Here is a 230,686-nt window from a genome sequence, read left to right on the forward strand (position 1 = left end):
ACCTTAGCGTTCTTCATGTCCGCATCGATATCGAAGTTAAATGGAAGTGGTAATCCAGATAGCATCCAGTCACTGAGTTGTTCGTCGAGGTCTTGGTAGGACTCCAATGCTTCGATGCGCTTTAAGACGGGCTTGAGTGGTTCGGCCCCCAATTGTTCACGTTGCTTGAAATCAAAGACTAATTGGTAGAACTTCTTGAATTCAGTCATCTCATCATTTGCAGGTTGCATTTCACCGTTGGCGAGGGCTTTAAAATCAGCCCGCAACGTTTTTTCAATGCCATCGACTAGGTCCATAAAGCCACCGGTAGAGGAGTGGTCCGCTGGAATCTTAGCATCCTTTAACCATTCGCCGTTAACGGCCTTATAGATGTCGTCTTTGAGCATTGCAGTATTTACTTCATCACTCATATTAAAAATCCCTCCATTGTATAATTGCTTAATTACTTTATAGTATACAAAAAAGCGGTTCACATGTAACGTAAACCGCCTTTTGCTAAGGATTATTTATTAACTAAATCATCGATGGAATTGATGTTCTTCATGTATTTCGGAACTGCCAATCCGACCCGCGCTCCGTTTAGGTTGACGCCGGCATCATCAATTTGATTTTTATATTGCTTGTAATAGATTCCAGAAGTGGTGGGGAGCCATGCTGATACGGTCGCATCCGCAGAGCCCTTCGCCACTGATAACCACATTGGTTGGGCTTCCATTGCCTGAATCGTGGTCTTATAACCCATTGAGTCTAAGACTTGGGAAATGACGTTGGTGGAAGCAATTTCAGAATCCCAGGCCACGTAGGTCATTTTAAGGGTCTTACCATTTCCCTTTGGCACGCCCTTCGTCCATTCAGCAACGCGTTTTGGATTCTTTTTGATCCAATTTTTAGCAGCCTGAGCTGGATCGACACCAGCGTTGGTCTGTAGCATTACGTCGGACATTTCGGATGGGGTCCAGTGGAATTGACTCAAGAGCTTATAGGCGCCCGGGTCCTTCTTCTTTAAGTTCTTATTGGTAATTGTGTGAATCTGTTCGGCCTTGCCATAGACGTTTTTAGGATCCTTTAGAAACTTGATCGGATACTTTTTGAACATCCAGTGGGGTTGCCAACCAGTGATGACGATTGGTTGTTTGTACTTAATGGCCTTATCCAAGGTACTGGTCATGGCAGCCGTAGAACTAGTCTGGAGTTGCCATTTGTTTTTGGCCAGTGGATATTCCGTAAGTGCCTTTTGGGTCGAAGCCATGATTCCGGCCCCGGCATCGATCCCGGTGATCGTGTAATTAATCTGGGGACCGAGCTTTTCCTTTGGATTATAAGGAGCAGTCACACTTTGACAGGCGGTTAAAATGAGGGTGACCAGCATGACTGGGACGATCATCATTAAATGCTTACGCTTCATTGTGTGGACCTCCTTATTTCGATGCTTTTTGACTACGGTTAAATGCCTGGGTGATCCGATCCAATACGATGGCTAGGATTACAATTGCCAACCCGGCGGTAAACCCAGCTCCGGCATTGTTTCGCCCAACGGCAAAGTAGACCTGTGAACCTAATCCCATTGCACCGATCATAGAAGCAATTACGACCATTGAAAGGGTCAACATCATTCCTTGGTTGACTCCAGACATTAAGGTCGATTTAGCTAGTGGGAGTTCTACCTTGATCAATTTTTGCCAACTCGTGGTCCCAAATGAATCAGCAGCTTCGATTAGGTCACCTGGGACTTGCAGCAATCCGAGGTTGGTCATTCGAACGACTGGGGGGAGCGCAAAGATAAATGATGCGATGACCCCGGGCACCATCCCGATCCCGAATAACGCAACTGCTGGGATCAAGTATACGAATGCAGGCATCGTTTGCATAAAGTCCAAAATCGGCTTGACCACCGCAGCCACCGGCTTACTCTTGGCCATCCAAATGCCCAGTGGCACCCCAATGATGACGATCAAGAGGCTAGACGTTAATACTAACGATAGCGTTTGCGTCATGTCGCGCCAAAAGCCCTGGTTCCAAATGAAGAGCAGCCCGATTAACTCAAACGTCATTAGTCCGATGAACTTAGCACCACGCAGCGCGTAGAACGTAATTGCGAGGACCAAGATGATGAATAACCAGATCGGTAGTAGATCGAACACCCATTGAAAGGCGTTAATGATCGCACCGATAAAATTAGTAATGCCGTTGAAAAAGCCAACGAATTGGGTTAACCAGTTTACGAATTTATTGATCCAATCGGCAACTGGGAGCGGTTGGATTTGTGATAGTAATAAGTTCATTATTTAGCCACCTGACTTCCTGAAAGTGATTCGAGAATCGAACTCCGGATGATGATTCCGCGGAGCTGCTTTTGATCGTCTAAGACCGCAATTGGCACGGGCGATTTCGAAATGGTCTTGAACAATTCCTTAATCGGCGTGTTCAGGTCGGTAGTAGGGATGTCCTTACGCAGGGCGTGCCTTAAATCCCGGTCGTTATTTTCGATTAGTTGGTCAACGGCTTGGGCGTCCACTAACCCAATCAAATGGTGGTCGTTATCAATGGCATAGATACTAGAAATTTCTTCTTCACGCATCCGCCGCAGTGCTAAGCGTGGCCCATCCTTTTCGACGTTGACCGTGTTCGGTCTGACCATTACGTTTTCGGCCGTTAGGATCTTAGTCCGGTCAACCCCTTGAATGAAGGCTTCAACGTAGTCGTTCTTCGGGTGTTGGAGGATGTCTTCAGGTGTCCCGATTTGAACGATCTCACCGTCCTTCATGATCATGATTCGATCACCAATTCGAAGCGCTTCGTTTAGGTCGTGGCTGATGAAGATGATCGTTTTCTTCACTGATTCTTGCAGGTCTAAGAGTTCGTCTTGCATTTCCTTTCTGTTCAATGGGTCCAAAGCAGAAAAGGCTTCGTCCATTAACAGGATTTCAGGATCGTTCGCAAGCGCTCTGGCGAGGCCGACTCTTTGTTGCATCCCACCTGATAACTGGCTTGGTAACTCATTGTCATAGCCATGGAGGCCCACTAATTCTAGTGCTTCGTGCGCCTTTTTGAGCCGGTTTTCCTTCGCAACGCCTTGCACTTCTAGTCCGAAGGCGGTGTTTTCGATAATCGTGCGGTTCGGAAAGAGGGCAAAGTTTTGAAAGACCATGTCCATCTTAGTCCGTCGAATTTGGCGGAGCTCCTCTTTAGAAGCCTTGGTCACGCTACTACCATCCAGGGTGATTTCACCCTCGGTCGGTTCTATCAAGCGGTTCAACATCCGAATTAAAGTCGATTTTCCACTTCCGGATAGTCCCATGATGACGAAAATTTCGTTATCATCGACCGTAAACGAGGCCTGGTCGACCCCAACCGTACTACCGGTTTCTTTTAAAATATCAGCTTTGGAACGACCATTTTTCATCATTTCCGCAGCCTTACCAACGTGTCTGCCAAAGATCTTAGTTAAGCCTTTGACTTCAATTTTGCTGGTCATCAAATTCCTCCTTATTGGGTAAAATAATAGATAGGACGGCGGCCCTATCTAATTGGGTATAATAAAAAAGGGCCGAAATGGGTCCTTTTATTTTGACAGGACGTACGTCCTAATTAGATAAACACTACCTAATAGGTTAAAGAAAATTAAAGATTATGTCAAATTAGTCACCAAATATTACTAACTATTGGTTAGCTATAAACGTGATAACGTGAGTATGTTAGAATGAATTATAAATTTTTTAAAAACGAGATGAAAATGATGCAAAAATTAATTGATCGAATTCCCTGGAAGTTAATCTGTGGATTAATCATTGGGAGCATTTTAATCATGGTGGGGGTCATGCACGATGATGGTTTTTATAAGCAACCAATTATGCAGGTCCAACGCGTGAGTGAGCAACAAACGACCACGACCACCGATGAGTTCCAAAATGCCGATACGCAGACTAACCAGACGCTTTACGGAGTGGTTTTGAATGGGAAATATAAGGGCCGCCACCTAACGGTTCCAAACACCTATTCCACTTCGACGACGATGGACCATGACTACCGGGTCGGTGAAAAGGCGTTCGTTGTGATCCACCCCAGTGAGAACTACCGGGCCACGATCAAGGACTACAAGCGCGACGCCCCGGTAGTCGCATTGATCTTAATTGCGGTGTGTTTGTTGCTAGTGTTCTTGAAATTAAGCGGATTGACGGCGTTACTAAGCATTGCAATCAACACGATCTTATTCGTGGCGACGGTATTATTGAACGGGCATAGTCAAGGGACCCAGGTGTTGTGGCTGTTTGCCCTCTTAACGGGGTTGTTTTCGGTGATTACCCTAGTCTTGATCCTAGGGTTTACTAGGCAAATGGTCGTCACGTTATTGTCCACTTTGCTCGGGACCGCCGCTTCGATCTTAATTGCGCTTGTGGCATTTATGATGACCCACGAACGCGGGGTATCGTATGAATCGATGCAATACGTGACCCAACTGCCACGGCCGTTGTTCCTAGCTGAAAGCATGATTGGTTCACTGGGGGCGGTAATGGATGAATCAACGGATATCGTGTCATCACTGTTTACGCTAAAACGCGAACGGCCCAATCTTTCCCGCCGGCAGATTTTTCTGTCCGGGCGCAACATCGGTAAATCGATCATGGGCCCGTTGATCAACGTATTGTTCTTTATCTTTATGGGGGCCACGATTCCAATGGCCCTGCTATTTCTAAAGAATGGTAATACCTGGGGCTATTCGTTCTCAATGAATATGTCATTAGGGGTGGTCCAAAGTTTAATTAGTGGGATTGGAATCGTAATCGCAATTCCACTGGCCAGTGGATTGACCAGTTTAATGATTGAAAAACGGGGAGGCAGAGTCAAATGAGTACAATTACCATGCTAGGATTGATATTATTAATATTGATGGTGGTCGTAGGTGGTAAGCAGGGGCTGCAATCATTCCTGAGCCTTCTATTTAACTTTGGCTGTTTGTTCTTTTCGATCGTGTTGATCGCATTTCACTTTTCACCGTTGCTTGTGACCCTCGTTACCGGGGTGATCATCCTAGCGATCACGATCTTTTTAAGTGGGACCAGCGATCAGACCAGCCAAATTGCATTCATTGCCTCGCTAGTAGTGCTATTGTTATTAGTCGCACTAATTATTCCAGTCGAACACTGGGCCCAGGTCCAAGGCTTTGGATTAGAGGACAGCGATGACCTGGAAGGGATGTCCATTTTAGTGGGGATCGACTACGTTCAAGTTGCAATTGCGACTGCGATTTTAAGCACCCTCGGGGCGATTGCTGAAGCGACGATGGCAATCGCATCGGGGCTAGATGAAATTATTGAGCAACACCCGCAAATTAAGGCGAGCCGGTTATTTACGGATGGCATCTTAGTGGGCAAACAAATTATTGGGACCACCTTAAATACACTGTTCTTCGGGTTATTTGGGGGTTCGTTATCGCTATTTATTTGGTTTGCGGGCCTGCACTACTCGATTGGCAGTATCATTAACGATAAAATTTTTGCTGGTGAATTCATTATCATTTTATTCTCGTTGATTGGGGTCATCATCACGATTCCAGTCACCTCTTTGGTAATGGCCCAGCAGTACCAGATTCGACAAAGTAAAAAGGGGAAGGTTGATAAACATGACGAATAATAAATCAGGCGTTGCTGCTACAGATCTATATCAATTAAAATCTTTGACCCAGCCAAATCCGGTTGGCAAGCGTTCGTTCTTTGTGGAGAACGGCATCGATGAAGCCACTAATCAATACACGGCCCAGATTGCCAGTGTGGATGTCGACGGCCGCTACCAAGTCTGGGCCCGCGGTGGGATTAACCTCCAACCGGTCGGGACTGCTAAGAACCTCTACTACCGTCATTTAGATGCGAATGGCCGGTATCAATTAATGCAAATGCCGCTGGATGGTGGGGATGCGGTGCAGGTGACCGATGGTGATTCGATCGTCCAAATGCGAATGACCCCGGATGAAAACGTGTTGGTCTTAAAGCGCGTTCATTCTAACGTCTCTAGTAAGTTTGCCACCAGTGACCGGCCCCAAATTCGCCACATTACGAAGCTCGAAAACCGGGCCGATGGAATTGGTTGGTTATCAAATGATAAGCAGTACTCGTTAGTAATGTTTGACTTACAGACCCAACAGGAAGTCGTGTTGTTCGAAAGTAAATATGACCTGGACTTTCAGGGGATTAGTCCCGATTTGACTAAGTTAGTGTTCATTCAATCGACGATGCATAACCTGACCGATGCGGTTGATGACACTGCTGCCGTGTACCTCTATGACATCGGTAAGAAGAAAAAGATTTGGGTCACTAGTGAAATGCCGAGTGGGATCTTTACCGATGCGCGCTTTTCACCGGACGGGCAAAACATCGTGGTGATCGGAAACGATAACTACTACGTCCACGCCACCGTCAACCACGTTTACTTCTACCCAATTGAAGACGGCAATCTATACCAATTGAACCTAAATGACGATGTCGATGCCGGGTTTGCCGGTGGGCTCAGCACTGATTTTGCCCAACACCGGAGTAATTTAGGTATCTTTTGGCTCGATGACCAACACTACATTTTCCACGGCTACCACCATGGCTATAGCCAGTTGTACACCGGTGATCTGGATGGGCAGATCGACTTGGTGCGGGATAACAACAGTGAAATCTACGACTTCGTGCCAATCGATAGCGACCACGTGTTGATTACGGCTTCTTCACAAAAGATGCCTAGTGAACTGCGGATCGTTGACTTAAAGCAGTTTGACGAACGAAAGTTATATAATCCGAATGCCGAATACGAACAAACGCACCAATATGCAGAGGCGGGGGCCTTTAGCTACACTGCTGATGACCACCAGACCCAGATTTCGGGATGGGTAATGCATGCGCTAAACTTTGACCCTAAGCAAAAGTCACCGGTCATTTTATACGTTCACGGTGGGCCCCACGATGCATATGGGGAATCGTTCATGCATGAATTTCAAACCTTAGCCAGCAGTGGGTTTGCGGTCGTCTTCTTGAACCCCCGCGGCTCTACGACCTATGGCCAACAGTTTGAAAAAGCTTTGATGGGCCACTACGGCGAAATGGATTATTCAGACATCATGGCGGGACTAAATGCCGCCCTTGAGCAGTATGCCGATTTAGATGCCGAGCGCGTCTTTATCGCCGGTGGTTCTTATGGGGGCTTCTTTAGTGCTTGGGCGATCGGGCATACCGACCGCTTCAAAGCGGCCAGTGTCCAACGTCCGATCATTGATTGGCGGGCACTGTATGGAACCGGTGACATTGGGATTCGCTACGCGAGTGGTGAACTAGGCAAGGATCTCTTTAAGGATGATGCTGTTCAATATTACTGGGATCGCTCACCACTGAAGTACGCAAAACACGTCAAGACCCCGGTCCGGATTCAACACGGTGAATACGACATGCGCGTCCCTACGAACCAGAGTGAAGCGTTCTTTACGGCGGTCAAACAGACCGGGACCGACGTTGACTATATTCGCTATCCGCGGTCGTACCACGGGTTATCACGCCACGGAATTCCAAACTTACGGGTGCAACGGCTCGAAGACATCACGGAGTGGTTCAGACGGTACTTAAATTAATGTTTTCATCCATCAGGATCATCACAATTAGTGGTGATCCTGATTTGATTTTGTACTAGCAATATGTTATACTAACGGTATAAATAAATCCATTTAGTTAATTTAAGAAAGTGAGAGTGTTGTGCATTAGTAAAAAACAATCAAATCAATCAGCTGGCCAGAAAACAAAGAAAATGCTTAAAAAACTATTTGTCCGCGTCTTAACGGGGTCTGCGCAGGGAATTTTAATTGGGGTGTTGCCAGCCGCCATCTTAAAGTATGTATTGGCTCCGTTGATTCACCAGGGCTACCAATGGGCGATGCATTTAAACGCCATCTTGGTCCTGTTTAACGTTTTTATTCCAATTTTGATCGGGATGGCCGTTGCGGGCCAATTTAAAATGAAGGCCCTAGATACCGGGGCAGTCATGCTGGCGACGGGGGCGGCATCCGGTTCGATTCAATGGGTCAAGACCCAGCCGGGCTTTACCGATCCAATCACCAACGTGGATAATCCAGTGGCTAGCACGTTCTATGTTGCTAACGGTTCAGGAGATGTTATTAACGCCATTATCGTTGCTACATTAGCCGTAGTGGCCATTAAACTATTGGAAAAGTACGTAAATGGATTTGGCTCGATTTCAGTAATTTTAACGCCCCTCATCGTGGGGGGGCTTAATTGGACTAATCGGTTACTTCTTGTCACCTTCCGTTGGAATGGTGACGACCGCATTAGGCGAATTAATTAATGCTTTGACGGACTTACAGCCACTAGTGATGAGTATTTTAATCGCAATGGCGTTCGCATTCCTTACCATCACGCCGATTTCGACGGTGGGGATTGCCCTTGCAATCTCACTATCAGAGGTTAGTGCTGCGGCTGCCGGTGTCGGGGTGGTATCGACGACGGTGGTGTTATTGATCAATTCACTGTTGGTGAATAAGCGGGGGACTTCGATTGCCATCCTATTAGGTGCAATGATGGGGATGATGACGACGGTCTTTAAAAAACCGATCATGATCTTAGCGTTCATGGCGACCGCTGGGTTATCCGCCATTCCAGTGGTGTTATTTAATGTTCAGGGGACGCCGATGTCAGCCGGATTAGGCTGGATTGGGTTCGGTTCACCGATTCAATCCGTGATTGCTGATGAGGGCGAACGCGAATTCATCAGCCATATGGTGGGCATTGGCCCCGCTGTAATTACCTGGATCGTGGTGCCGGTGATTGCGGGATTATTAATCAATTGGCTCTTCGTTCGGGTGCTTAAGGCCTATCAACCAACTGATTTTAAACACGAAATTAAATAAATTAAAAAAAAGAATCATTGTTAGCCGTAAGGGCATTAACAATGATTCTTTTTTTAGATTGAAATGATGATCCAGATGATGCCACCGATTGAGACCAGTGAAGCAACGGTCACGGCATAGCTAATCAGTGGATTATCGCGGAAAAACTTGAACATCTAACCGCCCCCTAACCTTGGTTTTGCGCTAAGAAGTCAATCACGGTCGCCTTATATAGTTTGATCATGTCGAGGTAGGTCGAGATTTCCACGTATTCGTTGGGGCTATGGGCGGTCGTGTTACCTGGGCCTAACACTACTACGTCCATCGTTTGGTTCCGGCGTCTAAATTCTGATGCATCGGTCCCAAGTGAGACCCCAATCGTAGGTAGGGTGTCCGGCTCATGCATTGTATGGGCCGCGTGTTTTTGGAAAAGGTCAATCAAGTGGGTGTGGTTATCACTTTTAACCGGGAGTTCACTGTGTTCGACCGTTAGTTCTAAGTCAATTCCGGGTTGGGCGTTTAACTTCACGATTAGTTGCTTTAAACGGCGGATTAACTCTTCGTTTGAAACCTGTGGAATCGTCCGGACCTTCACGATTTCATATGCTAAATCGGGGACGGAGTTAATCTGTTCACCACCATGAAAAATGTCAGGGGAGTAAATGGTCCGCCCTAATTCAGGGTCGGATTCAGTCAATTGGGCGTAAAATTCCTTTTCAGCCAGGTAGTATTGAATCAACGTGTTGATGGCGTTAATTCCCATTTGGGGCATTGAGCTGTGGGCGGCCTTCCCGCGAGCAGTGACCCGGTAGGCCATCCAGCCCTTGTGCGCCTTAATGATAAAGTGCTGTTCTAGGGCATCTGATAAGAACGCCTTTTTTAGCAGGTTCGTTAATACTTCGGGATCAATGGTTACGCCGTCACTATTGACGTATGAACGCAGTCCGTGGAGCGAGACCCCACTAGGTTCTGCAATCACCATTGCGTCGAGGTCATCGACATACCCCTTATCAGTTAGGAACTTGGAACCGGCAGCGGTCAGTTCCTCGCCAATGGTTCCGATAAAGCGAATCGTTCCCTGAATGGGGGTGTCCGATTCCTTAAGCTCGATCATTGCAATTGCTAAATCCGCGAGCCCGGCCTTCATATCGGTCGTCCCCCGTCCATACATCCGGCCCTTTCTTAAGGTGCCTTGGAATGGATCGGACTTCCAGGTCCGCTCGTCACCTTGGTGAACGGTGTCTAGGTGCCCCGCAAATGCAATCTTAGGGTGTTCACCAGTGCCGATTTCGGCGACGATGTTACTGCGGTTATGGAATTCGGCCACTAATTTAGCTTCGATGCCGTGGGCTTGAAACAATTCCAATAGGAACTGTGCCACTTCTGATTCGTTGTCGTTGACTGACTTAATGTCGATGAGGTCCTTTAAAATTTTAATTTTGGCTTCTTTTTCCATGGAATTCCTCCGTAAAGTTAAGGATTGCAAAAATGAATAATTTTAACCATTATATTTGATAATTAGTTTAATTTCAAATTAAAAAAGCCCCCAACGAATGGGGACTTGTGAACTAAAATTGGTTCATTAATTTACCAACGGAATAGTGAATGATCATCGTTAAGATCCCGATGATGATGTTTCTAATGATGGCGGTCTTGACCAACCCATTACCGAGCTTAGCACTTAAAAAGCCGGTGATGGCTACTGAAATAATGACCGCGATGATGGTTCCGGGCCATTCCACGCTGGTGGGAAGCAATGACATGGCGGCGAGCGGTAAGATGCCACCTAATGCTGCCGAAAATAATGATGAAAACGCAGCGTTCCAAGGGTTCATGTAGTGCCCCAATTGGATGTTGTTCTTTACGCTGACCATCGTTTCGAGCGGCTTTTTGGCAATCAATTCATCTGCAATTTCCTTTGCGGTCGCTGCGGTAATTCCCCGGTCAACGTAGTATTGTTGAACGATTTTGGTCTCACCTGCGAGGTCTTGTTTCAGTAGTTTTTGCTCTGCTTGCACCGCTGCAGCCTCAGCATCACGTTGTGAACTGACCGATGCATATTCACCGGATGCCATGGAAAACGCACATGCTAGCAGGTCTGATAGCCCCGCAATAAAGATGGTAAATGAATTAGTGGTGGCGATGGCGACTGAGAATAGCACGCCGACGACGGTCAAAATCCCGTCGTTAGACCCGAGGACCCCGGCCCGGAGCGTATTCAATCGTTCCGCCATGGTTTGTTTGGACTTGTGATTAACTTTTTCCATCAGTGATTCCTCCTTTGATTATAACGTCCCGATGATTTTACCAATTAGGTAGGTGACGATCATGGTTAACATTCCTGAGATAATGTTTCTGATCATTGAACGGGTCCGATTGGCCTTGCTCAACACGGCAGCAGAATATCCGGTAATTGCAAGGGCGATTAAAACGGCAATGAAGGTCATTCCTACCCGGAGGTGACTGGGAAATAAGCCGATGGCTGCTAGTGGGAGGATTGAACCAGTGGGAAATGAAAGCATGGATGCAATCGCAGCGGCGTAGGGACTGGTGAACTCATTGACGTTAAAGCCGTACTTTTCACGAACCGTGGTGACTAGTGAATCACGATTCATCATTTCGGTGGTCGCCTTGGTGGCGAGGGCATCATCAATGCCATCATTAACGTATTTTTGTTTGACGATATTAAATTCTTGTTGGTAGTGCTCCTTTAATGCAGTCCGTTGGTGCTCAATGGCGTTTCGTTGGGAGTCCTTTTCGGTACTGACTGAGACCCATTCTCCCATGGCCATTGATACCGTCCCGGCAATCATCCCGGCGATTCCAGAAATGAAGATGGCAAACGAATTGGCGGTCGCTCCAGCAACCCCGATAACGATGCCTGCGACCGATAAGATCCCATCGTTAGCGCCCATTACGCTGGCTCTAATTACGTTGATCCGTTGTGCTAATGATTGTTTTTTCATATTGACCCACCCCTTTTAAATTTTTATCACTTTATAATAATTATTAACTAACAATATTTATTATATGCTCCCGAATGCAAAATGTAAAGTGATTTTGCATTCATGAAAATAAAAGTTAGGGATACGGTACATTTGTAATGATAACTCAAATCAGGCCAATAAAAAAAGCGATTGCAATCCAATCGCTTTCAATCTAATTAATTTAACTGTAATGATTTAATGAACGCCTGATAACTTGCTTCTTCACCAGTATCATGAACCTGGACGGAATCAGCTGTGACGCTAGCAGCATGGAGCTTTGCTTCGTCAACGTCGATTTGATGGGTGAAAGTAGCGTTACCGATCAATTCGATCCATTGGTGTTCGTCGTTAGGGTGGACAATCGTCTTGACCATCCCACCGGGGTTAGTCACTTCGATGGGCTGGTTGACGTCGACCATGTCGGGATAATTTAACGCAAACGCTAGTGAAGTAGCTGACATCCCAGTTCCACAGGCGTTCGTGAACCCAACGCCCCGTTCGTAGGTCCGGACAAAGAGTTGGTTTTGGCCTAAGATCTTAGCAAAGTTGACGTTCACGCCATCTGGAAAGTACTGATTGGGTTCGTTCAATTGCTTCCCCAGGGTACCGAGCGTGTCGTTTAGGTCGTGATCGTTATCAACGAAGCTGATCAAGTGGGGGTTCGGTACGGCAATCGTAGTGAACTTCAGGTGGTCATTTAATGCTGGTAGTGGTTGGTTCATGACCTGATCCATGCCCAGGTGATCGAATGGGAAGGCCTCTTTTTGGTAGCGAACGGGGGAAATTTCAACTGCAAAGGCGAAGACGTTATCAGCCAGGTTAGGTTGCCGGTTGACCAATAAATCAGCAGCGGGGGTTTCGACCTTAAATGAATCCTTACCGGAGTGATCCGCAATGTATCTGGAAACGCAGCGGAGCCCGTTGCCACACATTGAAGCGCGGCTACCGTCGGCATTGACGACTTCCATGCGGCCCAGGGCGGCCTTATGATCCGATTGATCGACTACCAAGACCCCATCAGCACCACCGAGTAGGCTAGTGGGTTTGCAAATGGTCTGGGCGAGGTGGGTTAATTCGTCCGCTGATAGCTTGTGGTCCAGTGCGGTTTGATCCAGAATGAAGAATTGGTTCTCAGAACCATGAACCTTTAATAATTGTGCCATAGTTAGTCCTCCTGTTGATTAAAAAATTGATTGTAGATATCTTTAACGGCGCGGTTAGCATCTGCTTTGCGGGTCCCAATCATGATGGAGATTTGGGATGCACCCTGGTTGATCATATTTACTTTGATGCCATCTTCTGCCAGTGGGTCGATCGACTTACTGAGCCCGTCGGTCATGTTGACCATTCCTTCACCCACGACCATTAGGATGGCATAGTCGGTAATCCAATTTAGTTTGTCGGGATGCAACGTGTCGTGGATTTCACGCCCCACGGCCTTCATTTTTTCGGGGGTCAACTGGCGGTTATCGAAGATAACGGTCAAATCATCGATTCCAGAGGGCATGTGTTCGTATGAGATGTCATACTTATAAAAGATGTTCAAGAGCTTTAAGGTAAAGCCGACTTCCTTGTTCAATAGGTAGCGGTGAAGGTATAACGCTGAGAAGTGGCCCGAACTAGCGACTCCGGTGATTTGGTGTTCGGATTGAAAGCCACCTTCGGGAACGATGAGGGTCCCTGGGGCTTCCGGGTCGTTAGTGTTTCGGACGTTAATGGTGACCTTCCCTTCAATGGCTGGAATGATTGCTTCGTCGTTAAAGACCGAAAAGCCAGCGTAGGAAAGTTCACGCATTTCCCGATAGGTCATCTTTTTAATTGGAATCGGGTTCTTGATGATTTTAGGGTTAGCGGCATAGATCGCGCTAACGTCGGTGAAGTTTTCATACATTGGGATGTTTAGTCCACGGGCTACGATCGAACCGGTAATATCGGAACCACCACGGGCAAAGGTAGCAATGTTGCCATCCTTAGTGACCCCGAAAAAGCCGGGGAAGATTAACTTCTCATCACCATAACCAAAGTGGCCAAGGTTTTGGTAGGTCTCCGGTAAGACGGTCGCCGAGTTAGGCTCGTCACTAACCGTAATCCCCGCCTCCTTGGGATCCACGAAACGGGATTTGATGCCCAATTGATTTAAGACCAGCGCCATTAATTCGGCGTTCAACTTTTCACCATGGGCCTTAAATGCGGCCATTAGGTATTCATCATTTGGGTACGTTTGCGTGGGTAGCTTTGCTAACGTGTCTGGGATGACTTGGAACGCTGCTGCTGGGACCTGAAAGTGATCCGCAATTGATTGGTAGCGTTCGATAATCGTTTGTAAAACTGCATCGGTAGCTTGGTTTTGAATGGTTTGATTGGCGTATTTAATTAATAGGTCGGTTACTTTGATGTCATCGTCAAATCGCTTGCCTGGTGCTGAGACCACGATGATTTGACGGGCGTTATCTGCGTTGATGATGTCGATTACTTTTTGGTATTGGGAACCATTGGCGAGTGAACTGCCCCCAAATTTGATGATTTTGGTCAAGGATAAATCCTCCTATAATAATATTCACATTGCATTCTAACATGATTATAAATTTAATCAATAACTAGCGACGTTAGGAACGAGCGCTGTTGAATGCCAATATATAGAAATAAAAAACAAAAAAACTTTTTTTGTTTAAAACGGTTGACGAACGGGTTTAAATGCTATAACATTTAAATTAATCGAAGAGGTCGCGACCAAGACAAGTAAACCAATCGAGTCACTGTAATGACAAAGAAATTGATTGAAAAGTGCGGTTGCCGAAGTCGGTAATTCGTTACAGCGGATTACTCTCTGGGACGTAGCCCAATAGGTTGCGGACTGTCACGAGAATATTCTTGTGGAGCGCTTTCGACAATGGAAACCGAGTAATTAAAATGGCTAAAACCATGGGGATTCTTTTGTATGGATGTGTAGACCACATTCATACGGGAGAATCCCTTTTTGTATTCTTGCCAGGGCGCCCTTTTCTAAACTTATGGAGGTATTTTTTATGAACGAGCAGATTAGTCAATCAGACATTAACAGTGAGGGCCACCTGACGATCGGTGGTTGCGATGCTGTTTCACTAGCCCATCAATTTGGGACCCCATTGGTGGTTTACGATGTTAATCAGATCAAAAGCCAAATTGAACACTTCCAAGAGGTGTTCAAGAATAACGACGTTGAATACGCGGTGTGCTACGCTAGCAAGGCGTTTGCTAACACTGCAATGTATCAACTAGTTGATTCAATGGATTGCCACGTGGATGTGGTCTCAGCTGGTGAAATGAGTATGGCATTGCACGCTGGCTTCCCAGCCGAACACATGACGTTCCACGGGAATAATAAGTCACGGGCCGAACTACAAATGGCAATTGACAATCATGTCGGGGTAATTGCATTGGATAACTTCCATGAAATTGACCTATTAAATGAAGTTTTGGAATCATCAGATGCTAAAACAAAGGTCATGATGCGAATCACCCCTGGGATTTCAGCTCACACCCACGAATTTATTCAGACCGGTCAAGTGGATAGTAAGTTCGGGTTCGATTTAGAATCTGGTGAGGCGGAACAGGCACTCCAAGCAGTGTTGAAGCACCCCCGGATGGACTTGATCGGAATTCACTCCCACATTGGTTCACAGATCTTTGAATTGAACGGGTTCGAATTAGCGGCCGAAAAGTTGGTTCAACTAGCTGCTGATTGGAAACAACGCTTCGAGTATGAAGCACGGGTGATCGACGTTGGTGGTGGGTTTGGAATCCGCTACACCGAAGATGACCGGCCATTACAACCCGAACAGTTCGTAGATGCAATCATCAAGACCATCAAACAGGCTAGCCAAGCCCACGGGTTAACCACTCCTGCGGTTTGGATCGAACCCGGCCGTTCAATCGTGGGGCCTGCCGGTTATAACCTCTATACGATTGGCTCCCGCAAGGATGTGAAGGGGATTCGCTCCTACGTTGCCGTTGACGGTGGGATGGGTGATAACATTCGCCCAGCCCTCTATGAAGCTAAGTACGAGGCCGTGGTTGCCAACCGTCCGGAAGCTGAAATCGTGGAACACGTTCACTTGGCTGGTAAGTATTGTGAATCAGGAGATATCTTGATCGACGACTTACCACTTCCTGAAACGCACCCTGGGGATGTGGTGGTAATGTTTGATACCGGGGCCTATGGGTACTCGATGGCATCCAATTACAACCTAAATCCAAAGCCCGCCATCGTCTTTGTTGAAGATGGCAAAGCGACATTAGTGACTAGGCGTGAGACCCCAGCTGATTTAGAACGGTTGGACTTTGGCTTAGATGGAAAATAAATCATCGCTATATAATAGTAGAAAAATTTAAAGGAGTAATTTAAAACATGGCACAATTAGACGCACGCGAAATTATTAACTACATTGGAACTGCAGAAAAGAAGACCCCGGTAAAGGTTTACTTGAACGGTAACATCGATCAAATGACCTTCCCAGATACCGTAAAGGTCTTTAAGGGGGTTGATTCAGCCACCGTCTTTGGTGATTGGAAGGTCGTTGCCCCATTGGTCAAGGACCCAGCAGTGAGTGATTACGAAGTTGAAAACTGGACTAGAAACTCAGCCGTTCCATTGCTTGACTTGAAGAGCATTAACGCGCGGATCGAACCCGGAGCCATCATTCGTGACCAAGTCCTAATCGGTGATAACGCCGTGGTAATGATGGGTGCCATCATTAATATTGGTTGTGAAATCGGTGCGAACTCCATGATCGATATGGGAGTGGTCATGGGTGGCCGGGCCATCGTTGGAAAGCATTCTCACATTGGGGCCGGCGCTGTGTTAGCCGGGGTAATTGAACCCGCTTCCGCAGAACCAGTTCGGATTGATGATAACGTCTTGATCGGTGCCAATGCCGTGGTAATTGAAGGGGTTCACGTTGGAAAGGGCGCCGTCGTGGCTGCCGGAGCAATCGTGACTCACGATGTGGAACCATACACGATGGTTGCTGGGACCCCTGCTAGAAAGATCAAGGATGTTGATGCAAAGACTCAATCAAAGACGAGTTTAGAAGACGATTTAAGAAAGTTGTGATTAAATGCCAGCATTGAAGGAAGCAGATTTAATTCAGATTCGACGCCACTTACACCAAATTCCAGAATTGGCGTTGCAAGAAACGCAGACCCACGCCTATTTGAAGGCGGTGATTGCTCAATTCGATCAAACGAACCTGACGGTCCGGGGAATTGATTCACTCCCGACGGCATTGTTAGTCCGGGTCGCTGGCAGTGATCCCAAGCGAACGATTGGGTACCGTGCTGATATCGACGCATTACCGGTGACGGAAGCGACCGGATTAGCATTTGCTTCTAAGCATGAAAATGTAATGCACGCTTGCGGGCATGATATTCACATGACGGTGGCCCTCGGGGTCTTGAGCTACTTTGCAAGTCATCAACCTAAGGATAACTTAATTTTCTTCTTCCAACCAGCTGAAGAAAGCGAGAACGGTGGGAAGTTAGCCTATGAAGCGGGGGCGTTTGAAGGCCAATGGCGGCCGGATGAATTTTACGGGCTCCATGATACGCCCGACCTTCCTGCCGGGGCCATTGGGTGTCGCATGGGGACCCTGTTTGCTGGAACGACCGAGGTCAACGTTGATTTGATTGGAAAGAGCGGTCACGCTGCATATCCGCAAAATGCGAATGATATGGTGGTGGTCGCAGCCCAATTCATTAATCAAATTCAAACGATCATTTCACGAAGCATTGACCCGATTCAAAGCGGCGTCATTACCTTTGGAAAACTAGATGCGGGGACGATTAGAAATGTCATTGCTGGAAAGGCCCGCATTGAAGGGACGGTTCGGGGGTTGACCCAGACGATGATCGAAACGATCGATGAGCGCATTAAGGACGTTGCCGCTGGGATTGCCCGCAGTTACAACTGTAAGGTCGATGTCGAATTAAACCAGGGGGGGTACCTGCCGGTGGAAAACGATCCTAAATTGACCGCAAACTTGATTCAATTCATGCAACACGCTGACAAAGTAAACTTCATTGAAACCGAACCAGCCATGACCGGAGAGGACTTCGGTTACTTATTATCTAAGATTCACGGCACAATGTTTTGGCTAGGGGTGCAAGATGATTCCCAGCTCCATGCTGCGACTTTCACACCACGTGAAGAAGCAATCGAGCCCGGAATCGATGCCATCACCAGTTTCTTGAATTACCGAATGCAACAAGCCTAAGGGGGACTTAATATGTTTGAAAACGCAGATTTAATGACCGCAATTATTACACCATTTGATGCAGATGGGAAGCTTGATTTTGATACGTTGACCGAACTGACAAACCGCTACATTGATGAGGGCAACCGGGGATTCGTAATTGGTGGGACGACCGGTGAAACACCAACCCTCACCCACGATGAAAAAATTGAACTCTACACTAAGTTCGGTCAGATCGTTAACGGTCGGGTCCCGGTCATTGCTGGGGTGGGAAGTAATAACACCGCCGAAACGGTTGCCTTTACCAAGGAAGTTAGCCACATCGATGGAATTGACGCTGCATTAGTAGTGGTTCCATACTACAACAAACCTGATCAACGGCGGATGAAGGCGCACTTCACGACCGTTGCCAACGAAGGTGGCATGCCCGTGGTAATGTATAACATTCCAGGCCGGACCGGCGTAACCATGGCAAACGAAACGGTATTAGAATTAGCACAGAACCCAAACATTGTGGGGGTTAAGCAGTGTACTTCCATGGAAGATTTAGAAATGCTGGTTCAAAATGCGCCCGCAGACTTTGCCGTCTTTAGTGGTGAAGATGCGCAGGCACTATTTGCCAAGGTCATCGGAGCCCGGGGCGTGATTTCCGTTGCTTCGCACATCTATGGAGCTCAAATGCGGGAAATGTATGATGCGTTGGAAGACGGTGATTACCGCAAGGCGGGGGCCATGCAACGGCACTTGACCCCATTGATGGGGGCATTATTCATGTACCCATCACCAGCGCCAGTGAAGGCGGTCCTTAGTGCGCAGGGCTATCAAGTCGGCGCCTCCAGATTACCGATCTTGCCGCTTGATAACGAAGAAAAGCAAGCATTAGCATTACGGTTAGGACTAAGCAAGGACGCATTAAATCATAAGTTGGAGGAATTAGTTTAAAATGGTAAAGATTTTGTTAGCCGGATTTACCGGTTCAATGGGCCAAAAGGCAATCAAGATGATCGAAGATACCCCGGAATTTGACCTCGTGGCGGTGTATGCACCCACTGCTGACCAATCAGCTGCTGAATACGGGTTAGCTGATTCAGTTGCGGTGTTCAACGATTTGAACCAAATTGATGCAGATGCGGATGTGTGGATCGACTTTACGATTCCAGATTCCGTGTATAAGGATACTAAATTTGCGATTGAGCATGGCTACCACCCCGTGATTGGGACGACCGGGTTGACCGACGACCAGGAAGCGGAATTGATCGCCCTTTCAAAGCAAAAGCAACTAGGGGGATTGATTGCCCCAAACTTTGGGTTATCAGCAGTCCTATTAATGAAGTTTGCAAAGGAAGCCGCTCAATACTTCCCAGACGTTGAAGTAATTGAAATGCACCATGAAGACAAAAAAGACGCGCCTTCTGGAACGGCCCTTAGTACTGCTAAGATGATCGACGAAGTTAGACCTAACCACGAACAGGGTGATTCTAAGGAATCCATGCCAGGGGTTCGTGGTGGTGACTACCACGGAATTCGGATCCATGCGGTCCGCTTGCCGGGCTATATCGCCCATGAACAGGTCCTATTCGGGGGGGCTGGTGAGGCATTAACGATTCGCCAAGACTCATTTGACCGGGCTTCCTTCATGCAGGGAGTTAAAGTTGCGGTTAAAAATGTTAAAAAATTGTCCGAATTAGTTGTCGGATTAGAAAATCTTTTGTAAAATTAAGATAATTCTAATGTTGAATTAAAAACTTTTATCAGTGAATAAACAATTCAGGAGGAATCAGCGATTATGCCTAATTTATCACCAAAGCTTAGCCGGGTTTATAACCACAGACTAGACTTAGTAAAACCATCAGGAATTAGAAGCTTCGATAAGCAAATTTCCGATGTTGATGGAATTATCAAGCTTACGATTGGGGAACCAGATTTAAACACCCCTGATCACATTAAGGAAGCTGCGATTAAGGCAATTCAGGATAATGATACCCATTATTCTGCACAACCAGGGACGATCGAATTACGAAATGCGATTCACCACTACCTTTCGGTTGCGCGCGGATTAGAATATGATCCACAGTCTGAAATCATTGCGACCATTGGTGCGACGGAAGCACTTTATGCGACCTTCGAAACCATTTTAAACCCTGGCGACAAGGTGATTTTACCAACCCCTACGTTTGCACTCTACGAACCAATCGTGACCCTATTGGGGGGCGAAGTCATCAATGTTGATACTTCCAAGGATAATTTTGTACTCACTCCGGAACGTCTTAAAGAAGTTCTTGCTAAGGAGGGCGATTCTGTTAAGGCCATCCTATTGAACTACCCAGGGAATCCGACCGGAGTTGAATTCTCAGAATCATTGATTAAAAGTTTGGCTGATATCATCAAGGAACACGACATGTTCGTGCTTTCTGATGAAATTTACTGTGAATTAACTTACGGCGTGGAACACCATTCCATTGCTGAATTTATTCCAGAACAAACCATCTACATTAATGGGGTTTCTAAGTCCCACGCAATGACCGGATGGCGGATTGGATACATTGCAGGGCCTGCAGACATCGTTAAAAAAATTACTAAGACCCATGCGTTCATGGTTACCTGTCCTCCTGACGTGGACCAAGCAGCTGCCGCTGAAGCGCTCCAAAATGGATTAGACGATCCAATTTCAATGCGCGAAATTTACAAGCATCGGCGTGATTACATTAGTGACCGCCTTGCTAAAATGAACTTTAAGACCGCCTTACCAGAAGGGGCATTTTACATCTTTGCTAAGATTCCAGCTAATTTGGAACAAGATGACGTTAAGTTTGGCCTTACGCTTGCTAACGAAGCTCGCGTGGGGGTAATCCCAGGGAGTGCATTTGGCCCTGGTGGTGAAGGTTACATTCGGATGTCATACGCTGCTTCCGATGAAGATATTAAGACGGCAATGGATCGAATTGAAGAATTCCTTGCCAACCAACTCTAAAACAAAGGATGATTTGAATATGAAAGAATACAATGTCGCCATCCTCGGTGCTACCGGTGCCGTTGGAATGCGCATGATCGATCAATTAGCTAACTCTACGGTGCCAGTTAAAAACATTAAACTACTTGCTTCCAAGCGTTCTGCTGGTAAGAAGATGAAGTTTAAAGGCCAAGAAGTGACCGTTGAAGAAGCCACTCCTGAATCCTTTGACGGGGTTGATTTGGTACTTGCATCTGCTGGTGGGGCAGCTTCTAAGAAGTTCCTACCAGAAGCCGTAAAACGCGGGGCAGTGTGTGTTGATAACACGAGTGCCTTTCGGATGGACCCAGAAGTGCCATTGGTCGTTCCAGAAGTGAACGTGGACCAATTAAAGAACCACAAGGGAATCATTGCGAACCCTAACTGTTCCACAATCCAAATGGTAGTGGCCCTAGAACCAGTCTTTAAGAAATACGGGCTCAAGCAAATCGTGGTTTCAACTTACCAAGCCGCATCTGGGGCTGGTCAATCCGCATTGAACGAATTTTACCAACAAGCCCAAGATTACTTGGACGGGAAGGAAATGAAGTCTACGATCCTTCCTACTGGTAGTGATAAGAAGCACTATCCATTGGCATTTAACCTCTTACCACAAATCGATGTCTTTGAAGATTATGGATACACCCATGAAGAATGGAAGATGATCCATGAAACCAAGAAGATTATGTTAAACGATATGGATGCTAAGGACATTAAGGTCACTGCTACCTGTGTCCGGGTGCCGGTACCAATTTCACACGGAGAATCCGTTTACTTTGAAGTGGCTGATAAGAGTGCCACGGCCGAAGATATTAAGGCGGCCATTCGTGATGCTGATGGGGTCACTTTACAGGATGACCCTGATCACCAAGTTTATCCACAACCACTAACTGCTGAAGGCCACCGCGAAACATTCGTTGGTCGGATTCGCCCAGATCTTGAAAACGAAGGGGCATTTCATCTATGGGTCGTTGCTGATAACCTCTTGAAGGGTGCAGCATGGAACACAGTTGAAAATGCAGAACGACTAGTTGAACAAGATCTAGTGCACGTACCAGAAGACCATTACGAAGCTAAATAATTACGCAGGAGCTAACAGGAGGTTTTTATTTTGAGTCGAAAGATTCCAAACATCATGGGTACTCAACACCCAGATAACGCAAACATTCCATTTTTTAAGCATACTAGTCCATTCGTTTCAGCATCGCGTGAAATCGATGAAGCCTACGAAAACTTTTCAAAATTGAATGCAGATGAATACATGTGGGATTGGGAAGGAAAGCATGCCGATGCATCAGTAATCGACCGCCTTTACACTGAACACTATGAATACTTTAAGAACCACCCACTTGGCAAGGATAAGTTTTTAACGTTCCGGTTGCCTAACATCTGGGAAGAAAAGGGTTATAGCTTAATGCAAGCCATGACCACAATGTTACTAGCTGAAGATTTTGCACGGGATTTACAATTTGAAAACCGGCCATTATTCGAAGCAATTTTACCAATGACCCAATCAGCTGATCAACTTTTTGAAATGGAAGAAAAATTCTCCCGGTTAGCTCACTTTAAGGATCAAGAATTTAGTCAAGGATTCAAGAATGCAGATACATTGCAAATGATTCCACTATTTGAAAGTTTTGAAGCCCAATTAAGTGCTCCAAAGGTGCTAAAGAAGTTTACCGAACTCTATAAGGAACACTTTAACCGTGAAGTCCCATACTTACGGGTCTTTCTTGCGGGATCTGATTCAGCGCTTTCAAACGGATTCATTAATAGTATCATTGGAAACAAATTAGCATTGACTAAGTTAGCTGAATTTTCGGATGAAGCCAACCTCCCAGTGTATCCAATTGCCGGAACTGGTAGTACCATCTTTAGAGGGGGACTATCACCATTAATGATCGATCGGTACTTACAAGAATTCCCTGGTCTAAAGACTGCTACCATTCAATCTGCATTTAGATATGATTACCCATTGGATGTTGTCAAGCCTGCAGTTGAAAAATTACGGAAGGGCTTGCAAACGAATGATTTCCATCCAATTAATGACGAAGACCAAAAGACGTTGTTAAGCATTGCTGGCAAGACTGCTAAGGAATACCACGAAACCCTCGATCCATTGATCAATGACCTTCAACCAATCTTCGATGCGTTCCCTAAGCGTCGGGATCGACACCAACACGTTGGAATCATTGGTTATTCACGGGATGTCGATGGTTACAAGATGCCACGGGCAATTACGTTCACCGGAGCCCTCTATTCAGTTGGGGTGCCACCAGAATTGATTGGGACCGGACGGGTCTTGCAACGCTTAAGCAAGAAGGAATTCGAAACGTTGGTTAAGTACTATCCAAACATTCGTCATGACTTCGAACACGTTGCTAAGTACTACAGTCCAGCTGCCATGGCCGTCTTGAAGCAAAAAAATCCCGCATGGGAAGCCGTTGAACAAGACGTTCAGGCAATGGATGATTTATTTGATATTCAAGCCGGTCCAACGAACGATGCTGAAGCTAAGCATGCTGAATTAGCTGCTGACATGGACCGCATCAATGACAAGGAAACTAGAACGTTATTGATCGAACGGCAAGCTAAGTTACGGAAGTTCTTAGGTTAAAATCATTACTATTAATTATAAAAAACCAGGTTGTGCAGCATGCACAACCTGGTTTTTGATTTGGTTATTGATTTAATTTTTGTTGACATTGTTTACATAATCCATACACTTCCACTTTGGAGCGACTCGGGGTGAAGTCTGGATCCTGTTTTTTGGTAATGTCCTGTAATTCATGGTCGAGTTGATTGTAATTTGGGTATTGAATATCAATGATCTTACCACAGTGTTCACAAATGGCATGAAAGTGAGGGGTGCCAAAGAAATCGAAGCGGACTCCGCCGTCCTTATTGGGGAGTTGGATAATGATGCCAATATCCTCAAATAGCCGTAACGTATTGTAAACGGTTGCCATGCTTAGGTTCGAAAAATCCTTTTCCAGAGCCTTATAAATCGTTTCCACCGATGGATGATTATGGTGATTGATTAAATACTTAAGAATAATCTGTCGTTGGGGCGTAATTCTGATGTGATTTTGTTTTAAGATGGCAATGGATCTGTCATAAACTGATGTATCTTCCATATTTTAGCCTCCTGCCACTTTATAATAATTATTAATTAAGTTAACTTATTAATTAATATAAGACAAATTAAACGAATAATCAAATATTTCAGCTAATATATAATTATTCTTTAAAATTAGGGCTTAATCACGCCAGGTCCCGACTTGATGGTGAATCCCACTTAAGAGGCTTGCGATGCTATCTTTAACCTCCGCACCGTTAAATCCGGCTTTAAATGCTGGATTGATTTTGGTGGTAACAACCACTTCGGGTTCGGCGAGGTTTTTGATCGTCACCAAACCGATTAATTGCTCATCACGATTACTGATGCCCCAGCATAGTAGTTGGCCGGCCATAATCTTACGCATGGTCTCATTTACGAACTCACTGGTGGCTTGAAGTGAGCTAGGGTGGCCCAACGCACGATTTAGTTTCATTACGGCCGGTAGCTTAGCCTTAGTTAGCCAATCTAAGCGGTAGTGAGCGGTCATTAGTGGATGTAATCCTTCAAAGTTCATTCTTTGTTCCTCCCAATTGATGATGTGGGGGCTATTTTACATCAATGGCGTTAGGGAATAAAGCATCTCGCATGTCACGTTCATCTTGGACAGACACTTCGCAGCACCCGCCGATCCACTTGGCATGGGCAGCTTGCCATTCCTTGGCAGCTTTCCCGAAGCTAAACGCAGTGGCCTGTGACCATTCCTTAGTACTAGGGTCGTAGTGGGCCCCTGAGTTTGGAAAGACGATTAGTGATTGGTTAGCATTGGTTTGATGGTCATGGAGGTAGGTGAGCCCGGGCACGGTAAATTCAGGGTGGTTACAGTTAAAGCCATATGCAATCACGTTGGGAATCGTTTCGAGGAGGGCTTGGACTTCAAGCAGGTCGGTTCCGTCACTAATGTGGTGGGCATCCTTAATGGAACAGGATACGAATGCATCGATTCCTGGATACTGACTGAGTAATTGTTTGATGGCCTTTAATTCGGTAAAGTCGGGAATCGTTTCGAACGCTAAGAGGTCGACCCCAGCTTCAACTAGCGTTTGGAGGCGGTCTTGATGGAATTTGATTAATTCAGCCTCACTGATGCCATAGTTACCGACGTATTCGGAACCATCCGCTAAGAAAGCACCATAGGGGCCGATTGCACCGGCGACCCAGGTCGTTTGGGGAACGGTCACTTCCGCTTGGGCCTCCCGGGCTAATTTGACCGACCGTTGAATTAATTCGATCGCTTGCTCCTTAGTGTAACCAGCATCGATAAAGCCGGGGACGCTGCCCTGGTAGGTGTCAGTAACGGTCATGTTCGAGCCGGCATTAAAGTAATCCTTGTGGATCGCTTTAATGATGTCGGGATGGCTTTGCAGGGCGCTAGCGGTCCATAGCTTGTTGTTCAATTGAATGTTGCGTTGTTCTAAACCGTACGATAGTGCACAGTCGATTAAGATGGTGGGTTGTTGTTGTGCCCATTGACTAATTTTACTCATATTGAAGACCTCCATTATTTAGTTAATTTTTTCCGATAGATTAATTGGTAGTAACCATAACACAGTAGTGAGAATGGAATTCCCACTTCGAGTGCGATCCGTTGGTTAGGGTCAGAAGCAATCCCGATTAGTGAAATCGCACAGATAATGATGACCAACCATGGGACCAGCGGGTAGGCGGGGGTCCGGTAGCTGAGTTCATTTAAATCATGCCCGGCAGCGAGAAACTGCTTTCTAAAGTTCAATTGCGCCCAACCGATGATTAACCAGACCATTACGACCGCAAATGATGAAATAGCAGTCAGCGCCAGGTAAACCAACTTCGGGGAGTAAATACTTGAAAAAAGTGATAATAGCCCACCCAAAATCGTTAGGAGCAGTCCGTATACCGGAATCCCGTGCTTACTAAGCTTAGCTAAGCGCTTAGGGAGCGTCTTTTGATCAGCAAGTGACCAAATCATCCGGGATGCAGCATAGACTCCGGAATTAGCAGCTGATAGGACGGTAATGAATAGGATGAAATTCATTATATCACTAGCGTATGGAATCCCACAGTTATTAAGCACGGCGATGAAGGGACTATCGGTCAAGGCCGCTGATTTCCGTGGGAGCAAGGCACCCATAATCACGATCGTCCCGATGAACAAAACGATTAAGATGACCAACGTTTGGAAGATGGCCTTTGGAATCGCCCGTTTGGGGTTATCGGTCTCACCGGCTGCAACACTGATCATCTCGGTCCCCGAGAACGCAAAGTTGGCGGCTAGGATGACCGAGAAAATGGGGGCAAAACCACTGGGAAACAGCCCCGGTTTAACCAGTTCCTTGAAATCTGGGGCAAAGTTAGCGTGATGCACGGGAATGATTTGAAATACCATGCCGAGGCCGATTACGATGAATGCGACCAATGCTAAGACCTTCACGATCGACATCCAAAATTCAGCCCGGTTAAAGAAGGTGAGGTTAAATGAATTGATGCCTAAAATCAGGAGCGTAAAGATGATCGTTAGAATCCAAGTCGGGATGGTGGGGAACCACTTTTGGATTAGAATTGCCAGGGTCACGAATTCAGACCCGAGCGCAATCGTCCAGGTCAGCCAGTATAGCCAAGCGGTAACGAAGCCGACCCCCGGGCTAATGTACTTGCTGGCATAGCGATGAAAGGCCCCGGTGTTGGGGTCGTGGACGGTGAGTTCGCCCAGACATAGCATGACTAAGCAGACCAATAACGCCCCAATCCCATATGCAATGATTGTGCCAATGGCCCCCGCAGATTGAATTAGGTATCCAGAGCTCATAAAGATCCCGGTCCCAATGACACCGCCTAGACTGAGCGTGATCAAATGCCTGCTTTCCATTGATTTAGTAAATGATTGTGCTTGTTTTGCCATTAAAAACCTTCCTTTCAAATCAAAAAAGCACCCGCCCGTAAAGGACGAATGCTCGTGGTACCACCTTAGTTCGTTGATTAAACATCAACCTGATCCGAAATGAATTCATTTCGGGCCACGATATCGGGTGGGAGGCCGTCATTGGCTAATTATTCACCAACGAGGAGCTCAAAGACCATTGTTCATTAGTGATGACCAGTCTATTTGCACCAACCATAGACTCTCTAAGTGGATTCACTAATTACTTTTTCTCATCAACGCTTAATATATTGCTTATCATTATATTATAATTAAAAAAAATGTCAAATTAAGTTTTCAATGGGGGTATCATTTCGTTTTCAAATTAAAATATGTGATAATAGAAGGGTAATCAATAATACTAAATGAAAAGGGCGGATAATGATGATTGAAAAATTTTTAATCGGAACGTATACTAAACGCGCAAGTAAGGGGCTTTATGAAGTTGAATTAGACACTGATAAAAAACAACTACAAAACCTCCAATTAGTTGCGGAAGCTACGAATCCGACTTATGTAACACTATCCAAGAAGGACGTAATTTATTCCGTTGCTAAGGAAGTGAATGGCGACGATGTTCATGGTGGTGTGTTGGTCTTAGATGGTAAGGAAGTCCCATCCAGAACGATCGAAACCGACTATGATAAGGGAACCAACCCGGCCTACATTTCAGTGGATGAGGGGCGGCAATTAGTTTACACCGCCAATTACCATACTGGCGTGATCAATGTTTATAAGATTGCCTCAGATGGCACCCTTGCTAAGGTGGATTCAGTTAAGCATGAGGGACAAATGGGTCCCCGGCCTGAACAAGCTGATGGCCCCCACCCCCACTTTGCTGACTTAACTCCAGATGGTCGCTTGGTCGTAGTTGATCTTGGGCAAGACCGTGTGTACCTATACGACGTTAGTGATGATGGCAAGTTAAGTGCAGTGAGCTACTTAGAGCTAGAAGATGGGTTTGGCCCCCGCCACATCCGTTTTGATGCTAAGAAGGGCGTTGCTTATTTAGTCGGTGAATTAAGTAGTAACGTGGCCGTATTAGATTACGATGCCACTGCTGGTCAGTTCTCCGTTCGTGAAGTGCACTCCACGATTCCAGCGGACTGGACTGAACACAATGGGTGTGCCGCCATTCGGGTTTCTGGCGACGGCCGCTTTGTATACGTTTCCAACCGTGGAAACAATACGATCGCAGTCTTTGAATCCGATGCTAAGGGCAGTCTCAAGTTCGTTGAACGGGCCTCAGTTGAAGGTGACTTTCCACGGGACTTTAATTTAAGTGCCGATGAAAGCCTCTTGGTGGTAGTCAACCAAGAATCAGATAACGGGACCGTCTTTGAACGGAATGCTGATACTGGTAAGTTAACGGTGGTTCAAAAGGACTTCTCAGTTCCAGCTGCTGTATGTATCGCACGCGAAGCTGAATTCTTAAACTAATTTAATTCAAATAACCCTCCGTTAGCGTGCTAACGGGGGGTTATTTTAGTTGGTGGTGCCAAAACTGATTGGCCCTTTGGTTTAACTGTTGGGCGGTCCCCACCGTTTGAGTCAATTGCCAGTTGGTGGGAAATAATTGGCGGTAGCGAGCTTGATTGAACCGGCTATCCATTAGGGTAACGATGCCCTGATCGCTGGCCGTACGAATTAACCGGCCGGCAGCTTGGACCACGTGGTTCCAGCCGGGGAGTTGGTAGGCGTAGGTAAAGCCGTTGCCATTTTCAGCATCGAAGTAATCGCGAACGAGGTTCGTTTCTTCATTTAATCCCGGCAGTCCGACACTGACGATGCCGACCCCAATCAACTGGTCGCCACTAAGGTCGATTCCCTCAGCAAAGATTCCACCTAAAATGGCAAACCCAATCACCATCGATTGGTCATGATTGCGAAAGGCTGCTAGGTACTGTTCGCGTTGCTCGACAGTCATATCACGGGTCTGGACGATTAACTTTTGCTCCCGGTCGTTGGTTTCAAAGAATTCCCGGACCCGCTCCATGTACTTGAACGAGGGGAAGAAAAAGAGGTAGTGGCCCGGCTTAGCCCTGACCATTGCCATGATGGCATCGTGGATTTTAGGGATGCTGGCTTGGCGTTGATGGTAGGTGGTGTGAATGGTATTCGCCGTTAAAATCAGCTGATTGGCGGGTGGAAATGGGGAGGCGAGTTGGTAGGCCAAACTATCGTCTTCGTCGCCCAGGACCCGACGGTAGTAATCGATTGGCGAGAGGGTCGCGGAAAAGAAAATGGTGCTGCCACCACAGGCGAGCGTTTCTGCGATGAACTCACTGGGATCCATGCAAAACTGGCGGAACGTAATCGTTAAGCCGCGGCGAATTAAGCGGGTCCGATAGATTTTAGGGTCATAACGGTCGTTGATCTTAAGGTAATTTAGGCAGGTAAGGTAGAATTCGACCACCCGCTTAGTTGTATCGTTATCCGCTTGCTTCGGGAGCCACCGGTGGATTGCCAGGGCTGCGTCGGAAAGGTGTTGGACGATATTGGTCAGGGGCGTTTCAAAGACCATCGTTTCGACCTGTTCCTTGCCCAAGAGTCGGTAGTAGTGGGCAAATGAGTTTTTGATCGTACGTAGCGGCCTGATGATCGCTTCGTTTTTGACGGGTTCTTTTTTTAATTGATCAATCATATCGGTGAGTCCGTAGTTGGAAATGGCGGTGGAATACATTTCACGGGACCGGCTGACCAGGTTGTGCGCCTCATCGACCAAGAAGCAATTACGGTCGTCTGGGACCGTAAAGAACCGTGCCAAGTGGACTTGGGGGTCGAAGAGGTAGTTATAATCACCAATGATGACGTCACAAAATTCACTCAGATCCAATGAAAATTCGAAGGGATCGATCTGATATTGTTCCGCATATTCTTCGATCGTGGAACGGGTGATTTGATCATGATGATTTAAGATGTCCTTTAATGCTGGTTTGAGGCGATCGTAATAGCCAATCATGTAGGGGTTTTGCTCCGCAGCTAGGTCTCGTTCTGCTGCGAATGTAATTTGTTCCTTTGCAGTTAGGGTGATACTCTTAGCTCTTAAGCCCTGTTCACCCATGATGGCCATTGCATCCTCTGCGACCCGGCGAGTACTTTGCTTAGCCGTTAGGTAAAAGCAACGGTCGATTAATTGTTCGCCCATCGCCTTGATGGTTGGAAAGAGCGTCGAAATCGTTTTACCAGTGCCAGTCGGGGCTTCGGCAAAGAGGTGCTTTTTGAACGCGATGGTTTTGTAAACGACCGCTGCAAAATCGCGTTGCCCCGTTCGAAACTCCGCAAACGGAAAGGCTAATTGCTTAGCGCTAGCCACCCGTTGGTGGGTCAATTGTTCGCGCAGGACGAGCCATTCGCGGTACTCATCAATGACGTGTGTGAAGAAGGCCTGTGCTTCATCACGCTTAATTTCACGAATTTGTTTAGTGATCCTTTGCTCAGGGGTTTGCACGTAGGTCAGCTGCATTTTAACTTGTTCAATCGATTCATCGGTGTTCATTAATAGGTGGGCATAGATGCTTACCTGTCCCCAATAAAGCGTTAGGATGCTATCCGGTAAGTCGTTGAATTCAACGTCTGAGGTCTTGATCTCCTCGATTACGGGTTCTTCGTCCATGATGATGCCGTCAGCACGTCCGTTGACTAAGTATTGATTATTATTGATGGTCACTAATTGTTCTAGAAATTGTTCTGCTTGGTATCCAGTTCCATGTTGGTTTTGCAGCTTACGGTGGATCTTGGCACCCTGTTGGCCGGTATTTTGACTATTTAAACGGGCGTTTAAGTCGCCACTTCTGAGAGTGAACTTAATTAAATCGCGGACCCCAATTTTAACGGTTGGCATGCTAAATCCTCCTTAGCCTGGATAATGAGCGGTGAGTTATGGTTGAAAAGATTAATTTATATTTGAAAAACTTCCTAATGTTATCATTTTGCACGAATATTCGATAAAATGGTGGTATAACTTAAAATCGAAGGAGATTTTGATGAAATGATTAAAATTGTTACTGATTCAACATCATTAATTACAGAAGCACAAGCAAAACAGTATGGCATTACCGTAATTCCATTGAACGTCTTGATTGGCGACGAGGTCTATAAGGACGGCGTTACCATTAACGGACAGGAATTGGTCGATTACATCGAAAATAACCCCAATAAGGCCTTCCCCACCACTAGTCAGCCTGCCATTGGGGACTTTATCCAAACCTATGAACAACTAACTGCAGATGGGAGTCAGGTCATCTCCATTCATATGACCGAAATTTTAAGCGGGACCGTCAATACCGCTCAACAGGCCGCTCGCATGATCGGCGATGATAAGGTCACCGTCATTAATACCCATACGACCGACCAAATTCTAGGCCAAGAGGTTTTAGCTGCAGCTCAATTAGCACAAGCTGGTGCTAGTCGGGACGCAATTTGTGACCGGGTCAATCAGATCATTGATCATAGTAAGCTCTATATTGCGGTTAGTACCCTGAAGAACTTGGAACGTGGCGGACGAATCAGTCGGGTCACGGGGATGATTTCAAAGCTCTTTAACCTCCACGTGATTTTGCACTTGACCGATACCGAACTGGGGCTAAAGGCTAAGGGTCGTGGGAATAAGACCCTAAAGAAATGGGTCCGTGAATATGTGGAATCCATCAAGGGCCGCCCCCTTAAATTTGTGGGGCTTAGTTATACCGGGAGCGAGGAGTTTGCCGAGTTCGTTAAGGAGCAGGTCAAAGCTGAATTTCCAGATGCGGAAGTTAAAATTATGTACACCAGCGCAATCGTATCGATTCACGCTGGGATTAATGCCTGTGGGATGGAGTTTATTTTTGATTAAAGATTAATACGATGATGCCCTTGATTAGCATAATAACGGCGGCACCAGCAAGCGGGCCAAGCATTGGAATCCATGCGTAACGCCATTGTGAAAGGGCAGCATTGAATTTATGTGAGAAGAATGCCCGGGGCACCCAGTCCCGCGTGGGGTTAAAGGCAGCTCCGGTAATCGGTGAGATGACCGTAATACAGCATGCGGTGATAAATGACGAGATTGTAATGTTAAAGAATGAATTGAAGCCCCAGAGACTAATCGTTTGTGAGTTAATGGCAATCACTGCGGTCCCGCCAGCTTCCCAAAGGAAGTTTCTAAGGCGGTGATTAACGTTACTAGGCACGGTGGCATAGAAGTTCAAGTTGACTGGAAGGGTGTAAAGCCAGCGTTCCCAAATTGACCAGGTGGTTTGCGCTGCCAGCCAGGCGGCGATAATTTGAGCAATGATTTCACCCAACATGATCCAGATCGAAATTTGGCCATTGAGGGTTTGAACGATTGAAAAGACTGGATTGTAATTAGCCGTTCCAAATAATAGTCCAGTGACTAATGACGCAAAGTAGATGCTTAATCCCCAATACAGACCGGTGATGTAGCGGGTTTGTAGTCGTGGGTATAAAAAGTAATTTATCAGTTCACTGATTCCAAATCCCAACGTTAACATTAGGTAGGTACCGATGAATTCACCAATAATTAAACTCATTATGGTGCTCCTCCCGTTTATAAATTGAAAGATCGCCATAGGCGGTCTTTTCTTTTTCGTAAAAATCGAATAACTTTATTATAGCCAATTTATGAATAACATTAAAGTGAACAATTATGAAACTACACATTCAACATAATTGGCTAAATATACAGCAAAATTAAATAAAATACATATTTAATCACTTTTTTTCGTTTTTTAGTTGTATTTATTCATTTACGGTGTTATTATAATGAATAATAAATCAAATAGAACGAAAGACGGTGCATAATTATGAAAAAGAAAGTTGTTTTAGCATATTCCGGTGGATTGGATACCTCAGTATCAGTTGCGTGGTTAATCAATAAGGGTTATGACGTAATTGCTTGTTGTATCAACGTCGGAGAAGGGAAAGACCTGACCAAAGTAAAGGAAAAGGCCTTAAAAGTGGGTGCTTCAAAGGTTTACGTAATTGACGGTTTGGATGAATTTGCGAACGATTACCTAACTTACGCATTGAAGGGGAACTTAATGTATGAAAATGCATACCCTTGTGTATCAGCACTTTCCAGACCATTGATCAGTAAGAAATTAGTTCAAGTTGCCCATAAAGAGGGCGCTACCGCCGTTGCCCATGGTTGTACCGGGAAGGGAAATGACCAAGTGCGGTTCGAAACAGCAGTGAACGACTTGGATCCAAACTTAGAAGTATTGACCCCCGTACGGGACTGGCACTGGTCCAGAGAAGAAGAAATCAATTATGCTAAGGAACACAACATTCCAATTCCAATTGACTTAGACTCACCATACTCAATCGATGCTAACATTTGGGGCCGGGCAAATGAATGTGGAGTTTTGGAAAACCCATGGAACCCAGCACCAGAAGATGCGTTTGGGATTACGAACCCAATTGAAAAAACCCCAGACACCCCCGCAATCGTGGAAATCGATTTTGAACACGGGGTGGCAGTAGCATTGGATGGCAAGCCAATGTCATTTAAGGATATTATCCAAACCTTGAACAAGGTGGCTGGTGAACACGGCATCGGGAGAATTGACCACGTTGAAAACCGGTTGGTCGGCATTAAGTCCAGAGAAGTTTACGAAACTCCAGCTGCATTCGTACTCTTAAAGGCCCACGAAGAATTAGAAGACCTAACGCTTGAAAAGGACGTTGCCCATTTCAAACCAACGATTGACGAAAAGATGGCCAATATGGTCTATAACGCACTATGGTTCTCACCATTGATGGATGCATTACAAAAATTCATTGATAGCACCCAACAAAACGTTACTGGAACCATTAAGTTGAAGCTCTTTAAGGGTAACATCATTATCTTAGGCCGGAAGTCAGAATACTCACTTTACGACGATGACCTAGCAACTTACACGTCTGCTGACTCATTTGACCAACTTGCTTCTGCCGGATTCATTAAGCTATGGAGTTTACCAACCAAGGTGTACTCCCAAGTCCAAATTAAAAATCAACAACATGCATTAATGGATAGCATTAACAAGCAGGGAGAAAAGCAAGTCGAATACGTGGAAGCAAAGAATGAGGAGCAAACCGATGGCAAATAAAAAGTTATGGGGCGGCCGGTTTCAGGCCCCCACTAGCAAGGAAGTTGATCAATTTGGAGCGTCAATTTATTTTGATCAACTAATGGCGGATGAGGACATTACCTGTTCATTAGCCCATCTGCACATGCTAGCTAAGACGCACATCATTGACCAAGCGGATGCTGATCAGATCGATGCGGGGCTAAGGGACATTCAGGCCGACCTTAAAAAGGGGAACCTCCACTTTAGTTATGAAAATGAAGATATTCATATGAACATTGAATCAATTTTGACTGATCGTATCGGGCCGGTCGCAGGTAAGTTGCACACCGCCCGGTCTAGAAATGACCAAGTCGCAGTCGACTTTCACCTCTATGTGAAACGGCGGTTGCCAAAGGTGATTGGGCTGTTGAAGGGCTTAATGGAGACTTTAGTCACGATGGCAGAGCAAAACGTTGAGACCATCATGCCGGGCTACACCCACTTACAACACGCCCAACCCATCTCGTATGGCCATTACTTAATGGCTTACTACCAAATGTTCAAGCGTGATTGTGAACGGTTCGAATTTAACCAACACCACACTGATATGTCGCCACTAGGGGCGGCGGCACTAGCCGGAACAACGTTTCCAATTGACCGTGAAATGACGGCCAAGGAAATTGGCTTTGGTCAGGTGTATGCCAATTCATTGGATGCCGTTTCTGATCGGGACTTTGCATTGGAATTTTTAAGTAATGCTTCCATTATGATGATGCATTTATCCAGATTCTGTGAAGAAATCAGTATGTGGGCTAGTTACGAATTCAATTACATTGAAATTAGTGATGCCTACACGACCGGAAGTTCAATTATGCCACAAAAGAAGAATCCTGACATGGCTGAATTAATTCGGGGTAAAATCGGCCGGGTCTACGGTGATTTAATCGGGCTATTATCCACAATGAAGTCGTTACCATTAGCATATAACAAGGATTTACAAGAAGATAAAGAGGGCGTTTTCGATGTATTCAATACCATTATCCCATCTATTAAAATATTTACTCACATGCTTCAGGGTATTTCGGTAAAGAAGCAAAATATGTATGATGCAACCACGAATGACTATTCGAACGCCACTGAATTAGCTGATTATCTAGCAGCGAAGGGGATGCCATTTAGACAGGCCCATGGCATCGTTGGTAAGATGGTTTATGATTGTATCGTTAAGCAGATTAACCTGCAGGACCTATCGATTGAGGAACTAAAGCAATACTCGACTTTAATCGATTCAGATGTCTACGAAGACTTGAAACCTGAAACCGCCGTAAAGAGAAGAAATTCACTTGGTGGAACCGGTTTTGCACAGGTCCAAAAACAAATTCAAGCGGCCAAAGCTGAATTAGCTGAATAATAAAAAAGACATCCATGCGGATGTCTTTTTTATTATTCACTTAACCAGTGGTTAAACGAATTAATGTTATTGCCAAGGTAGTTAACGGCTTCGGTGGTAATTCTTTGCCCTTCAGCTTCAGCTGCTTCGGGATCTAAATCGTAAAGATTCCGGGCACACCCAGCGGCAATATCGGTAAATTTAAGGGTCCGGCCAATGCCACCATCGTTAAAGAGTGCATCTAGACCCGTTAAATCATTTTTCATGGCATCGTAAACGGTGCCTGCGATGTTTCCATTTCCGGAAGGAAGGATGTTAACGGCATACGTTAACAAAAAGCTATTCATATCAACGATTGCTTTTTGACGTTCCTCACGTTCGATCTTAGTCTTCATTTGATAATCACCTCATGGTGTTAATCTTAAATGATTCTGCACTAATCTGCAAGGTTAATGGCGGCTCGATCTTAAATTAGAATTGCCCTTGACCTTAACGTGATGGCGCTTGAATTTAATCCGCTGATTATCAGGCTCGAATTGAAAATGGTGCATGCGGCCGTTAAAGGGTTGTCCCATTAGCTTAGCGCGAATCCATTGTTGCATGATTGTTTCCATTTCTTGAGCGGCCTTGATCCGTTGTTGATTGTGTTCTTGTTTAGCGACCGGAATGATGTTCGTTGCAATTTGACTGATTAGTTTTTGGTGGTATGCCAAGAGCTCCTGCGTTAGTGGTTCGTTTCGATAACGATTGAATAGTTTTTCAATGTAGCGCATTGCATCCTTGGCGTCCTTAGGTTGGTAGTATCGATTCAAAATGTTCACTCCCCTCCGTTTATTTTACATCAACCGTTATTTAGGACTCAAGGCTGAAACGGGATTTAAAAGTCAGTGATGGGGAGAGGAAGATATGCAAAACATGTATATTTATCTTTAAATTAAGAAAGATATTGTATAATTTTGCATTAAGTGTTAAGATAAATAGCATAAATAAACAGGAGAGGTTTTGATTTTTATGAAGGGCAAAGTTGTAAAGTTATTAATGGTTTTTATTATGACGTTCAGTATCTTCACTGGATTCATGAATAAAAATACATACACTCAAGCAAATGCGAGTGATAACTATCTAACTAACATTAAGAAAAAGGGGACCATCGTCATGGGGACGGCTCCCGACTACCCACCATACGAGTTTACGAAGAATGAGGGTGGTCAAGCGAAGGTCATGGGTGCCGATATTGAATTGGCTAAGCAGATCGCTAAGAACATGGGCGTTAAATTAAAGATTAAGTCAATGAGTTTTGATTCGTTATTAGTCGCCCTCCAAACCGGGAAGGTCGACATGGTCATTGCCGGTTTGACCCGGACGCCGGAAAGAGCCAAGAGCGTTGATTTCACGATTCCTTACTATAATGGTGGACAGAGTTTATTGATCAACTCTAATGACAGTTCCATTAAGTCGTATAAGGACTTAGCGAACCAACCAGTCGGGGTGCAAACTGGAAGTACCCAGTACAACCTGGTTAAAAAGCAGGTCAAGAATCCTTCCATCAAGGGGATGGAAAGCGTTAACGATTTAGTGTTAGCGCTTAAGACGAATAAGGTTAAGGCGGTGGCCGTGGAAAGTGCCACTGGGGAAGCCTATGCTGCTAATACGCAGGGCATCAAGGCCATCGATGCTAAGTTCAATACCGCTAAGGCTCAAAACGTGGTGGCCTTCCATAAGGGGGCAACTTCGTTAGTCAATGCTGCTAACAAGACGATTAAGGCTTCCAATGAAAGCCATGAATTCGTTGATAAGTTCATTCCGACCGCTTCTAAGGAAATGGGCACTAGCGCTAAGAAACAAAAGATTTCAGTTTGGCAACAAATGTATAACTACAAGGATTACTTTATTAAGGGGACTGAATACACGATTTTAATTTCCATCATCGGAACGATCTTGGGATTGATCGTCGGAATTCTCTTGGCCCTAATGAGACTATCCAAGAATAAGTTCTTCCACGCAATTGCGGTGGCCTACATCGAATTTATCAGAGGAACGCCGTTGATGGTTCAAATCATGTTCGTGTACTTTGGATTAGGGACGATCGTAAACGTGCCGGCATTGACTTCCGGGATTATCGCAGTCTTCATTAATTCTGGAGCGTACGTTGCAGAAATCATCAGAAGTGGGATTGAATCAATTGATGACGGTCAAAGCGAAGCCGCACGGTCCCTTGGTTTTTCTAATCATCAAACGATGCAGATCGTGGTGTTACCACAAGCAATCAAGAACATTTTACCAGCCCTTGGGAATGAATTCGTTTCATTGATCAAGGAAAGTTCGATTGTATCGATCATCGGGGTTACCGACTTGATTTACCAGTTAAGAATTGTGCAAGCCGATACCTACCAAGGGGTCGTACCAATCTTTATCGTAATGGTCATTTACTTCATCCTAACGTTTGGAATTTCCAGATTACTAGGCTTATTCGAAAGGAGATTAAGACATGAATAATGATGACGCAATTTTAAACGTTGAAAACGTGAAAAAAGAATTTAAAAATAACCTCGTCTTAAAGGGGATTAACGCTAAGGTAACATCAGGGCAAGTGATTGCTTTGATTGGTCCATCAGGAGCCGGGAAAAGTACCTTTTTAAGGTGTTTAAACATGTTAGGCAAACCCACTTCCGGGGCCGTATACTTTGATGGGCAGGACCTAATGAAGTGTAACGATAAGCAATTAGACAAGCTGCGGACCAAGATGGGAATGGTATTTCAAAGCTTTAACCTCTTTGAGAACATGACCGTGTTGGACAACATTAAGGTCGCTCCCATCAAGGTCAAGAAAATGGCTGATCAAAAGGCAACTGAGATTGCCCATCAACTATTAAAGCAGGTCGGTTTGGATAATAAGGCTGATGTTTATCCTAGTAGCTTATCCGGTGGGCAAGCGCAACGAGTGGCGATCGCCAGGGCGTTGGCCATGCAACCAGAAGTGATGCTCTTTGATGAACCCACCAGTGCACTTGATCCCGAAAAGGTGGGCGAAGTGCTATCGGTAATGCAGGACCTGGCTCAACAGGGAATGACGATGTTAGTGGTGACCCATGAAATGGATTTCGCTAAAAACGTTGCGAACCAGATCTGGTTCATGGACGATGGCCAGATTATGGAAAAAAATGATCCAGAATCATTCTTTAGTAAGCCAAAGACCGAACGGGCCCAAGACTTCCTATCCAAAGTAATTTAATCCAACTATGAAGGACCCGATAATTGTTAGGCAACATCTAACGATTATCGGGTCCTTTTTATGACTAAATATAATATTGATAGTTTATCCTATCACCATTGAATTGCATTTAAATAATGCTGATTTGCATAACGGCTCCTCAACGAAACCAAACGAAAAGCCGCCCGCGGTGAAATCCACCTGGGCGGCTTTGATGATTAATCAATTTGTTGATGTGGTTTTTTAAAGTTAAAGATAACGTTTAATAACACAGCTGATAGGCTTGAGATAACCACTCCGTTATCCAAGATGATTTTGATGGAATCGGGGAGTGAATTCAGGATTTGGGGATAAAATGTAATCCCTAGCCCTAAGCCGACTGAAATCGCAACGATCAAGAGGTTGTCATTGTCATTGAAGTCGACCTTTTGGAGCACCCGGATTCCTTGCACCCCGACTAGGCCAAACATGGCGATCATGGCACCACCTAATACGTAATCGGGCATGATCAACACAAGGGCAGCGGCCTTAGGGAGCAATCCTAATAGTAACAAGAAGAATGCGGAGTAGTAAATGGGCTTACGACTCTTGATTCCTGAAATTTGAACCACCCCTACGTTCTCGGAGAAGGTCGAGTATGGGAAGGTGTTAAAAATCCCCCCTAAAATAGCTGCTAACCCTTCCGAACGATAACCACGCTTGAGGTCGTCACTATTGATTTTACGCCCCACGATGTCACCCAGGGCAAAGAATACCCCGGTCGATTCGACCATCGTTGTTAATGCGACTAAGCTGACGGTAACGATCGATGACCATTCAAAGTGGGGGGCCCCAAAGTAAAATGGAATCGGGAGTCTAAACCAACTGGCTTGCCCGATCGCACTGAGGGATACCAACCCCATCGAACCAGCGATTAGGGTCCCAACTAACATACCGACTAAGACCGAAATGGCCTTGAAAAAGCCCTTTGCATATGCGTTTAACAGGATGATCACTAATAGGGTCGCTAGTCCGATCAAGAGGTGGGTCCCGTTCCCAAAGTTTGCGGCAGTCGGGTCATTTCCACCAATGTCTTGAACGGCAACCGGGATTAGCGAAAACCCAATGACCGTGATTAATGAACCGGTCACAACGGGAGGGAAGAAACGGCGTAGTTTTGCGAACCAACCGGCGATCAGGAAGATAAAGATCCCCGCACCAATGACCGAGCCATACATGGCGCCGATCCCAAACTGACTACCGATCGCCTTTAGGGGCGCGATGTATTGAACCGCACACCCAAGAACGACTGGTAATGCGATCCCAGTCAACGGGGTCCGCTTTAACTGAAGTAACGTGGCAATCCCACACATAAAGATGTCAGTAGAAATTAAATACGTCATATCAGCCGCACTAAAGTGAAGGGCGGTCCCAATCAAAAGCGGGACGATTACGTCTCCGGAATACATCGTTAACAGGTGTTGAAAACCTAATAACGCATTTTTAAATTTAGATTCAGCACGAATCTCTTGCAAATTAATCATCCTTCCAAGTGTCTGGAATAACGACCAAGCGGTGGTATGCAAAAAATCCGGATGCAAAAGCAAACCGGACCTTCCCATTTGCTTATAGTCCGCACTTTACGGGTGCGGGTAGAAACTAACCAACCTTATTTTGGTATTATATAGGCACATCTATTTAATAATGATAACTCTAGCATTTTTTTATTTAAAAAACAATGAAGATTTTTAGAATTCAGTTTATAATTATTCGTAAACGTGTTAAATGAACAACTTTAAGGGGGAATTAAATTGAAAACAATTTTAGCGATTCACACTGGTGGAACGATTTCGATGTCCGCAGATGACAACGGTGAGGTGATGCCCAACCAGGAAAATCCAATCGCTGGCCATGATGTCACTCTCGATGGAACGGTGAAGTTAATCAATGATCCAATGTTTAATCTTCCATCACCGCATATGACCCCTGAAATCATGCTTAAATTAAGGGACCGGGTGTTAAAAGCCGAACGGGATGGAATTGATGGCGTCGTAATTACCCACGGGACCGATACACTGGAAGAGACGGCCTATTTTTTGGACCTGACCTTACCGAACCGCCTACCGGTAGTATTAACCGGGGCGATGCGCTCTTCTAATGAAATTGGCTCCGATGGGTTGTATAACCTCCAGAGTTCAGTGGCAGTGGCCGCATCTGACGATGCAATTGGGAAGGGCGTATTGGTTGTAATGAATGATGAAATCCACACGGCACGCTATGTGACTAAGACGCATACTACGAACCTAGCGACCTTTAAGACCCCCACTTTTGGCCCCTTAGGGATCATTAGCAAGCATCAGCCATACTTCTTTCAAGAGTTGATCAAAAGCGATGCCTTTAACATCGACCACGTTGAAGCAGGTATCTTTTTATTGAAAGCCTTTGCCGGGATGGATGGGACCCTATTGGATGCTTTGAACAACGGGAATACGAAGGGCTTAGTAATTGAAGGATTAGGATCTGGCAATTTACCACCCGCTACCTTACCAGCGTTAAAACGCATCTTGGACCGGGGGATTCCAGTGATTTTAGTTTCACGGTGTTATAATGGGATGGCGCAAGATATTTATGATTATCAAGGCGGCGGGATCGAGCTCGAAAAAATGGGCGTAAGCCTCTGTCGGGGGTTAAATGGTCCCAAGGCGCGCATCAAGTTGATCGTAGGGGTCAGCAATGGCCTACAAGGGGATCAATTAAAACAGTATATGAGTACTGCAATCTCTTAAAAATTGCGGGGGAATTGAATGGGAATTGTAATTAATAATTTAAAAGCTGCGTACAATCGCGGTGCAGTTGTGAACGTCTATCGCGTTGATGACATCATTTTTACTGGATATGTATACCTACTGGATGAAAACAGTGAGGAATTAGTGCTTAGGACCTACGACGAGTGGGGAATGCCGGATGGGATGGTTTATTTAGACCTGATGGTCGTCTACGATGTGGAAGTGGATAATAGCCAGGATCTACAGCTTATGAAGCGCCGGATGGATATTGCTAAGCACTACCATTTTAAAGAAATTGCTGAAACGAACCTGATGCCGATTAACAAATTGGCAAACATTCGCTTGGAAATTTTGGGCCGTTCCTACGTAGAGGGGCAGATGGTCATGGTGACCGTTGAACAACCCCATGGAGTGCCACAGAGTTACAAGGGACTTGTAAATCAGGTCGTCAGTAGCGAAGCGGTTGAATTAATAACGGTGGATAAGACTGATTTTAGTAGTCACCACAAAACTACGATTCAAATTGCCGAAATTACGACGATTGAATTTCTGGGGAAGGAACTAACAATGCTGACCAAGAATCGGCAGTTATTGTTTGGTGATTCCGTCGACCAGGTCGAAGTAGCTGGCGATGATCCGCACATTTTGGACCTGTTTGCCGATTCTAAGGCCACCCACCGGTTATTCGAAATTGAATCGGCTGCGAATAATGGGTATTACTACATTGGCTACGTCGTCAATTATAATTACGAGTACGTCATCTTTAACCTGGTCACGATGAGTGGGCAGTTTGGTGGCTACGTGTTGATGAGAAACACCATGGTCGCACGCTTGTTTATCGATTCCGATTACCTGCGGTTGATTAAGCGCTTTAATCAAGAGAACCGGCAGGCGGATACGTTCTTAGAGCCGGTCTTAAATGATGAACGTGAATTTGATATGGGCGCGGACGTATTAGATGCGTTATTGGAACAGGCCATTAACCTCCATCAATTAGTGCGGATTGCTTCCCGGAATGCCGAGGGGCAATTAGGGTATCCGGTCGATATGACTCCGATTACCAAGCAAGTCCATTTCCAACCCGTTGATCTTGACTATACCGAATTAGATGCTAAACAAGCGGTGGCGTTCAATGATATCGGTGAGTTAGCATTTGGCTATCTCGAGGCCTTTTTGGTCGATGATGGACTGAACTTTGCTAAAAATCAAAATCATTAATAAAAAAACCAGCCCAATGGCTGGTTTTTTACTTAGTAAAATTATCTTGATTGTTTTCAATGAAGTTTTCAATTAACTCTTTTTCTTCGTTGGTGGGTTGCTTTTCCATCGACTTGATGTCGTGAAGCCGTTCAACGCTAATGTGGAGATTGAAAGCTAACTGGGTATCTGGCCAAGCCGTGTCCTTTTGGAAATCAATAATTTCCTTTGAAATGGTACTAATTCCATTAGTCATAATCTGCCTCCTGAAGTGGTTGATTAACTTAATTATATTATAACCAGGCCTGAATTAAAAGGTCCATGCCTGATTTCAGAATATAAAGATCGGGACCTGCACCAAAATTAACCAAAGGGCGCAACTTGCAAAATCGGTCCATTTGACGGCCGTTTTGACCACGTGGGTCCGCGGGGCGTCCTCAACAAAGCCGTGTGAAATCATGGCCTGAGAGAGGTCACTTGACCAGTTGATGGCTGCTAAGATGGCCTTGAAATATAACTTAGGCGACCACAATTGCATTGTGACCCCCCGCATTAAGGCGGCATGGCGAATCGTTTGGACCTCGATGATAATCCGTGGGACCAGGTTGAACGCCGTCAAGACCCCGTATGCAAATTTGGATGGTAATTTAAAATTTTGTTCGAGGGTGAATGCCAGGTCCTTGATGTTGGTAGTCATGGTAAATGTGGCTCCCAACCAGATATAGGTAAATAACCGGGTAAAAAGGACCCACCCAATTTCTGGGCCCTGGGTTCCATAGAAGACCTGTGAGACCAACAGTCCGGTGGCTGGAATGATGGGGTATAAAAACAGGTACAGTAATGATTTGAATGCGACCCGTTTGAGTAATAAATAAGTAAGACAGACCGCGATGATGCACAGGTTGACTGGAATGTTTTGGACGAATGAAATTTCGATCCCAATGATAATGGTCATTAATAATTTGATTGCTGGGTTCATAGTAGGGCCCCCCGATACGTTAGTTGTTGATTTTTAAATTCAACGTGGTAGTCAAATAGGGTTTCTAAGCCGCTCAACTGATGACTGATAATGATGATGGTCTGGTGAAAGCGTTGGCTAGCCGTTTGTAACATTTGGACGATGACTGCTAATGAATTGATATCGAGGCCCTTGAACGGTTCGTCCATTAATAAGACATCGGTCCCCATGATCAACATTTCAATAATTTGGAGCTTCTTTTTTTGCCCCTCGCTAAGCGTGTAGACCACCTGTTGTTCGTGCCCGTCAAGGTGTAAGGCCGTTAGCATTGCGTTGATATCATCTTGCGTGTAATGATGGTTACTTGCGTTTTTAACCGATAGGGCGAGCTCTTCTTCCATCGTAATGTCAATAAATTGCATTTCAGCATCTTGAAAAACGAGGGCAACGTTGGCAAGGTACTTTTTCTTACGGAGCTTTTGAATATCTTGACCGTGGTATGCAATTAATCCCTGGTATTTAAATAAGCGGGTCATTGCTTTGAACAGCGTTGACTTTCCAATCCCGTTCTCACCGGTAATCAGGGTCACCCGATGGGCGTAAAATTGAAATTGAGGGGCCCTTAGTAACGTGGCTTGCCCCTGCTTTATTTCACAGTCGGTTAAGTTCAATGCAGCCTGCTCATTTGGGGTCGGCAGTGCTAATTTGACCGCCTTTAAATCAGCATGATCGAACGGGACCAATAGTTGCTCGACCTGGGCATTAGTTAACTTTTGAATTTGGTACTGGTGGGCTTCTAAGTAAAAGAAGTCATCAACGACGTCTTGGTACCCGGACAGGTCATGATCAACTAAAATAATCGTTTTGCCCCGTTGGTCGCGTAACCGGACTAACTGGTGCAATAGATCGGCTCGTGAAGTGCGGTCCAAGCTGGCGAACGGTTCATCCAACAAGATGACATCCGAATCCATTGCGATGATGATGGCAAGGGCCACCTTTTGTTTTTCACCACCGGAGAGCGCGTTAAGGTGTCGGTGCTTTAATTTTTGAATGTTAACAAATTGAAGGGCGGCATCAATCCGTTCTGGGATTACTTCCGGATCGACTTGCCGGTTTTCGAGAGCAAATTGGAGTTCGTCGTTGACGGTGGTCATCGTAAATTGTTGGTTCGGATTTTGAAACATCATTGAAACGACGCCACTTAAAGCGGTCGGCTGAATCTCAGCTAATGGCTTCGGACCGATCTTAATCGTACCGGTGTACTCACCATTGGCAAATTCAGGATAGAGTCCCGCAATTGATTTTAAAAGGGTTGACTTACCGGTTCCAGACGGTCCGGCAATCAGGCTGATGTGCGCATCCGTAAAGGTTAGGTTGACGTCGGCTAAGACGGGGTGGGCACTATTTTGGTAGGTGAACGTAAAATGACTGACGGTAACGGCTGCCATTAATAACTTCCTCTCTATTAGTTAAAAATAAAGCACTTATCAGCAAGGCTCCATAAGTGCTTTATCCCTATTTAGTCATTTGATGATTATGCTGTAATTGCGTGGCTACGCTTCAACAACTTGGTGATGGCCATTGAAACGGGGTCACTGAAGACCCAGACCGAAATGAAGCGAATGATGAACAAGATAATGACCATCCCGATGCCATAGGCATTGTAACCGTTTCTGAACCAATCCCAGATAAACGTGATGATGGTGGTAAACAGACTCCCTAAGAACAATTGGAAGTGGCCGTACTTTTTGTAGCCGGTCACGGCAAACCCTAATTCGGCCCCGGCCCCTTGAATTAATCCGGAAACCACGTTCATGACGCCCCATTGGTCACCGAGGAACATTTCAACGACTGCCCCGGCCACTTCTGAGAAGATTGCGACCCCGGGCATCTTAAAGATGGCCCCGGCAAGCGGTCCAGCAACGATCCAAAGTCCCAATGAAATATCATTGGCGGCCGGTGCTAACCCGATTGGGGTTAAAATTAAGGTGAGGGCGTTATAGATAAAACTGGTCAACCAGAAGATGACCCCACACACGATGGCAATTAATGCAATTAAAATAATGTTTCTAAGACTCCATTTTTTGGACATGGAAAATCCTTCCTTTCAAATAAAATAGATAAATGATCATGGTTAAATAGATAGAAAAAGGGGCCCTCAAAACGAGGGTCCCCCTAGATATGTACACCATTGATCAATGAAAACGTTTTCCTCCACCAGTACTAACTGGATCAGGTTCAATGGGTATTATCTCAGCCGAATAGCACCCCAAACATCTCTATATCTATTTAACTTGATTAGTGTAACGTAATCTAAAATGAAATGCAAGGTCAAATGTTACAAACGAAATGCTTAGATAACACTTAGTTTACATTTGCCATAAATGAATTGTTAATCATTTGCTAAGATGTTAAGTTAATACTATGATTTCCGTAATAAAAAGAAGGGTTGATAAAATGAATTTAAAAAAGAATCTGACGAAACTGGTGATTGTAATGACCACCACCGCTGGAGTGGGGTTGGCGCCAGCCGTGAATTCGTTCTTTGGAACGGTATCCCCCCAGACGTTTAGTGCCAGTGCCGCATACAATTATAATTACGATTATGATGATGGGGCTTCCGGGATTACCACGAACAACATTGTTCCTGGTAATTATAAAATGAAGCATGCCGCCGCTGCAATGGCAATCGATGCGACTAACGGGCAGGTAATTTACGCTAAGAATGCGAATAAAAAAATGAAGGTGGCATCGATAGCGAAGTTGATGACCCTCTACCTAGTGGTCAGAAAGGCCCAGGAGACGAACGGCTGGAACCAAGTCGTTGATACCTCAAATGCCGGACTCCGTTCGATGAGTTATAACAATAATATCGGTGGGGGCTTTAAGTTCGTTGCCGGCCGGAAATACACCGTAAGGCAATTGTACCGGGCAACGCTAATTGAATCATCAAACAATGCTGCGATTGCACTGGGCCAATGGGTCGCTGGTTCGAACGGCAATTTTATTGATATGATGAATAAACAGGCCCAAGCATGGGACCTGAATGCGACCTTTAACTCCGCATCCGGCTTAGAAAATAACGATTTAGTTCACTATGGCTATAAGTATACCGGCGGGGCTACTGCCGGGAACATGGTAAGTGCCAAGGCGCTTGCTGTAATTGCCCAACACCTCTTGACCTATTATCCACAGGTAGTCAATGATGCGAAGCTGGGCACGGCTAAGGTAGCTGGACAAAACCTCTATAATTATAATAATTTATTGAAGGGGCGGACGTTCTATGATCCTAAATTATACGTCGATGGGCTAAAGACCGGATATACCCCTGCTGCTGGACTATGCTTTGTCGGGACCGGCCAACTACCTGGGAAGCACCGAATCATCACGGTTACGATCAATGACCCATACGAATTTAGTGATCAACGCGACTTAATGCGCTATATTTACAAGAATTCATCCATTTATAATGAATAATCATTGGACAGCAAGCTAGTTGCAAAAATGATATAATGATACCAAACCAAACTCACGACTTTAATCGTGGGTTTTTATTTTGAGGGGATGAATTGGATGAAGAAGTTACTCTTAGCTGACCTGGACCACGGGTTTTTGTCCGCAACGGACCAGCTTGATAAATCACGATTGAATCAGCAATTAGCAGCACTCGCCACCCAAGGAGTGCAGATGGGCTTTATGACGGTGTTGCCGTATGCCAAATTGATTCAAATTTTGCGGGGAATTCAGGCTCCGGTAACCCTGATTTGTGAAGGGGGTGCCCAAACGGTGAACGACCGGGTCGTGACCGGGGACATCCCCATTGATTATGACACTTGGACGGATGCGTTACAGTGGTTGCAGGGCCAGCGCGATTTTAACACCGCCTACGTCGTGCTTTCCGGAAAAATGAATGCCTATACCGATGCTCACGATGACAATTCAGCTGCACAAGCGTTCAGTCAAATTTACCCATCGCTTTATCAGATGAGTGATTTAACCCTCGTTGGTGATACGGTGTATCAAATGAGTCTTTACTTTGCTAATGGCGACTTACAAACGCTAGCGCAGACCTTTAACAGTCATTTTAACGGGCGCTTAGTGGCGGTTGCATCCGAGCATTTGCTTTGGATTACCGCATTTGAGGCATCCTATGCTAATGCAATCGACCAGTTGAGCACTGAATTAGAACTCCCCGACCAAGCGGTAGTGATGCTTACCCAGCAAGCAGGCACCGACCCCATCGATGCCATCATGGGAACCGAGCCGGTTGATGGATACGATGCGATTGATCAGTGGCTATCCAAATAGCAAAATTTGTTATCTGTTGATTAACCAGGTACAATAGGGCAAGAGGTCAGTTGTATTATTTTATTTTAAAGGAGCTTGCTTATGGCATCAGCCTGGAATTTGATTGGGCTTTTAATGTGGATTGTAATCTTAATCGATTTGATTTGGATGATCATCTCCATTAAAAAGCGAAACCGACGGGCTTTGTTAAATCAAGATGGTAAATCGAAACAGCATCATTTGATGATTTTAATTGGGCAGGGAACGTTTTTGTTAGTTGCACTCGTTTTGATGGGCAGCGTCTATTTGAACCCAAGTAGAGCTGTCAGTAACGTTTCAATTATGAAAAATTATAAGCCGATCGTGTTGGACACGAACGGGCGCCAGTCATACTACGTGAACGTTTACGATTCTAAGAATCGCTTAGCAAAGCATGATTATACCTACCTGACAAAGGGAGAACGGTATCGAGTTCCCAGCAACGAGTCGATCATCGTTGCTGGAAATGACAAAGTGGCGTACCCAATGGAAACCTATCATTCCAATTTCAATCGAATGAAATCGTTAGATCAAAAGTACCAAAAAGCTTGGATCGAAACCATTAATGCAAAGTATAGACCAGGCTTAGTCAATGGCTTGGGGATGCGAGTGGGGCATCGGGCAAGTTATTACGTTATCATCAGAGTCCCAGACCACTCGTTTATTTACTACCACTAATCCGGTGGATTGACCCTATCAAAAAGACGTTGTCGATTTAATATCGACAGCGTCTTTTTGATTACATTAAATTGTTAGCATCCGGAGCAATTGCTAGGATCCGGCGGCTGATTTGTTCAGCACTTTGGTGGTTGTCATCGCTGCCCACCATTGGAAAGACGGTCGTTAGCCAGTGGACACCTTCCGTTAGGGTACTAAAGACATACAAGCCACTTCCGACGCTGCCATCATCAGTGATGACTTGATCCGTATCGGGATCGATTTTAATTGCATTGAGTGGAATGGGGTTGCCATTAGCATCGCTAAACGTTGCGGGTTGGACAATGTGATTATCGATCAACCCCCGAATAATTTCACTTTGCGTGGTTGCAAAGTTCAACCGTGGGATTCGGGCCTCAATCAATGCATCGGCAGATACTGGTTCCTTAGGGTAGTATTTGGACATCGCAATGAATTTATGATTAGCACCGATAACGTTCATTTGGGGGCCTAAAATAGTAACGATGCCAGCATCCATTAGGGCGATTAGTTGATGGAACCGTAATACGGGGGCCCCATTGGATAGAAATTGACTATTAGGTTTAAAGCTGGTTAGAAATTGGGTGAGGTAGTCTGAATCCGTAAAATCAGCATTCGCAATTAAATCGCGAATCGTGGTCCGTACATCCTTATAGATTGATAGAGCAGACCCCAGGGGTCCATTGCCGATTCCAGCATCGGCATCCACTGCGACCGCATACATCCAGTTTAAAATGGTGTGTTGATAGTCAGCGGTAGTTGTGATGGGGGTCCCAGCCACTGGGTTTAGGAGTAATTCCCACCGTAACAAGTCATTGGGCTGAAACGGGCCGGCTTGAACGGCACCATCGGGATCATTTACGAACTGGGCAGTGAATTGGTCGATAGATGTTTGTGGATAACGCTGTTTTAGGACTAATTGGTAGTAGACCAATTCAATTTCATGCCGGAACAGTTGTTGGAACTTAGCCACCGCAAGCTTACCATTTTGCCGATTGCTTGCAATTCGTTCGGGGGTTAGGAAATGGGGGGTGAATTGATAGCCGTTATCTAATTCAATCGCCTTGGGGTAGTACGGGACGCCCCGTCTTGATCCCGCAAAGATTTGGGGTTCGTTACCGGATGCTTGATACGTTAACTTGCCGTTAGCATCCGGGATGAATTTGCCGCCACGGTCTTCGGTCATTTTAATGACCTCGTCAAAGAAACTAAGGCCCAAGCCACGGATAATTACCCGTTGGTGGGGTTGAATGTGGGATTCATCAACGTCGCCAGGATAGGCGGGCGCTTGATAGCTTAGGTTGTTTTGGGCGGCGTAGTCTGCTAGCGATTGCTCGGTGGTGGTTAATTGGTTCACGTTGGCGTTAATGCTTAAGACAACGTTATCGACAGTAATCGTGGTGCAATGAGTGCTTAATTGCCATTGATGGCCCGTTTGAATAACGTTGGTCACGCTCGTTTGATGGTAATTGACCGTGACGCCATTTGGTAAGTGATCGATTAATTGTTGGTAGAACCACTGGGCATACACCCCTAATAACACCCGCGGGGTATAGCTATTGGGGGCGAGGCGTTCAACCAATGGAATTAGTGCAGCGGGATAGTGGTGGGTTTTGATGAACGGGATGGCAGCCACTTGCGCCCATTGGTAGAGGTTCAAACCGTTCGAATCGTTAGCTGCAGAAAGCGAAAGGTCCGTTGCAATCGTGTTCATGATCAGATGGTTAGACTGATCGACCCGCCAGACCTGGCCACCAGGTAGAAAGGGGTCGAAAAGATCGATTGAGAGGGTCTTTAAATCAGTCTGTTTGAAGTTACGAATGAGGTGGGAAAGGGTAATTAAACCACGCGGTCCCGCACCGATGATACCAACTTTCATTTTAGAAAGCCTCCTATTTATTTTGTAGATTTTGAATGACCTGTGGATCGTAGATGCCAATGTCATCAACGAATAATTGGCCGCAAAACGCCTGCCCGGTGGTTGAATCCATGCCGTTTTTAGCGTAAGCAAAGGTAGCGGTCGCATTGGCGTGGACTGCGATGCCTAACTCCCTGCCGGTTTCGGGACTAAATCCAGATGGGACGTCGATTGCTAGGGTGTTAGCCGTGCTATCGTTGATGTTTTGGATAACTTGTTGGTAGTTGCCACTGACCGGACGTGACAGGCCAATGCCAAAAATGGCATCAATAATGACGGAATAGGCGTTCCAATCTGGGATGCCCCCTTGAATCACTTCGACACCATAGTGGTTGGCGAACTTTAATTGTTGAATCCGCTCAATTGAGGCGTGTTCCGGATTACCGACCAATAACAGTTGCACGTTAAATCCGTGGATTTTAAGAAGCCGGGCCACTGCAATGCCGTCACCGCCATTATTACCGGATCCAGCCACCACTAGAATGTGAGTGAGGTCCCAGTTTAATTGGGCCAGGTTCTCAACGCTTTTTAATGCAGCCCGTTCCATTAAGACTAATGATGGGATGCCAACGTCACGCATGGTATATAGGTCAAATGCTTTTGCTTCACTAACGGAAATCGTTTTCAAATTAACACATCCTTTATCATTATTATTAATATTATTATCAATCAAATTAAAAATTAAATAAAGGAACGCGTGTTATAATTTGGTTAACCATTATTTTGAAGGGGAGAGCGAAATGAGTGAGTACGTTCCTGAAAACATGCGCGAAGTTAAACATGCGCTGATCGACTTAGAAGACGAGGGTAAGCATGTGGATCCAGACCAATTCATCGGTGAAACGGTGGAAAACCTATTCCAAATTTATTTAGATGAAGCTGAAGAGGGGCACTATGACACCGCCCGGTTGGTCAAACCCAATTTATTGCAGGTCTTTGACCTTACTAACCAAGTGATTCATGAGGAACATTCAACTGCTGAGAGCTTCGTGGCGGATTTTAAAAACGATGCTGATAAACTATTGATGCACTTGGGTTATGTGGCATACGATGTTGCAGCCCAGTAAAAAAAGGATCGACTTTAAATGCCATGCATTTGGAGTCAATCCTTTTAATTTTTATTTTAATACCGGTAATTCAACACTGGCCTGGGCTATAATGTGGCCCTTCATGGCCGTTCTGAGTTCGTTGAGCCAAAAACCATCCTTTAATGCTAGCTGTTCGTCTAGTGCATACATGGTTAATGTGTATTCATGGTCACAGTTAGGCGGGGTCGGACCTAAGTAGCGTTGACTGATCGTTTTATCTAGGGGTCCTGCTAATGGGCCGGCCGTACTATTGTTACCGTGCACGAGTGGCACTGAATCATTGTGGCTAGCGTTTTCTGGGATCTTGGTCGTCTTGGGATCAATATTAGCAGCGACCCAGTGGATGTAAGCAAAGCCACATACTGGGATTGAATCCCAATCGAGCATTACTAATGAAAGGGATTTGGTATTATCAGGAACGGCACTGATTTCAATTGGAAATGAAATAAACGGGACGCTACCGATCTTTTGGTCGGGATTTGCGTGCTTAGTGTATGCATCGCCAAGGTGCCCATTGGTTAATGGAACGTTAATATTCATAAATAAAACTCCCTTCTTTAGTACCATTATACATGATAATAATTATAGGTAAATTTAAAGTCTTTCTTAACGTCCGGAAGATTTTCTTGATTATCCCTGTTTTAATTCGGCATTTTATTATATAATAGTCATCAGACAGTATTATGTTACTGAAAAATAAGCGTTACATAAGGTAGGTAATTAATTTTATGAACTTTTTTATGAACTCAAGCTTTAACGCTAAAAATTCAGGAATCGAACATGCTCAATTAAAAAGAGCGTTTCTTTTCCGTAAGAATAAGGAAGCTTATAAGCTAGTCTTCCGTGAATGGAATCCACTTCTTCATTTCCATTTAAACAACGTTGGAATCCATGACGATGAAATCTTAAACATGTTTGATTTCTTCCAGGAAGCAGAAGATGTTAAAGAAACGGTAGTTAGACCAGAAGACCTTGATTTCGGGGTAACTGACTTAACTTACCAAAATGACGATGAACACAATCGGGTAATTGTATTTAAGGATAAGTTAATCATTGCTCGTGTTAACTGCTTTGGTAAGGACATTACCGATGACAAGCGCGTTCAATCAGTAGAACTTTTTGATGGGTTTGCTAACTTGTACCGGGTTGACTTCTACGATTACCGTGGATTCAAGTCAATGGTTCAATGGTATACTCCAGATAACAAGATCGCTACTGAAACTTGGTACAGCGTTGACGGTCGCCCTGTAATCGAAGACTTCTACAGATTAAACGCCCAAGGTAAGATGGACAAGTCTGGTTGGAAGACCATCGATCGGAAGGGAACTGTTCGCCAATACGATACTATTGATGGTGTGCTTCTTGAATTCTTGAACGCAAACAACCACAAGTACCTTCGTAAGACTAAGCCAAACATCTTTATCATGGACCGTTCTGACTTATACGAAGAATTATTACCAGAACTACGTGAACCTGCATATACTGTATTGCATCTTCACAACTCCCATGCTGGGGATGCTCAAAAGCCAAACACTTCGATTATGAATAATAACTACGAATATAGTTTGACTGATGCTAACCGTTACGATGCCATCATCTCTGCTACTCATAAGCAAACTCGTGATGTTGAATACCGGTTTGCACCTAAGGCTGCAATGTTCACGATTCCAGTTGGGGTTATTCCTGACAAGCACTTCGACGAACCACGGGTTCCAATGAAGGACCGGAAGTTCGGTAGTGTGATTGCCACTGCCCGGATTGCACCTGAAAAGCAATTGGACAAGGTGATTCGGGCTGCCGGAATTGCTCGTAAGACGGTTCCAGAAGTTACCGTTGACCTTTACGGATACATTGACCACTCAAACGATGATATCGCTATGAAGCGGATCAATGAAGCTATCAAGGATTACCACATGGAAGATGCTGTGCACATTCACAGTTACGTTAACAACGTTTCCATCGTTCAAAAGAATGCTCAAATCTACGGTTTAGCATCAGTCATGGAAGGATTTAACTTGGCCATGATGGAAGCTCAATCCGAAGGTGACGTTGGAATTACTTACGATGTTAACTACGGTCCTAATGAATTAGTTGTTGATGGTGAAAACGGTTATATCGTTGACTATGGTGATTACAAGAAGATGGGTCAATACATGACTGATTTATTCACCAATCCTGATCAATTACAAAAGATGTCTGATCAAGCCTACGAACTTTCAAAGCGTTACTCAGAAACTAACGTTTGGAAAGACTGGAAGGAACTATTAGACGACGCTGCTAAGAGCTGGAAACACAAGATGGCAGTATGGAACCCTGACATTGAAAAGGGTCTCGAAAAACTAGATTAAGGAGCGGCTGAATAGATATGACTAAAACGTTTTTATTTGTAAATGAAAATATTTTTACGTTCAATTCCGGAACTGAATTTTCCGCAATGAATCGGCAAAAATTATTTAAGAGAAACAAACGCAATTCTAAGATTGTTACTAGAAACTACAATCAAGGATTGCACCAAGAAATTGAAAAGTATGGTTTGGGGAATGACGACATTTTAAACATGTACGATTACTTCCAAAAAGTAACTGACGTTCCTCACGAACATGCTTACCTTCGTTATTCAGACATGGTTGATAAGAATGAATACAAGATCGATGGTGTTGATAACAACAAATCATACATCGAACAAAAGGGTAAGGTAGTTGCTCAAGTAAACATCTTCCCACTTACGGTTGGTGAAATTGGAACGGTTGATTTCTACGACCGCTTCGGTAACACCAGTAGCCGGGATGTATGGGATGGTCGTGGATTCCGTTCTAAGACCCAATACCTTCATCCAGATGGTCAAGTGGGTCACGAAATCCTTTACGATTACGATGGCCAACCCGTAATGGAAATTACGCACATGAACATCAATGGTCAAGTTCACCCAACCATGTTCAAGTTACTAAACTACAAGGGTAGTAATCATCGTTTCAACACTGAAGATGAATTATTCGAATTCTTCTTAAACGAAATTTCTGATCCTAAGAATACCGTCTTAGTTAACGATCGGCCTACTTTGACCGATGTAGTTGCTAAGGTGCAAAACGTTGCTGCTAAGTACCAATTCTTACACAACGAACAAACGACTGATGCTAATTTAGCAGGTAGTGCTAAGGGTAAGTTATACCCAATTCTTGAAACTTTATTCCACAACCACTTAGGTGATTATGATGGTCTAATCGTTTCAACTCCACAACAACGAGATGATTTAAGTCGGCTCTTCCCAGAAATCAAGACTTACGCAATCTTTGATACTGCACTCTTTGCAGACCAAGAAGCTGAAATTCGGAAGTCATTAGAAGACGACCGTGATAACAACGTTGTTTACGTTGGTCGGATTTTCCATGACAAGCATATCGATCAATTAATTCAAACGATTAGCTTTGCTAAGAACCAAGTTCCAAACATTCACTTGGATGTTGTTGGTTACTTCGAATCAGAAGAATACCGTCAAGAACTCTTGAACTTAGTTAAGAAGCTAGGAATTGAAAGTAACGTTGACTTCAAGGGTTACCTAGTCGGCGAAGCTAAGGAAAAGGTTTTAAGCCAAGCTAAGGTAATGATTCAAACTTCATTCGGTGAAGGATTGAGTATGTCATTAGTTAACGGTCTTGAATATGGCTTGCCACTAATTGCTTACGATGTTAACTATGGTCCTAGAAACATCATTGACAACGACGTTAATGGTTACCTAGTTCCTGCTGGTAACGTTCGTGAAGCAGCTCGTCATATTGATGACATTTTATTAGACAATAACCTCTTTAAGAAGTTAAGCAACGGTTCATTGGTTAAGGCTAAGGAATTTAGTTCCGAAAGCGTTAACAAGCAATGGGATCAAATTGCTAAATAATTATTAATCAGCTAAATTAAAAGGGTCCGTGAATTTTAAATTCGCGGACCCTTTTAATTTTACTTAGTAAATGTTAACACGTAATATCCCTGACCATCGGAAGTAATCGTGTAGTTATTATAGCCGGCTTGAATCCAATTCGATTGGGTCGCCTTAGCCCAGCTAGTAGCATCAGCAACGGAACTAAATTGACGCGGCGTACTAAATCCGTCGTTACCGTTCGATGGTTTAGGACCACTACTAGGACGATGCTCATTTTTACTAGCGCTCTTAGTAGTGTCATTGTTACCAGACTGGCTATTCTGGCTACTAGAACTACTGGTCTTTTTTGCGCTAGAATGATGATTGCTACTGCTCTGCTTGACTGCAGAGGATTGCTGTTCAGCTTGATTGCCATGTTGATTGGTCAAAACTTTGATTCCCCCGACGAGGAGGCCAATTACGATTACTAACCCTAAAATCCAGGGCCAGACCCGAAAGTTTTTGGGCGATTGATTAGGTTGTTTAGAACCCGTATTAAAGTCGTATCGTTTTACGCGCGACTGTGGTTCTTCTTTACTCAAATGTATCCCTCCATAAAAGAATGCCAACTTTAGCATTACTTTATATTATAACAAAAAACAGCTCTAATGCCTATTTTTGACATACGAGCTGTTTTTGAAATGGATGGAATTAATTAGCAGGGTTAAAAAATTGGTATAAATCTTGTTTGGTCATGGCTTGTTTTTCAGAGCCACTAAAGTCATATTCAATTTGTCCCTGGTTTAATACTAAGAGGCGATTGCCGTACTTCAATGCATCATCTAGGTGATGGGTAATCATCAAACACGTTAGGTGTTGCTCCTTAATCGTTTGTTCAGTCAACGCCATTAATTCATTGGAAGTATTTGGATCAAGTGCTGCCGTGTGTTCGTCCAGCAATAGGATTTCCGGCTTTTTGATCGTGGCCATTAAGAAACTAAGCGTTTGGCGTTGACCACCGGAAAGGTTGCCGGTAGGGGTGTTTAACCGCTCACTAAGGTGATTATGCAATTGACTGGTGAGTTGTTGATACTTAGCCATTTCACGTTTTAAATGGCGGGGAACTAGAAAGCGGGATTGGCCGCGCTTTTCAGCAAGGAGGAGGTTTTCGGCAACCGTCATTCGTGGAGCGGTCCCTAACTTGGGGTCTTGAAAGACCCGACTTAAAAACTGGGTCCGCTTGGTAACCGATGTTTTGGTAATATCATTGCCGTTGAGCAAGATGTGACCAGATGTAATCGGGAGGTTGCCACCAATGGCATTGAACAGGGTGGACTTACCTGCACCGTTTGAACCCAAGATGGTGATAAAATCACCGGAATGGATGTCTAAATTAACGTGGTCCAAGATGTTCAGTGGTTGTCCGCCATTTGGATGGACCGTTTTGACAACGTCTTTTAATTGGAAAAGTGGTTTATTCATTTCGATCGAACCCCCGTTTCAAAATATGTTTAAAGTTAAATTTGCTTTGGAATGCTGGTAAACTCATGCATAGGGCCAAGATGACTGATGAAATTAAGTTTAAGTCATTCGCGTTAAAGCCTAGTTGGAGCACGATCAAAAGAACGAAGCGATATAGGATACTTCCCAGCGTCACAGCCACTAAGCGTTGGTTCATGGTTAAATTCCCAAAGACGACTTCACCGATGATAATGGATGCGAGGGCGACAACGATGATTCCAATTCCCATGTTGACGTCGGAATAACCGTTATTTTGGGCTACTAGGGCCCCGCCCATTGCAATCACACCATTCGAAACACTGACGCCGAGGCACTTCATCCGATCGGTATTGATCCCTAACGATTGGGCCATGGTTTCATTATCACCAGTGGCAATGAATGCCTGACCGAGGTCGGTCTGTAGGAAATAGGCAATCGCGACCGTAACAATGGTAATGACGATTAATCCCAAGAAGACACTGTTAAAGTAGTTGGGTAATCCCTGGAAAATGCCAGCATTCAATAGGTTGCCCTTGCCAAGGAGCGAGAGGTTGGCAGCGCCCATAATTCTCAGGTTAACTGAGTAGGCGGCCGTCATTACCAGGATTCCGGAAAGTAAGACCGGAATCTTGGCCTTAGTGTATAGCAATCCAGTGATTAAACCGGCAATTGCGCCCCCGATAAATGCACAGAGGGTGGCAACGATTGGTGAGACACCACGGCCAATTAAGGCCGCAGCAATTGCAGCCCCCATTGGAAAGGTTCCTTCAACCGTCATGTCGGGGAAGTCTAAAATTCTAAAAGTAAGGAATAATCCGATTCCAAGAACCCCCCACAGTAGTCCTTGACCGATAGCAGATACAATTAAACTCATTTGATGACCTCTCCCTTCGTTTCAGCTTCCTTCATGATTGAAGCCGGAATTTGCATGTGTAGTTTCTTAGCCTGTTTAACGTTAACGATCATTTTACCCTGTTGGAAACGCTTAACGGGGGTGGTTGCTGGATTTTCGCCCCGGAGAATCTTAGCGGTCATCTTACCGATGGTAACGCCCATTTGGAATTGATCCACTCCGTAAGTCGCAATCCCACCTGATTTGACCATGAAGTCCACTGATGGGAAGACGGGAATGTTTTGCTTGTTAGCGTTATTAACCAACGTATCCATTGCTGCGGCAATCGTGTTATCATTAGGGACGTAAACTGCCTGTACCTGGGTCACCATCTGACTGGAAACCTGGTTTAAATCATTGGAGTTAGCAATCGTATATGTTTTGAGCTTGATGCCTTCCTTTTTACATAGTTGGGCGAATTGCTTGGCCTGGGCAGTCGATGAAGGATCACTAGAGGTATAGATAATCCCTAACGTCTTTAACTTAGGCATAAAGGCCTTGATCACGTTCAACTGCTTTTGCAGTGGTGAGCCATTTGCAACCCCGGTAATGTGGCCACCAGGATGCTTTAGGTTCTTAACTAACCCAGCGCCAACGGGGTCGGTAATCGCACCCAAGATGACTGGATTATTATGGATCGTACTAGCGAGCGCCTGTGCTGATGGGGTGGTGATTCCAATCGATGCGGTGGCGTTTTCGTTCGCGAATTTAGTACTCATGGTCTTCAAGTTACTTTGGTCATTTTGCGCATTTTGGTAATCAATCTTGATATTCTTACCAGGATGGAATCCGCTATCGTTCAACCCCTTGATAATCCCATCGTGAATTGCGTCTAGTGAAGGGTGGGTCATTAATTGCAGGATGCCCAGCGTGGGTTCCTTGGCACCATTTGCAGAATTAGTGGGATTAGCATTCTTTTCCTGGAAGAACGCAAATCCTAGAAAGACCACCAGGATGGTGATCAGAGCGTACATTCGTTTCATAATCAATTCTCCTTTAATAAATTAACGTAGTAACAAACAAAAAAGGGGCAACGCTTAGCTAGTTCTAAGCATTGCACCCTTTAATGGAGTCAGCCTCGAACGGTGTAAGGATGGTCCGAACGAGCTGAATAAATCTGTGAGAAGAAAGAGCCAGTCCAGATACGCCTTTGCATGGAAAAGAAAGCCGTATCTGAGAAGCGATAACGACTATGACTGGCTTTGCCAACGAATGGCTGCTGAAACTAATTTCAAATGATTCATTGGATCCTTCTCCTTTCTACGTTTTAAGATTATCTTAATTCTAATATATTGATTAATTAATTGTCAAGTAAAAAAAGATGGTTAGCAGCAACGCTAACCATCTTTTGATATATTTAATGGTGAGGAATTATTTTAATTCACCATCGACCGTATCATTTACTTCTTTTGCTTTATCTAAATCGTCATCAGTTTGGAAACTGTAACTGGAAATTCCCCAGTAGTAGAAAATCAATGCGACTACGATAATGACAATGAAGTCGAGTGGATATGGTAACACATTGATTCCATTGAATGGCTTACTACCTAGGTATGAAACTACCGATAGGAAGATCAGGTACACAACCATCCACAGTGCAGAAATAAATTGCTTACGCGTTTCTTTCCAGTGACTCTTCCATTCGAAGTAGAAGTAGAACGGAAGCCCTAATAGGATTACTAGGATCACTTGCACAGTGGTTGGCCATTTGGCCCAGTAAGTAGCTAAACTAGCCATTACGAAGGCAAATGGGGCCATGAAATTCAATAACTTCAAGCGAATTGGCCGCGTGAAGTTAGGGGCGATTCTTCTTAACGTAGCAACGGTCACGGGACCGGTTAGGTATGCAATTAACGTCGAAGTGGAAATAACACTAGCTAGCGTCGCCCAACTTCTAAACGAAGCCACTAATAAAATTGAAATAATCATATTAGCAACCATTGCAACCCGGGGCACTCCCCAGCGTTTGTTAATTTTACCCAAGAATTTAGGCATGTGTTCGTTTGAAACCATTGCAGCCAATGTCCGACCAGTTTGGGCAACGAATGACACTCCGGTCCCAAATGGTGATACGAACGCATCAACGTACAATAGGACGGTTAACCAGTAAAGGTTTAACCCGATGGCAATATCGGCAAATGGGGAGTTAAAGTTAACCCCTTCCCAGCCGTGAACCAAGTTATTTGGTTCGATGGCACCGATAAACGTAAATTGAAGTAATACGTAAATCACGGTACTAATTGCTAGTGAGATTACGATCCCTCTAGAAATATTTTTCTTTGGATTTTGGATTTCACGACCCATATTAATTACCACTTGGAAGGCATTATATGAGAAGATAATCCCGGATGCAGTCGTAGCTGCGAAGATGGAAGCACTCCCGTAGGGCATGAATCCACCAATTGATGCATTATTAAAGTTATGTGGCGTAAAGCCCGAAAGTAATAACATGATAATGGTAACCATTGGAATTACTAACTTAAAGACCGAGATCACACTCGTAAAGTTGGCTAATAAATTAACCGACCAATAATTCAAGAGGGTAAATACCAAGATGAATAGAAAGACAATTAAAAGTCCCTCATTAGTAATTTCGCCATTACTTAAAAATCCGCGGGTCCAGTTTGCCCATGACCAAGGCCATGAACTCATGTATTGAACCGCAGCAACGGCTTCAATTGGAATTAAAGTAACTAGGGATACCCAGTTTGCCCACGCCGCGATGAACCCTAGCAAGGATCCATGCGAATACTGAGCATACTTACTCATTCCACCACTTTCTGGGAACATCGTTCCTAATTCAACGTAGTTAAACGCGATTGAACCAATCACGATCGCCCCAATTACCCAGGAAATAATGGCTGCGGGTCCGGCAACTTTGGAAGCCTCCCAGGAACCGAATAGCCATCCTGAACCAATAATGGAACTTAAACCTAACATTACAATCTGAAATAAACCAATTTTCTTACTTTTATTTTTGTTTGACATAGTTCTCCTTTCACGGTCTTTTAGTATTCTATCAAATATAATAATAATTGCAAATTAAAAAATCAGCATTGGCGGGATGTTAAGCGCTTTCATCGGGTTAACCAATACTGATTTCACAATCTTAAAAAAAGCTCAATTAATTTAAAATTTGCTAAATGAGGTTGTTGAACATGTGAATGGCGATACTGTATTTAATGTCCTTAAAGTGGACGTAGGTAAATGCTAATACCCAGCCAAGTGCAGAATAAAAGAGCCAGTTACCATCGAACGAGAGGGTGTGGGCAAAGCCGAATACTAAACCACAGACTAATATTCCACAAAAGCGACTTAACCGGCCATGGGTCAACTTGAAAAAGTAATTAAAAAAGATGCCGCGGAAAATGTACTCCTCAAAGATGGGGGCAATGATGCCACCATAAATGTAGTTCAGGAGAAACGATTGTTTTAACATCGCTTCAACCGTCTTTTGATTATCGGGTTCGGAGAGGAGGTGGGATGTAATCGTCCACGTCCAAACGGATTGAATTATAAGCATGATCACGATTAATAAAACGAGTTCGATGATGGAGCGAAGCGTGATTGGATGACGGTGGAAATGAAAGGGGTTATTTTGCCTTAATTGCCGGTGGTAACGCCAGATCACTAACCCTAATGTAAATAGGGATGCGATCGTACCATTAATTAGTAACGCCCTGGTGGTTGCAGCTGGGGTAGTGGTGTTAATGAAGTTAAAGAATAATGCCGAAAGCTGATAAATTAAGATAAAGCCGATCAGTTTAAAACCGCGGCCCACCTTGGTTGCTAAATAGTTCATCGAACGCCCCCATTATTTAGTTTCACATAGTTGGATTAAGTTATGGTCTGGATCATAAACCGTCACGGCCTGCATTTTACCATTACTGCCCATGATTTCTTTAGGGCCCGTGACGATGTCAACGCCATAGTTTGCCAGGTGGTTGGTAACGTAATCCAGTGAATCCTTGACGATTAGCGAAATACAATTTGCACCCGGGGTGGGGGCCTGCATTGACGCCTGTTTTGCAGTCGTCATGGATACGAAGATAATTTTTTGGTGGCCCACTTGAATCGTTAGTTGCTCATCGTTAATGGTGGCAATTGGTAGGTCGAAAACTTCGTGATAAAAGCGCATCGTCGCTTTTAAATCACTAACGGGGATGGTAATGTGGTCGATATCTTTGATTTTCATTTTAAATGCCTTCCTTTAATTAAGCTTTTGAATACGAATATTATAACATAGCTGAAAAATTTGAAAGTGGTGGTAAATTACCCCCTAAAAGTTTACAATATAATAAGTAAAATGGACGAACTATAAGTAAGGAGTGAACTACTTTGGCATTACTTGATGTTCAGGATTTGAGCATGAGTTTTGCTGACAAAACCCTCTACGAAGATGCAAACTTCCAGCTCAATAAGGGAGAGCACATGGGGATTGTTGGTCAAAACGGGGTTGGAAAAAGTACCCTAATCAAAATTATTACCGGTGTTGAACTACCACTGACGGGTTCAATTAAATGGCAAAACGGGGTCAGTATCGGTTATTTGGATCAATACGCAGACATTCCGGACGGGATGACGTTGATCCAATTTCTCCACACCGCATATAAAAACCTTTATGAAATGAACGATCGAATGGCACAATTATATGAAGAATATGCCACTAATATGGATGATCAGTTACTCGAAAAGGCTGGGCGAATCCAAGAACAATTGGAAGCCAACGATTTTTATGATATTCAAACCAAAATTGAACAGGTCATTACCGGGCTCGGCCTAAATGATGTTGGCCGTGACCAACCGGTCTCTAAGATGAGTGGGGGCCAACGGTCTAAAATTATTTTGGCCAAGTTGATCCTAGAAAGTCCCGAGGTTATTTTATTGGATGAACCGACGAACTACTTGGATACTGCCCACATTGATTGGTTAGTGGACTACTTGAATCATTTTGATGGTTCGTTCATCGTAATTTCCCATGATTATGACTTCTTAGAACGGGTCACCAACTGTATTTTGAACGTGGCGTTCGGCCAAATTCATAAGTACCGGGGGAGTTTTAAGCAGGCAATGCGCCAAAAGGATGAACGTGAAAAGGCCCAGGAAAAGGCCTATGAAAAACAACAGGTCGAAATTGAGAAGGCGAAGGCGTTTATTCGCAAGAACAAGGCCGGCAGTAAGTCCAAGATGGCGAAGTCACGGGAAAAGCAGCTTTCGCACATGGAGATTGTCGATCCGCCTTCGGCAAACGAACATGCTAAATTTGATTTTCCATACGTTGATACCGGTTCGCAAAACGCATTGTCAGTGGACCACCTTTCAGTGGGGTATACTAAGCCGCTGCTCCAACCGGTCACCTTTAGTGTGACCACCGATCAAAAGATCGGGCTTCAGGGATTCAACGGGGTCGGGAAATCGACGTTGATCAAGAGTATTTTGGGGATGCTGAAGCCACTCGGTGGGGAAGCTGAATTTTCACCATCTGCAAAGGTCAACTACTTTAGTCAAGACTTGGTATGGAGCAATCCGCAAATGACGCCGATGCAAATTGTTCAAGAGCGCTTTCCCAAATTAGAACAACGTGAAATCCGGACTAAGTTAGCTAAGTGCGGGATTGGGCCCGATAACGTTGCCAAACCAATGAACGACCTATCCGGGGGAGAACAGACCAAGGTGAAGTTGGCGATGATGGAATTTGTACCAAGCAACTTCTTGATCATGGATGAACCGACGAACCACTTGGATGATGAGACCAAGGACGCTTTGAAACGGGCCATTAACAAGTTTCCGGGGAACGCGATCATCGTTAGTCACGAGGCGTCATTCTACCAAAACCTAGTTGATAAGGTCATTGATGTTGAAAAACTAAGTTTAAGAGCCCAACCAAAGTAGTGTTGGGTATCAATTAAGGAGCGAAATTTCATTAAAACGAACGTAAAACCATATGTATATGCAACCACGATCTTAGCGACCCTGGCAGCTGCGGGTGCGTTTACGCACGTTGCAAGTGCTGATACCAACCAGCAACCAACGCAAGCGACCCAAGCAACTACTGCTGCGCCCACTACCACCACTCAGGCCACCACTGATTCTGCGACCGTTAGTGATACCACTGTTGCTAAGACCCAAACAGCCACTTTAAATGTGAGTCAGAGTAGTTCGGCAAGCCAAGTCAGTAGTGTGGCTAGTAGTGCTGCAGTGGCTACGTTGGCAGCTAGTAGCGTCAGTAGTGTGGATCAGATTAATGGCAAACCGATTTCCTATGCCAGCGCCAGCGCTGAATTAAATAACCGTACAATTGAAACGATGGACAGTTTTGCCGCTAGTAATCCATCGATTGTGGATCCGACTTGGAACCAGAACTTCCATTTTAACGCTTCCGATGGATATTCCAATGACATTCAGTCACTAACGCCCCACTATGCTGCCGATGGTTCGATCGAGTATTGGGATATTTACTACCTAGCCCAACCACTGGCCAAGCTCCAAGGGGTCCAATACGAATGGAAGCACATGGTCACGACCGATTTTAAAACGTTTCGGGACTTTGATACCACGAATCGGTTTAGCATTAATAACGTAGCAATTCCGGACAAGTACTACGTTAACAGCACCAATGGAACCCCGTTTCAGGTTTCAGATAACAACACCAATGGGCTTCCATGGGGGGCAGCTGCTTCTGGGACCGTTATTAATAATAATGGCCTGCTTTCAATGGACCAATATGGCAATCAAATTCAAGCGGATGCGAAGCTAGCTTACTTTACCAACTTTACTAACGGGCAAAGTATCTTTTTGGCGTATAGTAATAATGATGGTCAATTTCATCCCTACAGTCCCAATCCAGTCATGAGTCCCAAGCAATATCCAGCCCTTCAAAATGAGGATGATTTTAGGGACCCGTACGTGATGCGCTTAAGTAACGGAAACTTCGTTGCCTACGTTGCCGGGGGACTGGAAGATCGGATGTACGTAATGACCAGTCCCAATGGAATTAACTGGGACTTCCATCCGGAAGACACCATCGATTTAGCTGGCTATCACGTTTCTGAAATGCCGGTGATTAAGACCTTGAACGGACAACCAATGATGTTCTTCATTGCCGGCAGTAAGGATTTTGAGGGGACGAAGAGCGGTAACTACGTAATCACGGGGGCGTTTAATACCGATGGCATCTTTGTTAAGACCCCTGAATCCAAGGTCACTAAATTAGATGACGGTTTCGATAGCTTTGCCGGCAACTACGCAAACCTTAGTTCTGACAAGCTAGTGTCCATGTCCTGGCTCGGTAATTGGACGTATTCCCCGAACCTATTTAACTATCGCGATATTGATCACTTTGGGACCTATACGTTACCCCGGACGATTACCTATCAAAATGGGGATTTCTTAGTTGACCCAATCGAGCCCAATTCAAAAGCGGTCGGGACCTACACCGTGAAGCCGAACACCAATTTTGCGGTCGGGACTGATAATAAGGTCGCTTTGAACTTCAATGGGGATCAAAAGGTGACCCTCTCCAGACAGGATGGGACGAAGAATAACGTTCAAATTAGTGTGACCGGGAATAAGTTAACGTTGACCAGAAATTGGGATATGAGTAAGACGATGAACAAAACGGTCACGGTGAATTTGAATTCGACCCCCAAGAATGCAGTTCTATACGTTGACAATAGTTCAATCGAACTCTACTTACCGGACCAACATAAGATGTATACGGTCATGACGCTTAGCTATAAGCAAAATAGTGGGTACCAAATGACCCTTTCGAATCGGGCAACGGTCAAGTACTCAACGTTCAACGTGAATTCACAAACGGTAACTGCTGATAATAAAACCACCTTGTTTGATGCTGCAAAGCAGCAATCACAAAAGCGGGTGAAGAGTTATCGTGATGAGTTGACCAAGACGTGGCAGGGGCAGTTAAATACTGCGAGCTACCGCAAAACGCTTGCTGCGGTGAACAAGCAATATGAGATTGCCATCACGGCACTCCGTGGTTCTAGTACGACGAATCAATTGATCAGTCGGGAGGGCCGGTTTAATAAATGGGCCAATCGATTAGTTGCTAAAATTGCCAAGGGGCTTAAGACGCTTAACCTTAAGAAGGGGACCCCGATTTATACCACGGCAAATGGCGCTCAATACAAACTAACTGCGAAGACCATGAAGAACACTCCGGTTCTAAAAGTGGTTACAAAGAATGGTCAGTACTGGTATCAAGTTAAAATTAACAACCAAATTGGCTACGTTGCATTATAATGAAAATAAAAACGTCCGCTGTGCATTTTTAGCACAACGGGCGTTTTTTAGGATGTTAATTATTGATTAAACGTGCCATCTTCAACGGAGCGAATGAAGTCAGCCAGGTGCTTATAATACACCGGTGCATTATCGATCATGTGGTGGTGGCCACCCTCTGGAGTGGAAACGAATTGGGCGTTTGGAATCATTTTAGCCATCCGTTTGCCGGTCTCAATGGGCATTGATTCGTGTTCACCAAATGTGACCAGGGTCGGAACGTGGTTATCCTTTAAATGGTCAGTATTATGCCATTCACCCAATTTACCGGTAATCACGAATTCATTATCACCTTGAAAGGCGTTGTAAATGGTCTGATTGGAAGTGTCGACCAAGTGAGAAATGGCAGGGGGCTGCTTCCGGTCAATGTAGCCACGGTTCAATTGGTCAACGTCCTTTTGGTAGCGCTCATTAGCGTAGTCATTTTCAGCCTCGCACTTTTGCATGAATGCTAATTCAGTGGCGGAAAATTCACGCTCCCGAATCTGGTTCAAATGCTTAGTATAGTCGTCGATATCATCGACCATGGATGAAATGATGGCCCCCTTGAGGTGTTGACCAAATTGTTGGGCGTAGAGCTGGACTAATAAACCGCCCCACGATTGACCAATTAAGTAGAAGTGGTCGATGCCCAGCTTTTGACGCACCTCATCGACTTCGTTTAAGAAGTAATCATAAGTTAGGACCTTTTTGGCCACTTCTGGATCGTCAAAGTCCGGTGTATCAGAGTACCATGACCCTAACTGGTCGTACATGTGGACTTGGACATCTAAGCCCTGTTTTTTTAATTGTGCAGCGGTATCCTCCCAGTATTCGTGGTTGCCGCCTGGGCCACCGTGCAGTGCTAGTAAGTGAATTGGACCGGTCCCTTCGGTGTGGGTCCAAAGATGATAACCGTTGTCTAAGGTGATGATCTTGGTTCCTGGTTTCATATGCAAATCCCCATTTCTAATTATTTAATAATTATCTTACCACTTTTTAATCTGGATTGTGAAGCAATGGAATTGTGAATGATGATTGAGTGGTGTTCAAGTGGTAGGTGACCCCCATGGTCCCCCGCACGGTCATTGCAAGGTCGGTCGCATAGATGACTAGGACTAATTGCCGGCCCGCCGGTAGGGTATAAAAGGTGGGTTGGAGTTCAAACGAGAGGTCGTAGTATTGATTGGGCTCTAACTCGTTGACCCGGTAGCTATTCTGACGGTTCTGCATGTTCAAATGCCCGATTGAAATCATTTTGGATGGACTCGGATTGGCCTGCAGGGTAAATTCCTTGAGGCTATCCTTAGTCCATTGGTAGCCCGCGTTGATTGCATTGGGGGCTAGCACCGAGGGACTAACGTTTAAACGCTTGGCATCCCCATAGTCAATTAACATGGCACTGACTAGGCCAACGTTATGGTCGCTAGCCATGGTCAGGTCGACTTTGACCTTCCCGTCAATCGTAATCGGATGGTCCAACGGCTTTGTCTTAAAGATTAAGCGCGTTGATTCAATTGGCGAATTTGGATTGTTAACCAAGTCGTTAAACCATTCATCGTATTGGCCACTGCTTTCATGCTTAGTGTATTGGCTCAATTGCTCGTGGCTCAGTTGATCCAAAAACGCGGGCGTTGCTTGGTCGAATGGCTGCTGCAATGCCTTAGCATCGTTTAGTTGAATCGTCTTAGAATGACTGGTTCCCCAATCGGCTGGCAGTTGCCACGTCCCCGGGTTCACATTATCCTGGATGGTAACTGGCGGAATTAAATCGTTGGCGTGGTTATCGATGCCTAATAATTTATTTGATAACCATAGGTTCATCATGTCAGTAAAATCAAGTGATTGAAAGTTATTGATGTAGATGTGTTGGCCCTGGTGTAAGAATAACTTGGTCGTCACCGGCACGCTTTTTAATGCCTGGTAGAGGTTATAGACATTGCGGGGCTTTACGTTCCAGTCGTTTAAACCGTGGACGAGCACCATATCGGCCTTGATGTTAGCAACTGCTTTAAGGTAATTGCGGGCGTCCCAGAATTGATTATAGTTACCACTTCGACGATCTTGGTGACTGGTAATGGCTGCCAGTTGTTGGTCCCACTTGGCTTTGATGCGATGATAGTCACCAGCTCGTTGTTCCCGGCTGAACGTTTCTTCGGCCAAGACGTCGGCATCTTCACCTTGAAACCCACCTGGAGCTACTACTAGCCCGTTTTCGCGGTAGTAGTCGTACCAACTGGAAATGGCAGCTTCTGAGATGCAGGTCTTAAGCCCCGCCACGCCGGTAGTGGCCGCCGCCGTCTGCAGCGTTCCTAAGTAGGAGCGGCCGGTCATTGCGACATTGTGGTTTGACCACCAGGCCGTGATTTTAACGTCACCGTTGCGATTGGTAAAGGCGGTGCGCTTGCCGGCTAGCCATTCAATAATGGCGGTTGCTGACAGGGTCTCAGCCGGATCACCAGTGGTGCGGAGACCATCCGAATCCTTGGTCCCGACCCCCGCGGAATAGACGACCGCAAATCCCCGGGCTAAGAAGTAGTTGTTTAACGTGTAGCCCCAGCCATTTTGAAAGTGCTCTTCAGCGTGGGTGGCAGTCTTGCCATTACCGGTCCGTTTGGCTGGCAGGTTACCCGGTTGGTAGTGGCTTTCGACGTCAGAATAGCTAAATTGATTCGGTTCCTTATGGGCGATTGGGTGGTCAACATTGTGGGTCAACTGCGCCCCTGCAATATCATTGGTCCCCTGATCATACGGACTGGCGGTGAAGAGGACCGAGACCTTGAGGCCGGCTTCAGTCTCAGCCGGTCGAATAACGTGGGCCATCAAGAGGTCGCGTTTGCCATCATGGTCGGTATCTAAATCAGATTCCACGTAGACGACCTCCCGAATCAAATGGTCGGTGTTAAAGACCGCTTGGGTCTTACCGTTGAAGATTAACGGCTGCTTTAAGTCACTAAATTGGGCAAAGTAGCCGTTGGCAGCCAGGTCATCTAAAAGGGTTTGGCCGAACTTAGTGTGGGTATTTAATAGGAGGTACCATGCTCTCAACACATCTTCGGCTTCAAACGTGGTCTTGGCGCCATCGTAAATGGGCAGCTGAAATTGTTGCCACGTGGTGATGGGATCGCTCAACTTAAAATCCTCGTTGGTTTGAAAATGGAGCAATTGGAGGGCGAGGTTATAAAATTGGGTCCGCTCCACCGATTGATGCTCCTTGAAAAAGGCCCGGGCATCCTGGTGGTCATCAACCATTAAATCGGCCAGGGCAATTTCCTTACTGGCGTCACTGCGGTAGTTCACAAGCGTGCGTTTGATTAGGTCCTTGAGCAGCTCATCAGCTGGGAGCTGTTCATTACTAGCGTCTAAAAAGCGGGTGGTGGTTAGTTCCGCGACGATCTGTGGTAATTCAGTCGGAACGAATGCAAATTGATGGTTTTTCATAAAAAACCTCCTATGATTTGTTATAATTAAAATGATAGTTAATAAAATTATGGAACGAAATACCAAAAATAACAATTGAAAGGGTCGATAATTTATGAAAACTGAACTAGATGGTGGCGCAATCGTATACCGAATGGTAGCAGGCACTCCTGAATACCTCCTATTAAAAAGTGCGACTAGTGACTTTTGGGGCTTTCCAAAGGGGCATCTAGAGGGATCAGAAAGCTATGAAGATGCTGCCATTCGTGAGACAAAGGAAGAAACTAACTTAGCAATCAAATTGGATTTGAATTTTGACCATAATTTGGATTACGATATGAATAATGGACACCACAAGACCGTTAAGTTCTTCGCTGCAAGGGTTCCTGAAGATGCAATCGTCACTAGACAGGTTGCTGAAATTAGTAACTACGGTTGGTTTGATTTCGAACGGGCTCGCAAACAATTAACGTTTGATAATTTAAAAGCGCTATTGGATGCTGCTAACCAATATCTAACTAATTAATGGGTGGATGGCTATGAAAAAAATGGTGCTAGTAATTACGGGAGCCGCAGGAAGTGGCAAAACAACGATTTGTAAATATATTTGTGCAAAATACCACCTCCCAAAGGTGGTTACCCACACGACCAGGGCACCACGGCAGGGTGAACACGATGGAATTGATTACTACTTCGAAAGTGATGCTAGTTTTGCCCAGAAGCACTTCTTAGAATCAGTTCATTATTCGGGTGCTCAGTACGGCTCTTCGATCGAGGGATTAGAGGCGGCTTGGCAGACAGCCCCTCTGGCATGCATCGTCTTGGACACCAAGGGAGCGCTAGCCTACCAACGAGCGCTTAGTGACCAGGTCCTTACGATCTATTTAACCGTTGATGTTGGTAAGGATAGTGCCGCTGCCCTGCGGAAACGAATGGAAGCCCGCGGTGATGATCCGGAAAAAATTGCCAAGCGGATGCAAAGTGCTGAAAATAAACGTGATCAACAAATCCCGCAGGAATTGATGGGGCATGCCACCATTATCAAGAACAATGATCTGCCCACTGCCCACCGCGATGTTGATGCCTTTATGGCGACGGTGATTGCTAAGTTGAAAAGTTAATAATCTTTAATGCTTACTTAACAAATCCTTTATAATCATTTGTTAAGCTTAGTGGTATTAATTTGAACCAAGATCGGGATGAATGTGAATGGATAAACGAATTCCGCCAATCATTACACCGTTTGCAATTCTATCAATTGCATTGACGATGAGTGCGGTCAATATCGTAAATAATAAGGTAACCCATACTAACGAGGGGGCTCCCGTGCGGACCACTGATGTTAGTGCTGGGTTTAATAAGACTAGCGCCTCCAGTAAGGCTAGTAGTGACTCTAAGTCTGATCCTAAGGATAAGGACTCCAGTAGCTCTGATGCTAGCAGCAAGGATAGTAGCTCGGATAGCGCTAGTTCTGATAATACTAGTCACCGAAACGACTCCAGTAATGATAACAACAGTCAAAAAACGAGTAGCAGTGAAAGTCACAGTACTGAAAGCTCCCAAGCTAGTTCTAGTAGTGACAAACAGACCGAAGATAGCAGCAGTAGCAGTAGTAATAACGATACTGATAATACGCAATCTTCCAGTAGTAGTACCGACCAAAACAATGATAATTAGGGGGATGAAAATTAATGTTTACGTTTTTAGACGCAGTCAATCAATACCTGGGTTACATTAATTTTAGTCCCAAACTAAAGGGGCGCATCTACACCATTGTCGGTGGGGTGGCAACCGCCTACTTACTATATGCAGGCGTCCGCTTCATTTTAAACGGGGTATTATTACAGGGCGCCCTCTTCTTAGTGGTCGGGTTATTATTACTGTACTTTTTATTCTTAAACGTGGTGTATTTCTTTACCCAACGGAAGGCGCCGTTTGATATCTCACCCAAAATTGAAAAGTTATTTCGAATCAAGCCCCGCCAACCTGAATCGGGCGTTTCGATTAAGCCGGTCATTGATGATATTCAAAATCCACGCAAGATTCCGTTGGATGGCTTTTACGATCCCAAACGCGTATTACCAGCAAAGGTGCTTAGTAGCGATGCTGAATTGAAAAACATTGATATGATTGCGCATGATATGTTAACGAATGCGTTAATGACTGACAATTACGCGGGACTTAGTGAACATGAGTTAACTAACTACCTAGCCCAAAGTCGGAAGCCGGCATATGCAATCTGTGCTGGAGCGATGATTCCCCACTTCAATTTAAAGTTAGAAGCGGGTCAATATGTAGCATACGCTGGAATTAACCAGGCCCACTTACTGCGGGTCGGGGTGGTCCAACGGGTCGGACTGCAATCGGTACAAAGCATCAGTGCCACCCGGATTCATTTATTTGCCGCTGCCGCAATTATGGTCGGGGGAAATTCCAAAATGAATGGCCGGGCCGGGACCGTTGAACAACCACAAGCATACCGGATTCAAATGCGGATTGCATTCAAACAAAATGAAAAGGCTTAATGACCGGAGATCCGGTCACTAAGCCTTTTTTGATGCGCTAATCTTGGATGTAGGTTTCGAACCGCCCAACTTCACTTGCTGGTAGTTCGACGGTCAATTGGGTCCCCGCATCAACATAGGCGGTGTTTAAAACGGTGGCGCGTTCGTTTAACTCTGAAACGACTTGGCCGTCACTAAATGGGACTAATAATTCCTTAGTGACGTAGTTCTTAAAGACGTTTTCCTTAATCAATTCGACCAGGGCGTCAATCGATTTTTCGTCATTGGCGGCCATGATTAAATTCTGGCCCTCACGGAACGGATAGCGGCTATCGGTTAAATCAGCCTTATTCATGATGGTAACCATCGGAATTTCGGGAACACCGATTTCCTCCAATGTCGATTGGGTGGTGTCCATCATTAATTGCCGATCTGAATCAGAAAAATCAACGACCTGGACCAACAAATCGGCACTAGCGGCCTCCGCCAACGTTGAACGAAAGGCACTGACTAGTTGGTGGGGGAGTTTGCTGACGAAGCCGACAGTATCACTGATCAGCAGTTGCTTATGGTCCTTGAATACCAACCGCCGCACGCTAGTGTCAAGGGTTGCGAACAGCATGTTTTTGACCATCACCTGCTTATCCTGATCCCCAAACCGAGCCAATAATTGGTTCATGATTGTGGATTTACCAGCATTGGTATATCCAACTAGGGCAATCGTTGGGATTTGATTGGCATCCCGTTGCTTGCGTTGGGTTTGATCCGATTTTTTAATTTGTTTGAGCTCGTGTTTGATATGCGAAATCCGATTTTGGATGACCCGCCGATTCAATTCGTATTGTGACTCCCCGGCCCCCCGGCTGGTAAAGCCGCCCCCACCGGCACCGGTTTGTTGGTCGAGCCGTTGGCTAGCACTGGTGTGCAACCGGGGGAGTTGGTATTGTAGTTTGGCTAATTCAACTTGTAATCTAGCTTCGTGGGTCCGAGCCCGATTTGCAAAGATTTCTAAAATTAATCCGGTCCGGTCAATGATCTTGGCTTTCGTTCGTTTTTCTAGGTTTCTGATTTGACTAGGGCTGAGTTCGTCGTTAATTATGACCGTTTCCACGCCATCATCGGCCAGGATGGTCGCTAGTTCTTCGACCTTCCCCTTGCCAAAGTAAGTAGCAGCATCCCGATGGTCGGTTTTTTGAACCAGGGATTCAACGACGGTCATCTGATTTGCGGTTGCGAGGTTATTTAATTCGGCCATTGAGTAATCAAAATGGTCGTCTTTAATATTAAGTCCGGCGGTAATGACCGGGGTCAAAGCTTGTTCTTCGTTCATTCAAAGTCTCCTAATTTAAGTAATTATTTCTATTTTAATCCATTTACCGTTAAATTCCTAACCATCCATGCCAGATTAATTTTAAATGTGAAATTGCGGTTGCTTTTAATTGAAAATTAATTTAAGATGGAAAGCAATTGGTTTAGAAGGTGAGGTGAGATACAGATGGACCAACGAATGAAGGCGTTGCGTAAGCAAATGCGATTGCTTGGCGTTAACAGCATGGTCATCACCGATGCATTTAACCTGTTGTACCTAAGCGGGTTTCATGGGTTACCCGGTGATGGGTGTTTTGTGGTTACTGCGCAGCGGGCGGTATTGATTACTGATAGTCGCTATGAGACCGAAATGGTCGCACGGTTGGCGAATGCGCCGATCGAACTGGAAATTACCAGGGACTACTACGCCAGTGCTTACAATGAGCTAGCTACCGAGCCTGGCACGGTCGGCTTTGAGAACTCATTGCAATTTGCTACATATGAAGAATTAAAACAATTATTTGGTGACCGGCTGGTCGCGGTTGATAACGTCGTTGAAAAATTACGGTTCGTTAAGGACCAAAATGAAATTATGACCATCAAGAAAAGTTGTCAACTAGCTGATGAAGCGTATGCTGCGATGCTCCACTATGTCCATGCGGGACTCAAGGAACGCGATGTCGAGCGATTCTTATTTGACTGGTTGACTAGTCATGGTGCTAGCAAACCCAGTTTTGATACGATCGTAGTCAGTGGCTACCGCTCGGCACTGCCCCACGGGACGGCATCCGATAAGGTGATTCGAACTGGTGAGTTGGTAACGGTTGATTTTGGCTTTTACTACCGTGACTACACGTTCGATATGACCAGGACGTTTGCGGTGGGGGAACCGGGCGCTGAACTACGGCGGGTGTATGCCGTGGTGCAAGCAGCTCAATCGAAGATGATCCAAGCCATGCACAGTGGCGCTGATACGACTAGCGTGGATGCCGCAGCTCGTCAATACATTGCCCAGCAGGGGTATGGTGATTACTTTGGGCATGGCAGTGGCCACGGGATTGGCTTAGATATTCATGAACAACCAGTGATGGGTCCGAACCGCCACCACCAACTGCATGCCGGGTACGTGATGACCGCTGAGCCGGGGATTTATTTGCCGGGCAAGGGTGGCGTTAGGATTGAAGATGACGTTTTAATCAAGGGCAGTGGTTTTGAACTGTTGACCCATAGTAACCGCGATTTAATTGTAATTGAATAGAAATTAATTGGAGATGGTGAAATGAAAGTAAGTTCAGTTGTAAAGGTCTCAAGCGTTGCATTAGTGGCAATGTTGGGCCTAGCTGCCTGTGGCAGTAATAATAGTAGTACTACCGGGAATACCAAGACGTTGACGTTCCAAGAATCAGCGAACTTGCCCACCCTTGATCCTTCACTTGCGACCGATAGCGTGAGTGCGCGGACCCTTGATAATAGTAATGAAGGGTTATTGATGATTGGAAGCGACAATAAGGTCGAACCAGGGGTCGCCAAGAGTTATTCCGTTTCGAAGGATGGAAAAACCTATACATTCAATCTGCGGAAATCAAAGTGGAGTAATGGCTCCGATGTAACGGCACAGGACTTTGTTTATGGAATTAGACGAACTGCCAATCCCAAAACGGCGTCACAATATTCATACTTATTGGATCACGTTAAGAACTATACTGCCATTTCAAAGAAGCAATTGCCAGTTTCTTCGCTCGGCGTGAAGGCGGAAGGCAAATATAAGTTAGTCGTAACGCTTGCCAAGCCACAAAGTTACTTTAAATACATTGCAACCATGACGCCATTGTTCCCACAATCACAAAAGGTGGTCGAAAAGGATGGCTCCGCATACGGAACCAAGAGTAGTGAACAGGTTTATAACGGTCCTTACAAGGTAACTGGTTGGAATGGGACTAACGATAGCTGGAAGCTGACTAGAAATAAGGAATACTATAATAACGACAAGACCAAGTTGGATAATATTAAATTCGTGGTGTCAAAGGATGCCGGAACCACTTTGAACCAATACCAAGCTGGGAAGTTCGATGTGGCCACCCTCTCTGGAAAACAACAGGTGAATAGCTTTAAGAACTCACCAGAGCTAAAGAAGTTACCGCAAGCAGCGACCTACTATGTTGAAATGAACCAAAAGAAAGTCCCAGAACTACGGAATGCAAATATTAGGAAGGCATTATCATTAGCGATCGACCGGAAGGCATTGACGAACGATGTTTTAGGGGATGGTTCGTTGCCAGCTAAGGGACTAGTCCCAACCAAGTTAGCTAAGCATAACGGGACTGATTTTGCGGATGCCGCAGAGGATTCCAATGCTACTAGTAATGATGTTTCATATAACTTGGCAGCAGCTAAGAAGTACTGGGCCAAGGGGTTGAAGGAAGTCGGTAAGAAGAGCTTAAGCCTAACCCTACTGGCTGATGATACGCCAAACGGGACCAAGACGACCGAAACATTGCAAAGTGACTTAACGAAGTTACCAGGCCTAAAGATTACGAACCAAAACCTACCGTATAAGACCCGGTTGAACTACTCCGTTAGTGGTAAGTTTGATTTAGTTGTCAGTGCATGGATTGCTGATTATCCTGATCCAGTGACGTTCTTACAACTATTTACGACTAATAACGCCTATAATAATGGGCACTGGAGTAACACAAAGTACGATACGTTAATGGATAACGCTGAGGGTAAGGATGCCAATAACGTTAACAAACGTTGGAACGACATGGTCGACGCTGAGAAAGTCTTGATGAGCAACGATGGAATTATTCCACTTTATCAATCAGTTAGACCGCAAGTCCAAAAGAGTAACGTGAAGGGAATCCAATACTCACCAACTGGAGCTGGATTTAACTTCCGGGAAACCTATATTAAATAATTGAAGTAGTGATGTCAGCAAAAAAATTGCTAACATCACTATTTTATTTGGGAGTGCATGAATACCTTGTTTACAACCTTTTACGCTGATTTTACGGGATGTTAAATGATGCTACATTAAAATAAAATGTGAATAAGTATTGATTTTAGTTAAAAATTAATTTATGATTAAAAGCAATCAAAACATTCAATTCACCGTTGTGGACTACCATGATGGTGTAAGGGGGATTCTGTATGAAGTTAAAGACGTTAGCAAAGGTCGGTAGTGTTACATTAGTTACCGCCCTCGGACTAGCTGCCTGTGGAAGCAGTAACAGCAGCAGCGAATCCGGAAGTACTAAGACATTAACCTGGCAGGAGTCAGCAAACTTGCCAACACTTGATCCATCAAAGGCTACGGATAACGTAAGTATGCGTACCCTTAACAACAGTAATGAAGGACTTTTGATGGTCGGTAACGACAACAAGGTTCAACCAGGGGTTGCTAAGAGCTATTCCGTTTCTAAGGATGGGAAGACTTACACCTTTAATTTACGGAAGTCAAAATGGAGCGATGGCTCAGAATTGACTGCCAAGGACTTCGTCTATGGAATCCAAAGAACCGCTAATCCAAAGACGGCTTCACAATATTCATACTTATTAGATCACGTTAAGAATTATGAAGCAGTTTCTAAGAAACAAATGCCAGTTTCTTCACTGGGTGTCAAGGCGGAGGGTAATTATAAATTGGTAATTACACTTTCCAAGCCACAAAGCTACTTTAAGTACATCGTTGCAATGTCACCTCTATACCCACAATCAGAAAAGGCCGTTAAGAAGTATGGTTCTGCTTACGGGACTAAGAGTGCCGATCAAGTTTATAACGGACCTTACAAGGTGACTGGTTGGACCGGTACTAATGATTCATGGACTTTAACTCGTAATAAGGATTACTACAACAATAGTAAGACGAAGTTGGATAAGGTTAAGTTTACTGTTTCTAAGGATGCAGGAACTACTTTGAACCAATATCAAGCTGGTAAGTTTGATGTTGCAACCCTTTCTGGGAAACAACAAGTAAATAACTTTAAGAATTCCCCACAACTACACGATTTGAAGCAATCATCGATGTGGTATCTAGAAATGAACCAAAAGAGTAACCCAGTGTTGAAGAATGAAAACATCAGAAAAGCAATTTCACTGGCAATTGATCGGAAGGCACTTACTAAGGATGTCTTAGGAGACGGTTCTACTCCTGCTAAGGGATTAGTTCCAACTGGGTTAGCTTCTCATGATGGTAAGGACTTCGCAGATGCAGCTGAAGATAGTAATGAAACTACAAATGATGTATCTTACAACTTGGCTGAAGCTAAGAAGTACTGGGCAAAGGGATTGAAAGAAGTTGGCAAGAAGAGCGTTAGTTTAGGCTTGCTGGCTGATGATACTCCTACTGCCACTAAGAATACCGAAGCAATCCAAAGTGACCTTACTAAGTTACCTGGTTTGAAGATTACGAACCAAAACTTACCATTTAAGACTCGTTTAACTAACTCTCAAAACGGTAAGTTTGACTTAGTACTAAGTGGTTGGAATGGTGATTATCCAGACCCAATTACATTCTTAGATCTATTTACTTCAGACAATGCTTACAACAATGGTCATTGGAAGAATGCTGAATACGACAAGTACGTTAGTGATGCAGAAGGCAAGGATGCTAACAATGCTGGTAAGCGTTGGGATGATCTTGTAAATGCTGAAAAGGTCTTGATGGATAATGCCGGAATCGTTCCACTTTATCAACCAGTATTATCACAGGTTCGGAAAGATAACGTTAAGGGCCTTGAATACTCAACTACTGGTCCTGGATTTAACTTCCGTGACACTTACATCAAATAAAAGTTATAATTAATATTAGCCAAAAGTAATATCATTATAATATTGATATTACTTTTGCTATTTTAAAGCTCAATTATCAGATTGCGAGGGGATTTTAATGGTAAAGTACCTTAGTAAGCGTGTGTTCTACCTGGTGTTAACTCTGTTCATCGTGACGACGGTAACGTTCTTCATGATGAAGTTAATGCCCGGAACACCGCTAACTAACCAAGAAAAGTTATCACCATCTGAAATTCATACGATTTACCAACAATATGGTTTGGATAAGCCAGTGTGGGTACAATACTTGAATTACCTGGGTGGTGCGATTACTGGTAACTTTGGAACATCATTCCAGTTCAGTGATCAACCAGTGTCATATTTAATCTTTAGCCGGATCGGCGCTTCATTACAATTAGGGATTCAAGCCATGGTCATCGGGGTGTTAGCCGGAATCGTGGTGGGTTCCATTGGAGCTATCAAACGGAATACCTGGGTTGATACTACGACTACGATTATTTCAATTCTCGGGGTGTCAGTGCCATCATTCGTGTTAGCCGTGCTGTTACAAAACTGGTTCGGACTCCAACTCCGTTGGTTCCCAATCGCTGAATGGGGTGGCCCTAGTTATACGGTCCTCCCAACCCTAGCGTTGGCTGCGTTACCATTCGCTGAAACGGCCCGGTTCATGCGGACCGAAATGATCGATGTTTTGAGTTCTGACTACATCGAATTAGCAAAGGCCAAGGGGCTCGGGCAAACTGGAATTATCTATCACCATGCACTGCGGAATAGTTTGATTCCAATTATTACCATCATTGGACCATTGGCGGTTAACATCATGACCGGTTCAATGGTTGTTGAAAACATCTTCTCAATCCCAGGAATTGGGGAACAATTCGTTAAGTCGATCTTGACGAATGACTATCCTACCATCATGGGGCTGACGATTATGTATAGTTTCATGCTCTGTGTGGTCCTATTGATTACCGATATTGTTTACGGAATCATTGATCCAAGAATTAGAATTACAGGAAAGAAGGGATAATCGATGGCAGAAAAAGAAAATCATCAATTACCAGCCGATGCGTTTGACCGCTTACCTGATGGTGCGCATCTGGATAGTGAAAAAATCGCTGCGCCATCATTGACCTTCCTGCAGGACTCTTGGCGCCGCTTAAAACAAAATAAGGCGGCCATGATATCATTGGTCATCTTAGTGATTCTATTTATCTTAGCGTTTGGTTCATTAATTTGGTCCCCCGCAAATCCGAATGCGACGAACCCGGGCCACGCGAACCTCCCACCACGGATTCCATTCCTTGAATTTATCCCCGGATTTGACGGGACGTTAGTTCAAAGCGGAAGCCGGGTAAATGCTTATGCCCAAGCCCACGTTGCCAATGGCGTCAACTACTGGCTGGGAACTGACTACCTAGGGCGGGACTTGCTTTCTAGAATTTTATACGGGACACGAATCTCGCTTACGATTGCAATTGTAGCAACGTTCTTTGATTTAACGATCGGGATTGCCTACGGGATGTACTCAGGCCTTAAGGGTGGTGCCGTTGATAACGTAATGCAACGGATTATTGAAATCATGCTCTCAATTCCAAACTTGATCGTAATGGTATTGTTAATCTTGATTTTAAAGCCAGGAATGACTGCCATCATCATCGCAATCGCCTTTACCAGTTGGATTAATATGGCCCGGTTGATTCGGGCCCAGACGTTGGAATTAAAGGACCAAGAATTCGTGTTGGCTGCTAGAACACTGGGCGAAAGTCAGTGGAAGATTGCTACTAAGCACTTGCTGCCAAACCTATCCAGTGTGATCATCATCAACACGATGTTCACGATTCCAAATGCCATCTTCTTCGAAGCATTCCTTTCCTACATCGGGATTGGGATTTCCGCACCCAAGGCTTCATTGGGGACGTTAATCAACAATGGTCAACAAAACTTCCAGTTCTTACCATATCAAATGTGGGGACCAGCAGTTGTTTTGATCATCTTGATGCTCGCCTTCAATATCTTAGGTGATGGAATGCGTGATGCCTTCGATCCAAAATCTAGAAAGTAGGTGCTAATTTACGATGGAAAACCAAAATGATATTCTAGAAGTACGTGATTTAAAAGTAAATTTTGATACTTACGCTGGAGAGGTCAAGGCCATTCGTGACGTTAGCTTCGACTTGAAAAAGGGTGAGACCCTAGCAATCGTTGGGGAGTCTGGTTCCGGTAAAACGGTTACCACCCGTACGATCATGGGGCTCATGGCTAACAATGCTAAGGTTGCTGGCGGAAGTATTAAGTATAAAGACAAAGAACTATTAAAGTTAAGTGAAAAGGAATTGAGTGAATTACGGGGGAACGACATCGCCGAAATTTTCCAAGATCCAATGACTTCACTGGACCCAACCATGAAGATTGGGCGCCAGGTGGCTGAACCATTGATGATTCATCAAGGCCTAGATAAGAAGACCGCAATGGCCAAGGCACTGAAGATGCTTCAATTGGTTGGAATTACTAACGCTGAAGCACGGATTAACGACTTCCCACACCAATTTTCAGGTGGGATGCGGCAACGGATCGTGATTGCGATTGCGTTGGTCAATAATCCTGAAATCATCATTGCCGATGAACCAACGACCGCGTTGGATGTTACGATTCAAGCGAAAATTTTGGATTTAATGAACGAATTGAAGACTAAAATTGATACTTCAATTATTTTCATTACCCATGATTTAGGGGTCGTTGCTGGAATGGCCGATCGAGTGGCCGTAATGTATGCCGGTAAGATCGTTGAATACGGAACCGTTGACGAAATTTTCTACAATCCAAAGCATCCATACACGTGGGGACTGTTGAATTCAATGCCGACCGTTAATACCAAAAAGAATGCGTTACCATCGATTCCAGGGACCCCACCAGATTTATTGGAGCCACCAAAGGGGGATGCATTTGCACCCCGGAATCCATATGTCTTGAAGATCGATACATTGGAACAACCACCGTTCTTTAAGGTTAGTGATACCCACTATGCCGCTACTTGGCTATTGGATAAACGGGCGCCTAAGGTTACCCCGCCAGAGCAAATTGTAGAACGACAAAGGACCTATGCTAAACTAAAGGGTTTGACCCTAGAACAAGTTCAGGGAGGTGAATAGGAACATGGAGAAGAAAAATGCACCGGTGATTTTGAACGTGGAACATCTCAAACAGTATTTTAATATCACCAAGAAGGATGCCGTTAAGGCCGTTGATGATATTAGCTTTCACATTTTTAAGGGTGAAACCTTTGGATTAGTGGGGGAATCTGGTTCCGGTAAGACAACGACCGGCCGGGCGATTATTCGGTTGTACGAACCCACAGCGGGGAAGATCACCTTTGAAGATGAAGATGTTTCTAAGCTGAAGTCTAAGGCTCAGCTACAAAAATTCCGTCGTGATATTCAAATGATTTTCCAAGATCCCTACGCTTCTTTGAATCCACGGATGAAGGTCCGTGATATCATTGCTGAAGGAATCGACATTAACCACCTGGCAAAGGATGAAAATGATCGTAACCAACAGGTCGATGAACTATTACAAACCGTTGGGTTAAGTAAGGAACACGCTACCCGTTATCCCCACGAATTTTCAGGGGGGCAACGGCAACGGATTGGGATTGCCCGGGCGCTTGCGGTTAAGCCGAAGTTCATCATTGCTGATGAACCCATTTCAGCCCTGGACGTTTCAATTCAAGCCCAGGTCGTGAACCTGCTTAAGAAGTTGCAAAATGAACGCGACTTGACCTTCTTGTTCATTGCCCATGATCTCTCAATGGTTAAATACATTAGTGATCGTATCGGGGTAATGCACTATGGTAAAATGCTAGAGATTGCGGATTCCGATGAACTATATGCGCATCCATTGCATGACTATACCCGGAGTTTATTATCATCCGTTCCGTTCCCGGATCCCGAATACGAACGGAATCGGAAGGTCATCGACTATGATGATGCTGAAGAACATGATGGTAAGGAACGTTCGATGGTTGAAATCGCACCTGGCCACTTCGTTAGTGCTTCAGAAGATGAAATTCCTAAGTATCAGCAACGTTTGAACGAAAGTCCATTGTTTGACGATTAACATTAAGCACCGTTTTGATAATTAATTATCAAAGCGGTGCTTTTTTAGTCGATTCGATTAGTCTAATTGGAAAATAAGTTGTTGGCAACGGTTAAAAAAATGGTAATAAGTTGTATAATAATTAGTATGCAATACTTAACTAATTAAATGAAATGTGGACTAACACCTCGTTTTTTGACTTACATAAAAAGGGAGATATTTGAAATGAAATACAACAAGTTTGGCTATCAAAAAATTAATGATAAACAACTCGCGAAAACAGTTAAAAATAACCCGATCATCGTTTCAGAATCGGTCCTAGGAACCTTGAGTAGTGGCTTTGCATATGAAAACAATGTGCATGCTCAAATGGTCAATAATAATTACAATAGCTACCATTCTGGCCACCAATCAGCCACCGGTGAAGTGGCGACGCCTGCTTCCAGCGTTGGTGATCAATCGATGGCTTCCGTTGCCACTTCGTCCTCAGTGACCCAAAGGGCAGCTTTTGAAGCTCAATCAGCCGTTAATAGTGGTGAATCCACCAGTTCAGAGCAGTCCGTTTCTGCTGAGGTGGAGTCGCGTCAGGGCCATGCTGAACCTGAATCAACGGTCCCATTACAATCTAATGGTGCTACTCAGCGGTCCGTGGTTGCATCCAGTGCCATCGCTTCTAGTTCAGTGCCCAGTGCTAGTGTTGATCAATTTGAAGCAACGAATTCAATGGGCAGTTTAGTGGATGATCCAGCTGATTTAGCTTCTGTGCAGGCCTTAAAAGCAACCCTTGATCACGACGATTTAATTGCTAAAATGTCATTTGCTGCAAATGTACAATACGGGGAATCGCTGGTGTCTTCATTAAGCAGTCGCAATGATTCGATTATAGCGACCGGCTCAAGTGCTGCTACGAATCGGCAGTTTGAAAATCAACTGGTGGCGTCATATGCTAGTTCGCTAAATGCTTCCTTTACGGACATTAAGGGTGCAATCGATTCACTGGCGAGTGCTTTTTTTAGCTATGATACGTTCATGAATTCAGCTAAAGCGGTCGTTAAATCGTGGGCGAACGGGTTGCCATCAGCAAGTGTTCAACAGCTGGAATCACTAGCTGCTGAGTATGATGATAATTACAGTCGGTATGGACAATCGTATAATTCATTTGCAATTGCCATTCCAAAGCGTGAGGATGCGTTCAATCGCTCGATCAACGCAATGGATGCATTAAATAGTAATGCTTATTATGTATATCATTTAACTAACGCTCAATCGGGGGCCATTTCAATGGCTAACTCTGCCGTTGCGTTGGCTTACACTGACGTCGTAGGTGGTAATGCTGGTTTGGCAAGTACCGCTAACTCATACGTGAACGTAATTTCGGCCAATGAATCGGTCTGTTCTGACATTGCTAGTGACAATAGCGGATTTGCTTCCCTTGCGAACGTATACTCAATTTATAATACCGTGTACGGTGGGGCCTTTGCCAGTAGTAGCAAAAGCGGTCAAGCTAACATTGTCGATTTATATGCGAACCTTTTTGAAACGATCAAGGATAATAATAGCCTAGCCACTGCGTATTCGAATGAGAACGAAGATATTCGTGACTCACTTTCAATGATGCACTATGACCAATCAGATTCGCAGGAATATCAATACCTAACGTCATTGTCCAACGCGGTGGCGAAGTTAAGTAGTAGCGCTAATAGTTATACTAGCCACACCCTTTCGCTACTGGCTGATTCCAATGCAACCACTAGTGCGGAGGTTATTTTTAGCGCCATTAACTCCGCGGGTGATTACGCAAGTGCTGCTTCGGAACTGCAATCTAAAGTGAGTGCAGCGGTGAATGGTAAGATGTTGGCTCGTGATCGGACCCCGGCTTATTTGGGGAATCCCGAGTTAAGCAGCGCGTTTGAATCATCAGTGGTGAGTTTGGCCGACCGCGCAGCTACGCAGTATCGAAATTCAGCTAGTCAAATGCAAACTGAAATTACAGCTAGTGCTAAGGCAATTAAAGTTTCTTCTAATGGGATTAGTAGTGCTTCATCAGCAATTGGGACCCATTCAGTTGCTGAAGCTGATTTAATTAGTGGGGTCATTGCCTCTGCTAGGGATGTATTGAACGGATTGGACAAACGCCATCCGGACAATCGGGTGGTCAGTGATAAGTCAGCCGTGGCACTTAGCGCTAGTACGGTTGCCAATTCGGTTACGAATAACGCTTCCAATGCCACTAGTGTTGCTAACCATCAAACTAGCCTTGCCACTTCGCATTCAGCTAACGTTAGTTTGGTTTCCAAACGTACGGCTTCGTTTGCTAGCGTGGTTAGCAGTGCCGTTTCAGCGGTCAACTCAGCTGCTTTATTGGGGAACTCATCGGTTGCCAATTCATTGATCCTAACGGCATTGAGTGCGCAAAAATCAATGGATGATTACCGAACTGACACCTTTTCCGCCAGTTTGGTAATGACATCGGCATTGGATGCTGCGCATGGGGCGTTAGACCAGGTTTCAAACGATTACCTGGCTACGTCGAAAGCAGCGATTGATGCTAGTCAAGCTGCTCAAGTCGCATTGGCAAACGTTGAACGCGGTGAATCGATCGTTGCGAGTGCCACTAGTGATGCTGAGTTGACCGCTAAGGTAACGTCATTAGCAACTGATAATTTGACGCTTGCTTCTGATGATGCTGATGGTGCTGATCAAATTGCGACTAGCGTTGCTAGTGATAATGCCAATGCGGCTTCAATTGTTACAACGGTTGGGGAAGAGGCGCACCAAACTCAATTAGCGGCGCAAAACTACCCTGAAGATGATGTGATTACTTCAGCTGCAGCGGTTGCTACTGATGAAGTGGCAAGTGCTAAGTCAGCGGCCCATGCGGTTGATTTGGCTAATTCCGCTGCCATGAGTGCCAGTGCAATTGCCCAAAGGGAAGGGTTAGTGGCCAGTAGTGCTGCTGCAACTGCCACCACTGCGAATGCGAATGCTAGTTCAGCCGCTGAATTAGCAAGCGCTGCTGCTGTTGAAGGTGATGATCATGCCGCACAATCCGCAGCGGTGTTGGTTGCCAGCGCCAGTGCAGTGGCACTTTCTGCCTCAGCGATTGTTAAATCAGCAGCTACTAGCGCCAAGTCAGCACTATCAGCTGCCCACGTTGCAGCTAGCAATTCACGTTCGGCTGCTGAGGCGACCGTTGATGCTGTCGATGCTGCTAAGTCGGCTGCATCGGTTGTCTCAGATGCAGTGAACCATGTTGATGCCGATTTAGCGAATAGTAGTGCTAGCAGTTACCATGTGGTTGCGACCGAAATGGCTAGTGCAGTGACTAGTGCAACGCATGGAGCAAGCTTAGCGTTTAATATTGCTGATTCAATTTATGCAAAGTTAGTTAGTGATGCTGCTTCAGCTTCTTCGGCCGTGGCTGGGATTGAGTTCTTAAATCATAATTATGACAACGTTTCCGTAGCGAACGCATCATCAGCAGTTGCGTTTGCCAACTCAATCGTCACTTCAGTTCAATCGGAAGCTAGTTTGAACCATCAGCGGGCCGTTAGTGCCAGCTCTGCTGCTGCTTCGGCTGCCAAGGTGGCAAGTAACCAGTCGCAAGTGGCACTTAGTGCTGCCAGCACCGCTAGTTCGGTCGCTAAGTTAGCGAGTGGGGCAAACGGGAGTGCGATTGCTAGTTACACCAGTAAGGTAGTCAGTGCTGCTTCGGAAGCGTCAACCGCAGTGGAAATCACTAACTCCGCGAACGCAGTGACCAATTCACTTGCTCAGCAGCTTGAACTTGCCAATCAACAAGTGGCAATCGATCGGAACGTAACTGCTAGTGCAGCCCTAAGCGCAGTCGTTGCAGTAAGGGCAGCGACTAGTTTCATTAGTAATGCAATTGATCAAGATGCCGCAGTGGTGAACAAGGCTGCGAATGCGATTTCGCTTGCGGATGGAGTGGGTTCGCTAGCTGCTAAGGATACTAGCGGAGCCTGCCAATCCACCGATAGCAACGCCAAGAATACCCATGATGATAGTGAGACCGCTAGTGCGTTTGCTAGCGATGCTGATTTAGCAGTACAAACGGCTTTAAGTGCTGCTGCAGATAATACGGGGCATTCGGCAATTGCTTCGCTCGCAGCACAGGCTTCATCCGCTGCTAGCGTGGTAAACACTGCTAAGTTAACCGCTAGTTCAGCATCGATATTTGCATTTAGGGCCACCAGGACTGCGGTGAGCGCTAACTCACTGGCTACCAGTGCTAATCAAATGATTAAATCAACCGCAATTATTTATTCCAGTGCCGCCAGTGCATTTGCTGTTGCTAATCAAGATCAGAACCGTTCTGCAGCCCATAGTGCGGCAATGGTCGCATCAATGGCTGCTGCATTAGCATCATTTAATGCTAGCGTAGCTAGTGCCGCTGCTGAACGGGTGACGCTAGCTAAAGATGGTGGAGCTAGCGCAGCACGGACTGCTGCAGATGCTGCCAGCACCGCTAGGGTGACCGGTTCGTTGGCCAATAACTTTGCGAGTCAGGCGAACCGCATGGATAGTACCGCAACTAGCGATTCATCGTTAACGGTGCGTGCGGGTGATCATGAGGCTAGCAACGCTAGCTCCGAAGCCGCGAATGCTGCTTCATATACTGCATCGTTGGTTAGTACAGCGAGTGTGGTTGCTGCTAATGCGACCCGCAATGTCCGTTCAAATGCGTTAGTGAATAGTCAAGTGGCTAGCATCACTAGTCAAACCCAGCTGCAAATTGATCAAATCAGTAGCCAGGTCGGCTACTATTCACAACATAGTAGCATTAGAAGTAATGCTGGAACCGCTAAGTTTTTATCTTCGGTCGCTGCTGCCGCCTATGGAGCTGCCCAATCAGCTAGCCGCAATGCCCAGGTAGACTGTTCAGCTGCCGTTGCCACGTTCAACGAGGTATCGCAACAAAACTCGATTGCAGTGTCGGCAACGGTGATGATCAGTTCAGCATCTAAGGCCGCTGCATCCGCCTATTCAGTGGGGAATTACCGCAGTGGTGACGGGTTAGTTCGGAAGATGATTCAAGCTGCACAGGATGCTAATTCTGCAGCCAAACGAGCATCACGGGTGGCAGATGATACGGTCTTAAAGAACTCCGTGGAAGCCAGTGTGATTGCCGTTGCATTAGGGACTGCTAAATCCGCAAATGGTGAGGTCAATGCAGCAGCGAGCCATGTTGCAGCTGCCATTAGCGTGGCCAATGCCCAAACGATTAACGCGACTGGAACGCTGGAGCAAGCCAGTGTTGCCACTAGCCTAGCCAGTGCTAAGGTTGGTAAGGCTAATCGGGAGGCTTCCGTCGTTGCGGACGTTGCCATGGCTGCCATTGCTAACGTTAGTCTTACCGCTAGCAATCAAAAGGCAGCAAGCGAGGCAGCAAGTGAGGCTGAGGTGGCCAATTCCGCTGCTGCTAATTCGAAGACCAATAGCAATGCCGATCATGCTAGTGCCGCTGCCCAAGTGGCTGCTAGTGCAAATCAAACGGCAGGGTCTATAAACGCTGTTGCTAAATCGATTCACCAGCTGGTTAGTTCAACGGCTTCGTTAGTAGCGACTGCGACTGCCACTGCTAACTCAGCGAACCTAGTCGTTAGTAGCGCCGCTAGTGCAGTCCTTAGTGCCACTGCAATCGGTGATGTTACTGCTTTTGAAAGTGCCCACCAAATTGCTACAAGTGGGGCGGCCGTTGTGAATTCAACGTCTACCATCGTCAGCAGCGCGGCTGTGACGTTAAGTTCTGCTGAACAAGTAGCCGTTAGTGCTAATTCAGCGACTGCTTCCGTTAGTGCAATTGCCAGCACGGCTGCGATGACCGCAAGCATTGCGGCTGCTAGTGCCCAATCAATTGCCGCTAGCTTAAATCCTTCGAATACGGCCTTTAATGCTGTCCGGGTCTCAAATGCGGTCGCCCAAGCAAGTGCGCACTCGATGAATGTTGATTCTTACACCAGCGCCGCCGTGTCCGCCCGGCTAGCAGTTGATCAAACGCAAACCCAGCTTCATAAACTCCAGAGTCAAGCGGAAACGTTTACTTCGACCGCTTCATTGGCCGCTAGCGATAAGGCAAAGAACGCCCTTCTTACCCAATTGATCGCTGCAGCTGAGTCGAACGCAGCGGTGGTTGAATCTACTCACGCAGATGCGCAGCTGCAATCTAGTCTTGCTGACGATGCTCGTAGTACCGCGGTCCGGGCTACTAGCACCGCTAGTTTAGCGGCCAGCAATGCTAACAGTGCCCTTGCGGTATTAAATTCGGCTAAAAATGATGGTCCGTATAATTCGTCAATCGCAAAATCGTTAGCTGCAAAGGCTAAATCGGCCAATGATATTGCCACTAGCATTGAAGCGACGGCTTCCACCACTGCACGGACTGCCTTGGTAGCAGCAAGTCAAGCTAGCTTTGATTCCATCATTGCCGAGCATGCAATTAGTGCTGCTAGCCAAAATGCTGCGCAAGCATCTGCAATTGCCGAAACGATTGCTGAATTGAATCCGCAAGTAAGTAGTGCTGCTGCTGATACCACTAGCGTTGCATCCGCAGCTGAAACGCTTAATTCGACAGTCGAATCACAATTTAGTGCTGTAGAAGCGCAACTGATGTTAGCAACTGATAAGTATAACGGAGCTGATGCTAACACTAGCTTAGTGGGCTCTGCAACGGACACAGTGGCTGCAATGGCCAGTGCCCATCCGGTTGATTCAGCATTACAATCAATGGTCGGATTAATGCGTTCCACTGCTAGTAACGTAATGACGCAAATGAAGCGGCTTCATCCGGTCCACTCAGCGTTACGGGTGGCAACTGCGCGGGCTAATAGCAATCATGCCACGGTTATAAGTGCTACCCATGAGGTCTTTGCTAACCAGCAGGCAGTTGCTACAACCAGTACGGCAGCCTCAGCAGCAATTATTGCTGGACACTTAGGCTTAGCCACTAGCCATGCAGCGGATGTGAACGAGCGGGTAAGTGCAGTAACGCAGCTGATGGATGTCGCTAGTGCCGCCCAGTTGTCATTAACCAGCGTTGCTAGTTCGACTAGCAGTGCTGTTGATGCCTTGACTGCGGCCGAGGGTGATCTAAGGACTTCCGTAAGCGTTGCTAACTCGATGACCGCAGATGCCCACTTAGCAAGCCTGGCGGTTGAAATGACTAGTGCTAGCGCGGCGTTTAATAGTGCTTATGGCACCGCTAGTTTAGCCCGGTTCAAAAACCCATTCGGTGATAATGCCGCCCTTGCCAGTGGAATTAGTTCTGCATCATTAGCCTTTACGAGTGCTGCTGCCGATATTGATTCGGTTATTTCAGCTGGTGAATTGGGATCAATTGCAAGTGTCAAAGGGGCGATGAACGCAGTGGTATTCGATGCCCAATCGATTGCATACTCTGCTTACAACGACTCGTTTAATGCTGATCCAGCCGGCCGTGCAGCCAGTGCGGCGGCGGATGCTAGTTTGGCAGCCGCTAGTGCCGACTTCATTGCGAACGAGACCCATGCAATTCCATTTGAAACCCAGTCGTATGCGGTGGCAACCGCTGGCTTTACTAGTCAGTACCCAGAATTGTTATCGTATTCGAGCAACGTCTTTGCATCCCATACCGCTGCAATCACTGCCGATAGTTTGGCTAACAACGTAAACGTTTATGCCGCGACTGCGTTAAGGAGTGCGAATGACTTTGCTAGTGCGGCGACGAGTTACCAATCCCAGGCTTACTCAGCTGCTACTAAGCACAACCAAAGCGTCGCCCATAGTTACCTGACCCAAGCGATTGCGACCGCCCAATCAGCGGTTAGTGCAGCCAACGTGGCCTCTAGTGCCTATTCGGTCGCAAGTGCGCAAAATAGCGTTGCCAAAAGCTTGAAGGACCGGGTCTATGCCGATTATTCATACGCGAGTGAGTATGTGGAACAACATGCTGACAATCGTGTGGCTGAACCCACGGGCAAAGCACCTAGTGTAGCGCCTAGCAGTAGTTCTGCACCAGCTGCTGCTTCCAGTTCAGTGAATAACGACTCCGTTGCTGTGGATGAAGCGAGTGTTGATTCGGTTTCGGCTTTTTCAATGACCAGTAGTGCTGATTCAGCGACCCAAGTAATCACTGCTAGTGTTACATCGTCAGCCGAACGGGTGGCCCGCAGTGCAACCGCAATTGCACCGAACAATTCAGCCGCCTTGGACGCACTCAGTGCGGTGAGCCAAGCCCAATCACTGGCTAGCGTTGCACAACGGGCTCGGTTAGCTGCTAGTTCACAAATGGCCAACGGAAACTTTACCGGGGCCGGATACTTTGATTCGATTGCTAGCTCCGCTGATGTCCATGAGGGTGATTACGCATCGCTAGCTGTTAGTTATGCTAGCATTGCAGAAAGCGAAGTTTCGCTAGAACGGATTGCGGATGAACCACAGATTCCATTGACCGGCGATCCATACCAAGATGAGTATAATTTAGGGCTGCGTGATGGATACAATGCGCCGTTTGTATCACGGAGTGCACTCCGTGGCAAATCCGAGGCCTACAAGGATGGTTATGGTGATGGATTCGATCGGCAGAGTAGAAACGAGCCCCTGGATTTAGTAACTGGATCCAATGACCATCGATTTAATTATGATTCCGTTCATAATGTTGGCGCATTGATGGAACCACTCCAAGGAACGTTAAGCGATGCTGAACGGACGCTCACGGTAAATTATCATTTCATCAGTGAAGATGAAGATTAAAAACAAATCAAAAGAGTTGAATCGATGTCGATTCAACTCTTTTTCTAATCTAATTGGGAATTAGTCAATTTGATTGTATGATTCGATCGTAGGTTGATGATCGGTTACGACCATCTTGGTAACACTACCGTTGTAGATGGGGACTGAAATATCATAGTCACTGTATTGTTCAGTGATCCACCGAATGATGCACCCGTGAGCGGTTACTAAAATATTATCGCCATCCTTGGCAGCTGCTAGAATCCGGTCTAATCCGGGTTGGAACCGTTGCCGAATCATATCATCATCTTCAGCCTCTTGATATGGGTCTGCCTTGCGAATTAAGGTCGCACTACCACCCATCCCTAATTTTTTAAGCATGGCGCCGAAGTCATTAAGGCCCTTGGGACCACCGATAAAGTGCCATGCTTGGCCACTATCATTACCCTCGAAGTAACCGAAGTTGACTTCACGAAAGGCGGGGTCCAAAATGGGTTCCTTAATTGAAGTGGGATTCTTGGCTAAAATGTGACGGCCGGTATTGGCAGCGCGGGGAAGGTCACTAGAATACGCAGCATCGAAGACGACTGATTTTAAACGTTCCCCAGCCTGATCTGCATCTTTGATCCCCTGGTCGGTCAACGGAGCATCAATGAGGCCTTGAATGCGGTTATAAAAATTTAAATAGGTTTGACCGTGACGAACAAAATAGATATTTACAGTTGGCATAAAAATCCTCCTACAACGTTTGATTTGTTAACTTAATTCTATCATATTTGTTAATGAATGGGATTAATTGTGATTTAATGCTACTTTAGTTTTGTATTGGCGCAAAGTGTGCTAAAATATTTAGTCAAGTTTTAAAGTGAGGAGATACTTAAAATGGCCGACTCGATTAAAGAATATGAACAACACCACTTAGACGTGGTGGAAGATGAAATTGTAACCCAAAAGCATAAATTTGAAATTAGTGTCAAAAAAGCTGAACAAGATGAAAATGCAATTCAAGATAATTTTTATAATGATGTCCGGCTAAATTCCGGAACCTACAGTGGACTAATGGACACCTCGGTGTCGATTCGTCAACAACAACAACTGCTAGATGAACGGCAAAATAGCTGGAACAACGCCACCGCCCAGGTTGAAAAATTAAAGCGGCTACAGGTACGGCCCTACTTTGCCCGCATTGATATTCACGAGCATGGCGAGAATCGTGATGAAACGATTTACATTGGCTTAGCTTCACTGGCCGATTCGCCGGACCACTACCTAATTTACGATTGGCGCGCCCCAATTTCTAGTATCTACTACGAAAATAAGTTGGGAGCGGTTAAATACATGACTCCCGATGGCGAACAAACCGTGGATGTAAAGTTAAAACGGCAGTTCCAAATCGAAAATGGTAAGATTAAGACCATCTTTGATACCGATGCTGCAATCGGTGATCAACTGTTGCTCAATAACTTGAATAACCAGTCAAGCACTAAGATGAAGAGCATCGTAACGACCATCCAACGCGAGCAAAACCAGATTATCCGGGATACTAAATCAGACCTACTATTCGTCCAGGGAGCTGCTGGATCCGGAAAAACAGCTGCAGTGCTACAACGAGTGGCGTTTTTACTTTATCGCTACCGGGGCAATTTAAGTTCCTCCCAGGTGATTTTATTTTCACCTAACCAGTTGTTCAATGACTACATTAACCAGGTCTTACCAGAACTGGGCGAACAAAACATGGTTCAAATGACGTACTACCAATACGCTAGCCACCGGTTACCGAATCTGGAAGTGGAAAACCTATCCCAACGCTTCTTGGAGGATAATTCCGGTGCGACCCATAAACGTAAGATTAATGACTTTAAGAGCAGCCTGGCATATTTTGATGCGGTCAGTCAGTATGCTGAGAGCCTGAATCACACCGGGATGCGGTTTAGAAACATTAAATTTCAGGGCAATGTTTTATTTAGTAAGGAATTAATTCAATCCATCTACTACGGCTTCAACGATAACTACAACCTTAGAAACCGGATTGACGAGACCCGTGAAGCACTAGTGAAACGCTTGAATCGGCGCATCAAGTCCGAAGTAAAGGCCAAATGGGTCGAAAGTGCCATCCAAGACCTAAGTGATGAACAACTGCGGACGCTTAGAATGAGCCACCCCGATGAATTTGCCGACCCCGATGCTGAATACCGCTTTATCGCTAAACACATCGTCATCGGTGCGTTCAAGCGGGTGCATAAGCAAATTATTCATAACCGCTTTTTGAGTATCAACCAACAAACCGTGGACATGCTTCGTCAGATGCCCCAATTAATTGATTTAAGCCACCATCAAATTACCAATGAAGAATGGAAAGCGGGGATTAATTCGACCATCAAGGGCCTTAAAAACGGCCAAATTTCAATGGCTGACGTCTCAGCGTACCTCTACTTGTACGATCGAATGACGGGGCGCCACGTTAACCGCGATATTCGCTACCTCTTCATTGATGAAGTCCAGGATTACACGCCATTTCAATTGGCCTTTTTAAAGTATAACTTCCCCCGGGCCAAGTTCACGTTATTAGGCGACTTGAATCAAGCTATCTTTACCCATGTGAATAGCCAGACGATGATGAATGATTTGGCAACCATGTTCGATCCAGAACAGACCCGGGTGATTGAATTGAACAAGTCGTACCGTTCGACCGAACAAATTACCGATTTTAGTAAGTACCTCCTGGGCAGCGATTCAAAGATTGAATCGTTCGCCCGGCAGGGAGCATTACCCATGGTAACGGTCGCTAAGGATCACGACGCAGCACTGACTGCACTCGAACAAGTTATTCAAAGTGAGCCCGGCGAAACGATTGCCATCATTGGAAAAACCCTATCTGATTGTAAGCAGCTGAGTGCACACCTTGATCAACGCGGGGTCAAAAACAACCTATTGCGGACTGAGAACCAGCGGTTGACCAAGGGGGTCTTGGTGATTCCATCCTACCTTGCCAAGGGGCTTGAATTTGATTCCGTTGTAATGTGGGATGCTTCAAAGCAACGCTACCAAGCCGAAGATGACCGGCAGTTAGTCTATACGATTTGTACCCGGGCAATGCACGACTTGACCGTCATTGCTACTGGTGAACTATCGCCATTGTTCAATGCGGTGCCAAAGCAACGCTACCAGGTCAAATAGGGGGTCATGATGAGCAAACCAATTAATTACTATTCCTTTACTAAGGAGCGGTGGCGTGAGTTTTATAAGACTAAGTCCGTTCCGGTAACACAAAACGGCTTGAAGCGTGTGAAGGCGTTTAACGATGAGATCTCACTACAGGATGTACAAGACGTCTACATTCCGTTGGTTCATTTACTGCGGTTACGGACCGATAGTTTTGATCAATGGCAGACCACACGAGCCCAGTTCTTACAACAACCGGCTCGCAAGATTCCGTTCATTATTGGAATTTCCGGTAGCGTTGCGGTTGGAAAGTCAACGACTGCCCGCTTATTGGAACTATTGTTGTCATACTTTTTAAAGGATCGCAAGGTACAATTGATCACGACCGATGGTTTTTTGTACCCGACTGAAGAACTCAAGCGGCGGGGCATTTTGAATCGGAAGGGGTTTCCGGAAAGCTATGATATGGCCCGCTTAATTTATTTTTTGGACCAGGTCAAAGATGGGCAAAAAGACGTTAAAGCGCCGGTGTATTCCCATGATGTATACGATATTATCCCGAATCGTTATGATATTATTGACCGCCCCGATATTTTGATTATTGAGGGCATCAATACGTTACAGTTGCCTAGTAATCAACAGATCTACGTTAGTGATTATACCGATTTTTCCATCTACATTGATGCTGACTCGAAATTAATTGAGAGTTGGTACCTGGACCGCTTCAAAAAATTAATGGATACGGCATTCATGAACCCATCGAATTATTACTATGATTATGCAACTGGTGATCGAAATGAGGCACTACAAATGGCGAAGCGGGTCTGGCGCGATATTGACCTGCCAAATCTAAATGATAATATTTTACCCACCCGGAGTCGGGCCGATATGATCATTCATAAATCAAATCAGCATATCATCGATGAACTATTGTTACGAAAATACTAGAATTTAATTTGACCTTGACCTAGTTTATCGATTATTATTATTAATAAATAGTAGAAAACAGTTTGCATTAATTGAAAGGGTGTATGGCTTGGCTAATATTGATTTATCATCATTTGATAAAATCTTGGTATTAGACTTTGGTAGTCAATATAATCAATTGATTACCCGTCGAATCCGTGATTTGGGCGTTTACTCAGAATTAAAACCCCATACGATGACTGCTGAAGAAATTAAGGAATGGGGCCCAAAGGGGATTATCTTCTCCGGAGGTCCTAATAGTGTTTACGATAAAAACTCCCTTCGAGTGGATCCAAAGGTGTTCGAATTAGGGATTCCAATTCTAGGGATTTGTTATGGAATGCAATTAATGGCTTACACCCTAGGTGGTGGTGAAGTTGAATCTTCCAACGGTCAGTATGGACATGCTGAAATTGACGTCACCGAACATGATAAACCAACGTTATTCTCAGGACTCCCTGAAAAACAACCCGTTTGGATGAGTCACGGTGACCTGGTCACCAAGGTACCGAATGGATTTGAAAGTGTTGCTACGACCGCTGAATGTCCAATTACTGCCATGCAAGATGACGCACGGAAATTCTATGGAGTCCAATTCCACGCTGAAGTGCGGAATACCAAGTATGGTAATGACATCTTAAAGAACTTTGCGTTTAACATTTGTGGTGCTAAAGCGAACTGGACGATGGATGATTTCATTGACCTGCAGGTAAATAGCATCCGCAAAGAAGTTGGCGACCAAAAGGTCATCTTGGCCCTTTCCGGGGGCGTGGATTCTAGCGTCGTGGCTGCATTATTGAACCGCGCGATTGGTGATCAACTAACTTGTATCTTTGTTGACCATGGTTTGATGAGAAAGAACGAACCAGAGCAGGTAATGAAGGCCTTAAATGAAGATTTAGGGGTAAACATCATTAAGGTTGACGCTCAACAACGTTTCTTAAGCAAGTTGGCAGGGGTTGCCGACCCAGAACAAAAGCGTAAGATCATCGGGAAGGAATTCATTGAAGTCTTTAATGACGAAGCTTCTAAGCTCAAGGACATTAAGTTCTTAGCTCAAGGGACGTTGTATACCGATGTGATCGAAAGTGGGACCGATACTGCCCAAACCATCAAGTCACACCATAACGTAGGTGGACTACCTGAAGACATGCAGTTTAAGTTGATCGAACCACTCCGGAGTCTCTTTAAGGACGAAGTACGGGTACTTGGTAAGAAGTTAGGAATTGCCGATGATTTAGTATGGCGCCAACCATTCCCAGGGCCTGGCCTTGGAATTCGGGTGATTGGTGCAATTACCGAAGAAAAACTCCACTTAGTGCGTGAGACCGACGCCATTTTGCGTGATGAAATTGCGAAGGCCGGGCTACAACGTGAAGTTTGGCAATACTTTACCGTTCTTCCTGGTTTTAAGAGTGTTGGGGTAATGGGCGATGGCCGGACCTATGAATACACGATTGCAATTCGGGCCGTTTCATCAATTGATGGGATGACCGCTGATTTTTCACAGATTCCATGGGATGTGCTATCTAAGATTTCGACTCGGATGGTAAATGATGTGAAGGGGATTAACCGGATTGTGTATGATATTACTAGTAAGCCACCTTCGACCATTGAATGGGAATAATCAATTTACATTAAATTAAAAAATGGAACTGATATGTGAGCATATCGGTTCCATTTTTAGTTTATTTTCTAACCTGGCCATTCCCATTGATGATGTACTTGTATGAGGTGAGTGCTTTAAGACCCATCGGCCCCCTCGCGTGGAGTTTTTGAGTTGAGATGCCAATCTCAGCCCCAAAGCCAAATTCGAAGCCGTCCGTGAACCGTGATGATGCGTTCACGTACACACACGCTGCATCGACTTGCGTTTGGAATTGCGTACCAGCTTGGTAGTTATCAGAAACAATGACTTCGGAATGGTGGGTACCATACTGGTTGATCCATTGAATTGCCTGTTCTTCTGAATCAACCACCTTAATGGCAATGATCAATGCATTGTATTCAGTGGACCAGTCCGCCGTATTGGCCGGAATCACATCGGGAACGATCTGTTGAGTGGCCGCATCCCCACGCACTTCAACACCGTGCTTGCGTAAGCTAGCAACGATTTCTGGTAACATTTGAGCAGCAACGGAGCGGTGAATTAACACCTTTTCAATCGAATTACATACCGATGGCCGTTGCACCTTTCCGTTAATGATGATATCGAGTGCCATCTGAGCATCGGCAGCTTGATCGACATAGATATGGCAGTTTCCAGCGCCGGTTTCAATCACCGGAACGGTTGCGTTTTTGACGACGGCTTGAATTAACCGCGCGCTCCCGCGGGGAATCAAAACGTCAATGGAGTCGGTCAACTCCATGAACTGTTGGGCTAACTCGTGTGAAGGGTCCGGAATAATTTGAATGATGTTCTCATCGAGCCCATGCGCTTTTAATACCTGCCGCATTAAGTTTGCCAAGGTGATGTTAGAATGAAGTGACTCCTTACCGCCCCTTAGGATGACGGCGTTGCCGGATTTAAAACATAGTCCGGCAGCGTCAATCGTTACGTTCGGACGGGCTTCATAAATCATGCCCACCACCCCCAGTGGGACCCGTTGTTTAATGACCCGCAGGCCGCTTTCGGTTTCCCAGCCCCCGTCAATTTCAGCGATGGGGTCCGCTAGTTCAGCTAGTGAACGCAAACCGTGGGCCATATCAGCGATTCTAGTTTCAGTAAGGGTCAAGCGGTCTACGAAGCGGGGTTCGATCTGTGAATTGGTTAGGTCGCGTTGGTTAGCGGCTAAAATGTCTGCTTGGTGTTGTTCTAGTGCATCTGCAAATGCTAACAGCAGCTGGTTCTTTTGGTGCGTGCCCATGGCACTGATTACGTAGCTAGCCTGTTTGGCGCGGTGGCCAAGTTCAATTAAATCATTTTGATTCATTGTTACGTCCCTCCGGTCTCTCGGCGCTAAAGTAGGTTCCAACGTTTGCGCCGCTAATTAATTGATTGATAATGGATGGGTCTTGGCCATTTAAGATGGCCATGGCCCGATGATTTTGCAGAATTAAATCAGCTGCATTTAATTTGGTTTCCATCCCTCCAGTGCCGAATTGCGAACCATGGCCGCCAGCGACCGAACGAAGTTGTTCGGTAATTGCCGGGATCCATTCTAATAGTTTTGCATCGGGATGTTTCTTGGGGTTGGCATCGTATAAGCCATTAATGTCTGATAGGATGATTAATAAATCAGCATTTACAAAGTTGGTGACGATGGCAGCCAATTGGTCATTTTCACCAAATGTCGTCCGGTGGTCAAATTCATCCACTGAGATAGCATCATTTTCGTTGATGATTGGGATGACGTTGTTTTTTAGAAGCGTATTAATCGTCTTTAATACGTTTTGACTGCTCTTAGGATAGTCGACAACGTCGCGGGTCAAGAGTAGCTGGGCTACCGTTTGGTCGTGGGCTTTAAAGTGATCAGCGTAAATGTCCATTAATTCACTTTGACCGATGGCAGATAGGGCTTGCAATTCACCAATTTCACTTGGCCTAGTGTGCATCCCGACCGTGTGCATGCCGACCCCGACCGCACCGGAAGTGACCAGGAGGACTTCTAAGCCGGCCTGGTTCAATCCACTTAAGACCGCAGTTAATGATTCAATGACGTCCTTACGAATATTGCTATCGGCATCGATGATTGAGCTTGTGCCAATTTTGATAACAATTCTTTTATATTTAGTTTTCATAATATTGGTTCCCTTCATTCTTTGGTATCTAGTTTACTTTAATTATCGTAAATGCTCAACTAGTAAACACTGTTAGCATGGGATTTAGTGGCAAAGGATTCTTATTTATTTGACATTTGTCCCATTGGCTGTTAACCTGATACTTATAATTTAAAAGTGAATATAAAATAAACTAAATTACGTATTTAATCATTAGGTTTTCTTAAATAGCTAGTTCCATTTAATTTAATTTGACTTGGGATGATGCTAAAATGAATCAAATCATGATGAAGGGATTGATTAAATGAGTTCATGCATGTATCGGACCGCTGAAGATAGCGCGTTCAACAATGTCTGTCGTGATGTCCAAAACCGTTTGGATCGCGGACTGGAGAATGCTAATTTTATTTACTACACTAGCTACCGCCGTTTAATTGGATGGCTCAAAAGTTACCATCCGGAAGTGAAGGTGGATTACTATCGACTCGCCGGAATCCATGTTGAGGAACGGGATAACCAATTAATGGCTAAGGATAGCAATTCGAATTGGCATCCATTTAGTGCTCGCGAATTCGATGCAATTGCTCAATACATTAAGAAGCACTTCGTCAAACCAGGTGTAATTATAAATAGCTAATTACGAAAGACTGCAATTTGCAGTCTTTTTTTGATATGATAATACTTGGAAGAAAAGAAGAGGGGCAGACGCATATCGAATTAGAATGGCAGTACCAAAATCAATCTGGGAACACACTAAAGAGTTTTTTGAAACAACACGGGATTAGCCACCGGATGTTTTTATCACTACGAGCCACCGGTGATTTCAGGGTCAACGACCGTTCCGTGACCAGCAATGTGGCACTACACCCAGGTGACGTGGTTAAAGTTAGCCTCCCTGCTGAAAGTAGTGATCCCAACGTGGTTGCCAGTTCGCAACCGCTGGACATTATCCATGAAGATGCTAACTGGTTAGTGGTCAATAAACCAGCGGGTCTAACTTCGGTGCCGGGACCTAGTAATCGACAGGACACGTTAGTGAATCGCATTAAGGGGCACTTGCTTGCTGAAGGCAGCCAGGACCTAAGACCACATTTAATTACCCGTTTAGACCGGTTTACTAGTGGGGTGGTATTAGTTGCCAAGCATCGGATTGCCAATAGTCTAGCTAACCAGCAGGTCATGAACCATGCGATTGAAAAGCACTACTTGGCATTGGCCCAGGGGGCATTTGATGATGAACACGGGCTGATCGACTTTCCAATCGGTAAGCAGGATGACGAGATCAAACGCCATCGAATGGCAGCTGGGCAATCTGCTAAGACCGAATACTGGGTCGTTAAACGCTTTAGCGACTATACCCAGTTGCTTTTGCAATTGCATACCGGTCGCACCCACCAAATTAGGGTCCACCTAAGCGAAACGGGGCACCCGTTGTTAGGGGATCAATTATATGGCGGCCCCTTAGATGCGGGCATTGATCGGCAGGCATTGCATGCGTGCTCAATAAAATTTTATGATCCGTTTAGTGAGCGGTTCGTGCAGTATGAGGCACCAATTCCAAATGATATCGCAGTTTTAATTGATAGGGAGGACTGACCATGGGGGATGAAAATGGGGATGCACAATGCATCGTTGATGGCAAGCGCTATCCAGTGGAAGCGGGGATGTATTTACATGAGTTAAGGCGGCCCCTATACAACCAAATTAAAAATGAACACCGGACTGCCACTCCGCAAAGCTTTATTTGTAACCACCACCTGTTGGATTACCGCATTAATCGAATTGATCAGATGATTCATTCGGATGATTTGCATAATCAACGGATTAACCGCCGGTTGACCAAGGCCCTTCAAGATGATAATTATGAAGTGACCGATGTGAATAAGGTGTTAAGTGATCAACAAACGTTTGGGGAGCGCGTTGCAGATGGGGTGGCCCGGTTCGGGGGTAGTTGGACGTTTATTTTAATCTTCGTTGCCATTCTAGCAACGTGGATGGTATTGAACGTGACACATTTATTTGGGGTGAAGTTCGACCCGTATCCATTTATCCTGTTAAATTTATTTTTGAGCTGTATTGCAGCGATTCAGGCTCCGATTATTATGATGAGTCAAAATCGGTCTGCTGATCGTGATCGAATGGATGCTGAAAATGACTTCCATGTTAATTTAAAGTCTGAGCATGAATTGCGCATCTTACATGCAAAATTAGACCACTTAAACCAAAGTCAAATGCCACATACGCTAGAAATTTCACGGCTTCAATTGGAAATGATGGGTGAAATTCGTGGTGAAATTGAAAAATTAAGAATGGAACACATTAAGTTAAATCAATCTAAGGAGGATTCAGAACATGCAAGATAACATTAAACTAGGCGATTCAGGATTTGATAAGATGCTGTTCATTTTGGAAAAGCCCATTACGAAGGCTAACCATAAATATTACCGATTTGATAATGAGGAAATGCAAGAAATTACCGACGGCGTTTGGTCAATGCCGGCCTACATGAAGGAAGACGATGATTACAGCCTCTTTTTTATCTTCACCCAAATTGAATCTGGTGAAACGGTGGTGGCATTTTCAGAGGGCCATCTTGATGGCAAGCAGTTTCGACTTTCGACCCCAATGCCGTCTGGGGAGGGCTTAAATCATCTGGTAAGCCATGATGAAGAAACTGCCGGTCGGATTCTACATTTCTTAAATCAAATCTCCAAGGCAGCCGAAGGTAATTGGCGCATGGTGCAATAGTAAAAACCACTTGATGATTGGATCAAGTGGTTTTTAATTTACTGTTTACAAAATGATTGATGCACGTATAATTATAATTGAATATGTAAGGAGGTAATCAAATGGCAGACCATGAACATGATCACGATCATGCGCTGAGTGGTGGTAAATTTTTATTCGTAACGGTGTTAAATGCACTGATTACGTTGGTTGAATTTTTAGGGGGAATTTTTGCCGGTAGTTTATCGTTGATTTCGGATGGATTTCATAATTTAGGGGATTCACTATCGGTAGTGCTTAGCTACTACGCCCATCGCATTAGCGGTCGACCACAGACCAGTAAAAATACGTATGGATTTAAACGGGCGCAGATCATTTCCGCATTTGTTAATTCAGTCTTTTTGATTGTAGTATCTGGATTCTTGATCATTGAAGCAGTGCAAAAATTAATGCAGCCTGAAAAGGTGGACGGTAGTTTAATGTTCATTGTTGCAATTATCAGTACGATTGCAAACTTCATTTCAGCGGTGCTATTGAGCAGGGGCTCAAAGGGCAACCTAAATGTGCGGGCGACTTATTTACACTTCTTGAGTGATTCATTATCCTCGGTCGGCATCATCATTGCCGGAATTTTAATTAACGTGTTCGGATGGTACTTTACCGACCCGTTAGTTACAATTATCGTTGCAGTTTACATTATGTTTGAGACTTGGCCAATCATAAAAAAGACGATTTATATTTTAATGCAGGGGGCACCTAGCGTTGATTGCCAAAGCCTTAAAAAGGACATTTTAAGTGTGGACGGGGTTACCAATGTTCACCATGTTCATATTTGGTCCATCGATGAAAATAGTATTATTTTCTCAGCACACGTTAATATGCACGATATGTTGATTAGTGATGCTGAAAAGATCTATCAACCAATTAGCGACCTTTTGAAGCGTAAGTACAATATTGATCACGTCACGATTCAAGCAGAAGTGGAACGGGGAAAGGAAGAGGATTTCTTCTTTGACCAGGGAACTGATATTAAATAAAAAAGATTTTCAATCCGATATGGATTGAAAATCTTTTGGGTTATAGCCCCCGTTTGACATTGGCGTACTTGTCTTGGTACCAAAGATCCCAACTTTTTTCAACGTTACCGTTATCAAAGTATTTTTGGTCGATATTTTCTAATAAGTGGGCATACTTTGTAAAGCGTTCTGAAACCGAGTCGCTAATGATGGTTGATTCTAGATTGAATCGGTTAATATATAGGTCGCGGTTAATATCCTGAACGACACCATCAACATCGTAATTAGCAATTAATTCCATGTTATTATTGGCGTATTGATGCACATAGAAAATTGCGAAATTCTTTACTGCAGTCTGCTTAGCTGAATCGCTAAGGTCCTTAAAGTCAAATAATTTATCACTCATAATATCATAACTCCCCTGGCTAACAAAGCGTAACCATTTATTTAGGCACTAATTTGCTGTATAATCTAATTATATATTGGAAAGTTATTTTCGTAAAACAAAACGGAACCTTTATCCGTATTTTTTTATGGAATAGTTAGAAATAGGTGAAATAAATGAGTCCAATGAAGGAAGATTATCTTAAAATCATTTTCGAGCTTGGTGGAACGACTAAAAAAGTCTCCAACAAAAGAATCTCGATTGGACTAAATATCGCCGCGGGTTCAGTTACTGAAATGGTTAATAAGCTAGTTGAAGAGGGGTTAGTTGCCCATGAGCCTTACTCGGGAGTTTCATTGACTCCCGCGGGAGTCAAACTAGCCGAATCACTAGTTCGGAAGCATCGAATCTGGGAGACCTTTTTGGTGCAGGAGTTAAATTATGACTTACCTGATGTTCATAATGAAGCTGAACAGTTGGAACACGTGACTAGTCCCAAGTTATTAGAGGCACTGGATGCTAAGTTGGGCCATCCCACCCACTGTCCACACGGTGGTGTGATTCCGACCGCTAGTGGTAAATACTCCGAGGATAGCCACACCCTATTGAATGATGCTCCAGACGGTTCGGTGGTTGTGGTCGATCGCTTCATCGATAACCACGATCTACTAACTTACCTCGGTGATATTCAATTAGATATTGGTGATAAATTGAAGGTAATTGATCACGCTCCATTTGAGGGCCCAATGAAGGTGATCAACATTACTGATGACCAAGAGATTTCAATTAGTTATAAGGCTTCACACTATGTCTTTATCAAACCAGTTGAATAGATGATTTTAAAAGGGCGCCCGAATGGGAGCTCTTTTGTACATATAAGTGCATTTAATGGAGGGGTTAGCTTTGCCAAAGCCACGGACAAAAAAAGACGTATTAGTTGTTGAAACCTGCTTATTGGTGGGGAAGATTATGATTGAAAATGGTTCTGAAATGAGCCGGGTCACCGATACGCTTTACCGCATTGCTGAAAATGCTCAAGCATACCAAGCACGGGCCTACGTTACACTTACTGGGATTATGATGTCACCCAGTAGTAAAATTGGGGCGCAGGTTGCGGTAATTGAAAAGCGGACGTTTAATTTAGAGAAGGTTTCGTTAGTCAATGATTACTCAAGACAGTTCGCGGCCCATAAAATCACCCTGCAGGAATTTTATAATCGATTGGCGTTGATCGAAAAGAACGTGAAGGATTATCCATTTTGGTTACAAACCCTTTCTGCGGCGGTTATTAGTGGGACCTTGGAAGTGGTGTTTCGAAATAACATTCCTGATTTTTGGGCTGCATGTATCGTCGGCATGCTGGGATGGATTGCGTATTACATGATTAATAAGTATATTGCAGTGCAATTTATTAGTGAATTTTTAGCAGCGTTCGTCGTGGCGATTGCTTCAATTATGTTGATTAAGTTACACTTTGCCAATAGTATTGATGATTTAATCATTGGTGGAATCATGCCACTTGTGCCGGGGGTCCCGATTACAAATGCAGTTCGCGATGCACTATCCGGAAATCTAGTTAGTGGTCCCGCACGGGGGATTGAGGCGTTAATGATTGCCTGTGCCCTAGGGTTTGGGGTCGCATTAGCAATTACAATATTTAAGTAGGGGTATTTAAATGATTTTTGTAAATATTTTCTTCGTATACATTGCAACGATTTGTTTTGGAATCTTAGTTAACGTTCCCCACCGGGCTTTAAACCTTGATGGCATTGTAGGGGTGTTGGGATGGTTAGTTTATTATATCTACATTAATGCTTTCGGCAGCAGTAGCTATATTGGAGCAAATTTCTTTGGGACCCTTACGATCGGGATTGCCGGTATTTTAGCCTCCCGCTATAAAAAACTACCGGTGATTATTTTCAATATTCCAGGTCTAGTACCGCTGGTGCCCGGCGGACAAGCATACCAAGTCATGCGGGACATGGCTTTGAATGACTACGGATTAGCCAAGTTTAATTTTTTACAGGTAGCCTTTATTGCTGGATCCATCTCCGCGGGGTTCTTAGTGGCTGAAGTTTTGAACCAGTTGGTTTTTAAGGCGCGTCATTATCGTTCGCCCCGTCATTACCATCGTGAAAAAGTTCGTGAAAAAGCAGAAAATGAAAAAAGACGTAACTCCTAATGGAGTTGCGTCTTTTAACTATGCTTGCGAAAGTCCAATCAAGAAACTGATAATTAATACCAATAGCACAAATGAAGTAATGTATACGTACAACATATCGCGTTCTTTAAAGAACGAATAAATTGAAACGATTACCCGTAAGACGGGGGTTAAAATTAAACAAAAAATCCCTAACATCATGATGGCATCGGGTTTTAATTGCACCGTTCCAGCGATGATTTGCTGAAATGAAGTGGGATGGAAGTTACCCGCATAGCCGGTTTTGCCGGTAATGACTAGTAGTAACCACCCGATGAGCATGATGGTTGCTGAGATGATCACTCCAATTCTGAGAATTTTACCAATGATCAGTTCAATGCTATTCATTTCTTGATTCAGGTGTTCATCTGGTTGTTTGTTCATTATAGTTTCACCCCAAATCCTTGTAGCAACATGTTACCACCAATGTATAAAAGAATCGGGATAAACACAATCCGAATCAACTTGGTGGGGAGGACTTGCATGATTCGCGACCCCACAACGGCACCACCTAGAATCCCGAGGGCTAGTGGAACTGCGATTCCTGGTAGGATGGTTCCATTGAAAAAGTAAACGGTGGCACTGGCAGCAGCGGTGACCCCCATCATTAGGTTACTGGTCGCACTGGATGGCTTGAGTGGCATTTTCATAAAGGTATCCATAGCGATGACTTTAAATGCTCCTGACCCGATTCCTAACAGTCCACTAGCAAGGCCAGCCCCAAACATTACTGATAAGCCGCCCGGAACGTTTGTGACCTGGTAGTCGATCGTTTGCTTTAGATTCTTGTCGTAATAACGCCCGTTCAACTCTAATTTACTAGCTAACGCATCGTCCTTGCCAGTTCCATAGTCGTTAGCTTTCATTCTAAGTTTTCTAACCATGTTGAATCCAGAAAAAATAAGAAGTAATCCGAATAACACATAGAGGTACTTAGGATTTAACACCCCGGTCAAAAGTGATCCCACTACCGCACCGATGGTGGTGGCAATTTCTAGAAACATTGCAACTCTGAGGTTTAACACTTCATCCCTTAGGTATGCAATGGTGGAACCAGAGCTAGTGGCAATTACGACGATGATACTAGCCCCAATTGCATATTTAATATTAAGGCCGAATCCAAGGGTTAAGACCGGAGTAACGATGATGCCCCCACCTAGACCTAGGATTGCGCCGGCAATTCCAGCCAAAATACCGATTACAATCATGATTAAAGCAGTTTCCAGCATGATAATCCTCCTATACATAGACATTTTAATACGCAGTTTATTATATGCTCATTCTTTAAGAATTGTAAATTATTAGGGGGCGTTCGTTATCAGTTGCTATGTTATAATGATATTGGATATTTAATACTATTAGGGGATGAATTAGGTGTTAATTAATAAGGACATTAACCGCTTGTACCGGTTCCTATTGTCATTTGTGCTTACGATAATTGTTACCGGTGGAGTAATGGCCAGTTCCGGAAGCGGTTATGGGTACCTAGCGTTTCTGGATTCACTTGCCACTAGTTCCATTCAGGGACATGAACAGGGCTATAAGCAGGTCTTGTACGGGGCGATTTCCTTCTTGGCGAGCCCCAAGATGGATATTTTATGGATTGTGATTATTGCATTCTTTCTGTGGACGATTCGCTACCGGATTCCGGCGGTGTGGGCACTTGCTACTTTGCTTAGTGGAAACGTCGTTGGTGTGATTTTAAAAAAAATCGTTCAAAGGCCCCGGCCACTTCTGCATTCTGCTGCCGATACTGGATTTAGTTATCCCAGCGGCCACGTTTTAGGAACGGTATTAGTAGTCAGCGTAATTTGGGTATTATTAATTCCAATGCTTAAGAATCGGCGGACACAGATAGTTGCTAAAACGATTGCCGTCATCTACGTTATATTAGTGATGATGTCGCGGGTCTTTTTGAACGCTCACTATCCATCAGATACGGTTGGTGCTCTATTAGTCGGGTATACCTGGTTCCAATTTTGTGAATGGCTATACTACCACTATGCAGGGAAATTAAACCGCTACCATCCATTTCAAAAGTCTATTTATTAATACAAAGGCATTGTGGATTATCCACAATGCCTTTTAGTTTAGAGTTGGTTGAGCCATTCAATTGCCAGTTTGAACCACTCAGCAACATGGGGGTCGTTGCTTTCATTATTCCAAGCAGTTAGTTGGTTGGCCATGGCCATCCCGTGCCGCCCGTGGTGAAAAACATGGAGCTCATAGTCAATTTGGTTTGCTGCCAACGCTTCGGCATACTTCAATGAGTTCACAGCGGGGACAAATGGATCATCGGCGGTATGCCAGATAAAGGTGGGCACGTTAGTCCTAGTGACTCCGTTTTCAGCTGCAGTCAGCTTCGGATTTGCTTCCCAGTCTAAAATTTGCTCTGGATCCTTTGGAAAGCCAAGGTTTAAATCGATGACCGGATAACTAAGGATGACGGCCTTTGGGGTTAGGTCGTTTTGGGGATGGAAACGGTTTATAAATTCTGGATCATCATATTGGTTATTAAATGAGCTAACGACAAAGCCACCGATTGAAAATCCGCACACGATGATTTGATTGGGATCAATGTTTAAATCAACGGCATGTTGTTTGAGATAATCAACTGATTGGCCCAATTCAATTAGCGGATTTGGCATGAGGGGCCGTTTTTCATTATCAAAACTATAGCGGAGATAAAAGCTTTGGTAGCCCTGCGCAGCAAAACTAAGTGCAAAACTTTCAGCCTGTTGGTCTGAAATATGGGTAAACGATCCACCTGGGACGATGATGACGGCTGGAAATTTAAAATGTTGTGAATCTGAATCTGCTTCACGAACGTAGCCCTTTAAATAGGCGTTTGATTGGGGGAATAAAGACTTTTGAATGATTTGCATGGAAAACCCTCCCTAGGGATAGAATTAATTATATTGTAACTCATTTAATGGAGGTGGGTAAGGTGTCATTGATAACGGTTAGGCCATTACTAGCTAGTGATGATCATGCGTTTTGGCATGTGGTACGATCAAAAGCAGTCGCCAGCGCAGCGGGATTTTCCCCGGCAATTAAGTTAGCAGATGCCCAGGCAATGCTAAATGCTGAATTGACGAGCGGGCATGGGTACGCAGTTGCATTTGATCGACAAGTCGTTGGGTTCATTTTTTTATATCCGCAGGTTAGTGCCACAATGCAACCTGATCATTGTAACTTAGAAATCGGTTTTCTAATGCATCCGGACTTTCAAAATCGGGGAATCATGGGCAGTGCACTGCAGATTTTATTAGGGCGATTAAGTCGTAACGGGCGGGTAAAGACCCTGCTGGCAAACGTACAAATAGCGAACGGGGCTTCGCAAAAAATATTGTTGAACAATCATTTTCAACAAGTGGGGCGGTTCGTTAACTTGAATGGTGAATCGATTGAACAGTTTCAAATAAGTTTGTAAATAAATATTAAAAAAGATATAATATTATCTATATCAAATTATCTAAGAAGAGGTGCGGGACTGATTAGTAACTACTGTGAGTTGAAAAGCAATGTTGACCAGTAGCGAAAGGAATTTCCGCCGAAGTGACAATCGTCTTTTTGCGATTTGAGCTGGGGCTTGACTTAATAGGTCAAGCACTGTCGTGAGTATTCACGGGGCGCTTTCGATAGTTAGTTAATAGCTAGAGATGAAATCAAAACGCCACTTTGTATAAGCGGGCGTTTTTATTTTTGAGTCCAATGCCTTCTTAGAAAAAATCTAGGAGGATATTGATATGAGTGATGATAAAAATTCGAACGGGGTTAAGAGAAAACTCAAGACCCGACATGTTTCAATGATTTCCCTTGGGGGCTCGATTGGAACGGGACTGTTCGTTACTAGTGGTTCGACCGTTTCACAAGCGGGCCCCGGTGGGGCGTTAGTAGCGTACATCTTAATGGGATTGATGGTGTACTTCCTAATGACTAGTTTAGGTGAAATGGCCACCAACACACCGGTTAGTGGTTCGTTTGCAGAATATGCCGGCAAATACGTTGATCCGGCGCTAGGATTTGCAATGGGATGGAATTACTGGTTCAATTGGGCAATTACGGTTGCCGTTGATATTAGTACCGCCGCTTTGGTAATGAAATTTTGGATGCCGAACGTCCCTAGTTGGATCTTTAGTGGTGGGGTCTTGATCCTGATTTTCTTAATTAATGCTGCCTCTGTGGGTGCATTTGGGGAAATTGAGTATTGGATGTCATTAATTAAGGTCGCTACGATTATTATCTTTTTAATCGTTGGGGTATTGACCATCTTTGGAATTATGGGTGGTGGAACCGCAGTGGGCCTTAGTAACTTTACTTACAAGCAGGCTCCGTTTGTTGGTGGCATCCCAGCAATGCTTTCCGTTTTCGTAGTTGCTGGATTCTCATTTCAAGGAACTGAATTAGTGGGAATTACCGCTGGTGAATCTGATGATCCTAAGCACAGTGTGCCAAAAGCAATCAGTGAAGTGTTCTGGAGAATCATTTTATTTTACATTTTAGCCATCTTTGTAATTGCGGCTTTGATTCCATACACAAGTCCGAACTTACTGGGTTCTAGTGCCAGTGATATTGCGATCAGTCCATTTACTTTGGTCTTCAAGCGCGCTGGGTTAGCTGCTGCTGCAGGAATTATGAACGCAGTAATCTTGGTTTCAGTAATTTCATCTGCTAATTCTGGGATGTATGCATCAACACGGATGTTATATTCGATGTCTGATGGTGACTTTGCTCCACGGCGATTTGGCAAAACAAATGGTCGCGGAGTGCCATTTGCTTCATTGGTCATTACGACCGTGATTGCACTTGCTACATTCATTACTAGCTTTGCGGGTCCAGAAATCTACCTCTGGTTAGTTGCTGCTTCCGGTTTGACTGGTTTTATTGCCTGGGTGGGAATTGCAATTTCTCACTTTAGATTTAGAAGGGCGTTTGTCAAGCAAGGCCACTCGATCGACGAACTTTCTTACCATGCTAAGTTGTTCCCGATTGGTCCGGTTCTGACTTTGATCCTATGTATTTTAATTATTGTGGGGCAAGACCTCTCTGCCTTTTCTAATTTTAATTGGAAGGAAATTGGAATTACTTACATTAGTGTTCCACTAGTGTTGATTCTATACATTTTCTATAAGGTAAAGAACCACACGAAGTTAATTCCGCTAGATCAAGTGGATGTTAAACCGGTATCAAAGCAAACCATTGATAGCGAAAAGTAATTTAAAGGGTTATCCCATTGGGGTAACCTTTTTTAGTACAAAAGGATTGCTAATTTGATGTTAATATACTATGATAATATTGATTATAGTATTAGTTGAAAACGCGATATACGTTTATTAAGTAGACACTATAGAGATGCAGTGGTTGGTGAGAACTGCAGGTCGAAATTTCCGACGTATTAATAAGTGGGCGGGTAATGCCGCACGGTTGGTGGCCGTTATCATTGATGAGTTGTCCGATTTTATCGGGAACTTGGGTGGTACCGCGAAAAGCAGGCTTTCGTCCCAATGACGAAGCCTGCTTTTTATATTTTTAGGAGGTATGTCCCATGTTAGACATGAAGTTGATTAGAAATAATGAACAATGGTTCAAGGAAAAGATGGCTACCCGGGGAATCGATGAAAAACAAATCGATGAACTATTGGCACTTGACCAAAACCGTCGTGATATCTTAGTAAAGGTTGAAAGCCTAAAGGCCGAAAGAAACACGGTTTCTGATGAAATTGCTAAGATGAAGCGGGCTAAGGAAGATGCATCAGGGCCAATTAATCGAATGAAGGAAGTCGGCGCTGAAATTAAGGAACTTGATGAACAGGAACAAACAGTTTCTGCAAAACAACATAATTTAGCTGCCCACCTTCCTAACATTCCAAATGATGATGATCCAATTAGTTTAACTGAAGAAGGTGCAAATGAACTTCGTCGGGTGGGGACGCCCCGTGAATTTACCGACTTCAAACCTAAAAATCACTGGGAAATTGGTGAAAACCTTGGAATCTTAAACTTCGAAAGAAGTGCTAAGGTTGCTGGAAGTCGTTTTGTTTACTACATTGGTGCCGGCTCATTACTAGAACGGGCTCTATATAACTTCTTCTTGGACCAAAATACTGATGCTGGATTTGAAGAAATTATCCCACCATACATGGTTAATTCAGAATCAATGTATGGAACCGGCCAATTCCCTAAATTCTTGGAAAAGAAAGCTGGTTTTGAAATTGCTGATAGCGATTTAACCATGATTCCAACTGCTGAAGTGCCATTGGTTAATTATTACCGTGGTGAAGTCATTCCAGAAGACAAGTTACCGGTTAAATTTACCGCATTAAGTCCAGCATTTCGTTCTGAAGCTGGGAGTGCTGGTCGAGATACCCGTGGGTTAATTAGATTACACCAATTTAACAAGGTGGAAATGGTGCAATTCACTAAACCAGAAGATTCATGGGCAGCACTGGAAGAAATTACCCATCAAGCAGAAAAACTATTAAAACTACTAAAGATTCCATACCATGTAATTACTTTAACGACTAGTGATATGAGTTTTACTGCTGCAATGACCCACGACCTTGAAGTTTGGATGCCAGCTCAAAATTGTTATCGTGAAATTTCCAGTTGTTCCAATACGACTGATTTCCAAGCACGGCGTGCTAAGATTCAATACCGTGATGAAAGTGGAAAGCTACAGTTTGTGCACACTTTAAACGGATCTGGATTAGCAGTTGGTCGGGCAGTTGCAGCCATCTTGGAAAACTTCCAAAATGAAGATGGAACGGTTAACATTCCAGAAGTACTTCAACCATACATGCATGGAATGAAAAAAATCGAAAAACAAGATTTATTCTAAAACGTTATTATAACAACGTTTAAATGGTAAGAATCAGGTCTAACGATCATGATTCTTATTTTTTTTTGCAAAAAGGGGTAGCTTTTTATCATGATTTATTATATACTAGTTTTTGTTGATTTTTACTGATTGCTTTTCAGATGAATGGCGAAAATAAAAAACAAAAAAGTTGTTGACATTGAGTTGCTAATTTGATATTATTAAATAGTTGCTTAAGTTAATAAGCATTTAGGACCTCGGAGGATTAGCTCAGTTGGGAGAGCATCTGCCTTACAAGCAGGAGGTCACAGGTTCGAGCCCTGTATCCTCCATTTTTTTATTTTCACGAGCCGTTAGCTCAGCCGGTAGAGCATCTGACTTTTAATCAGAGGGTCGGGAGTTCGAACCTCCCACGGCTCATTAACATTTTAATATATTTTGCGGGCGTGGCGGAACTGGCAGACGCGCTAGATTTAGGTTCTAGTGTCCTTTGGACATGGGGGTTCGAGTCCCTTCGCCCGCACTTTACCAATTTGCCGACTTAGCTCAGTTGGTTAGAGCGCATCACTAGTAATGATGAGGTCGGGCGTTCGAATCGTCTAGTCGGCATTTTTGTGCGGAAGTAGTTCAGTGGTAGAACATCACCTTGCCATGGTGGGGGTCGCGGGTTCGAATCCCGTCTTCCGCTTTTTATTTTATAAAAAATAAATAGCCTGCCGGGGTGGCGGAATTGGCAGACGCACAGGACTTAAAATCCTGCGGTTAGTGATAACCGTACCGGTTCGATCCCGGTCCTCGGCATTTTAATATTATTTTGCACCCATAGCGCAACTGGATAGAGTGTCTGACTACGAATCAGAAGGTTGTAGGTTCGACTCCTACTGGGTGCATTTTTTATTTTAACTAACTATTATTGATATTTAGTTAATTCAAACATCGGGAAGTAGCTCAGCTTGGTAGAGCACTTGGTTTGGGACCAAGGGGTCGCAGGTTCGAATCCTGTCTTCCCGATCTAGTTTCATTTTAATTTAATAGTACAAAAACATCGGGAAATAGCTCAGCTTGGTAGAGCGCTGCGTTCGGGACGCAGAGGTCGCAAGTTCGAATCTTGTTTTCCCGATTTTTTTGTCCCCAAAAATAATAAAACAAAATGCTTTTATTTCATTGGTTAATTTCCTATAATAATAGTCAAGATTAGTCAGAGATGAGATGAAGATATGCAATCAAAGAATGTTTCAGATATTATTGAAAAATATTTAAAGCAAATTTTAGCTGAAACTAGTCAAATTGAGATTCGGCGTTCAGAGGTTGCTGAACTTTTTCATGTTGTCCCTTCACAGATTAACTACGTTATTAAGACTCGATTCACAATTCAAAATGGCTACGTTGTAGAAAGTAAACGTGGTGGTGGTGGATATATTCGAATCGAAAAGGTAAAATTATTAGATAATATAGAAGTATTAGATTCTTTATTAGCGATAATTGGTTCTAGTATTTCCGAAAGGGACGGTGGTTCAATTGTTAAAACTTTGTATCATAGTCAACTGCTCTCCAGTAAGGAAGCCAGAATTATCCTGGCAGCAATTGATAAGGATAGTTTAATGATTAATAACGATACAATGATGGCGAATCGCCTTCGGGCACAGATTCTATCGTCAGTATTGAATCATCTCAGGTTTGAGGATTAAAATCGGAAAGCGAGGCATTTTATGGATAATGTATTTACACCTAGCGCACGCAATGTATTAGTACTTGCACAAGAACAAGCAAAAAACTTTAGACACCAATCAGTTGGTAGTGAACACTTACTTTTGGGACTAGCTTTAGAACCGAACGGAATCGCATACAATGTTTTGGCTCAATTGCAAATTACGGAAGAAGATATTCGTTCAGAAATCGAAAGAACGGTTGGATTTGGAAACGTTGAGGGCTTAGATAGTTCTTCTTACTTACCATATTCACCTAAGGCAAAGGATTTATTAGCGTTAGCAGGGCAGATTGCCAAGCGGCATGGTTCTAATAAGGTAGGAACTGAACACTTATTATTAACCTTGATTACAGGGGGCCTTTCAACTCGCATCCTATTTAACTTGGGTGTTGACGCTAAAATCGTTAGAAGGGTGACCCTAAGAAAGATGGGCTCTACGACTACTACTAATAATAAGAATCCTTACCTTAATAATAATGGTGATCGAAATGCACCTAAGGGGCAAACCCCAACCCTGGACTCCTTAGCTACTGATTTGACTGAAGTAGCACGTGAAGGTCGTTTGGATCCGACCGTTGGACGGACTGACGAGGTAAAACGGGTGATTCAAATTCTTAGTCGACGGACTAAGAACAATCCGGTCTTAATTGGTGAACCTGGGGTTGGAAAAACCGCAATTGCTGAGGGCCTAGCCCAGAAAATCATTGATGGAGATGTCCCAGAAGACATGACTGACAAACGCTTAATGATGCTTGATATGGGTTCGTTGGTTGCCGGGACGAAGTACCGTGGTGAATTTGAAAGCCGCCTTAAGAAGATCATCAAGGAAATTAAGGATAGTGGAAACGTAATCCTATTTGTTGATGAACTTCACACCTTAGTTGGTGCTGGTGGTGCTGAAGGGGCAATTGATGCATCTAATATTTTGAAGCCATCACTTGCCCGTGGTGAAATTCAAATGATCGGTGCCACTACTTTGAATGAATATCAAAAATACATTGAATCCGATACGGCTTTGGAGAGACGGTTTGCGACCGTTCAGGTTGAGGAACCATCTCCCGCTGATACGGTTCAAATTTTAAAGGGAATTCGCCCTAAATACGAAGAGCATCACCATGTTAAAATTACTGATGAAGCAATTGAAAAGGCGGTTGAACTCTCCAGTCGTTACATTCAAAGTCGCTTCTTACCAGACAAGGCAATTGATTTAATGGATGAGGCAGCAGCTAAGGTTAGAATTAATCAGCATTCGGGCGGAAAGCTTTCTGCTAATCGCGCTAAGTTAAATCAACTTGATAGCGAAAAGGAACAGGCAATTGAAAATCAAGATTTTGAACGCGCTGTTGAAATTAGACAACAAGCCAAAACAGTTGCAGTTAAGGTAGCGGCTGAAGAAAAACAACAAGCTGATGGTGGTGAATATCAATTGACCGAAACCGGTCAAGATATTGCTGAAGTCGTTGCCCAGTGGACTGGAATTCCGGTTACGCAGCTGACTAAATCTGATGCTGATCGATTGATTAACTTAGAATCAGTTCTTCATAATCGGGTTGTGGGTCAAGATGAGGCTGTTTCTGCAGTGTCTCGTGCAATCAGACGGGCCCGTAGTGGACTTAAGGATCCTAACAAGCCAATTGGATCATTTATGTTCTTAGGACCCACTGGAGTTGGGAAGACCGAATTAGCTAAGGACCTTGCTGAAGCAATGTTTGGTTCTGAAGATGACATGATTAGGGTCGATATGTCCGAATACATGGAAAAATATTCGACCAGTCGGTTAATTGGGTCTGCACCCGGTTACGTTGGTTACGAAGAGGGTGGCCAATTAACTGAAAAGGTCAGACAACATCCTTATTCAGTGGTATTGCTTGATGAAGTTGAAAAGGCCCATCCAGATGTATTCAACTTGTTATTGCAAGTATTGGATGATGGTTACCTTACTGATTCTAAGGGGCGGAAAGTTGACTTTAGAAATACGGTCATCATTATGACGTCTAACTTGGGAGCTACCACCCTGAAGTACAAAAAGACCGTTGGTTTCGGGGCTGAAAAAGCGGATGCTGATGATTACAAGGCAATGTCTGCAACCATTAAGGATCAATTACGGAAGCACTTTAGACCAGAATTCTTGAACCGGATTGATGAAGTGGTAATTTTCCACCCACTTAACAAGGCGCAGTTACATGAAATTGTTAAGTTGATGGCTCAAGACTTGCTAGATCGAATCACTGAACAGGGCATTAACGTTAAGTTAACCCCAGCTGCAATTGATTTGGTTGCTAAGGCGGGCTTTGATCCACAGTATGGAGCACGGCCAATCAGACGGGCACTTCAGACTAAGGTTGAAGATCAACTAAGTGAAACGATGCTCTCTGGCCAAGTGGCTACGGGCGATTCACTGACCATCGGTGCAAGCCACGGTAAAATTAAGATTAGTGTGAAAAGTGCGAATCAAAAATCCACTAACCAATAATAATGATTAAATCAAAAAGAGGAAATATTTCCTCTTTTTTTAGTTGTTTATTATTTGACATTGTTGAACAAATTGAGTAATATAGCATTATATAACTACGAATTGAAATGAATTCTTGCGATCTATTGTCCGTAAGGGTTCCTATATCCCCCAAAGTTGAGATTATTGAATCTGTTTTGGGGTTTTTTTTTGCCCAATTTAGGTAAAAAAGGGGACAAAATACAATTTGTAATCAAATTGTAACATTTCTATTCGTGGTAATAATTAGGAGAGGTGACTAACTTGGCAGGACATTTAGTTAAATATGGAAAACACCGTATTCGTAGAAGTTATGCTCGGATTAAGGAAGTTCTTGATCTACCTAACTTGATTGAAATCCAAACAAACTCATACCAATGGTTCTTGGATGACGGATTGCGTGAAATGTTCAACGACATTATGCCAATTGATGACTTTAAGGGGAATTTATCTTTAGAGTTCGTTGATTATCAATTATTAGAACCAAAGTATACAGTAGAAGAAGCACGTGCACACGAGGCCAATTATTCGGCTCCATTACACGTTACTCTTAAGTTAACGAACCATGATACTGGTGAAATTAAAACCCAAGATGTTTTCTTTGGTGATTTTCCATTGATGACTGACCAAGGGACTTTCATTATTAATGGTGCTGAACGGGTTATCGTTTCCCAATTAGTTCGTTCACCTGGGGTATTCTTCCACAAGGACGTTAATAAGAACGGCCGGGTCGTATTTGGTTCTACCATCATCCCTAACCGTGGGGCTTGGATGGAATTTGAGACTGATGCGAAGAACGTTTCATACGTTCGGATTGACCGGACTCGGAAATTACCAATTACTGAATTAGTAAGAGCACTCGGTTTTGGTGAAGATAATGAAATTAGTGAAATTTTGGGTTCAAATGATAGTTTATCATTGACCCTTGAAAAAGATGTTCACAAGAATGCCGACGACTCACGGGTCGAAGAATCCTTAAAGGATATCTATGAACGATTGCGGCCAGGTGAACCAAAGACTGCTGATTCATCAAGAAGTCTTTTGACTGCCCGGTTCTTTGATCCTAAACGTTATGATATGGCACCCGTTGGTCGTTTTAAGACTAACAATAAATTAAAACTTAAGAATCGTTTATTAGGATTAACGTTAGCTGAAACGTTAGCTGATCCTGATACAGGTGAAATCATTGCTAACAAAGATGATGTGATTAGCCGTGAACTATTAGAAAAATTAAAGCCATACCTTGATCGACAAGATTTTAAGGCATACACCTTTGAACCTTCTGATCAAGCCGTAGTGACTGAACCAATGACTGTTCAAATTATCAAAGTTTACTCAAAGAACGACCCAGACCGGATTGTTCCAGTAATTGGTAATGATAACATTCCATTGGACTTCAAACACATTACACCAGCAGATATTATTTCATCGATTAACTACTTCTTTGATTTACAAGAAGGAATTGGCGAACCAGATGATATTGATCACTTGGGTAACCGTCGGATTCGTTCAGTGGGTGAATTACTACAAAATCAATTTAGAATTGGATTAGCACGGATGGAAAGAGTAGTTAGAGAACGGATGTCAATCCAAGATGCTGCTACTGTTACTCCTCAACAATTGATTAATATTAGACCAGTGGTTGCTTCTGTAAAGGAATTCTTTGGTTCCTCCCAACTTTCACAATTCATGGATCAAACCAATCCATTAGGTGAATTGACCCATAAACGGCGTCTTTCTGCCTTAGGACCTGGTGGATTAACTCGTGACCGTGCCGGATATGAAGTGCGGGACGTTCACTACACCCACTATGGCCGGATTTGTCCAATTGAAACTCCCGAAGGACCAAATATCGGGTTGATCAATAGTCTTTCCAGTTATGCACGGGTGAATAAGTATGGATTTGTTGAAACTCCATACCGCCGGGTTTCTTGGAAGGACCACAAGGTTACCGATAAAATCGATTACCTAAGTGCTGATGAAGAAGATAAGTACGTGGTTGCACAAGCTAACTCTAAGTTAAATGACGATGGTTCATTTGCTGAAGATACCGTTTTAGCTCGGCACCGTTCTGATAACATCGTTGCTAACATTACAGACGTTGATTACATGGACGTTTCGCCTAAACAAGTAGTTTCGGTTGCCACTGCATGTATTCCATTCTTGGAAAATGATGATTCTAACCGGGCATTAATGGGTGCTAATATGCAACGGCAAGCCGTTCCATTGGTAAATCCACATGCTCCACTAGTTGGAACTGGAATGGAATATCGGGCTGCTCATGATTCTGGAGTTGCTTTAATTTGTAAGCATGAAGGAACGGTTGAATACGTTGATTCCCGTGAAGTACGGGTTCGTCGTGATGATGGGGCTTTGGACACTTATAAGCTAATGAAGTTCCAACGTTCAAATGGTGGTAAAAACTACAACCAACGGCCAATCGTTCGAGTTAATGACCATGTTGATGCTAATGAAGTGTTAGCTGATGGTCCTTCAATGGAAAATGGTGAACTTGCATTAGGCCAAAACCCTGTGGTTGCGTTTATGACTTGGCAAGGGTATAACTTCGAAGATGCGATTGCAATTAATGAACGCTTAGTCCGTGATGATGTCTACACTTCAATTCATATTGAAGAATATGAATCAGAAGCTCGTGACACTAAATTAGGACCTGAAGAAATGACTCGTGAAATTCCTAATGTTGGGGAAGATGCACTTAAGAACCTTGATGAAAACGGGGTTGTAAGAATTGGTGCTGAAGTTCATGATGGTGATATTTTAGTTGGTAAGGTTACTCCTAAGGGGGTAACTGAGTTATCAGCTGAAGAACGTCTTCTTCACGCTATTTTTGGTGAAAAAGCACGTGAAGTTCGTGATACTTCCCTTAAGGTACCGCATGGTGCTGGTGGAATCGTTCAAGACATTAAGGTCTTCAGTCGTGATAATGGTGATGAACTATCTCCAGGAGTGAACCAAATGGTGCGGGTCTACATCGCTCAAAAGCGTAAGATCCAAGTTGGAGATAAAATGTCCGGTCGTCACGGAAACAAGGGGACCGTTTCAATCGTCATTCCTGAAGAAGATATGCCTTACTTGCCAGATGGGACTCCAATCGATATTATGCTGAGTCCAATGGGTGTGCCTTCCCGGATGAACATTGGGCAATTGCTCGAATTGCATTTGGGGATGGCTGCTCGTAAGTTAGGAATTCACGTTACGACTCCAGTTTTCGATGGAGCTAGTGATGATGATATTGATGATATTGTTAAGGAAGCTGGAATGGCACCTGATACTAAGACCGTTGTATATGATGGTCGGACTGGTGAACCATTTGATAAGCGAATTGCCGTTGGGGTAATGCATTACTTGAAGCTTGCTCACATGGTTGATGACAAGATTCATGCCCGGGCAATTGGACCTTACTCATTAGTTACCCAACAACCACTTGGTGGGAAAGCTCAATTTGGGGGCCAACGGTTTGGTGAAATGGAAGTTTGGGCCCTTGAAGCTTATGGGGCTGCATACACCCTTCAAGAAATTCTTACGTACAAGTCCGATGACGTTGTTGGTCGGGTTAAGACCTATGAAGCCATCGTTAAGGGTGAACCAATTCCTAAACCAGGAGTTCCTGAATCATTCCGGGTCCTTGTTAAGGAATTACAAGCGCTAGGACTTGATATGAAGGTTCTGAATAAGGATCACAAGGAAGTTGAACTTAGAGATATGGATAACGAAGATGATGACGTAGTTAATGTTGATGCCCTAAGTAAATTAGCTAAGGAACAAGAAGCTAAGAAAAATGCTGAAAAGGCAGAACAATCAGATGACTCTTCCGAAAAGTCCAATACAACTAACACAAATTCTAATGATTAAATAAGGAGGCCGCTCAATTGGTCGATGTTAATAAATTCGAAAGTATGCAAATTGGCCTAGCATCTTCTGATAAAATCCGTAGTTGGTCATATGGTGAAGTTCAAAAGCCAGAAACCATTAACTACCGGACTTTGAAGCCCGAAAAAGAAGGTTTGTTCGATGAACGAATTTTTGGGCCTACCAAGGACTGGGAATGTGCTTGTGGTAAATACAAGCGTATTCGTTACCGCGGAATTGTCTGTGACCGATGTGGAGTTGAAGTTACTCGCTCCAAGGTTAGAAGAGAACGGATGGGTCATATTGAATTGGCTGCACCAGTTACTCACATTTGGTACTTCAAGGGAATTCCTAGTCGGATGGGATTAGTCTTAGACATGAGCCCCCGTGCACTAGAAGAAGTGATTTACTTTGCTTCCTATGTGGTTACCGATCCAGGTGATACGCCTCTTGAAAACAAACAATTATTATCAGAACATGATTATCGGGAAAAGAAGCTTGAATACGGTAGTCGTTTTAAGGCTGGCATTGGTGCTGAAGCCATTAAGACTTTACTTGAAAACGTTGATGTGCAAAAAGAAACTGATGCACTAAAGGAAGAACTTAAAAAAGCTACCGGACAAAAGAGAACCCGTGCCGTTCGTCGATTAGACATTTTGGAAGCATTTTTAACTTCTGAAAACGATTTGGACTGGATGGTAATGGATGCAATTCCAGTCATTCCACCTGATCTTCGTCCAATGGTTCAATTGGAAGGTGGTCGGTTTGCCACGTCAGATTTAAATGATCTTTATCGGCGGGTAATTAACCGTAATAACCGACTAAAAAGATTACTAGATCTTAATGCTCCTGGAATCATTGTTCAAAACGAAAAGCGGATGTTACAAGAAGCCGTTGATGCATTAATTGATAACGGTCGTCGTGGTCGTCCAGTTGCTGGACCAGGGAACCGGCCATTGAAGTCATTGTCACATATGCTTAAGGGTAAGCAAGGTCGGTTTAGACAAAACTTACTTGGAAAGCGGGTTGACTACTCCGGTCGTTCAGTTATTGACGTGGGACCATTCCTTAAGTTCAACCAAATGGGACTTCCTGTGCCAATGGCAATGGAATTATTCAAACCCTTCATTATGAAGGAATTGGTTAAACGTGGAATTGCGTCTAACATTAAGAACGCTAAACGCCAAATCGACCGACAAGAAGATGAAGTCTTCGATGTATTGGAAGATGTGATTAAGGAACACCCTGTGTTACTAAACCGGGCACCTACGCTTCACCGTTTGGGAATTCAAGCTTTTGAACCGGTGTTAGTAAGTGGGAAGTCAATGCGTTTGCATCCATTAGCTTGTGAAGCTTACAATGCCGATTTTGATGGTGACCAAATGGCCATTCACGTTCCACTCTCTGATGAAGCACAGGCTGAATCTAGAATTTTAATGCTTGCTGCTAGTCACATCCTTGCTCCTCGTGATGGGAAACCAATCGTTACGCCATCACAAGATATGGTTATTGGGAACTATTACCTAACCATGGAAGAAGCAGGACGTGAGGGTGAAGGTTCGATCTTTAATGATTATAACGAAGCATTGCTTTCATACCAAAATGGAACTACTCATTGGCATACACGGGTTGGAATTCGGGCTTCTTCAATGCCTGACAAGCCGTTTACCGATGAACAACGGAATAAAATTCTAGTTACCACTACTGGTAAGATTATTTTTAACCATATTCTTCCCAAAGCATTCACTTATTTGAATGAACCTACTGATACTAACGTTCACGGTCACATTCCTGATAAGTACTTCCTAGAACCAGGTGAAGATATTTTTGAACACCTTAAGGATGCTCCAGTAATCCCACCATTTAAGAAGGGCTTCTTGAGTGATGTGATTGCGGAAGTATATAACCAATATAAGGTTACAATTACTTCTAAGCTCCTTGATCGAATCAAGGATATTGGTTATGATAAATCAACTAAATCTGGGTTGACCGTTGGGATTACCGACGTTACTGATTTAAAGGAAAAGCCAGCCGTTATTGAAAAAGCTCACAAAAAGGTTGACATGGTTACTAAACAATTCCGTCGTGGTCTAATTACCAATCAAGAACGTTATGAAAGAGTTATTCAAATCTGGACTGACGCTAAGGATGAAATTCAAGATCTACTACAAACTAACTTCGATCCTCAAAACCCAATCTTTATGATGAGTGATTCTGGAGCTCGTGGTAACATTTCAAACTTTACTCAATTAGCCGGAATGCGTGGATTGATGGCTTCTCCAAGTGGAGATATTATGGAACTACCAATTACTTCTAACTTCCGTGAAGGATTAACCGTCTTGGAAATGTTCATTTCTACCCATGGTGCTCGTAAGGGAATGACCGATACTGCTCTTAAGACTGCCAACTCTGGATATCTAACCCGTCGGCTAGTTGATGTGGCACAAGATGTTATCATTCGTGAGGATGATTGTGGAACTGACCGTGGCTTAATCGTTAAGGCATTAACCCAAGGAAATGAAACTGTGGAACCATTATATGACCGAATTCTTGGTCGAAATGCAATGAAGACGGTCGTTAACCCTAAGAACGGTGAAGTAATCGTTAAGAAAAACCAAATTATCAACGAACCTGAAGCACAAGCAATTGAAGATGCTGGAATTAGGGAAGTTGAAATTCGTTCTGCATTTACTTGTAATAGTGTTCACGGGGTTTGTGCTAAGTGTTACGGTCGAAATCTTGCAACTGGTGATCCAGTTGAAGTTGGTGAAGCCGTTGGGACTGTTGCTGCTCAAGCCATTGGTGAACCAGGAACGCAATTAACCATGCGGAACTTCCATACCGGTGGGGTTGCCGGAAATTCAGATATTACCCAAGGGCTTCCTCGGATTCAAGAAATTGTTGAAGCCAGAAATCCTAAAGGGAAGGCTGAAATTACTGAAGTTACTGGGAATGTTGAATCAATTGAAGAAAACCCTGCTGAAAGAACCCAAGAAATCACCATTAAGGGTGATACTGATACTAGAACCTACAGTGTTCCAATTAATTCTAAATTATTAGTTACTGAAGGTGACTTTATCAGACGTGGATCTCAATTGGATGATGGTTCAATTGATCCAAAGGAATTAATCAAGGTTAGGGATACAATTTCTACTGAAGTTTACCTCCTTGGTGAAATCCAAAAGGTTTACCGGAGTCAAGGGGTGGATCTAAGTGATAAACATGCTGAAATTATGGTTAGACAAATGCTTCGTAAGGTTCGAATCATGGATCCTGGTGATACCGAATTACTTCCTGGAACGTTAATGGATGTTAACGACTTTAAGGAAAGTAACCGTGATGCTGTTATCACTGGTAAAATTCCTGCAACTGCTCGTCCAGTGTTACTTGGAATTACCAAAGCAGCGCTTGAAACTAATAGTTTCCTATCTGCTGCATCATTCCAAGAAACCACTCGGGTGTTAACAGATGCTGCCATTCGTGGTAAGAATGATCCATTAGTTGGATTAAAAGAAAATGTTATTATTGGTAAGTTAATTCCTGCCGGAACTGGAATGCAAACTTATGGTGACATTAAACCCAAGGAAATTGGGGCTTCTAGTACCGATGGCGTTTACTCAATTAGTCAATTAGAAGAAAAGATTAAAAAAGAAGAAGACGCTAAAAATTAATTAACCATTTTAAAATAGGGACTCTAATTAATAGGGTTCCTATTTTTTACATAAAAATCAAACAAATTAAATAACCACAATTTAAAAACGGAATGAATGCAATTCGATTTGCTTTTAAAATAAAAATTGCGCTTATTAGTGCAAAAATTGTAGAAATAATAATGCTAATGAAGATTCCGTTAATACCTAGGATTAGTAATAAAATAAAAATAATGTCGATGTCACCTTCACCAATTTTTAAGTAGAATTTGTTTATCCAAAGCACAATTAAATAAATAATAACGATCAAACTAAGTGTTAATATTGATTCATTTTTAATAAAAAAATAATAAATTAAATTATTTAATAATAATATAATTAGTAATTTAGTTGGAACCATTTGCTTTTGAAAATCAATAATGGAAAGAATTAACATCATTATTAATGAACTAAAAATGAGCGGGGCAAACCAAAATTGAGCTTGAAGTAAAAACAATCCACCAAATAATAATTCATTGATAAATAATTGTTTAGAAATCTTGGCCTTACAATTTCGACAGCGACCCCTTAGAATTAAAAAGCTAATGATTGGGATTAAATCTATTCTAGAAATTGGAATCTGACAATTATCACAATGAGAACGGGGACTAATAATTGATTCAGCTCTTTGGCATCGTTGAATGATTAACGAAAAGAATGATCCAAATGCTGCACCAACCCAAAATAAAAGAATTAAAATCATTTATACCACCTCGTTTTTTAAATACGCAGAAAATGAGTCAGACTATTTTTAAAATTCATTGACACTCAATATTGGGAGTGATAAGATAATAAAGTGCTTGCTGATGCAGAGATAAATTTTCTTTGCACTATGTACAATTTCGTACGTAAACGGCGGTTCTTTTTTTAAGTTAAAAAATGAACCACCTGGATGTGTGGACTTATATATTATATTAAAAATTATGAAAGGAGGAATTTTTAGATGCCTACTATTAACCAATTAGTTCGTAACGGACGTAAATCTAAAAGTTCTAAATCAAAAGCCCCTGCTTTAAACCATGGGTACAACAGTTACAAGAAAGTTCAAACCAACAACCCAGCTCCTCAAAAACGTGGAGTTGCTACTCGTGTTGGAACGATGACTCCTAAGAAGCCTAACTCTGCATTACGTAAGTATGCCCGTGTTAGATTATCAAACTTAATTGAAGTTACTGCTTATATTCCAGGAATTGGACACAACCTTCAAGAACATAGTGTTGTTTTAATTCGTGGGGGACGTGTTAAGGATTTACCTGGGGTACGTTACCACATCGTTCGTGGGGCCTTAGATACTGCCGGTGTTGATGATCGTCGTCAAGGTCGTTCTAAGTACGGTACTAAGAAGCCTAAGGAATAATCAATTAAATTTAAAAACGAGGAGGATATTTAAATGCCAAGAAAAGGACATGTTGCGGATCGCGAAGTACTTCCTGATCCAATTTACAATTCAAAGTTGGTTACCAGCTTAATTAACCATTTAATGTTGGATGGTAAGAGAGGAACTGCATCAAAGATTTTATATGGTGCATTCGAAATGATCAAAGAAGAAACTGGAAACGATCCAGTCGAAGTATTCGAGGAAGCAATGAAGAACGTTATGCCTGTACTTGAAGTTAAGGCACGGCGTGTTGGTGGTGCTAACTACCAAGTTCCAATCGAAGTTCGCCCTGGTCGTCGGACTACTTTAGGTCTTCGTTGGATTACTAACTACTCACGTTTACGTGGTGAACATACTATGACTGAACGTCTTGGACGTGAAATTATGGATGCTGCTAACAATACTGGTGCTTCCGTTAAGAAACGTGAAGACACTCATAAGATGGCTGAAGCTAACCGTGCATTTGCACATTACCGTTGGTAATTAGCGTTTAATTCATCTTATAATTTGTTATAATAACAAGTGGCTAGTTGATACTCAAATAGCCACTTTTATTTGAAACTGAACTGTTTTGAGAGGAGAAACATTTACACATGGCTAACAAACGTGAATTCCCACTTGACAAGACCCGTAATATTGGGATTACTGCCCATATTGATGCTGGTAAGACTACCGCTACTGAACGGATCTTATACTACACTGGAATTACCCACAAAATTGGTGAAACCCATGATGGTGCTTCACAAATGGACTGGATGGAACAAGAACAAGAACGTGGTATTACTATCACTTCTGCTGCAACTACTGCTCAATGGAAGGGTTACCGAGTAAACATTATCGATACCCCAGGACACGTGGACTTTACTGCCGAAGTTGAACGTTCACTACGGGTTCTTGACGGTTCAATTACCGTTTTAGATGCTGCCGCTGGTGTTGAACCACAAACCGAAACTGTTTGGCGTCAAGCTTCTGAATACAATGTTCCACGGATCGTTTTTGCTAACAAGATGGATAAGCTTGGTGCTGACTTTGATATGTCAGTAGCATCACTTCACGAACGTTTGGATGCTAACGCACATGCTGTTCAAATGCCAATCGGTGCCGAAGATAATTTCGAAGGTATGGTTGATTTAATCGAAATGAAGGCATACCTTTACGATGAAGATAAACTTGGTTCAGAATGGGATACTGTTGAAATTCCTGATGATTTAAAGGAAGAATCACAAAAGCGTCATGATGAATTAGTTGAAGCAGTGGCTGATGTTGATGAAGACATCATGAACAAGTACCTTGAAGGTGAAGAAATCACTAAGGACGAGTTAAAAGCTGCAATTCGTAAGGCTACTCTTAACCTTGAATTCTACCCAGTACTAGCTGGTTCAGCATTTAAGAATAAGGGAATTCAAATGATGCTTGATGCAGTCCTTGACTACCTTCCTTCACCATTAGATGTTCGTCCATACAAGGCGACTGATCCAGATACTGGTGAAGAAGTTGAATTGAAGGCTGATGACAACAAGCCATTCGCTGCCCTTGCATTTAAGATCATGACTGATCCATTCGTTGGGCGGTTAACATTTATTCGTGTTTACCGTGGAAGTTTGGAATCAGGTTCATATGTATTAAACGCAACTAAGGACAAGCGTGAACGTGTTGGTCGTTTACTACAAATGCACTCTAACCACCGGAAAGAAATCCCAGAAGTATTCTCAGGTGATATTGCTGCTGCTATCGGTTTGAAGAACACTACTACTGGTGATTCATTAACTGATCCAAAGCACCCATTACACCTTGAATCAATGGAATTCCCTGACCCAGTTATTAGTGTTTCTGTTGAACCTAAGACTAAGGCTGACCAAGACAAGATGAACACTGCTTTACAAAAACTTGCTGAAGAAGATCCTACTTTTAAGGCTGAAACTAACCCTGAAACTGGTGAAACCATTATCTCAGGAATGGGAGAACTTCACTTGAACATCATTGTTGATCGGATGAAACGTGAATTTAACGTTGAAGCTACTATTGGTGCTCCACAAGTTGCTTATCGTGAAGCATTCACTAAGCCAACTAAGGCTCAAGGTAAGTTCATTCGTCAATCTGGTGGTAAGGGTCAATACGGGGACGTTTGGATTGAATTTACTCCAAATGAAGCCGGTAAAGGATTCGAATTCGAAGATGCTATCGTTGGTGGGGTTGTTCCTCGTGAATTTATCCCTTCAGTTGAACAAGGTTTGAAGGAATCAATGGCAAACGGTGTCCTTGCTGGTTACCCATTGATTGATGTTAAGGCCAAGTTATACGATGGTAGTTACCATGATGTCGATTCTAGTGAAGCTGCATTTAAGATTGCTGCTTCAATTGCTTTAAGAAATGCTGCTAAGACTGCTGGTCCAGTTATTCTTGAACCAATTATGAAGGTTGATATCGTTGTTCCAGAAGATAACATGGGTGATGTTATGGGACAAGTTACCGCTCGTCGTGGTAATGTTGATGGAATGGAAAGCCGTTCGAAGGCTCAATTGATTCATGCTTTCGTTCCACTTTCTGAAATGTTTGGTTACGCAACGACATTGCGTTCAGCAACTCAAGGTCGTGGTACATTCTCAATGAGCTTTGACCACTACTCACCAGTTCCTAAGGCCATTCAAGAAGAAATCATCAAGAAGAACGGCGGAAACGCTGAATAATAATTATATTATTAAAAGAGCTCGTAGCTATGAGCTCTTTTTTCTATACATAAATAAATTGATTTAAAATTAAATTGCTAACATAAAAAAGTAATGATAATGATTACAGAAAAGATTTTAAAAATAATTTTGAAATGATCAATTATTTTATACAAACCCTTGCAACTAAGCTATAAATCGGGTATTATAGTTAAGTACTGATTTTTGAGGGGTTAATATACCCTAAACAGGACAGATGATAGCATTGATGTGAGAGATTGCGGCACACCCGGTTGCATTGCCATGAGGGTTGAGTCGGGAACTTTCACGGAGTTAGTCTTATTTTTAAAATAGACGAAGGAGGGAATACAATGGCAAAACAAAAAATTCGTATTCGATTAAAGGCTTATGAACACCGCATTTTAGATCAATCTGCTGAAAAGATTGTCGCTACGGCTCAAAGAACTGGTGCCAAGATTTCTGGTCCAATTCCATTGCCTACTGATCGGACTGTTTACACTCTTTTAGCTTCACCACATAAGTTTAAGAAGTCACGTGAACAATTCGAAATGTTAACTCACAAACGTTTAATCGACATCTTGAATCCAACACCTAAAACTGTTGATTCATTGATGAAACTTGATCTACCAAGTGGAGTAGATATCGAAATCAAATTATAATTTTTAGAAATACAATCATATCGGAGGTGTACTCATGACCAAAAAAGGAATCTTAGGTAAAAAAGTAGGAATGACTCAAGTATTCAGTGAAAATGGTGAATTAACTCCAGTTACTGTTATTGATGTTACTCCTAATGTTGTTTTGCAAAAGAAGACCACTGAAAATGATGGTTACGAAGCAATTCAAGTTGGTTTTGACGACAAAAAAGCTGTTCGTTCAAATAAACCAGAAAAAGGTCATGCAGCAAAAGCAAAGACTAATCCTAAGCGCTTCATTAAAGAAATTCGAGATGTTGAGCTTGGTGATTACAATGTAGCAGATGAAGTAAAGGCAGATGTCTTCCAAGCAGGTGACATCGTTGATGTTACTGGTATCTCAAAGGGTCATGGATACCAAGGTAACATTCATAAAGATGGTCAATCGCGTGGACCTGAAACTCATGGTTCTAGATACCACCGTCGTCCTGGTTCATTAGGTTCAATCATTAACCGTGTTGTTAAGGGTATGAAGCTACCAGGTCGGATGGGTAACAATACTGTTACCGTTCAAAACCTTGAAATTGTTAAGGCTGACACTGATAACAACGTTTTACTTGTTAAGGGTAACGTTCCAGGTGCCAAAAAATCATTTTTAGTAGTTAGATCTGCAGCTCGTGGGTCTAAAAAATAAGAAAGGAGGAACAATAAATGACAAGCGTAGCATTATACAAACAAGATGGTAGTAAAAATGGAAATGTTGACTTAAATGACGCCATTTTTAATATCGAACCAAACGATAGTGTTGTATTTGATACAATTACTATGCAACGTGCATCACAACGTCAAGGTACTCATGCTGTTAAAAACAGAAGTGCCGTTCGTGGTGGTGGTAAGAAGCCATGGCGTCAAAAGGGTACTGGTCGTGCTCGTCAAGGTTCCATTCGTTCACCACAATGGCGTGGCGGTGGAATTGTGTTCGGACCTACTCCTCGTTCATACGCATACCACCTTCCAAAGAAAGTTACTCGTTTAGCTGTTAAATCTGTTCTTTCTGAAAAGGTTGCTAACGATAACTTTGTTGTTGTTGATTCATTAGCATTTAGTGCTCCTAAGACTAAGGACTTCAGCAATTTATTAAAGAATTTAGACGCTACTACTAAGACTTTAGTTGTTTTAGAAGATGACAATGAAAATGCTGCTTTATCAGCACGTAACTTAGAAAATGTTACTGTAATCAGCGCTAAGGGTGTTAATACTCTTGATGTTGTTCACAGTGACAAGGTTGTTATCACTAAGGCTGCTCTTTCTCAAGTAGAGGAGGTGCTCGCATAATGGAATCACGCGATATCATTTTGCGTCCTGTTATCACTGAAGCAACTACTGCTTTAATGGATGACAAACGTTATACATTTGATGTAGACGTACGGGCAACTAAGACGCAAGTTAAAAAGGCAATTGAAGACATCTTTGATGTTAAAGTTGTTAAAGTAAACATTATGAATCTTAAGGGTAAGAAGAAGCGCCAAGGATCATTCATTGGTTATACTAAGAAACGTCGTAAGGCGATTGTTACCTTATCTTCTGACTCAAAGGAAATTCAATTATTTAGTGAAAAATAAAATTTTAAAATAGGAGGGGAATACTTTGGCACTTAAAAAGTACAAACCAACCAGTAATGGTCGTCGTAATATGACTAGCCTTAACTATAAGGAAGTTATTACGACTGAAAAGCCTGAAAAGTCTTTATTGGCTGCCAAGAAACACCAAGCTGGTCGTAATAACTCTGGCCGCATGACTGTTCGTCATCGTGGTGGTGGTAACAAGAACCAATACCGTATCATTGACTTCAAGCGTAACAAAGATGATGTTATGGCTACGGTTCAATCAATCCAATATGATCCTAACCGGACTGCTAACATTGCTTTGTTAGTATACACTGATGGGGTTAAATCATACATCCTTGCTCCTAAGGGACTTAAGGTTGGCGATAAGGTTGAATCAGGTGTAAATGCTGATATTAAAGTTGGTAATGCTTTACCATTGAACAAAATCCCAGTTGGTAGTATTATTCATAACATCGAATTAAAGCCTGGTAAGGGTGGTCAATTAGTTCGTTCTGCTGGTGGTTCAGCTCAATTATTAGGTAACGAAGGTAAGTATGCTTTAGTTAAGCTATCATCTGGTGAAGTTCGAATGATTCTTTCTGTTAACCGTGCTACTATTGGTAGTGTTGGTAATGAAGAACATGGACTAGTTAATACTGGTAAAGCCGGTCGTACTCGTTACAAGGGTCAACGTCCACATGTTCGTGGTTCTGTAATGAACCCTAATGATCATCCACATGGTGGTGGGGAAGGTAAAGCACCTGTTGGGTACCCATCTCCATTATCACCATGGCACAAGAAGACTGTTGGAAAGAAGACTCGTTCTAAGCGTGCTCGTTCTAACAAGATGATTGTTCGTCGTCGTAAAGGTTCAAAGATGTAATATAATTAATCATTGATGAAAATGTAAGGGAGGTTTTATAATGAGTCGTAGTTTAAAGAAGGGACCATTCGCTGATGCCAGTCTTCTAAAGAAGATTGATGCTCAAAAAGATTCTGACAAGAAGTCAGTAATTAAAACTTGGTCTCGTCGGTCAACTATTTTTCCAAGCTTTATTGGTTATACTATTGCTGTTTATAACGGAAGAAGACACGTTCCCGTTTACGTTCAAGAAGACATGGTAGGACACAAGCTTGGTGAATTCGTACCAACCCGTACTTTCCATGGTCACGCTAAGGGTGACGATAAGAAAACTGTTTAAACAAGGAGGATTAATAAATGGCTGAACAAGTTACATCAGCAAAAGCTACTGCAAGAACTGTTCGTATTGCCGCTCGTAAGGTCCGCCTTGTAGTTGATCTTATTAGAGGGAAGAGCGTGGCAGAAGCCAGTGCAATCTTGAAATTCACTCCCCGGGGTGCTTCTCCAGTTGTATCAAAGGTTCTTATGTCAGCTGTAGCTAATGCAGAAAATAATTTTGATTTAGATCGTGAAGACTTAGTTGTAAGTGAAGCATATGTAAATGAAGGACCAACCTTAAAGCGTTTCCGTCCTCGTGCAAAGGGTTCAGCTTCACCAATTAACAAGAGAACTAGTCATATCACTGTCGTAGTTTCTGAAAAGTAGGAGGTATAACGCGTGGGTCAAAAAGTAAATCCAAACGGATTCCGTGTGGGTATCATCCGTGATTGGGAAGCAAAATGGTATGCTGAACATGATTTTGCTGCTAATCTTAAGGAAGATCTCCAAATCCGTAAATATATCGCAGAAAGACTTTCTGATGCTTCTGTTTCTACTGTAGAAATTGAACGTGCTGCAAAGCGTGTTAACGTTTCTATTCATACTGCAAAACCTGGTATGGTTATTGGTAAGGGTGGATCCGAAGTTGAAAGTCTTCGTAAGCAATTAAATTCATTAACTGGTAAGCGTGTGCACATCAACATTATCGAAATCAAGAAACCTGATTTAGATGCAATTCTTGTTGGTGAAAACATTGCTGCTCAACTTGAGGGTCGTGTGGCCTTTCGTCGTGCAATGCGTCAAGCAATGCAACGTAGTGTTCGTTCAGGAGCTAAGGGAATTAAAACCCAAGTTGCTGGTCGTTTAAATGGTGCTGACATGGCTCGTATCGAATCATATGCTGATGGAACTGTTCCATTGCATACTTTACGTGCCGACATTGATTATTCATGGGAAGAAGCACACACTACTTATGGTGCTATTGGTGTTAAGACTTGGATCTATCGTGGTGAAGTTTTACCAGGCCAAGCTGCAGTAAACAATGATGTTCCTGCAAACAACAATAACAACAACCGTCGTAACAATAATCGTCGTAATAATAACCGTAAAGGAGGGGAATAAGCATGCTAGTACCAAAACGTGTAAAGCATCGTCGTGAACATCGTGGTAAATTACGTGGTCGCGCTAAGGGTGGTAGATCAGTTGCTTTCGGAACTTATGGTTTACAATCATTAGATTCTCACTGGATTACCAACAGACAAATCGAAGCTTGTCGTGTTGCTATCACTCGTTACATGAAGCGTGGTGGGAAAGTTTGGATTAAAATTTTCCCTCATAAATCATATACTGAAAAAGGTGTCGGAGTTCGTATGGGTAATGGTAAAGGTGCTCCTGCTGGATGGGTTGCTCCTGTTAAACGTGGTAAGGTGTTGTTTGAAGTTGGCGAAACTTCTGACGAAGTTGCCAAAGAAGCTTTACGTTTAGCTGCTATGAAGCTTCCTGTACGTACTAAGATTGTTAAAAAGGAAGTAGGTGGCGAATCAAATGAAGGCTAAAGAAATTAATGAATTAACCACTGATCAAATGCACGAAAAAGAACAAGGTTACAAAGAAGAATTGTTTAACCTTCGTTTTCAATTGGCTACTGGACAATTGGAAAATACTGCAAGATTAAAACAAGTTCGTAAGAACATTGCACGTATTAAGACTGCACTTCGTCAAAAAGAATTAAACAAGTAAGAATACGATAAAAGGAGGTTTATACATGAGCGAAGAACGTAATGAACGCAAGGTATACCGTGGTCGTGTTGTTTCTGACAAGATGGATAAGACTATTTCTGTAATTGTTGAAACTACTAAGACTCATTCAACTTACGGTAAGCGGGTTAAGTATTCAAAGAAATATAAAGCACATGATGAAAAGAATGAAGCTAAGAATGGCGACATTGTTGAAATTATGGAAACTCGACCATTATCAGCCACTAAGCATTTCCGCTTAGTTAACATTGTTGAAAAGGCTGTTACTATCTAGTCATTTTATCGTATTCCAACGATTCAAATACGAAGGGAGGATTTTACCGTGATTCAACAAGAAAGTCGTTTAAAAGTTGCCGATAACTCAGGTGCTCGTGAAATTTTAACTATTAAAGTTTTAGGTGGATCAAGCAGACGTTATGCAGGAATCGGTGATACTATTGTTGCTACTGTAAAACAAGCAACACCAGGTGGCGTTGTCAAAAAGGGTGACGTTGTTAGAGCTGTTATTGTTAGAACTAAGTCTGTATCTCGTCGTAAAGACGGTTCATACATTCGTTTTGACGAAAACGCTGCTGTTATCGTTAATGATGACAAGAGCCCTCGTGGAACTCGTATTTTCGGACCAGTTGCACGTGAATTACGTGACAACAATTTCATGAAGATCGTTTCACTAGCTCCTGAAACACTATAATCACTACTAAACGCCAAGGAGGTGCCATAATATGTTAATTAAAACTGGTGACAAAGTTCGTGTAATCAGTGGTAAAGACAAGGGTAAAGAAGGAACTGTTACTAAGACTATTGCCTCAAACGATCGCGTAGTAGTTGAAGGTGTTAACATCGTTAAGAAGCATCAAAAAGCTTCACAAACTAACCCACAAGGTGGGATTAATGATGTAGAAGCACCTATTCATGTTTCTAACGTTATGATCATTGACCCTTCTAATAACGAACCTACTAAGATCGGTATCAGAGAAGATAACGGTAAGAAAGTTCGTTTTTCAAAGAAAACTAATACTGCACTTGATTAATATTTAGTGAAAGGAGGATATCTCAGTTATGCCAAGTCGTTTACAAGACAAATATGCTAATGAAATTTCAAAATCATTAGTTGAAAAATTCAAATACTCATCAATCATGCAAGCTCCTAAGCTTGATAAGATTGTTTTGAACATGGGTGTTGGTGACGCTGTTACTAACGCTAAGAACTTAGATGAAGCAGTTTCTGAATTAGCTTTGATTTCTGGTCAAAAGCCCTTAGTTACTAAGGCAAAGAAGTCAATTGCTGGATTTAGATTGCGTGAAGGTATGTCAATTGGTGCTAAAGTTACTTTACGTGGCCAACGGATGTATGAATTCTTAGATAAGTTGATCAACGTTTCACTACCACGAGTTCGTGATTTCCATGGAGTTAGCAAGAAATCATTCGATGGTCGCGGAAACTACACCTTAGGTGTTCGTGAACAATTAATTTTCCCAGAAATTAACTACGATAACGTTAACCGTGTTCGTGGATTAGATGTTGTTATTGTTACTACTGCTAATAGTGATGAAGAATCACGTGAATTATTAGCACAATTCGGAATGCCATTCACTAAATAGTGAATAATAGGGAGGCTTTATATTGGCTAGAAAAGCATTAGTTTTAAAAGCAAATCGTCCTGCAAAGTTCTCAACTCAAAACTATACAAGATGTGAACGCTGTGGACGTCCTCACTCTGTTTACAGAAAATTCCATCTATGCCGTCTTTGTATTCGTGATTTAGCCCACAAGGGTCAAATTCCTGGTATGAAGAAGGCCAGCTGGTAAAATTTAAAAATAAAGGGAGGTTTATCGTTTATGTCTATGACAGATCCAATTGCAGATTTTTTAACTAGAATTCGTAACGCCAACATGGCTCGTCATGAATCAGTTGAAGCTCCTGCATCAAAAATTAAACGTGCCATTGCAGAAATCCTTAAGCGTGAAGGATTCGTTCGCGATGTTGAATACATTGAAGACGACAAGCAAGGCGTTATCCGCGTATTCTTAAAGTACGGTAAGGATAGCGACGGTCGCAACAACCGTCGTGTTATCACTGGTTTGAAGCGTATTTCTAAGCCAGGGTTACGATCATATGTTGATTCACAATCTATTCCTAAGGTTTTAAATGGTTTAGGAATTGCTATTATTTCAACATCTGAAGGCGTTATTACTGATAAAGAAGCTCGTGCCAAGAAGATTGGTGGAGAAGTATTAGCTTACATTTGGTAAAATTCTAAAAGTATTGGAGGTGTAATTGTGAGTCGTATTGGTTATAAAAAGGTTGAATTACCTGAAAAGGTTGAATTCAGTCAAGATGATGATAAGTTAACTGTTAAGGGCCCTAAGGGAACTTTATCAACAGTTCTTTCACCAGAAATTGCGGTTAAGGTTGAAGGTAACGTTGTTACTTTTGAACCTAGTGTTCGTTACACTAACAAAGTTCGTGCACTTCATGGAACTATGCGTGCTAATTTCAACAACATCGTTGAAGGTGTTTCTAACGGTTTCAAGAAAACACTTAAGCTTGTTGGGGTTGGATACCGGACTCAATTAAAGGGAAAGACTTTGATTCTTAATGTTGGTTATTCAAATCCAGTTGAAATGGAAGTTCCAGAAGATCTTGAACTAGAAGTTCCAGATAATACAACTATTAACATTAGTGGAATCAACAAACAACATGTTGGAGATTTTGCTGCTAAGGTTCGTGCCGTTCGTTCACCTGAACCATATAAGGGTAAGGGTATTCGTTACGAAGACGAATATGTACGTCGTAAGGAAGGTAAAACTGGTAAGTAATATTATTATTACTTATTATTTTGCTACTATATTAAATTAGAGGTGACTATTTTGATTTCAAAACCAGATAAGAACAAGACACGTCAACGTCGTCATTTGCGTGTCCGTAACAAGATTTCTGGTACTGCCGAGTGCCCACGCTTGAACGTTTTTCGTTCTAATAAAAACATCTACGCTCAAATTATTGATGATGTAGAGGGTGTGACGCTTGCTAGTGCCTCAACTCTCGATAGCGAAGTTAGTGAAGGAAACAAGACTGATCAAGCTAAGCTCGTGGGTAAATTAGTTGCAGAACGTGCAACTAAGAAGAACGTTAAAAATGTTGTATTTGATCGTGGAGGTTATCTATACCATGGCCGTGTTCAAGCCTTGGCAGAAGCCGCTCGTGAAAATGGACTAGAATTCTAAAAAGGAGGAATTGACAACAAATGGCTAAAAAAATTCGTCCGAACCAAATTGACCCAAGCAAGTTAGAACTTGAAGATAATGTTGTTGCTATTAATCGGATTACCAAGGTTGTTAAAGGTGGACGTCGTCTACGTTTCTCAGCTTTAGTAGTTGTTGGTGACAAGAACGGACATGTTGGTTTCGGTACTGGTAAAGCTCAAGAAGTTCCAGAAGCAATTCGTAAGGCTGTTGAAGCTGGTCGCAAGAGTTTGATTGAAGTACCAATCGTTGGAACTACAATCCCTCATGAAGTTGTTGGTGTCTTCGGTGGTGGAAAGATCATGTTGAAGCCAGCCGTTGAAGGTTCTGGAGTTGCTGCTGGTGGAGCCGTTCGTGCCGTTATGGAATTAGCTGGTATCGGTGATGTTACTAGTAAGCGTTTAGGTTCAGATACACCAATCAACTCTGTTCGTGCAACTTTTGAAGGATTAACTTCATTGAAGAGTGCAGAAGAAGTTTCTGCTTTACGTGGTGTTTCTGCTCAACACTTAGCAGAATAAGGAGGAGTTTAGAGATGGCTCAATTAAAAATTACTTTAGCTCATAGTGCAACGCACCGTCTCCCTAAGCAACGTAAAATCGTTGAATCACTTGGTTTACACCGAATCAACAGTTCTGTTGTAAAACCAGATAACGAAGCTGTTCGTGGTGCTCTATTCAAGATTGCACATTTAGTTAAAGTTGAACAAGTTAAGTAATTTATTAATTAATAAGGAGGTGTACTTTTAATGAAGTTAAATGAATTAAAAGCTGCTGAAGGTTCACGTTCATCAAGATCAAGAATTGGTCGTGGTCGTGGAAGCAAGGGTAAGACCGCTGGACGTGGACAAAAAGGTCAAAAAGCTCGTAGCAAGACTCGTTTAGGTTTTGAAGGTGGGCAAATGCCTCTTTACCGTCAAATGCCAAAGCGTGGCTTTTCTAACATTAACCGTAAGGAATATGCAGTTGTTAACTTAGCATCACTAAATCAATTTGATGATGGTGCAGATGTTACTCCTGAAAGTCTTGCAGATGCTGGTTTAGTTAAAAACGTTAAGTTTGGAATTAAGGTTCTTGGCGATGGCGATTTGACTAAGAAATTGACTGTTAAAGCTAACAAGTTCTCTAAGTCAGCTCAATCAGCAATTGAAAACGCTGGCGGTAAAATTGAGGTGATCTAATGCTATCAACCATAACGAACGCTTTTAAGATAAAGGATATTAGAAATAAAATTCTCTTTACTCTAGGAGTACTGATTGTTTTTAGACTTGGTTCATTTATTACGGTTCCTGGTATAAACGCTAAGGCACTTCAAAGCGTTTCATCTTCTGGATTGGTTAGCATTTTAAACACCTTTAGTGGTGGTGGATTAACAAACTATTCCATCTTTGCTATGGGTGTTTCACCGTATATTACTGCGCAAATTGTTGTTCAACTTCTCCAAATGGATATCGTTCCTAAATTTGTGGAATGGGGTAAACAAGGTGAAGTTGGTCGACGTAAATTAAATCAGGTTACTAGAATTATGACCGTTTTTCTTGCGTTTATTCAATCAGTCGGAATTACTGCTGGATTTAATACTTTAAGTAGTTTGAATTTAGTTAAGAATCCCGGGATTGGAACTTATGTAAGTATCGGGATTATTCTAACCGGTGGTTCCATGTTAACAACCTGGATGGGGGATATGATTACTGATCGAGGAATTGGTCAGGGTGTTTCAATGATTATCTTTGCTGGGATTGTTGCAAGAGTTCCAGTTGGAATTCAACAATTATATACTGATTATATTCTTGGTGAAAACGGTTCTGGTTTGTGGCAAGGAATTGCTTTCTTAGCTGCAATTGCGGTTGCCGTTTTAATTATTATTACTTTTGTTACATGGGTTCAACAAGCTGAACGTCGAATTCCGATCCAATATACAAGACGGGTTTCTAGTTCAAATGATAGTAGTTATCTACCATTGAAAGTTAACGTTGCTGGAGTTATTCCAGTTATCTTTGCGAGTTCGTTTATTTCAACTCCGCAAACGATTTTAATTTACTTTGCAAATAACCACCAAAATGATACTTGGTATCAAATAATGTCACAAATATTTAATATGCAATCTATTTATGGTTCTATATTATATACACTTCTGATTGTTGTCTTTACTTTCTTCTATGCTTTCGTTCAGGTCAATCCAGAAAAGCTTTCTGAGAATTTAACAAAGCAAGGTAGTTATATTCCAGGCGTTTGGCCCGGTAATGAGACTCAAACTTATATTTCTAGATTGTTAATGCGTTTGAGTGTAGTTGGTTCTGTTTTCTTAGGAATCGTTGCTTTGATCCCATTGATTGCTCAAAACGTTTGGAATTTGAGTGAATCCGTTGGTCTAGGTGGTACTAGTTTGTTGATTATCGTTGGGGTTGCCATCGAAGCAATCAGACAAATCAAGGGATTGATGATGAAACGTGAATATGTTGGATTCATCAAAGGATCAAGACCAACTGATTTATAAAATCTAGGGGGATAATAGTATGTCAATGAATCTTATTTTAATGGGACTACCTGGTGCCGGTAAGGGTACTCAAGCAGAATATATTGTTGAAAAGTATGGGATTCCTCACATTTCGACTGGAGATATTTTCCGGGCTGCGATTAAAGATCAAACTCCAATGGGAGTTGAAGCCAAGAAGTATATTGATAAAGGTGAATTGGTACCTGATGAAGTTACTTCTGGAATTGTTAAGGATCGTTTATCCCAGGGAGATACCGACAAGGGCTACATGCTTGATGGTTTTCCAAGAACTTTACAACAAGCTAATGATTTAGAAACCATCACAAGTGATCTCAATAAACCAATTGATGCAGTAATTAACATTGATGTTGATCCTAAATTATTGGTTGAGAGATTATCTGGTCGCTTTATTTGTAAGAATTGTGGTGCTACTTATCACAAATTATACAAAATGCCAAAAGTTAAAGATACTTGTGATGTTTGTGGCGGACATGAATTTTATCAACGTAGTGATGATAAACCGGAGACAGTTAAGAATCGATTGGATGTTAACATCAAGATGAATACACCATTAATTGATTTTTACAAGAATAAAAATGTATTATTCACTGTTGATGGTAATCAGTCTATTGAAGATGTTACTAACGCAATTACAAAAATCCTTGATAAATTTACTGTATAATTTCTCTTTAATATCAATTTATTGTTGATATAATTGTTCAGTTGCATTTTGTGTGCTAAACTATCCTATGTATGTAGGATTGAGAAGCTAATTACTATTGATTTAGTATTAGCATAATCTATAAATTTCTAGGAGGATTTTTCTTTGTCAAAAGATAATGTCATTGAAGTTGAAGGTAAAGTTTTAGAAACTTTACCTAATGCAATGTTTCGTGTTGAATTAGAAAACGGACATGATATTTTGGCTCATGTTTCAGGTAAAATTAGGATGCATTACATTCGAATTTTACCTGGTGATAAGGTTACTGTGGAGTTATCTCCATATGATCTAACTAAGGGCCGAATAACATACCGTTTCAAGTAAAACTTTTGTTTAGGAGGCAATTAGAATGAAAGTACGTCCATCAGTAAAACCAATGTGTGAAAATTGTAAAGTTATTAGACGTAAGGGCCGTGTTATGGTTATTTGTACTAACCCTAAGCACAAGCAACGTCAAGGTAAGTAATTTATTATAAAAATAGGAGGTGAAAATTAATGGCTCGTATCGCTGGAATTGATTTACCACGTGACAAGCGTATCGTAATCGGTTTAACTTACATCTTTGGTATCGGTAAGTCAAGATCACAAGAAATTCTTTCAAAAGCAAATGTTTCTGAAGATGTTCGTGTTCGTGACTTAACTCCTGATCAAGAAGATAAGATTCGTGAAGTTGTTGACAATTACAAAATTGAAGGTGACTTGCGTCGTGAAGTAAGTATGAACATCAAGTTATTACAAGAAATTGGTTCATACCGTGGAATGCGTCACCGTCGTGGTTTACCTGTTAGAGGTCAACACACTAAGAACAATGCTCGTACTCGTAAGGGTAAAAAGGGTAGTAAGTAAAAATAATTATAGAAGGAGGTAAATAATTCTCATGGCAACTAAGAAAAGAAATACACGTAAGCGTCGTGTAAAGAAAAATATTGAATCCGGTGTTGCTCATATTCACTCTACATTCAATAATACTTTAGTAATGATTACTGATACTCAAGGAAATGCAATTGCCTGGTCTTCTGCTGGTGCTTTAGGTTTCCGTGGTAGTCGTAAATCAACTCCTTTTGCTGCTCAAATGGCTGCAGAAGCTGCTGCTAAGACTTCAATGGAACATGGTATGAAAACCGTTGAAGTAGCTGTTAAGGGTCCTGGTTCAGGTCGTGAATCAGCTATTCGTGCACTTCAATCTACTGGATTAGAAGTTTCAGCTATTCGTGATGTAACTCCTGTTCCTCATAACGGATCTCGTCCTCCAAAGCGTCGTCGGGTTTAAGGTTATTTATCCGTTATTTGCTTAACGGGAATAAACTTTTATTGACTCGCAACGCTTTGAAAGGGGTAGAAGATAAGAATGATTGAATTTGAAAAACCTGATATTCATAAAATTGATGAAACCGATAACTATGGTGAAGTTGTTGTAGAACCATTAGAACGTGGTTATGGAACAACCCTTGGTAATTCTTTAAGAAGAATTTTACTTTCATCTTTACCTGGTGCTGCAATTACCAGTGTTCAAATCGATGATGTTTTACATGAATTTTCTACCATTAAGGGTGTTGTGGAAGATGTTACGCAAATTATTCTTAATGTTAAAAAAATTGATTTGAAAATTGAAGGTTCAGATGATGTCGAAAAATCTTTTGAGATCAATGTTACTGGGCCCGCTAATGTTACTGCTGGTGATATTGAAGCTGACGCAGATGTTACGATCTTAAATAAGGATTTACACATCGCTACGGTTGCAGAAGGAACTACTTTCCATATGCGTTTAACAGCAAATAAGGGTCGTGGTTATGTATCTGCAGATGAAAATAAGGAACAAAATGAAGGAATGCCAATCGGTGTTTTACCAGTTGATTCCATTTATACCCCAATCGAACGTGTAAACTATCAAGTTGAAAATGCACGGGTTGGTCACAAAGCTGATTATGATAAGTTAACGCTAGATGTTTGGACCAATGGTTCCATGACTCCTAGTGAAGCTGTTAGTTTAGCTGCTAAAATTCTAACTGATCACCTTAATATGTTTGTTAACCTTACTGATGAAGCTAAGAATACAAAAGTAATGGTAGAAAAAGAAGAAACGCATAAGGAAAAGATGTTAGAAATGACAATTGAAGAATTGGATCTTTCTGTTCGTTCTTACAATTGTTTAAAACGTGCTGGGATTAACACGGTTCAAGAACTTACTGATAAAAGTGAACCAGATATGATGAAGGTTCGTAACTTAGGTCGTAAGTCACTTGATGAAGTTAAGGTTAAGCTAAATAACCTTGGTTTATCCCTACGTAAAGAAGATTAAAAGGAGGATATCCAGATATGAGTTACCGTAAATTACAACGCACTAGTGCTCACCGTCGTTCATTACTTCGTAATTTAACCACTGATTTATTAGTTAATGGTCAAATTAAGACTACTGAAGCACGTGCTAAAGAAGTTCGCTCAACCACTGACAAGATGATTACTCTTGGTAAGCGTGGAGATCTTAGTGCTCGTCGTAAGGCTGCAGCATTTTTACAAAATGTTGTTGCTGATGCTAAGGAAAGTGGCGACACTGTAACTGTTCAAACTGCTTTACAAAAGCTCTTTGATGACGTTGCGCCTAAGTATTCCGACCGTAATGGTGGATACACTCGCATGTACAAGACCATGCCTCGTCGTGGTGATGGTGCTGCGATGGTTATTTTACAATTAGTTGATTAATTGTTTATAATTTCATATTAAGTGAAATCACTAGGGTTAGTAATATAGAACGTTATGATGATGGGAATCCCGAGTCTAGTTCGAATGTAGATTTTTATCTACGCATTGCTAACCTGTTAGTGATTTTTTTATACATAAATTTACTAAAGTAGAATTGAGGGATTACCAATCGAGGATTACATTATTAAAGTTAATCATTTAAAATATAGATACTCAGAAAATGATGACTATTCATTGAATGACGTTTCATTTAATGTTAAACGGGGTGAATGGCTATCGATTATCGGTCACAACGGTAGTGGGAAAAGCACTCTGGTTAGCGCGTTAGATGGACTAATTAGTATTGATAGTGGTTCAATTGAAGTGGATTCGATTGATTTAAATCCTGATTCGGTTTGGGAAGTTCGGGATCGAATTGGATTGGTGTTTCAAAATCCTGATGATCAATTTGTTGGTGCAACTGTTGAAGATGATGTTGCATTTGGTCTGCAAAATCATAATATTGAATATAATCAGATGCATCAAATTGTTAATAAAGCATTAGATGCAGTTGGTATGAGTGCCTTTAAAATGAAATCGCCGTCTAATTTATCTGGTGGCCAAAAACAACGAGTTGCGCTAGCTGGAATTATCGCTTTGCATCCACAAATTATTATTTTAGATGAATCTACTAATATGTTAGATCCAGCTGGTAAAGAACAAATTCTGTCAGTAATAATGGATTTAAAAGAACGCTATAAATTAACCGTCATTTCAATTACACATGACGTAAATGAATTAAAATTAGCTAACCGCATTCTAGTTATGAATGATGGGAAGGTTGTTGATGAAAACACGCCATCAGAAATATTTAGCCAACCTCAAAAATTGATTAATATGGGGTTAACATTGCCATATCCGGAAATAATTAAACGCCATCTAAACAAGTTAGGAGTTGAAACTCCTGACCAATATCTAAATGAAGGAGCATTTATAAAATGGATTCAACAATTTCCTTTGAAAAAGTAAATTATCTGTATCAACCCAATACACCATTTGAATCTAGGGCATTATTTGATATTGATTTTAATGTTGCCCATAAAGATTTTATTGCGTTAGTGGGACATACTGGAAGTGGTAAATCAACTTTAATTCAACAAATTAATGGGTTGTTAATACCTACCTCTGGCTCAGTTATGATCAACGATATCATTTTAAATTTAAAGACTGCTGTTAAACAAATTGATGGAGTTAAAAAAATAGTTGGAATGGTGTTTCAACAACCAGAAAATCAGCTATTTGAAGAAACGGTTGAAAAAGACATTGTTTTTGGCCCCCGTAATTTTGGGGTTCCTGAAGCTGAGCTCCATCAATTAGCAATTGATAGCCTAAAAATGGTCGGATTGAGTGAAAAGCTACTTAAACGCTCACCATTTGAATTATCAGGTGGACAGATGCGACGAGTCGCAATTGCTGGGATTCTAGCAATTCACCCGCAAATATTAGTATTAGATGAACCAACCGCAGGGCTGGATCCGGTGGGGCAGGCTGATATTATGAACCTAGTTGAGAAACTACGGACAAAATATGGGACGACTGTCGTATTAGTGACCCATCAAATGGAGCTAGTGGCAGAATTTGCTAATCGGGTCATTGTTTTAAGCCATGGGAAGTTGAAATTTAATGGGACTCCTAGAGAACTATTTAATGCCCCTGGCTTATTAACTAAAATGAATTTAGCAGTTCCACAGACAATTAGTTTTGTTGATCGGTTAACTAGTGCTGGCATTAAGCTTGATTCGTTTCCACTAACGCCCGATGAATTAACAATGGCGCTGATGGATAAAATAAATTTTAAAATGAGTGGTGAAAATGAATAAATTATTACTAGGTCGATACATTCCGGGTGATTCTATTGTTCATCGAATGGATCCTGCTTCTAAAATTATGTTATCAATCTTCTTTGTTTTGATTATTTTTTTTGCTAATAATGTGCTTACCTATGGCTTAATGATTGGATTGGCGTTTGTTTCTGTAGTAGCATCCAAAACGCCGCTACGGTTTTTTATTAGGGGAATTAGACCACTAATTTGGGTAATCATCTTTACAGTAGTGATTCAAATTTTATTTGATAATACTGGTCGCATTATATTTAAGTATGGTTTTTTAATGGTGACCGATGATGGATTAAAGACGGCTGGATTTATTTTCTTACGATTTTTATTAATTATTATTTTTTCAACCGTATTAACATTAACGACAGATCCGTTAGCAATTGCGACTGGAATTGAAAAGTTATTAATGCCATTAAAACGATTTAAATTTCCGGTTTATACCATGTCGCTTATGATTTCAATATCATTACGATTTGTGCCAACCCTAATGGATGAAACCGAGACGATTATTAAGGCCCAAAGTTCACGAGGGGTTAATTTTAAACAGGGGAATATTATTGTTCGTGCTAAAAAGATGGTTCCAATTTTAATTCCATTGTTTATTAGTTCATTTAAACATGCTGAAGGGCTGGGACGTGCAATGGAAGCACGTGGATACCGCGATGGTGATAACCGTAGTCGTTATCATATTTATAAGGTTACCAAATTAGATATTTATACATGGTTGATTTTTATTTTAGTGGGTATTTTAGTAATTACATTTAGGGGGTAAGCAGTTGGCAAGGTTTAAAGTGGTGTTAGCTTATGATGGGACTAATTTTGCTGGATTTCAAAGGCAGCCGCATCAACGAACAGTTGAGGGTGTATTGACTAATGTTATTAATAAGATGGCTAAGCATCCTAATCCAGCAATTATTGTTTATGGTTCAGGTCGAACCGATGCTGGAGTGCATGCACTGGGTCAGGTGATTCACTTTGATTTTCCATTTAAAATTAGTGAAATTGGGATGTTAAAGGGAATTAATAGTATGTTGCCACTGGACATGGAAGTGAGCCAAGTTATCATTGTTGATGATGATTTTCATGCTAGATACGACGTTTCTGGAAAACGGTATCTGTATCGATTTGATTTAAGTGAATTTATAAACCCCTTTAAACGGTTTTATACTGGTCATTGGCGGTTTCCTGTGGATATCAATAGAATTAAGCAGGCAATTCCGTCGTTAGTCGGTGAACATGATTTTTCTAGCTTTGTTGCTTCTGGTTCCACGGCGAAAACAAACGTTAGAACAATTTATGAAGCCACTTGTTACTTAGATCGTAAGCAAAATGAAGTTGTGTTAGAATTTTATGGAAATGGATTTTTGTATAACATGGTTAGAATTATGGCTGGAGTATTGATTGAAATTGGCTCAAATCGAAGAGATGTCAATGATATTGAGCGACTTTTTAAAGTTAAAAATCGGAATCAAGCTCGATTGACGGCACCGGCTAGTGGGCTTTATTTAAAAAGAGTTTACTATGAAGGTGATGATCCTGACCACCCAACTAAATTACCAGTTAAACAAAGGTAATTTTTTATTGACTTTATTAGCTAATCTTTGTATCATTGTAGTTGGTATTGTTTGCCCCACAATAAAGCCCCGGAAACTTTTAGTTGGTGTCGAACAAACACAGAAACATGGAGGAATTCAAATTGCGTACAACATATATGGCAAAACCAGGTGAAGTAGAACGCAAATGGTACGTAGTCGATGCAGATGGTATCGAACTAGGTCGTTTATCAACCGTAGTTGCTTCTATTTTAAGAGGAAAAAATAAACCTACATTTACACCAAACGTTGATACTGGTGATAATGTTATTGTTATTAATGCTTCAAAGATTGCTTTATCAGGTCGTAAGGCCGCTAACAAGGTTTACTACCATCACTCAAGTTACATTGGTGGTTTAAAATCTAAGACAGCTGGTCAAATGCGTGAAGATACCCCAGAAAAGTTAATTGAAACTTCTGTTAAGGGGATGTTACCTCATGGTACTTTGGGTCACCAAGTATTCTTGAAGTTACACGTATACGCTGGTGAAGATCACAAGCATGAAGCTCAAAACCCAGAAAAGTTAGACATTAGTAAATTAATTTAAGGAGGGGACTAATTTGGCTCAAGTACAATATCGCGGCACTGGTCGTCGTAAAGATTCAACTGCACGAGTACTCTTAGTACCCGGTACTGGTAAGGTTATCATTAATGATAAGCCAGTAGAAGAATACATTCCATTTCCAAACTTACGTGAAGTAATCATGCAACCATTCAATGTTACTGAAACTTTAGGTAACTACGATGTTCATGCAAACGTAAATGGTGGTGGTTACTCTGGTCAATCTGGAGCAACTCGTCACGGAATTGCACGTGCATTACTAGATGTTGACCCTGATTTTCGTGGTCCATTGAAGCGTGCTGGTTTATTAACTCGTGACCCTCGGATGAAGGAACGTAAGAAACCAGGTTTGAAGAAGGCCCGTAAGGCTGGACAATTCTCAAAACGTTAAAATTCAATTTTATACATTTTGGCTCTGTTTCCGTTTGGAAGCAGGGTTTTTTTATTCGGAGGGCTAATTTTAATGAATAGAAACTATCATTTGGTAGCTAGATCAATCTTCATTGCACTAATTTTAATTCAAACAACGATTCCAGGATTGGGTTATATTCCATTTGGACCATTAAGTTTAACCATTATTCCAGTCACTGTAATACTAGCTGCAGTTTTATTAGGAACTACTGATGGAATGCTAATTGGTGGAATTTGGGGAATCATTACATTTATCCGGGCGTTCTTCTGGCCGACTAGTCCATTAGCACAGTATGTCTTTATTAATCCACTCGTGTCCATTTTACCAAGAATACTGATTGGACTAGTGGCAGGAGTAATCTTTAATAGGATTATCCGCTATAATCACCGAAAAGCATGGCTAGCGATTGTTGGTGGATTGGGATCGTTAACTAATACGATTTTCTTACTCGGCATGATTTATGTATTTTATCATGGTTATGCACACGAACTTTATCATATTAATGTAAAAGCACTGCTCCCTTATCTTTTGACTGTGTTAGCAACTAATGGATTGTTAGAAGCGTTAATCGCAGCTGGATTAACTCCGCTAATTGCCACGCCATTATTGAAATTTACCAAAAAATAAAAATAACAGCATCCAATTTTGGATGCTGTTATTTTTATTAACTAATCTTCTTTTTTAGGTTCTTCCTTCTTATGAGGCGCAGCTTTAATCATCTTTAACTTCTTATTATTGATAACCACCTTATTATGGTATTTATCCACAATTGCAGGATCATCAGAATTAAATGAAATAAGGAATGAATTGGTGTATCTTTTTTCAACAATTCCAGCAAATTTTTGTTTTTCTAATGTAAAAGCAACTTGATCACCAACATCGTACTTGGCTTGTTCAGGACTAAGTTCAGTATTTTTAGCCAAAAAGCTCATCTCCTAAAAACAGTTTATCCTTTGCAATATAACTAAAAATTGATTGAATGTCAATTTATTTTATTAAAAATTGTTACATATCATTGAAATAAGATTGTTTTTAATTTTAAATCTAGTTAAAATAAAGCATAAATAGATTCTTTTGATGGGAGCACTATAATGAAAATACTTGAAGAGCGGATTAAATCTGAAGGCTTGGTTTTACCTGATAACATTCTAAAGGTTGATCGTTTTTTAAATCATCAAATCGATCCTAAATTAATGGATCAAATTGGGGCTGAGTTTGCAAAGTTATTTAAAAATGATCGAATCACTAGAATTTTAACTGTGGAATCATCTGGAATTGCACCGGCAGTGTTTGCTGGACTTCACTTAGGCGTACCGGTGGTATTTGCAAGAAAGCATAAGAGTTTAACTCATAATTCTAATGTTTATTCTGCTGATGTTTATTCATATACTAAGCAGGTTACTAATCAAATTAGTATTGATGAACGCTTTGTTAACGCTAATGATCGGGTATTAATTATTGATGATTTTTTAGCCAATGGACAGGCAGTATTAGGTTTGCTAAAAATAATTAATGACGCTGGTGCTATGGCATGTGGAGTGGGAATTGTAATTGAAAAGAGTTTTCAAGACGGCCATAAATTAATTACTGATCGTGGAATTAAACTAGAGTCACTTGCTAGAATTAAATCCCTTTCAGGAAACCAAGTTACGTTCGTGAAATAATTTATTTGAAAGTAGTGGTTTAATTGGCAAATAATTTTATTTATCCTGGTGATACACTTGGGATTATTAATAATGATGTAAATTCATTTAACTTAATTATGGAAGCTAAGAAGAATGGAATCAAAGTCGGAATGTACACTGATAATGCTGATAATCAATATGATTCGATTGCAGATTTTGTAATCAACGGTTCGCTTAAGGATGCTGATAAATTGATTGACTTTGCAAAAAAGTGTGACGTTGTTACCTATAATTCCATTAGGACTGATGCTGACTTAGTTAATTTTATTTCACAGTTCACCCGGGTTCCACAGGGACATGATATGTTAGAAATTATGAACGATCGATTGATTGAGCAAGCTTTTTTAAGTGAGTTAAACGTTAATACGCTTCCTTACGTTACAATTGTTGAATTGACGGATATTTATAATTCGATTGATTCAATTGGGTATCCAGCAATTTTAAAGCCAATCCAAAAATCGTTTTTTAATGATCAACAATTAGTGATTAATAATCAAGTTGATATTGCTAAGGCTTCGATAATGCTTGATCGAGGAACCTATATTTTGGAACCATATATTGAACATGAATTCGAATATACTTTAAACATCGTTCATGGCATGAAGGATGCTCCCAAATTAATGCCATTAGTACAATGCAGATATAATGGTAATCAATTAGTTAGTGCTTCAAATATTACTAATTTATCTAAGGCTGCACAAAATGAAATGAATCGAATTGGATATAACATTGCTGATCATCTGAACTACTTTGGTGCTTTTAAAATTAAGTTTATGATTAATAATAGTGATACCATCTACATTAAAATGATTGAGCCAAAGCTAGATATAGATGCAATGATTTTTGATCGATGCATTGAAAGCGTTACCCAGGGGCATTTAAGAGCAATCTGCGGTTTGCCTACTTATCCTGAAGTGGATGATGATACGTTCTTCTTGAGGACGTTTACTCAAAATCAAATGGATGAAATAAAACGACAGTGGGCGTTGAAACCGGGGTGGCAATTCGTATTTTATACTAAGGGCGAAAATGAATATGGGGTAGTTGGTCATATTTTGGTTCCCACAAAGGATTTAAATAAAACTTTAGAACAAGTTAATAATTCTGATATTTGGAATTGATTGAGCGTCGGTATATTTAATATACCGACTCTTTTATGTTATTAGTGCTTAAAAAATGGCTATGCTATAATAATAAAGATAAGAAACTGAGAGAGGATTGAATAGAGTTGTCCAAAAACGAACTTTTAGTAGGGATGAACGATAAGCAAACTGAAGCGGTCTTAAACACCGATGGCCCGCTTTTAATTATGGCTGGAGCTGGAAGCGGGAAAACTCGCGTTTTAACCCATCGAATTGCATACTTAATCCAAGATAAGCAAGTTTTGCCTTGGCACATTTTGGCAATTACATTTACTAATAAAGCTGCTCGTGAAATGAAGGAACGGGTAGTTAATTTGTTAGGTCCCAGTGGGAATGAAGTTTGGGTTTCGACATTCCATGCTCTTTGTGTAAGGATTTTAAGACGGAATATTGATAAATTAGGCTATGACCGTGCATTTACGATTGCTGGAACTAGTGAACAGCAGACGTTAATTAAAAATATTTTGAAGGATTTAAATTATGATCCTAAAACTTATAATCCACGGTCGATTTTATCATCAATTTCTAATGCTAAAAATGATTTACAGTCACCAGCTGAATTCATCGCCAAGAATGAATCAGTGGGGAATCCATTTATTAAGGTGATTGGTGAAGTTTATGATCGTTATCAAAAAGAACTCCACCGGAATCAGTCGGTTGATTTTGATGACTTAATTATGATGACAATTCAATTATTTGAACAAGAACCAGAAGTTCTGAAATACTATCAGGATAAATTCCAATACATCCATGTTGACGAATATCAAGATACTAATGAAGCCCAATATCGTCTAGTTCACATGTTGGGTGAAAAGTATGAAAACGTTTGTGTAGTTGGGGATGCTGATCAAAGTATCTACGGCTGGCGTGGTGCGAATATGAATAATATTTTGGATTTTCAAGATGATTATCCAAGTGCCCACGTTACACTGTTGGAACAAAATTACCGTTCAACGAAAACGATATTAAAGGCTGCTAATTCAGTTATTCAAAATAATGATGAACGAAGGGATAAGAACCTTTGGACAGAGAATGCTGTAGGTGAAAAAATTACTTACTATCGAGCTCAAAGCGAGGCCGATGAATCACGGTTTGTAGTTACAAATATTAAATCTGAAATGAATGATAATCATTATTCATATGGTGATTTTGCTGTTTTATACCGGACCAATGCACAATCACGGGTAATCGAAGAAACATTACTTAAATCTAATATTCCATATACCATTGTCGGTGGTCATAAGTTTTACGATCGAAAGGAAATTCAAGACATCTTAGCGTACCTAACGCTAATGGCTAACCCTAGTGATTCAATGAGTTTACAACGGATCATTAACGAACCTAAACGTGGAATTGGTGCTGCCAGCGTTGATAAGTTAGTTACGTTTGCTAATGAAAATAATTGGAGTGTTTTCGAGGCTTGTCAAAACGTTGAACTAAATAATGAGCTCGGAAGTCGTGCCCGGAAGGCAATTGATAATTTTGGTGCAGTGATGACTGATTTACAAAATCAGGTTCCTAAACTATCCGTAACTGATTTAACGAATGAAATTTTGGAAAAAACAGGCTATTTGGCTACGTTAAAGGCTTCTAAAACTCTGGAAGCTAGTGCTAGAATTGAAAATATTGAAGAATTTTTATCCGTAACGAAGCAATTTGATGACGCCCACCCAGATAGTGAAGAGGCGGGCAGTGCACTTGTTGATTTCTTATCTGATTTATCATTGGTTTCTGCACAGGATGATATTGCTGAAAACACGCCCGAAGTAACTCTAATGACGTTACACGCTGCTAAGGGATTGGAATTTCCCGTGGTCTTTATGATTGGGATGGAAGATAACATCTTCCCACTTTCAAAGGCAATGAGTGACTCAAAGGAACTAGAAGAGGAGCGTCGTCTAGCATACGTTGGAATTACTCGAGCGCAAAAGAAGTTGTACTTAACGAATACCTTTTCTAGAATGCTTTATGGACGTCGGCAGACCAACCCAGCATCTCAATTTATTGAGGAAATTAATCCTGATTTGATTGATGCAGTTAATTCCAATGGCCGAAGTACCAATGGTGGTGGTTTAAAAACGCCGTTCGATACACCAAACAACCGGCAGGCGCGTTTTGCTAACTCTTCACCGTACCAGGGGCCTACTAGCCATAATAAGAAAACAAGTTCCAATCAATCAGGTGCTGCAAGCCAGTCTTGGATCGTTGGTGATAAGGTTTCGCATAAGGCATGGGGAACTGGAACCGTAGTCAAAGTTGATGGAACGGGTGAAAACATGGAACTAGACATTGCATTTCCAGATCCGACCGGAATTAAGCGGTTATTAGCTGCATTTGCACCAATTACTAAGGAATAGCTCTTTTGAGGAGGAATTGTTTTGAGTGCTAAACTTTCTGAGCAAGCTGCCAAACAAAGAATCGATCAAATCAAACCGAAATTAAAAAAATGGAGTCAAGAGTACTATGTTCAAGATCGTCCGAGCGTTGAAGATGATGTTTATGATTCGACCTATCAAGAATTAGTTTCATTAGAAACGCAGTATCCCAATTTAATAACAGCTGATTCGCCTACGCAAAACGTTGGTGGTAAGTTATTACCCCAATTTTCCAAGGTTAACCATCATATTCCATTACTGTCTCTAGGTGATGTTTTTTCAAAGCAGGAATTGGATGATTTTACAATTCGGGTGGAGAAAAATTATCCAGCAGTTAAACAATTTAACTGCGAACTAAAAATTGATGGTCTTTCGATTTCATTACGTTATGAAAATGGTGTTTTTGTAGAAGGATCTACCCGTGGAAACGGTCAAATTGGAGAAGATATCACTCGTAATTTAAAAACGATTCCCTCAATCCCCCAAAAGTTGACCCGGCCGATTACGATTGAAGTTCGTGGCGAATGTTATATGCCCAAAAAATCATTCGCAAAATTGAATGAGGAACGCGAACGAAACGGGGAAAGTGGATTTGCAAACCCTAGAAATGCAGCTGCGGGGAGTCTACGGCAATTAAACCCACGGATCACAGCTAGTCGGCACCTAAGTACTTTTATGTATAATGTAGCCGACTATAATGACTTAAAGACGAATACACAAAGTGGGTTATTAGCTGAACTTAATGATTTAGGTTTCAATATTAACCCCAGTTACCAAGTTGCTGATAACTTGGATCAAATTAATGCATATATTGATCGATATCAGCAACAACGTGATGGGTTGGACTATGGAATTGATGGAATTGTAATTAAGGTCAACGATCTAAAGCTACAAACTAAAATTGGCGCGACCGTTAAGATTCCTAAGTGGGCAATCGCTTATAAATTTCCTCCTGAAGAGGCTGAAACTAAGCTTTTGGATATTGAATGGACAGTGGGCCGGACAGGAGTGGTTACCCCAACCGCAGTGATGGAACCGGTTAAATTAGCTGGAACCATTGTTTCACGGGCTTCACTTCATAATCCAGATTACTTAGCAGAAAAGGGCATCCGAATTGGTGATACCGTAAAGCTGCATAAGGCTGGTGATATTATTCCTGAAATTTCACAGTTCATTGCTGATAAACGCCCCGCTGATGCTAAGCCGTATCAAATCCCTAGTGAATGTCCATCTTGTGGTGCACCACTGGTTCATTTAGATGATGAAGTGGCATTGCGTTGTATTAATCCAGCTTGTCCAGCTCAGTTGACAGAGCAAATGACTCACTTTGCCTCTAGAAATGCAATGGACATTACTGGATTGGGCCCACGGATTGTTCAACAATTATTTGATCATAAATTGGTCAGCGATGTGGCCGGACTTTATCACTTGCAAATTAATGATTTATTAAATTTAGATAAATTTGGGCAAAAATCTGCTGAAAATTTAATTGATTCAATCAATAATAGTCGTAGTAACTCTTTAGAACGACTATTGTTTGGATTGGGGATTCGCCATGTTGGTGCCAAAGCTGCTCGATTAATTGCTGAGCATTTTCAAACCATGGATAGATTAATGGCAGCTGATGGTGAATCAATTGCAACCATTAATTCAATGGGATCGGTAATTGCTGATAGTATCACTACTTATTTGAGTAGCAAACATGCTCAAGAATTGATTGCCCAGTTGAAGTCAGTAGGGGTCAATATGACGTATATCCATGCTGATGAATCGGGTGCAGATAATTCATTCTTTAATCAAAAGCGAATCGTACTGACCGGAAAACTTGAACAAATGACTAGACCTAAGGCAACTGCTTGGCTCGAAGATCATGGTGCTGACGTTACTAGCAGTGTATCTAAAAATACTGACTTGGTAATTGCTGGTAAGGATGCTGGTAGTAAGTTAGTCAAGGCACAGGAGTTGAACGTGACGGTTTGGGATGAACAACGATTTATTTCTGAAATTAACGGTTAGTGCATAGGAGGAATCATTTTTGAAACGTTTAAGTGTATTTATCGCTGCTTTTGCATCGGTATTTTTATTGGCTGCCTGTGGAGATGGGGGCAATAGCAACAGCAGTAGTAGTAAGAATAGTAGTTCCAGTGAAACTCAGTTGACGGGGCAATCTGACAGTGATTATTACCAAAGTGTAATTAAAAACGGACATTATCTAACTAGCAAGTCACGGGGAGTCAATGTCCAACAAGACAGTAATCAACTTAATTTAAAGAGCTTTGAAGCTGGGTTGATGAATATTTCAAAGAAACAATTTTCAACCAGTAAGTATGTTTTCCAAGAGGGCCAATACGTTTCGACTGATACAGCTGAAAAGTGGTTGGGACGGAAAACAAAGAGTAATCCTGAGGGATTAAATCCAGCTGGAAAAGCAACTAAGACGCCGCTATACCTCCAACAAATGGATGAACAAGACTTCTTAACTCAAGATGGGAATTCACTTAAGATGAGTGGAATGACAATTGGGTTAGGAATTAATTCCATTTATTACTATCAAAAGCAAGCTTATGGTGCTACTTATCAAATGAAACTAAGCGATGCTGAAATTAAGGCACAGGGAAAGAAAATGGCTAGTGAAGTGTTAGCTAGATTACGGAAAAATAAAGCCCTAAAGAATATTCCAATTGTAATTGCGTTATATAAGCAAGCACCTGACGATAGTTTAGTCGGTGGTAATTTCTTTGCTTACTCGGTAAACAACGGATCATCCACTAGCGTTTCTAATTGGAAATCAATTAACGCCCAAAACTATGTGTTCCCGGTTGCTTCTGGACAAAAGGGACCTTCCAACAATAGTGACGAAAATGATTTCTCAAATTTCAAGACCCAGGTACAAAACTTCTTTCCAAACTTAAGTGGAGTAACGGCGCAAGCACAATATATAAATGGATCGTTAACGGGAATGAACGTTAATATTACGACCCAGTTCTATAGTCAAACTGAGATTATTAGTTTTACCCAGTATTTACAATCAACGGCATCTAAGTATCTTCCAACTGGAATTCCAATTGATATTACGGTGGGCTCGACAACTGGGGTGCAAAGCTTCTTATCAAGAGACACTAATGAAAAGAACTTTACATTCCATATCTTTAACAGCTATTAATAATAAATAGTGTTAAAATATGTTATGAGATCAAATTAAATTCAGAAAGAGGGACAATTGATGGCTGACAGAATTGATAAAGAAACGGTTAATCACGTTGCTGAACTAGCAAAGTTATCTTTGACCAAGGATCAATTACCTTACTTCACTGATCAATTAGGTAGTATCATGGACTTAATTGACACATTAAGTGAAGTTGACACTGAAGGGGTAGAACCAACTTACAGTGTTACCGATCAAATTAATGTAATGCGCGAAGACGTTGCTCAAAATTGGGGTGAACGGGATGCATTACTAAACAATGCACCTGAAGTAGCTGACGGTTTAATTCGGGTACCAACGATCATTGACGAAAGCGAGGATTAATGATGAATTATTTTGATAAAGATATTACCAGTATTCACCAAGCGCTAGTTAATGGTGATATTACTGCCGAAGAATTAACTAAGCAAACCCTTGATAATATCAAAGCTTCAGACTCAGACATCAATGCCTTCATTAATTTAGATGAAGATGGCGCAATTAAGGCTGCCCAAGCAGTTGATCAAGCTGGAATTGAACCAGATAACGTCTTATCAGGGATTCCAAGTGCAATCAAGGATAATATCCTAACGAATGGATTTAAGACCACTGCAGCATCTAAAATGCTTGAAAACTTCAAGCCAATCTTTGACGCTACGGTGATGAAGAAGTTAAATGCTAAGCAAACCATTACCGTTGGAAAAACAAACATGGATGAATTTGCGATGGGTGGTTCAACTGAAAACTCAGCATTTAAAAAGACCCATAATCCATGGAACCTTAGTAAGGTTCCTGGTGGTTCTTCCGGTGGCTCTGCTGCTGCCGTTGCTGCCGGGCAAATTATTTTTGCCTTAGGTTCTGACACTGGTGGTTCAATTAGACAACCAGCTGCATACAATGGAATTGTGGGCTTAAAACCAACTTATGGTCGTGTTTCACGGTGGGGTTTAATTGCCTTTGGTTCTAGTTTGGACCAAATTGGACCGTTGACTAGAAATGTATTAGATAATGCTTATGTATTGAATGCAATTGCAGGGCATGATGAACATGATCTAACTAGTTCTGATAAGGAAGTTCCTGACTACACTAAGTCCATTAAGGACGGGGTTAAGGGCATGAAGATCGCATTGCCTAAGGAATACCTTGCTGAAGGAATCGATCAAGACGTTAAGGATGCCATTTTAAAGGCAGCTGAAACTTATAAACAATTAGGAGCAACCGTTGAAGAGGTCTCACTTCCACATACTAAGTATGGAGTTGCTGCGTACTACATTTTAGCTTCATCAGAAGCTTCCTCTAACTTACAACGATTTGATGGGATTCGGTATGGTTACCGTTCACCAGAAGCTAAGAACTTGGAAGAAGTTTACGTTAAGAGTCGTTCTGAAGGCTTTGGGGACGAAGTTAAACGGCGGATTATGTTAGGGACGTTCTCCCTTTCTGCTGGTGCTTTCGATGCCTACTTCCAAAAGGCTGCTAAGGTTAGAACCCTTATGATTGAAGACTTCAAGAAGGTCTTTCAAGATTACGATTTAATCTTAGGGCCAACTGCACCAACGACTGCATTTGGAATTGGTGAAGATATCTCTGATCCAGTTACGATGTACTTGAACGATGCAATGACAATTCCAGTTAACTTAGCTGGTCTTCCTGCGATGTCATTACCAGCTGGATTTAGCGATGGGATGCCAATTGGAATGCAATTGATTGGACGCCCATTCGATGAATCAACCATCTACAAGGCTGGTTACGCATTCGAACAAAATACTGATTTCCATAAGGAAACGCCAAAAGTGGGAGGGGACAAATAATGAATTTTGAAACAACCATTGGTTTGGAAGTTCATATTGAATTAAAGACCAACTCTAAAATTTTTAGTCCTTCACCAGTTGAATATGGTGATGAGCCTAACTCAAACACCAACGTTATTGATTGGGGATACCCAGGAGTATTGCCCACCACTAACAAGCAGGTAGTTGCTGATGGAATTACCGCTGCGTTGGCATTAAATGCTGAAATAGAAAGAAATCCACATTTTGATCGTAAAAATTACTTCTATCCAGATAACCCTAAGGCCTACCAAATTACCCAAAATGATAAACCAGATGCTCATGATGGTTGGTTAGAAATCGAAGTTGATGGTAAGAAGAAGAAAATTGGAATTGCAGAAATGCATATTGAAGAAGATGCCGGAAAAAATAGCCACGGCAGAAATTATTCCTACGTGGATTTGAACCGGCAAGGTACGCCACTGATTGAAATTGTTTCTAAGCCTGAAATTTCGACTCCTGATGAAGCGTATGCTTACCTTGAAACATTAAGACAACGAATCCAGTTTACTGGGATTTCGGACGTTAAAATGGAAGAAGGTTCCATGCGTGCCGATGTTAATATTTCAATTCGCCCAATTGGCCAAAAAGAATTGGGCAATAAGGTTGAAATTAAGAATATGAACTCATTTAACTACGTTCGGCGGGCATTAGCATATGAACAACAACGGCAACGCCAAGTTCTTATGTCTGGTGGAAAGGTCCAACAAGAAACCCGGCGGTTTGATGAAAAGAATAATACCACCATTCTAATGCGGGTCAAGGAAGGTGCTGATGATTATCGTTACTTCCCAGAACCGGACCTTCCATCATTGGATATTTCAGATGAGTGGATTGATCAGCTTAAAACTGAACTTCCTGAAATGCCAAATGAACGGAAGCAACGTTACGTTAGTGAATTAGGATTAACTGACTACGATGCAATGGTTTTAACTCAAACTAAGGAAATGTCAGATTTCTTTGATCAACTAGTTAAATTGGGTGCTGATGCTAAGATTGCATCAAACTACCTTCAAGGAAACGTAAATGCTTACTTGAACGAAGAACAAGTGGATTTAGCTGATACTAAGATCACTCCTGAAAACTTAGCTACCATGATTAAGTTAATTAGTGATGGGACGATTTCAAGTAAGATGGCTAAAAAAGTCTTTAAGGCGGTTACCGATGGTGAAGAACCAAAGGCATTCGTTGAGAAGAAGGGCTTGGTCCAATTATCAGACCCAGCTAAATTACAACCAATTATTGATGAAATTTTGGCTGCAAATCCACAGTCGATCGAAGACTTTAATAATGGTAAGGACCGTGCTAAGGGCTTCTTAGTTGGTCAAATTATGAAACAAACACGTGGAAAAGCTAATCCACAAGTAGTTAACGAGCTACTAATGAAATCTTTAAACAAATAGGAAAGTTGTGTAAGTAATGCGAAAGCGGGCACGAATAATTTATAACCCGACTGCTGGACGTGAAGCCCTTAAGCAAAAGATGATTGACATTTTAGGTGTTTATGAACAAGCTGGTTATGAAACCAGTGTTTTTGCGACGACTCCTGAGCCTAATTCTGCAAAGAATGAGGCGACTCGAGTTGCAAAAGAGGGTTTTGAGTTAGTGGTTGCTGCTGGTGGCGATGGAACGTTAAACGAGGTCGTAAACGGGTTAGCACCACTTCCGAAACGGCCAAAGCTAGCAATCATTCCAGCTGGAACGACTAATGATTATGCACGGGCCCTTCACATCCCACGTGAGGATCCAGTGGATGCTGCTAAGGTGGTATTAAAGCAGCAGTCACTAAAAATGGACGTTGGTCAAGCTGGCGATAATTATTTTATTAATATTGCAGGTGGTGGGTTATTAACTGAATTAACTTATGATGTTCCTTCAGATTTAAAAACTATTTTTGGGTACTTGGCATACTTAGTCAAGGGCGCTGAAATGCTACCTCGAATTAGACCCATCCAAATGGATTTAAAATATGACGGAGGCCATTTTAAAGGAAAGGCCTCGATGTTCTTGCTAGCAATGACTAATTCAATCGGTGGGTTAGAAAGAATCGTTCCTGACGCATCATTAGATGACGGTCAGTTTACTTTAATTATCGTAAAGACCAGTAATATGGTTCAAATTGCTAGGTTATTGGCGAAGGTAATTAATGGTGGTCGGCATATTGATGATCCTAAAATCATCTACAAAAAGACGACCAAGTTAACTGCTAAACCAGTTAATAATAAAATGCAGATTAATTTAGATGGTGAATACGGTGGAGATGCTCCAATGGTGTTTACGAATTTAAAACAACATCTAGATACAATCGTTGACCTTGATAATTTACCGGATACTGCGGTCAGTGATACTAATACGATTGAAGCTGAACAAAAGTTTGTTCAAAAGGTTGATAAATTAAGCTAACACATGTTTTTAAAATGAAAAATTTTGCTGTATGATAATAGCATATAGCAAAATTTTTTTATTTAGAGAGAATAGGGGATTTAATTTGAAAACGCCAGTAGAAGTAGGAAAAACTTATAACGTTAAAATCGTGGATTTAACGTACCAGGGGCTCGGAGTTGCTAAAGTCGATGACTTTCCGGTATTCGTTAATAACACGCTTCCAGGTGAAACCGCGATCATTAAAGTGAAAACCATCAAAAAGAACTTTGCGTTTGGTTCACTAGTGGAATTAATCACTAAGAGTCCGGATCGGGTGGAAAATGTCAATTGGGATTACCTACAAACCGGCATTGCACCACTTCAACACCTTAGTTATGAAGGGCAACTGCGGTTTAAGCAACATCAAATCGAGGAGCTATTTGCTAAGCAAAAAATTAATGTCGACGTCTTACCAACGATGGGAATGGAACATCCAGACCATTATCGGAATAAGGCTCTAATCCCAGTTAAAAAAATTAATGGTGAACTAACGACTGGTTTTTACAAGAACCATTCTCATGACCTGGTGCCAATTGAAGATTTTTACATCCAACAACCAGAAATCGATCATGCAATCCTAGTAGTTCGTGATGTTTTACGGAAATATAAAGTGCGTCCTTATGACGAGGGTAGCCATAGTGGGGTTATCAGAAATATTATGGTCCGGCGTGGTTACTACAGTCATGAAATGATGATTGGCCTAATTACACGGACCAAGAAACTCCAATTAGCTGAACCCATCGTGAACGAAATTATCGATCAATTACCAGAAGTGAAGAGCATCGTTCAAAACGTGAATTTAAAGGACAATAATGTTTTACTGGGGAAGAAAAATAACGTTCTATATGGGAAACCATACATCACAGACGAATTATTAGGCCTTAAATTTGCGATTTCATTGAATTCGTTCTACCAAGTCAACCCGGTCCAGACTGAGAAGTTATATTCACTTGCAATCGACCATGCTGAATTAGGGCCTAATGATACCGTTATCGATGCTTATTGTGGAATTGGAACCATTTCATTAGCCGTTGCTAAGCACGTTAAGAAGGTTTACGGTGTGGAAGTAGTAGCCCAAGCAATTGAGGATGCTAAGATTAATGCGCAAAAGAATCATATTAACAATGTGCAATTTGTTACTGCTAAGGCCGAAGATCAAATGGCCAAATGGCAGGAACAGGGCTTAAAACCGGATGCAATCATCGTTGATCCACCACGCAAGGGCCTTGCTTCATCATTCATCGACAGTGCGGTTGAAATGCAACCTAAGAAGTTAATCTATGTATCTTGTGGACCATCAACATTGGTTCGGGATGCTAAACGTTTAATGGAAAAGGGTTATCACATTGCCAAACCAATCCAACCCGTTGATCAATTCCCACAAACGGTGCATGTTGAAAGTGTTACGATTTTTGAAAGAGATTAGTTAAATTTAGAGAGCTATCCGTTAGAGATAGTTCTTTTTTATTAGGTTATTTTTGACTATTTAGTCAAAAACATATATGATGTAATCATGGGAAGAAGAAAAAGTTTTAACCAATCAGAAGTATTAAATAAAATTAGTATGGTTTTCGTCCAATATGGCTTTGAAGGAACTTCACTAGATTTACTAGTTAATGCCACCGGATTGTTAAGAGGTAGCCTTTATGCTGCTTTCGGCAGTAAGTTAGGGATGTTCATTGCAGCTTTGAAGGAAAATATTAATCATGGAAAGGATTCGTTTGTAACAACTTATTTAATGGTTATTGCAATGATGGAATTAACTAGTAACAATGTTGAGGTAAAGCAAATTGTTTTAAATTGGTATCATACTCAATCCCAAGTTGATATTGAATTAACGTTGGGGAGGGCATTGCTACATAAAAGCGGATTATTAGGAGGAATTGATGATGGAAAACAAAGTTAAAATTAATTCAAGAAACTTAGTTGTGATTCCACAGGGCGTTGATAAGTTATTAAGTTTTAAAAAGTCATTAACGTTTCAAGCAGATCATGTATTAGGGGCTACAATTGATAACGAAATTCTAAACGAATCAAAGGGAATTAAAGATGGTGGAACTAATATTCCAGGATATTATGCCGGAACTTTTATTAAAAATAATCGTAAATCGTTTTTTAATATTAAGAGATCTAGTACTGCCGTTGTTATTGAATTAACTAATGAAAATTATAATCAGCTGTTCATTGGAGTTGATAATCCTAGAGAATTAGTTGATCAAATTAATAATTTAGCTGCGGCTAATAGTAAATAGTTAGCTATTTATGCTTAAACTACAAACTAAATACCCCCACAAAAAAGAAGCCAATCCAGGCTTCTTTTCATTTTACTTATTAATTTGTCTTTGATGTAAATAATAAACTGGAACTCCAATTGCGGTTAAAATCACTCCTGCAATTACCAATCCAGTTTGCGTAAAGATGGTAACGATCAATACGAATAAGGCACCGACTAGTGCTAACAGTGGCACAATGGGGTAACCAGGGACCTTGTAAGGTCGACTTAAGTCAGGCCGTTTCTTTCTAAGCATAATCACTTCAACAAATAGTAAACAGAAGAATGACCAAACAATAAACATCGACATGTCAGTTAAAATATCGAAACTACCTGAACACATCATCAATACCGCAACTACGAATTGGAAAATGGCAGCAACGTAGGGGGCACCATTCTTACTAACCTTAGCAAAATGCTTGCTAAATGGAATCATGTTTTCGCTTCCCAGTACGCGGGGGATTTGAATCCCGGTAAAGAGATAACCATTAATAGCTCCGTAAACTGAGACTAAGATTCCAATGGTTACTAGCTTCCCACCATAAGCACCGAAGAGGTGACTAGCAACTTGGGATGCGGTATTTTGATTTCCCGCAATTGCGTTGATTGGCATATTCTTTAAGAACACGAAGTTAATCAGCGTATAAATGATGGTTACTAAACTAAGCCCGATAATAATTGCTTTAGGTAAATCACTCTTCGGGTTCTTCAATTCACCAGCGATGTTACTAATTCCAATCCAACCATCGTATGCGAACATGGTAGCAAGAAGTCCCTGTCCAAATGCGGACCACACGTTAGCATGATTAATTGGGGTAAATGGCCATAGCTGTACGTGTACTTGGCCGGGGATGAATAGACCGACGATTGCAATGATTAGAATTGGAATTAATTTAATAATCAACGCAATTGATTGGACCCGTCCGGCCAGTTGGCTTCCCAATAAATTAATTACCAGAATTGTTAGTCCACATAAAATCGCTACCATTAGGTTCATTCCGCTGGATAGGTGGAATAAATTGACGAACTGAGTTCCAAATACTAAACACAACCCGGCAACATTGCCGGGAGTATAGACTAGCGATTGTGCCCACCCGAATAAGAAACCAGTTAATTTTCCATACCCGAGTTCCAAAAATTTAACCGGCCCACCAGTTTCAGGAAGGGCAGCGGCTAATTCAGAAACCGTTAATCCTGCACAAATGGTCAATAGACCAGAAACAATCCAGACTAAAATTGTCAAACCAAAAGAGTAGGTGCTGGCAACAACGCTAGCGGTTTTGAAGAAAACTCCTCCACCGATAACAGTTCCCATTACCGTCGCAAACGCGGCAAAGGGGCCAATCCCACTCTTATTAACATCACTTTTCACTTTTAATTCCTCCATCATAAGTTATGCAATTAGTTTAACACTTTTTTAAGAATTAGTCATTACTATCAAAAAGAAAGCCATTCGGACTAACGAATAGCTTTCTTTTTGATCAAGATGTTAATTGCTTAAATCAACATCATGTTTCCGTTGAAAATCAGCAATGTTTTTATATTCGCTTTCGAACTCACGGGTCAAACGAATGTAAATTGGGAGCAATTCCCGGTAAATTTCGTAGTTTTCTTGGTTGGGTTCAAGTGCGAAACTCTTGCCCACGAAGTTTTTAACTTCAGATAGGCTATCAATCATTCCTAAACTATACATCCCAAGCGTTGCAGCTCCGAGCGCGGTTCCTTCAACACTTTCTGGAATGTGGACTTCTTGTTCGAAGATATCCGAAATGATTTGACGACAGATTGCAGACTGTGCAAATCCACCGGTAACTTGAATCGACTTAGGATCACCAACCACTTCCTTCAACGCAAGTGAGACGGTGTATAGGTTGTATACGATTCCTTCTAGCGCTGCTCTAATCATGTGGGCACGGGTATGAATTCTAGTTAATCCAAAGAATGATCCCCGGGCGTTGGCGTTCCAAATGGGCGCTCTTTCCCCACCCAGATATGGATGGAAGATTAATCCATCTGATCCAGGATGAATTCGGGCTGCAATCTTAGTCAAGATTTCATAAGGACTAACGCCCATTTGTTCCGCAGTCACTTTTTCAGGAGCACAGAGTTGATCACGAACCCACTTAAAGACGCTCCCGCCATTATTAACGGGGCCACCAATGACCCACATTCCCTTAGTCAGGTAGTAACAAAAGACCCGGCCCTTTTTATCGGTCAATGGCTTATCAGACGTAATTCGCACCGCACCTGAAGTTCCAATTGTAACGGCTTCCACTCCAGGTTCAATTGCGTTCACGCCGAGGTTGGCTAATGGACCGTCTGATGAACCAATTACGAATGGCGTATCGGCATCCAAGCCTAATAACTTGGCGGTGTGGCGATGGAGTCCCCTGATTTGATAAGTGGTATCAACCAATTCAGGAAGTTGGTCTCGACTCACCCCGGTCAACTTGAGGGCATCTTCGTCCCAATCCATGTTATAGATGTTGAACATTCCGGTAGCGTTAGCAATGGAGTAGTCCTCCTTTAAAACCCCGAAGAAACGGTGGAGCACATATTCCTTAATTCCAATGAACCAACTTGCCTTATCGTAAATATCCTTATGGTCATTTTTTAACCAAAGAATCTTAGATAGGGGGGTCATGGGATGAATGGGTGTCCCCGTGGCTTCATATAACTTTTGCCCCATATCACTTTCCTTTAGTTCATGGGCATATTTGTAAGCACGATTATCTCCCCAAGTGATGGCACGCGTCAAAGGTTTATATTCGTCATCTAAGACGATTAAACTATGCATGGCACAGGAAAACGAAACCCCCTTAATCGTATCCTTTTGTTGGTCAACGGTGGCGGTTAACTTCCGAATTCCCCGAACGGTAGCCCCCAAAATTTCATCTGGATCTTCTTCTGACATGTCAGGAGTATCTTGATACATTTGGTAACCGTTATTTTGTTCACCCGCAATTTTGCCGTTTTGATCATACAAGAGGACCTTGGTACTTGTGGTCCCGATATCCACACCGATAATATAATTCATTTTGTTCCCTCATCTCTTAAGTATTATTTACTAATAATGGTTAATATCGCTTATATTATATGAAATCAATTATACACCTTCAAGCAATAGACGTAATAAATTCGATTCTATGATATTTGTAATGTATAATTGATTTATTAATAAAAATGGAATGATTAATTTGGTTAATAAAAGGGTTGCTAATATGAGTCGACTAGCACGGACCCGTCGTAAAAAGCGCCATTTTGGTTGCCTAAAATTACTCAGCTTGGTAATACTGGGATGGTTAGTGGTGATGGGCATTAATTGGTATCACCAGTACCAAGATAATAAATTAAATCAATATGCAATTCGGGGGGTCACAGTTAGCCAACAAAATAGCTATGTCGACTTTATCTCGCTTGCAAATATTGGTGAACGCTTTGTTTACATCCGTGCTAGTCAGGGTGCGATTTATACTGATAATGATTTTGCGGATAACTATCAACGGGCTCAGGGCTCTAATCTAAAGGTTGGTGTTTACCACTCATTTAGCCTTAATAGTAGTGCGGATGCTCAGTTTACTAATTTTAGTAGCGAGGTGGATAATAATGTTGGTATTTTACCCATCGCAATTCAAATTACCGAAAATGAAACTACACTAACTAAAAAACAAATTCAATCGGTAAGGCACTTTATTAATCTAGTTCAACAGCGTTATGACCGCCGAATCATAATTTGGTCCACTAATCGAATTTATGATCAAGTCCGTTTTAAGGGCAACCTATGCCTATTTTGGTCATTAAATAACGAGTTAGTTGATGGACAACATGCGTTAAAAACTTATAATCCCAATCAAACATTGAAAAATGACGGACAAAGCCAACAGTTCGTCCAGTCTGTATTTAATGGCAATGAACGACAGTGGCGTGAATATATTAAGTCACGACTTTCTAAAAATGGAGGAATCGCACTTGAAAACTAATTTTGCACAACACTTTACTCAATTGGGCTTTGATCAACTGACCCCAATTCAAGAGCAAGTATATCAACCCATTATTGATGGGCAATCTATTGTTGGGCTTTCACCAACTGGTTCTGGAAAAACGGTCGCATTTACCATTCCAATTATTGAGCAGTTGATGCCCAGAGAGGGCACACAAGTATTGATTTTAGAGCCATCCCAGGAGTTAGCGATGCAAACGACTTCGGTAATGCGGGATTGGGCGAAGTTAAACGATGCAAAGGTGCTAGCACTAACTGGTGGAGCCAATGTTAAGCGGCAAATTGAAAAGCTAAAGAAACGTCCCGAAGTAGTGGTAGGAACTCCTGGTCGGGTTTTGAACCTCTTGGATGATCATAAATTAAAGCTGCACCATTTGAAGACGGTGGTAATCGATGAAGCCGACGATTTACTTCAGGATACGACGTTATCATCAGTTCGTGAAATCCTTAATCAAGGGCCATCTGATGTTCAATTAACGTTCTTTTCAGCGACTGATACAGAAATTTTGCATTCATTAAAAAAGTGGTTCAATGTTGAGCCGCAATTGATTGATGTCCGTAAAATTGACCATAGTGCAGGTGAAGTGAAGCACCGGTTATTAAATGTTTCACGTGGGAAACGAAATCAAATGTTAAACCGATTGACCCATATTAATGGCTTTAAAGCGTTGGTGTTTTTTGATCAGTTGCTAGATTTAAATCGGGCGTACAGTTTCTTTCGGCATAATCACGTTAATAATGTTGCTTCTCTAACTAGTAACATGAATCAAATGCAACGCCAAAGGGCCATTACTGGTTTTCGGAAGGGGCATTATAAACTATTATTAACTACCGATGTTGCTGCCCGGGGATTGGATATTGCAAAATTACCAGCGGTGGTTAACTTTGACTTACCAAATGAGGCCAATCAATATGTTCATCGGGTCGGACGAACCGGTCGAATGGGGGAGCCTGGGTTAGTAATTAACTTTGGGAATGACCATGATTTCCGGGACTTAAAACGTTTGGTATTGGATAATGGTTACGATCTAGAACCAACTTTCTTTTATAAAAACCAGTTAGTGGATCATGTGCCCGCTCAAAAACCAGGGCATGCTAATAAAGCCACCCAATCGGTTAAATCAGTCGAATCAATTGCAAATGATAAGGCTGATTCACGCTCAAAAACCACAGTAGAAAAGGAAAAGAAGGTTGCTAAATCAGATCAGAACGTCACCCATAAAGCATTAGTAAATACCCCATTGCCGGATTCTGCACACCCCACTAAGAAACAAATGAAACGCCGCAATAAAAAACATTTAAAGAATAAGGGAATGCGTAAAAAATGGCGGAATGCTAATAAATAATCCCTTTACTTTACATTGTAAAAATGAGAAAATAAGGGATGTTGTGGCCCCATAGCACAACAGGATAGGGCACCCGCCTCCTAAGCGGATGATCCCGGTTCGAGTCCGGGTGGGGTCATTTGTAATGAATCAATTACAAAATTTACACAAAATTTACACAAATCAGATATTATATTTACATTCCCTTGTTAGAATGAGTTTGTTAAATAAATAAAGGACTTTCAGGGAGGCTCTTTTAATGCTTAGTATGAAAAAAGCGTTATCATTTGTAACAATTTTAGGTGTATCTGGTGTTTTACTTGCAGGATGTGGATCAAATAGTGGTTCAGGAACTGGTTCATCTAGTTCAAGCAGCAAGGTAACTGCTGTTGGATCAACGGCTTTACAACCATTAGTTGAACAAGCTGCTACTGATTTCCAAAGTGCTAACTCTGGTGCAAGCATTACCGTTCAAGGTGGTGGTTCAGGAACTGGTTTAAGCCAAGTTCAACAAAAGGCGGTTCAAATTGGTAACTCTGATATCTTCGCTGAAAAGCAAGCAGGGATTAAAGCCAATGAGTTAAAGGATCATCAAGTTGCAGTTGTTGGAATGGCTCCGGTAGTTAACAAGGATGCCGGTGTTAAGAACGTTACGATGGCGCAATTAAAGAAAATCTTTACTGGTAAGATTACTAACTGGAAACAAGTTGGTGGTAAGGATGAAAAGATTAGCGTTGTTAACCGTGCTAAGGGTAGTGGTACCCGTGCTACGTTCGAACAAGCCGTTTTAGGTGGTGCTAGTGCTGTTAAGGCGCAAGAACAAGACTCTAACGGAACCGTTCAAAAAATTGTTCAATCAACACCAGGAGCAGTTAGTTACCTTGCTTTCTCATTCTTAAACAGTAAGTTACAACCACTTTCAATTGATAACGTTAAGCCAACTGATGCTAACGTTGAAACTAATAAGTGGAAGATTTGGTCATACGAACACATGTACACTCAAGCTAAGCCAAATAAGGAAGCTGAAAAGTTCATTAAGTACATTCAATCAAGCAAGGTTCAAGACGGCCTAGTTAAGAAGCTTGGTTACATCAGCATCTCAAATATGAAGGTTACTAAGGATGCTAACAATAAAGTTACTAATAAGTAATTAATAACAATTTTATTATTAATAGTGGGACTGGAGGACGTACATTTAGTACCCTATCCAGTTCTTTCTATTTATGTTATGGGGGATTAAGTTAAATGGATCAAATTAAAGCAAAGTTGATGAAGCCTTCTCGCGAAACTAAGCAGGAAACAGTGGGTAAAATCATTAGTTATACCTGTATCGTCGCAATTATGCTTTTAGTTCTATTGGTGTTATATTTCATTATTTCATTTGGGATGTCGACGTTTACGACCAATCACGTTAATTTATGGTCATTCCTTTCTGGGACTAACTGGAATCCAAGTCAATTAGATGCCCATGGTAATCCAGAAGTGGGTGCACTACCAATGATCGTTACTTCGTTTGCAGTTACGGTATTGTCTGCGTTAGTTGCAACACCATTTGCAATTGCAGTCGCATTGTTTATGACCATCATTGCACCTAAGCATGGGAAGGGATTCTTACAATCCATTATTGAATTATTAGTCGGGATACCTTCAGTTGTTTATGGTTATATTGGTTTAACACTGGTAGTTCCATTCATTCGTGGCATTTATGGTGGGACTGGATTTGGAATTTTATCCGGAACAATCGTGCTATTCGTAATGGTATTGCCAACAATTACTTCAATGACTGTTGATAGTTTAAAAGCGGTCCCACGCTACTATCTTGAGGCATCACTTGCATTAGGTGCCACTCGTTGGCAGACGATTTATAAAGTGATTTTAAGAGCTGCGACCCCTGGAATCTTAACTGCGATTATTTTTGGGATGGCACGGGCGTTCGGTGAAGCATTAGCCGTTCAAATGGTAATTGGGAACGCAACCCTAATGCCAAAGAGTTTATTAACTCCAGCTGCGACCTTGACTAGTCAACTAACAACTGGAATTGGAAACACCGTTATGGGCTCGCTACCAAATAATGCGCTTTGGTCATTGGCATTGATTCTATTATTAATGTCATTAGTATTTAATATCGCCGTTAAGTTTGTCGGTTCGAAGGGAGACTTAAATAAATAATGAATCCAAAAATTGCTAATAAAATTGCGGATGCAGTGATTTACATTCTGGTGGCAGTGGTTGTCATCATTCTAGCTTTATTAATTGGTTTTATTTTAATTACTGGGGTGCCTCATATTTCATGGCACTTCTTAACTTCGGTGTCACAAGCCTTTGCAGCTGGTGGTGGAATTAGGGATCAGCTGTTTAATTCAATTTATCTATTGATTTTAACCCTAATTATTTCATTTCCAATTGCGTTAGGTTCAGGAATTTACTTAGCTGAATACGCACCTAAGAATTGGTTCACTAACTTGATTCAAACTGCAATTGAAGTATTAAGTTCACTCCCATCAATTATCGTTGGTTTATTCTGTTACCTATTATTTGTTATTAAGCTGCAATTAGGATTCTCAATTCTTTCTGGTGCAATTGCGCTGACCTTCTTTAATTTGCCATTGCTGACCAGAAACATTCAAGAATCCTTGGAATCCGTCCCCGATTTACAAAGAGAAGCCGGAGCATCATTAGGACTTTCTAGATGGAAAACCATTACTGGCATCATTTTCCCAATTGCTATCCCTGGAATTATTACTGGAATTATCCTTAGTGCAGGACGTGTGTTTGGTGAAGCCGCTGCTCTAATTTACACTGCTGGTGAAAGTGCACCGGTCATTAATTATGGTGATTTTAATCCGTTTAACACCGCTAGTTTCTTAAATCCAATGCGTCCAGCCGAAACCTTAGCCGTTCATATTTGGAAGGTTAATACTGAAGGAGTTACCCCTGACGCATCAGCCATTTCCAGTGGTTCTTCAGCTGTTTTGATTATTGTAATTTTGATCTTTAACCTAGGGGCACATTATATTGGGAAACGGCTCTACGCTAAGATGACTGCTAGCAAGTAATCAGATAAGGAGAAATTATCGTGGCATTTAAAGATTATGATTTTAATGATACCTACTTCGCTTCTTTTGATGATGAAAAAGCGTTAGTAACTAAGGATTTACAGGTGTATTATGGCGATAACCATGCATTTCACGACGGGAACTTATCGTTTTCGCGTAATAAGATTACTGCTCTAATTGGTGCATCTGGATCCGGGAAGTCGACTTATTTAAGGTGTTTGAACCGAATGAATGATAATGTAGCGCGGGTAACTGGTGAAATTATGTACCGTGGGACCAATATTAATTCGGATGATGTAAATGTTTATGAAGTCCGGAGTCATATTGGAATGGTATTTCAAAGACCGAATCCGTTTGCAAAATCAATTCGCGAAAATATTACCTTTGCATTGAAACAACACGGGCTAACTGATAAGTCTGAATTGGACCAACGGGTTGAAGAAAGCCTAAGGGGCGCATCACTTTGGGATGAAGTAAAGGATCGTTTGGATAAAAGTGCGCTCTCACTTTCAGGTGGACAAGCTCAACGACTATGTATTGCCCGTTCGATTGCAATGAAACCTGACATTCTATTAATGGATGAACCAGCTAGTGCCTTGGATCCAATTTCAACTAAAAACATTGAAAACACTTTAAACCAGTTGAAAAAGGAATATACAATTATTATCGTGACGCATAATATGCAGCAAGCATCTAGAATTAGTGACTATACTTCATTCTTTCACTTGGGACATGCCCTTGAATTTGATCGAACTGAACGAATCTTTACTAATCCGCATGTAAAAGCAACGGAAGATTATATTTCAGGGAACTTCGGTTAATTGGAGGGATTGAATTAATGACGGAAAATGTAATTACATCAGAAAACGTGCGCCTCTACTATGGTGAAAAAGAGGCTTTGCATGGAGTAAATTTGGACTTCAAGCAAAATGAGATTACAGCCTTGATCGGACCTTCTGGATCTGGTAAATCCACTTATCTAAGATGTTTAAATCGAATTAATGATTTAATTCCAGATGTTACCGTAACTGGGAGTATTAAATTCGATAAGAAGGATATTTACGCTCCAGACGTTGATATTACTGAGTTACGGAAGCGCATTGGGATGGTGTTTCAACAACCAAATCCATTTCCGTTTTCAGTGTATGAAAATGTAGCATATGGAGTTAAATTAGCAGGACGGAATAAGGTTTCTAAGCAAGAAATGGATAAAATTGTTGAAGATAGTTTGAAAAAAGCTGCTGTTTGGGATGAAGTTAAGGACAACTTGAATGATAGTGCACTATCGTTTTCAGGTGGTCAGCAACAACGAATCTGTATCGCACGGGTGTTAGCAGTTAAACCAGAAATTATTCTATTGGATGAACCAACTAGTGCCTTGGATCCAATTTCTAGTTATGCGATTGAAAATACGTTGCTTGATATTAAAAATGATTATACAATTATCATTGTTACCCATAATATGCAACAAGCATCCAGAATTTCTGATAAAACTGCTTTCCTATTGGATGGAAAGTTGGTTGAATTTGGACCAACCCAAGAAATTTTTATTAATCCACAGAAAAAAGAAACCAATGATTACCTTAATGGTAAGTTTGGATAGGGGGAAATAAGATGCATGATGATTTTTTAGAACAACTTAAAAAGCTCCAAAGTACTTTTATGAATATGGGAATCAACGTTAGTGAACAGATTTATCAAGCTTCTACTACTTTTATGACCCATGATAAATCTAAAGCTAAATTGATTGTTAGTGATGATTCCCAAGTTAACACTGAAGAAGTGGATCTAGAAAAAGAAGCGTTGAACTTAATTGCATTGCAACAACCGGTTGCTGCATACTTTAGACAAATTATCTGTATTCTAAAGTCTAGTTCTGATCTTGAAAGAATTGGTGATCATGCAAGTTCAATCGCTCAAGAAACTTTACGAATGAAGAAAAAGCAAAAGCTACCTGATGTTGATGCAATCATTTCAAAAATGACGCTAAAAATTCGTGAAATGTTAGAATCAACGCTGGATGCATATCTTCATGAAAATGAATCAGCAGCTCGTTTAATTGCTCAAGATGATTTGACAATTGATAAGTACTTTGTTGAATGTCGAAACTTAATTATTGCTGAAATTGAAAAGGATACTAAGAAAATCCCATCTGCTGCCAGTTACTTACTAGTGGTTCGGCTATTAGAACGGATTGGGGACCACATTGTTAACTTAGATGAATGGGTAGTATACAATCATTCTGGGAAGTTAATTGAATTAAATCCCGGGAAAATTGAACCAGATTTAATTAAAAAGGAATTAAAAACTGAAAAGAATGAATTGGATAAATCATCTGAAAATAAAGAAACTCCTTCATCTAATAAATAATTAAAAATGATATGATTTTTTTAATTAATTAGCGTTGGGGTGGAAGTATGAATACGATTCTGTTATTGACGAATCATTTAAAATTAGCAATGAAGATTAATGCTGCTGGTAATAATCGGGGCTTCTTTATTAATAACTTTACTAATATTTCTGATATTGATAGTTACCTTAATAACTCAAAAATTGTTGGAATTGTTTGGGATTTGGAAGTAACTAAAACTTTTAAGGATTCTTTGAAAGCTTTAAAAGCAGTTCGGAAAAGTTTCGGTGGTCCAATCATTGCAATTGAAAAAAAGCACAATTTAGAGCACGAGCAAGCAATTTTTGAGTCGCATATTGATGACTATATGTTTGATCTGACTGAAGGGTTAGGGGTTATTTTAAGGATTGAACAACGAAATTGGGTTTACAATCGCTTAAATAATAGTGATACGAATGAAACAAAAATTAGTAAACAAAATAACCTAATTAAATATAAAAACTTTACGGTGGATTTAAAACATTTTCAGGTAAAGTACTATGATGAAAATATGAAATTAACTCCTAAGGAGTTTTATTTAATGAACTACTTGATTCGACATAGCGGAATGGTTCTTAGTCGTGAAAAAATTTATAATGGCGTTTGGGGATCTGAACAGGATGAATTTTCTTATATTTCATCGCGAATCGTTGATATGCACGTTAGTCACCTCCGTGATAAATTAAAAAATTTAGCCAATGATGAAGCGAAAATCAAGACGATTCGTGGATTTGGGTATCAATTTGAATAAAAGTATAAAAAGAAAGCACTCTAGATTTCATCTGGAGTGCCTTCTTTTTATATTATTATAATTATAGAAAAGCAGTTACGGTTGCTGAAATAAGGATTAAAATTAATCCAATTACCGTTACGGCTAATTCTTTACCAGTTTTTCTTTGATTTAAGAAGAAAATTCCAGTGATTGTAGCAACAATCACAGAGGTTTGTGAAAGAACGAAACCGGTTGCTAAACCGTTCATATTGGGTTGGGCAGATACTAAGTAAGTAAGTGCTGCGAATCCAAAGAAGAATCCAGCAAAGATTTGCATGTACGATACCTTTTCCTTAAAAACATTTTCCTTTTTGATGGAAAAGAGATTGTAGATAACAGCACCTAGAACCATTCCAATTGCTTGTGGCAAGAAGGCATGAACACCATCAACATTAGCAGCTTGTGGTCCTGCTGAATAAAACCAATATCCAAAGACCCCAATGACCAATAAAACCGTAGCTTTACTTAAATTAGCAGAACTAGTCTGATCCCTTTTTTCTTGCCAAGAGGTCATAATGGCCCCGATGATAATTACAATTAATGCAGCAATTCCAACTATTTTTTCATTAATGGATGGCCAATTACCAAGAGCGAATACACCCCATAATGATGTCACGATCAATTGTAAAGCAGTAGTAATTGGCATCGTCCGTGAAGAACCAATTAATTGGTATGACTTGAATGCCAAAATCTGCCCAAAATCCCAACCGATTCCAGATAACATTGATAAGATAAAAGCGCTTCCTGTTGGAATCTTTAATCCCCTAATTAATGCGAATAGGATTGCTAAAAATAACGTTCCAATGGTTGTTCCAAGAATTTGGTTATTAGGTTTACCACCAATTTTAGATGCAATCGTGGGAAATAGTCCCCATCCGAACAACGGCCCTAATCCAATTAACAATGCAACAGTATTCACATTCATTCCCCCTAAGTGTAAAATGATTTAACTAATCTATTTTACATTAATTTAAATCGCTTTACTATCTTTTTCTAAAGACGGCAAACTTAGACCAAACGTAGTTAAATACAATTACAAAGATTTCTCCGATTACCTTCATAATCAAAGTGGAAACGCCGAAATAGACATGCCCAATGGACATAATAACGTCTTCCATTACGATTGATCCTAGTCGACCAGGAACAAAGATACTTAGTTCTTTAATATAGTTTTTCAGGCCAGTGCTTTTAGAGTGAAATACAAATTTACGGTTTGTAACGAATGCAAATAGGGTACAAATGATACCTACTAATGTGTTGTAGAAATTAAGCCAAAATCCAGAGTTATTGATTTGCGCACCAGTAACTGGCGACTTAGATAGAATAAAAAACAGGATGTAATTTAGGACCGTTGTTAAGACGCCCCAGAATAGATAGTCAATTGCTTCCTTATTTTTTTGATATATTTTATTTAACATAATTACTTCTTTTCTTTTATAATGTATTTTGGTCGTTCCTTAGTTTCAAGGTAAATTTTGCCAATGTAGTTACCAACAAGCCCTAAGCAGAATAGTTGAATTCCGCCAATTAATAGAATCACCGATACCATTGATGGCCAACCAGCTACGGATCCACCAAAAAATAAAGCTCGAATGATAACGAATAATAAACCAATGATGGATAAAAAGCATGAAAATAGTCCCACAAAGGTTGATAACTTGAGTGGGGCATCTGAAAAGTCTACAATCCCCTCTAATGAGTAGTTAATTAGTTGATACATTGACCAGTGGGTTTGACCAACTGCCCTTGGAACTCCATCATATTCAATATATTTGGTTTTAAAGCCAACCCAGCTAAAAATCCCCTTAGTAAATCGATTGTATTCCTTTAATTCAAGAACGCTATCGACATATTGACGGGTCATAAGGCGGTAATCACGGACGTTAGGTTTAATGTGAACTGCCGAAATCCAATTAATAACCCGATAAAAGCTAGTAGATAAAAAGGCTCGAAGTGGATTTTGTTTTCTAGATTTTTGGACACAACCCACGCAGTCGTAATCCTCGGTGTTTATGATTTTTAACATTTTAGGCAGCAATGCTGGAGGGTCTTGTAAATCAACGTCCATGATTGCAATGAATTTACCCTTGACATTTTTTAAACCAGCAGCCATTGCAGATTCTTTTCCAAAGTTTCTTGAAAATGAGATGTAGTGAATCGCATCAGGGTGGGCAGTTTGTAGTTGTTTAATTTTAACTAGGGTATTATCTGATGACCCATCATCGATAAATAAATAGTATGGTTCATACTTAAACGCATTTTGGTTCATTTCTTGAAAGACCCTTTCCGTTGTTTGAAAGAATAGGTCAATTGACTCTTCTTCATTATAACAAGGAATGATTAGCCCAATTTGTTCCATCGTGATAGCTCCCTTAAGTGTATCGTTTTTACTAATTTTTATTTTATCATACCAGCTAATTAAAAAATTGAAATTAGATAATCTTTTACAAAATCTACAATCCTTAAATATTTTGTTATAATTAAAGTTAAGTATAAAATTAGTGGAGGTCTTGTTATGAATGCCCCAATCAAAGTAATGACTATTTTTGGAACGCGTCCTGAAGCAATTAAGATGGCGCCAATTATATTAGCAATGAAAAAGCAACCGGAACAATTTAAACCAATTACTGTTGTGTCAGCTCAACATCGTGAAATGCTAGATCAGGTACTGAACGTATTTAAAATTAAACCGGATTATGATTTAAATGTAATGAAACCCAATCAGACATTGGGGGGGATTACAAATGCAGTAATTAGCGGATTGGCACCAATTATTGATGAAGCTAGGCCAGACATCATCCTGGTTCATGGGGATACCACGACCACATTTGCCGCAGCGATTAGTAGTTTTTACCATCAAATTCCGCTGGGACACGTTGAAGCAGGTTTAAGGACATGGGATAAGTATTCTCCATACCCAGAGGAAATGAATCGCCAGATGACTGATGTATTAGCTGATTTATACTTTGCACCGACTCAGTTAAGTATGGATAATTTATTACTTGAAAATCATCGTAAACAAAATATCTTTATAACTGGCAATACGGCAATTGATGCTTTGGAACAAACTGTGGCTCATAATTATCAACATTCTGTCCTGTCTGAAATTAATTCAAATCATCGAATGATTTTGTTAACGATGCACCGGCGTGAAAACCATGGTGAACCAATGCGTCGAACTTTTAATACCATTAAAGCTGAGTTAAATCGCCATCCCGATGTTGAAGTGGTTTATCCTGTTCATTTAAGCCCAGTCGTTCAAAAAGTAGCTCATGAATGCTTTGATGGTGATTCCAGAGTCCATTTGATTGATCCACTTGGGGTTGTAGATTTTCATAATATGGCCGCACGTAGTTATTTTATTATGACTGATTCTGGTGGGGTTCAGGAAGAAGCGCCATCACTTGGGAAACCAGTTTTAGTTTTGCGTGATGAAACTGAACGTCCTGAAGGGGTCGATGCAGGAACTTTAAAATTAGTGGGTACCGATCCTACCAAAATCAAGCAAGGAATGGAATCATTATTAGATAACGAGCAAGCATATCAAAAAATGGCAAATGCTCAAAATCCATATGGCGATGGAAAAGCAGCTACGCGAATTTTAGCTGCAATTAAGAATAATTTAAAGCGGGTGACCCATTAATGTTGAAATTAGTTCCACCTAAACTACGGAAAGTGATTACAGTTTTTACTTCCCATTATCAAGCTGCTAATGTTTCTGATTCAGCAGTTGTTGTTGCATATTACATCTTACTATCGATTTTTCCATTATTGTTTATTGTTGGAAGTGTGTTGAGCTTCTCTGGAATTAATAGTAATGCTATTTTAAATTATCTCCATCCTTTATTACCACCCCAAATTAATCAAACCTTGGGGCCAATTATTAATACGGCACTCAGTGGTGGCGGGAAGCAATTATCAGTGGGAATTGTCATTACGATTTGGTCTGCTAGTCGGGTTACTGCGGCTCTGAAGCGAACGGTAGATAGTGCATATGGGATTAATAATAACCGAGGTGCATTTTTGACCAGGATTTTCTCATTTGCTTGGATGATTTTATTTTTTGTTGTCATTACCGTTACGCTTATCTTCTTTAGTTTTGGGAATGAATTTATTCTATCAAAGTTACAGGTGCCAGAGATTATTTACCGTTTAATTGATGAAATTAGAATTCCCGTATCACTAGGAGCGTTATTTTTAGTCTTTTTATTTATGTACTATGTACTTCCAACTGCTGCGACCAAGTTTAAATATGTATGGGCAGGTGCGTTGACCGTTACAGTTGGCATGTTAGTTTTATCACAGGGCTTTTCATTTTATCTGACGTACTTTGCAAAGGGCTTTTCAACCTATAAGGCACTGGGAACTTTTATTATTTTAATGTTTTGGTTATATTTTATGGGGATGTTAATTTTAATTGGGGCTGTTATTAATGCCACCATTCAAGAACTACACAGTGGTGAAATCAAGCCAAAGTCCATCAAAACAACAATTAAAAAGGCCACCAAACAACAATTAAGTTGATTGATGGTCCTAGCTAATTATCGATTAGCTGATTTAACTAATTGTGCTGCAAATTGATCAAGGGTTTTAATATCGTCATCTTCTGGTTCAAGATTAATTTTAACGTTATCAGCACCCTGAGTTGCATGTGCCTGTTTAAATGCATCGCTGAACGCATCCACTGCAACGTTATAAAATTCTTCGTAGTACTCATCACCAGACCCAGCAACCCCATATACCTTACCGCTTAAGTCGAGGGTTTTTAAATCATCGAAGAAATCAAGCCCCTCTTCTGGTAGGTGTCCTTCATCATAAGTATAGGGACACACAACACAAATGTCGCTATCTAAAAATTCATTGGGATCAGTTTGTGAGATTTCGGTTTCAGTAACGGTTACTCCAAGGTCTTCTAGTCCTTCTGTAACAATATCTGCAACGTCCTCGTTATTTCCAGTAATTGTGGCAAACACAACGTGTGCTTTCATTATTATTCATCGTTCCCTTCGTAAAATCTTAATTAAAATATTAGCGTATATTAGGATTAAAAACAATAGGAGTTATTTTAAATGCAATCAAAGATTACTAAAATTACCGCCCAAAAGAGGAAGGGGCGGTTTAATATTTTTATCGATGGCCACTATGCATTTCCAGTTAGTGAGAACGTTTTGATTCAGTTTCAATTGGTTAAAGATATGGAAATTGATGAACCGTTGGAAAAACAAATTTTGAATGCAGAACAAATTGATAAAATTTATCAAAAAGCCATTAACTACATTGCAAGTCAACTACGGACTGAAAAAGAAGTTGTCGATAAGTTGAAGACACAGGTTGATGATTTAGATATAATAGAGTTAGTAATTCGAAAATTACACGATAATTTATTATTAAATGATCAAAACTATGCTAATAGTTATGTTCGTAGTGAAGTTCGCATTATGGATAAGGGGCCAGTCGCAATTACACAACATCTAAAACAAAAAGGAATTACAGCTGACCGCATCCAATGCGCTCTGGACGCTTACTATGGTGATGATGATTTAATTAACAATGGCTTACATCAGGCGAATAAGATGTTTAAACGTTATCGGAATGATTCATTCAATCAGGTAATGATTAAAATTAAGAATGGATTGGTCAGAAAGGGCTATACTTTTGATACAATTAATGAAATTATTGATCGAGCTGCCTTTCAACCAGATCCTGATAATCAAGCTGCGGTCCTAGCAAAGCAATTTGAAAAGACGTGGCATCGCTACCGTGGATTAGATGAACGAAATCGAAAGTATAAAACCAAGCAATTTCTTTATCGAAATGGATTTGCACTTGAAGATATTGACCGCTTGATTGATGAACAAGGATAGGGGGATTCATTAATAATGAATGAACATTTTAAACGATCAAAATTGTTATTTTGGTCGTTAGAGATTTTGATTGTGGTAGCAATTATTTACTTCTGCAATAAAATTAGCTTTATTTTTTCACCCATTGGTATTTTTATTTCAACCGTTTTTGTTCCGATCCTAGTTGCAGGAGCGTTATTTTACATGTTAAATCCAATCGTTGAGTTATTAATGAAAATTCACTATAAAAAATTTAGGGTTGGTCGAACCACCGCTGTGGCAATTATTTTCATTGCTTTCTTGGGCGCACTTGTTTACCTAGGAGTATCATTTATACCAAATATTTTTACCCAGGTTACTAATCTCTTTAACCAATTACCAGATGTTGCCGAATCAACTGAAAAAACAATTGAGGATATTACTAATCACGGGTGGTTACAAAATATTGATATTACTGATTATATTAATCAAATTCAAACTTATTTAACTAATTATACTCAAAATGTTTTGAGTAGTGTTACCACTAGTTTGGGGAACATCATTTCAATGGCCACTAGTGTTGTTATTGTGATTATTACGGTTCCAGTAATTCTATTCTACATGCTAAAAGATGGTCATAAATTAATGCCAACAATTAAAAAAATGATTCCTGCCGATCATCAGAAACAGACCATTTCATTGCTAGGCAAAATGAATGAAACAATTGCTCGTTATATTGGTGGTCAGATGATTGAATGTCTCTTTGTCGGTATTTTTACGTCCCTAGGGTATGTGTTTATTGGCCAGAAGTATGCCCTATTACTTGGTGTTTTTGCGGGAGTATGTAATATTATTCCATACGTTGGACCATATATTGGTATTTTACCGTCACTACTAGTTGCATTTTCGAATAGTGTTACCCAGGTAATCTATGTGATTATCGTGGTATTGATCGTACAACAACTAGATGGAAATTTGGTATATCCAAATGTAATTGGGAAAAGCTTGCAGATTCACCCACTAACAATTATCGTTATTCTACTAGCTGCTGGAAACATCTCTGGATTAATTGGAATGATTTTAGCAATTCCACTATATGCAGTTGTAAAAGTAGTGGTTCAATATTTATACAACATTTGGTTAGTTCAACATAACTATGAAATAAAAAACGACCCCAGAAAATAATATTGGTTGGAAAAATGTGATAGAATAAAACCATTAACAATATTAGGAGAATTTATTAATGAAAAAAGTAATTACTTATGGAACCTTTGATTTATTACACAAGGGTCATGTTAGACTTTTGAAACGAGCTCGAGAATTAGGCGACTATTTAATGGTTGGCCTTTCGAGTGATGAATTTAATGCCGAAAAGGGTAAGAAAGCATATACCTCATTTGAGGATCGTAAGTATGTATTAGAAGCAATTCGTTATGTGGATAAAGTTGTTCCAGAAAGTGGCTGGGATCAAAAAATTAAAGATGTCCAAGAAAATGACATTGATGTATTTGTAATGGGGGATGATTGGAAGGGCAAGTTTGACTTCCTTAAGGAATACTGTGAAGTGGTCTATCTTCCCCGGACTGAAGGAATTTCAACTTCAAAAATTAAAAAGGATCTTGGGATTAAGGATTCTGATAATTGGAAATCTTAATTTTAAAAAGTCTATCTTGATTATCTAGATAGACTTTTTAGTTCCAATACGTTTATTATATTTTAATGTTTTAAATTAGAAGGGATTTTAATATGGCTAACACACTAGATCAGAGCGTTTCAAAACGGAGAACGTTCGCAATTATTTCCCATCCGGATGCTGGGAAAACAACGATTACTGAACAATTACTTCTATATGGTGGAATCGTGCGAGAAGCCGGAACCGTTAAGGGGAAGAAAAGCGGTAACTTTGCTAAGTCAGATTGGATGGAAATCGAACAAAAACGTGGGATTTCAGTTACCAGTTCAGTGATGCAATTTGATTACCAGGGCAAGCGAATCAATATTTTGGATACCCCTGGACACGAAGATTTCTCAGAAGATACCTACCGGACCCTAATGGCGGTCGATTCAGCAGTGATGGTAATCGATGCTGCAAAGGGGATTGAAGCACAAACTAAAAAACTATTTAAGATTTGTAAAATGCGTGGAATTCCTATTTTTACATTTATGAATAAAATGGATCGTGATAGTCGGGATCCCATGGAATTAATTAGCCAATTGGAAGATGTATTGGGGATTGAAGGGTATCCAATGAACTGGCCAATTGGATCAGGGCGTGTGTTACGAGGATTGTATGACCGTTATAATAAGCGGGTGGCGCTTTACCGTCCAGATGAAAATAGTGAAAAATACCTGCCACTTGATGATGATGGGAATTTAACTGTAGCCAGTGACTTACCTGACGATGAAGTGTATCAAGATGCTAAATCGAACATGGATTTAATTCAAGAAGCTGGAAATCAATTTGATTTAGATAAAATTAAAAGTGGTGATCAAACACCAGTCTTTTTCGGATCAGCACTTGCTAATTTTGGGGTGGAGACATTTTTGAATGCTTACTTGGATTTTGCACCAGAGCCTGGTGAACATGAAAACACCTTGGATGATACGGAAGTAGAGCCAGATAATCAGGAATTTTCTGGATTTATTTTTAAGATTCAAGCTAATATGAATCCTAGACATCGAGATCGAATTGCATTTGTACGGGTTTGTTCTGGTGAGTTTGACCGAGGAATGGATGTCGTCCTCCAACGAACTGATAAGAAGTTGCGACTATCTAACGTTACTGAATTTGTTGCTAACACCCGTGAGAATGTTGAAAAGGCAGTTGCTGGTGATATTATAGGACTTTATGATACCGGTAATTTTCAAATTGGTGATACCATTTTTAATGGGAAACAGGCAGTTAAATTTCCGCCACTTCCTCAGTTTACTCCAGAATTATTCATGCGTGTTTCTGCTAAGAACGTAATGAAACAAAAATCATTTCATAAGGGGATTCATCAACTAGTGCAAGAGGGGGCTGTCCAATTATATACCACCTATTCGACTGGTGATTATATCTTAGGGGCAGTTGGTCAACTTCAATTTGAGGTGTTCCAATTTAGAATGCAAAATGAATACAATTCAGAAGTGGTAATGGAACCACTAGGCCATAAAACAGCTCGTTGGATCAGACCTGACCAGTTAGATGAAAAAATGTCATCATCCAGAAATATTTTAGTTAGGGATATTCACGATCAGCCATTATTTCTATTCGAAAATGCATTTGCTGAGCGTTGGTTCCATGATAAATATCCTGATGTGGAATTAATGACTAAACTATAATATGTATAAATAAAGCGCTACTCTAATGAGTAACGCTTTATTTATTAATGATTATTTAGTTGCAGGCTTAACGGTAATTTCATGCTTAGGACTAAGGGTTGCGGTTAAATGAGTGACATCTTGATGATCAAGATAAAAATCAGCTACTTGATCCTCAACCGTTTCTTGAATTAATCTCCGTAGTGGTCTTGCTCCCATTGCGGGATTATATCCTAAATCAACAATTTTATCCCTAACACCATCACTAACATCAACGTGAATTCCTTGTTGAGAAAGCATTTGATTCATGTTATTAAGCATTAAACTTACAATCCGTTTCAAACTTTCCTTTGAAAGTGGGTTAAATTCAACAATATCATCGAACCGGTTCAAAAATTCTGGCTTGAAATAATCACCGAGATGATTTAAAGCAGAATGTGATTTACCAGTTGAGCTTGCGCCAAACCCAACGTTAGCTTCTACCCGGCCAGTTCCAGCATTACTAGTCATAATAATGACCGTATCCTTAAATGAAACCGTCCGTCCTTGCGAATCGGTTAAACGACCATCATCTAGAATTTGAAGGAAGGCATGTAATACGTCCGGATTAGCCTTTTCAATTTCATCGAATAGAATTAAACTATAAGGATTTCTCCGAACTTTTTCAGTGAGCTGGCCTGCCTCTTCGTAACCAACGTAGCCAGGAGGTGAACCAATCAATTTAGAAATTGAATGTGGTTCCCGGTATTCAGACATGTCGAATCTAATCATTGCATCCTCAGAACCAAAGAGTTCATTGGCTAACTGTTTAGCAAGTTCAGTCTTACCAACGCCAGTGGTTCCAACAAATAAGAATGATCCAATCGGACGTCCGGTTCCATTGAAGCCGACCCGGTTACGTTTAATGGCCTTTGCAACGGTGTCAACCGCAGTATCTTGACCAATGATTTTAGATTTCAAATCACTACCCAGATTCTTTAGTTGTTGTTGTTCCTTTGTCTGAAGTTCGCCAACTGGAATGTTAGTGATTTCTTCGACAATTTTTTGAATATCCCTTACGGTTACTTCAGGGGTCTTTTCGTCGGTACCATGGTTTTGCTTTTTGGCATCTTTAAATTTATTGACCTGGTCTCGGTAGTAAGCTGCTTTTTCATAGTCTTCCTGAGCGAGGGCATTTTTCTTTTGGTTTTCAGCATCTGTAATTTGTTTTTCGATTTCATTAGGGTCAACTACGTTAATTGTCAAATTCTTTCTAGAACCAGCTTCATCGATTAAATCAATTGCCTTATCTGGAAGAAAACGACCCTGAATGTAGCGATCAGATAGCTTTACCGCTGCTTTGATGGACTCTGCAGAGTACTTAACATGATGGTATGATTCATACTTACTTTGAATTCCCTTTAAAATTTTAACTGCTTCTTTGGGTTCTGGTTCTTGAACCGTAACGGTTTGGAAACGCCGTGCTAAGGCTGCATCCTTTTCAATGTTTCGATATTCATTTAAGGTCGTAGCTCCAATTAATTGAAATTCACCACGAGCAAGGGCTGGTTTTAATACGTTTCCAGCATCCATTCCACCTTCAGCATTTCCGGCGCCCATAATTTCATGAATCTCATCAATGAATAATACAATGTTAGGATTTGCTTGAACTTCCTTTACTAACGATTGCATTCTTTCTTCAAATTGACCTCGAACACCAGTTCCTTGAACTAGTGAAACAACATCTAATCTAATCACCTGTTTTTCACGTAATTTAGCTGGAACGTTACCAGAAGCAATCTCAAGGGCTAGTCCTTCAACGACTGCGGTTTTACCGACCCCAGCTTCTCCAATTAGGACGGGATTGTTCTTAGTACGACGGTTCAAAATTTCAATTACCCGTTTGATTTCACCATCCCGACCAATTACTGGATCAATTTTACCGTCCTTAGCCAATTGGGTCATATTAATACCGAACTTAGCTAATACACTATTTCCGTTTCCAGTTTTATTTGCGCTTTGTGGGCGTGGTGAATCGGGCTTTTGTCCCTGATTACCACTACCCTGCATTGAACGGAAGATATCGTTTAAATCTCCAAATCCAAATGGATCTTGTGCCATATTAGCACCTCCATTTCTTTCATTTTTTAAAAGTTGATAGCAATTTTGGCATAGGTCAATTCGCTGCCTATTACCATTTTGACTAACATATAAATGAATGGTAGCCTCATTTTTATGACAGTTTTGACACAACATATTGCTACCCTCCCTTTCGTTTAGTTGATCAATATAAGTTTGACCTTTACTGACCATGTAGCATCATTATACCGCTTACTAAATTTGATTCAAGCAATTTGATTTTATAGCCAAATGTTTTTATTTCTTGAAAATGAGCAGATTAATTCAATATAATAATATTGGAAACAAAGGGGTGATCTTTTGATTAAGAATTATCGAGAGCTTTTGGAACAACTAAAAAATGGTCAAATTGATAAGATTGAAGTTGATCCAAAATCATTTATGGACTTTCAAGCTGCATTTATGGATTTTGAAAGTCGTAAACGGGTCGTAGGAGTTGCTTCACGAGATGGAAACGTCGTTTATCATTTTGAATCACATTAAATGATTCAATTGGATTTAAGGTCGTTTTAAGTTAAAGTAGTTATAGATATGTTATAATTAAGAAAACATGAAATTACTTATTTATTTCTAATTAAATAGTAATTTAAATTAGGAGGATGAATAATGGAACAACGTCAATTTAAAATCATTGCTGAAACCGGAATTCACGCAAGACCTGCGACATTGTTAGTTCAATCAGCAAGTAAGTATTCTTCTGATATTAACTTGGAGTATGATGGCAAGAAGGTCAATTTAAAATCAATTATGGGGGTTATGTCACTTGGGGTTGGCCAAAATGCAGAAATTACCATTTCTGCTGATGGTGATGATGAAAAGGATGCTTTGGATGCTGTCACTGCAACCCTAAAAAAAGAGGGTTTATCTGACTAAAAATGCACAAAATAGAGGGAATTTCTGCTAGCGAGGGAATTTCGATTGCACGGGCTTATAAAATTATTGAGCCTGATTTATCGTTTCCTGAAGTTACTGTTAAGAATAAGGAAGCAGAAATTAATAGATTACATGATGCACTAAGGGCATCAATTAATGAATTATCTGCGATTAAGAAGAGCGTTGTTGATGATTTGGGTAACAAAGAGGGAATGGTGTTTGAATCCCATATTCAAATGCTTTCCGACCCTGATTTTATTAGTTCAATTGAGCAGTTGATTTTAGACAAGGGCGTTTGTGCTGAAAAAGCGCTTGATGTTACTTCTAATAACTTTATTCATCTTTTTAAATCCAACGTTACTAATGTTTGGATGCGAGCTCAAATTAGGGAACGAACAAGTGATGTGATCGATATTAAAAGACGGGTACTAAGTCACTTGCTCAACGTTAAATTACCTGACTTATCACTTGTGGACCGGCCAGTAATCATTGTTGCTAAGGATATTACACCTAGTGATATTGCCCAACTAAATGGAAAATACGTTAAGGGGATTATTGCTGAGTTTGGCGCTCAGACTTCACATTCTACGATTATGGCACGAACTCTCAAACTACCGATGATTTTAAGGGCTAAGGGTGCAATTAATGGTATTCGTAACGATGATCAGTTAATAGTAGATGGATTATCCGGGATGATTATTGTTAACCCTACTCAGTTACAAATTATTGAATACCATAAAAAAAGTCGGGCTTTTCATATTGAAATGAAAAAATTAGTTAATTTTAAAGAAAAGCTAACCACTACTCAAGATGGTCGACAGTTAAGTATTGAAGCTAATATTGGCAATGATAATGATCTTGTAGCGGCTACTAATTCATCTGCTGAGGGAATCGGTCTTTATCGGACCGAATTTTTATTTTTAGGGAAACAGCATCTCCCTACTGAAGATGAGCAGTTTGAAAGTTATCGCAAAGCGGTTTTTCGAATGAACGGCCGGCCCACTGTATTCCGCACTTTAGATATTGGAAATGATAAGCAGCTTAATGGAATTGAATTGCCTGATGAAGAAAATCCAGCTCTGGGAATTCGTGGTATTAGGGTCAGTTTAAGTGCCGACCAGTTATTTCGGACCCAGCTACGTGCATTAATTCGAGCGTCTAGTTATGGTGAAATTTCAATTATTTTCCCTATGATTTCAACCATTCATGAATATCGGCGTGCTCGTAAAATATATGATGAGGAACGAGCTGCTATGAAACGCGATGGTCAAAATATGGGCAGCGTTAACCTTGGAGTGATGATTGAAGTCCCGTCAGCAGCATTGTTAGCTGATGAATTTGCTAAAGAGGTTGACGTGGTTAGTATTGGGACTAATGATTTAGTTCAATACATTATGGCTGCTGATCGAATGGATAGTCGGGTGGCTGATTTATATCAACAATTAAATCCTGCTGTTTTAAGGATTCTTAAGTATGTAGTTGATGCTTTTCACGTTGAAGGAAAGTCAGTTAGTATCTGTGGTGAAATGGCCTCATCTCGTCTTGCCGTTCCATTATTAGTTGGAATGGGAGTTGACTGTTTTTCAATGAATAGTGATTCAATTTTAAAAATCAGGAAATTGATTAGTCAAATTGATTCTAAATATGCTAAAAAGATTGTTAATGATGTAATTACAAATGCTGCGACTTCTGATGAAGTCGTTCAAAAGCTAAATGATTTCTTAGATAAAATTTAACAACAGCAATGCTAAAAGAGTGTTATCCCCCTTCAATAGCGGGATAGCGCTCTTTTTAAAATTGGTGGTTGTTTGCAAACTAACCATCAAAACCATATAATACTAATGATATAGCGGCCTTAGGAAGCATGTTCATTATAACTGAAAGGAAGTGGATAAAATTAATATTGGAATATTTACTGACACTTATTTTCCACAGGTAAGTGGGGTAGCTACTTCTATCAAAACACTTAAAAATCAACTAGAAAAGGATGGTCATCAAGTCTACATATTTACGACTACTGACCCCCATGTTGACAAGGAAACCTATGAACGGAATATCTTTCGATTTTCCAGTATTCCATTTATTTCGTTTTCAGATCGAAGAATTGCAATTCGTGGATTATTTCAAGCATATCAAATTGCAAAAAAGCTGAATTTAGACATTATCCATACGCAGACTGAATTTTCAATGGGGATTATTGGTAAATTCGTTGCTAAGAATTTAAGAATTCCATGTCTTCATACCTATCATACGATGTATGAAGATTATCTACATTACGTTGCAAACGGGAAGCTGTTAAAGCCGGTGCATGTTAAGGAAGCAACCCTTGCCTTTTGTCATAATATGACCGGAGTAGTTGCACCTAGTAAACGAGTGTTAGACGCACTAACATCATATGGGGTTAAGAGTCCAATTAGGGTCATTCCCACTGGAATTGATGTTTCTAAGTATGACCAAATTGATCATCAAAATCTTCGGGCTAAATTTGGTTTTGCTGATTCCACTCCCGTACTACTTTCAATTAGTCGATTAGCATTTGAAAAGAACATTAATGAAATGATTGATGCAATGCCTAAAATTATTGCATTAAATCCAGATGTTAAGTTGGTAATTGTGGGGGATGGACCAGCTCGTGATGCATTAGAAGCCCAAGTTAAAGAACTTAATTTAGAGCAATCAATCATCTTTGTGGGTGAGATTAATAATGATGATGTTAATCATTATTATCATATGGCAAATATATTTGTGTCTACCTCTAATTCTGAGTCACAAGGATTAACTTATATTGAAGCAATGGCTGCTGGAGTCAAAGTTATCGTTGTCAAGAGTGCTTATACTGATGATTTATTGAATGATAAATCATTGGGGATGACTTTCTCAACTGAACAGCAATTTGTTGACGACGTGCATGAATACCTAATTCATCCTGAAAGATACCGGGTTGTATCTGAGGAATTACGTAAACAAAAGCTTAACAATATTTCTGCTGATAATTTTGCAAAGCAAATTGTCCAATTTTATCGTAGCTCACAGTTAGAATATGAAGAAACCATTGATGATTCTGCTGAAATTGATTATTAAAGGATGTAAGAAATGTTACAAATTAATATGTTTTCAACCGCTGATAAGGTAAAGGGTCAGGGTGTGGGAAGCGCATATGATGAATTGATTGCAATGCTTAATGCCCATTTTTCCAACGAGTTCGATATTCGAATTAATGATTGGATTAGTTCTGATATTAGTCACTACCACACCATTAATCCGACGTTTTATATTTCAACTTTTTTTAAAAAACGAGGACGCAAAATTGGCTACGTTCATTTTCTTCCAGAAACTTTGGAAGGTAGTTTGAAAATGCCTTGGTTGATTAGAAAGTTCTTTTATAGGTATGTAATTGCTTTTTATAAACGAATGGATCATATTGTGGTCGTAAATCCGATGTTTATTGATAAACTAGCTAAATATGGAATTGATAGGGATAAAATCACCTACATTCCTAATTTTGTTAGTAAGGATGAATTCTATCCTGCTAATCAGAGCCAGCAATCAATGTTAAAGCAACAATTTGGCTATTCCTCAGATGATTTCATTGTTCTTGGCACGGGGCAAGTACAGACCAGAAAGGGTATTTTAGATTTTGCAAAATTAGCTCGTAAAAATCCAACGATTCAATTCATTTGGGCCGGTGGTTTTTCATTCGGTCAAATCACGGATGGATATAAGGAATTAAAGCAAATTGTGGATAATCCACCTCAGAATCTTTCGTTTCCTGGAATTGTGGATCGTAAAAAATTAGTTGATTTTTATAACATGTGTGACTTGTTTTTGCTACCTTCATTTAATGAATTATTTCCAATGTCGGTCCTTGAGGCATTTTCGTGTGGGAAACCGGTATTATTGAGAAATCTAGATTTGTATAAGGTAATTATTGAGGGATATTATCAATCGTTTGATGATTTTAATCAGCTAAACGATCAACTCCATAGGCTAATTAATGATCCGAAGTTATTAGTTCAAATGGGTAAAAAATCAATTGAGGCGTCTAATTATTATTCAGAAGATCATTTAGCTAAAATTTGGCATTCATTTTATATCGAGCAAGCAAAAAAGGGGTAGTATATGACAAGAAGAAATTTATTATCGCTCGTTGGCATGTTTCTGATTGGAATCCTGATTTTCTGGTATTTCATTAGGGATGTTAATATCAACTTATTAATTGCCGATTTTTTTAATATTAATTGGATTTGGATGGCAGTTGCCACCGCTTGTATGTTTGCTTATTTTGGTTTTGAATCTTGGATTACCCATACCCTAGTTAAAGACCAAGGTGGGAATCATTTTACTTTTAGGGATGCCATTCGGGTGCCGTTAGTTGAGCAACTATTTAATGGGATTACCCCATTTTCTTCAGGTGGTCAGCCAGCTCAATTGGTAGTTATGATTCAAACTGGAATTGATGGCGGTAGGGCTAGCTCAGTCCTTTTGATGAAGTTCGTTGTCTATCAGGCAATGATTGTAATTAACTTCATATTTAGTTTATTCATCGGCTTTCATTACATTGCTGAAAAGCTACATTATTTATCGTTATTTGTATTATTTGGGTTTATAATTCATTTGATAGTAATTATTGTATTGTTGATGATAATGTATTGGCATGGCTTCACTAAAAAATTTGTGAATGGAATTATGAAACCAGCTAAATTATTTGTGAGTGCCGAACGATACCTAAAATGGCAAACGGTATTAAATCAAAAAATTGATAACTTTTATAGTGAAAGCGTTAGAATTGCTAGAAAATGGAAGTTACTATTTAAAATTGCTGTAATTACTTTTTTCCAATTACTATTGTATTATCTGGTTCCCTATTTTATTATGCTTGCGTTGGGTTATGATCAAGCTAACATTGTTATGATTGTTAGTCTACACGTTTTAATTGTAATGATCATTTCGCTATTTCCAATTCCAGGCGGAGCCGGTGGAGCCGAATATAGTTTTGAAATGCTGTTTAAAAGTTATATTGTTAATAGTAGTAAGTTAGTTTTAGCACTTGTTTTATGGCGAATTTTAACTTATTATCTGGGAATGATATTGGGAACGATTGCTTTATTCATTAAGCCTGACCGGGTTAGGAATAAGGATCATAAAAAATTAAATATATAACAATTAGTGGAGGCACTATATAATGTCTAGTCATATTAAGAAGGTTAAGAATGGAAATCGATTCCTAAATTCTAGGTTAGGATTCTTTATCCTTGTTTTGTTTTTATTCTGGGCGAAAACTTATTTCGCCTATCAAGTTGAATTTACATTAGGTGCAAAGGGCGCCTTGCAACAATTTTTGTTAGTTGTAAATCCCTTACCCGCTGGAATTCTGTTATTTGGGATTGCGCTTTACTTTAGGGGCCGCCTATCATATTGGTTAATGCTATTAATGGATTTGATTCAATCAATCTGGTTATTTGCTAACATTGTTTATTACCGTGAATTTTCTGATTTCTTGACCTTTGGGATTATTAAGGGTTCTGGCGATGTTCAAAATAACTTAGGAAAGAGTTTGGCAGAGATTATTCATCCGATTGATTTCATTGTCTTTTTAGACGTGATTGTTTTAATATTATTATTATCATTTAAAATTATTAAAATTGATAAACGCCCTTATAAGATTCGAAATGCGTTTGCAGTAACGGTCTTATCATTCGTTTTAATGTTTGGTGAATATAGTATTGCAAATGCTGATCGTTCTGGTTTATTGACCCGCTCATTCGATAATAATTACATTGTTAAGTACCTAGGAATGAATGAGTATGCTGCATTTAATGCATACCAAACTCAAAAGGAAAGTAGAACAAGGTCTAAGGCGAAGGCTAGTGATTTAGATAGTGTTCTTAACTATTTAAAGCACAATCAGGCTAATGCCAATGTTAAATATTTTGGCAAGGAAAAAGGGAAAAACGTTTTTATTATTCATTTGGAAAGTTTCCAACAATTTTTAATTGATTATAAAGTTGATGGAAAGGAAGTTACACCAAATTTAAATAAGTTCTACCACGGTAAACATACGATTTCATTTGATAATTTCTATCATCAAGTTGCTCAGGGGAAAACTTCAGATGCTGAAATGATGTTGGAAAATTCATTGTTTGGATTGCCACAGGGTTCTGCAATGGTCACTTATGGAACGCAAAATACATTTCAAGCTGCACCAGCTATTTTAGATCAACATGGCTATACAACTGCTGCAATGCATGGCGATGTTCCAAGTTTTTGGAATCGTGAGAACACTTATAAATCATGGGGATACCAGTACTTTTTTGACTCTAATTACTTTAAGGAGAAACCTTCATATAGTGTCGGATATGGTTTGAAGGATAAGATTTTCTTTAAGGATGCTGCTAATTACATTCAACAGTTACCGCAGCCATTTTATGCTAAATTAATCACTCTAACTAATCATTATCCTTATATTTTAGACAAGCAAAATCAAAGTTTCCCTGCCACTAAGACTGGGGATAATACTGTTGATCCATACGTTCAAACGGCTCATTATTTAGATCAGGCTTTTGGTGAGTTTATGAATTACTTGAATAAGATAGGGTTATTAAAGAATAGTATCGTTGTGGCATATGGTGATCATTATGGGATTTCTAATAATCACCGTCCGGCAATTGCTCAGCTATTAAATAAGAAGAGCATTAATAGTTATGACCTTGCTCAATTCCAAAAGGTGCCATTCATGATTTATGGTAATAATCTTAAGGGTAAAATTGATCATACCTATGGTGGTGAAATTGATGTATTACCAACAATTCTTCACTTGTTAGGGATTAAGGATAACAATACAATTCAATTTGGACAGGATTTATTATCAACTAATCGGAATCAAATTGTCGCATTTAGGGATGGTGACTTTGTTACTCCAGAATATACCGTAACTGGAGGAAATGTTTATTTAACGAAGACTGGTGAGAAAATAACGCCAAATTCTGAACAGAAAAAGCAAATTCAAGCTGATCAAAATCATGTTAATACGGAATTATCCTTATCTGATAGGGTAATTTTAGGTGATTTATTAAGATTCCACCATCTAGATGGATTTAAGACTGTTGACCGTAGCCAGTATAACTATAAACCAAGTGCTGGACTATCAAGTTTGAAGGAACGAAATGAAAATGAACATACTAGTTTAATGGATAAGAATGGTGGTAAATCAACTATGGGTGATTATAAAACTGATGCTCCTGAATTGAAAAAGTAATATAATTTAAAAAAGTTGTTGCCATTTTTTGAATACTAGTGTAATATAAGAATCATCGTTTTGATACGTTATCAATTCGTTGGTTCTTATTTTTATCTAAACTTCTTAAAAAAAGTTGTTGACAAGAATATTTACTTTTGATAATATATAAAACGTTGTCAATTGCTGAGTGCTTCAAAGCACTTAGTAATTAACCTTAAAAATTTAATTTTAAAAAGTTGTTGACATTGTGTTGATGATTTGATATTATTAAATAGTTGTCGTTAAGAGCGACACAGCAAAGTAGATCTTTGAAAACTGAACAAAATTATGACAAAACTGTGTAAGGAACTTCATATTTAATATGAAGTACAAAAAACTTATGCGAAGTCAATTCGCTTTAAAGTAACAAAATTAAGAAGAGCTAACGTTAAGCTTTTCATCATAAGATGAGAGTTTGATCCTGGCTCAGGACGAACGTTGGCGGCGTGCCTAATACATGCAAGTCGAACGAACTTCCGTTAATGATAGTTGATGCTTGCATTAACTTGACTTAACATCGAAGTGAGTGGCGAACTGGTGAGTAACACGTAGGTAACTTGCCCTAAAGCGGGGGATAACATTTGGAAACAAGTGCTAATACCGCATAACAACAAAAGCCGCATGGCTTTTGTTTAAAAGATGCGTTTGCATCACTTTAGGATGGACCTGCGGCGTATTAGCTAGTTGGTGGGGTAATGGCCTACCAAGGCAATGATACGTAGCCGACCTGAGAGGGTAATCGGCCACAATGGGACTGAGACACGGCCCATACTCCTACGGGAGGCAGCAGTAGGGAATCTTCCACAATGGACGCAAGTCTGATGGAGCAACGCCGCGTGAGTGAAGAAGGGTTTCGGCTCGTAAAACTCTGTTGTTAAAGAAGAACGGGTGTGATAGGAAATGATCACATCGTGACGGTATTTAACCAGAAAGTCACGGCTAACTACGTGCCAGCAGCCGCGGTAATACGTAGGTGGCAAACGTTGTCCGGATTTATTGGGCGTAAAGCGAGCGCAGGCGGTTTCTTAAGTCTGATGTGAAAGCCTTCGGCTTAACCGAAGAAGTGCATCGGAAACTGGGAAACTTGAGTGCAGAAGAGGACAGTGGAACTCCATGTGTAGCGGTGAAATGCGTAGATATATGGAAGAACACCAGTGGCGAAGGCGGCTGTCTGGTCTGTAACTGACGCTGAGGCTCGAAAGCATGGGTAGCAAACAGGATTAGATACCCTGGTAGTCCATGCCGTAAACGATGAATGCTAGGTGTTAGAGGGTTTCCGCCCTTTAGTGCCGCAGCTAACGCATTAAGCATTCCGCCTGGGGAGTACGACCGCAAGGTTGAAACTCAAAGGAATTGACGGGGACCCGCACAAGTGGTGGAGCATGTGGTTTAATTCGATGCTACGCGAAGAACCTTACCAGGCCTTGACATCTCCTGCAAAGCTAAGAGATTAGCCGTTCCCTTCGGGGACAGGATGACAGGTGGTGCATGGTTGTCGTCAGCTCGTGTCGTGAGATGTTGGGTTAAGTCCCGCAACGAGCGCAACCCCTATTATTAGTTGCCAGCATTTAGTTGGGCACTCTAGTGAGACTGCCGGTGACAAACCGGAGGAAGGTGGGGACGACGTCAAATCATCATGCCCCTTATGGCCTGGGCTACACACGTGCTACAATGGACGGTACAACGAGTCGCGAAACCGCGAGGTCAAGCTAATCTCTTAAAGCCGTTCTCAGTTCGGATTGCAGGCTGCAACTCGCCTGCATGAAGTTGGAATCACTAGTAATCGTGGATCAGCATGCCACGGTGAATACGTTCCCGGGTCTTGTACACACCGCCCGTCACACCATGAGAGTTAGTAATACCCAAAGTCGGTGCAGTAACCTCTTTTGAGGAGCAAGCCGCCTAAGGTAGGACTGATGATTAGGGTGAAGTCGTAACAAGGTAGCCGTAGGAGAACCTGCGGCTGGATCACCTCCTTTCTAAGGAATAATTCGGAATCTTACGCAGTCATAGTTTTGTTTAGTTTTGAGAGGTCTACTCTCAAACTATGGAACCACGCTTCTTTGGGCCTATAGCTCAGTTGGTGAGAGCGCACGCCTGATAAGCGTGAGGTCGATGGTTCGAGTCCATTTAGGCCCATTATTGATTGCGTTAGTAATCAGTTTAAATGGTATGGGGAATTAGCTCAGCTGGGAGAGCACCTGCTTTGCAAGCAGGAGGTCAGCGGTTCGATCCCGCTATTCTCCATTGACACAATGTATCAAACTTGGTTCTTTGAAAACTAGATAATATTTTAATTTTTCCAAATTATTGAATTGTATTAAATACAATTTCAACCGAGAACACCGCGTTATTTTGAGTTTTTTAAATAGTTTATTCGTATTTACTCAATTAACCAAATACCACTTCGTGGTAATAGGTTAAGTTATTAAGGGCGCATGGTGGATGCCTTGGTACTAGGAGCCGATGAAGGACGGGACTAACGCCGATATGCTTCGGGGAGCTGTACGTAAGCTTTGATCCGGAGATTTCCGAATGGGGAAACCCAATAATTTTTATCGATTATTACTTGATGACGAATTCATACTCATCAAGAGGCAGACGTGGGGAACTGAAACATCTAAGTACCCACAGGAAGAGAAAGAAAATTCGATTCCCTCAGTAGCGGCGAGCGAACGGGGAACAGCCCAAACCATCGAGTTTACTCGATGGGGTTGTAGGACTGAACATTTGAGTTACCAAAGAATTAGATAGTCGAAAGATCTGGGAAGTTCTGCGACACAAGGTGATAGCCCTGTAGACGAAATCTAATTCCCTCAGTTCAGGATCCTGAGTACGGCAATACACGTGAAACATTGCCGGAATCCGGGAGGACCATCTCCCAAGGCTAAATACTCCCTAGTGACCGATAGTGAACCAGTACCGTGAGGGAAAGGTGAAAAGCACCCCGGAAGGGGAGTGAAATAGTTCCTGAAACCATGTGCCTACAAGCAGTTAGAGCCCGTTAATGGGTGATAGCGTGCCTCTTGCAGAATGAACCGGCGAGTTATGATAACATGCAAGGTTAAGATGAAAAGTCGGAGCCGTAGCGAAAGCGAGTCTGAATAGGGCGTTCGAGTATGTTGTGATAGACCCGAAACCAGGTGATCTACCCATGTCCAGGCTGAAAGTGTGGTAAAACACACCGGAGGGCCGAACCCGTGTACGTTGAAAAGTGCTGGGATGAGGTGTGGGTAGCGGTGAAATTCCAAACGAACTTGGAGATAGCTGGTTCTCTCCGAAATAGCTTTAGGGTTAGCCTTGGAGTTTAGAATCATGGAGGTAGAGCACTGTTTGGATGAGGGGCCCGTCTTGGGTTACTGAATTCAGATAAACTCCGAATGCCATTGATTTATATCCAGGAGTCAGACGATGAGTGATAAGATCCACCGTCGAAATGGGAACAGCCCAGACCACCAATTAAGGTCCCTAAATATATGCTGAGTGGAAAAGGATGTGGAGTTGCATAGACAACTAGGATGTTGGCTCAGAAGCAGCCACCATTTAAAGAGTGCGTAATAGCTCACTAGTCGAGTGATCCTGCGCCGAAAATTTACCGGGGCTAAGCATATTACCGAGATTGTGGACGTAACTTTGTTACGTGATAGGAGAGCGTTCTAAGGGCAATGAAGTCAGACCGTAAGGACTGGTGGAGCGCTTAGAAGTGAGAATGCCGGTATGAGTAGCGAAAGATCAGTGAGAATCTGATCCACCATATGACTAAGGTTTCCTGGGGAAGGCTCGTCCTCCCAGGGTTAGTCGGGACCTAAGCCGAGGCCGAGAGGCGTAGGCGATGGATAACAGGTTGAGATTCCTGTACTAGTTAACTATGTTTGACCGATGGAAGGACGTAGGAGGCTAAACGAAGCATTCTGTTGGATATGAATGTTCAAACACTAAGTCAGGGGTTGAGTCAAATGCTTAATCCCGGGTTGACAAGGTGTGATGAGGACCGAAATTTAGTAGGGAAGTCGTTGACGTCACACTACCGAGAAAAGTTTCTAGTTAGTAGTTAACTACCCGTACCGCAAACCGACACAGGTAGTCGAGGAGAGTATCCTAAGGTGAGCGAGTGAACTCTCGTTAAGGAACTCGGCAAAATGACCCCGTAACTTCGGGAGAAGGGGTGCTGCACTATGTGCAGCCGCAGTGAAAAAGCTCAGGCGACTGTTTATCAAAAACACAGGTTTCTGCAAAATCGTAAGATGAAGTATAGGGGCTGACGCCTGCCCGGTGCTGGAAGGTTAAGTGGATGAGTTAGCTTCGGCGAAGCCCAGAAACGAAGCCCCAGTAAACGGCGGCCGTAACTATAACGGTCCTAAGGTAGCGAAATTCCTTGTCGGGTAAGTTCCGACCCGCACGAAAGGCGTAACGATCTGAGCACTGTCTCAACGAGAGACTCGGTGAAATTGAGATACCTGTGAAGAAGCAGGTTACCCGCGACAGGACGGAAAGACCCCATGGAGCTTTACTGTAACTTGATATTGGGTGTTTGTATAGCTTGTACAGGATAGGTAGGAGCCATAGAAGTCGGGACGCTAGTCTCGATGGAGGCATTGGTGGGATACTACCCTCGCTGTATGAACACTCTAACCCGCACCACTGATCGTGGTGGGAGACAGTGTCTGGTTGGCAGTTTGACTGGGGCGGTCGCCTCCCAAACAGTAACGGAGGCGCCCAAAGGTTCCCTCAGAATGGTTGGAAATCATTCGACGAGTGTAAAGGCAGAAGGGAGCTTGACTGCGAGACCTACAGGTCGAGCAGGGACGAAAGTCGGGCTTAGTGATCCGGTGGTACCGTATGGAAGGGCCATCGCTCAACGGATAAAAGCTACCCTGGGGATAACAGGCTTATCTCCCCCAAGAGTTCACATCGACGGGGAGGTTTGGCACCTCGATGTCGGCTCATCGCATCCTGGGGCTGTAGTTGGTCCCAAGGGTTGGGCTGTTCGCCCATTAAAGCGGTACGCGAGCTGGGTTCAGAACGTCGTGAGACAGTTCGGTCCCTATCCGTCGCGGGCGTAGGAAATTTGAGAGGATCTGCTCTTAGTACGAGAGGACCGGAGTGGACATACCGCTGGTGTACCAGTTGTGCCGCCAGGCGCATCGCTGGGTAGCTATGTATGGATGAGATAAACGCTGAAAGCATCTAAGTGTGAAACCCACCTCGAGATGAGATTTCCCATTCCTTTATGGAAGTAAGACCCCTGAAAGATGATCAGGTAGATAGGCTAGAAGTGGAAGTGCAGTGATGCATGGAGCGGACTAGTACTAATTGGTCGAGGACTTAACCAAGTAAGGTTGTTCTCACGGAAGAATAAAATATTATCTAGTTTTGAGAGAACGAAGTTCTCACAGTTAAATTGTGTGGTGATGACTGCCAAAAGGATACACCTGTTCCCATGCCGAACACAGCAGTTAAGCTTTTGCACGCCAAAAGTAGTTGGGGGATCGCCCCCTGCGAGGATAGGACGTTGCCACGCATTATGGAGGATTAGCTCAGTTGGGAGAGCATCTGCCTTACAAGCAGGAGGTCACAGGTTCGAGCCCTGTATCCTCCATTCATGAAATTAATCATGTTTGGACCTTTAAAATTTATGGCTTTTATGCCGACTTAGCTCAGTTGGCAGAGCATCTGTCTTGTAAACAGGGGGTCGGAGGTTCGAATCCTCTAGTCGGCATTCCTGCGGAAGTAGTTCAGTGGTAGAACATCACCTTGCCATGGTGGGGGTCGCGGGTTCGAATCCCGTCTTCCGCTTTGCCAATTCATTTATTATGCCGGGGTGGCGGAATTGGCAGACGCACAGGACTTAAAATCCTGCGGTTAGTGATAACCGTACCGGTTCGATCCCGGTCCTCGGCACTTTTGCACCCATAGCGCAACTGGATAGAGTGTCTGACTACGAATCAGAAGGTTGTAGGTTCGACTCCTACTGGGTGCATATTTCGGGAAGTAGCTCAGCTTGGTAGAGCACTTGGTTTGGGACCAAGGGGTCGCAGGTTCGAATCCTGTCTTCCCGATTGAATAAAATTTTATAGTTTTATTTACAGATCGCGGTGTAGCTCAGCTGGCTAGAGCGTCCGGTTCATACCCGGGAGGTCGAGGGTTCGATTCCCCCTGCCGCGATAGTGACTTGGACCTTTAGCTCAGTTGGTTAGAGCCGACGGCTCATAACCGTCTGGTCGTAGGTTCGAGTCCTACAAGGTCCATTTGGACTTTACTTTTAATTTAATATGGAGGATTACCCAAGTGGCTGAAGGGGGCGGTCTTGAAAACCGCTAGGCGTGTCAAAGCGCGCGAGGGTTCGAATCCCTCATCCTCCTTTTAATTATCGCGGGATGGAGCAGTTCGGTAGCTCGTCGGGCTCATAACCCGAAGGTCGTTGGTTCAAATCCAGCTCCCGCAATTATGGTCCGTTGGTCCAGTTGGTTATGACGCCGCCCTGTCACGGCGGAGATCACGAGTTCGAGTCTCGTACGGACCGTTCCATATGGCTCGGTAGCTCAGTTGGTAGAGCAACGGATTGAAGCTCCGTGTGTCGGCAGTTCGATTCTGTCCCGCGCCATTTACAATTTAATACCATATTTTGCGGGTATAGTTTAGTGGTAAAACCATAGCCTTCCAAGCTATTGTCGCGAGTTCGATTCTCGTTACCCGCTTTATATGGGCCTATAGCTCAGTTGGTGAGAGCGCACGCCTGATAAGCGTGAGGTCGATGGTTCGAGTCCATTTAGGCCCATATGGAGAAGTACTCAAGTGGCTGAAGAGGTGCCCCTGCTAAGGGTATAGGTCGCGTAAGCGGCGCGAGAGTTCGAATCTCTCCTTCTCCATTTTCATGACCCGTTGGTCAAGTGGTTAAGACACTGCCCTTTCACGGCAGTAACATGGGTTCGAATCCCGTACGGGTCATTTTAGATGACGTTTAAAAATATAATATTATCGCGGGATGGAGCAGTTCGGTAGCTCGTCGGGCTCATAACCCGAAGGTCGTTGGTTCAAATCCAGCTCCCGCAATTATGGTCCGTTGGTCCAGTTGGTTATGACGCCGCCCTGTCACGGCGGAGATCACGAGTTCGAGTCTCGTACGGACCGTCATAATAAATATAAAAAGAGGATATCAATATTGGTATCCTCTTTTTATATTTAAATTATATGGCTTTATAAATAGTTTCAAAATAATTAGTGTTAATTTGATCTTTAAATTCAAATAAATCATCGGCTGATTTAGATCTGTACCAGTTAGCCACTTTACGATCATTGTCCCAAGTTGTTAAAATAACACGTTTAGAACTCTTTTTATAAATATTAAGTGAATAAATAGAACTCATTCCGTCTGGTAATAAATTGTTACTGATGATATTATTAATTTTTGCATCAATAATTTTTTGTTGATTATCATCCAAATCAACATTAATGTAACTAATAGTTCCATTCCAAAAGTCAATTCCTGAATGGGTTATTACATTATAGTTAATTGGATTTTTAAATATTGTGTCTTGGTTTGATAAGTCAACTAATTCAAAACTATCGTTATTTGTAATTGAATTGAATAAATGTAAATCTCGATTAACGTTTTGGGCTAAAATTTTTGATAAGTAATCCTTGCTTCCAAAAGTTACATAAATATTAGATATCATTTTATCTCCTCCTTATCATATATTATACTTAATAATGGTCTAATTAAAATAAAGGAGTGCTTGATTATGAAAATTAAAATTCTGGGTTTTTATGGAGGATACCCAACAAATGGAATTGGCACTAGTAGTTATTTAATTCAAAGTGGTGATTATAATCTGCTTTTAGATTGTGGCAGTAATGCATTAAATGAATTGCAATCTACGATTAATCCATTAGATTTAAATGCAGTTATTCTTTCCCATTATCATCACGACCATACTGCTGATGTTGGTGTTCTGCAATATTATTGGCAATTACATTTAAATGGACGTAGAGAGCCAATTTTACCTATTTATGGGAATACTGAGGATCCAATTAATTTTGCCACTTTAAATTGGGATAATGCAACGGTTGCAAAAGGATATAATGATTTAGTACCATTACATTTGGGACCATTTACAATTTCATTTTTAAAAACTCATCATCCAGTACCGGCATTTGCAATGAGAATTACTGATGAAAGTGGAAAAACGATGGTATTTACTGCTGATACCAGTTACTTTGATGGATTAATTAAGTTTTCCCATGATGCTGATTTATTAATTACTGATACTAATTTTTTTGCTGATAAAAAGGGATTAAAATGGCATATGACGTCGGAAGAGTCTGGAAAATTAGCTAAGAATGCTAATGCTAAAAGACTGGTATTAAGTCATTTACCTGGAAGTGGTAATTTAAATCAATTAGTAGCTGAAGCTAAGTTACAAGCAGGTGCAGATTGTGAAGTAGAACATGCAATTCAAAACCAATTAATTATTTTGTAAATAAAGATAAAAAGTAGGCTAATGCCTTTTAATTTGATTTGAATGTGAGATAATAGGTATTAAGATATTATGTGCTAAGGAGGTGCTCATCTATGGAAATGGATAGAATTAATGATAATACCATCAGAGTTTTAATTAATAATGATGATTTAAGTGCACATGGCATTACCGTTTTAGATTTATTGGGTGACCATAAGCAAATTGAGGAATTTTTCTATAGCATTTTAGATGAGATTGACACTGATCATCAGTTTCAGGGTGATAATGAGGCTTTAACTTTTCAGGTGTTACCAAATAAAAATGGGCTTGAATTGTTTATCAGTAAGGCTGATCCTAATGATCCAGCTAAGACTCAACAAACAAATGATACCGTAACAAATTACATTAAGAATCAAATTAAGAATCGTAATTTAAATGAAGATATTGATCAAGATCTTTTGAATGAAGGAAAAGCTGCTCTTAATGAATCTAAACAAGATAATGATGAGGTGGAACAGGAGCCTAAAAATGGTCCTGAGGATGCTGTGATTGAATTTGATTCATTTGAGGATTTTATATCATTAGCACAAGAATTACGAATTGATAATGGGATTTCTAATTTATATCTTTACAAGGGTAAATATTATTTAGAATTAGAATTTTTCACAAATGTCCCTGGTGCAAGTGATTTTGTTAATGAGAATAAGATTCAATTTGCTCTTGAATTTGGTAAGTCTGTTTCAATAACACCTGAATTACTAAATGAATACGGAAAGAAAATAATGGACAATAGTGCTTTAGAGTTGGCTAGATATTATTTTAAAGACTAGGGCTAATTATATTAATATTAATTAAAAGGCTGCGATTTCGCAGCCTTTTTTCGTATCTTTTGATATGGGGGGTTGATAAATATGTTAATTGCATATAATAAGCAAAAATTAATTTTAGCTGATAATGCTACTAAAGATAATGAATTTAAGTGTCCTTGCTGTAATCAACGGGTTATATTAAGATGTGGAACGATAAAAACACCTCACTTTGCTCATCGAAGTAAAGCAGAATGTAATTCATTTAGTGAGGGTGAAACCAAAGAGCATTTGCTTGGAAAAAAACAACTATTTCAATTCTTTTTAGAACTAAAACCACAATTGGAATATTATTTTACTAACTTAAAGCAAAGACCTGATATAAGATTATCAGGTAGTAAATTAATTGAATTTCAATGTAGTCCAATTTCTAACCAACGACTATCAGAAAGATTATGTGGATATCGATCAATTGCCCACGAATCAATATGGATATTAGGGAGTCCATACTTAAAGAAAAGAAATAGCATTCTTAAATTAAAAAAATTTTTAAGATATAATATTAATTTAGGCTTTTACCTTTTATATTGGGACATTAATAGCAATCACATGGAAATACACCATCATTTTAGATTATTATTAGGTCAGATTCAATATGACGTTCAATTTATCAAAACATTATCAGAATTAAAAAAATTATTTAATCAAAAAAATATTGTTAAACATTCTTTAAATCCAACGGCAGTTAAGTTTAAGCTTACTAAAAGAATCACTAATTTTCAAAAACAGGTTATTTTAAATCAAGATCGCATGAATGCTGTACAAAATTTATGTTATCAATACCAATTTAATTATGTCGGTTATCCACTATCATTAGATTATCCAATTTTTGAAGCGCCAATTTTAGGCTATCAATTAATTAATTTTAAAATTGTTGCCCTTATTTTTTTAAAGAATCAATCCAAAATGGAGATATCTAATCTAATTAATAGGGTTAATCATTTTTTAAATATTGATCAGGATTTTTACATGATTAATGACAAAATCATTAACTTCTTTATTATTAGAATCTTTCAACAATGGGTGAAATTAGGTTTTGCAAAAACTAATCGTCAATATATTAAACTGGTTGACATGCCGAAATGGTATTCTAGTTATGATGATAAAATAAATTCAATTAATTATTTTATGTCTATTTTTGTAAATAAAAAAGGTTAATTATTTTAATTAACCTTTTAAATAACGTGTAAATTAGGACTAATATTACCATTTTTGATTAATGGGGTATCTTTTAATAATCCATTCTTTTGACAGACATCCAATAAATCAGAATAAGTGACGCGATTCATTAAAATTCCAGATTCAAACGTGTCACAATTAAAGATAACTGCTGAAGCAGGAACTTTCACGTTCATTTCATTAGCAAGTTTTTGATCAGCTTTAAAGGCATTAATTGCTAAATCAGACCTACGATCTTCTTCAAACATCTCTAGATCTAATCCAGCTTCTTCTGCGACCTTAAAGGCAATTTGTTTGCTATAAATAATATTGTTATGAAGCAATTCTTTTTGGATGCCAATTAAAAATTTTCGCCCACATTTACGACCCTGAAACAAAGCAGCTTTATAATCAAGAACTGTACCGTATTCAACCTTAAAATTTTTTCCTTCGTTCTTTAATTGCTTACCACTACTTAAGTATCGATTTCGAATAATTTGCATATTCAACATTGGAATGAACTGGAAAGAAAAATTCTTATCTAAATCATTAGCTAATTTTAAGATTACATGCTCGGCTTTAAAGCAATCATTGCATAATGGGTCCACAAATAAATAAGCTTCGAGCATAACAATTCCTCCTTTCAAAGATCGATAATTAAAGTGATAAGCAATTTATTAATTCAATGTATAGAATAACAAATTTACCAAAAAAAACAAAATATTTGCTTAAAAAAGAATAGATTTTACCTTAAAAGCGTTTTCAAGTTCTTGAATCAATGGGATTGTGTTAAAATTAATAGAGTTAATAACTTAAGGGGAGGGTGATTGAATGGAAGATTGGAAAACCTTTCTATTTCCGTATCAACAGATTGTTGATGAACTAAAAATTAAACTTCGCGGGATTAGAGCTGAGTTTGTTAACGAGAACCGTAGATCACCAATCGAATTTGTTACTGGACGCGTTAAACCCATTAATAGCATTAAAGAAAAGATGCAACGTCGTTATATTGAAGAATCACGTTTAAAACAGGATATGGAAGATATTGCTGGGCTGAGAATTATATGTCCATTTATTGAGGATATTTATGCAGTGGTTAATTTACTTAGACAGCGGTCCGATTTAAACATCTTAGAGGAACGTGATTATGTCCATAATGAAAAGGCAAGCGGTTATCGTTCATATCATATTGTTTTTGAATATACAGTTCAAAGTGTTGATGGACCAACTGTATTGTTAGCAGAAATTCAAGTTAGAACGCTAGCAATGAACTTCTGGGCGACCGTTGAACATTCGATTAATTATAAGCACCAGGGTAATTTTCCTGAAGTATTGGAAAAGCGATTGCAAAATGTTGCTGACACAACGTATAAATTGGATGAAGAAATGTCATCAATTAGAAATAAACTAGCAGAATATCAGGATGATAAGGAAGATTAAAATGAAAGTAGCAATTTTTAGTAATAATGGTGGGACTTCAAATGAAGTTGCGCTAAGGTTAAAAAATAAAATTATTAATTCTCTAAAACTAGAAATTGATGGGTTGAATCCAGAAATCGTTATTTCAGTGGGGGGTGATGGAACGTTACTATCTGCGTTTCATCACTATAATGATGCTCTTGATAAAATTAGATTTGTTGGAATTCACACTGGCCATCTTGGCTTTTATACCGATTGGCGTGATTATGAGGTTGATCAATTAATCAATAGTTTGGAGAATGATAACCGACAAAGTGTTTCTTATCCATTATTATCAATCAAGGTTAACTATGCTGATGGTGGTGCATCTGACCAACTTTTAGCATTAAATGAATCTACTTTTAAACGGGTTAGTAGCACGATGGTGACTGATGTTTACATTAAGGATGAATTTTTTGAGAAATTTAGGGGCGATGGACTTTGTATATCAACTCCGACTGGTTCTACTGCCTACAATAAAGCTGTAGGTGGTGCAATTATTAATCCCCAATTAAATGCAATTCAAGTTTCTGAAATGGCGTCCATTAATAATCGAGTTTTTAGAACGATGGGTTCTCCAATTATTATTCCACCTAATGAGTGGATTACCCTCATTCCAGATAATAAAGAGGAGAATATTTTGACTTGTGATCAGATGTTGGTTAAGGATCGACCAATTGAATCGATTAGATACCAAATTTCTGATCAACGGATTTCATTTGCACAGTATCGTCATACACACTTTTGGAAACGGGTTGGTAATTCATTTATTGGTGTTGTTAATAATGACGAAGTTTAATTGGAATTATTCGGGGAATGGAATTAAACGGGTTCGGACATTATTGATGGAACATGGGGTTACTCGGACCCTCTTGAAAAAAATTAAATTTCATGGTGGTAAGATTATTGTTAATGGGGTCGAACAACGAGCTAATTACATGTTAAAAACTGGGGATATGGTTACATTAATTTTACCGCCGGAACCTAACAATGATAATGTTCCGGCTTCTTTTGCAGCTATTCAGATTGCTTATGAAGATGAACATTTTTTAGTTGTTAATAAGCCACCTGGTTTGGCCACTGTCCCTAATCATAATTATCATGGAGATACGTTAGTTAATCGGGTTAAGGGTTATTACTTAAATCAACAATATTCAAATTTAAAAATTCACGTAGTCACTAGATTAGATAGGGATACTAGTGGATTAGTAATATTTGCTAAACATCATTTGGCACATTCTGTTTTGGATAAACAATTAAAACAACATCAAATAATGAAGATGTATATTGCAATCGTTAATGGTTATTTTAATTTTGACCATGGTGAGATTGACTTACCGATTGAAAGACAAGCGGATTCGTTTGTTAAAAGATGCGTTGGCTCCAGTGGGAAACCATCCAAAACTGAGTTCTGGCAGCAAAAATTCAATAGTAATTATTCATTACTAAGGGTACGATTACACACTGGTAGAACTCATCAAATTAGAGTTCATTTTTCGGCAATTGGGCATCCTTTAATTGGAGATTGGCTTTATAATCCAAATGATCATCAAATGAAACGACAAGCGTTACACTGTTATTATTTACGTTTTTTCAACCCATTTACACAAAGTTTTATTACATGTCGTGCAAATCTTACCGTTGACATACAAAATGTAATTTGGCGAGAATTTTAATTTCATATTATAAATTTTTGGAGGAAGTAAATTGACTAACCATATTGTATTATTCGAACCACTAATGCCAGCGAATACTGGAAACATTGCTAGAACCTGTGCTGGTACGGATACAGTTTTAGACTTAATTGAACCCCTTGGTTTTTCTGTTGATGATAAGCACCTTAAACGGGCGGGACTAGATTATTGGAATAAGGTAAATATTAATTATCATCATAACTTGCCAGATTTTATTAAGGGAATTAAACCAGATTCAAAATTGTTTTTAGTTTCTAAGTTTGCTGAACAGGATTATACACAGCCTGATTATTCTGAAATGATTAAGGGTGATTTCTATTTTCTTTTTGGAAAAGAAACGACTGGATTACCTGAAATGTTCATGCGTAACAATGCAGAGAAGGCAATTCGAATTCCACAAGATGATAGTCATATTAGAGCGTTAAATCTGTCTAACACCTGTGCCATTGTTATTTATGAAGTTTTAAGGCAGCAACAGTTTAACGGCTTAGAGCGCACACACACTTATGAATACGATAAGTTAAAATAAAAATGGAACCCATAATTGAGTTCCATTTTTAATGTTTAAAATTAATATTTAGTTATTATATAATGAGCTAGCAACGGGTAGCAGAACACCAAGAACTAAGAAAATGATCATTAACCAAACAACAGTATTAACAACTTTTTGGAAGGTGCTTTTTTTCTTCTTTGCCAATTGTATCCCTCACTTTCGGTGATTAGTAACTTAATTACAAGTGTACATTTAGATAACTTGTTTTGCAACTGTTCCAATATTAATTTATGTTAGGACTTGGTATTTTGTTGAACATCATATTTCAAATATTATTATTGATCATTATTTCAATAATTAGCATCTTTATTAAGAGTACTTTTAAATTTAAAATTTTTAATGGATTTAAACCAATCGATACACTGTTGCCAATTTGGATTTATTTTACCTACTCTAATACCATTGATTCATCTTTTTATACTTTTTTACCATGGGTATTAATTCCATTTGTTTTATTTGCGATTATTTATATTTCAAATGCATTTTTTAAGCATGGAGATGTCAATTGGTTTAGAACCATTAAACTAATCTGGAGACTCGGAGACATTTGCTTTCCATTTGTCTGGATTTTCTCAATATTTATTAAATAGACGGTAGAAAGAATGTCGAACTGAGTTTTATATTTAATTAAATCTACTGAAAATGTAGTATAAACGCTCTTATCGTGGTAAAATTTAGTTAAATAGAATCGGATAATTTTTAATGTTTATTCATTTCAATAATTTATTTTAGTAGGGAGCATCTAGTAGTGGTTAAGTTTGATCACCAGACGGTATTATTAACAGAAGCTGTATCAGAATTGAATATTCAATCAAATGGGACTTACGTTGATTGTACTTTAGGTGGTGGTGGCCATAGTTCTAAAATCCTTCAGTCTTTATCAGGAGGTCATTTATACGCTTTTGATCAAGACCAAGTTGCAATTGACTATAATCATGAACACCTTGCTAAATACCTTAGTCAAAATGAATTGACATTTATTCATGATAATTTTAGAAATTTAAAAATAGATTTAAATCAACAAAATGTTTTTTCTGTTGACGGCGTTTTATATGATTTAGGAGTTTCTTCACCACAATTTGATGATGCCGAACGCGGCTTTAGTTATCGTAAAAATGCTCGTTTGGATATGCGAATGGATCAAAGAAATCCTTTAGATGCTTGGCAAATTATTAATGAATGGTCATACGAACAACTAGTGAGAATCTTTTTCCGCTATGGTGAAGAAAAATTTGCTAAACCAATTGCACGTTTAATTGAAAAAACACGCTCTCAAAGGCCAATTGATACTACCGATGACCTAGTTGAAGTGATTAAAGCAGGGATTCCAGCTGCTGCCCGTCGGCATGGTGGTCATCCTGCTAAAAAAGTGTTTCAAGCTGTTCGGATTGCTGTAAATGATGAATTAGGAGCGCTTGAAGATTCACTTGAACAGGCGATTGATATGGTCTCAGTTGGTGGTCGAATTAGCGTAATTACGTTTCAATCACTTGAAGATCGACTAGTTAAAACAATGTTCAAAGAAAAAACATCGATTCAGGACTTGCCACAAGGATTACCAGTAATTCCTGATGAGCTAAAACCAGATTTTAAATTAGTTAGCCGAAAACCAATCTTGCCTAGTAGGGATGAAATTGAGGTTAATCACCGTTCTCATAGCGCTAAACTAAGAGTAATTGAAAGGGTTAAATAACCCGGTTAGGAGTGATGTTGTTTATGATGGAAAAAAGTGTATATGTGCAAACCCCAGATGAGGGTCTTATTTCCGGTGGAGTTGAAAGAAATAAAGTTCGTCAATCTAGAAATCCTAATCCTCATAAAAAGAACGGAATTTCTAGAATGGAAATATTTCTATATATCTCACTCTTGGTCGGTTTTATTGCGCTTGTCTTAGTTTTAATTTCTGCAAAGGTTAATCTTAGTTTGGCTCAACAAAATTTACAAAATGTTAATCAAAAGGTGGAAAAAATACATAACGATAATAGCAATCTTAAGCAAGAAGTGAGTGAATTACAAAGTAGTAGTCGTCTCCAAAAAATTGCTCAGAAGAATGGCTTGTCGCTTTCTAATAATAATATAAGGAATGTTAGAAAATGAGTAAGAAATCTTTAATTGGGAAACGAACAATTAAACAAAATCGTAAATATTATGGGGTAGGCCTCTTCGGTTTATCCCTTTTCGTTTTTGTTCTAATGATATTACGATTTTCCTACATTGGACTTTTTAAAAATATTAGCGATGTTAATTTAATTCAAAAAGCACAAAATTTATATACTCAGACTAGTGTCATTAAAGCCAAACGAGGGACCATTTATGATGCAAATGATCAACCAATTGCTGAAGACACTAGTACCTATTCGATTTATGCTGTCCTTGATAAAAATCAAAAAAGTGTTAATGGAAAGCCAATTTACGTTGATAATAAGAAAAAAGTCGCTCGTTCATTATCTAAAATCTTACCAATTTCTTATAAGCGGGTCTTAAAAGATTTAAATCCCTCAAATAAAAATACTTTCCAGGTTGAATTTGGTAGTGCTGGCCAAAATATTTCATTAACAACGAAGCAAAAAATTGATGATCAGCATCTTCGTGGAATTAACTTTATTCAGCAACAATCAAGATTGTATCCAAATGGAATTTTTGCTTCACACTTAATTGGAATTGCTTCTCCGTTTACGGATAATAAAACCGATAGTACTAGTTTAGTAGGTCAAATGGGCATTGAAAAAGCATTTAATAATTATCTAACCGGAACCGATGGAATTAAAAAAGTTCAAAATGATGTTTATGGTTATCAATTACCTAATGGGGTTAAAAAGGATAAACCAGTTAAAAATGGTGATAATATTTATACAACGCTAGATTATCGACTGCAAACCTTGTTAGAAACTGAAATGTCTAGTGTTTATGCTCAAGTCCATCCTTCATCGATGAATGCGGTTTTGATGAATGCCAAAACTGGAGAGATTTTAGCAGCGACACAACGGCCGACTTTTAATGCTACAAATAAAGAGGGGATTGGGAGCATTTGGCGTGATACTTTGGTTGAAGATCAATTTGAACCAGGATCCACAATGAAAATATTTACCATGGCTGCAGCAATTAACAGTCACCATTATGACGGGAACGCTTACTATCAATCTGGAAAATATGATATCGATGGTAATATCGTTCCTGATTGGAACCCAAGTGGTTGGGGGACAATTACTTATAATAAAGGATTTGCACTTTCTAGCAATGTTGCAATGGCCCATCTAGAGCAAAATATGGGCGCTAGTACTTGGATGGATTATATTAAACGGTTCCAATTCCTAAAAAGTGTTAATACTGGACTAGATGGTGAGCAATCCGGAAGTGTTCAGTTTAAATATCCAATTGAACAAGCAAATACTGCATTTGGACAAGGAATTCAAGTTACATCAATGCAAATAATGAGGGCGCTTTCTGCGGTTTCAAATGATGGTAAGATGCTACAACCACGGTTTATTACTAAAATCGTAAACCCTAATAATAATAAGGTTGTTAAATCTTATCCCAAGAAGGTAGTCGGAACGCCAATTACTGCTAAAACCGCGAAAGAAGTTCGTCAACATATGGAAGACGTAGTATATAAACCATATGGAATTGGTGCTGATTATAAAATTCCTGGATACCGAATTGCTGCTAAAACTGGAACTGCCCAGGTAAGTAATGGTAATGGAGGATATTCATCAGGTGATAATTCCTATCTATACTCAGTTGCTGGAATGGCACCCGCTAGTGATCCTAAATATGTAATGTATATTACTATGAAGCAACCCAATTTAACTAATAGCAAGCTAACAGCATCTCAATATTTAGCTGAAATTTTTAAACCGGTATTGAAGCGAGCTCTTTCTGAAGATAAAATTGGCAAAACTACAAATACTGTTAAAATGCCAACCCTAATTGGTTCCAGTGTTTCGGCTGCTAATCGTAAATTAGCAGCTGCTGGTGTCAGTGCAACCATCGTAGGGAGTGGAAATACGATTACTAAACAATCAGTCGTTGGCGGTGAAAAAATATTTAAGAACCGGAAGTTAATTTTAATTACCAATGGGGCACAGCGAATGATTAACTTAAAGGGTTGGAGTGAGTCAGATGTTTCTGTTTACTGTCAATTAGTTGGTTTGAAGTTGAGAACTAGTGGTGAAGGAGTAGTTAAAGACCAAAGCATTGCAACGGGTGCATCAATAGAATCAAATAAGACGTTAGTAATTAAATTTAATAAAAATTAAGGATTGATAAAATTATGAATTGGATTGTACCAATAATAATTAGTTTTGTAATTACTTTAGTAGGAATGCCAAAACTAATTAGTTATTTTAGAGCTAAACATGAAGGACAAATGATTAGAGAAGAAGGTCCTAAATGGCATGAAAAAAAATCTGGTACCCCTACGATGGGTGGATTATGGTTTATCATTGCAATTATCATTACAAGCCTTGCTTATTCACTTTTTGTTGGTCAGATGAAACCAACGCTATTAATTTTGCTGTTCATTCTATTATTGTATGGACTTCTTGGAATGTGGGATGATAGCATTAAAATTTTTAAACGCCAAAATGAAGGATTAAAAGCTTGGCAGAAATTATTAGGCCAAATTGTTGGTGGCGTTGTTTTTACATGGGTTTTTAGTTATTATTTTCCATTAGCATTACGGATTCCAGTAGTTGGAAATATCCATCTTGGTTGGTTATATGCACTTTTTATTATTATTTGGCTGACTGGTTTTTCGAATGCTGTTAATCTAACTGACGGCTTAGATGGACTAGTTTCTGGGCTCTCAATCATTGCATTTGGTGCATATGGAATCATCGCTTATTTCCAAGGACAGTTTGAAGTACTGATCTTCTGTTCATCGGTTGTTGGAGCGATGCTTGCATTTATTATTTTTAACCATAAACCTGCTAAAATTTTTATGGGAGATATGGGTTCATTAGCACTAGGTGGTTCACTAGCGGCAGTTTCAATTCTACTTCATCATGAGTTATCGTTAATTTGGATCGGAATTGTATTTGTAATTGAAACCCTAAGCGTAATTATTCAAGTGACCTCGTTTAAATTAACTGGTAAACGAATTTTTAAGATGTCTCCAATTCATCATCATTTTGAAATGAGTGGTTGGTCTGAATGGAAGGTTGACATCGTTTTTTGGTTAGTTGGGTTATTTGCAGCTGTAACGGGATTGTTATTCATGATTTAATAGATTGACTTGGAGGTAGACATGATGAAGCAGATTAGTAGTTATCAAAATAAAAATATTTTGGTGTTAGGAGCTGGTAAAAGTGGCATCAATGCAGCTAATTTATTAGTTAAATTAGGTGCCAAAGTTACAATTAATGATTCTAAACCAGCAAACAAACTAAGTGGACTAAACCAATTAAATCCATCGATTAATGTGATTACTGGAGGTCATCCAGATAATTTATTGGATTCTAAATTTGATTTAATGGTAAAAAATCCAGGAATTCCATACGATAACGTTGTTGTTCAACGCGCTAGTGCTTTAAGAATGCCAATTATTACTGAGGTGGAATTAGCTAGCGAAATTAACGATGGTGATTTAGTTTGTGTTACCGGGAGCAATGGTAAAACAACTACCACTACTATGATTACTAAAATGCTAAATCAAGATCGTCACTCTGGAACTGCATATTCAGTTGGTAATATTGGAATTTCAGCTTCAAAGGTTGCTGAGCAAATTAATCCTGGTGATACAATGGTGATGGAGATTTCTAGTTTCATGTTATTAGGAATTACTACTTTACACCCACACATTGCAGTTCTTACTAATATTTTTGCAAACCATTTAGATTATCATAAAACGCGTGAAAATTATGTAAAGGCTAAGATGCGGATTACCATGAATCAGAATGAAAATGATTACTTCGTGGTTAATTTTGATTCTAATGAATTGCAGCAGCTGAGTAAGCAAAGTCGTGCTAAGGTAGTTCCATTTTCTAGGTTAGCTAAATCTAGGGATGGCGCATATGAAGAAAACGGAAAATTATACTTTCAATCAAATTACATTATGGATGCTAAGGATATCAGAATTCCTGGTGAACAAAATGTTGAAAATGCATTAGCAGCAATTACAGTTGCCAAGATTGTTGGTAAATCTGATCAATCAATCAAACACGTCTTGACCACATTTGGTGGGGTTAGACACCGCGTCCAATATGTTTTGAGTGCTAACGGACGTAAGTACTATAATGATTCTAAGGCAACTGATATTGAAGCTACTCAAATGGCATTACGTGGCTTTAAAGCTCCAATTATTTTATTAGCAGGTGGATTAGATCGGGGTTATACATTTGATAAGTTAGTCCCTGATTTAGCTGAACATGTAAAGGGAATTGTTTTATTTGGTCAGACTAAATATCTATTGAAGGATGCTGCTGAAAAAGCAGGAATCCGACAAATTAAATTGGTAAACACCTTAGATGAGGCGGTTCCAGTTGCTGAATCAATGAGTGCTCCCGGGGATATTGTATTATTATCGCCAGCAAATGCTAGTTGGGATCAATTTGAAACATTTGAAGTTCGTGGTGATGAATTTATTAAAGATGTAGAACAACTAACTGGAAAACAGGAGGAAAAATAATGCGTTTGATTGTATCAGGTGGTGGAACTGGTGGGCATATTTATCCTGCACTGGCTCTAATTGAAGAGGTAAAAAAACAAGAACCAGATTCTCAAATTTTATACATTGGTTCTACTCGTGGATTGGAAAAAGATATTGTTCCACAACGTGGAATCGAATTTAAAGAATTAAAAATTCAGGGATTTAAACGTTCATTATCATTGGATAACATTAAGACTGTTAGTTTATTTTTACGAAGCGTTCATGACTCTAAAAAAATTATTAAGCAATTTAAGCCAGATATTGTAATTGGGACCGGTGGTTATGTTTCTGGAGCGGTTGTCTATGCTGCTAATCGTTTACATGTCAAAACAATGATTCACGAACAAAACAGTGTTGTCGGATTAACTAACCGGTTCTTATCTCATTATGTTAATAAGATTGGAATTGCTTTTAAAGTAGCTGCCAGTCAATTTCCAAAGGACAAGGTTACTTTTGTTGGCAATCCTCGTGCCCAACAGGCTGCTAGTGTGGTTAGTCATTTTAAATGGTCTGAATATGGATTAAATGATGACCAACCAACGGTATTGATATTTGGTGGCAGTCAAGGTGCTCTTAAAATTAATGAGTCAACCATTAGTGCAATGAAGGAGTTTAGTAAGCGTAATTACCAGGTCCTATTTGTTACGGGCCAAAATCGATATCAAACTGTTAAAACGGAGCTTGGTAATCAGCAGTTAGGGAAAAACATTGTAATTAAACCTTATATCTCTAATATGCCAGAAATGCTTCCGAAGGTCTCATTAATTGTTGGGCGGGCTGGAGCAACTAGCTTAGCTGAAATTACTGCAATTGGGATTCCATCAATTTTAATTCCAAGCCCATATGTTACTGCTGATCATCAAACTAAGAATGCCAAAAGTTTAGTTGATGGTAAGGCGGCATTAATGATTACCGAAGATGATTTGAATGCTAATTCATTGGTTGAAGGAATTGATGAATTGATGCATGATGATCATAAACGTAATGAAATGGCACAAAACGCTAAAAAAATTGGGGTGCCAGATGCAGCAACAAGGCTCTATAAGGAAATGCGCTCAGTAATTGATAAATAATTATAAAGGGGGTTTGTTAAATGGCTAGGATTGGGAAGAACAATCAAAAAAATACTACCGAACAGACTCCCTGGGAGCAGTATCAAAATCGTTATCAAAAAAACGAAAAAGTTAAAAATCGTTTTTTTGGAAATCGATTTAATTTTCAATGGAAATTAAAATTGAATGCTGCATTTATGAGATTTAGTATCGTAATGGGCCTACTAGTTCTAATGTTAATTTCTCTTATATACTTAGTTTCACCATTGAGTAGGGTTTCACAAAAATCAATTACTGGTAACCATAAGTTACAAACAGATGAGATTATTACCTCAATTCCGATTAAAAATGGTGATTCGATAATTCATATTTTAAACCATCGTCAACAAATTATTAGTAAATTTCTAAAATCTAATCCACAGGTTAAGAGTGCTAGCTTTGATGTTAATCATCTTAATCGTGTTAAATTTACAATTGTTGAATATGGAACCGCAGGTTATTTATATAGTCAGGATAAATATTATATTGTATTAGATAACGGCGAAATTATTAATAAGTATATCTTAACGCCATCTTCCAGCCTGCCTATTTTTGTAAATTTTAAACCTAATAATAATTTAAAGATGATGACGGTTCAATACAGTAAACTTTCAAAGACGGTTAAACAAAATATTATTAAAATCGAAAAAGCGCCTACTAGTTATGATCCACAGAGAATTAAACTAACTATGCATGATAAAAACATTGTTTACGCTAGAAGTGATACATTAGCATCTAAAATGAGTTACTATCCATCAATTGTTTCTAAAATCAAGAAACCATCAATTATTAATCTAGAAGTAGGAGCATATTCATACCCTATTAAATATAAAAAATAATGTTAATATTATTTGGTTAATCTTTTGTAATGTAACGGTTTGTGTTAAAATTATCTTGATTTTAATACGAGTTATTTTTCATTTAAGCATAATTAAAATGGAGTTAATTATTAATACTCAATTAAAAATAATCTAAAATATTGGAGGTCCCCCAGCTAATATGGATAATTCAGGAATGTATGTTGGACTGGACATTGGAACTACCTCTATCAAGGTTATTGTTGCTGAAGAAGTTAAGGGACAGATGAACGTCCTAGGAGTTGGAAATTCTAATTCTGAGGGTGTCGATCGCGGCATCATCGTTGACATCGATAAAGCAGCTCTTTCAATTAAAAACGCAGTTAATCAGGCTGAGGAAAAGGCAAGTATTCAAATTCATGACGTTGTGGTTGGAATTCCTGCTAATTTAATTAAGATTGAACCTTGTAGTGGGATGGTTGCAATTTCTGACCAGTCCAGAGAAATAAAAGATTCAGATGTACAACAAGTGACGGTTTCTGCAATGGTTAAAAATTTACCACCAGAAAGACAGGTTATTGATGCAATTCCAGACCAATTTATCGTTGATGGATTTGATGGGATTAGGGATCCACGTGGGATGGTCGGTGTTCGCCTAGAGATGCGTGGTCACATCATTACTGGCCCTAGGACAATTGTTCATAACGTTGAGCGAGCAGTTCAAAAAGCAGGCTTAACAATTGAGTCCACGATTGTTAGTCCATTAGCTTTAGGAAAGTACCTGCTTAATGATGGTGAACAAGACTTTGGAACAATTGTAGTTGATTTAGGAGGTGGACAATCCACCGCTGCTGTTATTCATAATCACCAGTTAAAGTACACTACCGTTGACAAAGAGGGCGGCGAGTTCATTACTAAGGATATTTCAGTGGTTTTGAATACCTCAATGGAAAGTGCTGAAAAATTAAAACGAGATTATGGATATGCTGATTCTGTTGATGCTTCAGATGAAAATAAATTTCCAATTGAGGTGGTGGGTCAAAGTCAACCATCACAAATCTCTGAAAAAATTCTTTCCGAAATTATTCAGGCCAGATTAGAACAAATTTTTAGTAGGTTAAAACAGGGATTAAATCAAGTTTCTGCTTTGGGACTTCCTGGTGGAATTGTTTTAACAGGTGGGGTTTCAGCTCTTCCTGGAATTGCTTCCTTAGCTGCTGATACCTTTAATAATAATGTTAAAATCTTTATTCCTGATCAGATGGGATTAAGGCATCCGTCGTATTCATTATCATTAGCATTGGTATCATATCGTGGTAATATGAGTGAAATTGAAGTTTTGGTTCGTTCTGTACTAAAAAATGGAGTTACTTTTAAAACAAACGATATTGAAAATACTAATAATGAATCAGATTATCAAAATGAATACGAAAATCAAAACTTTGACGAAACCGAGCCAATGGATGAACCTACGTCTCGTTCTAAAAGTAAAAATAAACTAGGCAAATCGATTACCGGATTTTTCCGTAGGTTAATCGATGATTAAATAAACGGAGGAATTTACAATGGAATTTTCATTAGATGAACCTGAAAACAAGGGTGCTAAAATAAAAGTAATTGGAATTGGTGGCGGAGGTAGCAATGCTGTTAATCGGATGATTGCAGATGACGTTAAGGGTGTTGAATTTATTGTTGCTAACACTGATGTTCAAGCTTTAGATACCTCTCAGGCCCAAGTTAAAATTCAATTGGGACCTAAATTAACCCGTGGATTAGGTGCAGGCTCAAATCCAGAAGTTGGTAGTAAAGCTGCTGAAGAAAGTGAAGATGCAATTGGAGAAGCCCTTGATGGGGCTGATATGGTATTTATTACTGCTGGAATGGGTGGTGGTACTGGTAACGGTGCTGCTCCAATTGCTGCTAAAATTGCTAAAGATCAAGGTGCATTGACCGTTGGAGTTGTTACGCGTCCCTTTAGTTTTGAAGGACCTAAGCGGACTCGTTATGCAGCCGAAGGGGTCACAGCTTTAAAGGAAAACGTTGACACGTTAGTTGTAATTGCAAATAATCGTTTATTAGAAATGGTTGATAAGAAGACCCCGATGATGGAAGCATTTAAAGCAGCTGATAATGTGTTACGTCAAGGGGTTCAAGGAATTTCTGATTTAATTACTAATCCTGGCTATGTTAACCTGGATTTCGCTGACGTTAAATCAATCATGCAAAATCAGGGTTCTGCATTAATGGGTGTTGGAACTGCGAGTGGTGAGAATCGTGCCGCTGAAGCCACTAAAAAAGCCATCTCATCACCGTTATTGGAAGCTTCAATTGAGGGGGCGCAGCAGGTACTACTGAACATTTCTGGTGGACCTGATCTTTCGTTATTTGAAGCTCAAAGTGCTTCTGATATCGTTACTGAAGCTACTAAAAATGATATTAACATTATTTTCGGGACTTCCATCGATAATAACTTGGGTGATGAAATTCGGGTAACCGTTATTGCAACTGGGATTGATGAACAAAATAACAATCAATCTACTAGTAGCAATGTTAACAGCCGTCCTAATGTAGGAAATTCACAACCAAAGCCTAATCATAACTCAAATGATAATGTTACAAAGCCACGGTCGAATGTGCAAAATGATCCAATGAATAATTGGAATATTAATGACCAACCAGTTCATAATGATAATCAAAATCAAAAACCTGAACATTCTAGTTTTGATCCATTTGATGCAAATAACGTTAATACTGGATCTAACGATAATAATGATTCTGATGATGACGATTTACCACCATTCTTTAAGTTACGTCGTCGTAATAAGTAGTTACTTTTTTAGGGAGGAGTGGTTTTTTGTCTGATAAGTTTAAGTTTAGTAAGTTCTTTGGACTTGATGATGAGGATAGTTCTAATCAAGTGAACGAGCCAAATGAACATCAGCCTAAGTCAAAGATCAATCCTGAACAACCAAATCCCCAACCCTCGATTTCCCAACTTGATTCTAAAATTGTTTCAATTCAGCAGAAACAAAATCAAAGTAGTAAAATTTCAATCTTTGAGCCTAGGGTTTATTCAGATGCTAAAAAGATTAGTAGTAGCTTGATTGATAATAATGCTGCAATTGTTAATTTTGATCACACTGATAATAATTCAATTACTAGAATTATTGATTTTTTAAGTGGAACGGTATTTACACTTGATGGTAGTGTCGAAAGAATTGGCGACCGGGTGTTTTTATTTACACCCCATAAATTTGAAATTAGTGGTGATGATAAGGGAGATTTAAGGGATCATTTTAGATAAGGAGTTGGACTGAATAAATGTTGACCACCGTTATTGATTTAATTTTTTTCATTTTGAATCGATTAATATCACTTTATATGATCATCATTGTTATTTATTGTCTACTAATTTGGCTTCCCAATGCAGCTTATTCTAAGTTTGGTCAATTTATAGCTCGATTTGTAGCACCATTTTTAAGATTATTTAGCTTTGCTAGAATTGGAATGGTTGATATATCGCCCGTAATTGCATTAATTGTTCTACAAGTTTTACAATCCATTTTAATGAGAATAGAAATTCTGGTGTTAAATTTATTATGAATGAAAATATAGAACAACATTTTAGAAGGGATGAAATTCCATTTCTAGAATTAATGGATGACTTAGTTTCTCAGACAATTACTGAATATCGCCCTATTTTAACTAGTTTTTTGAATCCCAGACAGATGTACCTATTACAAATTATCGTTAATAGTTATGAAGATGTTAAGGTATCTTACTTTGGTGGGCTACATAATTCTGAGATGAAACGTGCGCTGATTTATCCTAGCTATTTTGAGCCAAATGATAGTGACTTTAAGCTATGTCTTTTTGAAATTAAATATCCAACAAAGTTTGCTAATTTACATCATGGTCAGATTTTGGGGACTCTAATGGGTTCTGGAATCGAACGCAATGTAATTGGAGATATTTTATTTGATGGAGTGCGATGGCAGTTTGTTACGGAAGAAGAGATGCAAATTTATTTGGAGGGGCAAATTGACCGGATTGGTAAAATCAAGGTTGATTTACAGAAACTACCCATTAATAAAATAATTGAGCCACTAGATGAGTGGAAGGAAGTTAACACAACTGTTTCTTCATTGCGTATTGATAATGTGATTTCAAAAGGATTCAATATTTCAAGAAATATTGCAAAAGATTTGGTTAAACATGGTAAAATACATTTGAATTGGGGCGAATTTGATCGGCCCGATTATGAATTAGAAATAAATGACGTTCTATCAGTACGTGGGTATGGTCGCTTAAGGGTTTCACAGGTACTGGGAGTTAGTCGGCGAAATAAATTAAGAATTAGTTTATCAATACTAAAAAAATGATTTGGGGGAATACAAAATGGTACTAAGTCCACAAGATATTCATAACAAAGAATTTTCAGTTAAAATGCGTGGGTATAACATTGATCAAGTTAACGATTTTTTGGATCAAATCATTAAAGACTATCAGATTACAATTAAACAAAATGACGATTTAAGAACCGCTTTAAATCAGACGCAGTCTCAATTAAAGCGGTTCAATGAAATGCAAAATTCACTTAATCAATCAATTTTAGTTGCCCAACAAGCTGCTGATGAAGTTAAAAATAATGCCACTGGAAATGCTCAAACTGTTCTGAATGAAGCTAAACAGCAGGCTCAAAAAATAGTTAATGATGCTACTAACAAAGCTCAAACGGTTGTTAACAGCGCTAACCAACAAGCTGGGACAATTATTAATAACGCTAAGCAACAATCTGATCAAATGATTGCTGATTCTAGTCAGCAGGCATCTGCTTTAACTACTCAGATTACGACTTTGAAGTCAACTAGTCGTGATCTTCGTGAGAAAATAGTTCATTTATTACAAGGACAGTTAGCATTGGCACAAAATCATGATTGGGATGAATTGCTAAATTCTGATAATAATAATTCTAATCCCGCTCCTGCTCAAAATCCGGAGCCAGCACCTAATAATTCATTTAACCAAGGGGCTCATTTTGCTGGGAATAATGATTTGAATCAAGCGCCTAACTTCAATCAGAATAGTTCTAATAATGAAATGGCATATAACCTTGACAACATGCAAGGACAGAGTGTAAAATCTAGTCAAGATCAAGGTGGTAATGGTACTTCATCTGAGATTGAAGCGAATACCGTTTACTATCCTGATGGATCTTCAAGACAAATTTAATAGCATTCAATTGAATGGGATAGTGAAAGTTTAAAACGCCTCAAGCGAGTCGAAGCGCGGTGAGAGTTCGATAGGTTGTTTTTAATATTTTCCATCAATCCTGGCTATTTATACATAGTCAATTCAATTATATCAAATAAGAGAATTTATATATTCTAAAATTGGGTGGTACCACGGAAGATTTCGTCCCTTGGATGAAGTCTTTTTTTGTATATAAATCTCAAAAAGGAGCTAATATAATGCGAGTAAAGGATACATTGAATTTAGGTAAGACCAAGTTTAAAATGCGTGGAAACTTACCAGTAAAAGAAGTTGAACGTCAAAATGTGTGGGCTGAAAATAAGGTTTATGAACAACGTCAAAAATTAAATGAGGGTAAGCCAACGTTTGTGCTTCATGATGGACCTCCATATGCTAATGGTGATATTCACATGGGCCATGCGATGAATAAAATCTCTAAAGATTTCATTGTTCGTTATAAATCAATGAATGGATTTAGATCACCATATGTTCCTGGTTGGGATACCCATGGATTACCAATTGAACAAAAATTAACTCAAGCTGGCTATGATCGTAAAAAGATGAGTACTAATGACTTTAGAAAGCTTTGTCATGACTATGCTTTAAAGCAAGTTGATCGACAAAGAACTGAGTTTAAACGGTTAGGGGTTGCTGGTGAATGGGACAATCCATATTTAACCCTTGCTCCTGAATTTGAAGCTGCTGAAATTAGAGTGTTTGGTAAAATGGCTGAAAAGAATCTGATTTACCGTGGATTGAAACCAGTTATTTGGTCATGGTCATCAGAATCAGCATTGGCTGAAGCCGAAGTTGAATATCATGATATTACATCACCATCAGCATTTTATGGGGAACGAGTAGTTGATGGTAAAGGGATTTTGGATGATAACACCTATATGGCCGTTTGGACTACGACGCCATGGACGATTCCAGCATCTGGAGGAATCACTGTTTCCGCCGATTTTGATTATTCAGTTGTTAAACCAGCTGGTGACGATCGTAAGTTTGTGATCGCTACTGATTTATTGGAAAAGGATGCTGAGTTATTTGGTTGGGACAGTTACGAAGTAGTTAAGAATCTTAAGGGTAAGGATCTTGAATACGTTGAAGCTGAACATCCATTTGATCATAGTCGCCGTTTATTAACGATGTTAGGTGATTTCGTTACTCTTGATGCCGGGACTGGATTAGTTCATACGGCACCTGGATTTGGGGACGATGATTACCAAGTTGGGAAGAAGTATGGACTAGACGTTTTCGTTGATGTTGATTCTAAGGGTTATATGACCAAGGAAGCCGGTAAGGATTTTGAAGGGGTCTTCTATGATGATGCAAACGAAATTTCATTAAATAAGTTAAAAGAAGCTAACTTAATGCTAAAATACATGCCAATTGAGCATAGTTATCCATTTGATTGGCGAACTAAGAAACCAGTTATTTACCGGGCCACGACCCAATGGTTTGCATCCGTTGATAAAATTAAGGATCAAATTTTAGCTGCAATTGACGAAGTTAAGTTTAAGCCAGACTGGGGTCAAAAGCGGCTCCACAATATGATTGCAAACCGAAGCGATTGGGTTATCTCTAGACAACGGGTTTGGGGAGTTCCACTTCCAATCTTTTATGGTGAAGACGGAACGCCAATTATTGAAAAAGAAACTGTTGACCACGTTGCTGATTTATTTGGTAAGTATGGTTCTGATGTTTGGTTTGAAAGAGAAGCTAAGGACTTGTTACCAGAAGGCTACACGAATGAACATTCACCAAATGGTAAGTTTACTAAGGAAAATGATATCATGGACGTTTGGTTTGATTCTGGTTCATCACACCAAGGAGTACTAGCAGAGCGTTCTTACCTTACCTACCCTTCTGATATGTACCTAGAAGGTTCAGACCAATACCGTGGTTGGTTTAACTCTAGTTTAATTACTAGTGTGGCGGTATCTGGACATGCTCCTTATAAGCAATTATTATCACAAGGTTTTACCTTGGATGGTGAAGGACATAAGATGAGTAAGTCTCTTGGGAACACAATTGCACCTTCTGAAGTAATTGAAAAGATGGGTGCTGATATTGTTAGAACCTGGGTGACTTCTGTTGATACTTCAGCTGACGTTCGGGTATCGATGGCTAACTTTGTGAAGGTATCAGATAGCTATAAGAAAATTAGAAATACAATTAGATATATGTTAGCTAATACTAGTGACTTCGATCCAAAGGAAAACACGGTCCCATTTGAAAAGATGAGTGCATTGGATCAGTTCATGTTCGTTAAGCTAAATCGATTTGTTGAAGAAGTAAAGGGTTATTACGATCAATACGACTTCTTGGATATTTATAAGACCGTTTTGAAGTTCGTTAATGCAGACCTATCAGCATTCTATTTGGATATTGCGAAGGACATCTTATACATTGATGCTAAGGACAGTGCTTCTAGACGCTCGATGCAAACCGTTGTCTACAAGGTGGTGGTAGCATTAACTAAGTTGCTGACTCCAGTAATGCCACATACGACTGAGGAAGTTTGGCAATTTTTAAAGGAACCAGAAGAATTTGCTCAACTATCAGAAATGCCAGAGGTAGCAAAGGTCGCTAATGAAGATCAATTACTTGCTAACTGGAATCAATTTATGAATCTACGTGAAGATGTTTTGAAGTCACTAGAAAAGGTTCGTGATCAAAAGTTAATTGGAAAAGCTTCAGAAGCTAAGCTAAGCTTATACCTCAACGAAAAGGATCAACAATTACTTCAAGATTTGAACACGAATGTTAAACAAGATTTGTTAGTTTCACAATTAGAAGTTAAGGATTATCAAGAAGCACCATCTGATGCTGATAAGTATGGTGATGATGTTGCAATGACCGTTGAAAAAGCTGAAGGAGATGTTTGTGAACGGTGTCGGCTAACTACTAAGGATGTTGGTAGCGATCCTGATTATCCAGAATTCTGTCAACGTTGTGCTGCAATCGTTAAACAGGAATTTCCTGAAACTGCTAAAGAAGGATTTACTGAATAACCAAAAAGCTGGGAACTTTCCCAGCTTTTTTAATTTAGAAGGGAAATGATGAAATGTTAATTGGAACTGTTACCGAATATGATCAAAAAAGAGGTTTTGGATATATTAAGGAAGCTGATAAGAATAAATTATTCGTTCATTTTTCAGCAATTATTGGTGATGGGTTTAAAACCTTAACCCCTGGTGAAAAGGTTCAATACGTAGTAGTTAATGGTCAAAAGGGCCCGCAAGCTGCTAAGGTCCAACCCATTGAAACCAATTAAATTGCAAAGTTAAATAATTATCGCTAAAATTATAATAGTTAATGAAATGGGTGATAATGATGAACTTAGAGGAAAAAATAATTAAAAGAGAACCTAAATACCATGGTTCAATTATTGATGTAGAAAAACAAATTGTTAAATTACCTAATGGTCAAGAATCTAGTAGGGATATTGTTTACCATGCGAAAGCTGTTGCGGCGCTGGTAATTACCGGTGATAATAAAATGCTAATGGAGACTCAATGGCGGGCACCAGTTCAGGAAGTAACTTTAGAAATTCCAGCTGGAAAGGTTGATTCTAGGGATACGGGCTCATCTAAAGATGCAATGGTTCGTGAGTTGAACGAAGAAGTTCGCTATCGTGCTAAAACATTAAAGCACTTGACCGGCTTTTATACCTCGGTTGGTTTTTCTGATGAATATATGGATCTATACTTAGCGACCGACCTGGAACCAGTTAGTGATGAATTACCACGCGATAAGGGTGAGTATCTGGGCATTAAAGCTTATTCACTAAGTGAAGCTAAGCATCTTTTGGATAGTGGTAAAATAAAGGATGCTAAGACTGCAATGGCTATTTTATACTGGGAATTATTAAGTAAGTAGGTGAATGTGATTAGTAACAATGAACATTCAGATTCAGATTTTATGACTAGAAAACAATATCGTAAAATCAAGGAAAACAACGATAATCTAGATGATTTGGATAGCAGTGCAACTCAGTTTTCATCTGATGAGCCACTTAGTCGGCAACGATTGCGTCAGAATAAATTATGGGAAGATCAAGCAACTAAACAACAAATTGCTGAACAACGCTCAAAACGAATTGCTCACCGCTTGGATACTTTGATTATTTTGCTTGGGATTGGAATTTTAATTGTGTTTTTAGTATTATTTTTTGTAAATTAAGGAGAATTTAAAATGAAATACGGAATTTTATGTGCAATGGATGAAGAAATCAAGAGCCTTCACGACAGTTTAGAAAATGAAGTGAAAAAAACAATTAAGGGAATTGATTTCTTTACCGGAACGATTAATGGAGAATCAGTAGTTTTAGTTAAATCTGGGATTGGTAAGGTTGAGGCAGGAATTACTTCAGTTTTATTAGTGACTGAATTTGATGTTGACATTATTATCAATACTGGTTCAGCAGCTGGAATTGGCAAGGGTCTTTCAGTTGGGGATGTAGTTATTTCTACTGAAACTGCTTACCACGATGCTGATGCTACTGCTGCTGGTTATGAGTATGGACAAGTTCCGGACCAACCTGCGCGCTTTAAAGCGGATCAGTCGTTTGTTAATCAAGTAATGACAGCTGCTCAATCAGTTGGGTTAGAGGCTAAGACAGGTTTAATTGTATCTGGAGATCAATTCATTGCAAGTCAACATCAAATTGACAATATTTTAAACCACTTCCCAGATGCATTATCTAGTGAAATGGAAGGGGCTGCCGTTGGCCAAGTTGCTAATCAATTTCACATTCCATACGTAGTAATTAGGGCAATGTCAGATGTTGGAGATGAAAATGCGGATATGAGTTTTAATGAGTTTGTGGTTGAAGCTGGTAAACGATCTGCTAAAATGATGCTAAACTTCTTACAAAATCAAGATTAACAAGGGGGTTTTTAATTTTGAAAGAAATTTACCTTGATAATGCTGCAACCACGCCAATTGCTGATGAAGTATTAGCTGACATGACTGATAAGTATAAAAATATATTTGGGAATGCGTCCACTCTTTATGGATTGGGACGGGAAGCTCATTCAGTTTTAGAGGATAGCCGACATTTAATTGCTAAAAGCATTAACGCTGATGATAATGAGATTGTGTTTACTAGTGGTGGTTCCGAAAGTGATAATACTGCAATCATTCAAACTGCTGAGGCGCGTCAGTCTCTAGGCAAACACATTATTACGACTGCGATTGAACATGAAGCGGTGTTAAAACCACTTCAATATCTTGAATCAAAAGGTTTTACCGTCACCTATCTTCCAGTTGATGAAAATGGTAATATTTCGTTACAGGATTTAAAGGACGCACTGGATGATGAAACTATTTTGGTAACCATCATGAGTGGGAATAACGAGGTCGGTAGCCGAATGCCCATTCATGAAATCGGTGAGTTACTTAAGGACCACCAAGCTTGGTTTCATACCGATGCAGTGCAAGTCTATGGATTATTAGATGTTGACGTAAAGGCTGATCATATCGACATGCTTTCGACTTCTGCTCATAAAATTAATGGTCCTAAAATGATGGGATTTCTATATCGGCAAAGCGACATCCGTTTTCCTAGTTTTATTAAGGGTGGCGATCAAGAAATGAAACGGCGCGCTGGAACTGAAAATGTTCCCGGAATTTCCGGATTTGCCACTGCCGTATCATTACTGGATTCTACTGAAAAACAACATCGTCAGGACAAATACTACCATTTTAAGAAAATGATTATGGATGGGTTAAACGCTAACGGAATTGACTTTGCAGTTAATGGTCAATTATCCCATGATAATCTAAACCATGTGCTAAACCTTTGGATTAAGGGGATTTCCACTTATGTACTTCAAACTAATCTTGATTTAGCAGGGATTGCTGTTTCTGGTGGATCAGCATGTACTGCTGGTAGCATTGAGCCATCGCATGTGTTAGTCGCAATGTTTGGCAAGCAAAGTCCACGGATTGGCGAATCGATTCGGGTTAGCTTTGGCCACCTTACCACTGAATCAGATATTAATACGTTTATTAATGAAGTAACTAAAATTGTGAATCGTTTAAAAAAGAAATCATAGGAGGTTCTTTAATGGCATTTTCCACTGTAGAAAAATTAGCAGGTGATAGTCGTAAATTTAAGGTTAATCCTGAAATTAAACAGTTCACCATGTTAGATTTAGGATTTAATAAATTGAATAATGGCAGTTTTGTATTAAAACAACCATTAAGTGGCTTTAATCTAAATACTGGCTTTACATTAAAGGTAGCTATAAATAAGGATTTAGATCAACTAAAATTAGCAGTGACCGATGCAAAGGGGCTCAGAAAGGTTGATCTTTTTAAGGGCAATCAGCATCCAGAAGATGTTGAACAGCTAAACTTTCAAATTCAAAATTTAATTTTAAGAAAAGTACTTGCAATTGCAAACTAGCTATATTAATTTGCATTTCTTCTTTTAAGTTAGTAATATATTAATACTGGAAATTGCGACCTTCAAATCGTGGATTATCAGAAATCTAAGGAAATGATGGTGATAGATAAATGACCGATAATAGTAAAATTCGGGTTGTCGTTGGAATGAGTGGCGGAGTGGACTCTTCAGTTACTGCCTACGTTCTAAAGCAACAAGGATATGATGTTGTTGGAGTTTTTATGAAAAATTGGGATGATACCGATGAAAATGGGGTCTGTACAGCAACTGAAGATTATAAAGATGTTGCTAAAGTGGCTTCACAAATTGGGATTCCATATTACTCCGTTAATTTTGAAAAAGAATATTGGGACCGGGTATTTACCTACTTTTTGGATGAATACAAAAAGGGCCGGACTCCAGATCCAGATGTAATTTGTAATAAAGAAATTAAATTTCGGGCGTTTTTAGATTATGCTTTGGAATTAGGTGCCGACTACATTGCAACTGGTCACTATGCTCAATTATATCGTGATGAAGCTGGTCACAATCACTTACTTCGTGCTGTTGATTCAAATAAGGATCAAACTTATTTCTTGAGTCAACTTTCTGCTGAACAATTAGACCAGGTAATGTTTCCACTCGGGGGGATGATTAAGCCCCAAGTTCGTAAAATTGCTAGGGAGGCAAACTTAGCAGTTGCTGACAAGAAGGATTCTGTTGGAATTTGTTTTATTGGTGAGAAGAATTTTAAGACCTTTTTGGGCCAATACCTCCCTGCAACTCCCGGTAAGATGATGACTTTTGATGGTGAAGAAAAGGGAACGCATGCCGGCCTAATGTATTACACAATTGGTCAACGGAAGGGCCTTGGAATTGGTGGTGATGGTAAGGATAATCGTCCGTGGTTCGTAGTTGGTAAGGACATGTCCAAGAATATATTATACGTTGGCAAGGGTTACGAAAATGAGCATCTCTATGCTGATTATTTGGATGCTTCCGATGCCTTTTGGGTTAACGATATTGCTGAACGGGGCAGTGAGTTCCACTGTACTGCAAAGTTTAGATATCGACAAAAAGACTGCGGAGTTACTGTTAAGGTAAGTGCCGATCAAAAACAAATCCGGGTTATCTTTGATGAACCAGCCAGGGCAGTTACTCCTGGACAAGCAGTCGTTTTATATGATGGCAAGGAATGTTTAGGATCAGCAGTAATTGATGCGGCCTATCAAAATCAGGAAGAATTACAGTACATTTAAATCTCATTAAACACCATGCGTTAGTATGGTGTTTTTATTTTTCTATAATCCAGTTTATAATAAGTAACAGACACTAATAAAATTGTAAATAACGGGGTAAAACAATGAAAATTTATTTTATTCGACATGGTAAAACTGAATGGAATTTAGAGAGTCGCTACCAAGGCGCAGGTGGTGATTCACCATTATTAAAAACAAGTTATCAAGAAATGGATCAACTAGCTGCCTTTTTTAGGGCAGTTAAATTTGAGCATGTTTTTGCAAGTCCAATTAAACGGGCCCGGATTACTGCAGAACGAATTCGTCATCAGTTAGAAGTGGTTCCAGAGATTAGCCTATGGAATCGATTGGAAGAATTCCACTTAGGAAAAATGGAAGGGCAAAAATTTACCGATGTTCAAAAACAATTTCCTGAGCAGTTCAATAACTTTCGTGAACATCCTGAAAAATATGATAACCATGAAATTGGTGGGGAAACTTTTCAACAGGTGGTTGCTAGGATTATTCCAGCAGTAGAAATGATCACTAGTGATTATCCAAGAGATGATCAAAAAGTGATGATTGTTAGCCATGGAGCAGCTTTAAATGCTTTGATTAATTCGCTACTGGGTGAAAAATTGGCTGATTTGCGGAAACGTGGTGGGTTATCTAATACTAGTACTACGATTTTGGAAACCAAGGACCAGGGACAGACATTTAGCTTAGTTAAATGGAATGATACACAGTATCTATCGAGAAAGTTAGATTCTACTGATACAATCTAAATTAGGAAGTGATAATGATGAGTGATAAACAAACTGGGAATCAAGAACACCAAGAACAAGTAGCTAAGCAAAGGGAAGCTAAGCAGAAAAAGGCTGACGAGACTCTTCATAAATTAGTTCAAGATATCGATGATCACCCCCATGATTACCGAACTTATTATGATTTAGGAACTTTTTTAGTTCAATTACGTAATTATAATCAAGCTGAGGAACTATTGATGAAGGCAATGGGGTTATTTGCTGATCGAAGTAAGAAGGCCAAAAATACTTTAATTTACGGTCTTGGAAATGTTTACTATGCGGCAGGTGAATATGACAAAGCAATTCAACAATTTAATCAAATTGATGATCAAAAACTTAAGTTTGATTCGTATATTATGGTAGCCCAAAGTTATATGTCTAAAAAGAACTATAAACGTGCGGTCGTATTTGCATTAACTGCTCAAGGAATGCGGCGACAAGATCCATCTGTTAACTGGATTTTGGGCAGTAGTTTATTGGCGTTAGGTAACTTTAGCGAAGCGGCACAATTTTTTGATATTATGTTACAAAATGACACTAATAATGGAAAAGCCAATTTTGACCGTGGAATTATCGCAATGGTTCTTGGAGAACCATTTGATGACTATTTTGCTAAAGCAAAAAAATACGATCGTGCATATTTTGATAAGGGACAGAGTCGGTTAAAAGACATTGAAAAGTTTATTCAGATTCAAAAGGGCAAACGCGACTAATTATAAATAAATCATTATGGGGGAATTTAGTTTGGACCAATCAATGGATCTATTTAATGATGATCATTCGACTGCAAATGATCATCAGTTATTTGTGGTCGGCAGTATCCGAGCAATTTTTTTTGAAAGTCAAGATAATTTCTATAAGGTCCTATCAGTGCAAATCAAAGAACGTAACTTTGATTGGGATGCGGATGAGATTGTATTAGTGGGTAGTTTTGGCGATGTTGATCAGGATACGGAATATCGCTTTTATGGCAAACTAGTTGATCATTATAAGTATGGGAAGCAATTCAGTGTTGATCATTATGAAAGCGAGACTCCTACAACAGCTAAGGGGTTGACTGCCTACTTAGCTAGTGATGACTTTCCTGGAATTGGTGCTAAAACTGCTGAAAAAATCGTTACAATGCTAGGTACGGACTTAATCCCTAAAATATTAAATGATTCAAGCGTTTTGGATCCAATTGGATTATCTGCAAAACAAAAGAAGACACTAGTTTCGGGAGTTCAAAACCATGATGGGGTTGAACAAATTATCATTGGGCTAAATGGTTATGGATTTGGAAGCAACTTATCAGCTAAAATTTATAATTGCTATAAGGAAAAGACCCTCTCGATCATTAAGGAGAATCCTTATCAATTAGTTGAAGATATCAATGGAATTAGTTTTAAAAAAGCAGATCGAATTGCTAGTGAATTAGGTTTTGAAAATAATTCACCTGGACGACTACGGGCAGGAATCATGACTGCGTTAGATAAGCTAGCTTTAAGTAATGGTGGCACCTATACTAATGTACGTTCACTGGTTTTGGAGTCATTGGAATTATTGAATGGTAGTCGTGATGGATCAATTGGCGCGAATGAACTAGGTAAGCAAGTGGTTGCCTTAGCGCGTGAACAAAAAATTGTTGGCGAGGATAATCGAGTTTACCTTAAAAAATTATATGATGCAGAATGGGAAATTGCTGATAATTTAAATCGCCTGAATAAGGCTGGGGATGATACTCAAGCAACCTCAGATGAACAGGTGGATAAAATGATTAAC

At 41.0% G+C, this 230,686-nt stretch carries 219 protein-coding genes, 30 tRNA genes, 3 rRNA genes, 4 riboswitches and 1 other annotated feature (2 of these 257 only partly in view); of the genes, 198 read left to right on the plus strand and 54 right to left on the minus strand.

Annotated elements, in window-relative coordinates; all coding sequences use genetic code 11:
- The 4 genes from MOO44_RS04815 to MOO44_RS04830 form a co-directional block, all read right to left on the minus strand.
- Positions 1 to 410: the beginning of a M13 family metallopeptidase gene (locus tag MOO44_RS04815; RefSeq protein ID WP_260116053.1), read on the minus strand. Its footprint begins 1,510 nt before the window's first position; only the first 410 of its 1,920 coding nucleotides appear in the window; it begins with the start codon at positions 408 to 410; the stop codon falls past the left edge of the window.
- 92 nt (positions 411 to 502) lie between these two features.
- Positions 503 to 1,405: a glycine betaine ABC transporter substrate-binding protein gene (locus MOO44_RS04820; RefSeq protein WP_260116054.1), complete on the minus strand. Its 903-nt coding sequence runs from the start codon at positions 1,403 to 1,405 to the stop codon at positions 503 to 505.
- A gap of 13 nt (positions 1,406 to 1,418) precedes the next feature.
- Positions 1,419 to 2,282 (minus strand): ABC transporter permease, encoded by an 864-nt coding sequence (locus tag MOO44_RS04825; RefSeq protein WP_260116055.1) that lies wholly within the window; start codon positions 2,280 to 2,282, stop codon positions 1,419 to 1,421.
- A complete protein-coding gene (locus tag MOO44_RS04830; protein WP_260116056.1) occupies positions 2,282 to 3,475 on the minus strand; it encodes a quaternary amine ABC transporter ATP-binding protein in 1,194 nt (397 codons plus the stop codon). Before MOO44_RS04830 ends, MOO44_RS04825 begins: the two co-directional genes overlap by 1 nt.
- 261 nt (positions 3,476 to 3,736) lie before the next feature.
- Between MOO44_RS04830 and MOO44_RS04835 the strand changes: the two genes are divergently transcribed.
- The 5 genes from MOO44_RS04835 (at position 3,737) to MOO44_RS04855 (ending at position 8,890) form a co-directional block, all read left to right on the plus strand.
- The gene (locus MOO44_RS04835; RefSeq protein WP_260116057.1) at positions 3,737 to 4,849 is read left to right on the plus strand and encodes a YibE/F family protein; all 1,113 of its coding nucleotides are present in this window, start codon (positions 3,737 to 3,739) and stop codon (positions 4,847 to 4,849) included.
- Positions 4,846 to 5,631, plus strand: coding sequence for a YibE/F family protein (locus MOO44_RS04840; RefSeq protein ID WP_260116058.1), 786 nt, complete (start codon positions 4,846 to 4,848; stop codon positions 5,629 to 5,631). Before MOO44_RS04835 ends, MOO44_RS04840 begins: the two co-directional genes overlap by 4 nt.
- Positions 5,621 to 7,600, plus strand: a complete 1,980-nt coding sequence (locus MOO44_RS04845) for a S9 family peptidase (RefSeq protein ID WP_260116059.1) — start codon at positions 5,621 to 5,623, stop codon at positions 7,598 to 7,600. Before MOO44_RS04840 ends, MOO44_RS04845 begins: the two co-directional genes overlap by 11 nt.
- Before the next feature lie 119 nt (positions 7,601 to 7,719).
- On the plus strand, positions 7,720 to 8,328 hold the full coding sequence (locus MOO44_RS04850; protein ID WP_260116060.1) for a PTS sugar transporter subunit IIC: 609 nt from the start codon (positions 7,720 to 7,722) through the stop codon (positions 8,326 to 8,328).
- The gene (locus tag MOO44_RS04855) at positions 8,300 to 8,890 is read left to right on the plus strand and encodes a PTS sugar transporter subunit IIC (protein WP_260116061.1); all 591 of its coding nucleotides are present in this window, start codon (positions 8,300 to 8,302) and stop codon (positions 8,888 to 8,890) included. The genes MOO44_RS04850 and MOO44_RS04855 overlap by 29 nt, the downstream gene beginning before the upstream one ends.
- Before the next feature lie 166 nt (positions 8,891 to 9,056).
- Here the strand turns inward: MOO44_RS04855 and MOO44_RS04860 are convergent, their stop codons facing one another.
- The 5 genes from MOO44_RS04860 to MOO44_RS04880 form a co-directional block, all read right to left on the minus strand.
- Complete coding sequence (locus MOO44_RS04860; RefSeq protein ID WP_260116062.1) at positions 9,057 to 10,325, minus strand: M20/M25/M40 family metallo-hydrolase; 1,269 nt, start codon at positions 10,323 to 10,325, stop codon at positions 9,057 to 9,059.
- 112 nt (positions 10,326 to 10,437) lie between these two features.
- Complete coding sequence (locus MOO44_RS04865; protein WP_260116063.1) at positions 10,438 to 11,136, minus strand: VIT1/CCC1 transporter family protein; 699 nt, start codon at positions 11,134 to 11,136, stop codon at positions 10,438 to 10,440.
- 18 nt (positions 11,137 to 11,154) lie between these two features.
- Positions 11,155 to 11,835, minus strand: a complete 681-nt coding sequence (locus MOO44_RS04870; RefSeq protein ID WP_260116064.1) for a VIT1/CCC1 transporter family protein — start codon at positions 11,833 to 11,835, stop codon at positions 11,155 to 11,157.
- A 197-nt stretch (positions 11,836 to 12,032) separates the two neighbouring features.
- Positions 12,033 to 13,019 carry a diaminopimelate epimerase gene (gene dapF / locus MOO44_RS04875; protein WP_260116065.1) on the minus strand — a complete coding sequence of 329 codons (987 nt, stop codon included), beginning with the start codon at positions 13,017 to 13,019 and terminating at the stop codon, positions 12,033 to 12,035.
- Positions 13,020 to 13,021: 2 nt separating this feature from the next.
- Positions 13,022 to 14,389 (minus strand): aspartate kinase, encoded by a 1,368-nt coding sequence (locus tag MOO44_RS04880; protein WP_260116066.1) that lies wholly within the window; start codon positions 14,387 to 14,389, stop codon positions 13,022 to 13,024.
- Positions 14,390 to 14,566: 177 nt separating this feature from the next.
- Positions 14,567 to 14,749, plus strand: a riboswitch (Lysine riboswitch).
- Between the two features lie 133 nt (positions 14,750 to 14,882).
- On the opposite strand from MOO44_RS04880, the gene lysA reads away from it, so the two are divergent.
- The 8 genes from lysA (at position 14,883) to ppcA (ending at position 23,692) form a co-directional block, all read left to right on the plus strand.
- The gene (gene lysA, locus MOO44_RS04885; protein WP_260116067.1) at positions 14,883 to 16,196 is read left to right on the plus strand and encodes a diaminopimelate decarboxylase; all 1,314 of its coding nucleotides are present in this window, start codon (positions 14,883 to 14,885) and stop codon (positions 16,194 to 16,196) included.
- A 47-nt stretch (positions 16,197 to 16,243) separates the two neighbouring features.
- Positions 16,244 to 16,948, plus strand: a complete 705-nt coding sequence (gene dapD / locus MOO44_RS04890) for a 2,3,4,5-tetrahydropyridine-2,6-dicarboxylate N-acetyltransferase (protein ID WP_260116068.1) — start codon at positions 16,244 to 16,246, stop codon at positions 16,946 to 16,948.
- Positions 16,949 to 16,952: 4 nt separating this feature from the next.
- Positions 16,953 to 18,107: an N-acetyldiaminopimelate deacetylase gene (locus tag MOO44_RS04895; protein ID WP_260116069.1), complete on the plus strand. Its 1,155-nt coding sequence runs from the start codon at positions 16,953 to 16,955 to the stop codon at positions 18,105 to 18,107.
- 12 nt (positions 18,108 to 18,119) lie between these two features.
- Positions 18,120 to 19,028: a 4-hydroxy-tetrahydrodipicolinate synthase gene (dapA, locus tag MOO44_RS04900; protein WP_260116070.1), complete on the plus strand. Its 909-nt coding sequence runs from the start codon at positions 18,120 to 18,122 to the stop codon at positions 19,026 to 19,028.
- Position 19,029: 1 nt separating this feature from the next.
- Positions 19,030 to 19,800, plus strand: coding sequence for a 4-hydroxy-tetrahydrodipicolinate reductase (dapB, locus tag MOO44_RS04905; protein WP_260116071.1), 771 nt, complete (start codon positions 19,030 to 19,032; stop codon positions 19,798 to 19,800).
- 72 nt (positions 19,801 to 19,872) lie between these two features.
- Positions 19,873 to 21,057 (plus strand): aminotransferase class I/II-fold pyridoxal phosphate-dependent enzyme, encoded by a 1,185-nt coding sequence (locus MOO44_RS04910; RefSeq protein ID WP_260116072.1) that lies wholly within the window; start codon positions 19,873 to 19,875, stop codon positions 21,055 to 21,057.
- A 19-nt stretch (positions 21,058 to 21,076) separates the two neighbouring features.
- Positions 21,077 to 22,156, plus strand: a complete 1,080-nt coding sequence (locus tag MOO44_RS04915; RefSeq protein ID WP_260116073.1) for an aspartate-semialdehyde dehydrogenase — start codon at positions 21,077 to 21,079, stop codon at positions 22,154 to 22,156.
- Between the two features lie 54 nt (positions 22,157 to 22,210).
- On the plus strand, positions 22,211 to 23,692 hold the full coding sequence (gene ppcA, locus MOO44_RS04920; protein WP_260117302.1) for a phosphoenolpyruvate carboxylase: 1,482 nt from the start codon (positions 22,211 to 22,213) through the stop codon (positions 23,690 to 23,692).
- A gap of 64 nt (positions 23,693 to 23,756) precedes the next feature.
- On the opposite strand, the gene MOO44_RS04925 is transcribed toward ppcA, so the two are convergent.
- The 4 genes from MOO44_RS04925 to MOO44_RS04940 form a co-directional block, all read right to left on the minus strand.
- The gene (locus tag MOO44_RS04925; protein WP_260116074.1) at positions 23,757 to 24,212 is read right to left on the minus strand and encodes a Fur family transcriptional regulator; all 456 of its coding nucleotides are present in this window, start codon (positions 24,210 to 24,212) and stop codon (positions 23,757 to 23,759) included.
- A gap of 123 nt (positions 24,213 to 24,335) precedes the next feature.
- On the minus strand, positions 24,336 to 24,710 hold the full coding sequence (locus tag MOO44_RS04930) for a GNAT family N-acetyltransferase (protein ID WP_260116075.1): 375 nt from the start codon (positions 24,708 to 24,710) through the stop codon (positions 24,336 to 24,338).
- Positions 24,711 to 24,741: 31 nt separating this feature from the next.
- Positions 24,742 to 25,680 carry a homocysteine S-methyltransferase gene (gene mmuM / locus MOO44_RS04935; protein ID WP_260116076.1) on the minus strand — a complete coding sequence of 313 codons (939 nt, stop codon included), beginning with the start codon at positions 25,678 to 25,680 and terminating at the stop codon, positions 24,742 to 24,744.
- 14 nt (positions 25,681 to 25,694) lie between these two features.
- Complete coding sequence (locus tag MOO44_RS04940; protein ID WP_260116077.1) at positions 25,695 to 27,071, minus strand: amino acid permease; 1,377 nt, start codon at positions 27,069 to 27,071, stop codon at positions 25,695 to 25,697.
- A gap of 37 nt (positions 27,072 to 27,108) precedes the next feature.
- Positions 27,109 to 27,338: a binding site (T-box leader), on the minus strand.
- 135 nt (positions 27,339 to 27,473) lie between these two features.
- Here MOO44_RS04940 and MOO44_RS04945 point away from each other — a divergent pair.
- Positions 27,474 to 28,529, plus strand: coding sequence for a lactonase family protein (locus MOO44_RS04945; protein WP_260117303.1), 1,056 nt, complete (start codon positions 27,474 to 27,476; stop codon positions 28,527 to 28,529).
- Positions 28,530 to 28,569: 40 nt separating this feature from the next.
- Here MOO44_RS04945 and MOO44_RS04950 read toward each other — a convergent pair whose 3' ends face one another.
- Positions 28,570 to 30,933, minus strand: a complete 2,364-nt coding sequence (locus MOO44_RS04950) for an ATP-dependent DNA helicase (protein WP_260116078.1) — start codon at positions 30,931 to 30,933, stop codon at positions 28,570 to 28,572.
- Positions 30,934 to 31,080: 147 nt separating this feature from the next.
- On the opposite strand from MOO44_RS04950, the gene MOO44_RS04955 reads away from it, so the two are divergent.
- Complete coding sequence (locus MOO44_RS04955; RefSeq protein WP_260116079.1) at positions 31,081 to 31,923, plus strand: DegV family protein; 843 nt, start codon at positions 31,081 to 31,083, stop codon at positions 31,921 to 31,923.
- On the opposite strand, the gene MOO44_RS04960 is transcribed toward MOO44_RS04955, so the two are convergent.
- Positions 31,910 to 32,620, minus strand: coding sequence for an aquaporin (locus MOO44_RS04960; protein ID WP_260116080.1), 711 nt, complete (start codon positions 32,618 to 32,620; stop codon positions 31,910 to 31,912). The genes MOO44_RS04955 and MOO44_RS04960 overlap by 14 nt on opposite strands.
- 273 nt (positions 32,621 to 32,893) lie before the next feature.
- On the opposite strand from MOO44_RS04960, the gene MOO44_RS04965 reads away from it, so the two are divergent.
- On the plus strand, positions 32,894 to 34,180 hold the full coding sequence (locus MOO44_RS04965; RefSeq protein WP_279306809.1) for an argininosuccinate synthase: 1,287 nt from the start codon (positions 32,894 to 32,896) through the stop codon (positions 34,178 to 34,180).
- On the plus strand, positions 34,170 to 35,552 hold the full coding sequence (argH, locus tag MOO44_RS04970) for an argininosuccinate lyase (RefSeq protein ID WP_260116081.1): 1,383 nt from the start codon (positions 34,170 to 34,172) through the stop codon (positions 35,550 to 35,552). Before MOO44_RS04965 ends, argH begins: the two co-directional genes overlap by 11 nt.
- Positions 35,553 to 35,584: 32 nt before the next feature.
- Here the strand turns inward: argH and MOO44_RS04975 are convergent, their stop codons facing one another.
- Entirely contained in the window at positions 35,585 to 35,926 is a 342-nt protein-coding gene (locus MOO44_RS04975; RefSeq protein WP_260116082.1) for a hypothetical protein, read from the minus strand.
- Positions 35,927 to 35,980: 54 nt separating this feature from the next.
- Positions 35,981 to 36,352: a hypothetical protein gene (locus MOO44_RS04980; protein ID WP_260116083.1), complete on the minus strand. Its 372-nt coding sequence runs from the start codon at positions 36,350 to 36,352 to the stop codon at positions 35,981 to 35,983.
- Positions 36,353 to 36,542: 190 nt separating this feature from the next.
- On the opposite strand from MOO44_RS04980, the gene MOO44_RS04985 reads away from it, so the two are divergent.
- Positions 36,543 to 38,027, plus strand: a complete 1,485-nt coding sequence (locus tag MOO44_RS04985) for an ABC transporter substrate-binding protein/permease (RefSeq protein WP_260116084.1) — start codon at positions 36,543 to 36,545, stop codon at positions 38,025 to 38,027.
- Positions 38,020 to 38,763, plus strand: coding sequence for an amino acid ABC transporter ATP-binding protein (locus MOO44_RS04990; protein WP_279306810.1), 744 nt, complete (start codon positions 38,020 to 38,022; stop codon positions 38,761 to 38,763). Before MOO44_RS04985 ends, MOO44_RS04990 begins: the two co-directional genes overlap by 8 nt.
- Before the next feature lie 197 nt (positions 38,764 to 38,960).
- Here the strand turns inward: MOO44_RS04990 and MOO44_RS04995 are convergent, their stop codons facing one another.
- Positions 38,961 to 40,265 carry a nucleobase:cation symporter-2 family protein gene (locus tag MOO44_RS04995; protein ID WP_260116085.1) on the minus strand — a complete coding sequence of 435 codons (1,305 nt, stop codon included), beginning with the start codon at positions 40,263 to 40,265 and terminating at the stop codon, positions 38,961 to 38,963.
- Between the two features lie 65 nt (positions 40,266 to 40,330).
- A riboswitch (purine riboswitch) is annotated at positions 40,331 to 40,429 on the minus strand.
- Between the two features lie 103 nt (positions 40,430 to 40,532).
- Here MOO44_RS04995 and MOO44_RS05000 point away from each other — a divergent pair.
- Positions 40,533 to 41,507: an asparaginase gene (locus MOO44_RS05000; RefSeq protein ID WP_260116086.1), complete on the plus strand. Its 975-nt coding sequence runs from the start codon at positions 40,533 to 40,535 to the stop codon at positions 41,505 to 41,507.
- Between the two features lie 18 nt (positions 41,508 to 41,525).
- A complete protein-coding gene (locus tag MOO44_RS05005) occupies positions 41,526 to 42,725 on the plus strand; it encodes a hypothetical protein (RefSeq protein ID WP_260116087.1) in 1,200 nt (399 codons plus the stop codon).
- 28 nt (positions 42,726 to 42,753) lie between these two features.
- Here MOO44_RS05005 and MOO44_RS05010 read toward each other — a convergent pair whose 3' ends face one another.
- The 4 genes from MOO44_RS05010 to MOO44_RS05025 all read right to left on the minus strand — a co-directional run bounded on the left by MOO44_RS05010 (position 42,754) and on the right by MOO44_RS05025 (position 45,754).
- Positions 42,754 to 42,960 carry an LBP_cg2779 family protein gene (locus MOO44_RS05010; RefSeq protein WP_260116088.1) on the minus strand — a complete coding sequence of 69 codons (207 nt, stop codon included), beginning with the start codon at positions 42,958 to 42,960 and terminating at the stop codon, positions 42,754 to 42,756.
- Positions 42,961 to 43,035: 75 nt separating this feature from the next.
- The gene (locus MOO44_RS05015; protein WP_260116089.1) at positions 43,036 to 43,683 is read right to left on the minus strand and encodes an energy-coupling factor transporter transmembrane component T family protein; all 648 of its coding nucleotides are present in this window, start codon (positions 43,681 to 43,683) and stop codon (positions 43,036 to 43,038) included.
- The gene (locus tag MOO44_RS05020; protein ID WP_260116090.1) at positions 43,680 to 45,110 is read right to left on the minus strand and encodes an ABC transporter ATP-binding protein; all 1,431 of its coding nucleotides are present in this window, start codon (positions 45,108 to 45,110) and stop codon (positions 43,680 to 43,682) included. The genes MOO44_RS05015 and MOO44_RS05020 overlap by 4 nt, the downstream gene beginning before the upstream one ends.
- A gap of 86 nt (positions 45,111 to 45,196) precedes the next feature.
- On the minus strand, positions 45,197 to 45,754 hold the full coding sequence (locus MOO44_RS05025; protein ID WP_260116091.1) for an ECF transporter S component: 558 nt from the start codon (positions 45,752 to 45,754) through the stop codon (positions 45,197 to 45,199).
- Between the two features lie 100 nt (positions 45,755 to 45,854).
- A riboswitch (TPP riboswitch) is annotated at positions 45,855 to 45,944 on the minus strand.
- 175 nt (positions 45,945 to 46,119) lie between these two features.
- Here MOO44_RS05025 and MOO44_RS05030 point away from each other — a divergent pair.
- From MOO44_RS05030 to MOO44_RS05040, 3 genes are all read left to right on the plus strand, one after another.
- Positions 46,120 to 47,139 (plus strand): serine hydrolase, encoded by a 1,020-nt coding sequence (locus tag MOO44_RS05030; RefSeq protein ID WP_260116092.1) that lies wholly within the window; start codon positions 46,120 to 46,122, stop codon positions 47,137 to 47,139.
- A 96-nt stretch (positions 47,140 to 47,235) separates the two neighbouring features.
- Complete coding sequence (locus MOO44_RS05035; RefSeq protein WP_260116093.1) at positions 47,236 to 47,970, plus strand: HAD hydrolase family protein; 735 nt, start codon at positions 47,236 to 47,238, stop codon at positions 47,968 to 47,970.
- Between the two features lie 81 nt (positions 47,971 to 48,051).
- Positions 48,052 to 48,666, plus strand: a complete 615-nt coding sequence (locus tag MOO44_RS05040; protein ID WP_260116094.1) for an LVIS_2131 family protein — start codon at positions 48,052 to 48,054, stop codon at positions 48,664 to 48,666.
- A 61-nt stretch (positions 48,667 to 48,727) separates the two neighbouring features.
- On the opposite strand, the gene MOO44_RS05045 is transcribed toward MOO44_RS05040, so the two are convergent.
- Positions 48,728 to 50,563, minus strand: a complete 1,836-nt coding sequence (locus tag MOO44_RS05045; RefSeq protein ID WP_260116095.1) for an FAD/NAD(P)-binding protein — start codon at positions 50,561 to 50,563, stop codon at positions 48,728 to 48,730.
- Positions 50,564 to 50,576: 13 nt separating this feature from the next.
- Entirely contained in the window at positions 50,577 to 51,230 is a 654-nt protein-coding gene (locus MOO44_RS05050) for an NAD(P)H-hydrate epimerase (protein WP_260116096.1), read from the minus strand.
- A gap of 112 nt (positions 51,231 to 51,342) precedes the next feature.
- On the opposite strand from MOO44_RS05050, the gene MOO44_RS05055 reads away from it, so the two are divergent.
- Complete coding sequence (locus MOO44_RS05055) at positions 51,343 to 51,669, plus strand: hypothetical protein (RefSeq protein WP_260116097.1); 327 nt, start codon at positions 51,343 to 51,345, stop codon at positions 51,667 to 51,669.
- Positions 51,670 to 51,720: 51 nt separating this feature from the next.
- Here the strand turns inward: MOO44_RS05055 and MOO44_RS05060 are convergent, their stop codons facing one another.
- Positions 51,721 to 52,230, minus strand: a complete 510-nt coding sequence (locus MOO44_RS05060) for a YbhB/YbcL family Raf kinase inhibitor-like protein (RefSeq protein WP_260116098.1) — start codon at positions 52,228 to 52,230, stop codon at positions 51,721 to 51,723.
- 188 nt (positions 52,231 to 52,418) lie between these two features.
- Here MOO44_RS05060 and MOO44_RS05065 point away from each other — a divergent pair, with 188 nt between their 5' ends.
- Both MOO44_RS05065 and MOO44_RS05070 read left to right on the plus strand, forming a co-directional pair.
- Positions 52,419 to 54,038, plus strand: coding sequence for a glycosyltransferase (locus MOO44_RS05065; RefSeq protein WP_260116099.1), 1,620 nt, complete (start codon positions 52,419 to 52,421; stop codon positions 54,036 to 54,038).
- A gap of 17 nt (positions 54,039 to 54,055) precedes the next feature.
- Positions 54,056 to 55,582 (plus strand): glycosyltransferase, encoded by a 1,527-nt coding sequence (locus tag MOO44_RS05070; protein WP_260116100.1) that lies wholly within the window; start codon positions 54,056 to 54,058, stop codon positions 55,580 to 55,582.
- A 59-nt stretch (positions 55,583 to 55,641) separates the two neighbouring features.
- On the opposite strand, the gene MOO44_RS05075 is transcribed toward MOO44_RS05070, so the two are convergent.
- From MOO44_RS05075 to MOO44_RS05105, 7 genes are all read right to left on the minus strand, one after another.
- Complete coding sequence (locus MOO44_RS05075) at positions 55,642 to 56,145, minus strand: hypothetical protein (protein WP_260116101.1); 504 nt, start codon at positions 56,143 to 56,145, stop codon at positions 55,642 to 55,644.
- A gap of 109 nt (positions 56,146 to 56,254) precedes the next feature.
- Positions 56,255 to 57,025: an ABC transporter ATP-binding protein gene (locus tag MOO44_RS05080; protein ID WP_260116102.1), complete on the minus strand. Its 771-nt coding sequence runs from the start codon at positions 57,023 to 57,025 to the stop codon at positions 56,255 to 56,257.
- Positions 57,018 to 57,917, minus strand: coding sequence for an ABC transporter permease (locus MOO44_RS05085; RefSeq protein ID WP_260116103.1), 900 nt, complete (start codon positions 57,915 to 57,917; stop codon positions 57,018 to 57,020). Before MOO44_RS05085 ends, MOO44_RS05080 begins: the two co-directional genes overlap by 8 nt.
- Entirely contained in the window at positions 57,914 to 58,918 is a 1,005-nt protein-coding gene (gene trpX / locus MOO44_RS05090) for a tryptophan ABC transporter substrate-binding protein (RefSeq protein ID WP_260116104.1), read from the minus strand. The genes MOO44_RS05085 and trpX overlap by 4 nt, the downstream gene beginning before the upstream one ends.
- Positions 58,919 to 59,306: 388 nt before the next feature.
- Complete coding sequence (locus MOO44_RS05095) at positions 59,307 to 60,923, minus strand: APC family permease (protein WP_260116105.1); 1,617 nt, start codon at positions 60,921 to 60,923, stop codon at positions 59,307 to 59,309.
- A gap of 151 nt (positions 60,924 to 61,074) precedes the next feature.
- Entirely contained in the window at positions 61,075 to 61,737 is a 663-nt protein-coding gene (locus MOO44_RS05100) for a CPBP family intramembrane glutamic endopeptidase (protein WP_260116106.1), read from the minus strand.
- Between the two features lie 12 nt (positions 61,738 to 61,749).
- Complete coding sequence (locus MOO44_RS05105) at positions 61,750 to 62,130, minus strand: VOC family protein (RefSeq protein WP_260116107.1); 381 nt, start codon at positions 62,128 to 62,130, stop codon at positions 61,750 to 61,752.
- A 143-nt stretch (positions 62,131 to 62,273) separates the two neighbouring features.
- On the opposite strand from MOO44_RS05105, the gene MOO44_RS05110 reads away from it, so the two are divergent.
- Both MOO44_RS05110 and MOO44_RS05115 read left to right on the plus strand, forming a co-directional pair.
- Positions 62,274 to 63,827, plus strand: a complete 1,554-nt coding sequence (locus tag MOO44_RS05110; RefSeq protein ID WP_260116108.1) for an ABC-F family ATP-binding cassette domain-containing protein — start codon at positions 62,274 to 62,276, stop codon at positions 63,825 to 63,827.
- A 252-nt stretch (positions 63,828 to 64,079) separates the two neighbouring features.
- Positions 64,080 to 66,197 (plus strand): glycoside hydrolase family 32 protein, encoded by a 2,118-nt coding sequence (locus MOO44_RS05115; protein WP_260116109.1) that lies wholly within the window; start codon positions 64,080 to 64,082, stop codon positions 66,195 to 66,197.
- Between the two features lie 59 nt (positions 66,198 to 66,256).
- Here the strand turns inward: MOO44_RS05115 and MOO44_RS05120 are convergent, their stop codons facing one another.
- Both MOO44_RS05120 and MOO44_RS05125 read right to left on the minus strand, forming a co-directional pair.
- Positions 66,257 to 67,168 carry a proline iminopeptidase-family hydrolase gene (locus MOO44_RS05120; RefSeq protein WP_260116110.1) on the minus strand — a complete coding sequence of 304 codons (912 nt, stop codon included), beginning with the start codon at positions 67,166 to 67,168 and terminating at the stop codon, positions 66,257 to 66,259.
- 46 nt (positions 67,169 to 67,214) lie between these two features.
- Positions 67,215 to 69,656: a Xaa-Pro dipeptidyl-peptidase gene (locus tag MOO44_RS05125; RefSeq protein ID WP_260116111.1), complete on the minus strand. Its 2,442-nt coding sequence runs from the start codon at positions 69,654 to 69,656 to the stop codon at positions 67,215 to 67,217.
- A 94-nt stretch (positions 69,657 to 69,750) separates the two neighbouring features.
- Between MOO44_RS05125 and MOO44_RS05130 the strand changes: the two genes are divergently transcribed.
- From MOO44_RS05130 to MOO44_RS05145, 4 genes are all read left to right on the plus strand, one after another.
- Positions 69,751 to 70,161 (plus strand): bis(5'-nucleosyl)-tetraphosphatase, encoded by a 411-nt coding sequence (locus tag MOO44_RS05130; protein ID WP_260116112.1) that lies wholly within the window; start codon positions 69,751 to 69,753, stop codon positions 70,159 to 70,161.
- A 13-nt stretch (positions 70,162 to 70,174) separates the two neighbouring features.
- On the plus strand, positions 70,175 to 70,756 hold the full coding sequence (locus MOO44_RS05135) for a guanylate kinase (protein ID WP_260116113.1): 582 nt from the start codon (positions 70,175 to 70,177) through the stop codon (positions 70,754 to 70,756).
- Between the two features lie 88 nt (positions 70,757 to 70,844).
- Positions 70,845 to 71,312: a hypothetical protein gene (locus MOO44_RS05140; protein WP_260116114.1), complete on the plus strand. Its 468-nt coding sequence runs from the start codon at positions 70,845 to 70,847 to the stop codon at positions 71,310 to 71,312.
- Positions 71,313 to 71,326: 14 nt separating this feature from the next.
- Positions 71,327 to 72,160, plus strand: a complete 834-nt coding sequence (locus MOO44_RS05145) for a DUF6681 family protein (protein ID WP_260116115.1) — start codon at positions 71,327 to 71,329, stop codon at positions 72,158 to 72,160.
- A 37-nt stretch (positions 72,161 to 72,197) separates the two neighbouring features.
- On the opposite strand, the gene hflX is transcribed toward MOO44_RS05145, so the two are convergent.
- Positions 72,198 to 73,469: a GTPase HflX gene (gene hflX, locus MOO44_RS05150; protein ID WP_260116116.1), complete on the minus strand. Its 1,272-nt coding sequence runs from the start codon at positions 73,467 to 73,469 to the stop codon at positions 72,198 to 72,200.
- 165 nt (positions 73,470 to 73,634) lie between these two features.
- Here hflX and MOO44_RS05155 point away from each other — a divergent pair, with 165 nt between their 5' ends.
- The 8 genes from MOO44_RS05155 (at position 73,635) to MOO44_RS05190 (ending at position 91,081) form a co-directional block, all read left to right on the plus strand.
- Positions 73,635 to 74,705: a M24 family metallopeptidase gene (locus MOO44_RS05155; RefSeq protein ID WP_260116117.1), complete on the plus strand. Its 1,071-nt coding sequence runs from the start codon at positions 73,635 to 73,637 to the stop codon at positions 74,703 to 74,705.
- Positions 74,706 to 74,726: 21 nt separating this feature from the next.
- The gene (locus MOO44_RS05160) at positions 74,727 to 76,364 is read left to right on the plus strand and encodes a peptide ABC transporter substrate-binding protein (protein ID WP_260116118.1); all 1,638 of its coding nucleotides are present in this window, start codon (positions 74,727 to 74,729) and stop codon (positions 76,362 to 76,364) included.
- 233 nt (positions 76,365 to 76,597) lie between these two features.
- The gene (locus MOO44_RS05165) at positions 76,598 to 78,238 is read left to right on the plus strand and encodes a peptide ABC transporter substrate-binding protein (protein ID WP_260116119.1); all 1,641 of its coding nucleotides are present in this window, start codon (positions 76,598 to 76,600) and stop codon (positions 78,236 to 78,238) included.
- A 97-nt stretch (positions 78,239 to 78,335) separates the two neighbouring features.
- Positions 78,336 to 79,265, plus strand: coding sequence for an oligopeptide ABC transporter permease (opp3b, locus tag MOO44_RS05170; protein WP_260116120.1), 930 nt, complete (start codon positions 78,336 to 78,338; stop codon positions 79,263 to 79,265).
- Between the two features lie 3 nt (positions 79,266 to 79,268).
- Positions 79,269 to 80,300 (plus strand): ABC transporter permease, encoded by a 1,032-nt coding sequence (locus MOO44_RS05175; protein WP_260116121.1) that lies wholly within the window; start codon positions 79,269 to 79,271, stop codon positions 80,298 to 80,300.
- 13 nt (positions 80,301 to 80,313) lie between these two features.
- Positions 80,314 to 81,387 carry an ABC transporter ATP-binding protein gene (locus tag MOO44_RS05180; RefSeq protein ID WP_260116122.1) on the plus strand — a complete coding sequence of 358 codons (1,074 nt, stop codon included), beginning with the start codon at positions 80,314 to 80,316 and terminating at the stop codon, positions 81,385 to 81,387.
- 4 nt (positions 81,388 to 81,391) lie between these two features.
- Complete coding sequence (locus MOO44_RS05185) at positions 81,392 to 82,351, plus strand: ABC transporter ATP-binding protein (protein WP_260116123.1); 960 nt, start codon at positions 81,392 to 81,394, stop codon at positions 82,349 to 82,351.
- A gap of 204 nt (positions 82,352 to 82,555) precedes the next feature.
- Positions 82,556 to 91,081, plus strand: a complete 8,526-nt coding sequence (locus tag MOO44_RS05190; RefSeq protein ID WP_260116124.1) for a hypothetical protein — start codon at positions 82,556 to 82,558, stop codon at positions 91,079 to 91,081.
- A gap of 60 nt (positions 91,082 to 91,141) precedes the next feature.
- On the opposite strand, the gene MOO44_RS05195 is transcribed toward MOO44_RS05190, so the two are convergent.
- Positions 91,142 to 91,789: a histidine phosphatase family protein gene (locus MOO44_RS05195; protein ID WP_260116125.1), complete on the minus strand. Its 648-nt coding sequence runs from the start codon at positions 91,787 to 91,789 to the stop codon at positions 91,142 to 91,144.
- Positions 91,790 to 91,942: 153 nt separating this feature from the next.
- Here MOO44_RS05195 and helD point away from each other — a divergent pair, with 153 nt between their 5' ends.
- From helD to guaA, 3 genes are all read left to right on the plus strand, one after another.
- Positions 91,943 to 94,237, plus strand: a complete 2,295-nt coding sequence (gene helD, locus MOO44_RS05200) for an RNA polymerase recycling motor HelD (RefSeq protein ID WP_260116126.1) — start codon at positions 91,943 to 91,945, stop codon at positions 94,235 to 94,237.
- Between the two features lie 9 nt (positions 94,238 to 94,246).
- Complete coding sequence (gene coaA / locus MOO44_RS05205; RefSeq protein WP_260116127.1) at positions 94,247 to 95,170, plus strand: type I pantothenate kinase; 924 nt, start codon at positions 94,247 to 94,249, stop codon at positions 95,168 to 95,170.
- A gap of 88 nt (positions 95,171 to 95,258) precedes the next feature.
- A complete protein-coding gene (gene guaA / locus MOO44_RS05210; protein WP_260116128.1) occupies positions 95,259 to 96,815 on the plus strand; it encodes a glutamine-hydrolyzing GMP synthase in 1,557 nt (518 codons plus the stop codon).
- Between the two features lie 61 nt (positions 96,816 to 96,876).
- Here guaA and MOO44_RS05215 read toward each other — a convergent pair whose 3' ends face one another.
- Together MOO44_RS05215 and proB are read right to left on the minus strand one after the other, a co-directional pair.
- The gene (locus tag MOO44_RS05215) at positions 96,877 to 98,121 is read right to left on the minus strand and encodes a glutamate-5-semialdehyde dehydrogenase (RefSeq protein WP_260116129.1); all 1,245 of its coding nucleotides are present in this window, start codon (positions 98,119 to 98,121) and stop codon (positions 96,877 to 96,879) included.
- A complete protein-coding gene (gene proB, locus MOO44_RS05220; protein WP_260116130.1) occupies positions 98,108 to 98,929 on the minus strand; it encodes a glutamate 5-kinase in 822 nt (273 codons plus the stop codon). The genes MOO44_RS05215 and proB overlap by 14 nt, the downstream gene beginning before the upstream one ends.
- A 283-nt stretch (positions 98,930 to 99,212) precedes the next feature.
- Here proB and MOO44_RS05225 point away from each other — a divergent pair, with 283 nt between their 5' ends.
- From MOO44_RS05225 to MOO44_RS05245, 5 genes are all read left to right on the plus strand, one after another.
- Positions 99,213 to 99,545, plus strand: coding sequence for a hypothetical protein (locus MOO44_RS05225; RefSeq protein ID WP_260116131.1), 333 nt, complete (start codon positions 99,213 to 99,215; stop codon positions 99,543 to 99,545).
- Between the two features lie 35 nt (positions 99,546 to 99,580).
- Positions 99,581 to 100,504 (plus strand): RluA family pseudouridine synthase, encoded by a 924-nt coding sequence (locus MOO44_RS05230; RefSeq protein ID WP_260116132.1) that lies wholly within the window; start codon positions 99,581 to 99,583, stop codon positions 100,502 to 100,504.
- Positions 100,505 to 100,506: 2 nt separating this feature from the next.
- A complete protein-coding gene (locus MOO44_RS05235) occupies positions 100,507 to 101,271 on the plus strand; it encodes a DUF1003 domain-containing protein (protein ID WP_260116133.1) in 765 nt (254 codons plus the stop codon).
- On the plus strand, positions 101,261 to 101,656 hold the full coding sequence (locus MOO44_RS05240; RefSeq protein WP_260116134.1) for a hypothetical protein: 396 nt from the start codon (positions 101,261 to 101,263) through the stop codon (positions 101,654 to 101,656). The genes MOO44_RS05235 and MOO44_RS05240 overlap by 11 nt, the downstream gene beginning before the upstream one ends.
- A 101-nt stretch (positions 101,657 to 101,757) precedes the next feature.
- Positions 101,758 to 102,672: a cation diffusion facilitator family transporter gene (locus MOO44_RS05245; protein WP_260116135.1), complete on the plus strand. Its 915-nt coding sequence runs from the start codon at positions 101,758 to 101,760 to the stop codon at positions 102,670 to 102,672.
- A 40-nt stretch (positions 102,673 to 102,712) separates the two neighbouring features.
- Here MOO44_RS05245 and MOO44_RS05250 read toward each other — a convergent pair whose 3' ends face one another.
- A complete protein-coding gene (locus MOO44_RS05250; RefSeq protein ID WP_260116136.1) occupies positions 102,713 to 103,057 on the minus strand; it encodes a hypothetical protein in 345 nt (114 codons plus the stop codon).
- A gap of 155 nt (positions 103,058 to 103,212) precedes the next feature.
- Between MOO44_RS05250 and MOO44_RS05255 the strand changes: the two genes are divergently transcribed.
- The 3 genes from MOO44_RS05255 (at position 103,213) to MOO44_RS05265 (ending at position 105,218) form a co-directional block, all read left to right on the plus strand.
- Positions 103,213 to 103,869: a metal-dependent transcriptional regulator gene (locus MOO44_RS05255; protein WP_260116137.1), complete on the plus strand. Its 657-nt coding sequence runs from the start codon at positions 103,213 to 103,215 to the stop codon at positions 103,867 to 103,869.
- Between the two features lie 70 nt (positions 103,870 to 103,939).
- The gene (locus MOO44_RS05260) at positions 103,940 to 104,701 is read left to right on the plus strand and encodes a threonine/serine exporter family protein (protein ID WP_260116138.1); all 762 of its coding nucleotides are present in this window, start codon (positions 103,940 to 103,942) and stop codon (positions 104,699 to 104,701) included.
- A gap of 10 nt (positions 104,702 to 104,711) precedes the next feature.
- Entirely contained in the window at positions 104,712 to 105,218 is a 507-nt protein-coding gene (locus MOO44_RS05265; protein WP_260116139.1) for a threonine/serine exporter family protein, read from the plus strand.
- A gap of 18 nt (positions 105,219 to 105,236) precedes the next feature.
- Here MOO44_RS05265 and MOO44_RS05270 read toward each other — a convergent pair whose 3' ends face one another.
- Complete coding sequence (locus MOO44_RS05270) at positions 105,237 to 105,620, minus strand: DUF1634 domain-containing protein (protein ID WP_260116140.1); 384 nt, start codon at positions 105,618 to 105,620, stop codon at positions 105,237 to 105,239.
- Positions 105,620 to 106,465: a sulfite exporter TauE/SafE family protein gene (locus MOO44_RS05275; RefSeq protein WP_260116141.1), complete on the minus strand. Its 846-nt coding sequence runs from the start codon at positions 106,463 to 106,465 to the stop codon at positions 105,620 to 105,622. The genes MOO44_RS05270 and MOO44_RS05275 overlap by 1 nt, the downstream gene beginning before the upstream one ends.
- A 145-nt stretch (positions 106,466 to 106,610) precedes the next feature.
- Between MOO44_RS05275 and MOO44_RS05280 the strand changes: the two genes are divergently transcribed.
- Complete coding sequence (locus MOO44_RS05280; protein WP_260116142.1) at positions 106,611 to 107,288, plus strand: phosphatase PAP2 family protein; 678 nt, start codon at positions 106,611 to 106,613, stop codon at positions 107,286 to 107,288.
- Between the two features lie 38 nt (positions 107,289 to 107,326).
- Here MOO44_RS05280 and MOO44_RS05285 read toward each other — a convergent pair whose 3' ends face one another.
- Positions 107,327 to 108,121 carry a lp_1002 family arylesterase gene (locus MOO44_RS05285; RefSeq protein WP_260116143.1) on the minus strand — a complete coding sequence of 265 codons (795 nt, stop codon included), beginning with the start codon at positions 108,119 to 108,121 and terminating at the stop codon, positions 107,327 to 107,329.
- A gap of 62 nt (positions 108,122 to 108,183) precedes the next feature.
- On the opposite strand from MOO44_RS05285, the gene MOO44_RS05290 reads away from it, so the two are divergent.
- The 16 genes from MOO44_RS05290 to rpoC all read left to right on the plus strand — a co-directional run bounded on the left by MOO44_RS05290 (position 108,184) and on the right by rpoC (position 123,796).
- On the plus strand, positions 108,184 to 108,669 hold the full coding sequence (locus MOO44_RS05290) for a GNAT family N-acetyltransferase (RefSeq protein ID WP_260116144.1): 486 nt from the start codon (positions 108,184 to 108,186) through the stop codon (positions 108,667 to 108,669).
- Positions 108,670 to 108,708: 39 nt separating this feature from the next.
- Positions 108,709 to 108,882: riboswitch (Lysine riboswitch) on the plus strand.
- A gap of 103 nt (positions 108,883 to 108,985) precedes the next feature.
- Positions 108,986 to 110,455 (plus strand): amino acid permease, encoded by a 1,470-nt coding sequence (locus tag MOO44_RS05295; protein WP_260116145.1) that lies wholly within the window; start codon positions 108,986 to 108,988, stop codon positions 110,453 to 110,455.
- Positions 110,456 to 110,784: 329 nt separating this feature from the next.
- The gene (gene serS, locus MOO44_RS05300; RefSeq protein ID WP_260116146.1) at positions 110,785 to 112,077 is read left to right on the plus strand and encodes a serine--tRNA ligase; all 1,293 of its coding nucleotides are present in this window, start codon (positions 110,785 to 110,787) and stop codon (positions 112,075 to 112,077) included.
- Positions 112,078 to 112,315: 238 nt separating this feature from the next.
- Positions 112,316 to 112,388: transfer RNA gene (locus tag MOO44_RS05305), tRNA-Val, on the plus strand.
- 15 nt (positions 112,389 to 112,403) lie between these two features.
- Positions 112,404 to 112,476 (plus strand) — tRNA-Lys (locus tag MOO44_RS05310).
- Between the two features lie 20 nt (positions 112,477 to 112,496).
- Positions 112,497 to 112,579: transfer RNA gene (locus MOO44_RS05315), tRNA-Leu, on the plus strand.
- A gap of 12 nt (positions 112,580 to 112,591) precedes the next feature.
- Positions 112,592 to 112,665 (plus strand) — tRNA-Thr (locus MOO44_RS05320).
- A 7-nt stretch (positions 112,666 to 112,672) separates the two neighbouring features.
- Positions 112,673 to 112,744 (plus strand) — tRNA-Gly (locus MOO44_RS05325).
- Positions 112,745 to 112,771: 27 nt separating this feature from the next.
- Positions 112,772 to 112,857: transfer RNA gene (locus MOO44_RS05330), tRNA-Leu, on the plus strand.
- 15 nt (positions 112,858 to 112,872) lie between these two features.
- Positions 112,873 to 112,946 (plus strand) — tRNA-Arg (locus MOO44_RS05335).
- A 47-nt stretch (positions 112,947 to 112,993) separates the two neighbouring features.
- Positions 112,994 to 113,067: transfer RNA gene (locus MOO44_RS05340), tRNA-Pro, on the plus strand.
- Between the two features lie 35 nt (positions 113,068 to 113,102).
- Positions 113,103 to 113,176: transfer RNA gene (locus MOO44_RS05345), tRNA-Pro, on the plus strand.
- 97 nt (positions 113,177 to 113,273) lie between these two features.
- Positions 113,274 to 113,744, plus strand: a complete 471-nt coding sequence (locus MOO44_RS05350) for a CtsR family transcriptional regulator (protein WP_260116147.1) — start codon at positions 113,274 to 113,276, stop codon at positions 113,742 to 113,744.
- A 21-nt stretch (positions 113,745 to 113,765) separates the two neighbouring features.
- On the plus strand, positions 113,766 to 116,237 hold the full coding sequence (locus MOO44_RS05355) for an ATP-dependent Clp protease ATP-binding subunit (protein WP_260116148.1): 2,472 nt from the start codon (positions 113,766 to 113,768) through the stop codon (positions 116,235 to 116,237).
- A gap of 273 nt (positions 116,238 to 116,510) precedes the next feature.
- Positions 116,511 to 120,128 (plus strand): DNA-directed RNA polymerase subunit beta, encoded by a 3,618-nt coding sequence (gene rpoB / locus MOO44_RS05360; RefSeq protein WP_260116149.1) that lies wholly within the window; start codon positions 116,511 to 116,513, stop codon positions 120,126 to 120,128.
- Positions 120,129 to 120,145: 17 nt separating this feature from the next.
- Positions 120,146 to 123,796 (plus strand): DNA-directed RNA polymerase subunit beta', encoded by a 3,651-nt coding sequence (gene rpoC / locus MOO44_RS05365; protein ID WP_260116150.1) that lies wholly within the window; start codon positions 120,146 to 120,148, stop codon positions 123,794 to 123,796.
- Between the two features lie 46 nt (positions 123,797 to 123,842).
- Here the strand turns inward: rpoC and MOO44_RS05370 are convergent, their stop codons facing one another.
- A complete protein-coding gene (locus tag MOO44_RS05370) occupies positions 123,843 to 124,517 on the minus strand; it encodes a prepilin peptidase (protein ID WP_260116151.1) in 675 nt (224 codons plus the stop codon).
- 240 nt (positions 124,518 to 124,757) lie between these two features.
- On the opposite strand from MOO44_RS05370, the gene rpsL reads away from it, so the two are divergent.
- The 39 genes from rpsL to MOO44_RS05565 all read left to right on the plus strand — a co-directional run bounded on the left by rpsL (position 124,758) and on the right by MOO44_RS05565 (position 147,291).
- Positions 124,758 to 125,171: a 30S ribosomal protein S12 gene (rpsL, locus tag MOO44_RS05375; RefSeq protein WP_260116152.1), complete on the plus strand. Its 414-nt coding sequence runs from the start codon at positions 124,758 to 124,760 to the stop codon at positions 125,169 to 125,171.
- Between the two features lie 33 nt (positions 125,172 to 125,204).
- On the plus strand, positions 125,205 to 125,675 hold the full coding sequence (gene rpsG / locus MOO44_RS05380) for a 30S ribosomal protein S7 (protein ID WP_260116153.1): 471 nt from the start codon (positions 125,205 to 125,207) through the stop codon (positions 125,673 to 125,675).
- Positions 125,676 to 125,785: 110 nt separating this feature from the next.
- Positions 125,786 to 127,879 carry an elongation factor G gene (fusA, locus tag MOO44_RS05385; RefSeq protein WP_260116154.1) on the plus strand — a complete coding sequence of 698 codons (2,094 nt, stop codon included), beginning with the start codon at positions 125,786 to 125,788 and terminating at the stop codon, positions 127,877 to 127,879.
- Between the two features lie 350 nt (positions 127,880 to 128,229).
- Positions 128,230 to 128,538, plus strand: coding sequence for a 30S ribosomal protein S10 (gene rpsJ / locus MOO44_RS05390; RefSeq protein WP_219054196.1), 309 nt, complete (start codon positions 128,230 to 128,232; stop codon positions 128,536 to 128,538).
- A 34-nt stretch (positions 128,539 to 128,572) separates the two neighbouring features.
- Positions 128,573 to 129,208, plus strand: a complete 636-nt coding sequence (rplC, locus tag MOO44_RS05395; protein ID WP_260116155.1) for a 50S ribosomal protein L3 — start codon at positions 128,573 to 128,575, stop codon at positions 129,206 to 129,208.
- 17 nt (positions 129,209 to 129,225) lie between these two features.
- Positions 129,226 to 129,849 carry a 50S ribosomal protein L4 gene (gene rplD / locus MOO44_RS05400; protein WP_260116156.1) on the plus strand — a complete coding sequence of 208 codons (624 nt, stop codon included), beginning with the start codon at positions 129,226 to 129,228 and terminating at the stop codon, positions 129,847 to 129,849.
- Entirely contained in the window at positions 129,849 to 130,136 is a 288-nt protein-coding gene (rplW, locus tag MOO44_RS05405) for a 50S ribosomal protein L23 (RefSeq protein ID WP_260116157.1), read from the plus strand. Before rplD ends, rplW begins: the two co-directional genes overlap by 1 nt.
- A gap of 25 nt (positions 130,137 to 130,161) precedes the next feature.
- Positions 130,162 to 131,004 (plus strand): 50S ribosomal protein L2, encoded by an 843-nt coding sequence (gene rplB, locus MOO44_RS05410; RefSeq protein ID WP_260116158.1) that lies wholly within the window; start codon positions 130,162 to 130,164, stop codon positions 131,002 to 131,004.
- Positions 131,005 to 131,044: 40 nt separating this feature from the next.
- Positions 131,045 to 131,323 (plus strand): 30S ribosomal protein S19, encoded by a 279-nt coding sequence (rpsS, locus tag MOO44_RS05415; protein ID WP_260116159.1) that lies wholly within the window; start codon positions 131,045 to 131,047, stop codon positions 131,321 to 131,323.
- A gap of 17 nt (positions 131,324 to 131,340) precedes the next feature.
- The gene (gene rplV, locus MOO44_RS05420; protein ID WP_219054202.1) at positions 131,341 to 131,688 is read left to right on the plus strand and encodes a 50S ribosomal protein L22; all 348 of its coding nucleotides are present in this window, start codon (positions 131,341 to 131,343) and stop codon (positions 131,686 to 131,688) included.
- Positions 131,689 to 131,700: 12 nt separating this feature from the next.
- On the plus strand, positions 131,701 to 132,423 hold the full coding sequence (gene rpsC, locus MOO44_RS05425; RefSeq protein ID WP_260116160.1) for a 30S ribosomal protein S3: 723 nt from the start codon (positions 131,701 to 131,703) through the stop codon (positions 132,421 to 132,423).
- Between the two features lie 2 nt (positions 132,424 to 132,425).
- A complete protein-coding gene (gene rplP, locus MOO44_RS05430; RefSeq protein ID WP_260116161.1) occupies positions 132,426 to 132,857 on the plus strand; it encodes a 50S ribosomal protein L16 in 432 nt (143 codons plus the stop codon).
- On the plus strand, positions 132,847 to 133,041 hold the full coding sequence (rpmC, locus tag MOO44_RS05435) for a 50S ribosomal protein L29 (protein ID WP_219054205.1): 195 nt from the start codon (positions 132,847 to 132,849) through the stop codon (positions 133,039 to 133,041). The genes rplP and rpmC overlap by 11 nt, the downstream gene beginning before the upstream one ends.
- A 25-nt stretch (positions 133,042 to 133,066) precedes the next feature.
- Positions 133,067 to 133,333 carry a 30S ribosomal protein S17 gene (gene rpsQ / locus MOO44_RS05440; protein ID WP_260116162.1) on the plus strand — a complete coding sequence of 89 codons (267 nt, stop codon included), beginning with the start codon at positions 133,067 to 133,069 and terminating at the stop codon, positions 133,331 to 133,333.
- A 48-nt stretch (positions 133,334 to 133,381) separates the two neighbouring features.
- Positions 133,382 to 133,750, plus strand: a complete 369-nt coding sequence (gene rplN / locus MOO44_RS05445; protein WP_260116163.1) for a 50S ribosomal protein L14 — start codon at positions 133,382 to 133,384, stop codon at positions 133,748 to 133,750.
- 31 nt (positions 133,751 to 133,781) lie between these two features.
- The gene (gene rplX / locus MOO44_RS05450) at positions 133,782 to 134,090 is read left to right on the plus strand and encodes a 50S ribosomal protein L24 (RefSeq protein WP_260116164.1); all 309 of its coding nucleotides are present in this window, start codon (positions 133,782 to 133,784) and stop codon (positions 134,088 to 134,090) included.
- 28 nt (positions 134,091 to 134,118) lie between these two features.
- Positions 134,119 to 134,661, plus strand: coding sequence for a 50S ribosomal protein L5 (gene rplE / locus MOO44_RS05455; RefSeq protein ID WP_260116165.1), 543 nt, complete (start codon positions 134,119 to 134,121; stop codon positions 134,659 to 134,661).
- 22 nt (positions 134,662 to 134,683) lie between these two features.
- A complete protein-coding gene (locus MOO44_RS05460) occupies positions 134,684 to 134,869 on the plus strand; it encodes a type Z 30S ribosomal protein S14 (RefSeq protein ID WP_219054210.1) in 186 nt (61 codons plus the stop codon).
- 30 nt (positions 134,870 to 134,899) lie between these two features.
- A complete protein-coding gene (gene rpsH, locus MOO44_RS05465) occupies positions 134,900 to 135,313 on the plus strand; it encodes a 30S ribosomal protein S8 (protein WP_260116166.1) in 414 nt (137 codons plus the stop codon).
- A gap of 27 nt (positions 135,314 to 135,340) precedes the next feature.
- Positions 135,341 to 135,880, plus strand: a complete 540-nt coding sequence (rplF, locus tag MOO44_RS05470) for a 50S ribosomal protein L6 (RefSeq protein ID WP_260116167.1) — start codon at positions 135,341 to 135,343, stop codon at positions 135,878 to 135,880.
- Between the two features lie 51 nt (positions 135,881 to 135,931).
- The gene (rplR, locus tag MOO44_RS05475; RefSeq protein ID WP_260116168.1) at positions 135,932 to 136,288 is read left to right on the plus strand and encodes a 50S ribosomal protein L18; all 357 of its coding nucleotides are present in this window, start codon (positions 135,932 to 135,934) and stop codon (positions 136,286 to 136,288) included.
- A gap of 20 nt (positions 136,289 to 136,308) precedes the next feature.
- The gene (rpsE, locus tag MOO44_RS05480) at positions 136,309 to 136,827 is read left to right on the plus strand and encodes a 30S ribosomal protein S5 (RefSeq protein WP_260116169.1); all 519 of its coding nucleotides are present in this window, start codon (positions 136,309 to 136,311) and stop codon (positions 136,825 to 136,827) included.
- A gap of 14 nt (positions 136,828 to 136,841) precedes the next feature.
- Positions 136,842 to 137,024 (plus strand): 50S ribosomal protein L30, encoded by a 183-nt coding sequence (rpmD, locus tag MOO44_RS05485; RefSeq protein ID WP_260116170.1) that lies wholly within the window; start codon positions 136,842 to 136,844, stop codon positions 137,022 to 137,024.
- Between the two features lie 30 nt (positions 137,025 to 137,054).
- Positions 137,055 to 137,486: a 50S ribosomal protein L15 gene (gene rplO / locus MOO44_RS05490; protein WP_260116171.1), complete on the plus strand. Its 432-nt coding sequence runs from the start codon at positions 137,055 to 137,057 to the stop codon at positions 137,484 to 137,486.
- Positions 137,486 to 138,802 carry a preprotein translocase subunit SecY gene (gene secY, locus MOO44_RS05495; protein ID WP_260116172.1) on the plus strand — a complete coding sequence of 439 codons (1,317 nt, stop codon included), beginning with the start codon at positions 137,486 to 137,488 and terminating at the stop codon, positions 138,800 to 138,802. Before rplO ends, secY begins: the two co-directional genes overlap by 1 nt.
- A 25-nt stretch (positions 138,803 to 138,827) precedes the next feature.
- Positions 138,828 to 139,484, plus strand: a complete 657-nt coding sequence (locus tag MOO44_RS05500) for an adenylate kinase (RefSeq protein WP_260117306.1) — start codon at positions 138,828 to 138,830, stop codon at positions 139,482 to 139,484.
- A 144-nt stretch (positions 139,485 to 139,628) separates the two neighbouring features.
- The gene (gene infA, locus MOO44_RS05505; RefSeq protein WP_219054219.1) at positions 139,629 to 139,847 is read left to right on the plus strand and encodes a translation initiation factor IF-1; all 219 of its coding nucleotides are present in this window, start codon (positions 139,629 to 139,631) and stop codon (positions 139,845 to 139,847) included.
- Between the two features lie 25 nt (positions 139,848 to 139,872).
- The gene (gene rpmJ, locus MOO44_RS05510) at positions 139,873 to 139,989 is read left to right on the plus strand and encodes a 50S ribosomal protein L36 (protein ID WP_219054220.1); all 117 of its coding nucleotides are present in this window, start codon (positions 139,873 to 139,875) and stop codon (positions 139,987 to 139,989) included.
- 29 nt (positions 139,990 to 140,018) lie between these two features.
- Entirely contained in the window at positions 140,019 to 140,369 is a 351-nt protein-coding gene (gene rpsM / locus MOO44_RS05515) for a 30S ribosomal protein S13 (RefSeq protein ID WP_260116173.1), read from the plus strand.
- 31 nt (positions 140,370 to 140,400) lie between these two features.
- Positions 140,401 to 140,793 carry a 30S ribosomal protein S11 gene (rpsK, locus tag MOO44_RS05520; RefSeq protein ID WP_260116174.1) on the plus strand — a complete coding sequence of 131 codons (393 nt, stop codon included), beginning with the start codon at positions 140,401 to 140,403 and terminating at the stop codon, positions 140,791 to 140,793.
- 78 nt (positions 140,794 to 140,871) lie between these two features.
- A complete protein-coding gene (locus MOO44_RS05525) occupies positions 140,872 to 141,822 on the plus strand; it encodes a DNA-directed RNA polymerase subunit alpha (RefSeq protein WP_260116175.1) in 951 nt (316 codons plus the stop codon).
- Positions 141,823 to 141,839: 17 nt separating this feature from the next.
- Positions 141,840 to 142,223 carry a 50S ribosomal protein L17 gene (gene rplQ / locus MOO44_RS05530; RefSeq protein WP_260116176.1) on the plus strand — a complete coding sequence of 128 codons (384 nt, stop codon included), beginning with the start codon at positions 141,840 to 141,842 and terminating at the stop codon, positions 142,221 to 142,223.
- A 168-nt stretch (positions 142,224 to 142,391) separates the two neighbouring features.
- On the plus strand, positions 142,392 to 143,231 hold the full coding sequence (locus tag MOO44_RS05535; protein WP_423802930.1) for an energy-coupling factor transporter ATPase: 840 nt from the start codon (positions 142,392 to 142,394) through the stop codon (positions 143,229 to 143,231).
- The gene (locus MOO44_RS05540) at positions 143,201 to 144,082 is read left to right on the plus strand and encodes an energy-coupling factor transporter ATPase (protein WP_260116178.1); all 882 of its coding nucleotides are present in this window, start codon (positions 143,201 to 143,203) and stop codon (positions 144,080 to 144,082) included. Before MOO44_RS05535 ends, MOO44_RS05540 begins: the two co-directional genes overlap by 31 nt.
- Positions 144,075 to 144,869, plus strand: coding sequence for an energy-coupling factor transporter transmembrane component T family protein (locus MOO44_RS05545; protein WP_260116179.1), 795 nt, complete (start codon positions 144,075 to 144,077; stop codon positions 144,867 to 144,869). Before MOO44_RS05540 ends, MOO44_RS05545 begins: the two co-directional genes overlap by 8 nt.
- A 4-nt stretch (positions 144,870 to 144,873) precedes the next feature.
- Positions 144,874 to 145,671, plus strand: a complete 798-nt coding sequence (gene truA / locus MOO44_RS05550) for a tRNA pseudouridine(38-40) synthase TruA (RefSeq protein ID WP_260116180.1) — start codon at positions 144,874 to 144,876, stop codon at positions 145,669 to 145,671.
- Between the two features lie 122 nt (positions 145,672 to 145,793).
- On the plus strand, positions 145,794 to 146,237 hold the full coding sequence (gene rplM / locus MOO44_RS05555) for a 50S ribosomal protein L13 (protein ID WP_260116181.1): 444 nt from the start codon (positions 145,794 to 145,796) through the stop codon (positions 146,235 to 146,237).
- Between the two features lie 13 nt (positions 146,238 to 146,250).
- Positions 146,251 to 146,643 carry a 30S ribosomal protein S9 gene (gene rpsI / locus MOO44_RS05560; protein ID WP_260116182.1) on the plus strand — a complete coding sequence of 131 codons (393 nt, stop codon included), beginning with the start codon at positions 146,251 to 146,253 and terminating at the stop codon, positions 146,641 to 146,643.
- A gap of 72 nt (positions 146,644 to 146,715) precedes the next feature.
- Positions 146,716 to 147,291: an ECF transporter S component gene (locus MOO44_RS05565; protein WP_260116183.1), complete on the plus strand. Its 576-nt coding sequence runs from the start codon at positions 146,716 to 146,718 to the stop codon at positions 147,289 to 147,291.
- 41 nt (positions 147,292 to 147,332) lie between these two features.
- On the opposite strand, the gene MOO44_RS05570 is transcribed toward MOO44_RS05565, so the two are convergent.
- A complete protein-coding gene (locus MOO44_RS05570; RefSeq protein WP_423802901.1) occupies positions 147,333 to 147,596 on the minus strand; it encodes a DUF2187 domain-containing protein in 264 nt (87 codons plus the stop codon).
- 159 nt (positions 147,597 to 147,755) lie between these two features.
- On the opposite strand from MOO44_RS05570, the gene MOO44_RS05575 reads away from it, so the two are divergent.
- From MOO44_RS05575 to MOO44_RS05630, 12 genes are all read left to right on the plus strand, one after another.
- Entirely contained in the window at positions 147,756 to 148,328 is a 573-nt protein-coding gene (locus tag MOO44_RS05575; protein ID WP_260116185.1) for a xanthine phosphoribosyltransferase, read from the plus strand.
- Between the two features lie 23 nt (positions 148,329 to 148,351).
- The gene (locus MOO44_RS05580; protein ID WP_260116186.1) at positions 148,352 to 149,470 is read left to right on the plus strand and encodes an ATP-grasp domain-containing protein; all 1,119 of its coding nucleotides are present in this window, start codon (positions 148,352 to 148,354) and stop codon (positions 149,468 to 149,470) included.
- A 107-nt stretch (positions 149,471 to 149,577) separates the two neighbouring features.
- Positions 149,578 to 151,848, plus strand: coding sequence for a DNA helicase PcrA (gene pcrA / locus MOO44_RS05585; protein WP_260116187.1), 2,271 nt, complete (start codon positions 149,578 to 149,580; stop codon positions 151,846 to 151,848).
- A 21-nt stretch (positions 151,849 to 151,869) separates the two neighbouring features.
- A complete protein-coding gene (gene ligA / locus MOO44_RS05590) occupies positions 151,870 to 153,882 on the plus strand; it encodes an NAD-dependent DNA ligase LigA (RefSeq protein WP_260116188.1) in 2,013 nt (670 codons plus the stop codon).
- Positions 153,883 to 153,901: 19 nt separating this feature from the next.
- Positions 153,902 to 155,029, plus strand: coding sequence for a CamS family sex pheromone protein (locus tag MOO44_RS05595; protein ID WP_260116189.1), 1,128 nt, complete (start codon positions 153,902 to 153,904; stop codon positions 155,027 to 155,029).
- Between the two features lie 60 nt (positions 155,030 to 155,089).
- Entirely contained in the window at positions 155,090 to 155,395 is a 306-nt protein-coding gene (gatC, locus tag MOO44_RS05600) for an Asp-tRNA(Asn)/Glu-tRNA(Gln) amidotransferase subunit GatC (RefSeq protein ID WP_260116190.1), read from the plus strand.
- A gap of 2 nt (positions 155,396 to 155,397) precedes the next feature.
- Positions 155,398 to 156,861: an Asp-tRNA(Asn)/Glu-tRNA(Gln) amidotransferase subunit GatA gene (gene gatA / locus MOO44_RS05605; RefSeq protein WP_260116191.1), complete on the plus strand. Its 1,464-nt coding sequence runs from the start codon at positions 155,398 to 155,400 to the stop codon at positions 156,859 to 156,861.
- Positions 156,861 to 158,282, plus strand: coding sequence for an Asp-tRNA(Asn)/Glu-tRNA(Gln) amidotransferase subunit GatB (gene gatB / locus MOO44_RS05610; RefSeq protein ID WP_260116192.1), 1,422 nt, complete (start codon positions 156,861 to 156,863; stop codon positions 158,280 to 158,282). The genes gatA and gatB overlap by 1 nt, the downstream gene beginning before the upstream one ends.
- A 16-nt stretch (positions 158,283 to 158,298) precedes the next feature.
- Complete coding sequence (locus MOO44_RS05615; RefSeq protein ID WP_260116193.1) at positions 158,299 to 159,282, plus strand: diacylglycerol kinase; 984 nt, start codon at positions 158,299 to 158,301, stop codon at positions 159,280 to 159,282.
- A 31-nt stretch (positions 159,283 to 159,313) separates the two neighbouring features.
- Positions 159,314 to 160,729, plus strand: coding sequence for a 23S rRNA (uracil(1939)-C(5))-methyltransferase RlmD (rlmD, locus tag MOO44_RS05620; protein ID WP_260116194.1), 1,416 nt, complete (start codon positions 159,314 to 159,316; stop codon positions 160,727 to 160,729).
- A gap of 87 nt (positions 160,730 to 160,816) precedes the next feature.
- Positions 160,817 to 161,209, plus strand: coding sequence for a TetR/AcrR family transcriptional regulator (locus MOO44_RS05625; protein ID WP_260116195.1), 393 nt, complete (start codon positions 160,817 to 160,819; stop codon positions 161,207 to 161,209).
- Positions 161,193 to 161,555 (plus strand): hypothetical protein, encoded by a 363-nt coding sequence (locus MOO44_RS05630; RefSeq protein WP_260116196.1) that lies wholly within the window; start codon positions 161,193 to 161,195, stop codon positions 161,553 to 161,555. The genes MOO44_RS05625 and MOO44_RS05630 overlap by 17 nt, the downstream gene beginning before the upstream one ends.
- A gap of 72 nt (positions 161,556 to 161,627) precedes the next feature.
- Here MOO44_RS05630 and MOO44_RS05635 read toward each other — a convergent pair whose 3' ends face one another.
- Together MOO44_RS05635 and gntK are read right to left on the minus strand one after the other, a co-directional pair.
- Positions 161,628 to 162,947: an APC family permease gene (locus tag MOO44_RS05635; RefSeq protein ID WP_423802902.1), complete on the minus strand. Its 1,320-nt coding sequence runs from the start codon at positions 162,945 to 162,947 to the stop codon at positions 161,628 to 161,630.
- Between the two features lie 117 nt (positions 162,948 to 163,064).
- Positions 163,065 to 164,612 carry a gluconokinase gene (gene gntK, locus MOO44_RS05640; protein WP_260116198.1) on the minus strand — a complete coding sequence of 516 codons (1,548 nt, stop codon included), beginning with the start codon at positions 164,610 to 164,612 and terminating at the stop codon, positions 163,065 to 163,067.
- 160 nt (positions 164,613 to 164,772) lie between these two features.
- Here gntK and MOO44_RS05645 point away from each other — a divergent pair, with 160 nt between their 5' ends.
- The 10 genes from MOO44_RS05645 to MOO44_RS05690 all read left to right on the plus strand — a co-directional run bounded on the left by MOO44_RS05645 (position 164,773) and on the right by MOO44_RS05690 (position 173,096).
- Positions 164,773 to 165,555 (plus strand): GH25 family lysozyme, encoded by a 783-nt coding sequence (locus tag MOO44_RS05645; protein WP_260116199.1) that lies wholly within the window; start codon positions 164,773 to 164,775, stop codon positions 165,553 to 165,555.
- The gene (locus MOO44_RS05650) at positions 165,545 to 166,921 is read left to right on the plus strand and encodes a DEAD/DEAH box helicase (RefSeq protein WP_260116200.1); all 1,377 of its coding nucleotides are present in this window, start codon (positions 165,545 to 165,547) and stop codon (positions 166,919 to 166,921) included. The genes MOO44_RS05645 and MOO44_RS05650 overlap by 11 nt, the downstream gene beginning before the upstream one ends.
- A gap of 45 nt (positions 166,922 to 166,966) precedes the next feature.
- Positions 166,967 to 167,039: transfer RNA gene (locus tag MOO44_RS05655), tRNA-Arg, on the plus strand.
- 129 nt (positions 167,040 to 167,168) lie between these two features.
- A complete protein-coding gene (locus MOO44_RS05660) occupies positions 167,169 to 168,050 on the plus strand; it encodes a phosphate ABC transporter substrate-binding protein PstS family protein (protein ID WP_260117307.1) in 882 nt (293 codons plus the stop codon).
- Positions 168,051 to 168,145: 95 nt separating this feature from the next.
- Positions 168,146 to 169,069: a phosphate ABC transporter permease subunit PstC gene (gene pstC, locus MOO44_RS05665; RefSeq protein ID WP_260116201.1), complete on the plus strand. Its 924-nt coding sequence runs from the start codon at positions 168,146 to 168,148 to the stop codon at positions 169,067 to 169,069.
- On the plus strand, positions 169,069 to 169,956 hold the full coding sequence (pstA, locus tag MOO44_RS05670) for a phosphate ABC transporter permease PstA (RefSeq protein ID WP_260116202.1): 888 nt from the start codon (positions 169,069 to 169,071) through the stop codon (positions 169,954 to 169,956). The genes pstC and pstA overlap by 1 nt, the downstream gene beginning before the upstream one ends.
- Positions 169,957 to 169,976: 20 nt before the next feature.
- Positions 169,977 to 170,777, plus strand: a complete 801-nt coding sequence (gene pstB, locus MOO44_RS05675) for a phosphate ABC transporter ATP-binding protein PstB (RefSeq protein ID WP_260116203.1) — start codon at positions 169,977 to 169,979, stop codon at positions 170,775 to 170,777.
- A 17-nt stretch (positions 170,778 to 170,794) separates the two neighbouring features.
- A complete protein-coding gene (pstB, locus tag MOO44_RS05680; protein WP_260116204.1) occupies positions 170,795 to 171,559 on the plus strand; it encodes a phosphate ABC transporter ATP-binding protein PstB in 765 nt (254 codons plus the stop codon).
- A gap of 11 nt (positions 171,560 to 171,570) precedes the next feature.
- Entirely contained in the window at positions 171,571 to 172,326 is a 756-nt protein-coding gene (gene phoU, locus MOO44_RS05685; protein ID WP_260116205.1) for a phosphate signaling complex protein PhoU, read from the plus strand.
- A gap of 47 nt (positions 172,327 to 172,373) precedes the next feature.
- A complete protein-coding gene (locus MOO44_RS05690; protein WP_260116206.1) occupies positions 172,374 to 173,096 on the plus strand; it encodes a winged helix-turn-helix domain-containing protein in 723 nt (240 codons plus the stop codon).
- Positions 173,097 to 173,157: 61 nt separating this feature from the next.
- Here the strand turns inward: MOO44_RS05690 and rbsU are convergent, their stop codons facing one another.
- The 3 genes from rbsU to MOO44_RS05705 form a co-directional block, all read right to left on the minus strand.
- On the minus strand, positions 173,158 to 174,036 hold the full coding sequence (gene rbsU / locus MOO44_RS05695) for a ribose/proton symporter RbsU (protein ID WP_260117308.1): 879 nt from the start codon (positions 174,034 to 174,036) through the stop codon (positions 173,158 to 173,160).
- A gap of 64 nt (positions 174,037 to 174,100) precedes the next feature.
- Positions 174,101 to 174,535 (minus strand): GtrA family protein, encoded by a 435-nt coding sequence (locus MOO44_RS05700; RefSeq protein WP_260116207.1) that lies wholly within the window; start codon positions 174,533 to 174,535, stop codon positions 174,101 to 174,103.
- A gap of 2 nt (positions 174,536 to 174,537) precedes the next feature.
- Positions 174,538 to 175,476 (minus strand): glycosyltransferase family 2 protein, encoded by a 939-nt coding sequence (locus tag MOO44_RS05705; protein ID WP_260116208.1) that lies wholly within the window; start codon positions 175,474 to 175,476, stop codon positions 174,538 to 174,540.
- A 156-nt stretch (positions 175,477 to 175,632) separates the two neighbouring features.
- Here MOO44_RS05705 and wecB point away from each other — a divergent pair, with 156 nt between their 5' ends.
- Both wecB and MOO44_RS05715 read left to right on the plus strand, forming a co-directional pair.
- Positions 175,633 to 176,760, plus strand: a complete 1,128-nt coding sequence (gene wecB / locus MOO44_RS05710; protein ID WP_260116209.1) for a non-hydrolyzing UDP-N-acetylglucosamine 2-epimerase — start codon at positions 175,633 to 175,635, stop codon at positions 176,758 to 176,760.
- Complete coding sequence (locus MOO44_RS05715; protein ID WP_260116210.1) at positions 176,760 to 177,641, plus strand: YihY/virulence factor BrkB family protein; 882 nt, start codon at positions 176,760 to 176,762, stop codon at positions 177,639 to 177,641. Before wecB ends, MOO44_RS05715 begins: the two co-directional genes overlap by 1 nt.
- 17 nt (positions 177,642 to 177,658) lie before the next feature.
- Here MOO44_RS05715 and MOO44_RS05720 read toward each other — a convergent pair whose 3' ends face one another.
- Positions 177,659 to 178,108: a flavodoxin gene (locus MOO44_RS05720; RefSeq protein WP_260117309.1), complete on the minus strand. Its 450-nt coding sequence runs from the start codon at positions 178,106 to 178,108 to the stop codon at positions 177,659 to 177,661.
- A 78-nt stretch (positions 178,109 to 178,186) separates the two neighbouring features.
- Here MOO44_RS05720 and recX point away from each other — a divergent pair, with 78 nt between their 5' ends.
- The 4 genes from recX to MOO44_RS05740 all read left to right on the plus strand — a co-directional run bounded on the left by recX (position 178,187) and on the right by MOO44_RS05740 (position 182,263).
- On the plus strand, positions 178,187 to 178,981 hold the full coding sequence (recX, locus tag MOO44_RS05725; protein ID WP_260116211.1) for a recombination regulator RecX: 795 nt from the start codon (positions 178,187 to 178,189) through the stop codon (positions 178,979 to 178,981).
- Positions 178,982 to 178,996: 15 nt separating this feature from the next.
- Positions 178,997 to 180,124 carry an AI-2E family transporter gene (locus MOO44_RS05730; protein WP_260116212.1) on the plus strand — a complete coding sequence of 376 codons (1,128 nt, stop codon included), beginning with the start codon at positions 178,997 to 178,999 and terminating at the stop codon, positions 180,122 to 180,124.
- Between the two features lie 58 nt (positions 180,125 to 180,182).
- The gene (gene tagD, locus MOO44_RS05735; protein WP_260116213.1) at positions 180,183 to 180,593 is read left to right on the plus strand and encodes a glycerol-3-phosphate cytidylyltransferase; all 411 of its coding nucleotides are present in this window, start codon (positions 180,183 to 180,185) and stop codon (positions 180,591 to 180,593) included.
- A gap of 92 nt (positions 180,594 to 180,685) precedes the next feature.
- Complete coding sequence (locus MOO44_RS05740; RefSeq protein ID WP_260116214.1) at positions 180,686 to 182,263, plus strand: peptide chain release factor 3; 1,578 nt, start codon at positions 180,686 to 180,688, stop codon at positions 182,261 to 182,263.
- A 51-nt stretch (positions 182,264 to 182,314) separates the two neighbouring features.
- Here MOO44_RS05740 and MOO44_RS05745 read toward each other — a convergent pair whose 3' ends face one another.
- Positions 182,315 to 184,477: an ATP-dependent Clp protease ATP-binding subunit gene (locus MOO44_RS05745; RefSeq protein WP_260116215.1), complete on the minus strand. Its 2,163-nt coding sequence runs from the start codon at positions 184,475 to 184,477 to the stop codon at positions 182,315 to 182,317.
- 183 nt (positions 184,478 to 184,660) lie between these two features.
- Here MOO44_RS05745 and MOO44_RS05750 point away from each other — a divergent pair, with 183 nt between their 5' ends.
- From MOO44_RS05750 to MOO44_RS05895, 30 genes are all read left to right on the plus strand, one after another.
- Positions 184,661 to 184,843: a hypothetical protein gene (locus MOO44_RS05750; RefSeq protein WP_260116216.1), complete on the plus strand. Its 183-nt coding sequence runs from the start codon at positions 184,661 to 184,663 to the stop codon at positions 184,841 to 184,843.
- 123 nt (positions 184,844 to 184,966) lie between these two features.
- On the plus strand, positions 184,967 to 185,233 hold the full coding sequence (locus MOO44_RS05755; RefSeq protein ID WP_260116217.1) for a phosphocarrier protein HPr: 267 nt from the start codon (positions 184,967 to 184,969) through the stop codon (positions 185,231 to 185,233).
- 2 nt (positions 185,234 to 185,235) lie between these two features.
- Positions 185,236 to 186,969: a phosphoenolpyruvate--protein phosphotransferase gene (gene ptsP / locus MOO44_RS05760; protein ID WP_260116218.1), complete on the plus strand. Its 1,734-nt coding sequence runs from the start codon at positions 185,236 to 185,238 to the stop codon at positions 186,967 to 186,969.
- Positions 186,970 to 187,129: 160 nt separating this feature from the next.
- On the plus strand, positions 187,130 to 188,314 hold the full coding sequence (locus MOO44_RS05765; protein ID WP_260117310.1) for a glycosyltransferase family 4 protein: 1,185 nt from the start codon (positions 187,130 to 187,132) through the stop codon (positions 188,312 to 188,314).
- 12 nt (positions 188,315 to 188,326) lie between these two features.
- Positions 188,327 to 189,349, plus strand: coding sequence for a glycosyltransferase family 4 protein (locus MOO44_RS05770; RefSeq protein ID WP_260116219.1), 1,023 nt, complete (start codon positions 188,327 to 188,329; stop codon positions 189,347 to 189,349).
- A gap of 3 nt (positions 189,350 to 189,352) precedes the next feature.
- Positions 189,353 to 190,393 (plus strand): lysylphosphatidylglycerol synthase transmembrane domain-containing protein, encoded by a 1,041-nt coding sequence (locus MOO44_RS05775; RefSeq protein WP_260116220.1) that lies wholly within the window; start codon positions 189,353 to 189,355, stop codon positions 190,391 to 190,393.
- Between the two features lie 22 nt (positions 190,394 to 190,415).
- Positions 190,416 to 192,488 (plus strand): LTA synthase family protein, encoded by a 2,073-nt coding sequence (locus tag MOO44_RS05780; RefSeq protein ID WP_260116221.1) that lies wholly within the window; start codon positions 190,416 to 190,418, stop codon positions 192,486 to 192,488.
- 424 nt (positions 192,489 to 192,912) lie between these two features.
- A 16S ribosomal RNA gene (locus MOO44_RS05785) occupies positions 192,913 to 194,488 on the plus strand.
- Positions 194,489 to 194,574: 86 nt separating this feature from the next.
- Positions 194,575 to 194,648: transfer RNA gene (locus MOO44_RS05790), tRNA-Ile, on the plus strand.
- A gap of 35 nt (positions 194,649 to 194,683) precedes the next feature.
- Positions 194,684 to 194,756: transfer RNA gene (locus MOO44_RS05795), tRNA-Ala, on the plus strand.
- A gap of 171 nt (positions 194,757 to 194,927) precedes the next feature.
- A 23S ribosomal RNA gene (locus MOO44_RS05800) occupies positions 194,928 to 197,842 on the plus strand.
- Between the two features lie 71 nt (positions 197,843 to 197,913).
- Positions 197,914 to 198,030, plus strand: a 5S ribosomal RNA gene (gene rrf / locus MOO44_RS05805).
- The 16S, 23S and 5S rRNA genes sit together here with 20 tRNA genes alongside, the layout of an rRNA operon.
- Positions 198,031 to 198,035: 5 nt before the next feature.
- Positions 198,036 to 198,108: transfer RNA gene (locus MOO44_RS05810), tRNA-Val, on the plus strand.
- 47 nt (positions 198,109 to 198,155) lie between these two features.
- Positions 198,156 to 198,228: transfer RNA gene (locus MOO44_RS05815), tRNA-Thr, on the plus strand.
- Positions 198,229 to 198,233: 5 nt separating this feature from the next.
- Positions 198,234 to 198,305: transfer RNA gene (locus MOO44_RS05820), tRNA-Gly, on the plus strand.
- Between the two features lie 19 nt (positions 198,306 to 198,324).
- Positions 198,325 to 198,410: transfer RNA gene (locus MOO44_RS05825), tRNA-Leu, on the plus strand.
- Positions 198,411 to 198,415: 5 nt separating this feature from the next.
- A tRNA-Arg gene (locus MOO44_RS05830) sits at positions 198,416 to 198,489 on the plus strand.
- Between the two features lie 5 nt (positions 198,490 to 198,494).
- Positions 198,495 to 198,568: transfer RNA gene (locus MOO44_RS05835), tRNA-Pro, on the plus strand.
- A gap of 32 nt (positions 198,569 to 198,600) precedes the next feature.
- Positions 198,601 to 198,674, plus strand: a tRNA-Met gene (locus MOO44_RS05840).
- Between the two features lie 9 nt (positions 198,675 to 198,683).
- Positions 198,684 to 198,757 (plus strand) — tRNA-Ile (locus MOO44_RS05845).
- A 26-nt stretch (positions 198,758 to 198,783) separates the two neighbouring features.
- Positions 198,784 to 198,871 (plus strand) — tRNA-Ser (locus MOO44_RS05850).
- 9 nt (positions 198,872 to 198,880) lie between these two features.
- A tRNA-Met gene (locus MOO44_RS05855) sits at positions 198,881 to 198,954 on the plus strand.
- A 4-nt stretch (positions 198,955 to 198,958) separates the two neighbouring features.
- Positions 198,959 to 199,032, plus strand: a tRNA-Asp gene (locus MOO44_RS05860).
- Between the two features lie 8 nt (positions 199,033 to 199,040).
- A tRNA-Phe gene (locus tag MOO44_RS05865) sits at positions 199,041 to 199,113 on the plus strand.
- Positions 199,114 to 199,136: 23 nt separating this feature from the next.
- Positions 199,137 to 199,207, plus strand: a tRNA-Gly gene (locus tag MOO44_RS05870).
- A gap of 6 nt (positions 199,208 to 199,213) precedes the next feature.
- A tRNA-Ile gene (locus tag MOO44_RS05875) sits at positions 199,214 to 199,287 on the plus strand.
- A 3-nt stretch (positions 199,288 to 199,290) separates the two neighbouring features.
- Positions 199,291 to 199,378 (plus strand) — tRNA-Ser (locus MOO44_RS05880).
- A 7-nt stretch (positions 199,379 to 199,385) separates the two neighbouring features.
- Positions 199,386 to 199,457, plus strand: a tRNA-Glu gene (locus MOO44_RS05885).
- Positions 199,458 to 199,488: 31 nt separating this feature from the next.
- Positions 199,489 to 199,562: transfer RNA gene (locus MOO44_RS05890), tRNA-Met, on the plus strand.
- 4 nt (positions 199,563 to 199,566) lie between these two features.
- Positions 199,567 to 199,640 (plus strand) — tRNA-Asp (locus MOO44_RS05895).
- Positions 199,641 to 199,696: 56 nt separating this feature from the next.
- Here MOO44_RS05895 and MOO44_RS05900 read toward each other — a convergent pair.
- Complete coding sequence (locus MOO44_RS05900) at positions 199,697 to 200,185, minus strand: monooxygenase (protein ID WP_260116222.1); 489 nt, start codon at positions 200,183 to 200,185, stop codon at positions 199,697 to 199,699.
- Between the two features lie 66 nt (positions 200,186 to 200,251).
- On the opposite strand from MOO44_RS05900, the gene MOO44_RS05905 reads away from it, so the two are divergent.
- The 3 genes from MOO44_RS05905 to MOO44_RS05915 all read left to right on the plus strand — a co-directional run bounded on the left by MOO44_RS05905 (position 200,252) and on the right by MOO44_RS05915 (position 202,992).
- On the plus strand, positions 200,252 to 200,989 hold the full coding sequence (locus tag MOO44_RS05905; protein ID WP_260116223.1) for an MBL fold metallo-hydrolase: 738 nt from the start codon (positions 200,252 to 200,254) through the stop codon (positions 200,987 to 200,989).
- Positions 200,990 to 201,081: 92 nt separating this feature from the next.
- A complete protein-coding gene (locus MOO44_RS05910; protein WP_260116224.1) occupies positions 201,082 to 201,798 on the plus strand; it encodes an adaptor protein MecA in 717 nt (238 codons plus the stop codon).
- Between the two features lie 81 nt (positions 201,799 to 201,879).
- Positions 201,880 to 202,992, plus strand: coding sequence for a competence protein CoiA (locus MOO44_RS05915; protein ID WP_260116225.1), 1,113 nt, complete (start codon positions 201,880 to 201,882; stop codon positions 202,990 to 202,992).
- Positions 202,993 to 203,009: 17 nt separating this feature from the next.
- On the opposite strand, the gene MOO44_RS05920 is transcribed toward MOO44_RS05915, so the two are convergent.
- A complete protein-coding gene (locus MOO44_RS05920; RefSeq protein WP_260116226.1) occupies positions 203,010 to 203,621 on the minus strand; it encodes a DsbA family protein in 612 nt (203 codons plus the stop codon).
- Positions 203,622 to 203,823: 202 nt separating this feature from the next.
- On the opposite strand from MOO44_RS05920, the gene MOO44_RS05925 reads away from it, so the two are divergent.
- The 4 genes from MOO44_RS05925 to MOO44_RS05940 are packed head-to-tail and all read left to right on the plus strand — an operon-like array spanning position 203,824 to position 206,673.
- A complete protein-coding gene (locus tag MOO44_RS05925) occupies positions 203,824 to 204,432 on the plus strand; it encodes a GTP pyrophosphokinase (RefSeq protein ID WP_260116227.1) in 609 nt (202 codons plus the stop codon).
- Between the two features lies 1 nt (position 204,433).
- The gene (locus tag MOO44_RS05930) at positions 204,434 to 205,249 is read left to right on the plus strand and encodes an NAD kinase (protein WP_260116228.1); all 816 of its coding nucleotides are present in this window, start codon (positions 204,434 to 204,436) and stop codon (positions 205,247 to 205,249) included.
- Positions 205,236 to 206,126 (plus strand): RluA family pseudouridine synthase, encoded by an 891-nt coding sequence (locus MOO44_RS05935; protein ID WP_260116229.1) that lies wholly within the window; start codon positions 205,236 to 205,238, stop codon positions 206,124 to 206,126. The genes MOO44_RS05930 and MOO44_RS05935 overlap by 14 nt, the downstream gene beginning before the upstream one ends.
- Before the next feature lie 31 nt (positions 206,127 to 206,157).
- Positions 206,158 to 206,673 carry a tRNA (cytidine(34)-2'-O)-methyltransferase gene (locus MOO44_RS05940; protein WP_260116230.1) on the plus strand — a complete coding sequence of 172 codons (516 nt, stop codon included), beginning with the start codon at positions 206,158 to 206,160 and terminating at the stop codon, positions 206,671 to 206,673.
- Positions 206,674 to 206,721: 48 nt separating this feature from the next.
- Here the strand turns inward: MOO44_RS05940 and MOO44_RS05945 are convergent, their stop codons facing one another.
- Positions 206,722 to 206,841 (minus strand): DUF4044 domain-containing protein, encoded by a 120-nt coding sequence (locus tag MOO44_RS05945; RefSeq protein ID WP_260116231.1) that lies wholly within the window; start codon positions 206,839 to 206,841, stop codon positions 206,722 to 206,724.
- Between the two features lie 86 nt (positions 206,842 to 206,927).
- Here MOO44_RS05945 and MOO44_RS08735 point away from each other — a divergent pair, with 86 nt between their 5' ends.
- The 25 genes from MOO44_RS08735 to recD2 all read left to right on the plus strand — a co-directional run.
- Entirely contained in the window at positions 206,928 to 207,287 is a 360-nt protein-coding gene (locus MOO44_RS08735) for a DUF3397 family protein (RefSeq protein ID WP_423802903.1), read from the plus strand.
- 158 nt (positions 207,288 to 207,445) lie between these two features.
- Entirely contained in the window at positions 207,446 to 208,390 is a 945-nt protein-coding gene (gene rsmH, locus MOO44_RS05950) for a 16S rRNA (cytosine(1402)-N(4))-methyltransferase RsmH (RefSeq protein WP_260116232.1), read from the plus strand.
- 23 nt (positions 208,391 to 208,413) lie between these two features.
- Entirely contained in the window at positions 208,414 to 208,794 is a 381-nt protein-coding gene (gene ftsL / locus MOO44_RS05955) for a cell division protein FtsL (RefSeq protein WP_260116233.1), read from the plus strand.
- The gene (locus tag MOO44_RS05960; RefSeq protein WP_260116234.1) at positions 208,791 to 210,953 is read left to right on the plus strand and encodes a penicillin-binding protein; all 2,163 of its coding nucleotides are present in this window, start codon (positions 208,791 to 208,793) and stop codon (positions 210,951 to 210,953) included. Before ftsL ends, MOO44_RS05960 begins: the two co-directional genes overlap by 4 nt.
- 14 nt (positions 210,954 to 210,967) lie before the next feature.
- Positions 210,968 to 211,921 carry a phospho-N-acetylmuramoyl-pentapeptide-transferase gene (gene mraY, locus MOO44_RS05965; RefSeq protein ID WP_260116235.1) on the plus strand — a complete coding sequence of 318 codons (954 nt, stop codon included), beginning with the start codon at positions 210,968 to 210,970 and terminating at the stop codon, positions 211,919 to 211,921.
- 24 nt (positions 211,922 to 211,945) lie between these two features.
- Positions 211,946 to 213,322 (plus strand): UDP-N-acetylmuramoyl-L-alanine--D-glutamate ligase, encoded by a 1,377-nt coding sequence (murD, locus tag MOO44_RS05970; RefSeq protein ID WP_260116236.1) that lies wholly within the window; start codon positions 211,946 to 211,948, stop codon positions 213,320 to 213,322.
- The gene (gene murG, locus MOO44_RS05975; RefSeq protein WP_260116237.1) at positions 213,322 to 214,416 is read left to right on the plus strand and encodes an undecaprenyldiphospho-muramoylpentapeptide beta-N-acetylglucosaminyltransferase; all 1,095 of its coding nucleotides are present in this window, start codon (positions 213,322 to 213,324) and stop codon (positions 214,414 to 214,416) included. The genes murD and murG overlap by 1 nt, the downstream gene beginning before the upstream one ends.
- Positions 214,417 to 214,436: 20 nt before the next feature.
- Complete coding sequence (locus MOO44_RS05980) at positions 214,437 to 215,273, plus strand: cell division protein FtsQ/DivIB (RefSeq protein WP_260116238.1); 837 nt, start codon at positions 214,437 to 214,439, stop codon at positions 215,271 to 215,273.
- 160 nt (positions 215,274 to 215,433) lie between these two features.
- Positions 215,434 to 216,777, plus strand: a complete 1,344-nt coding sequence (gene ftsA, locus MOO44_RS05985; RefSeq protein ID WP_260116239.1) for a cell division protein FtsA — start codon at positions 215,434 to 215,436, stop codon at positions 216,775 to 216,777.
- Between the two features lie 19 nt (positions 216,778 to 216,796).
- Positions 216,797 to 218,059, plus strand: coding sequence for a cell division protein FtsZ (gene ftsZ, locus MOO44_RS05990; RefSeq protein ID WP_260116240.1), 1,263 nt, complete (start codon positions 216,797 to 216,799; stop codon positions 218,057 to 218,059).
- A 26-nt stretch (positions 218,060 to 218,085) separates the two neighbouring features.
- On the plus strand, positions 218,086 to 218,535 hold the full coding sequence (locus MOO44_RS05995) for a cell division protein SepF (RefSeq protein WP_260116241.1): 450 nt from the start codon (positions 218,086 to 218,088) through the stop codon (positions 218,533 to 218,535).
- A 17-nt stretch (positions 218,536 to 218,552) separates the two neighbouring features.
- On the plus strand, positions 218,553 to 218,834 hold the full coding sequence (locus MOO44_RS06000; RefSeq protein ID WP_260116242.1) for a YggT family protein: 282 nt from the start codon (positions 218,553 to 218,555) through the stop codon (positions 218,832 to 218,834).
- A complete protein-coding gene (locus MOO44_RS06005; RefSeq protein ID WP_260116243.1) occupies positions 218,831 to 219,613 on the plus strand; it encodes a YlmH family RNA-binding protein in 783 nt (260 codons plus the stop codon). Before MOO44_RS06000 ends, MOO44_RS06005 begins: the two co-directional genes overlap by 4 nt.
- A 16-nt stretch (positions 219,614 to 219,629) precedes the next feature.
- A complete protein-coding gene (locus MOO44_RS06010; protein ID WP_260116244.1) occupies positions 219,630 to 220,463 on the plus strand; it encodes a DivIVA domain-containing protein in 834 nt (277 codons plus the stop codon).
- Positions 220,464 to 220,702: 239 nt separating this feature from the next.
- Positions 220,703 to 223,501 carry an isoleucine--tRNA ligase gene (ileS, locus tag MOO44_RS06015; protein WP_260116245.1) on the plus strand — a complete coding sequence of 933 codons (2,799 nt, stop codon included), beginning with the start codon at positions 220,703 to 220,705 and terminating at the stop codon, positions 223,499 to 223,501.
- A gap of 53 nt (positions 223,502 to 223,554) precedes the next feature.
- Complete coding sequence (locus MOO44_RS06020) at positions 223,555 to 223,764, plus strand: cold-shock protein (protein WP_260116246.1); 210 nt, start codon at positions 223,555 to 223,557, stop codon at positions 223,762 to 223,764.
- 59 nt (positions 223,765 to 223,823) lie between these two features.
- The gene (locus tag MOO44_RS06025) at positions 223,824 to 224,369 is read left to right on the plus strand and encodes an NUDIX hydrolase (protein ID WP_260117311.1); all 546 of its coding nucleotides are present in this window, start codon (positions 223,824 to 223,826) and stop codon (positions 224,367 to 224,369) included.
- A gap of 6 nt (positions 224,370 to 224,375) precedes the next feature.
- A complete protein-coding gene (locus tag MOO44_RS06030) occupies positions 224,376 to 224,672 on the plus strand; it encodes a hypothetical protein (protein ID WP_260116247.1) in 297 nt (98 codons plus the stop codon).
- 12 nt (positions 224,673 to 224,684) lie between these two features.
- Positions 224,685 to 225,377, plus strand: a complete 693-nt coding sequence (locus tag MOO44_RS06035; protein ID WP_260116248.1) for a 5'-methylthioadenosine/adenosylhomocysteine nucleosidase — start codon at positions 224,685 to 224,687, stop codon at positions 225,375 to 225,377.
- A gap of 17 nt (positions 225,378 to 225,394) precedes the next feature.
- Positions 225,395 to 226,549 carry a cysteine desulfurase family protein gene (locus tag MOO44_RS06040; RefSeq protein ID WP_260116249.1) on the plus strand — a complete coding sequence of 385 codons (1,155 nt, stop codon included), beginning with the start codon at positions 225,395 to 225,397 and terminating at the stop codon, positions 226,547 to 226,549.
- A gap of 11 nt (positions 226,550 to 226,560) precedes the next feature.
- Positions 226,561 to 226,902 carry a hypothetical protein gene (locus MOO44_RS06045; RefSeq protein WP_260116250.1) on the plus strand — a complete coding sequence of 114 codons (342 nt, stop codon included), beginning with the start codon at positions 226,561 to 226,563 and terminating at the stop codon, positions 226,900 to 226,902.
- A gap of 110 nt (positions 226,903 to 227,012) precedes the next feature.
- On the plus strand, positions 227,013 to 228,140 hold the full coding sequence (gene mnmA, locus MOO44_RS06050) for a tRNA 2-thiouridine(34) synthase MnmA (protein ID WP_260116251.1): 1,128 nt from the start codon (positions 227,013 to 227,015) through the stop codon (positions 228,138 to 228,140).
- Between the two features lie 104 nt (positions 228,141 to 228,244).
- The gene (locus tag MOO44_RS06055) at positions 228,245 to 228,904 is read left to right on the plus strand and encodes a histidine phosphatase family protein (protein WP_260116252.1); all 660 of its coding nucleotides are present in this window, start codon (positions 228,245 to 228,247) and stop codon (positions 228,902 to 228,904) included.
- A 17-nt stretch (positions 228,905 to 228,921) separates the two neighbouring features.
- A complete protein-coding gene (locus MOO44_RS06060; RefSeq protein ID WP_260116253.1) occupies positions 228,922 to 229,638 on the plus strand; it encodes a tetratricopeptide repeat protein in 717 nt (238 codons plus the stop codon).
- Between the two features lie 16 nt (positions 229,639 to 229,654).
- On the plus strand, positions 229,655 to 230,686 hold the start of the coding sequence (gene recD2, locus MOO44_RS06065) for an SF1B family DNA helicase RecD2 (protein WP_423802904.1). Its footprint extends 1,476 nt past the window's final position; only the first 1,032 of its 2,508 coding nucleotides appear in the window; it begins with the start codon at positions 229,655 to 229,657; its stop codon lies beyond the right edge, outside the window.

This window comes from Nicoliella spurrieriana (assembly GCF_023380205.1).
In the GTDB taxonomy this organism is placed as follows: domain Bacteria; phylum Bacillota; class Bacilli; order Lactobacillales; family Lactobacillaceae; genus Nicoliella; species Nicoliella spurrieriana.

Excerpts from the sequence above, each read along its gene's own strand:
- MOO44_RS04820 (WP_260116054.1), bottom strand. The coding sequence starts at position 1,405 with ATGAAGCGTAAGCATTTAATGATGATCGTCCCAGTCATGCTGGTCACC.
- MOO44_RS04825 (WP_260116055.1), bottom strand. The coding sequence starts at position 2,282 with ATGAACTTATTACTATCACAAATCCAACCGCTCCCAGTTGCCGATTGG.
- MOO44_RS04830 (WP_260116056.1), bottom strand. The coding sequence starts at position 3,475 with ATGACCAGCAAAATTGAAGTCAAAGGCTTAACTAAGATCTTTGGCAGA.
- MOO44_RS04835 (WP_260116057.1), top strand. The coding sequence starts at position 3,737 with ATGCAAAAATTAATTGATCGAATTCCCTGGAAGTTAATCTGTGGATTA.
- MOO44_RS04840 (WP_260116058.1), top strand. The coding sequence starts at position 4,846 with ATGAGTACAATTACCATGCTAGGATTGATATTATTAATATTGATGGTG.
- MOO44_RS04845 (WP_260116059.1), top strand. The coding sequence starts at position 5,621 with ATGACGAATAATAAATCAGGCGTTGCTGCTACAGATCTATATCAATTA.
- MOO44_RS04860 (WP_260116062.1), bottom strand. The coding sequence starts at position 10,325 with ATGGAAAAAGAAGCCAAAATTAAAATTTTAAAGGACCTCATCGACATT.
- MOO44_RS04865 (WP_260116063.1), bottom strand. The coding sequence starts at position 11,136 with ATGGAAAAAGTTAATCACAAGTCCAAACAAACCATGGCGGAACGATTG.
- MOO44_RS04870 (WP_260116064.1), bottom strand. The coding sequence starts at position 11,835 with ATGAAAAAACAATCATTAGCACAACGGATCAACGTAATTAGAGCCAGC.
- dapF (WP_260116065.1), bottom strand. The coding sequence starts at position 13,019 with ATGGCACAATTATTAAAGGTTCATGGTTCTGAGAACCAATTCTTCATT.
- lysA (WP_260116067.1), top strand. The coding sequence starts at position 14,883 with ATGAACGAGCAGATTAGTCAATCAGACATTAACAGTGAGGGCCACCTG.
- dapD (WP_260116068.1), top strand. The coding sequence starts at position 16,244 with ATGGCACAATTAGACGCACGCGAAATTATTAACTACATTGGAACTGCA.
- MOO44_RS04895 (WP_260116069.1), top strand. The coding sequence starts at position 16,953 with ATGCCAGCATTGAAGGAAGCAGATTTAATTCAGATTCGACGCCACTTA.
- dapA (WP_260116070.1), top strand. The coding sequence starts at position 18,120 with ATGTTTGAAAACGCAGATTTAATGACCGCAATTATTACACCATTTGAT.
- dapB (WP_260116071.1), top strand. The coding sequence starts at position 19,030 with ATGGTAAAGATTTTGTTAGCCGGATTTACCGGTTCAATGGGCCAAAAG.
- MOO44_RS04910 (WP_260116072.1), top strand. The coding sequence starts at position 19,873 with ATGCCTAATTTATCACCAAAGCTTAGCCGGGTTTATAACCACAGACTA.
- MOO44_RS04915 (WP_260116073.1), top strand. The coding sequence starts at position 21,077 with ATGAAAGAATACAATGTCGCCATCCTCGGTGCTACCGGTGCCGTTGGA.
- ppcA (WP_260117302.1), top strand. The coding sequence starts at position 22,211 with ATGGGTACTCAACACCCAGATAACGCAAACATTCCATTTTTTAAGCAT.
- MOO44_RS04925 (WP_260116074.1), bottom strand. The coding sequence starts at position 24,212 with ATGGAAGATACATCAGTTTATGACAGATCCATTGCCATCTTAAAACAA.
- MOO44_RS04930 (WP_260116075.1), bottom strand. The coding sequence starts at position 24,710 with ATGAACTTTGAAGGATTACATCCACTAATGACCGCTCACTACCGCTTA.
- mmuM (WP_260116076.1), bottom strand. The coding sequence starts at position 25,680 with ATGAGTAAAATTAGTCAATGGGCACAACAACAACCCACCATCTTAATC.
- MOO44_RS04940 (WP_260116077.1), bottom strand. The coding sequence starts at position 27,071 with ATGGCAAAACAAGCACAATCATTTACTAAATCAATGGAAAGCAGGCAT.
- MOO44_RS04945 (WP_260117303.1), top strand. The coding sequence starts at position 27,474 with ATGATTGAAAAATTTTTAATCGGAACGTATACTAAACGCGCAAGTAAG.
- MOO44_RS04950 (WP_260116078.1), bottom strand. The coding sequence starts at position 30,933 with ATGCCAACCGTTAAAATTGGGGTCCGCGATTTAATTAAGTTCACTCTC.
- MOO44_RS04955 (WP_260116079.1), top strand. The coding sequence starts at position 31,081 with ATGATTAAAATTGTTACTGATTCAACATCATTAATTACAGAAGCACAA.
- MOO44_RS04960 (WP_260116080.1), bottom strand. The coding sequence starts at position 32,620 with ATGAGTTTAATTATTGGTGAATTCATCGGTACCTACCTAATGTTAACG.
- MOO44_RS04965 (WP_279306809.1), top strand. The coding sequence starts at position 32,894 with ATGAAAAAGAAAGTTGTTTTAGCATATTCCGGTGGATTGGATACCTCA.
- argH (WP_260116081.1), top strand. The coding sequence starts at position 34,170 with ATGGCAAATAAAAAGTTATGGGGCGGCCGGTTTCAGGCCCCCACTAGC.
- MOO44_RS04975 (WP_260116082.1), bottom strand. The coding sequence starts at position 35,926 with ATGAAGACTAAGATCGAACGTGAGGAACGTCAAAAAGCAATCGTTGAT.
- MOO44_RS04985 (WP_260116084.1), top strand. The coding sequence starts at position 36,543 with ATGAAGGGCAAAGTTGTAAAGTTATTAATGGTTTTTATTATGACGTTC.
- MOO44_RS04990 (WP_279306810.1), top strand. The coding sequence starts at position 38,020 with ATGAATAATGATGACGCAATTTTAAACGTTGAAAACGTGAAAAAAGAA.
- MOO44_RS04995 (WP_260116085.1), bottom strand. The coding sequence starts at position 40,265 with ATGATTAATTTGCAAGAGATTCGTGCTGAATCTAAATTTAAAAATGCG.
- MOO44_RS05005 (WP_260116087.1), top strand. The coding sequence starts at position 41,526 with ATGGGAATTGTAATTAATAATTTAAAAGCTGCGTACAATCGCGGTGCA.
- MOO44_RS05010 (WP_260116088.1), bottom strand. The coding sequence starts at position 42,960 with ATGACTAATGGAATTAGTACCATTTCAAAGGAAATTATTGATTTCCAA.
- MOO44_RS05015 (WP_260116089.1), bottom strand. The coding sequence starts at position 43,683 with ATGAACCCAGCAATCAAATTATTAATGACCATTATCATTGGGATCGAA.
- MOO44_RS05020 (WP_260116090.1), bottom strand. The coding sequence starts at position 45,110 with ATGGCAGCCGTTACCGTCAGTCATTTTACGTTCACCTACCAAAATAGT.
- MOO44_RS05025 (WP_260116091.1), bottom strand. The coding sequence starts at position 45,754 with ATGTCCAAAAAATGGAGTCTTAGAAACATTATTTTAATTGCATTAATT.
- MOO44_RS05030 (WP_260116092.1), top strand. The coding sequence starts at position 46,120 with ATGAATTTAAAAAAGAATCTGACGAAACTGGTGATTGTAATGACCACC.
- MOO44_RS05035 (WP_260116093.1), top strand. The coding sequence starts at position 47,236 with ATGAAGAAGTTACTCTTAGCTGACCTGGACCACGGGTTTTTGTCCGCA.
- MOO44_RS05040 (WP_260116094.1), top strand. The coding sequence starts at position 48,052 with ATGGCATCAGCCTGGAATTTGATTGGGCTTTTAATGTGGATTGTAATC.
- MOO44_RS05045 (WP_260116095.1), bottom strand. The coding sequence starts at position 50,563 with ATGAAAGTTGGTATCATCGGTGCGGGACCGCGTGGTTTAATTACCCTT.
- MOO44_RS05055 (WP_260116097.1), top strand. The coding sequence starts at position 51,343 with ATGAGTGAGTACGTTCCTGAAAACATGCGCGAAGTTAAACATGCGCTG.
- MOO44_RS05060 (WP_260116098.1), bottom strand. The coding sequence starts at position 52,230 with ATGAATATTAACGTTCCATTAACCAATGGGCACCTTGGCGATGCATAC.
- MOO44_RS05065 (WP_260116099.1), top strand. The coding sequence starts at position 52,419 with ATGAACTTTTTTATGAACTCAAGCTTTAACGCTAAAAATTCAGGAATC.
- MOO44_RS05070 (WP_260116100.1), top strand. The coding sequence starts at position 54,056 with ATGACTAAAACGTTTTTATTTGTAAATGAAAATATTTTTACGTTCAAT.
- MOO44_RS05080 (WP_260116102.1), bottom strand. The coding sequence starts at position 57,025 with ATGAATAAACCACTTTTCCAATTAAAAGACGTTGTCAAAACGGTCCAT.
- MOO44_RS05085 (WP_260116103.1), bottom strand. The coding sequence starts at position 57,917 with ATGAGTTTAATTGTATCTGCTATCGGTCAAGGACTACTGTGGGGGGTT.
- trpX (WP_260116104.1), bottom strand. The coding sequence starts at position 58,918 with ATGAAACGAATGTACGCTCTGATCACCATCCTGGTGGTCTTTCTAGGA.
- MOO44_RS05095 (WP_260116105.1), bottom strand. The coding sequence starts at position 60,923 with ATGTCAAACAAAAATAAAAGTAAGAAAATTGGTTTATTTCAGATTGTA.
- MOO44_RS05100 (WP_260116106.1), bottom strand. The coding sequence starts at position 61,737 with ATGAACTATTTAGCAACCAAGGTGGGCCGCGGTTTTAAACTGATCGGC.
- MOO44_RS05105 (WP_260116107.1), bottom strand. The coding sequence starts at position 62,130 with ATGAAAATCAAAGATATCGACCACATTACCATCCCCGTTAGTGATTTA.
- MOO44_RS05120 (WP_260116110.1), bottom strand. The coding sequence starts at position 67,168 with ATGAAACCAGGAACCAAGATCATCACCTTAGACAACGGTTATCATCTT.
- MOO44_RS05125 (WP_260116111.1), bottom strand. The coding sequence starts at position 69,656 with ATGAAAAACCATCAATTTGCATTCGTTCCGACTGAATTACCACAGATC.
- MOO44_RS05130 (WP_260116112.1), top strand. The coding sequence starts at position 69,751 with ATGAAAACTGAACTAGATGGTGGCGCAATCGTATACCGAATGGTAGCA.
- MOO44_RS05135 (WP_260116113.1), top strand. The coding sequence starts at position 70,175 with ATGAAAAAAATGGTGCTAGTAATTACGGGAGCCGCAGGAAGTGGCAAA.
- MOO44_RS05140 (WP_260116114.1), top strand. The coding sequence starts at position 70,845 with ATGGATAAACGAATTCCGCCAATCATTACACCGTTTGCAATTCTATCA.
- MOO44_RS05145 (WP_260116115.1), top strand. The coding sequence starts at position 71,327 with ATGTTTACGTTTTTAGACGCAGTCAATCAATACCTGGGTTACATTAAT.
- hflX (WP_260116116.1), bottom strand. The coding sequence starts at position 73,469 with ATGAACGAAGAACAAGCTTTGACCCCGGTCATTACCGCCGGACTTAAT.
- MOO44_RS05155 (WP_260116117.1), top strand. The coding sequence starts at position 73,635 with ATGGACCAACGAATGAAGGCGTTGCGTAAGCAAATGCGATTGCTTGGC.
- MOO44_RS05160 (WP_260116118.1), top strand. The coding sequence starts at position 74,727 with ATGAAAGTAAGTTCAGTTGTAAAGGTCTCAAGCGTTGCATTAGTGGCA.
- MOO44_RS05165 (WP_260116119.1), top strand. The coding sequence starts at position 76,598 with ATGAAGTTAAAGACGTTAGCAAAGGTCGGTAGTGTTACATTAGTTACC.
- opp3b (WP_260116120.1), top strand. The coding sequence starts at position 78,336 with ATGGTAAAGTACCTTAGTAAGCGTGTGTTCTACCTGGTGTTAACTCTG.
- MOO44_RS05175 (WP_260116121.1), top strand. The coding sequence starts at position 79,269 with ATGGCAGAAAAAGAAAATCATCAATTACCAGCCGATGCGTTTGACCGC.
- MOO44_RS05180 (WP_260116122.1), top strand. The coding sequence starts at position 80,314 with ATGGAAAACCAAAATGATATTCTAGAAGTACGTGATTTAAAAGTAAAT.
- MOO44_RS05185 (WP_260116123.1), top strand. The coding sequence starts at position 81,392 with ATGGAGAAGAAAAATGCACCGGTGATTTTGAACGTGGAACATCTCAAA.
- MOO44_RS05190 (WP_260116124.1), top strand. The coding sequence starts at position 82,556 with ATGAAATACAACAAGTTTGGCTATCAAAAAATTAATGATAAACAACTC.
- MOO44_RS05195 (WP_260116125.1), bottom strand. The coding sequence starts at position 91,789 with ATGCCAACTGTAAATATCTATTTTGTTCGTCACGGTCAAACCTATTTA.
- helD (WP_260116126.1), top strand. The coding sequence starts at position 91,943 with ATGGCCGACTCGATTAAAGAATATGAACAACACCACTTAGACGTGGTG.
- coaA (WP_260116127.1), top strand. The coding sequence starts at position 94,247 with ATGAGCAAACCAATTAATTACTATTCCTTTACTAAGGAGCGGTGGCGT.
- MOO44_RS05215 (WP_260116129.1), bottom strand. The coding sequence starts at position 98,121 with ATGAATCAAAATGATTTAATTGAACTTGGCCACCGCGCCAAACAGGCT.
- proB (WP_260116130.1), bottom strand. The coding sequence starts at position 98,929 with ATGAAAACTAAATATAAAAGAATTGTTATCAAAATTGGCACAAGCTCA.
- MOO44_RS05225 (WP_260116131.1), top strand. The coding sequence starts at position 99,213 with ATGAGTTCATGCATGTATCGGACCGCTGAAGATAGCGCGTTCAACAAT.
- MOO44_RS05230 (WP_260116132.1), top strand. The coding sequence starts at position 99,581 with ATGATAATACTTGGAAGAAAAGAAGAGGGGCAGACGCATATCGAATTA.
- MOO44_RS05235 (WP_260116133.1), top strand. The coding sequence starts at position 100,507 with ATGGGGGATGAAAATGGGGATGCACAATGCATCGTTGATGGCAAGCGC.
- MOO44_RS05240 (WP_260116134.1), top strand. The coding sequence starts at position 101,261 with ATGCAAGATAACATTAAACTAGGCGATTCAGGATTTGATAAGATGCTG.
- MOO44_RS05245 (WP_260116135.1), top strand. The coding sequence starts at position 101,758 with ATGGCAGACCATGAACATGATCACGATCATGCGCTGAGTGGTGGTAAA.
- MOO44_RS05250 (WP_260116136.1), bottom strand. The coding sequence starts at position 103,057 with ATGAGTGATAAATTATTTGACTTTAAGGACCTTAGCGATTCAGCTAAG.
- MOO44_RS05255 (WP_260116137.1), top strand. The coding sequence starts at position 103,213 with ATGAGTCCAATGAAGGAAGATTATCTTAAAATCATTTTCGAGCTTGGT.
- MOO44_RS05265 (WP_260116139.1), top strand. The coding sequence starts at position 104,712 with ATGATTTTTGTAAATATTTTCTTCGTATACATTGCAACGATTTGTTTT.
- MOO44_RS05270 (WP_260116140.1), bottom strand. The coding sequence starts at position 105,620 with ATGAACAAACAACCAGATGAACACCTGAATCAAGAAATGAATAGCATT.
- MOO44_RS05275 (WP_260116141.1), bottom strand. The coding sequence starts at position 106,465 with ATGCTGGAAACTGCTTTAATCATGATTGTAATCGGTATTTTGGCTGGA.
- MOO44_RS05285 (WP_260116143.1), bottom strand. The coding sequence starts at position 108,121 with ATGCAAATCATTCAAAAGTCTTTATTCCCCCAATCAAACGCCTATTTA.
- MOO44_RS05295 (WP_260116145.1), top strand. The coding sequence starts at position 108,986 with ATGAGTGATGATAAAAATTCGAACGGGGTTAAGAGAAAACTCAAGACC.
- serS (WP_260116146.1), top strand. The coding sequence starts at position 110,785 with ATGTTAGACATGAAGTTGATTAGAAATAATGAACAATGGTTCAAGGAA.
- MOO44_RS05350 (WP_260116147.1), top strand. The coding sequence starts at position 113,274 with ATGCAATCAAAGAATGTTTCAGATATTATTGAAAAATATTTAAAGCAA.
- MOO44_RS05355 (WP_260116148.1), top strand. The coding sequence starts at position 113,766 with ATGGATAATGTATTTACACCTAGCGCACGCAATGTATTAGTACTTGCA.
- MOO44_RS05370 (WP_260116151.1), bottom strand. The coding sequence starts at position 124,517 with ATGATTTTAATTCTTTTATTTTGGGTTGGTGCAGCATTTGGATCATTC.
- rpsL (WP_260116152.1), top strand. The coding sequence starts at position 124,758 with ATGCCTACTATTAACCAATTAGTTCGTAACGGACGTAAATCTAAAAGT.
- rpsG (WP_260116153.1), top strand. The coding sequence starts at position 125,205 with ATGCCAAGAAAAGGACATGTTGCGGATCGCGAAGTACTTCCTGATCCA.
- fusA (WP_260116154.1), top strand. The coding sequence starts at position 125,786 with ATGGCTAACAAACGTGAATTCCCACTTGACAAGACCCGTAATATTGGG.
- rpsJ (WP_219054196.1), top strand. The coding sequence starts at position 128,230 with ATGGCAAAACAAAAAATTCGTATTCGATTAAAGGCTTATGAACACCGC.
- rplC (WP_260116155.1), top strand. The coding sequence starts at position 128,573 with ATGACCAAAAAAGGAATCTTAGGTAAAAAAGTAGGAATGACTCAAGTA.
- rplD (WP_260116156.1), top strand. The coding sequence starts at position 129,226 with ATGACAAGCGTAGCATTATACAAACAAGATGGTAGTAAAAATGGAAAT.
- rplW (WP_260116157.1), top strand. The coding sequence starts at position 129,849 with ATGGAATCACGCGATATCATTTTGCGTCCTGTTATCACTGAAGCAACT.
- rpsS (WP_260116159.1), top strand. The coding sequence starts at position 131,045 with ATGAGTCGTAGTTTAAAGAAGGGACCATTCGCTGATGCCAGTCTTCTA.
- rplV (WP_219054202.1), top strand. The coding sequence starts at position 131,341 with ATGGCTGAACAAGTTACATCAGCAAAAGCTACTGCAAGAACTGTTCGT.
- rplP (WP_260116161.1), top strand. The coding sequence starts at position 132,426 with ATGCTAGTACCAAAACGTGTAAAGCATCGTCGTGAACATCGTGGTAAA.
- rpmC (WP_219054205.1), top strand. The coding sequence starts at position 132,847 with ATGAAGGCTAAAGAAATTAATGAATTAACCACTGATCAAATGCACGAA.
- rpsQ (WP_260116162.1), top strand. The coding sequence starts at position 133,067 with ATGAGCGAAGAACGTAATGAACGCAAGGTATACCGTGGTCGTGTTGTT.
- rplX (WP_260116164.1), top strand. The coding sequence starts at position 133,782 with ATGTTAATTAAAACTGGTGACAAAGTTCGTGTAATCAGTGGTAAAGAC.
- rplE (WP_260116165.1), top strand. The coding sequence starts at position 134,119 with ATGCCAAGTCGTTTACAAGACAAATATGCTAATGAAATTTCAAAATCA.
- rpsH (WP_260116166.1), top strand. The coding sequence starts at position 134,900 with ATGTCTATGACAGATCCAATTGCAGATTTTTTAACTAGAATTCGTAAC.
- rpsE (WP_260116169.1), top strand. The coding sequence starts at position 136,309 with ATGGCTAAAAAAATTCGTCCGAACCAAATTGACCCAAGCAAGTTAGAA.
- rpmD (WP_260116170.1), top strand. The coding sequence starts at position 136,842 with ATGGCTCAATTAAAAATTACTTTAGCTCATAGTGCAACGCACCGTCTC.
- rplO (WP_260116171.1), top strand. The coding sequence starts at position 137,055 with ATGAAGTTAAATGAATTAAAAGCTGCTGAAGGTTCACGTTCATCAAGA.
- secY (WP_260116172.1), top strand. The coding sequence starts at position 137,486 with ATGCTATCAACCATAACGAACGCTTTTAAGATAAAGGATATTAGAAAT.
- MOO44_RS05500 (WP_260117306.1), top strand. The coding sequence starts at position 138,828 with ATGAATCTTATTTTAATGGGACTACCTGGTGCCGGTAAGGGTACTCAA.
- rpmJ (WP_219054220.1), top strand. The coding sequence starts at position 139,873 with ATGAAAGTACGTCCATCAGTAAAACCAATGTGTGAAAATTGTAAAGTT.
- rpsM (WP_260116173.1), top strand. The coding sequence starts at position 140,019 with ATGGCTCGTATCGCTGGAATTGATTTACCACGTGACAAGCGTATCGTA.
- rpsK (WP_260116174.1), top strand. The coding sequence starts at position 140,401 with ATGGCAACTAAGAAAAGAAATACACGTAAGCGTCGTGTAAAGAAAAAT.
- MOO44_RS05525 (WP_260116175.1), top strand. The coding sequence starts at position 140,872 with ATGATTGAATTTGAAAAACCTGATATTCATAAAATTGATGAAACCGAT.
- rplQ (WP_260116176.1), top strand. The coding sequence starts at position 141,840 with ATGAGTTACCGTAAATTACAACGCACTAGTGCTCACCGTCGTTCATTA.
- MOO44_RS05540 (WP_260116178.1), top strand. The coding sequence starts at position 143,201 with ATGGATTCAACAATTTCCTTTGAAAAAGTAAATTATCTGTATCAACCC.
- MOO44_RS05545 (WP_260116179.1), top strand. The coding sequence starts at position 144,075 with ATGAATAAATTATTACTAGGTCGATACATTCCGGGTGATTCTATTGTT.
- MOO44_RS05565 (WP_260116183.1), top strand. The coding sequence starts at position 146,716 with ATGAATAGAAACTATCATTTGGTAGCTAGATCAATCTTCATTGCACTA.
- MOO44_RS05570 (WP_423802901.1), bottom strand. The coding sequence starts at position 147,596 with ATGAGCTTTTTGGCTAAAAATACTGAACTTAGTCCTGAACAAGCCAAG.
- MOO44_RS05575 (WP_260116185.1), top strand. The coding sequence starts at position 147,756 with ATGAAAATACTTGAAGAGCGGATTAAATCTGAAGGCTTGGTTTTACCT.
- gatC (WP_260116190.1), top strand. The coding sequence starts at position 155,090 with ATGGCTGACAGAATTGATAAAGAAACGGTTAATCACGTTGCTGAACTA.
- gatA (WP_260116191.1), top strand. The coding sequence starts at position 155,398 with ATGAATTATTTTGATAAAGATATTACCAGTATTCACCAAGCGCTAGTT.
- gatB (WP_260116192.1), top strand. The coding sequence starts at position 156,861 with ATGAATTTTGAAACAACCATTGGTTTGGAAGTTCATATTGAATTAAAG.
- MOO44_RS05615 (WP_260116193.1), top strand. The coding sequence starts at position 158,299 with ATGCGAAAGCGGGCACGAATAATTTATAACCCGACTGCTGGACGTGAA.
- rlmD (WP_260116194.1), top strand. The coding sequence starts at position 159,314 with ATGATAATAGCATATAGCAAAATTTTTTTATTTAGAGAGAATAGGGGA.
- MOO44_RS05625 (WP_260116195.1), top strand. The coding sequence starts at position 160,817 with ATGGGAAGAAGAAAAAGTTTTAACCAATCAGAAGTATTAAATAAAATT.
- MOO44_RS05630 (WP_260116196.1), top strand. The coding sequence starts at position 161,193 with ATGGAAAACAAAGTTAAAATTAATTCAAGAAACTTAGTTGTGATTCCA.
- gntK (WP_260116198.1), bottom strand. The coding sequence starts at position 164,612 with ATGAATTATATTATCGGTGTGGATATCGGGACCACAAGTACCAAGGTC.
- MOO44_RS05660 (WP_260117307.1), top strand. The coding sequence starts at position 167,169 with ATGAAAAAAGCGTTATCATTTGTAACAATTTTAGGTGTATCTGGTGTT.
- pstC (WP_260116201.1), top strand. The coding sequence starts at position 168,146 with ATGGATCAAATTAAAGCAAAGTTGATGAAGCCTTCTCGCGAAACTAAG.
- pstA (WP_260116202.1), top strand. The coding sequence starts at position 169,069 with ATGAATCCAAAAATTGCTAATAAAATTGCGGATGCAGTGATTTACATT.
- pstB (WP_260116204.1), top strand. The coding sequence starts at position 170,795 with ATGACGGAAAATGTAATTACATCAGAAAACGTGCGCCTCTACTATGGT.
- phoU (WP_260116205.1), top strand. The coding sequence starts at position 171,571 with ATGCATGATGATTTTTTAGAACAACTTAAAAAGCTCCAAAGTACTTTT.
- MOO44_RS05690 (WP_260116206.1), top strand. The coding sequence starts at position 172,374 with ATGAATACGATTCTGTTATTGACGAATCATTTAAAATTAGCAATGAAG.
- MOO44_RS05700 (WP_260116207.1), bottom strand. The coding sequence starts at position 174,535 with ATGTTAAATAAAATATATCAAAAAAATAAGGAAGCAATTGACTATCTA.
- MOO44_RS05705 (WP_260116208.1), bottom strand. The coding sequence starts at position 175,476 with ATGGAACAAATTGGGCTAATCATTCCTTGTTATAATGAAGAAGAGTCA.
- wecB (WP_260116209.1), top strand. The coding sequence starts at position 175,633 with ATGAATGCCCCAATCAAAGTAATGACTATTTTTGGAACGCGTCCTGAA.
- MOO44_RS05715 (WP_260116210.1), top strand. The coding sequence starts at position 176,760 with ATGTTGAAATTAGTTCCACCTAAACTACGGAAAGTGATTACAGTTTTT.
- recX (WP_260116211.1), top strand. The coding sequence starts at position 178,187 with ATGCAATCAAAGATTACTAAAATTACCGCCCAAAAGAGGAAGGGGCGG.
- MOO44_RS05730 (WP_260116212.1), top strand. The coding sequence starts at position 178,997 with ATGAATGAACATTTTAAACGATCAAAATTGTTATTTTGGTCGTTAGAG.
- tagD (WP_260116213.1), top strand. The coding sequence starts at position 180,183 with ATGAAAAAAGTAATTACTTATGGAACCTTTGATTTATTACACAAGGGT.
- MOO44_RS05740 (WP_260116214.1), top strand. The coding sequence starts at position 180,686 with ATGGCTAACACACTAGATCAGAGCGTTTCAAAACGGAGAACGTTCGCA.
- MOO44_RS05745 (WP_260116215.1), bottom strand. The coding sequence starts at position 184,477 with ATGTTGTGTCAAAACTGTCATAAAAATGAGGCTACCATTCATTTATAT.
- MOO44_RS05755 (WP_260116217.1), top strand. The coding sequence starts at position 184,967 with ATGGAACAACGTCAATTTAAAATCATTGCTGAAACCGGAATTCACGCA.
- ptsP (WP_260116218.1), top strand. The coding sequence starts at position 185,236 with ATGCACAAAATAGAGGGAATTTCTGCTAGCGAGGGAATTTCGATTGCA.
- MOO44_RS05770 (WP_260116219.1), top strand. The coding sequence starts at position 188,327 with ATGTTACAAATTAATATGTTTTCAACCGCTGATAAGGTAAAGGGTCAG.
- MOO44_RS05775 (WP_260116220.1), top strand. The coding sequence starts at position 189,353 with ATGACAAGAAGAAATTTATTATCGCTCGTTGGCATGTTTCTGATTGGA.
- MOO44_RS05780 (WP_260116221.1), top strand. The coding sequence starts at position 190,416 with ATGTCTAGTCATATTAAGAAGGTTAAGAATGGAAATCGATTCCTAAAT.
- MOO44_RS05900 (WP_260116222.1), bottom strand. The coding sequence starts at position 200,185 with ATGATATCTAATATTTATGTAACTTTTGGAAGCAAGGATTACTTATCA.
- MOO44_RS05905 (WP_260116223.1), top strand. The coding sequence starts at position 200,252 with ATGAAAATTAAAATTCTGGGTTTTTATGGAGGATACCCAACAAATGGA.
- MOO44_RS05910 (WP_260116224.1), top strand. The coding sequence starts at position 201,082 with ATGGAAATGGATAGAATTAATGATAATACCATCAGAGTTTTAATTAAT.
- MOO44_RS05915 (WP_260116225.1), top strand. The coding sequence starts at position 201,880 with ATGTTAATTGCATATAATAAGCAAAAATTAATTTTAGCTGATAATGCT.
- MOO44_RS05920 (WP_260116226.1), bottom strand. The coding sequence starts at position 203,621 with ATGCTCGAAGCTTATTTATTTGTGGACCCATTATGCAATGATTGCTTT.
- MOO44_RS05925 (WP_260116227.1), top strand. The coding sequence starts at position 203,824 with ATGGAAGATTGGAAAACCTTTCTATTTCCGTATCAACAGATTGTTGAT.
- MOO44_RS05930 (WP_260116228.1), top strand. The coding sequence starts at position 204,434 with ATGAAAGTAGCAATTTTTAGTAATAATGGTGGGACTTCAAATGAAGTT.
- MOO44_RS05935 (WP_260116229.1), top strand. The coding sequence starts at position 205,236 with ATGACGAAGTTTAATTGGAATTATTCGGGGAATGGAATTAAACGGGTT.
- MOO44_RS08735 (WP_423802903.1), top strand. The coding sequence starts at position 206,928 with ATGTTAGGACTTGGTATTTTGTTGAACATCATATTTCAAATATTATTA.
- ftsL (WP_260116233.1), top strand. The coding sequence starts at position 208,414 with ATGATGGAAAAAAGTGTATATGTGCAAACCCCAGATGAGGGTCTTATT.
- MOO44_RS05960 (WP_260116234.1), top strand. The coding sequence starts at position 208,791 with ATGAGTAAGAAATCTTTAATTGGGAAACGAACAATTAAACAAAATCGT.
- mraY (WP_260116235.1), top strand. The coding sequence starts at position 210,968 with ATGAATTGGATTGTACCAATAATAATTAGTTTTGTAATTACTTTAGTA.
- murD (WP_260116236.1), top strand. The coding sequence starts at position 211,946 with ATGAAGCAGATTAGTAGTTATCAAAATAAAAATATTTTGGTGTTAGGA.
- murG (WP_260116237.1), top strand. The coding sequence starts at position 213,322 with ATGCGTTTGATTGTATCAGGTGGTGGAACTGGTGGGCATATTTATCCT.
- MOO44_RS05980 (WP_260116238.1), top strand. The coding sequence starts at position 214,437 with ATGGCTAGGATTGGGAAGAACAATCAAAAAAATACTACCGAACAGACT.
- ftsA (WP_260116239.1), top strand. The coding sequence starts at position 215,434 with ATGGATAATTCAGGAATGTATGTTGGACTGGACATTGGAACTACCTCT.
- ftsZ (WP_260116240.1), top strand. The coding sequence starts at position 216,797 with ATGGAATTTTCATTAGATGAACCTGAAAACAAGGGTGCTAAAATAAAA.
- MOO44_RS06000 (WP_260116242.1), top strand. The coding sequence starts at position 218,553 with ATGTTGACCACCGTTATTGATTTAATTTTTTTCATTTTGAATCGATTA.
- MOO44_RS06005 (WP_260116243.1), top strand. The coding sequence starts at position 218,831 with ATGAATGAAAATATAGAACAACATTTTAGAAGGGATGAAATTCCATTT.
- MOO44_RS06010 (WP_260116244.1), top strand. The coding sequence starts at position 219,630 with ATGGTACTAAGTCCACAAGATATTCATAACAAAGAATTTTCAGTTAAA.
- ileS (WP_260116245.1), top strand. The coding sequence starts at position 220,703 with ATGCGAGTAAAGGATACATTGAATTTAGGTAAGACCAAGTTTAAAATG.
- MOO44_RS06020 (WP_260116246.1), top strand. The coding sequence starts at position 223,555 with ATGTTAATTGGAACTGTTACCGAATATGATCAAAAAAGAGGTTTTGGA.
- MOO44_RS06025 (WP_260117311.1), top strand. The coding sequence starts at position 223,824 with ATGAACTTAGAGGAAAAAATAATTAAAAGAGAACCTAAATACCATGGT.
- MOO44_RS06035 (WP_260116248.1), top strand. The coding sequence starts at position 224,685 with ATGAAATACGGAATTTTATGTGCAATGGATGAAGAAATCAAGAGCCTT.
- MOO44_RS06045 (WP_260116250.1), top strand. The coding sequence starts at position 226,561 with ATGGCATTTTCCACTGTAGAAAAATTAGCAGGTGATAGTCGTAAATTT.
- mnmA (WP_260116251.1), top strand. The coding sequence starts at position 227,013 with ATGACCGATAATAGTAAAATTCGGGTTGTCGTTGGAATGAGTGGCGGA.
- MOO44_RS06055 (WP_260116252.1), top strand. The coding sequence starts at position 228,245 with ATGAAAATTTATTTTATTCGACATGGTAAAACTGAATGGAATTTAGAG.
- MOO44_RS06060 (WP_260116253.1), top strand. The coding sequence starts at position 228,922 with ATGAGTGATAAACAAACTGGGAATCAAGAACACCAAGAACAAGTAGCT.